A 230,686-nucleotide genomic window follows, 5' to 3' on the forward strand; every position below is an offset into this window, starting at 1 on the left:
GCGCGGCGCCGCGGTCTCGCAGCGTCGCCCGGATACGGTCGGCCCATGGATGACGTGCTGCCCACGCCCGAGGACGTCGTGACCCGCACGTTCACGACCACCCGCTTCCGCCAGGGCTACGACATGGACGAGGTCGACACCCACCTCGACGCCCTCGTGCAGGTCATGCGCGCCCACGAGCAGGGCGCACGCACCGACGACCTGCCCCACTCGAGCCAGGCGTCGGGCATCGCCTTCACCCTCACGCGCTGGCGCGACGGCTACGACCCCGAGGAGGTCGACGCCTTCCTCATCCTCGTGCAGCTCGCGATCGCCAGGCTCGAGGCGGGCGATCGTCGCTCAGACGCTGCGGCGCCATCCGCGGCCGCCTCGCCCGAGGCCGCCTCCGTCGGCCAAGCACCCGTCGCGCCCGGCACGAGCGACCCGACTCGGCTCACGTCGTTCGACGTCTCCGCCGCGGCCTTCTCGGTGGTGACGCTCGGCGCCGCGTACGACGACGACCAGGTCGACGACTACCTCGACCGCTGCCTCGCCGCGATGCGCGCGCTCGAGGACGGCGCGCAGCCCGATGCCGACGCCCCGACGTCCGTCGAAGTGCGGTCGACGCGCTTCGCGATGGCGTCGTTCGAGGGCGGCTACGCCACGGCGGAGGTCGACGCGTTCCTGCAGCGCATCGCCGACGCCCTCGCGGCGCGCGGGCGCTGACGGCGCGAGCGGACTCGCAGGGGCGTGCGGCTACGGTCGAGCCATGACCGAGTCCGCGCCGCTCACCCCCGACCAGATCGTCGAGTGGACGTTCTCGACCACCCGGTTCCAGGGCGGCTATGACCAGGACGAGGTCGACAACCTGCTCGACCGCTGCGTCGCGCAGCTGCGCGCCGGCGCCCCCGAGGTCGACGAGCGCTCGCCCGAGCAGATCCTCGCCGACATCCGCACCGCCGCCGAGGATCGCTCGCAGGGCTGGTTCGCACGCCGAGCGGCGAAGCAGTGGCTGCGGAAGGTCGAGGCGGATCCGTCGCTGCTCGCGCAGCCGTCGCACGAGTCGATCACGGCCGCGCAGCTCGCCGACCACCACTTCACCGTGACGCGCTTCCGCGACGGCTACGACCCCGCCGAGGTCGACGCGCTGCTCGACCGCCTCATCGCGATGCTGCACGAGCGCGAGCAGCACGCCTGACGCCGTCCCCTGCGCTCGGGCGACCGGCGTAGGGTGTGCCCCATGGCAAGGGTGCCTGCGTGACGACGCTGAGCCCCTGGCTCGCGCAGCCAGGCAGCAGCGAGGAGCGCGCCGTCGTGCGCGCATCCTGGGATCGCGCACGCCGCGAGCGCCTCGCGCCCGACGCCTCTGCATCCCTCGCCCTCGACGGCGCCGCGCTCGAGGCGACCCGCGCCGCGCATCCCCTCACGCCCGCCCTGCCGGTCATCTCCCGGCTGCTGCACCGGGATGCCGACGACGGCTCGGGCGTGCTCGTCGCCGTCGGCGACGCCATGGGGCGACTGCTGTGGGTCGACGGCGACCGCAGCCTCAAGGCGCGCGCCGAGTCGATGCTGTTCGTCGCCGGCGCCGACTGGTCGGAGCGCCAGGTCGGCACGAGCGCGCCAGGCACGGCCCTCGCGATCGACCACGCCATCCAGATCCACCGCACCGAGCACTTCGCCGAGGTCGTGCAGCCGTGGAGCTGCTCGGCCGTGCCCGTGCACGACCCCGAGCACGGCGGCCTGCTGGGCGTCATCGACATCACGGGCGGCAGCGAGGTCGTCGACCCGCACGTGCTGCCGCTGCTCGAGGCGACCGCGGCGGCCGTCGAGCGCGAGCTGCTCGTGCAGCGCCTCACCCAGGCCCGCAGCGCGCAGCCGATCGACGTGCCCGTGCTCGCGTGCCTCGGCGTCGACACCGGCACCGTCACCGACGGCCGCGAGCGCCGCCTCACGATGCGCCACACCGAGATCCTCGCGCTGCTCGCCCTGCACCCCGAGGGACTGTCGGGCGGCGAGCTCGCCGCGATGCTCTCGGAGCACGACACCTCCCCCGTCACGCTGCGCGCAGAGATGACGCGCCTCAAGCGGGCGCTGTCGGGCATCGTGCGCGTGGAGTCGCGGCCCTACCGGCTCGCGACGGCGCTCGAGACCGACGTCGACCGGCTGCTGTCGCTGCTCGATCGCGGCGCGCACCGCGTCGCCCTCTCCTGCTACCGCGGCCCGCTCGTGCCCGGCTCGGCCGCGCCCGGCATCGTCGCCGCCCGCGACGAGATCGCCGGGCGGCTGCGCACCGCCATCCTCACGTCGGCATCGGCCGAGGTGCTCTACGACTTCGCCTCGACGCACGGCCGCACCGACCGGGATGCGTGGATGCAGCTGCTGCACGGGCTGCCGCCGCGCTCGCCGCGCCGCGCCGCGGTCGTCGAGCATCTGGAGCGGTTGGACCGAGAGCTGGCGTAGGGCGCTCCCCCAGCAGCTGGTCGAGGAGCGCGCGAGCCGCCGGGCGAGCCCGCGTCACGAGACCACGCGACCGCCGCTCCCGACCAACCACGCGCATGGTCGCGTCGGGCGGGCACGTCGCGTGGTCTCGTGACGGCTGCAGCCTGCGGCTGCGGCCTCCTCGACCAGCTGGTGGGCGGCTGCGGCCTCCTCGACCGGCCGGTGGGGCGCGTCACCCCCTGCAACCTCCTGCAACGTCGCCGCGCGTAGCGTGCCGCGCAACGGCAACCCGCCGGACAACGACGTCAGAGAGGGTGACCATGACCGTCTACGCGAGGCCCGGAGCAGAGGGCTCCGTCGTCAGCTACCAGAGCCGCTACGACCACTACATCGGAGGCCGGTACGTGCCGCCCGCCAAGGGCCAGTACTTCGAGAACCCCACCCCCATCACGGGCCAGACCTTCTGCGAGGTCGCGCGCGGCACGAAGGACGACGTCGACGCCGCCGTCGACGCCGCCTGGAAGGCGTTCGCGACGTGGGGCAAGACGTCGCCGACCGAGCGCGCGAACATCCTCAACAAGATCGCGGACCGCATGGAGGCGAACCTCGAGGCCATCGCCGTCGCAGAGTGCTACGAGAACGGCAAGGCCGTGCGCGAGTGCCTCGCCGCCGACATCCCGCTCGCGATCGACCACTTCCGCTACTTCGCCGGCGCCCTGCGCGCGCAGGAGGGCGGCATCTCGGAGCTCGACGGCGACACCGTCGCGTACCACTACCACGAGCCGCTCGGCGTGGTCGGGCAGATCATCCCGTGGAACTTCCCCATCCTCATGGCCGTGTGGAAGCTCGCCCCCGCGCTCGCCGCAGGCAACTGCGTCGTGCTGAAGCCGGCCGAGCAGACGCCCGCATCCATCCACCTGCTGCTGTCGTTCATCGAGGACCTCATCCCCGCAGGCGTGCTGAACATCGTCAACGGCTTCGGCATCGAGGCCGGCGCTCCGCTCGCGTCGCACCCGCGCATCCGCAAGATCGCGTTCACGGGCGAGACGACCACGGGCCGCCTGATCATGCAGTACGCGTCGGAGAACCTCATCCCCGTCACGCTCGAGCTCGGCGGCAAGAGCCCGAACGTGTTCTTCGAGGACGTCGCCCGCGAGAAGGACTCCTTCTACGACAAGGCGCTCGAGGGCTTCGCGTTCTTCGCCCTCAACCAGGGCGAGGTGTGCACGTGCCCGTCGCGCGCGCTCATCGCGTCGTCGATCTACGACGGCTTCATCGCCGACGGCCTCGACCGCGTCGCGAAGGTGAAGCAGGGCAACCCGCTCGACACCGACACGATGATCGGCGCGCAGGCGTCGAACGACCAGCTCGAGAAGATCCTCAGCTACATCGACATCGGCAAGCAGGAGGGCGCGGAGCTGCTCACGGGCGGCGAGCGCGTCGACCTCGGCGGCGACCTGTCGGGCGGCTACTACGTGCAGCCGACGGTCTTCAAGGGCCAGAACCGCATGCGCGTGTTCCAGGAGGAGATCTTCGGCCCCGTCGTGTCGGTGACGACGTTCGACGGCTTCGACGAGGCCATCGCGATCGCCAACGACACCCTCTACGGCCTCGGCGCCGGCGTGTGGAGCCGCGACGGCGCCCAGCTGTACCGGGCCGGCCGGGCGATCGAGGCCGGCCGCGTGTGGTCGAACACGTACCACCAGTACCCGGCGCACGCGGCGTTCGGTGGCTACAAGCAGTCGGGCATCGGCCGCGAGAACCACAAGATGATGCTCGACCACTACCAGCAGACGAAGAACCTCCTCGTCTCGTACGCCGAAGGGCCCATGGGCTTCTTCTGATCGGCGTCGGGCTGCCGTGCGACCCCACGGCAAGCCCTCGCCACGCGCGGTCCGCGGTGCCATCCTGGTGCCGCGGGCCGCGCCCCGCATCCGCCACAGGAGGTCGACGATGACCGAGTCCACGAACCCCGCCACGATCGAGCGCGTCGCGCTCACCGAGGCCGCCGCCGACCTCATCCGGCAGCTCGTCGAGGCCCACGGCCCCGTGATGTTCCACCAGTCGGGCGGATGCTGCGACGGCTCCGCACCCATGTGCTACCCCAAGGGCATGTTCCGCACCGGCCAGTCGGACGTGCTGCTCGAGGAGCTCGTGATCGACGGCGTCGACGAGCCTGCGCCGTTCTACATGAGCGCGTCGCAGTACGAGCTGTGGAAGCACACGCACATCACGGTCGACGTCGTGCAGGGCCGCGGCTCGGGCTTCTCGCTCGAGGCGCCCGAGGGCAAGCGGTTCCTCATCCGCTCGCGCATCTTCTCGGACGACGAGTACCGCTCGCTCGTCGACGCGGGCGTGCTCGCGGGCTGACCCCGGTCGCTCCCAGCGAGCGGCGGGAGGATGCGGCATGCGCATCCGCTCGCTCGCCACCGCCTGCCTGGGGATCGTCGTGCTGGCCGGATGCGCGTCGACGGCAGCGGACGACGATGCGAGCGCCGTGCCCGCTGCGTCGAGCGCATCCCCCTCCTCGACACCCTCGCCGACCGCCGAGCCGGGCGCGACGATGCCGCCGCCGAGCCTCGCGCACTCGACGACCGTGACGACCGACGAGCAGCACGCGCTGCTCGCGACCCTCGAGGACCTGCCTGCAGGGTGGGTGCACGTCGAGAGCGGCTACTTCCTGCTGGTGCAGCCGCAGTTCGCGCCGTGCGGCGACACGGCGTTCGAGTACGTCGTCGGCAGCCCCGTCGAGGCCGACGACCTGTACGTCGCCCAGGAGATGCACGCCGCTCGCCAGCTCTCGGCGGCCGACGACCCGCCGTCGCTCTGGCAGGAGCTGCGTGCGACGCCCGACGCCGAGGCGGCGCTCGACCGCATCCGCACCGACCTCGCGGCGTGCCCGCAGGTGGTGCCGGACGGCATGACCTTCACGCCGCACACGCTCGACGGCGCTCCGGATGCGGCGTGCTTCGTGACGACGCTCGCGGGCGTCGACGACGGCGTGCCGAGCGCGCTCACGACCTGCTGGGCCGCCGCGGGCGACCTGCTCGCCACGGTGACCGTGCGCCAGGTGCCCGTCGACGGGCAGCCGCTCGAGCTCGACGAGCGGGCGGTGGATGCGCTGCTGCTGACGGCGCTCGACCACATGGGCCTCGCGGGCTGAGCCCCGCGTCGGCAGCTAGGTGCCGAGCACCGTCGGCGTGACGGCGGCGGCGAGCTCCTGCCACACGTCGGCCTGCAGGCCGGTCACGAGCACGAGCCGGCCATCCGCGAACGCGCACGCGCGACCGTCGCCCGTGTACGACGGCGCGGGCAGGGACTCGACGACGGACGGGTGCTCGAAGGGGCGAGCCGTGGGCACGTACATCGTGCCGCTCGCGATCGCCGCCGCCTCCGGCGAGTCGAGGTCGGCGCACGTCGTCATGCCTCCATCGTCGCCGTCGACCCCGAGCGCGGGCTGGCAGCCCGGCGCATCGCGGTCGGCGCCCTCGCCGCTCGTAGACTCGGCGGGTGCCGAATCACTGGATCCTCTCGTTCGCGTGCGACGACCGCGCGGGCATCGTGCATGCCATCACGGGAGCGATCGTCGCGTGCGGCGGCAACATCACCGAGTCGCAGCAGTTCTCGTCTGCCGACACCGACCGCTTCTTCATGCGGCTGCAGGTCGAGGCGGATGCGCCGCGCGAGGACTTCGAGCGCGAGCTCGCCCCCGTCGTCGAGCGGTACGACATGCAGTGGCAGCTCGACGACGTCGGTCGCCCGCTGCGCACGCTCGTGCTCGTGTCGAAGGCGGCGCACTGCCTCAACGACATGCTCTTCCGGCAGCGCGCGGGCCAGCTCGCCGTCGACATCCCGCTCGTGCTGTCGAACCACCCCGATCTCGGCGATCTCGCCGCCTTCTACGACGTGCCGTTCGAGCACGCCGCGGTGACGGATGCCGAGTCGAAGGCCGCGTTCGAGGCGCGCGTGCTCGAGGTCGTCGAGCAGCACGACATCGAGCTCGTCGTGCTCGCGCGCTACATGCAGATCCTCTCCCCCGAGCTCTGCGAGCGCCTCGCCGGCAAGGTCGTGAACATCCACCACTCGTTCCTGCCGGGCTTCAAGGGCGCGAACCCCTACCGCCAGGCGCACACGCGCGGCGTGAAGCTCATCGGTGCGACGGCCCACTTCGTGACGAGCGACCTCGACGAGGGCCCGATCATCGAGCAGAGCGTCGTGCGCGTCGACCACACGAAGACGCCCGCGCAGCTCGTCGCGATCGGCCAGGACGAGGAGTCGCGCACGCTGACGAAGGCGGTGCAGTGGTTCTCGGAGGATCGCGTGCTGCTCGACGGCGCGCGCACCATCATCTTCCAGTAGCGGGAGGCGGCGGCCGTGACCGCCGATTCCGCACCTGTTGGGGCGCAAGTCCTATGCATTCCGTCGTTCGGACCCCCATACTGGGTGGCATCCGGTAGCGAAGGAGCGCGATTTCCATGGAGTATCAGGTCGTCAACCCGTCCACGGGCGAGACCGGCGAGGTGCACCCCACCGTCACCGCCGACGAGCTCGAGACCGCGATCGCGGGCGCCTGGAGCGCGTGGCACGTGCTCGCCGCCGAGTCCGTCGCCGACCGCGCCGCCCGCATCGCCAAGGTCGCCGACCTGCACGAGGAGCGCGTCGACGAGCTCGCCGCGATCATCATGCGCGAGATGGGCAAGCCGAGGAGCCAGGCCACCGGCGAGGTCGAGTTCGCCGCCGCCATCTACCGCTGGTACGCCGACCACGCCGAGGAGCTGCTCGCCGACCTGCCGCTGCAGACCGACGACGGCCGAGCGGTCGTGCGCAAGTCGTCGATCGGGCCGCTGCTGGGCATCATGCCCTGGAACTTCCCCTACTACCAGGTCGCCCGCTTCGCCGGCCCGAACCTCGTCGTGGGCAACCCCATCCTGCTCAAGCACGCGCCGCAGTGCCCCGAGTCGGCCCTCGCGATCCACGCGATCTTCGCCGAGGCGGGCTTCGAGGTCGGCGCGTACACGAACGTGTTCCTCACGAACGACCAGGCCGCCGAGGTCATCGCCGACCCGCGCGTGCGCGGCGTCTCGCTGACCGGCTCCGAGCGCGCAGGCGCCGCCGTCGCCGAGGTCGCGGGCCGCAACCTCAAGAAGGCCGTGCTCGAGCTGGGCGGCTCCGACCCGTTCATCCTGCTGTCGACCGACGACCTCGACCAGGTCGTCGAGGATGCCGTCAACGCCCGCCTCGACAACACCGGCCAGTCGTGCAACGCCGCCAAGCGCTTCATCGTGCACGAGGACCTGTACGACGCGTTCGCCGAGAAGATGACGGCGAAGATGGCCGAGCAGGCACCCGGCCAGCCCGACGACGATCTTCTGCTCGGCCCGCTCTCGTCGAAGGCTGCGGCCGACCGTCTCGAGGCGCAGATCGAGGCCGCGATCTCGGCAGGCGCCACCGCGCTGCTGCGCGGCGCCGCACCGCACGGCGACGGCGGCGCGCACGTCGGCACGACGGTGCTCGCCGACATCGCCCCCGAGAACCCCGCGTACCAGCAGGAGTTCTTCGGGCCCGTCGCATCCCTCTACAAGGTCTCGAGCGAAGACGAGGCGATCGAGGTCGCCAACGCCACGCCGTTCGGCCTCGGCTCGTACCTCTACACGACAGACGAGGGCCAGGCGTCGCGTCTCGCCGACCGCATCGACGCCGGCATGGTGTTCGTCAACGCCGTGCTCGCCGACGAGGCCGGCCTGCCGTTCGGCGGCGTCAAGCGCTCGGGCACGGGCCGCGAGATGGGCGTGCTCGGCATCGAGGAGTTCCTCAACAAGAAGGTCGTGCGCCTGCCGTAGGCACGGATCGCACGCTCGGATGGGGCGCGTCGGCTGCGGCCGGCGCGCCCCATCCGCGTGTCCGGTGGACCTTCGGAGGCGAATCCGAGCAAGGTTCATCGAATCGTCACGAACCACGCGGACGTGTCGTCACAGGATCTGGCTAGGTTGAGCGGCAACCCCCTGACCACCGGACCTTGGACCACGCATGCCTCAGGCCCTCCGACGCTCGCTGAGCGTCGCCACCGCGACTGCGCTCGCGGCATCCGCCCTCGTGGCGCTGGGAGGTGCCGGCGTCGCGAACGCCGCCACCTACCCGACGATCAACGAGTTCTCGAACGACATCGACGGGACGAACGACCCCGAGTACGTCGAGATCCACGCCCCCGAGGGCACGAACCTCGCCGGCACCACGCTGCTCGTCGTGCGCAGCGGCACGACCAACAGCCCCGCGTTGCAGGGCAGCGTCTACCGCAGCACGCCGCTGACGGGCACGGTGGGTGCGAGCGAGCTGCAGCTCGTGACGCTGCCGGTGAACCACATCCTGAACTCGACCGTCACGCTCATGCTCGTGCAGGGCACGGCACCGAGCGCCGGCACCGACCTCGACACGAACGACGACGGCACGCTCGACGCGGGCCTGTCGTTCACGATCGTCGACTCCGTGGGCACCACCACGCCCGACGGCGCGGGCTTCGCCTACGGCGACACCATCCTCACCCCGACGTTCGACGGCGGCAGCGCCTACGTCGGCGGCGCGAGCCGCCGCGTCGCGGGCGTCGACACGGGCTCGCCCGCGGACTGGGTGCGCAACATCTACAGCGGCTTCGGCCTGCCCGAGCGTCCGTCCGCCGCGCCCGTCAACGGCCAGGCCGTGAACACCCCCGGCCAGCCCAACGTCATCTACGACGACGGCACCCCGCCCGTCGAGCCCGGCACGCTCGAGTGCGCCGCCGAGGGCGCGACCCTCGTGAGCGCCATCCAGGGCGCCGGCGCCTCGAGCCCGATCGTCGGCCAGACCGTGCAGGTCGAGGCCGTGGTCACCGCCGTGCACCCCGGCCTCGTGGGCGGCACCACCGGCACCGGCACCTTCGCCGTGCAGGAGGAGCTCGCCGACCAGGACTCGAACCCCGCGACGAGCGAGGGCATCTACGTCGAGGCGACGACCGCCGCGATGGCGAGCGTCGCCGTCGGCCAGCAGGTGCGCCTCGAGGGCGTCGTGTCGGAGCAGTACGGCCGCACGCACGTCGACATGAGCGCCATGATCCTGTGCGCCGAGGTCGGCGAGACGATCGAGCCCACGGCCATCGAGCTGCCGCTCGCGAACGCCGAGGCGTTCGAGGGCATGCTCGTGACGATGCCGCAGGACCTCGCGGTGCTCGAGACGTACCGCTTCGCGCAGTACGGCGAGATCTCGATCGGCACCGAGCGTCAGTTCCAGCCGACCGCCCTCGCGACCCCCGGCTCCGCCGAGGCGACCGCGATCGCCGCATCGAACGCCGCGAACCGCATCATCCTCGACGACGCCCGCACGGCGCAGAACGCCAACCCGGCGCTGCACCCGAACGGCCAGCCGTTCACGCTCGACAACCTGTTCCGCGGCGGCGACACCCTCACGAACGTCACCGGCATCCTCGACTACGGCTTCAGCGCCTGGCGCATCCAGCCCACCGAGGGCGCCGACGTGACGTCGTCGAACCCCCGTCCCGACGTGCCCGTCGTGGGCGGCGACCTGCAGGTCGCGTCGTTCAACGTGCTGAACTACTTCACGACGCTCGGCAGCCGCGGCGCGCGCAACGCCACGGAGTTCGACCGCCAGGAGTCGAAGATCGTCTCGGCGATCCTCGAGCTCGACGCCGACATCGTCGGCCTGCTCGAGATCGAGAACAACGACGGCTTCGCGCTCGACACGCTCGTCGCCGCGCTCAACGAGGAGGCCGGCGATCCCGGCCGCTACGCAGCGCTCGACACGGGCACGATCGGCACCGACGAGATCACGACGGCGCTCATCTACCAGCCCGACGCCGTGACCCCCGAGGGCTCGTACGCGCTGCTCGACTCGAACGTCGACCCGCGCTTCGACACGACGCGCAACCGCCCGTCGCTCATCCAGACGTTCGCGACGAACGACACGGGTGCGCTGCTCACCGTCTCGGTCAACCACCTGAAGTCGAAGGGCTCGGAGTGCTCCGGCGACCCCGACCTCGGCGACGGCGCAGGCAACTGCAACGTGACGCGCACGGACGCGGCGGCAGCGCTCGCCGACTACCTCGCCAACGACCCGACGGGTGCGGGCACCGACAACGTGCTCATCCTCGGCGACCTCAACTCGTACGACCACGAGCAGCCCATCACGACCCTCGAGACGGCCGGCTACACCGACCTGCTCGAGGCGTTCCAGGGCGAGGAGGCGTACACGTACGTGTTCGACGGCCAGCTCGGCTACCTCGACTACGCGCTCGCAGGCCCCGGCCTCGGCGACCAGGTCGTGGACGCGGCAGCGTGGACGGCGAACTCGGACGAGGTGCCGATCATCGACTACAGCACGCAGTACAAGCAGCCGGCGCAGCAGGCGATCTTCGCGCCCGACGCGTACCGCGCATCCGACCACGACGCCGTGCTCGTCGGGCTCACGCTCGACGTGCCCACGGAGCCCGAGGTCGAGGTGACGACGTTCGCCGGCGCCGACCGCTACGAGACGAACGTGCAGGTGTCGGAGGCGCTCTTCGACGCAGGCACCGACGTGTTCCTCGCCTCGGGCGAGGGCTTCGTCGACGCGCTCGCCGCCGGCCCGGCAGCCGCGCACGAGGGTGCGAGCCTGCTGCTCACGCCCACGGGTCGCCTGCTCGACACGACGGCAGCCGAGCTCGAGCGCCTCGCGCCCGAGACGATCACGATCGTCGGCGGCGAGCCGTCGGTGTCGGCAGCCGTCGAGGCCGCCGTCGCCGCGCTGCTGCCCGACGCGACGATCGAGCGCATCGCCGGCGCCGACCGCTTCGAGACCGCGGCAGAACTCGCGACCTCGACGTTCGGCACCGTCGACGGCGCGTTCCTCGCGAGCGGCCTGTCGTTCGCCGACGCCCTGTCGGCGAGCGGCGTCGCCGCCCAGCGCGACGACGTGCCGGTGCTGCTGACGATGCCCGACTCGCTGCCCGCAGCGACGGCATCGGCGCTCGACGAGCTCGACGCAGGCGCGGTCGTGGTGCTCGGCAGCCGCGTCACCGTGGCCGACGGCGTCATCCGCCAGGTGCGCGCCTACGGCGACGTGGTGCGCGTCGCCGGTGCCGACCGGTACGCGACGAACGCGCTCATGGTGGGCATCTACGGGATGCCCGGCAGCGAGGGCGCCATCGCGGTCGCGTCGGGGGCGAACTTCCCCGACGCGCTCTCGGCCACGGCCGTCGCCGGACGGCTCGGTGCGCCGCTGCTGCTCTCGCCCGGCCAGTGCGTGCTGCTCGAGACCGAGGACGCCATCGCGTCGCTCGACCCGCAGCGGGTCGTGAACGTGGGTGGCCGCCCGACGCTCGAGTCCGACGCATGGCAGACCGCCTGCTGATCGAGCACCCCTGACGACTGCGGCGTCCGACCCTCGGGTCGGGCGCCGCTGTCGCGTGCTGGGGGCTTCGTCGGCTGAGGTCAGCGGAAGTCGCGCGACGGCGGCGCCGCCGCGTCGAACGGCACGATCTGGTCGGCCATCATCGTCACGACGCCCTGCGAGTGCTGCAGGATGCCGCGCACCTTGAGCGCCGCCGAGTGCTTCGCGATGCTGCGGTACCGCTTCCACAGCCCGACCGAGCAGAGCACGTTGAGCATGCCCGTCTCGTCCTCGATGTTCATGAACGTGACGCCCTGCGCCGTCTGCGGCCGCTGCCGGTGCGTGACGATGCCCGCCGCCCACCGGCGCCGCCCGGGCTCGAGGTCGACGAGGCGCGCGATGGGCACGACGCCGTCGGCGTCGAGCGCCGCCCGCGCATGCCGCACGGGATGGTCGTCGGGGCTCACGCCCGTCGCCCAGATGTCGAGCGCCGTCTGCTCGGCCTCCGACAGGATCGGCAGCAGCGGCGGCTGCACCGTCACCGACGTGCCCTCGAGCTGATCCTCGCGCTCGGTGGATGCGGGGGCCGCGAGCCACAGCGCCTCGCGCCGCTCGAGGCCGAGGCGCTCGAACGCGCCCGCGGTCGCGAGCGACTCGAGCTGCCTGCGATCGAGCCTCGCGCGCCGCGCGACGTCGTCGATGCCCGTGAACGGCGACTCCTCGCGCGCCGCGACGATGCGCTCGGCGTCGGCCTCGCCCACGTGCGCGACGCTCGACAGCCCCAGCCGCACCGCGAACCCGCGATCGCGCCGATGCCGTGCGTGGTCGTTGGGGCCGGGCGTCCACGGCACCTCCGGCTGATGGGGCTCGAGGCACGCATCGTCGCCCGCGACGCGGTCGCCGTGGGCCTCGAGGTCGGCGGTCGCCGCCGAGCGCACGATGTCGGGCCCCAGCACCTCCACGCCGTGCCTGCGCGCATCCGCGCTGAGCGTCTGCCCCGACCAGAAGCCCATGGGCTGCGCGCGCAGCAGGCCCGCGAGGAACGCCGCCGGGTGGTGCAGCTTCAGCCACGACGACGCGTAGACGAGCTTGCCGAACGCGAGCGAGTGCGACTCCGCGAAGCCGAAGCCGGCGAACGCCTCGATCTTGCGCCAGATGCTCTCGGCGAGGTCGCCGACGATGTCGTTCGCCTGCATGCCTGCGAAGAGCCGATCGCGCAGCTGCGCGACGCGCTCCTTGCTGCGCTTCGACGCGATCGACCGCCGCAGCTCGTCGGCCGCCGCCGCGTCGAAGTCGCCCACGAGCACCGCGATCTGCATGAGCTGCTCCTGGAACAGCGGCACGCCGAGCGTGCGCGCGAGCGCATCCTCGAGCAGCGGATGCGGGTACGTGATCGGCTCCTGCCCGCTGCGCCTGCGCAGGTAGGGGTGCACGGCGTCGCCCTGGATGGGCCCGGGCCGGATGAGCGCGATCTCGATGACGAGGTCGTAGAACGAGCGCGGCCTGAGCCTCGGCAGCGTGGCGAGCTGCGCCCGCGACTCGACCTGGAAGACGCCCACGGCATCCGCGGCGCACAGCATGTCGTAGACGCCCGCCTCCTCTGCGGGGATCGTCGCGAGCGTCCACTCCTCGCCGAGGTGCTCCCTCGCGATGTCCATCGTGTGCTGCATCGCGCCGAGCATGCCGAGCCCCAGCAGGTCGAACTTCACGAGCCCCATCCACTCGCAGTCGTCCTTGTCCCACTGCAGCACCGTGCGATCCACCATGCGCGCGGGCTCGATGGGGCTCACGTGGCCGACGGGCTCCTTCGTGAGCACCATGCCGCCCGAGTGGATGCCGAGGTGGCGCGGCGCGTGCAGGAAGTCGTCGGCGAGCGACAGCACGGGATCGGGGATGCCCTCGGTGCCGTCGACCGACGGCGCGCTCCACCCCTCGACGCGCTTCGACCACGCGTTCTGCTGCCCGACGGCGTAGCCGAGCGCCTTCGCCGCGTCGCGCACCGCCGACTTCGGCCGGTACGTGATGACGTTGGCGACCTGCGCCGCGTTGCGCCTGCCGTACCGCTCGTAGACGTGCTGGATGACCTCCTCGCGGCGCGCGGCGTCGAAGTCGATGTCGATGTCGGGCTCCTCGGTGCGGATCATCGAGATGAACCGCTCGAACGGCAGCCGGTAGAGGATCGGGTCGACGGCCGTGATGCCGAGGATGAAGCACACGGCGCTCGCCACCGCCGAGCCGCGGCCCTGGCAGAGGATGCCGCGCGAGTGGGCGAAGTCGGCGATCTCGCTGACGATGAGGAAGTAGCCGGCGAAGCCCTTGTCGTCGATGAGGCGCAGCTCGTGGGCGAGGCGCTCGTCGACCTTGCGCTGATCGACGTGCGGGTCGCCTGGCGGGTAGACGCGGTCGCGCCGCTCGGCGACGAGCTGCCGCAGCCACGACATCTGCGTGTGACCCTCGGGCACCTCGGTGTCGGGCAGGCTCGGGCTCGCGGCCCTGAGCGAGAATGCGAGGTCGCGGCCGATGCCTGCGGCCCGCTCGACGACGCCGTCGAACTGGCGGAAGCGCCACGCCATCTCGGCGCCCGACCGCAGCCTCGGCACGCCGCCTGCAGGCAGCCATCCGTCGAGCTCGTCGATGCTGCGGCGCGCGCGCACGGCCGCCATCGCATCGCCCAGCAGCTGCTGCCTGGGGCTCGCGACGTGCGCGTTCGTCGTCGCCACCACCGGCAGGCCGCGCCGCTCGGCGAGGGTCGCGAGCGCCTGGTTGCGCTCCCCGTCGTCGGGCTGGCCGAGGTCGGTGAGCTCGACCATGACGCCGTCGCGGCCGAAGAGCGACACGAGCCGGTCGAGCTCGACGCCTGCCGCATCCGCCCCCTCCCGCTCGAGCGCACGGCGCACGGCGCCCTTGCGGCAGCCCGTGGACACCATCCACTCCCCCGCGCGCTCGGCGACCTGCTCGAGGTGCAGGATGGGGCGGCCCTTCTCGCCGCCCGCGAGGTACCCGTCGGTGAGCGTCGCGGCGAGCCTGCGATACCCCTCCGCGCTGCGGGCGAGCACGAGCAGGTGGTCGCCGACCGGGTCGGCGACGCCGTTCTGGGGCTCGGGCAGCTCGAGGCTCAGCTCGGCGCCGAAGATCGTCGCGAGGCCCACGTGGTCGGCGGCCTCGGCGAAGCGCACGGCGCCGTAGAGGCCGTCGTGGTCGACGAGCGCGAGCGCCTCGAGGCCCAGCGCCGTCGCCTCGGTGACGAGCTGCGCGGGGCTCGAGGCGCCGTCGAGGAACGAGTAGTGCGAGTGCGCGTGCAGCTCGGCGTACGGCACGATGCGCTCGGGGTCGGGTCTGCTGCGTCGTTCGCGCACCTCGGGGTTCGGCGTCAGCGAGGGCGCGTCGGTGGCGCGGCCGTCGAGGATCGCCTCGAGCTCGCGCCACGGCATCGGCGGATTGCGCCAGCCCATCGCTCGGCCCCCTCCTGCGGTGCGGATGCGCGCATCCGCTGCTCTCGTGCTGCGTGGGATGCGGGTGCATCCACGTCGTGCGCATCGGGCCGGCCTCCACGATGGTGCGCTGCGCACGATACGCCTGAGTCGAACGTATGTTCGACCTCCGACGCGAACTCGCCTCAAGGTGCGCTGGAGGGTTGGCGATTGGTCACTTGTGGTCGATGAGTGGCCACTTGATGCGCGGCGAGTGGTCAGCAGATGTCGTCGACACGCCGTAGCGACGACATCTGCTGACCACTGTTGGCGCAGGTGGGATGCGCCGACGGGCCACGCCGACGGCGCGCCTGGGCGGTCGTGTCGGAGGTCGGTGCGACCCTCATGCCATGACCGATCAGCACGACGAGCTCGAGCTCCAGCTCTGCGAGAGCGCGTGGTGCACGGCTGCCTTCGTGCCCGAGGAGGGCTTCGGCGGTCGGTGCCCCGCGTGCCTCGCGGTCGCCGACGAGCACCACGCCTACGGTCACGCGACGGCGGTCGACGACTGCCTCGTGTGCGACCGCATCCCGAGCCTCGGCGCGGCGCGGTCGCGCATCCGCTCGGCGAGCGCCGCGTAGCCGCTCCCCGGCGACGCCGCCTGAGCGACTAGGCCGACTGCGCCCGCTCGTCGCGGGTCGACGCCTGGCTGCGCCACCACCGCCGCTCGCCGCGCACGAGCAGCCAGAGCGCGCCGAGGCCGACGACCAGCGAGCCGAGCACGAGCGCGACGCCCTGCGCGACGAACGCGAGCACGGCATCCGCGGCGACGCCGTCGGCGAGGCGCGCGGGCACCCCAGCGACGAGTCCCACGACCCCGGCGACCGCGACCATGAGCGCGGCGACGGCCACGACGAGGCCGAGCACCTGCTGCCACGTGACGCGGCGCTGCGGTGCTGGCTCGGCTGCGCGCACGGGCATCTCGGCGGGTGCGGCGAGGTCGCGATCGCGCACGACGTCGTCGCTGCGCTCGCTCTGGACCATCCGTCGATGATCCCACGTCCGCGCGCCGGTCCACGACGCACGCGCGGCGTCTCAGCCGTCGGCGTCGAACGCGTCCATCGTCTCGACGGGCACGCTCGCACGCCGCAGCACGTCGCGCTCGTCGGCGCGCAGCGGGCCGCGCTCGCGGTGCGAGAGCACGCCATAGGTGCGCACCGGATCGCGAGTGCGAGCGAGCCGTAGGGCCAGCGCCTCCCTCTCGTCGGCCGTCGTCGCGCCGTCGACCGACGCACCCCAGCGGGCGACGTCGTCGGGTCGACCGAGCCGCCTGGAGGCGTCGACGAGCACGTGGCGCGCGGTGCGACGCGTGCGCGCAACCCGCGACTCCAGCGCGCCGATCGCGAGGGAGCGCCGTTCCGCCGGATCCTTGAGACCAGGCAGCCGCCACCGGAGCTCACGGGCGTACGGGTCGCGTCGCGGCGCTCGTGCCTCGAGGCGATCGCCGAGCACGAACGCCGCCCAGCCGACCAGCCCTGCGACGACCACCGTGCTGGCGCAACCGGCGATGGTGGGCCAGAGCCAGCCGGGCGGCTCGATCGAGAGCAGACCGAGCACGCCGCCGACGGGCAGGAGCAGCACGCCGACGACGAGCGCAAGCACGCCGACGATCGCGACGAGCGATCCCACTGTCACGAGCGGATGCTCGGGCCGTTCGCCCCGCCGCTCGAGATCCGCGACGGCCTTCGGCAGTCGCTCGCCATACGCGAGGCCCAGGTAGGTGCGCGTGGCATGCGTGGGCCGCTGTTCGAGCAGGTCGAGGCGCAGCGCACGCACCTCGTCGTCCGTCGCCCAGCCGTCGTGCGCGACGCCCCAGCGACCCGCCTGCTCGGGCTTGCCCAGCGCGCGGTAGTGCTCGGCGAGCAGTCGACGGACCTCGGGGTTCGGGGCCCGAGTCGCCGCGCGCACGATCGCCGCGCGCTCGTGTCGCAGCTGCTCGGTCGGCGTCGCGAGCAGCTCGTCGAGCACGCGCGCGACGCGCTCGTGCTCGATCTCCGTGAGCCGGTCGGCGTTCGTCATCCACCGCCGGTCGATGGTCTCCGCCGCGACGCCCGCCCGGATGAGCGCATCGCGCTCGTCGGCGCCGAGCCGGCTCGGCGCACGCTCGGTGCGCTGCTCGAGCTCGAGCATCCACTCGTCGTCCGCGCGCAGCGTCGCGGCGAACCGCGTGCGCTCGTCGGGCGTCGTCAGGCCGTCGACCGCGATGCCCCAGCGCCCGGCCTCCGCCGGTCGGCGTCGCTCGCGGGCGAGCTCGACGAGCATCCTGCGCACCGGCTCCTGCATGTCGGGCGTCCAGGTCTGATCCAGCCAGCCGCGCAGCAGCGCATGCCGCTCGCCGTGCAGCACGAGCGACGGCAGCACCGCCTCCACGCGTCGCTGCGCGTCCTGCTGGAGCCGACGACGCCAGTCGGTGCGCGACGGTCGCGGATGCCGTCGCAGCCACAGGAGACCCACGAGCCAGATGGCACCCGCGACGAGCGCCTCGACTCGCACGTCGCGCAGCGCATCGAGCACCTCCACGCCCTGCGTCATGGCCACGATGGCGCGGGCGATGGCGGTGCCCCACCAGAGCAGGCCGCCGAGCCACGCGATCCCGGCGAGGAGGCGCATGCGACTGCCGCGAGCCGCGGCCGGCCGCTCGGGCACCTCCATGAGATCGGCGATGCTCGCCGGCGCCTGCTCGCGCGAGCCGAGGTGGAGGTATCCCCGCGCCATGCCGCTCGCGACGCGGGCGGCGAGCACGCGGCGCAGTGCGCGCAGCTCGCTCGCACGCACCCATCCCGGGATCGAGATGCCCCATCGTGCTGCCTGGTCCAGCGCACCGATCGTCCGGTAGTGCTCGGCGAGCATGCGCCGAATGGCCGGATCTGCTGGGATGCCCTTCCACAGCATGGCTCGACGCTCGTGACGCAGCTCGGGCGTCGGCATCGCACGCGACCGTTCGAGCAGGGCCGCGAGACGAGTGGCGTCGCGGGGTCGCTGCTCGGATCCGGTCATCCGCCGAGCATCCCACGGTCGAGACTCCGCGTCGCGCCGCGACGCGTCAGTCGTACCGCCCCTCCGCGCGCCACCCGGCGGCGTCGCCCAGCAGCACCCACGCATCCCCTGCGCCGTCGACGACCTGGATGCGCGCGAGCGCCTCGACGTGCGCCCCCGCGCGCATGCGCAACGGCCACGGCCCCGCCCACGCCGCGACGCGTCGCCGGTCGCCCGACGGCGTGCGGAACCACGTCGGCGGACGGATGCGCTCGCCCGTCCCGACCTCCCCGCCGTCGGCATCCAGCAGCACCACCGGCTGCGGCGGACGGAACACCGTCGCCGGCCGCGGCTCGGGCAACGACCCCGGCCACGGGCCCTCGCGCGCCTCGGCGACCGCATCGCCCCACGGCGTCAGCACGCCACGCTCGGCGAGCAGCCGCCCGCCGCCGAGGCTCGCCACGACGACGCCCTCACGCCCCAGCACCCCCTGCAGGCGCTCGATGACGCCGCGCGTGCGCTCGTCGACGCCGCGCCCGCCCCACAGGCCGGGCATGTGCTCGGTGTCGCGCTCGAGCCGCTCGGGCGTGATGCGCACCTCGACGAGCGCGCTGTCGAGGCCGCTCTCGGCCAGCTGCCACCTGGCGCGGTCGACGACGTCGCGCGCGCGGAAGAAGCCCGGCTTGCGCCACGTGCGCTCGCTGATGCCGCCGAGGTCGGCGCGCAGCAGGATGCGCACCTCGGCCACGACGAGGCGGCGGGCGGCGAGCTCGGCGACGTACGCATCCGCCCGGCTCTGCAGCGCGAATCCCAGCTCCTCGCCGCCCTCGATGCCGGGCTCGAACTCGAGGGCGAGCGCGTCGGGCGGATGGTCGGATCCCGGCTCGACGCGGCGATCGTCGAGGCCGCGGGCGCGCTGCAGGTCGCGCAGCCCCTCGGCGCCGAAGCGGTCGCGCACGCTCGCGTCGGGCAGCGCCGCGAGGTCGCCGAGCGTGCGCAGGCCGAGACGCAGCAGCATGCCGGCGAGCTCGCCGCCGAGCACCGTCACCGGCACGGGCGCGAGGAACGCGCGGGAGGCGCCGGGGTCGACGATGCGGATGGGGGCGGGGTGCTGGCCGTCGGCTTCGGCGGGGCTCGCGCCGACTTCCGGCACGAGGTGACGCTGAGCGGGGGTTCGTGTGCGATATGCGGACGAAGGCTCGCTCCGCGTCACCTCGTGCCCGGCTGCAGCAGTCGCCGGCGCACGGTGCGGCTCCTCCACGGCCACCCGCTCGGCGAGCTCGGCCGTGAACCGGTCGTCGGCCACGCCCACGCGCACGCGCAGGCCGAGCGGCGCGAGGGCGGCGACGATCGCCGCGACCGCCTCGCGCTCGCCGCCGTAGAAGCGAGCGGCGCCGCGCATCGGCAGCGCGAGCGCGCCGTCGCCGAGCCCCTGCACCCCCGGCACCACGGACTCGACCGCCCGGATGACGTGCGCGAACGCGAGCACCTCGCCCACGGCATCCGCATCCGAGAGCACGAGCGACGGCGCACCGGCCTGCGCGTCGCGCACCCGCTGCCCCACGCGCACGCCCGCCGCGCGGGCGAGGTCGTCGCAGGCGACGATGCGGTGCAGGTGTGCCGTCGCCACGGGCACGCCGCCCGGCAGCTCGCCCGCGGCGCGCGCCACCTCGACCGACCAGTCGGGCACGCGCACGACGGCGATGCGACGGGTGGTCACGGGAGGCTCCTGCGTGGGCGCTGACGCGGGGTGGAGCCGTTGCGAGGTGCGGTTCGCGGTTGCGAGGTGCGCTTGCTGCGCTCAGGTGCGGCTCGTGATTGCGAGGTGCGGTTGCTGCGTTCGGGTGCGGTTGCAACCGCACCTGAACGCACGAAGCGCACCTCGGAACCGCAGCCGGGGTGGTCACCGCGCGCCGAGGTGCGGTTGGTGCGCTCGGATGCGGAAGGAGCCGCACCCGAGCGCACGAAGCGCACCTCGGAGCCGGGGCGCGAGCATCCCCGCATCCGCAGCGCACCGCATCCCGCCGCCGTCACCGCGCACCGCCCAGGTCGACGACCGCGCGCCTGGGCACGCGGTCGCCCGCCGACACCTCGACCTCGAGCCGGGCGGTGCGGATGCGGCCGAGGCCGTCGTCGGCGCCCGCCCAGGTGGCGCCGAGCGTGCGGATGCGGCTCGCCGGCTGCGGCCAGTCGCCGAGCACGAGCAGGCAGCCGTCGGCGCCGCGCACGCGGGCGGCGAGGCGCGCGGCCTCGGCGGGAGCGAGCCGCGACGGGGCGGCGGCGAGCACGACGGGCAGCACCTCGGCGAACCCCGCGACCGCCGACGCCCACGCCTCCCCCGGCTGCGGCACGAGCACGACGCGGTCGACGGGCACGCCCGCATCGGCCGCCGCCTCGACGCCGACGTCGGCGAGGCCGATCATCGCGCCCCATCCGCCCGGCGGCAGCGCCGCGGCGAGCATGCGCAGCGCGAGCGAGCGCGAGTCGACCGCGTGCACGCCGCCGATGCGCAGCGCGGGCAGCACGCGCTGCAGCGCGGCGGGCGTGGGTAGGCCGACGACCTCGACGGCGGTCGACTCCATGCCGCGCATGCGCGAGCGCAGCGCCTCGATCGTCGCGGCCTTGCCGCGGTCGAGGTCTGCGATCGTCACGCATCCATGATCGAACGTATGTTCGAATGCGGCAAGTCGGTGCGGCGTGTCCTCGAGCGACTCGTGCCCCGGATGCGCGCGTCGCGGAACGTGCGGATCGCGCGCTCGAGCGGCGGCTGCGGACGCTCGCTACGGGCCGTCTCGCTCGAGCATCCCCGGCACCCCCGACACGGCGCTCGCGCGCCGCTCATCCGCCGCCCGAATCCCTCCCGCGCATCCCGCACCGCGCCAACAGTGGTCAGTAGATGTCGCCGTAGCGGCGTGTCGGCGACATCTATTGACCACTCACCGCGCAACAAGTGACCAATCACCGGCAACACGTGACCCATCGACGGGGTGCCCGCAAGTCCGCGCACCGCACCTCGGGCGTCTGCCAGGCTCGAGGCGTGCTCCCCGATCGCGCGAGCGGCATCCAGCTGCACCTCACGTCCCTGCCCGACGGTCGCCTCGGCGCATCCGCCCACCGCTTCGTCGACTGGCTCGCCGACGCCGGCCAGACCGTGTGGCAGGTGCTGCCGCTCACGGTGCCCGACGCGTTCGGCTCGCCATACGCGTCGCCGTCGGCGTTCGCCGCGAGCCCGGCGCTGCTCGAGCATCCGGATGCGCCAGTCAGCCAGGAGGAGGTGCGCGCGTTCGCCGAGCGGCACGCCTACTGGGCGCCGTCGTGGGTCGCGCACGGCGGCGACCTCGCCGACCAGGTGCGCTTCGACCGCGAGTGGGGCGCGCTGCGCGCGTACGCGACCGAGCGCGGCGTGAAGATCCTCGGCGACGTGCCGATCTACGTCGCGCAGGGCGGCGCCGACGAGGCCGCCTGGCCGGAGTTCTTCCGGTCGGACGCCGTCGCCGGCGTGCCGCCCGACGCGTACGCCGCGACGGGCCAGCTGTGGGGCAACCCGCTGTACGACTGGGATGCCCTCGCCGCCGACGGCTACCGCTGGTGGATCGAGCGCCTGCGCCGCACGTTCGACCTCTACGACCTCGTGCGCATCGACCACTTCCGCGCGTTCAGCGACTTCTGGGCCGTGCCGGCCGGGGACGCGACGGCCGAGCGTGGCGTGTGGGAGCCCGGGCCTGGGCGCGCGATGTTCGACGCCGCGACCGCCGAGCTCGGCCCGCTGCCCGTGCTCGCCGAGGACCTCGGCGACATCGACCAGCCCGTGCTCGACCTGCGCGACGCCCTCGGCCTGCCAGGCATGGCCGTGCTGCAGTTCGCGTTCGAGGGCGACGCGACGAGCCCCCACGAGCCCGCGAACCTCACGCGCGAGCAGGTCGTCTACACGGGCACGCACGACAACGACACCGTCGTCGGCTGGTGGTCGGGCCTGTCGCGGTCGCGGCGTCGCGCGGCGCGGAAGGCGATGCGCTCGGCAGGCGCGCGGTGGTCGACGCGGCGCCGTGAGCCGTCATGGGGACTCATCGAGGTCGCGCAGCACGGCCCGAGCCGCCTCGCGATGGCGCAGGCGCAGGACGTGCTCGCCCTCGGCTCCGATGCCCGCATGAACACGCCCGGCACGGCATCCACGTGGGGCTGGCGGATGGATGCGGACGCCCTGACCCCGGCGCACGCGGCGAGGCTGCGCGCGATCACGGAGGCCGCGGGCCGCGTCTGACGCTGCGGCCGATCGCCGTCGGACTGCCACCGCCCGCCGAGATCCGCCGCGGCACGCAGCGAGGTACGCCTCTCGCGGCGAGGTACGCCAATTGGCGCACCTCGCGACGAGACGCGTCCCTCGCGACGACCGACGCGGCGCAGCCCCGAGCCGCGGTCGCCACGTTCAGGCGCGGTGCGGTCCTCACGTGAGGACAGGTTCGCGAGGGCCGCTGGGACCCGCACCTGAACGCGGTGATCGCGACTCGGAGCCGCGCCGATCGAAGATGCGGCCATCGTCGGCCGCCGACCGAGGTCGACGGCCGACGCGACCGGGAGGTGGCACGGGCGCGATGGGGCGCGCCCGCGCCACCGGATGGCTCACCGCTGGCGGCGCGTCCGCAGGCGCGCCCCCACCACCAGCATCAGGCCGAGCAGCATCGCGATGGCCGCGATGCCGCCGACGCCCGTCGTCTCCACGCCCGTCTGCGGCAGGGTCGCCGCGGCGGTCGTCGTGGCGGGTGCGTCGGCCTTCGGCGAGTCCGGCGTGACGGTGCCGGGCTGGCCCGGGCTCGTCTCGCCGGGCGTGCCCGGGTCGGTCGGCGTCGCCGGGGTTCCCGGGTCGGTCGGCGTCGTAGGCGTGCCAGGCTCGGTCGGCGTTCCGGGGTCGGTCGGCTCGCCAGCCGAGGTGGCGCAGTCGGCGCCGCTCGTGCTCGCATCCCCGAGGCCGCTGACGGCGGTGCCGCACAGCCCCACGGGCACACGGATCACGATGGGCAGGCCCATGCCCGAGCCGATGCCCTCGTCGCCGTCGGTCGACGTGCCGGGCGTGCCCGGCTCGACGCTCGACTCGACGACCGAGTCCTCGGTCGTGGCGTCGCCGCCCACCGAGATGGCCGAGCCGCCGATCACGACAGGCGCCGCGGCGTCGACGGGCAGCTGGGTGCCGCTCGCCACGCCCTCGTCGCCCGACGTCGACGATCCCTGGCCCTCGCCGGAGGTCGTCGCGCTCGAGTCGGTGGATGCGCCAGTCGAGGTCGCCTCGCCGAGGCCGCTGACGGCGTTGCCGCCCACGGTCACGGGTGCGGCGGCATCGACGGGCGCCTGGGTGCCGGATGCGACGCCCTCGTCGCCCGAGGTGGTGCCGGCGTCGGCCGAGCCGGATGCGGAGGCACCCGTCACGGTCGTCGCACCCGTCGACGCCGCGTCGTCGCCGACCGAGATGGCGTTGCCGCCCACGGTCACGGGCGCCACGGCGTCGATCGGAGCCTGCGTACCCGAGAGCAAGCCCTCGGAGCCCGTGGTCGAGCCCGACGAGCCGGAGCTCGCCGTCGCGGCCGAACCGGTCGAGGCACCGCTCGTCGTCGCCTCGCCGAGACCGCTGATGGCGTTGCCACCCACGGTCACCGGCGCCACGGCGTCGATCGGAGCCTGCGTGCCCGAGGCCACGCCCTCGTCACCCGAGGTCGAGCCGGTGCCGCTCGCGCCGGACGCCGAAGCGCCCGTCACGGTCGTCGCACCCGTCGAGGTCGCGTCATCCGCGACCGAGATGGCATTGCCACCCACGGTCACGGGCGCCACGGCGTCGATGGGCAGCTGCGAGCCCGAGAGCACGCTCTCGTCGCCCGAGGTCGAGCCGCCGGACCCGCCGGATGCCGAGGCACCCGTCGCGGTCGTCGAACCCGTCGAGGTCGCGTCATCCGCGACCGAGATGGCATTGCCACCCACGGTCACCGGTGCCACGGCGTCGATCGGCAGCTGGGTGCCAGAGGCCACGCCCTCGTCACCCGAGGTCGAGCCGCCAGCATCCGACGAGCCGGAGCTCGCAGCAGCAGCGGTCGTCGCATCCGACGACGTCGCGTCGCCGAGCACCGACACGGCGTTGCCGCCCGCGGTGATCGGTGCAGCGACGCCGACCGGCGCCTGCGTGCCAGAGGCCACGCCCTCCGAGCCGGAGGTCGTGCCCGCCGCATCCGACGAGCCGGAGCCCGCCGATGCCGCGGTCGTCGCACCCGACGACTCCGCGTCGCCCAGCACCGACACGGCGTTGCCGCCGACGGCCACCGGCGCGACGGCCGAGACCGGCGCCTGCGTGCCCGAGAGCACGCCCTCGTCACCCGAGGTCGTCCCCGACGCCGCGCCCGAGCCGGAGCCCGCCGCCGCAGCGGTCGCGGCGTCCGTCGACGACGCATCGCCCAGCACCGAGACGGCATTGCCGCCCACGGCCACCGGCGCGGCGACCGCGACGGGAGCCTGCGTGCCCGAGGCCACGCCCTCCTCGCCGGAGGTCGTGCCCGCCGACGGCGCGGCCGCGGGTGCGACTGCCTCCGTCGCAGCGCCCGACGAGTCAGCGTCGCCCAGCACCGAGACGGCGTTGCCCGTCACGGTCACCGGCACGTCGACCGAGACGAGGGCCTGCGTGCCCGAGAGCACGCCGTCGAGCCCGGACGTGGTGTCGACCGAGGCCGACGGTGCCGCGGTCTGCTGCGACGTCGCGGCACCCGAGGTGCTCGCGTCGCCGCCGCCGATCGCGGTGCCCGTCACGGTGACGGGCAGCTGCACGGCGACGACGGCCTGGGATCCCGATCCCGTGCCCTCGACCCCCGTGGTGTCTGCGGCACTGGCGACTGCCGTGCCTGCGGCCCAGAGGCCGCCTGCGGTCGCTGCCAGCAGCAGCCCCCGCATCACATGCTTGTGCATGATGAAACCCTTCTGATGGATGGTCCGCGCATCCGGATGGATGCTCGGCGCGTGCCGCGAGTGCTCGCGGCAGCGCATCCGTCAGTCGGGGCTCGAGTCGTGCTCGCCGACCACCGAGGTGGGCAGTCGGTCGTCGTGGTCGCGCGTGACCGCGGATGCGGTGCGCGCGGGCTGGGAGTCGTGGGTCGCGTCGGCGACGGCGGTGGCGCCGACGCCCGGCGCGGCGACGGTGCCGAGCGGGCCGGCGTCGCGGGCGCCCGCGGGCGCGGGGTCGCCGGGTGCGGCGCGCGACGCGTCGACGGCAGGGGTGGGCAGCGCCACGGACGCCGAGTCGTCGGATGCGTCGGCATCGACCGCGAGCGCGGTCGCGGCACGCGCGGGCGCGCTCGCTCCCTGCGCGGCGCCCACGGAGGCGACGGCGTCGGACGCGGCGGCGGGCGGGACGTCGGCGGGCGGCGACGTCGGCAGCAGCGGCACGACGGCCTGCGGCGCGAGCGCCTCCACGACGGGCTCCGTCACCTGGCCGACGACGTCGACCGTGGTGCCGAGCGTGCCGTCGACGAGGTCGGTGACGGGCGTGAGCACCGCGTGCACCGGCGCGGTCGCGAGGCGGTCGACGAGCGGCACGGCGGCGAGCGTCGCGTCGAGCGCGTCGACGAGCGGGGCCGTCGCATCGGCGAGCGAGATCGTCTCCGCAGACGGCGCGGGGACGGGCGTCGCGGGGGTCGGCTCGACCGGCGCCGCCGGGGCGGCGGGCGCGGGCGCGGGAGCCGGAGCGGCGGGAACCGGAGCGGGCGCGGGCGACGCAGGCGCAGGTGCCACCGCATCCACGACCGGCTGCACGACCTGTTGCGCCACGGGCGTCGTCACGGCCGCAGCCGCCTGCCCGACACCCGCGAGGGTCGCGTCGAGCGCCTGATCGGTGGCGGAGACGGTGCTGCCGACCGTGCCGAGCACGCCGTCGAGCAGCGCGGGCGACCCGGCATCCGTCGCTCCCGAGTCCGCAGCGATCGCGACGCCTGAGCCGTCATCCGCCGATGCCGACGGTCCCCCGAGCGCGAGCCCGACGACGACGGCAGCGCCACCGGCGACGAGCGACCCGAGCAGCAGCCGCAGGGCGCGGGAGCGGAGGGCTTCGGCCCTCGACGCATCCATCGCTGTCCCCCTTCGGCAGTGCAACCAGGGGACACCTGAGGACGGTTCATGCGAAATGGGGTTGCGAGAATCCCTCGACGGGTCTACGCACGCACGCGTACGTCACGGGCGCCCGATCGGATTGCCCCAGACGATGAACGCCGCCTCCCCGAGGGGAGACGGCGTTCGAACCCGAAGGAGGAGCGTCAGTCGGTGCCGGCGTCGAACGCGGCGCGCTCGCCCGCCTCGTCGAGCGAGTCGAGCTCGGCGTCGGCCGTCGCGGATCCGCCGCTCGCGATGAGCGCGGCGCCGCCCTGCTCGAGCTCGCCGATGAGCGACGCGGTCTCGCCCGTGACGAGGCCCGCGGCGGCGTACTGCTCGAGGCGCTGGCGCGAGTCGGCGATGTCGAGGTTGCGCATCGTGAGCTGGCCGATGCGCTCCGTCGGGCCGAACGCGGCGTCGCCGACGCGCTCCATCGACAGCTTCTCGGGGTGGTACGACAGCGAGGGGCCGGTCGTGTCGAGGATCGTGTAGTCGTCGCCGCGGCGCAGGCGCAGCGTGACGGTGCCGGTGACCGACGACGCGACCCAGCGCACGATCGACTCGCGCAGCATGAGCGACTGCGGGTCGAGCCAGCGACCCTCGTACATGTAGCGACCCAGGCGGCGACCCTCGTTGTGGTACGTCGCGACGGTGTCCTCGTTGTGGATGGCGTTGAGCAGGCGCTCGTAGGCGATGTGCAGCAGCGCCATGCCCGGAGCCTCGTAGATGCCGCGCGACTTCGCCTCGATGATGCGGTTCTCGATCTGGTCCGAGACGCCGATGCCGTGGCGGCCGCCGATGGTGTTGACCTCGTCGACGAGCGCGACGGCGCCCAGCTCGACGCCGTTCACCGACACGGGGCGGCCGGCCTCGAAGCCGATCGTCACGTCCTCGGTCGCGATCGCGACGTCCTCGCGCCACGACGCGACGCCCATGATGGGCTCGACGAGCAGCACCGAGGCGTCGAGCTGCTCGAGGTCCTTCGCCTCGTGCGTCGCACCCCAGATGTTCGCGTCGGTCGAGTACGCCTTCTCGGCGGAGTCGCGGTAGCCGAAGCCGTGCTCGACGAGCCAGGCCGACATCTCGGAGCGGCCGCCGAGCTGGTCGACGAACTGCGCGTCGAGCCACGGCTTGTAGATGCGCAGCGCGGGGTGGGCGAGCAGGCCGTAGCGGTAGAACCGCTCGATGTCGTTGCCCTTGTAGGTGGAGCCGTCGCCCCAGATGTCGACGCCGTCCTCCTTCATGGCGCGCACGAGCATCGTGCCCGTGACGGCACGGCCGAGCGGCGTCGTGTTGAAGTACGTCTTGCCGCCGGAGCGGATGTGGAAGGCGCCGCACTGCAGGGCGACGAAGCCCTCCTCGACGAGCATCTCGCGCGCATCCACGAGGCGTGCCTTCTCGGCGCCGTACTCGAGGGCGCGGCCGGGCACCGCGTCGATGTCGGGCTCGTCGTACTGGCCGATGTTGGCCGTGTACGTGAAGGGGATCGCACCGTTGTGGCGCATCCAGGCGACCGCCACGGAGGTGTCGAGCCCTCCCGAGAAGGCGATGCCGACGCGCTCGCCGACGGGCAGGGAGGAGAGGACCTTCGACATGCCCATAAGCCTAGAGCCGCGCGGATGCTGCCACGGACGCCCGTCGCTAGGGTCGGGAGGGTGGATGCGCACGCCGAGACCGCTGCCGGCACGACGCTGCTGCGAGGTCGGGTGGTGTCCGACGGCCTCGCCGCCGACTCGGCGTGGGTGCTCGTGGAGGGCGACCGCATCGCCGACGTCGGCACGGGTCGGCCGCCCGCCGCGGATCGCGCGATCGACGGCGCCGTCGTCGCCCCGGGGTTCGTCGACCTGCACTGCCACGGCGGCGCGGGCGTCGCGTTCGACGACGGCGAGGAGGCGATCGAGCGGGCGATGGCGTTCCACCGCGCGCACGGCACGACGCGGCAGCTCGCATCCCTCGTCACGGGAGCGCTCGACGACATGACGGCGCGCACCGCGGCCGTCGCGGCCGTCGCGGCGCGCGACGACCGCCTGCTGGGCGTGCACCTCGAGGGGCCGTGCATCGCCGAGGCGCGCAAGGGTGCGCACGACGTGACCCTGCTGCGCGACCCCGACGCCGCATCCCTCGACGCGCTCGCGGGCGGCGTCGGCGACCTGCTGGCGATGATCACGCTCGCGCCCGAGCTCGACGGCGGCATGGCGGCCGTCACCGCATTGTCGGCGCGCGGCTGGCGCGTGGCGGTCGGCCACACGGATGCCGTCGTCGAGCAGGGTGCGGCGGCGTTCGACGCGGGCGCGACGATCGTGACGCACGCGTTCAACGGCATGCGCGGCCTCGACCACCGCTCCCCCGGCGTGCTGCCGGCGGCATTCGACGACGAGCGCGTGACGATCGAGGTCATCGCCGACGGCGTGCACGTGCATCCGCGCATGGTGCGTCTGCTCTTCGACGCGGCGCCGGGTCGCGTGGCGCTCATCACCGACGCGATGGCGGCGGCAGGGCAGCCCGACGGCGAGTGGATGCTCGGCTCGCTGGCCGTGACGGTGACGGATGGCGTGCCGCGGCTGCGCGACGGCGGCGCGATCGCCGGCTCGACGCTCACGCTCGACCACGCCGTGCGCGTGGCGGTGGATGCTGGCGTGCCGCTGCCCGTGGCGATCGACGCCGCGACGCGCGTGCCCGCGCGGGCGCTCGGCGTCGACGACCGCTTCGGCTCGATCGCCTCGGGCCGGGTCGCGGACCTCGTGGTGCTCGACGAGCACCTGCAGGTCGCCGCGGTGCTCTCCCGCGGCGCCCTCGTCCCGCAGCGTTGAGGGTTTCGGCCCGATGTGACCTCACATCGGGCCGAAGACCTCAACGCTCCTAGGCGCCGGGCTGCACGACCCCGCGGTGCTCGACCGTGTAGCGGTAGTAGTCGGTGAGGGTGAGCTCGGATGCGGCCGCCTCGTCGATCACGATCGTCGCGTGACGGTGCAGCTGCAGCACCGATCCCGGCCACATCGACGACACGGGGCCCTCGACGATCTGCGCGATCGCGTGGGCCTTCGACGCCCCCTGCGCCACGAGCAGCGCGCGCTTCGCGTCGAGGATCGTGCCGAGGCCCTGCGTGAGGCAGTGCATCGGCACCTGGTCGAGGCTGTCGAAGAAGCGCGCGTTCGCCTCGCGCGTCGCGGGCGCGAGCGTCTTGACGCGCGTGCGGGATGCGAGCGACGACGTGGGCTCGTTGAAGCCGATGTGGCCGTTGCCGCCGATGCCGAGCAGCTGCACGTCGACGCCTCCCGCCGCGGCGATCTGCGCCTCGTAGTCGTCGGCGGCGGCGTCGAGGTCGGCGGCGAGGCCGTTCGGCACGCGCACGCGGGCCGCGTCGAGGCCGAGCGGCTGCACGACCTCGCGGTCGACGACCGCGTGGTACGACTCGGGGTGGTCGTGGGCGATGCCCACGTACTCGTCGAGCGCGAACGCCGAGACGCGCGAGAGGTCGAGGCCCGCGTCGCGGCGCGCGGCGAGCGCACGGTACGTCTCGAGCGGGCTCGAGCCGGTCGCGACGCCCAGCACCGCCTCGGGCTTCGCCGCGACGATCTCGGCGATCCGTCCGGCTGCGAACGCTCCGACCTCGACCGGTCCTGCGACGATCACGACTTCCACGCGCTGCTCCCCACGATCGCGGCCCCGACGGCGGCCGGCTGGCTGCCTGCTGGGACCATGTGCACCCTCGACGGTATCGCCAACGCGGCGAGGAAGGGCGACGCCGCCGACCATGCGCCGAGGCGCTCGCGGATGCCGTCGAGCAACGGTGCGCCGAGGCCGCGCATGCCGCCACCGATGGCGACCGCGTCGACGTCGACCGTCAGCACGAGCATGCGCACGGCGTGCGCGAGCGCGTCGACGACGACGTGCCATTCGGCGGATGCGGTGGCCGAGCCCGAGCGGGCAGCCTCGAGCATGCGAGCGGCGGGCCACGGCTCGCCCCAGCGCTCGGCGAGCGCCCATCCGGCGGCGACGGTCTCGAGGCATCCCGTCTGCCCGCAGCGGCACACGGCGGTCGCGCCGGGCACGGGCACGTGGCCGATCTCGCCCGCGACGCCCGTCGCGCCGCGCCAGATGACGCCGTCGAGCAGCACGCCCGCGGCGATGCCGGTGCCGAGGCCCAGGTAGGCGAACGCATCCGCGTCGCTGCCGAGCAGGTGCCGAGCGCCGAGCGCGGCGGCGTTGACGTCGTTCTCGACGAGCACGCGCGTACCGAGCCGGTCGCCGACCGCGGCGCCGACGTCGAACGCGCCGAGGCCCAGGTGCACGGCGTTGCGGATGCGCGAGCGGTCGGCATCCACCTGGCCGGGGATGCCGAGGCCGACGCCCTCGAGGTCGCTCACGCCGATGCCGACGTCGCGCAGCACGAAGCGCGCGGCGGCGATGACGGAGTCGACGACGCCCTCGCCGAGCTCGGTCGGCACCTGATGCTGACCGACGACGGCGCCGTCGGGCGCGAGCAGCACGGCGGCGGTCTTCGTGCCGCCCACGTCGATGCCGAGGCGCATCATGCGTGCTCGATCCAGCGGCGCACGGCGGCGCCGACGGCGGCGGACGCGCCGAACGTCGCGACGTCGGCGAGCTCGCCCGCCGACCAGCCGAGGTCGATCGCGAGCACGTCGTGGGTCGCACGCAGCCCGTCGATCGTCGCGCGCGACTCGGGCCCGCGCTCGAGGTCCTTGCCCACGACCACGACGGGTCCGGGCTCGAGCGTCGGCACGGCGCCGGGCTCGACGACGGATGCGGCGAACGGGTCCCACGGCACGGCGCCGGCCGCGATGTTCGCGGCGCGCTCGATGCGCACCGTCGTCGTGAGCCGGTCGGCGCCGCGGAAGCGCCGCAGCCACTCGCGCGCGTGGTCGGAGAGCGCGAACGTCGACGCGATGCGGTCGAGCTCGCCCTCGTCGACGTCCGACAGCTCCGCGAACGGCAGCGGCGCGGGCGCGGATGCCGCCAGCGCGCGCACCCGTGCCGCGGCGTCGCGCACGCGCGCCTCCGGCAGCCGCCCCTCGGCGACCGCGGCGAGCACGGCCTCCTCGATCGCGTCCATGCCGTCGGGCCCCGTCGCGGTGCCGAGGCACAGCAGGTCGCAGCCGGCCGCGAGCGCGCGCACCGCGGCCTCGGGGATGCCGGTCTCGCCCGACGCGCCCGCCATGTCGAGCGCATCCGACACGATCACGCCATCGAAGCCGAGCTCGCCGCGCAGCAGCCCCTGCAGGATGCGCGACGACAGCGTCGCCGGCACGTCGTCGAGCGCCGGCAGCACGATGTGCGACGTCATGATCGTCGCCGCGCCAGCGGCGATCGCCGCGCGGAACGGCGCGAGCTCGCGCGCGTGCAGCAGCTCGACCGACGCGTGCACGACCGGCAGGCCGAGATGCGAGTCGACGGCGGTGTCGCCGTGGCCCGGGAAGTGCTTCGCGCTCGTCGCGACGCCCGTCGCCTGCACGCCCTCGACCCACGCACCCACGTGCCGGGCGGCGAGGTCCGCATCCGCCCCGAACGAGCGGACGCCGATGACGGGGTTGCGCGGATCGACGTTGACGTCGGCCACGGGGCCGAACGTGAGAGTGCAGCCCGCGGCGCGCACGTCGCGCCCCACGCGCTCCCCCACCGACCGCGTCCACGTCGTGTCGTCGGCGCGGCCCAGCACCGCCGAGCCCGCGTACGGGGCGCCGGTGGCGTAGTGGATGCGCGTGACGTCGCCGCCCTCCTCGTCGATCGCGACGATCGCATCCGGGCGCGCGGCCCGCACCGCGTCTGCGAGCGTGCGCACGGTCGCGGCATCGGGGGCGTTCTCGCCGTACAGGCACACCGAGGCGAGGCCGTCTGCGAGCCGCTCGGCGACCCAGGTCGGCAGCGTCAGCCCTGCGAACCCCGGAATGAGCGTGGCCCGCACGTCGTGCAGCAGGGGGCTCATCCCTGCAGCGCTCATCCCTGCAGCGCTCATCCCTTCACCGCCCCGCTCACGAGGCCGCTCGTCATGCGTCCCTGCACGATGAGGAAGAAGATGACGACCGGGATGGCCATGAGCGTCGAGCCCGCCATGATCGCCGCCCAGTTCGTCGTGCCGTTGAGCGCGAGGAACGTGCGCAGCCATACGGGCAGCGTCATGAGCTGCGGGTCGGTGTTGACGATGAGGGCGATGAGGAACTCGTTCCAGGCCTGGATGAACGCGAAGACGCCGGTGGCGACGAGGCCGGGCGCGAGCAGCGGGAAGGTGACGCGGAAGAACGCGCCGACGCGCGAGCAGCCGTCGATCATCGCCGCCTCCTCGAGCTCGATCGGCACGCCGTCGACGAAGCCGCGCAGCGTCCAGATCGTGAACGGCAGCACCGTCGCCGTGTAGACGAGCACGAGCGCGAGGATGGTGTTGAGCAGCTGCCAGCCGTCGAGCACGCGGTAGAGCGACACCATCATCGCCTCGAGCGGCAGCATCTGGATGACGAGGATCGCCACGATGAACATGCGGCGGCTCTTGAAGCGGAAGCGCGAGATCGCGACGGCCGCGAGGAACGCGAGCACCGCGGCGATGAGCACGGTCGCGGTCGTCGCGATGAGCGACGTGCCGAGCGCCGGCAGGAAGGGCGTGCGGCCCGGATCGAACAGCACGGTCTCGTAGTTGCGCAGCGTCCACGTCTCGGGCCACAGCTGCAGCGACGTCGAGCGCACCTCGGAGTTCGGCTGGAACGACGTCTTCACCATCCAGTACACGGGGAACACCGAGCAGACGAAGATCAGCACCGCGACGGCGCACCACAGCACCGTCATGCCGCGGTAGGCGGGCGAGCGCCTCACGAGTCCGCTCGCAGCATCCGGCGCACGAGCGCGATCGACGCGACCGAGATCGCCGCCATCGTGATGATCGCGAGCGCGCCGCCCTCGCCGAACTCGCCGCCTGCGATGGCGGTCTGGTAGATGTACACGCCGAGCGTCGACGTCTCGCCGCGGATGCCGCCGATGTCCTGCAGCGCGAAGATCTGCGTGAAGACGCGCAGGTCCCAGATGATCTGCAGGATCGTCGCGATCACGAGGATGGGCGCGACCTGCGGCAGCACGATGGCCGTGAAGCGCTGCACGGGGCCCGCGCCGTCGAGCGCCGCGGCCTCGAGCTGCTCGCCGGGCACCTGCGTGAGGCCGGCGAAGACCGTGAAGGCCACGAAGGGGATGGCGCCCCACACGATGATGACGACCGCGACGCCCATGAACGACATCGGCTCGATGAGCCACGAGTGGCGGTCGAACTGCGCGAGGCCCAGGCCGTCGCGCAGCAGCTGGTTGAGCACGCCGTACTCGGTGTCGACGATCCAGCCCCACACGATCGTGGCGGTGAGGGCCGGCATCGACCACGCGAGCAGCAGACCCACGCTCACGAGGATGCGGAACGGCGTCGGGAGACGCTGCATGAGCAGGGCGATGAGGGTGCCGAGCACCATCGTCACGGCCACGCAGACGGCGGCGAAGCCGACGGTGCGGCCGAGCACCTCCCAGAAGACGGGATCGGTGAGCACGCCGACGTAGTTGTCGAGGCCCACCCACTCGGCGGGCTGCCCGAACGCCTGCGCGCGGCCGAACTCCTGGAAGGAGAGGATGACGAGCTGCAGCAGCGGCCAGCCGATGATCGCGAGCACGACGATGGTCGCGGGCGCGAGCAGCGCGTACGGCAGGGCGCCCGCGCGGCGGCGGTCGCGGCTCGCAGGCCGGCGGCCGGGTGGCGGGGCGATGGCGGTGACCGCGGGGCTCGCTGCGGTCGGCACCTGGGTCTGCACCATGGAAGTGGTCCTCCTAGGATCGTGTCGGCCTTCCTAGGGCCGGATGCGGTCGGCGCGGCGGGCGATGCCGCGCCGACCGCATCGTCTGGTCGGACTCGAAGGGCCTAGCCGTTGAGGATGGCCTCGATGTCCTCGTCGGCCTGCTCGGCGAGGGCCCGCACGTCGCCGCCCTGGGCGATGCTCACGAACAGGTCCTGCATGATGCCGGCAGCCTCGACGTCGGCCCACTTCGGCGATGCCGGCGTGAGTCGAGCGTTGCCCGCAGCCTCGGTCGTCGCCTCGGCCGACGCGTCGGTGCCCAGGGTGCTCGCGAGCGAGAGGCGGGCCGGCACGAGGCCGTTCTCGCCGTACACCGTCTGGAAGTCGTCGCCGAGGATGATCTCGAGGGCGTCGAGCGCGAGCTCGGGGTGCTCGGTGCGGGCCGAGATGGCGATGTTCGAGCCGCCGGCCATGACGGAGGCTGCGCCGCCGTCCATGCCGGGCAGCGCGTACACGCCGAGCGTCGCCTCCGCGTCGGGGCAGCCGGGCGTCTCGGCGTCGGCGGGCGCGAGGATCGAGCCGCGCAGCCACGTCGGCGCGGAGACCTGCAGCGTCGTGCCGTCGCAGTAGCCGACCTGCGCGTTCGTCTCGTTGGCGTCGACCGGGGCGAGGGACGCGCCCTGCATCACGGCCTGCACCTGCTCGAGACCCGCGATCGACTCGTCGCTCGAGAGCTGCGCATCCCATTGGTCGCCGTCGGGCACGGCGATCTCGCCGCCGTGCTCCCAGACGAACGGGAGGCCGTTGTACCAGTCCTGGCCGGGCCACCACAGGCCCGAGTCGCCGGCGTTGGCGGCGGCGAGCGCCTCGGCGTTCGACACGTACTCGTCGAGCGTCGTGGGCACCGTGAGGCCCGCGGCGTCGTAGGCGGCGGTGTCGTAGAACACGACGCGCGCGCCCGAGTAGAGCGGTGCGGCGTAGAACGAGCCCTCGTACGAGCCGATCTCGACGAAGCCGGGCAGCAGGTCGTCGCCGCCGAGGTCCTCGTAGTGGTCGGTGAGGTCGAGGAACGCGCCTGCGCTCGTGAACGCGGGCGTCTGCGTGTTGCCGATCTCGACGATGTCGGGGCTGTCGGAGCCCGAGAGCGCCGTGGTGAGGCGGTCGACGAGACCGTCCCACGACTGCTCCTCGATCACGACGGTGCTGCCGGGGTGGGCATCCTCGAACTGCTCGACGAGCAGGTCTCGGGCGGCGTCGGGGGTGTCGGTGCCGACGAGCCACACGCGGATCTCGGCGTTCTCGTCGCCGCCTCCGCCGTCGCCGCCTGCGCTGCAGCCGGCCGCGGCGAGCACGCCGACCACGGCGACGCTCGCGAGTGCGATCTTCCTCATGCGTGTTCCTTTCCTAGGGCGGCCGGCGGAAGGGCACCGTCGGCTCTCGGGGGTCACGCGACCCCGAGCTCTCCGGAGCGCACGAGCATCGCGGCTCCGCGCACGACGACGTCGTCGCCGTGCTTGGTCATGGCGACGACGACCTCCTGGCCGTCGTCGAGGGTGCGCTCGCGCAGCGTGCGCTCGGCGGCGCGCGCGAGGGTTCCGTCGAGCAGGTCGGCGGGACCCGAGACGACGACGCGCGGCAGGTCGAGCACGCCGACGATGGGCGCGAGCGCGATGCCGAGGCGGTGGCCGGCCTCGTCGAGGATGCGGTCGTGGTCGGATGCGTCGGCCACCGCGAGCGCGTGGCGCAGGCGCGGCTCGGCGAGCCAGGCCTCGAGGCAGCCGTCGCGGCCGCAGGCGCAGCGGGGGCCGCCGTCGGTGCCGATCGTGACGTGGCCGATCTCGCCGGCCGCCGAGCGGGTGCCGCGCACGGGCACGCCGCCGACGGCGAGGCCCGCGCCGACGCCGAGGCCGATGCGCACGACGAGCACGTCGGCGTTCGAGCGGCCGCGCTCGGCGAGCAGGGCGGCGTTGGCGTCGTTCGCGACGTGCACGGGCACGCCGAGCGCGTCGACGAGGCGGTCGCGCAGCGGCAGGTCGTGCCAGTCGAGGTTGGGGGCCTGCAGCACGACGCCGTCGACGTCGACGACGCCGGGGGTGCCGACGCCGACGCCGAGCACGGGCGTCGCGGCGCGGTCGCGCAGCGTGCGGGCGAGGTCGATCGCGAGCGCGAGCGCCTCCTCCCCCGTCGCGGCGTGCGTGGGCACCTCGGCGCGGTCGAGCACCGTGCCGTCGATCGCCAGCAGCGCGCCGCGGAAGGCTGCGGCGTCGGAGAGGTCGAGGCCGACGATGAGGAAGGCGTCGCGCGCGAGGTCGACGAGGGTCGCGGGCTTGCCGGGCCGCGGGTCCTCGCGGGTGCCGAGCTCGGCGAGCAGCCCCTCGGCGACGAGCTCGGCGACGAGGTCGGAGACCGTGACGCGCGTGAGCGACGTGGCGCGGGCGAGGTCGGCGCGCGACGACGGGCCCTCGTCGAGCAGCGTCTGCAGCACGAGCGTGCGATTGTGGGCGCGGGCGTGCTCGGGCAGCACCTTGGCGCGGCGCGGGGCGCCGCTCGCGAACGCGTCGCGAGGCAGGGCGACGGCGGCGTCGGAGCGGACCTGCGTGGGTGCCATGTTTGTTAGTACACCTTCCAAACAAACAACCCGCAAGCCCCGTTCGGTCACGATCCGGTCACGAGGACGTCACCCGGCCGACGTCGCACGGCCACGACCACGTCATCCCCGGGTCTGATGCAGCGCATGGCGGAGTCGGCTACCGTGATGGTCATGCACGACCTGCGCCTCGAGGAGCTCAACGCGAAGAACGCCGTGGCCGCGAACGGGCTCACGCTCAAGCGCGGTCAGGAGGCCTTCCTCGTGCCCGCCTCGAACGAGGCGTACGTCGACCAGTCGTCGACGTGGACCCGCGTGGTCTACGCGGGCGACGACCTCGTGGCGTACATCATGGCCAACTTCGACGCGGAGTCGTCGAAGGAGGAGTACCGCTCGAGCGTGCTGCGCATGCACGTCGCCGGCACGGCGCAGGGCCAGGGCGTCGGCACGTTCGCCGTCGGCCAGGTCGCCGACGAGGCGAAGCGCCGCGGCTTCGACGCCCTCTACGCCGTCTGGGAGCCGGGCGACCTCGGCCCGACGGCCTTCTTCACCGCCATCGGCTTCGACGTCGTCGGCGAGACCGAGTTCGGCGACCAGATCGGCCGTCGTACCCTCTAGCGCTCTGCGCTCTCCCGGCGTCGCCCGGGGTTCTCGCCCTGTTGCGTTTTGCAGGCGATTCGGGTGGGCCGAGGGAAGATACCCCTCTTCCACCCCAGATCGCCTGCAATACGCGACCGCCGCATCCCGAGTCGTTGCGTTGTGCAGGTGATTCCGCCTCTCAAGGGAAGATTCCCCTCGAGAGGCGGAATCACCTGCAATACGCAGACGCCGAGGGCGGATGCGCGTGCCGTCAGGCGGCGCGGAGCGCAGCGCGCACGTCGCCGCCCGCGGCATCCAGCAGCACCTGCGCTCGTGCGGCGTCGCAGTCGGCGAGGAGCATGACGACGGCCGTCTTGGCGTGCGTGCCCGCTGCGGCCAGGGCATCCGCCGCGGCCTCCCGATCGGCGCCCGTCGCCTCGGCGACGATGCGCTGCGCCCGGTCGACGAGCTTCGCGTTCGTCGGCTTCACGTCGACCATGAGGTTGCCGTAGGCCTTGCCGGTGCGCACCATGCTCGCGGTCGAGAGCATGTTGCAGACGAGCTTCTGCGCCGTGCCCGCCTTGAGGCGCGTCGACCCGGTGAGCACCTCGGGTCCGGTCGCGACCTCGATCGCGACGTCGGCCGCGGCACCGATGCGCGAGCACGGGTTGCACGCGACCGCGACCGTCGCGGCGCCACGCGCGCGAGCCTCGCCGAGCCCGCCGAGCACGTACGGCGTGCGGCCGCTCGCCGCGAGCCCCACGACGACGTCGTCGGGCCCCACGTCGAGTCCGGCGACGTCGGACGCGCCGAGCGTCGGGTCGTCCTCGGCGCCCTCGACGGCGACGACGAACGCGTCGCGGCCACCGGCCATGAGGCCGACGACCTCTGACGGGTCGGTGCCGAACGTCGGCGGGCACTCGACGGCGTCGAGCAGGCCGAGGCGCCCGCTCGTGCCGGCACCGAGGTAGATCAGACGCCCGCCGCGACGACGCGCGGCCGCGATCAGCTCGACGGCCTCGGCGACCCGCGGCAGCACGGCGCGCACCGCGGCGGCGACCGTCGCATCCTCGTCGTTCATCCGCTCGAGCAGCGTCGCGGTGTCGAGCGTGTCGAGGTCGAGGGTGCGCGGGTTGCGGCCCTCGGTGCCGAGCGCGGCGATGGTCTGGATGTCGTCGGCCACGGGGTCCTCCTGGTCGCGGATCGGTGCGGGGATGCTGGCGGTCATGCGTCGGCCGCCGCGGTGGCGGCGACGACGACGGGGGCGTCGCCGTCGCGCTCGACGATGGCCCACGCGGCGCCGTTCAGCACGACGACGGGCGAGACGAGCGACGGCACGCGGTCGCGCACGGCGTCGAGGTCGACGTCGACGACCGGGTCGCCGGCGGCGACGACGTCGCCCTCGGCGCGCAGCACCGTGAAGCCCTCGCCGTCGAGCGCGACGGTGCCGAGGCCCACGTGCACGAGCACCTCCAGGCCCTCGGGCGTCGTGACGCCGAACGCGTGGCCCGTCGGGAAGATCGCCGTGATCGTGCCGGCGACCGGGCTCGCGAAGCGGCCGCTCGTCGGGTCGACGGCGAAGCCGTCGCCGAGGGTGCGCTCGCGGAACGCGGCGTCGGGCACGTCGTCGAGCGACACGATGCGGCCCTCGGCCGGGGCGGCGATCGCCAGGCGCGTGCCGGGCGTCGCAGCGGCCGGCGCGACCGCGGCCGGCGCGACCGCGGCGGGCGCATCCGCATCCGCAGCTCCCCCGTGCTCGGCGAGCAGCGCCTTCGGGAATCCGAACGCCATCGTGATCGCGAAGCCCGCGACGTATCCGACGACGAGGCCCACGACGTAGGCGAGGATCGCGTAGCCCTGACCCTCGTCGCTCTGCAGCAGCGGCAGCAGCGCGAGGCCCGACGGGCCGATCGCCGTCGCGCCCCACGGTGCGACGAACTGGTTGAACGCGCCCGCGACGGCGCCGCCGAACGCACCGCCGAGGCACGCGGTGAGGAAGGGGCGGCCGAGCGGCAGCGTCACGGCGTAGATGAGCGGCTCGCCGACGCCGAGCACGCCGACGGGCAGCGCGCCCTTGATGGCGCGACGCAGCGAGGCGTTGCGGCGCAGGCGGATCCAGATCGCGATGGCCGCACCGACCTGGCCGGCGCCCGCCATCGCGAGGATCGTCAGCAGCGGCGTGAAGCCGAGCTGCTCGATGAGGGTCGCGTGGATCGGGATGAGCGCCTGGTGCAGGCCCAGCATGACGAGGGGCAGGAAGAGGCCGCCGAGCACGAAGCCCGCGAGCACGCCCGACACCTGCAGCAGCCACACGGCACCGTCGCCGATGCCCGTCGCGATGGCGCCGGCGAGCGGCATGAACGCGAAGATCGTCGCGAGGCCCGAGCCGAGCAGCGCGAGCGTCGGGGTGACGAGGATGTCGATGGCATCGGGCACGCGCCCGCGCAGGCCGCGCTCGATCCAGGAGGCGAGCACGGCGGCGAAGATCGCGCCGATGACGCCGCCCTGCCCGGGTGCGAGCGTGATGTCGCCGACGAACGGCAGCGCGTACGAGACGTCGGCGATGCCCGGGAAGACGATGATCGCGGCGACGGCGCCGCCGATCGCGGGCGTGCCGCCGAACTCCTTCGCGGCGTTGATGCCCGCGAAGATCGCGAGGTAGGCGAAGAACGCCGAGCCGATGGCCGTGAGCGCCGGGATGAGGCCCGCGACCCAGTCGGGTGCCGCGCCGACGGCATCCCAGTTCACGATGAGGCCGCGCACGGCGGCGACGATGCCGGCACCGATGAGCGCGGGGATGAGCGGCACGAAGATGTTCGCGACCTTGCGGATGAGGTTCTTGAACGGGGTGTCGTTGCGGCGCTTCTGGTCGGCCTTGATGTCGGCGCCGCGGGCGGCGAGCGCCTCAGCGTCGGTGCCCTGCTCGGCGAGCAGTGCGCGGAACGCGGTCGTGATGCGCGTGACGGCACCCGGCCCGAGCACGACCTGGTAGGTCTCGTCGTCGACGACGCCGAGCACGCCGTCGGTGGCCTTGACCGCGGCCTCGTCGATGCGGTCGCGGTCGCGCGGCGTGACGCGCATCCGCGTCATGCACTGCTCGACGCCGGCGACGTTGTCGGCGCCGCCGAGGTGCTGCAGCAGCTGAGCGGCGATCTGGTCGGGTGCGGCCATGGGTGGTTCCTCGCGTCGGTGAGAGTCTTGTACGGATAGTACACGCTTTGCGTGTTTCGGGTACATTGCGTACATGGCTGGTGGATCCGCGACGAGCGGCACCCTGCCGATACGGTGACGACGCACCGAGAGGACCACCATGGCGACCGAGCAGCGCACGCCGCGCACCGTGCTCACCGAGACGCGCGCCCGCTACGACGAGCTGCGCCCCTCGGAGCGGCGCATCGCCGACGCGCTGCTCGCCGACCCCGAGGCCTTCGCGACGCAGTCGATCGGAGAGATCGCCGCCGCCGCGAGCACGTCGACGACCACGGTCGTGCGCTTCACCCGCACCGTCGGGTTCGAGCGCTTCCGCGACCTGCGCCGCACCCTCGCCGAGCAGAACCTCCGCGAGCGCCTCGCGATCGCGGCGGTCGACGTCATGAGCTCCGACGTCTCGCCCGGCGACGGCATGGACGACGTCGTCGCCCGCGTCGCCGCCAACGAGTCGCTGTCGATCGCCGACACGGCCGCGGCCGTCGACGTCGCCGCGCTGACGACCGCCGTGGGTGCCATCGCCCGCGCCCGCCGCGTCGACCTCTTCGGCGTCGGCGCGAGCGCCATCGTGGCCGTCGACCTGCAGCGCAAGCTCTCGCGCATCGGCCGCGTCGCCCTCGAGTGGCCCGAGCCGCACGCAGCGTGGACCGCCGCCGCCGTGCTCGACGAGACGGCCGTCGCCATCGCCATCTCGCACTCGGGATCCACGGCCGAGACCGTGCGCTTCCTGCGGCTCGCACGCGCGTCGGGCGCGACGACCGTCGCCATCACGAACGACGACGCCTCGCCGCTCGCCGCCGAGGCCGACGTCGTGCTGCGCACCGCCGCCCGCGAGGCCGCGCCGCTGCGCTCGGGGGCGCTCGGCAGCCGCACGGCGCAGCTGCTGCTGGGCGACTGCCTCTACATCGGCGTCGCGCAGCTCGACGCCGACGCGACCACCGACGCCCTGCGCCGCACCTACGCAGCGGTCGGCCGCACCCTCCCCGGTGCCTGACGGCATCCCAGTCGCTTCCGTTTCGCAGGCGATTCCGCCTCTCAAGGGAACATTCCCCTCAAGACCCCGAATCACCTGCAAAACGCGACAGCGCTCTCCGGTCGCTTGCGTTTCGCAGGCGATCCGGGTGGGCGGAGGGAAGATACCCCTCTGCCACCCCTGATCGCCTGCACAACGCAAGGAGCAGCGGGTCGTATCGTGGCGACGTGACCGACGAGCCCGACCACGACGCGTTCGCCGAGGCCGTGCACGAGCTCGTCGCGAGCATCCCGCCCGGCCGCGTCATGGCGTACGGCGAGGTGGCGGCGGTGCTCGGCTCGCGCGCCGCACGCCGCGTCGGCCGCATCATGGCGACCGACTCCGAGGGCCTGCCGTGGTGGCGCGTCATCCGATCCAGCGGCCTGCCACCCGCCGGCCTCCACGACCGCGCCCTGCCCCACTACGAGGCCGAGGGCACGCCGCTCGCGCCCACGAGCGCCGGCGCCGACGCGCCCTTCCGCATCCAGCGCCGAGCCCGGTGGATGCCCGACTGAGCACCCAGCCCGCGCGCGGCGGCGGGTGCCAGGATGCGCGCATGACGCACCTCCCTCCCCCGCAGCCCGGCCAGCAGCAGCCGCAGCCGCAGGCGGCGCCCGCCTGGCAGCAGCGGCAGCACGCGCAGCCGCAGGCCGCACCCGCCTGGCAGCAGCCGCCGCAGGGTCAGCCGCAGCGGCTCGCGCAGCCGTCGTGGGCGACGGCGCAGCCCGCGATGCCGCAGTCGAGCACGCCGCCGCAGCGCCGCGGCAACCCGTTCGGCCTCGTCGCGATCCTGATCGCAGGCGTCGCGCTGCTCGTCGGCATCGTCGCGCTCGTCTCGCAGGCCCTCATCATCTCGACCGGCGACTTCGACCTCATCAGTGGCGCCGCGATCGCGTTCAGCGTCGTGCGGCTCGTCGTCGCCCTCGCGGGCGTCGCGGTCGGCGTCGTCGGCCTGCTGCGCCGCGATGCGCCGCGCACGATGGCCGCGATCGGCCTCGGCGCGTGCGCAGCGCTCGCGGTCGACGTGCTCATCGGCTTCCTCAACCTGCCGATCACGGCGATCGTCAACGGCTGAGCCCGCGCGGGGCGGGGTCGCTCAGACGAGCGACTCCCGCCACGCACGGTGCAGGTCGGCGAACCGTCCGCCTGCGGCGATGAGCGCGTCGGGCGCGTCGTCCTCGATGACGCGTCCGTGCTCCATCACGAGCACGCGATCGGCGATCGCGACCGTCGACAGGCGGTGGGCGATGATGATCGCCGTGCGGTCGGCGAGCAGCGTCTGCAGCGCCTCCTGCACGAGCCGCTCGCTCGGGATGTCGAGGCTCGCGGTGGCCTCGTCGAGGATGAGCACCGCAGGGTCGGCGAGGAACGCGCGCGCGAACGACAGCAGCTGCCGCTGGCCCGACGACACGCGGCCGCCGCGCTTGTTCACGTCGGTGTCGTACCCGTCGGGCAGCGCCGACACGAACTCGTGCGCACCCACGGCACGCGCCGCGGCCTCGATCTCGGCGCGCGTCGCATCCGGCTTGCCGAGCGCGATGTTCTCGGCGACCGTGCCCGAGAACAGGTAGGCCTCCTGCGTCACCATCACGACGGCGCGGCGCAGGTCGTCGTTCGCCAGGTCGCGCAGGTCGACGCCGTCGAGGCGCACGGCGCCGTCGCTCGGGTCGTAGAACCGGGCGAGCAGCTTCGCGAGCGTCGTCTTGCCCGCACCGGTCGTGCCAACGAGGGCGACGGTCTGGCCGGCGGGGATGTGCAGGTCGAGCGCGGGCAGCACGTCGCCGCCCGTCGCATAGGCGAAGCGCACCTCGTCGAAGTCGAGTCGACCCTTCGCGTGCACGAGCACGGCGGGCTCGCCGGGCTCGGGCACGGTCGGCTGCTCCTCGAGCACGCCCGAGATCTTCTCGAGCGCCGCCGAGGCCGACTGGTAGCCGTTGAAGAACATCGCGACGCCCTGGATGGGCTGGAAGAACTGCCGCGCGTACAGCGCGGTCGCGAGCAGCACGCCCACCTCGAGCGTGCCGTCGATGACGCGGATGCCGCCGAGCAGCACGATCGCCGCGATGCTCGTCGCCCCGAGCGCGACGATCCCGGGCTCGTAGACGCCGAAGATCGAGATGACGCGGTGGTTCGCGACGCGGTAGTCCTCGACGCGGTCCCCGAACTCGTCGTCGTTGCGACGCTCGGTGCGGAACGCCTTCACGGCGCGGATGCCCGTCATCGTCTCGACGAAGTACACGATCATGCGCGCGCTCGTCGTGCGCGTCTCGCGGAAGAGCACGGTCGAGCGCACCTGGAACCAGCGGGTGAGGATGATGGCGGGCACGAGCGCGATGCCGAGCACGAGGCCCGAGATCGGGTCGAGCAGCACCATCGCGACGCCCGTGAACGCCATGAAGAGGATGCCGCGCACGAGCTCGTTCAGTCCCTGGTCGAGCAGGTCGCGGATCGACTCGAGGTCGCTCGTCTGGCGCGCGATGATGCGGCCCGACGTGTACTGCTCGTGGAACTCGAGGCTCAGCCGCTGCGTGTGGTCGAACAGGCGACGGCGCAGCGAGAACAGCACCGCCTGGCTGATGCGCGCCGACGACACCGTGTAGACGTACATGAGCACGCCGGCAGCGACGGCCGACACGACGTAGGCGATCGTCGCACCCCACAGGGGCAGCCAGTCCTGGTCGTCGAGGATCGCGGGCAGCGCCGTGTCGACGCCGTAGGCGATGATCGCGGGCCCGACGACGCCGGCGCCCGCGGAGATGACGACGAGCACCATCGTCCACGTGATGCGCCGCACGTGCGGGCGCACGAGCTGCAGCAGCAGCCTGCGGGAGCGCAGGCGGATCTCTCGCGACTCCTCCTTCGTGTAGTCGTCGCGGTCCTCGCCCGACACGCCGTGGACGCTCACAGGTTCACCTCTCGGTTCCGCTCGGCCTCTTCGAGGCTCGAGAGCACGAATCGGTAGTGCTCGTTGCGCGCGAGCAGCTCGGAGTGGGTGCCGACGTCGTCGATGCGACCCTCGCGCATGAGGGCGACGCGGTCGGCCAGCTGCACCGTCGACGGACGGTGGGCGACGATGAGCGCCGTGGTCTCGGCGAGCACCTGGCGCAGCGCCGCCTCGACCTGCGCCTCGGTGTCGACGTCGAGCGCCGACAGCGGGTCGTCGAGCACGAGCACCGCCGGCTTGGCGGCGACGGCGCGCGCGAGCGCGAGCCGCTGCCGCTGACCGCCGGAGAGCGAGAGGCCCTCCTCGCCGATCACGGTCTCGATGCCGTCGGGCAGGTCGTGCACGAAGCTCGCCTGCGCGATGCGCAGCGCCTCGTCGAGCACGTCGTCGTCGGCGCCGGGCACGCCCAGCAGCACGTTGTCGCGCACCGAGCGCGAGAAGAGCGTCGCATCCTCGAACGCCATGGCGACGTGGGTGCGCAGCTCCTCGCGCGTGAGGTCGCGCACGTCGACGCCATCGAGCAGCACGCGGCCACCCGTGACGTCGTACAGGCGCGCGGGCAGCGCCGTGAGCGTCGTCTTGCCGCTGCCGGTCGAGCCGACGAGCGCCATGGTCTCGCCGGGCTCGAGCACGAGGTCGGCGCCGTCGACGAGGTCGCGCTCGCCGTCGGGGGCGTCCTGGTAGCGGAAGCGCACGCCCTCGAACGCCAGGCGACCGCGCGGCTCGGCGATCGTCGCGGGCCGCTCGGGGTCGTCGATCGTGTTCTCGGTGTCGACGACCTCGTGGAAGCGCACGGATGCGTTGGCCGCGTCGATCGCGAAGGCGTAGAGGAAGCCCATCGACTCGATCGGCCAGTTCAGCACGACGGCCGTCGCGAAGAACGCGAGCAGCTGGCCGACGGTGAGCTGGTCGACGGTCACGAGCCACACGCCCACGAACAGGCACACGGCGTACGAGACGAACGGGATGATCGTCAGCCACATCCACAGCGACGCATCCTGGCGCGCCTTCGCGATCTCGGTCGAGCGCAGCTCGCTCGCCTGCGACGTGAACCCGTCGAGCGCATGGCGTCCACGGCCGAACGCCTTGAGCACGCGGATGCCGTGCACCGACTGCTCGACGGTCGTCGCGAGGTCGCCCGCCTGGTCCTGCGCACGGCGCGAGACCTGGTGGTACGTCTGCTCGAAGCGGAACGCGACGACGACGATCGGCAGCGACAGCAGCACGAAGAGGCCGCCGAGCAGCGGGCTCCACCACAGCAGCACGCCCACGCCGACGACGAGCGTCAGCAGGTTGACGACGAACAGCACGGAGCCGAACGCGAGGAAGCGGCGCAGCTGGCCGAGGTCCTGCACGGCACGCGAGAGCAGCTGGCCCGACTGCCAGCGGTCGTGGAACGCGACGGGCAGCTGCTGCAGGCGCGCGTACAGGTCGCGGCGCATCGACGCCTCGACGTACGTCGACGGCTGCAGCACGAAGAAGCGGCGCAGGAAGATGCACAGCGCCTCGGCGAGGCCGAGCGCGAGCACCGCGATGGCGGCGGGCCACACGGCGTCGCGGTCGCCGTGCGTCAGCGGGCCGTCGACGAGGGCGCGCAGCACGAGCGGGATCGCGAGGGCGAGCAGCGAGCCGACGAGCGCGGCACCGACGCCCGCGAGCAGGCGCGGCAGGTAGGGCCGCACGTAGGGCATGAGCCTGGCGAGCGACGGGATGATGCGGGGCTTGGAGGGGGCAGCGGGCTGCGACGGCATGGAGGGATCCTCGGTGGCGCGCTCATGGCACGCGTGGAAGGCGTTGCTGGGGTGGTCGAGGCGGGAGTGGTGCCTCGGGAGGGATGCGCCGCGTGGGCGCGCGTGGTGCGGGGTGCCGGAGCCCTAGCGGGCGACGCCGACGAGAGGGGTGCGAGCGGGTGCCGTGAACATGGCGTCCTCCTTCGGTCGGCGAGAGCCCTCCAGGCTATGCGCAGTGGGTGCGACGCGCAAGCGAGAGGCCCCGCATCCGTGTCGGATGCGGGGCCTCCCGCGTGTGGTTCGCCTGCGTCGGTGGCTATGCCTCCGAGCGCACGCGGCGCACGACGAGCGTCGCGCCGGCGAGGGCGAGCAGCGCACCCATCGCGAGGATCGACGAGATGTCGAAGCCCGTGCGGGGCAGGGTCGGCGGAGCCGACTGCGGCGTCGTCGGCGGCGTGATCTCGGTCGGCGGCTGCACGGGCGGCGGGGCGATCGTGCAGAGCTCGCCGCCTGCGGCGGGCACGTCGAGCGTGAACGTGCGCGTCGTCAGGTCGTCGGAGACGCCGGGCAGGCCGGCCTGGAAGGCTGCGCCCTCCTCGGCGACGGCGACGAACGTCGCGGTGCCGCCGGCGGCGGGCACGTCGGAGACGGTCCACGAGGCGCGCTCCGTCTCACCGGGCGTGGCGGTGCCGGGAGCCCAGCACGTCGCGCCGGTCACGGTCACGTCGGCCGACGCGAGGCCCGCCACGGGCGTGTCGCAGGGCTCGTCGTAGAACGTGAACGTCCAGCTCGTCTCGTCGGTCTCCGGCGCGACGTAGCCCTCGTCGAACTCGACGACGACCTCGACGACGCGCTCGCCGTCGGTGTACGTGCCGGGGTCGGTGACGACGTAGCGGTAGTGCTCGCCGTCGGCGGGGATCGTGTACGGGGCGTCGCCGTCGGGGCCGCAGATCTCGGTCGCGGTCGGCACGGGGATGTCCTCGGTCACGCAGGGCTCGTCAGTCACGTCGAACGACCAGGTGCGGGGCTCGGTCGAGCCGTCCTGCCAGGTGAACCCGTCGGCGAGCGTCGCGGTGACGACCACGGTGCCCTGGCCGGCGGTCACGCCGGACTCATCGACCGAGAACGCGTAGCCGTCGGCGTCGGTCACGACGGGCAGCTGGACCTCGTAGCCGGGGCCGCACTGCTCGAGCACGGTGGGCGTGCCCTCGACGGCCGTGGGCACGTCGCAGGGCTCGTTCGTGACGTCGTACGTCCACGACTGCGGCTGGGTGCCGCCGCCGGTCCAGACGAAGCCGTCGTCGAGCGTCGCGGTGATGGTCACGGTGCCTGCGCCGTCCTCGAGGGCGCTGTCGTCGACCGACCACGTGTAGGCCTCGCTGGCGGGCAGCGTGGGCTCGCCGTAGTCGGGGCCGCACACGTCCTGCAGCGTCGGCTGGGCGGGCACGTCGACGGCGACGTCGCACGGCTCGTTCGTGGCGTGGAACGTCCACGTCCTCGGCTCGGTCGAGCCGCCGGTCCAGACGAAGCCGTCGTCGAGGGTCGCCGTCACGACGACGTCGCCCTGGCCGCCCTGCGTGGAGTCGGCGACCGTGAAGCGGTACGCCTCGGTGTCGGCGGGCACGGCGAGGTCGAACTCGGGGCCGCAGACGTCCTGGAACGTCGGCTCGGTGGTGACGCCGGTCTCGGTGGCCGGCGGCTCCTCGCAGGCGGTCCACGTGCCGGTGAAGCTCTTGTTGAACTGCGTGCCGTCGCCCTGGAAGATCTGCACCCGGTAGGTGTGATCCTCGGTGGTCGACCACGAGAAGTCGCGGTTGTACGACTGGCCGAAGGTCGAGCTCGCGACCTGCTCGCCGTCGATCGTCACGACGACGCGGTTCTGGGCGTTGCCGTTGTAGGCCCAGGCGTTCACGTTGAGACCCGTGCACGAGGGCGTGGGTCGGGCGTCATGCGCCTGGGCGGGCGCTGCGGAGAAGGTCACGAGCAGCGCGCTGAGGAGCGCCGTGAGCAGGAGCATGGCCGTGAGCACGAGGGCTCTCGACCGGCGAGGGATGGCTGGGTTCAGCACAGGAGGTCACCGATTCGTCGCTGGACAGTGGGTGGCCCCCGCGCGGAGCTCGGATCGCGAGGGCCGCAGACGAACGTAGGAACCGGTTCCACCAGAGGCGAACGCTGACGCGTGCCAGGGGGACCATGCAGATGGAAACGTCGCTATCAGTGGCTTGAACCTACGGATTCCGTAGGGGACGCCGTACCCCAGTACGACAACCGTGCAATTCGGCGATCGTACGACTCGCGCGTTCCCTCTCGGAAAGGCTGCGGATCGCGCATGAATGCACTCATGGGCATCTTGCCATGACGAAGCCTCATGTTGCAACGCCGCTCGCGACATCCCGTCACGCGCCGCGCATGACGACGCCCCGCATCCGACGAGTGGATGCGGGGCGTCTGGACGCGGGTCGCGTCAGTGGAAGAAGTGGCGCTCTCCCGTGAGGTACATCGTGAGGCCCGCCGCCTCGGCAGCCGCGATGACCTCGTCGTCGCGCTTCGAGCCACCGGGCTGCACGATGGCGCGCACGCCGGCGTCGATGAGGATCTGCGGGCCGTCGGCGAACGGGAAGAACGCATCCGACGCCGCGACGGAGCCGGCCGCCCGGTCCCCTGCGCGCGACACGGCGAGCACGCACGAGTCGACGCGGTTGACCTGACCCATGCCCACGCCGACGGAGGCACCGCCCGACGCGAGCAGGATGGCGTTCGACTTCACCGAGCGCACGGCACGCCACGCGAACTCGAGGTCGGCGAGCGTCGCGTCGTCGACGTGCGTGCCCGTGACTCGGCGCCACGTGTGGCTCGAGAAGCCGTCGAACGTGTCGGGCTCCTGCAGCAGCAGGCCGCCCGAGATCTGGCGCAGCTCGCTCGCCTCGCGCGCGTAGCCGTCGGGCAGGCGCAGCAGGCGGATGGCGGCCTTGCGCGAGAGGATCTCGATCGCCTCGGGCTCGAAGTCGGGGGCGACGACGACCTCGGTGAAGATGCCGGCGACGGTCTCGGCCATCGCGGCCGTGACCGTGCGGTTCGCGGCGATCACGCCGCCGAACGCCGACACGGGGTCGCACGCGTGCGCGCGCTCGTGCGCCGACGCGATGGGGTCGGCGGCGCCGGGGGCTGCGAGCGCGACGCCGCACGGCTGCGCGTGCTTGATGATCGCGACGGCGGGCTCGGCGTGGTCGAAGGCGGCGCGCAGGGCGGCGTCGGCGTCGACGTAGTTGTTGAACGACATCTCCTTGCCGTGCAGCAGCGTCGCCTGCGCGATGCCGCGGCCCGTGGGGAGCGTGTAGATGCCGGCGGCCTGGTGGCTGTTCTCGCCGTAGCGCAGCGGGCTCGAGAGCGTCGCGCCGCCGATGGCGGCGAGCAGGTCGGCGTTCGCGTCGCCGGTCGCAGCGGGCGCGGCAGCGGCCGCGGGGGCCGCCGCATCCTCGACCGAGCCCGTCGCGAACCAGCGCGCGACGGCCGTGTCGTAGCCGGCGGTGTGGGCGAACGCGTCGCTCGCGAGCGCACGACGCTGCGCGAGCGAGAGGCCCTTCGGCAGCGCCCGCGTGACGAGGTCGTAGGCGCGCGGGTCGGTGACGATCGCGACGTTCGCGAAGTTCTTCGCGCTCGCGCGCACCATCGCGGGGCCGCCGATGTCGATCTGCTCGACGACGGCGTTGGCCTCGGCGCCCGAGCGCACGGTGTCGACGAACGGGTACAGGTTCACGACGACGAGCTCGAACGGCGCGATGCCGAGGTCGGCGAGCTGCTGCTCGTGGTGCTCGAGGCGGAGGTCGGCGAGCAGACCGGCGTGGATGCCCGGGTGCAGCGTCTTCACGCGGCCGTCGAGCGCCTCCTGGAACCCCGTGACCGACGCGACCTCGGTGACGGGGATGCCCGCATCCGCGATGCCCTTCGCCGTCGAGCCCGTCGAGACGAGCTCGACGCCCGCGGCGTGCAGCGCGGCGGCGAGGTCGAGGATGCCGGTCTTGTCGCTCACCGACAGCAGCGCGCGGCGGATGGGCACCACGTCGCGCTCGCGGTACAGGCTCTCGTCGTGGGTCGGTCCGCTCACTCAGGACTCCTGGTTCCAGTTCGTGACGACGCCTGCGAGCAGGTCTCGCTCGACCGGCTTGATGCGGTCGTGGAGGCTCGCCTCGTCGTCGTCGGGGTGGATGGGCACGCGCACCTGCGCGAGGACGGGACCCGTGTCGACGCCTGCGTCGACGACGATGACCGAGGCACCGGTCTCGGTGGCGCCGGCCGCGAGCGCGTCGCGCACGGCGTGGGCGCCGGGGAACTCGGGCAGGTACGCGGGGTGCGTGTTCACGAGGTTCGGGGCGAGGCGCTCGACGGCGTCGCCCGCCAGGAGGCGCATGAAGCCCGAGAGGATCGTGAGGTCGGGCTCGTGCGCGAGCACCTGGTCGACGATGCGACCGCTCCACTCGGCGCGCGGCTGTGCGAACGGCTCGACGAACGTCGCGATGCCGGCAGCGCGAGCGAGCTCGAGGCCGCCGCACTCCTGGTCGGCGCCGACGGCCACGATCGTGGCGGGCACGCGACCGTCGCGGGTGCGCTCGAGCAGGTCGGCGAGGTTGCTGCCGCCGCCGGACACGAGGACGACCAGACGCAGCACGGGTGCCAGCCTACCGGCGGTCGGACGCCTCGTCGTCCGCGGCGTCGTCGGCGAGCGGGGCGATGGGTGCCGTCTCCTGCGCGTCGGGGTCGGCGGATGCGGACTCAGGCTCCGATGCGAGGGGCGCGACGGGCTCGGTCGGCTGCGCGTCGGGGTCGGCGGCGGATGCGGCGGGCACCCAGGCGGGCTCCGCGACAGCGTCGGAGGTCTCGGTCGTCGCGGACGCCTCCGCGTCGCGCGCACGCGCGGCGGCTGCGAGCACGGCGACGTCGAGGTCCGCGGTGTCGACGTCGGCCCCCTCCTCCGGCTCCTCCACGTCGGGCGCGTTGCCCGCGAGCAGGCCGACCGCGAGCCCGAGCGCAGCGATGCCCGCGCCGACCGCGCCGACGAGCCACCACGTCGGGCCCGCGACGTCGAGCCGGCCGGGCCCCATGCCGCCCGACGCCGCCGCGGCGAGGCCGCCGAGCACGAGCCCTGCCACGAGGCCGCCGCCGACGGCGACGATCGCCGACTGCCACCAGTGCGTCAGCGTCGACCGCTGCCGCACGAGCGCGCCGATGCCCATCGCGGCGACGAGCGGCACGACGGCGACGATGAGCGACCACGGCTGCACGCCGGGCACGATCGCGCCGAGCAGCGGCAGCGTCGGCACGGGGCCGAGGTCGGTGCCGAGCGGCGAGACGCTCGAGCCGGCGCCGAGCGCGAAGCCGGGCCCGAGCATCCACGACGTCGACCAGATGACGGCCGTCGGCAGCAGCGCGAGCTGCACGAGCCACAGCACGACGACGCCGAGGTGGTCGGGCTGCAGCGCCTCGAACAGCAGGATGACGTCGGCCTGCCGCACGATGAGCGCGACGCCCAGCAGCACGGCGCCGAGGCCCACGAACGCGGCGACGGTCGCGAGGCCTGCGCGCAGCGCCGCGCGCACGAGGGGCACGGTGGCCGCGTCGATCGCGAGCCAGCCGGCGGCGTCGCCGACGAGGTCGCGCGACTCCCACGCCGCACCGATCACGAGGCCGATGAGCATGCACACGGCCGGGCCGACCGCGGCGTGCACGAGGTTCGGCGCCGCCGACTCGTGCTGCGCCGAGAGCGCGAGCACGAAGCCCAGCGCGCCCGTCGCGACCGCGCCGCCCACGAGTCCCCACGCGGGCTCGGCCGTGCGCGCGAGCCGCATGCCGCTGCGCACCGCGAGCAGGATCGTCGCGAGCCCGATGCCCCACGCGCCCACGCCGATCACGAACGGCGCCGCCGCCGCATCCGTGCCCACCGCGGCGACGGCCGCGTCGCCGAACGCGATGCCCACGTCGACGCCGTGGCCCAGCATCCACGCGTCGACCGCGATGCGCCACGGCACCGCGATCGGCATGGCGAAGCCGCCGGCGGCGTACGCCACGAAGGCGGGCACGAGCGTGAGGAGCAGCGTCGCGAGGGCGATGGATGCCGACTCGACCGCCTGCAGGAGGACGGAGGAGAGGCGACGCACGCGGCGAGCCTAGTGGCGCGAGCGCACCGCATCCGACCGCCTCGCGGGCGACGCCGGACGACGCCCATCCACCCGCGATAGGTTGGGACGCGGGCCTGCGCCGCCTCTCGGCGCGCCCCCACCGACTAGCGACGAGGGACGACGCATCCATGGCGACGATCATCTACACCCACACCGACGAGGCGCCGATGCTCGCGACGCACTCGTTCCTGCCGATCGTGCAGGGCTTCGCGAAGGCCGCCGACGTGGCGGTCGAGACGCGTGACATCTCGCTCTCGGGCCGCATCGTGGCGGCCTTCTCCGACCGCCTGCCCGCCGAGCAGGGCCAGGCCGACGCGCTCGCCGAGCTCGGCGAGCTCGCCAAGACGGCCGAGGCGAACATCATCAAGCTGCCGAACATCTCGGCATCCGTGCCGCAGCTCAAGGCGGCGATCGCCGAGCTGCGCGCCCAGGGCGTCGACCTGCCCGAGTACCCCGACGAGCCGTCGACCGACGAGGAGCGCGACGCGCGCGCCCGCTACGACGCCATCAAGGGCTCGGCCGTGAACCCCGTGCTGCGCGAGGGCAACTCCGACCGCCGCGCACCCCAGTCGGTGAAGCAGTACGCCCGCAAGCACCCGCACTCGATGGGTCGCTGGTCGGCCGACTCGCGCACGCGCGTCGCCACGATGGGCGTCGACGACTTCCGCTCGAACGAGCAGTCGGTCATCGTCGCCGAGCCCACCGACCTGCAGATCCGCCACGTCGCCGCCGACGGCACCGAGACCGTGCTGAAGCAGCGCGTGCCCGTGCTCGCCGGCGAGATCGTCGACGCGACCGTCATGCGCGTCGCCGCGCTCGACCGCTTCCTCAGCGAGCAGGTCAAGGCCGCGAAGGACGAGGGCGTGCTGTTCTCGGTGCACCTCAAGGCCACGATGATGAAGGTCTCCGACCCGATCATCTTCGGCCGCGTCGTGCGCGCCTTCTTCCCCACGCTGTTCCAGCGCTACGGCGCCCAGCTCGAGGCCGCGGGCCTCACGCCCGACGACGGCCTCGGCTCGATCCTCGCCGGCCTCGACCAGCTCGAGCCGTCGGTCGCCGAGGGCGTGCGCGCCGCCGTCGAGGAGGGCCTGCGCGAGGGTCCGCGCCTCGCGATGGTGAACTCCGACAAGGGCATCACGAACCTCCACGTGCCGTCCGACGTCATCGTCGACGCGTCGATGCCCGCCATGATCCGCACCGCCGGGCACATGTGGGGCCCCGACGGCGAGGAGGCCGACACGCTCGCGGTCATCCCCGACTCGTCGTACGCCGGCGTCTACCAGGCCGTCATCGACGACTGCATCGCCAACGGCGCCTACGACCCCACGACGATGGGCTCCGTGCCCAACGTGGGCCTCATGGCGCAGAAGGCCGAGGAGTACGGCAGCCACGACAAGACGTTCACGGCGAAGGCCGACGGCCGCATCGAGGTCGTCGACGCCGCGGGCACCGTGCTGCTGTCGCACGAGGTCTCGGCCGGCGACATCTGGCGCGCCTGCCAGACGAAGGACGTGCCGATCCGCGACTGGGTGCGCCTCGCCGTGCAGCGCGCACGCCTCTCCGACACCCCCGCCGTGTTCTGGCTCGACGCCGATCGCGCGCACGACGCGAACCTCATCCGCGTCGTCGAGGACGAGCTGCCGAAGCACGACACGACGGGCCTCGACATCCAGATCCTCGCCCCCGCCGCCGCGACGACGCACGCGATCGGCCGCATCCGCGAGGGCCTCGACACCATCTCGGTGACGGGCAACGTGCTGCGCGACTACAACACCGACCTCTTCCCCATCCTCGAGCTCGGCACGAGCGCGAAGATGCTGTCGGTCGTGCCGCTGCTCGCCGGCGGTGGCCTGTTCGAGACCGGCGCGGGCGGCTCGGCGCCGAAGCACGTGCAGCAGGTCGAGCAGGAGAACCACCTGCGCTGGGACTCGCTGGGCGAGTTCATGGCGCTCGCGGAGTCGTTCCGCCACCTCGCGCTCGCCACGGGCAACGAGGGTGCCGGCGTGCTGGGCGAGACGCTCGACAAGGCCACGGCGACGTTCCTCGACGAGAACAAGTCGCCGTCGCGCCGCGTCGGCGAGATCGACAACCGCGGCAGCCACTTCTGGCTCGCGCGCTACTGGGCCGAGGAGCTCTCGGCGCAGACGACGGATGCGGCGCTCGCCGAGCGCTTCGCCCCCGTCGCCGCCGAGCTGGCGTCGAAGACCGACGCGATCGAGGCCGAGCTGCTCGCAGCGCAGGGCTCGCCCGTCGACCTCGGCGGCTACTTCCGCCCTGACGCTGCGAAGGCCGAGGCGGCGATGCGTCCGTCGGCGACGCTGAACGCGATCGTGGACGGTCTGCGCTAGTCCTTCGTAGGGCTGCTTCGGGCGGGGAGGTCGCTCCTCAGCTCAGACAGTGGAGACGACCGAGGGGTCGAGGCCTGGCGGCCTCGACCCCTCGGTCGTCTCGACGACTCGACACCCCGCGACCTCCCCGCCCTGCGCGGTCGCACCCCGGGGTGGGTGGGCACTGCGCGCGCGTCCCGAGGAGCAGCGCCCGACACGGCGATCTCGGCGCATGCAGGAGTCGGCGTGCTCCCGCGTGCCCTCGCTCGAGGGCCCACGCTCTTCGCGTCACCCCGTCAGCTGGTCGAGGAGCGCGCTCGCGCAGCGAGCGCGCGTCACGAGACCTCGCGACCCGCGCTCCCCCGCGACCATGCACGTGACCGTCGATTCGCAGCGACCGGCCGAGACCGCCGTGCAGGGCGGCGGCACTGGAGAGGTGCGCGCAGCGCCCCCTCCTCTCGACGCCGGAGCGGCGGGCGGGGATGTCGCGGGGTGTCGAGTTACGCAGCGGGACGGCGGGGTCGCGGCCCCCAGGGCCGCGACCCCGCCGTCCCGCTGCGTTGTCTGAGCTGAGGAGCGACATCCCCGCCCGCCGCGCCCTCTCCCGACCCTACGAAGACACCGACGAAGACAGATCGACCCGATGCCCAGCCGGGAACAACGGATCGTCGAACCCCGGCTGATCCTCGGGATGCTCCCGCACGTCCTGCATCGACCGCGGGATGTCGAACGGCAGCCGCCCGATGGGCGTCACGCGGCCCGTGAGCACGTCGAGGTAGGCGGCGTCGCTCGTGCCGTAGCCGACCGTGAGCGCGTCGACGACGTCGAGCCACGGCGTGAGGATCGCCGGGCGGTCGAGCGTCACGTCGAGCACCACGGGACAGTGCGCCGCGATGCGCTTGACGCGCTCGACGAGCCCGGGCGGGAAGTCGAGCGAGCCGGCGTGGAACCACGCCTCGAGGAACAGGTCGGAGCGCGGGTCGAACGGCGCCTCGAGGCGCAGCACGGCGACGTCGGCGTCCTCGGGGCGCTCGACGACCGTGAGGCCCGCGGCCTCGCATGCCGAGCGCTCCATGCCCTCGACGTACACGCGCGCGCCCTCGGCGAGGGGCACGCGCTCGGAGGCGCGCAGCACCGTCACCGACTCCGACTGCGCGAGCCGACCCGCCGCGACGAACGCGCTCGAGCCCACGACCTCGGCGGCGCCCGACTCGCTCACGAACGGGTCGTCGAACAGGCCGAGCTCGAACTTCACGCGCAGCAGACGCCGCGCCGACTCGTCGAGCCGAGACTCCGGCACGCGGCCCGAGTCGACGAGGCGCCGCAGCACCTCGACGCACTCCTCGCCGCCGAACTGATCGACGCCGGCGTCGAGCAGCATCGCCATGCGGCCGTCGACGTCGAGGTGCTCGACGCCCCACGCGCGCGCGGGCAGCACCTGGTCGCCGACGTGGTTGTCGGTGATGAGCTCCCAGTCGCTCAGCACGACCCCGTCGAAGCCGTAGGTGCCGCGCAGCAGGTCGGTGACGATCTGCCGGTTGAAGCCGAAGCCGACCTCGTCGATCGCGACGCCGTCGACCTCGAGGCCGATCGGCATGCCGTAGTACGGCATGACGCCGCTCGTGCCGGCGTCGATCACCGGCGCGAAGGGGGCGACGTGGTCGGCGTACCGACCCGCGGGGTACACCTGCTCGCGGCCGTACGGGAAGTGCGCATCCTCGCCGTCCATCTGCGGGCCGCCGCCCGGGAAGTGCTTGCTCGTGCACGCGACGCTGCCCGGCCCCACCCGGTCGCCCTGGAAGCCGAGCAGGTACTGCACCGCGAGCTCGGTCACCCGGGCCGGGTCCTGCCCGAACGTGCTCACCTGCCGCGCCCAGCGCGGCTCGGTCGCGAGGTCGAGCGTCGGATGCAGCGCGGCGCGGATGCCCACGGCCACGTACTCGGCGCGGGCGATCTCGGCGAACTCCCGCACGCGCGAGGGATCGTGCAGCGCGGCGAGGCCGAGCGGCTCGGGCCACTGCGAGAACATGCCGGCCGCGAACGAGGCGCCCGCGTTCGTCACGTACCCGTGGCGCGGATCGGTCGAGATCGTCACGGGGATGCCGTGCGGCGACCGCTCCGCGAGGCGCTGCAGCGCGTTCATCCACCGCGCCGCCATGGGCGCCGTGCCGAGCTCGTGCACGTTGAAGTGGCTCAGGTGCTTGCCGAGCACGACGTCGGTCGTCGCCGACTTGCTGATGGCGCCCTTGCCCTCGACGAGCGTGCCGTCGAGGCCCGACTCGATGACGGTGTGGAACATGAGCCCCACCTTCTCGTCGAGCGACAGGCGGGCGAGCAGGTCCTCGACCCGCTCGTCGATCGACAGGCGCGCATCCTCGTAGGGGTCGAGGACGCCGTTGCCGTTGAGGTCGCGGAACTCAGGCTGCACCGAACTCCTCCGCACGCATGAGGGGGTGGAGCGCGTCGCGCACCTGGCGCGTCGCGAACGCACGCTGCACGACGCCGCCGCCGAGCACCGAGCCGAGCGCACCCATGCACATGGCCTGGTCGAGCGACAGGTGCCGGTCGGCGACGACGCCGGAGGCCGAGACGGCGTCGAGGAAGCCGCCGGGGCCGTAGGCGCCGAGCTCGTCCTCGATGCGGGCGAGGTTCGCGAACGCCGCGTCGCGCTCGTACGACATCGCGAGCATCGCCGCGTGGGGCGTGACGACGCCGTCGCCGAAGTCGGGCGTCGGGTTCGTGCCCTCGCGCACGCCTGCGTAGCCGGCGTCGACGTTCGTGCTCTCGCGGTCGGAGAGGTAGCCGTCGGGGTTCATGCCGAGGCGGTCGACGCCGTACTCGCGGTAGCCGCCGAACGGGTCGCTCGATGGGCTGAAGCCCCACACGCCGTAGCCGGCCTCGTCGAGGCCGTGCTCGCGCTGCGCGCGCACGTGCAGCGGATGGTTGCGGCCCCAGCTGCGCCGGCCCCACGACGCCTCGGGCACGAAGAGGTCGGGCATGAGCTCCTCGAACATCGAGCCGCCCCAGCCGGGCACGATGCGCATGCCGCGGTACTCGTACGCACCCTCGAAGACCTCGATGCCCTGGTATGTGCGGCTGACGCCGACGGGCCGCGACTCCTGCCACGCCCAGTCGTCGCCGCCGGGGAACGTGCGCCAGGCCGCGTAGTAGTGCGCGGCGGGCACCTGACCGGCGACGATGCCGAGGTACGACGTCATGCGCGTCTCCGAGACGAACGTGTCGTAGTGGTGATTCGAGAGCCACACGGGATCGCCACCGATGTGGCTGCCCTGGTACACCTCACCCGGGCGGTCGTGCTCGTCGACGAAGAACCCGCCGTGCATGAGGCCGCCCGGCCGCACCGTCGGGTGCTCGGCACCCGTCCCGGGGTTGTAGAACGCATCCCAGCGCATCCGCTCCCAGACCTGGCGCGCCAGCTCTGCGGGGCGGCCGGGGATGGCCGACATGACGACGCGCATCGCGGCGCCGAGCCACGCGTTGTCGACGCTCGACGCGAAGCGGTAGACGGGATCGCCCGAGTCGGGCCACGTGCGCAGCGCCTCGCCGGTCGCCTCGGAGTACCAGTTGTAGAGCATGCCCGAGGGCTCGTGATGCTCGACCTGCAGCACGGTCTCGAGCGTGCGGGTCGCGAGCGCGTCGAGGTCGCGACGCGACACGATGCCGAGCTCGCGGGCGACGACGCCCGACCACAGCAGGCCGCCGATGTTCGTCGGCGACGTGTAGCCGCTGCGACCCGAGAGGTCGCCGAGCACGTTGTCGGCGGGCAGGCCCGTCGTCTCGTCGGTCATGGCGACGAGCGACGTCCAGGTGTCCTGCGCCCAGCGGCGCGCGCGACGGCCCGAGAAGCCGTGGCCGGAGCCGCCGTGCGCGACGAGCGGAGACGCGGATGCGGGGGTCGCCGCGCCGAACGCGACGGTGGCTGCAGCCGCGAGGCCGCCGACCATGAACCCGCGGCGCGAGACGCCGAACGAGTCGGAGGGTGATGTGGGCAGGGGCATGATGGGCTCCTTCACTTGATGCCGGTCGTGGCGATGCCTTCGATGAATCGCCTTTGGAAGATGAGGAACACCGCGAGCACGGGCACGATCACGACGGTCGCGCCGGCGAGCAGCAGTCCGTACTGCGTCTGGTTCTGGCCGGTCGACTCGAGCGCGAGCACGACCGGCAGCGTGTACTGGTCGGCGCGCTGGGCGACGACGAGCGGCCACAGGAAGCTGTTCCAGCTGCCGAGGAACGTGAGGATGCCGAGCGTCGCGAGCGCGGGGCCGAGCAGCGGCAGGATGACCTGGCCGAAGATGCGCAGCTCCCCCGCGCCGTCGACGCGCGCGGCGTGCACGAGGTCGATCGGCAGCCCGAGCGCGAACTGCCGCATGAGGAACACCCCGAACGGCGTCACGAGGAACGGCAGGATGAGGCCGAGCAGGCTGTCGGCCAGCCCCGCGTTCACGACGAGCACGAACAGCGGCACGAACGTCACGAGCCCGGGGATCATGAGCGTGCCGATGATGACGCCGAACAGGGCAGTGCGGCCCTTGAACTCGAGCATCGCGAGCGCGTAGCCGACCATCGAGCAGAACAGCAGGTTGCCCGCCGTCACGGCGAGCGCGATGAGCGTCGAGTTGAGGAACGCGCGACCGAAGCCCGCACCGGTGAGCACCTCGACGAAGTTGTCGAGCGTCGGCGCCTCCGGCAGGAACGTCGGCGGCACCATGCGCAGCTCGGCATCGGTCTTGAGGCTGCCGAGCACCATCCACACGAACGGTGCGACGACGGCGACGAGCGCGATCGTGAGCAGCAGGTACAGCCACCACCGGTTGCGGAAGGTGGGCTCTCCGCGGCCGGCCATCAGTCCTTCTCCCTCAGGAGGCGGAACTGGATGGCCGTGATCGCCGCGATCGCCGCGAACATCACGTACGACACCGCCGACGCGAAGCCGAACTCGCCGAACGAGAACTGCTCGTACGTGTACAGCGCGACCGACAGGGTGCTGTCGAGCGGGCCGCCGCCATCCGTCATCACGAACGGCTCCTCGAAGAACTGCAGGTAGCCGATCATCGTCGTCACCGAGACGAACAGGATCGTGGGGCGCAGCAGGGGCAGGGTGATCGAGCGGAACCGCTGCCAGCCGTTCGCCCCGTCGAGCTCCGCCGCCTCGCGCAGCGACGCCGGCACGGTCTGCAGGCCGGCGAGGAAGATGATCATCGCCGTGCCGAAGTTGCGCCACACCGCCATCGCGACGAGCGACGGCATCGCCCACGTCGTCGACCCGAGCCAGTTGGGGCCGTCGATGCCGACCCACGCGAGCACGGTGTTCGCGAGGCCGTGGTCGGGGTGCAGGATGAAGCGCCACACGACGGCGACGGCCACGATCGACGTGATGACGGGCGTGTAGAAGCCGAGGCGGAAGATCGCGCGCAGCCGGCCGATCCCCCGGTCGAGGGCGACGGCGGCGGCGAGCGCGACCATGAGCGTGAGCGGCACGCCCACGACGACGAAGCCGAGCGTGTTGACGATCGCGCGCAGGAAGCGCTCGTCGCCGAACGCCTCGACGAAGTTGTCGAGGCCGACGAAGTCGACTGCGAACGGGCTCGCGAGGTCGCGCCGCGTGGCGTCGGTGAACGACAGGAACACCGACTGCAGCAGCGGCCAGGCCGTGAAGGCGAGGAACAGCGCCAGGAACGGGATCGCGAGCGTCCACGCCGCGATGGCCTGCCTGCGTGCCCCGGGCGCGCCTCGCCGGCGCCCGGACCGCACGGGTCCGGGGCCGACGCCGCGCGCGGCGGCGGAGGTGGTCATGCGAGCGCCCTACTGTCCCGTGCCGATGTCCTCGGCCTCGGCCTGCACGCCCGCGAGCGCCTCGGCCGGATCCTCGCCGGCCTTCGCGACCCGCTCGAGCGCCTGGTCGAGCTCGGTCGCGACCTGCTCCCACGAGGGGAACGACGGCGGGGCGACGGCGGTCTCGAGCTCGGTGCCGAACGCCGACAGTCGGGCGTCGTCGGCGAGCACGGGCTCGTCCCAGGCCGACTGCACCGACGGCAGCGCCGACGTCAGCTCGTACCACTCGACCTGCACCTCGGGCTGCGTCAGGTAGTCGACGAACGCCCAGGCGAGGTCGCGGTTCTCGGTCTCCTGGAAGACGGCGAGGTTCGAGCCGCCGACGAACGACACCGACTCGGCGCCGTCGTTCGCGGGCACGGGCGCGACGTCGTACAGCTCGTCGAAGCCCTCGCCGCCGAGCTCCTCGACGATCGACATCATCCACGGACCCGACAGGAACATCGGGATGCGGCCCGACACGAAGTCGGCCTCCGTCTGGCCCTCCGGCGGGTTCGGGTCGGCGATGCCGTCGTCGAAGAAGCCCTGGAAGTACTCCGTCGCCTCCACCATCTCGGGGGTGTCGAGCGCATACGCGTCGTCGGTGGCGATCTCGGCGCCGTTGCTCCACGCGAGCGGCAGCACCGTCTGCCAGCCGCCCGTGCCGCCGGGCTGCAGGTTCATGCCCCACTCGACGCCGTCCTGCTGCTGCATCGCGGCGGCCATCTCCTGGAACCCGGCCCAGTCGGCCGGCACCTCGTCGTAGCCTGCGGCGGCAGCGATGTCGGTGCGGTAGTAGACCATGCGGGTCTCGACGTACCAGGGCAGGCCGTAGGTGATGCCGTCGACCTCGGTCGTCGCCTGCGCGCCCTCGAAGTACTGGCTGTCGTCGAAGCTCGGCGGCGTCGGCTCGAGCGCGCCCTGGCCGGCGAAGTCGCCCATCCAGGTCGTGCCCACCATGGCCGCGTCGGGCGTCGAGCCCGCGGTGATGGCGTTCGAGAAGCGGTCGTAGGCGGCATCCCACGGCACGGGCGTCACGGTGATGCTCGTGTCGGGGTGCTCCTCCATGAAGGCGTCGGCGAGCGCGGGCAGCGCCTCGCCCTCGGCGCCCATGGCCCAGACCTCGATGTCGCCGGAGAGGTCGTCGAACGAGACCTCCTCGGCGCTCGCGGCCGGGGCCTCGTCGGCGTCGGGTCGCCCGCATCCCGTGAGGATGAGGGCCGTGGCCGCGGTCGTCGCGATCGCGGCGGTGATGGTCGTTCGTCGCACCGGAGTCTCCTTCGTCTGTCGGTGTCGGGTCAGAGCAGTCAGGGGTGCGCGCCGCACGAGTCGCGCACGACGATCTCGGTCGCGAGCGTCGGTGCAGGCGCAAGAGGCTCGCCGGGGGCGTCGATCATGGCCCGCATGCGGCGGGCAGCACCGGCGCCGAGCTCGACGACGGGCTGACGCACGGTCGTGAGCGCGGGGCGCGTGAATCGGGCCGCCATGATGTCGTCCCAGCCGACGATCGAGATGTCGCGGCCCACGGCGACGCCGCCGTCGACGAGCGCGCTCACGATCGCGACGGCGAGCTCGTCGTTCGCGCACATGAGCGCGTCGGCGCGGATCGTGCCGTCGAGGATCGCCGCGGCCACCTCGTAGCCGTCGCGCTCGCGCAGCGGTGTGCGGATGGGCTCGGTCGCGTCGCCGAAGACGCTGCGGAAGCCCGCGTGGCGCTCGGCGATGTCGGTCGCGAGGTCGGGGTCGCCGACGAAGAGCGCCCGCGTGCGCCCGTGGTCGGCGAGGTGCTGCGCGAGCGAGCGGGCGCTCTCGTCGTTGGCGGTGCGCCACGACTCGAGGCCCACGTCGTCGCCGTCGGCGAGACCGAGCACGGGGATGCGCTGGCGGATGGCCGAGAGGGTGTGCGGCGCGAGGCGGTGGGCGCTCATGATGACCATGCCGTCGACGTTCGCCGCGAGGCGGCGCAGCGCGGCGTCGAGGTCGCGCTGCTCGCTCGCGATCGACACGATGAGGCTCTCGTCGCGCTCGGCGACGGCCGACTCGTAGCCCAGCAGCAGCTCCGCGTAGTACGGACCCGAGAGCTCGGGCAGCACGAGCCCGTGGGCAGCGTGGCGGTGCGCGGCGAGGGACTGCGCGGCGCCGTGCGGCACGTAGTCGAGCTCGGCGACGGCGGCCAGCACGCGCTCGCGGGTGCCCTCTGCGACGCGCTGCGGCGAGGCGAGCACGCGCGAGACGGTGGCGACGGAGACGCCGGCGCGGTCGGCGACGGTGTAGACCGTCGCTCGTCGAGCTGCCATGCGAACCTCCGTTGGTAAGCGCTTACATCAAGGGTAGGCAGAATCTGGACTGGATGACAAGGGACGGGGCGGAAGATGCGTGTGCGGCAGGTTTCCTGGCCGCTCCGGGCGGGGAGGTCGCTCCTCAGCTCAGACAGTGGGCATGGAGCAGGGGGTCGAGGCCTGGCGGCCTCGACCCCCTGCTCCATGCCCACAACTCGACACCCCGCGACATCCCCGCCCTGCGCTCGCGTCTGAGGAGGCCAACCCCGTGGGAGGGGCGCTGCGCGCGCGTCCCGCGGAGCCGCGCCCGACACGGCGATCCCGGCCCATTCGAGACCCGGCGTAGGCCCGCCCGCGATCGCGAGGAGCGCGACGCTCGTGCGCTCCAACGAGCCGCACCGCCGCCGAGCGCGTCGCGACCGCGCCTCCGTGGGGCGTTCGGTGAGCACTGCAGGGGCCGGGACCGCCGTGCGGGAGGGCAGCCCTCCAGGAGGCGCGCGCAGCGCCCTCCCCCACGACCTGCATCCGCGGCGGGCGGGGATGTCGCGGGGTGTCGAGTTGTGCGCGGGGACGGCGGTGGCTGCGGCCCCCAGGGCCGCGGCCACCGCCGTCCCCGCGCACTGTCTGAGCTGAGGAGCGACATCCCCGCCCGACGCACCCCAGCACAGCCACAGAACGCAACAGGGCCCCGACCGAAGCCGGGACCCTGTTCCAGTCAGACGAGCGTCAGAGCGCCGCGATGACCTCGCGCATGAGGCGCGCCGTCTCGGACGGCGTCTTGCCGACCTTGACGCCAGCAGCCTCGAGCGCGACCTTCTTCGCCTCGGCCGTGCCCGACGAGCCCGAGACGATGGCGCCTGCGTGGCCCATCGTCTTGCCCTCGGGAGCCGTGAAGCCGGCGACGTAGCCGACGACGGGCTTCGTGACGTTGGCCTTGATGAAGTCGGCTGCGCGCTCCTCGGCGTCGCCGCCGATCTCGCCGATCATCACGATGGCCTTCGTCTCGGGGTCGGCCTCGAACGCCTCGAGGGCGTCGATGTGCGTCGTGCCGATGATCGGGTCGCCGCCGATGCCGATGGCGGTCGAGAAGCCGATGTCGCGCAGCTCGAACATCATCTGGTAGGTCAGGGTGCCCGACTTCGACACGAGGCCGATGGGGCCCTTGCCCGTGATGTTCGCGGGCGTGATGCCGACGAGCGACTCGCCCGGCGTGATGATGCCGGGGCAGTTCGGGCCGATGATGCGCGTCGTGCCCGTGGACTTCGCGTGCGCCCAGAACTCGGCGGAGTCCTGCACGGGGATGCCCTCGGTGATGACGACGAGCAGGCCGATGCCTGCGTCGATGCCCTCGATGACGGCGTCCTTGGCGAAGGCCGGCGGCACGAAGACGATGGAGACGTCGGCGCCGGTGGCGGCCATGGCCTCCTTCACCGAGCCGAACACGGGCAGCTCGACGGGCGAGCCGTCCTGCGTGACGTGGTTGACCGTCGTGCCGGCCTTGCGGGCGTTGACGCCGCCCACGACCTGCGTGCCGGCCGCGAGCATGCGGGCGGTGTGCTTGGAGCCCTCGCCGCCGGTGATGCCCTGGACGATGACCTTCGAATCCTTGTTCAGGTAGATCGACATGCTGCTTCCCCCTACGCCGCTGCGAGCTCGGCGGCCTTGGCGGCGGCCTCGTCCATGGTGTCCACGACCGTGACGAGCGGGTGCGCTGCGTCGGCCAGGATCTGTCGGCCCTCGTCGACGTTGTTGCCGTCGAGGCGCACGACGAGCGGCTTCGTGGCTGCGTCGCCGAGGATGGCGAGCGCCTGCACGATGCCGTTCGCCACGGCGTCGCATGCGGTGATGCCGCCGAAGACGTTGACGAAGACGCTCTTCACGTCGTCGTCGCCGAGGATGACGTCGAGTCCGGCCGCCATGACCTCTGCCGAGGCGCCGCCACCGATGTCGAGGAAGTTGGCGGGCTTCACGCCGCCGAACTGCTCGCCTGCGTACGCGACGACGTCGAGCGTCGACATGACGAGGCCTGCGCCGTTGCCGATGATGCCGACCTGGCCGTCGAGCTTGACGTAGTTGAGGTCCGACTCCTTGGCCTTCGCCTCGAGCGGGTCGGCTGCTGCCTTGTCCTCGAGGGCAGCGTGGCCCTCGTGGCGGAACTCGGCGTTCTCGTCGAGCGTGACCTTGCCGTCGAGGGCGACGATCGCGCCGTCGGCCGTCTGCACGAGCGGGTTGACCTCGACGAGCGTCGCGTCCTCCTTCTCGAACACGCCGTAGAGCGTGACGAGCACGGGGGCGACGCGCTCGGCGACGTCGGCGGGGAAGTTCGCCTCGGCGACGATGCGGCGGGCGACGTCGAGCGTGATGCCGACGGCGGGGTCGACCTCGACCTTGGCGAGCGCCTCGGGGCGCTCCTCGGCGAGCTGCTCGATCTCCATGCCGCCCTCGTAGGAGCACATGGCGAGGTACGAGCGGTTCGCGCGGTCGAGCAGCACGGAGAAGTAGTACTCCTCCTCGATCTGCGCGCCCGCGGCGACCATGACGCGGTGGACCGTGTGGCCCTTGATGTCGAGACCGAGGATGGCCTCCGCTGCGGCGCGGGCCTCCTCGGGGCTCTTCGCGACCTTGACGCCGCCGGCCTTGCCGCGGCCTCCGGTCTTGACCTGGGCCTTCACGACGACCACCGGGGTGCCGATCGAGCGGGCTGCCGCCTCGGCCTCCTCTGCGGTGTCGGCGATGATGCCTTGGAGGACGGGAACGCCATGGGACTCGAACATGTCCCTGGCCTGGTACTCGTAGAGATCCACCGGATTCCTTCTGCTGGGAGTGGGGGCCGCCGACCAGCCTAGCCCGGTCGCGCTGCGCGCCGGCACCGTGTGGTAGCGGGCCTGCGCTCGCCTGCGGATGCCTGTGGATGCGCTGCGCGCTCGGCGACGCGTGCGACGGATGACGTCGCGCAGCCCGCCGAGCACGGTCGCGACGGCGAGCACGCCGCGCGGTCGCGCCGCACCCCTCGGCGACGCCGAGGATTCGGTGGACCGAAGTCGCATCCTTCGGCCCCGGCACCGGCGAGATGGCAGGTCGGCCCCCGTCGCGCGGGGGCGTGGATGCGCGGACCATGGAAGGCATGGACCCCGCCCTGCACCGCCACCCCGACATGCCCCGGCCGGTCGAGTCGACCGCCTCGCGGCTGTCGTGGCTGCGTGCTGCGGTGCTCGGCGCCAACGACGGCATCGTGTCGACGGCCGCCCTGATCGTCGGCGTCGCCGCGTCGGGCGCATCGGCCGGCGCGATCCTCACGGCGGGCACGGCGGCGCTCGTCGCCGGCGCGCTGTCGATGGGCGTCGGCGAGTACGTGTCGGTGTCGTCGCAGCGCGACAGCGAGCGCGCGGCGATCCGTCGCGAGCGCCGCTTCCTCGCCTCGAACCCCGTCGGCCAGGAGGCGCAGCTCGCGCACATGTACGAGCTGCGCGGCCTGACGCCGCGCACGGCGCACCTCGTGGCGAGCGAGCTGTCGGCCGCCGACCCGCTGAAGGCGCACCTCGACATCGAGTACCGCCTCGACGAGGACGAGTCGCCGAACAACCCGTGGGCCGCCGCTGCGGCATCCGCTGCCGCGTTCTCGGCCGGCGCGCTCGTGCCGTTGCTCGCCGCCATCCTCATGCCGACGTCGTGGGCGCCGTGGTCGATCGTGGCGGCCGTGGTCGTGGCGCTGCTCGCGACGGGCTTCACGGCGGCGCGCATCGGCGCGGCCGGCAAGCGCCGCGCGATGGTGCGCGTGCTCGTGGGTGGCGTGGGCGCCCTCGCGATCACGTACGTCATCGGCACGCTCTTCGGCACGCACGTCGTCTAGCCGCCCCTGTCGGGCGTCGGTGGTCGGGCGTAGCGTCTGGCCATGGACACCACCGCATCCGAGGGCGCCGTCGCCCTCGAGGTCAGGATCGAGCTCGTCTTCGTGCCCGTCGCCGACGTCGACCGCTCCGTCGCCTTCTACGGCGACACCCTCGGCTGGCACGTCGACCACGACTCCACCGTCTCCGAGTCGCTGCGCTTCGTGCAGGTGACGCCGCCGGGCTCGGCGTGCTCGATCGCGTTCGGCCTCGGCATCAGCGACGACGAGCCGGGCACGATGCGCAACGTGCAGGCGGTGATCCCGGATGCGGATGCGGCGCTCGCCGACCTGCGCGCCCGCGGCGTCGCCGCCGAGGGCGTCGACGACCTCTCGTGGGGCCGCTTCGTCTCGTTCGCCGACCCCGACGGCAACCGCTGGGTGCTGCAGCAGCTCCCGCCGCGCTGACCAGCGGCGCCACCTGCACCCTCGCGCACCTGCGCGCGATCGCACCGCTTCGAGCCGAGAGGTCGTCGAGCCCGCCGGGAAGGTCGCGGCGCACCAGGACGCGCGCGCAGCCCCACCCCACCCGCTGCTGCCCCGCACCCACCGACGGCGTGGGCGGATGTCGCGGGGTGTCGAGTTCTGCAGGCGAGCGTGGGGCTCGAGGCCGCCAGGCCTCGAGCCCCGCGCTCGCCTGCAGTGTCTGAGCTGAGGAGCGACATCCGCCCACGACGTCCCCCCGTCAATCGCACGAGCCCGACCAGACCCAGGACTACGCTCCGCACCATGCAGCTAGCCCCAGGCCTCCACCGCATCGGCGACGACCGCGTCGCCTTCCTGCTCGTCGTCGCCGACGACGGGCTCACCCTCGTCGACGCCGGCCTGCCGGGCCACCGCCGCGACCTGCGGCGTGCGCTGCGCGCGCTCGACCGCACCGAGGCCGACGTGCGCGGCGTCGTGCTGACGCACGGCGACCAGGACCACATCGGCTTCGCCGAGGCGCTGCGCGTCGAGCACGGCGTCCCGGTCTACGTGCACGAGGCCGATGCTGCCCGTACGCGCGGCGACGAGCCCGCTCCGTCGAACCCGATGCCGCCATGGCGGCTCGGGGCAGCGCTCGGCTTCGTGGCGACCATGCTCACGAAGGGCATCCGACCTCGACACCTCGGCGAGGTGCGCACCGTGGTCGACGGCGACGTGCTGCCGCTGCCGGGCTCGCCGGTGGTCGTCGGCATGCCGGGCCACTCGCCCGGGTCGATCGCGGTGCTGCTGCCCGAGCACCGGGTCGTCGCCGTGGGCGACGCGCTCACGACGCGGCACGTGCTCACGGGCGACACGACGCCGCAGCTCACGCCGTTCACCGACGATCTCGCCGAGGCCGACGCATCCCTCGCTCGGCTCGCGCAGGTCGACGCCGACGTCGTCGTGCCCGGCCACGGCACCGTGTGGCGCGGCACGCCGCGCGCGCTCGTCGACGCCATCCGCGCCGCCCGCTGACCGCGGCCGACGAGGGCCGCCGACTCAGTCGAGCGTGTCGAGGATGTCCCTGAGCACGTCGATCGTCGTGAGCGGGCTGATGATCGCGAAGCGCAGCACGGGCTCGCCGGCGTGCGACGACGGCACGCAGAACGCGCGCTGCTCGTCGAGCAGCCGATCCGACCACCGCTGGTAGTCGGCGAGCGTCCATCCCTCGCGGCGGAACACGACGACCGACAGCTGCGGCGGGCGCACGAGCGACAGGTGCGGGCGCTGCTCGATGTCGTCGGCGATCGCGGCGGCGGCGTCGATGCCGTGGCGGATGGTCGCGCGGTACTGCTCGGTGCCGTGCGTCGCGAGCGAGAACCACAGCGGCAGGCCGCGCGAGCGGCGCGTGAGCTGCACGGCGAGGTCGGAGGGGTTCCAGTCGGCCGACTCGGTGAGGGTGTCGAGGTACTCGGCGTGCTGCGTGTGCGCGAGGCGCGCGCCGGCGGGGTCGCGGTAGAGCAGCGCGCACGCGTCGAAGGGTGCGAAGAGCCACTTGTGCGGGTCGACGACGAGGGAGTCGGCGAGCTCGACGCCTGCGAACGCGGGCCGCAGCTCGTCGACGAGCATGGCGGCGAGGCCGTAGGCGCCGTCGACGTGCAGCCACACGCCGCGGTCCTTCGCGGCGCGTGCGATGCCGGCGATGTCGTCGACGATCCCGAAGTTCGTCGTGCCGGCGGTGGCGACGACGGCGAACACGCCGGGGTGCGCGTCGAGCGCCGCCGCGACGGCGTCGCCGTGCAGTCGGCCGTCGGCGCCGGTGGGCACGCCGACGACGTCGACGTCCATGACGGAGGCCGCGGAGGCGATCGACGAGTGCGCCTCTGCGCTGCACACCACCGCGAGGCGCACGGGTGCGGCGTCGTCCATCGCGCCGCGGTGGCGACGGTACGCGTCGCGCGCGGCGACGAGCGCCGAGAGGTTGCCGATCGTGCCGCCCTGCACGAACGCGCCACCGGCGCCCTCCGGCAGGCCGAACTCGCCGGCGAGCCAATGCAGCACCTCGTTCTCGGCGTGCACGGCGCCCGCGCCCTCCATCCACGATCCGCCGTAGATCGCGGATGCGGAGACGACGAGGTCGAACGCGATCGCCGCCTTGCTCGGCGCCGACGGGATGAACGACACGTAGCCGGGGTGGTCGGTCGAGAGGCACGCGGGGGCGAGCACGTCGGCGAACAGCGCGGTCGCGCGCTCGGCGCCGATGCCGTCGGCCGTGATCGCGGCCCCGGCCTGGGCGGCGAGCTCGTCGGGCGGCAGCGCCCGATCGAGCGGCACCCGCTCGTACAGGGCGCGGTCGCGCGCATAGCGCAGGACGCGGTCGACGACCTCGCGCGTGCCGTCGGAGATCTCGTGCATGGCGTCGGGTCGCAGCGTCGCGTCCCCTGAGGTGTCTGCGTGCATCCCCACCATGGTGGCGTACCCGTGTGGCGAGCGGCAGCCCCGCCTGGCACGCTGGGGGGATGCAGCAGCAGCGCGACCCGTGGGACGAGCACGAGCGCGACCGCATCCCGCCCGAGCTCGACCCGGCGTTCTCGGAGTTCGACGACGACCGCCCGTCGCGCACGATGGCGAACCGGCTGCGCCCCGTCATCTGGATCGCGGCGCTCGCGGCGCTCGTGGCGATGACGTTCACGTTCGTGCTCTGACGCATCCGGGCTCGCGGGCGCATCCACACGTGCGGCGCGAGCGGAACCCCCTGCCGCATCCGTGCCGCCGCCCGTAGCGTCGGGCCGCATGACCCTGACTCGCAGGACCATGCTCACGGGGATGCTCGGCGCCGGCCTCGGCCTCACGGCCTGCGCGCCGACCGATCCGACCGTCCACGCCTCCGGCGACGAGGAGGCCGACGCCGTCGCGACGACGCCCGCGGCCACGCCGCCCGCGTTCCCCACCGTCGACCGCACGATCGCGACGGGCCTCGCGGTGCCGTGGTCGCTCGCGTTCCTCGCCGACGGCGCCGCGCTCGTCTCCGAGCGCGCCACGGGCCGCGTGCTGCGCGTCGACGGCTCGGGCGGCGTCGACGAGGTGGGCGTCGTGCCGGGCGTCGCACCGCAGGGCGAGGGCGGCCTGCTGGGGCTCGCGCTGTCGCCCGACGAGTCGGCGCTCTACGCCTACCTGTCGAGCGAGGCCGACAATCGGCTCGTGCGCATGCCGTTCCACGGCGGCCTCGGCACGCCCGAGGTGCTCGTCGAGGGCATCGCGCTCGCTCGCAACCACCAGGGCGGCCGGCTGCGCTTCGGTCCGGACGGCATGCTCTACGTCACCGTCGGCGACGCCGCCGACGGCTCGCGCTCGCAGGATCCGAACGACCTTGCAGGCAAGATCCTGCGTCTGGATGCGGATGGGCAGGCCGCCGAGGGCAATCCGTTCGGCACGCGCGTGTGGTCGCTGGGGCACCGCAACCCGCAGGGGCTCGCATGGGACGGCGACCGCATGTGGGCCGCCGAGTTCGGGCAGGACACCGCCGACGAGCTCAACCGCATCGAACCGGGCGGCAACTACGGCTGGCCGGCCGTCGAGGGCGCGGGCGGCGACCCCGCCTACGTCGACCCGATCGTGACGTGGCCGACGTCGGAGTGCTCGCCCTCGGGGCTCGAGATCGACCGCGGCGTCGCCTACCTGTGCGCGCTGCGCGGCCAGGGCCTGTGGGTCATCCCCCTCGCGGGCGACGGCGCCGGCACGCCGCAGAAGGCGTTCGACCGCGAGCTCGGCCGCCTGCGCTGCGTCGCGCTCGCGCCCGACGGGTCGCTGTGGGTCACGACGAGCAATCGCGACGCGAACGGCACGCCCGGCACCGACGACGACCGCATCCTGCGCGTCGCGATCTGAGCGGTCGGGCCGCTCAGGAGCCGGTGGCCGTGTACCGGTGCTCGGGCCGGCCCGCCGAGCCGTAGCGCGGCTCGACGCGAGCGACGCCCAGCTCGACGAGGCGCTCGAGGTAGCGGCGCGCGCTCACGCGCGACATGCCGATGCGCTCGGCGACCTCGGCCGCCGACGCATCCGACCCCGCCTCGGCGAGCGCCGCCTCGACGGTCTGCAGGGTGCGGTCGTTGACGCCCTTGCGCACGAGGCGCGGCCCCGCCGACGAGCTGCCGAGCACGGCGTCGATGCCGGCCTGGTCGAGCGTGGATGCCGCGAGCGCGCGCTCCTGCACGACGGCGCGGTGCACGTCGTCGAGCCGTTGGTGCAGCGTCTGCATGTCGAACGGCTTCACGAGGTAGTGGCGCACGCCCTGCGTGCGCGCGAGGCGCACGGTCTCGAGGTCGCGCGCCGCCGTGACGGCGACGACCTCGACGCGGCTGCCGCGCGACCGCAGCCGGCGCAGCACCGTCAGGCCGGAGATGTCGGGCAGGTGCACGTCGAGCAGCACGACGTCGGGCGCGAGCGTCTCGACGGCGTCGAGCGCCTGCTCGCCCGTCGGCGCCACGGCGACGACCTGGAATCCCGGATGCCGTTCGACGAAGCCGCGTGTCACGATCGCGACCTGCGGCTCGTCCTCGACGACGAGCGCGCGCAGCACGATGCTCATGGCCGCACCCGCGCATCCGCTCGCGCATGCACCGGCAGCGTGACCGTCAGGCGTGCGCCGCCGAGGTCGGCGTCGTCGACCCGCACGTCGCCGCCGAGCCGGGCGACGACGCGCCGCACGAGCGTGAGGCCGTAGCCGCGCGCACGGCCCTCGCCCTTCGACGAGTGGCCGAGCTCGAAGATCGCGGCGCGCTCGGCGACCGGCACGCCCGGCCCGTCGTCCTCGACGACGATGCGGCCCATGGCGTCCGCGCCCGTGCAACTCGACAGCGTGACGCGCACGCGCCCCTGCATGCCGGCGGCGTCGAGCGCGTTGTCGACGAGGTTGCCGACGATCGTCACGAGGTCGGCGCCGTCGGCGGCGAACGGCGCGGCGAGCCCCGACGCGTCGACCGTGAGCCGCACGCCCAGCTCGCGCGCGCGGGCGCGCTTCGCGAGCACGAGCGCCGCGAGCTCGAGGTCGTGGATGCCCGACTCCTCGACGCCGCTGATCGCGCCGCCGTCGCCCTCGCGCCGCACCATCGCGAGCGCCGCATCCGACTCCCCCAGCTCGATGAGGCCGCCGATGGTGTGCAGCGTGTTCGCGAACTCGTGCCGCTGCGCCCGCAGCCCCTCGGCCGCCGACTGCGCACCCGCGAGCGCGCGCAGCGCCTCGTCGGTCTCGGTGCGGTCGACGAGGATGACGACGCTGCCGACCGTGCGGTCGTGCACGACGACGGGATCGGCGTGCGCGACGAGCACGCGCTCGCCCGCGAGCACGAGGCGCTGGCCGTCGTCGGCGAGCAGCCCGGCGAGGTCGGCGTCGAGCACGCCGTCGAGCGGCTCGCCCACGGCGTCGTCGACCTCGACGTCGAGCAGGCGGGCGGCGGCATCGTTGCACAGCACGATCCGGCCGTCGTCGCCGACGACGACGATGCCCTCGCGGATGCCGTGCAGCGTCGCGTCGCGCGTCTCGAGCATCGCCTTGATCTCGTCGGGCTCGACGCCGTGGATGCGGCGCCGCACGACGCTGGCGGCCCACGTCGCCAGCAGCACGCCCACGATCGCCGCGATGACGAGCCACACCGCGAGCGTGCGCATGGAGCCGAGCAGGTCGGCCTGCAGCTCGGACTCGAGCGTGCCGACCGACACCTGGCCGATGACCTCGCCGTCGGGGCCGAAGATCGGCACCTTCACGCGCCACGACTGGCCGAGGGTGCCCGTCTCGGTGCCGATCCACACGTCGCCGGTCTGCGCAGCCGTCGGCGGCGTCGACGCCGGCTCTCCGATGAGCTCGGGATTCGGATGCGAGTAGCGGATGCCGTCGACGTTCGTCACGACGACGTACGTGACGTCGGACGACGTGCGGATGAGCTCGGCGATCGGCTGGATGGTCGCCGACGGATCGGGATCGTCGAACGCGTCGAGCACCGTCGGCAGCTGCGCGACCGAGAAGGCGACGCCGATCATGCGGTCCTTGTAGGCCTCGCGGATCTGCGCTTCCTGGATGACCACGGCGCCGCCGGTCGCGCCGAGCATGACGACGAGCATGATGGCCGACTGCAGCAGCACGAGCTGGCGTCGCAGCGGCATGGCGCGCAGCAGCGCGAACGGCCGCGCGAGGCGGCCCCGCAGCGCCATCGCTCGAGCCATGAGCAGATGGTAGGCCCGAATCGGCCCCGCGACGCATTCGGCCGAGGACCGAAACGACCGAAACGACGCGTTTCGCACGCAACGCGCTGCCGCCGCATCCGCGTCCCTATGGTCTCCCCAGATCGCGACCCGGCACGGCGCCGGGCGCTCGACGATGAGAGGCGATCGACACATGACCAACGACGCTCACCCCCTGCGGCTGCGCCGCACCCTGCTGATCGGTGCCGCGGGTCTCACGGCCTTCGCGCTCGCCGCGTGCTCCTCGGGCGGCACCGGCGGCGGCGACGCCGACGCGGCACCCGGCGAGATCTCGACGCTCGGCGTCATCGCACCCGCCGACCCCGGCGGCGGCTGGGACCAGACGGCCCGCGCCGTCTCGGCAGCGCTCACGGGCGACGACCTCGTCGGCTCCGCCCCCGTCACGAACATCGGCGGCGCCGGCGGCACCGTCGGCCTCGCGAGCCTCGCGACCGAGACCGAGTACACGACCGTCATGGTCACGGGCTCCGTCATGGTCGGCGCCGTCGAGACCAACGCCTCGCAGAACCGCATCGAGGACATGACGCCCATCGCGCGCCTCACCGAGGAGCCCCTCGTCATCGTCGTGCCCGCGGACAGCGAGTTCGAGTCGGTGCAGGACGTCGTCGACGCCATCGTCGAGGACGGCCCCCAGGTCACCGTCACGGGCGGCTCGGCAGGCGGCATCGACCACATCCTCGCCGGCCAGCTGCTCATCGAGGGCGGCGTCGACCCCGCCGACGTGCCCACGTCGCTCAACTACATCGCCAACTCCGGCGGCGGCGAGGCGCTCACGATGCTGCTCGGCGGCACCGCCATGGTCGGCATCTCGGGCGTCGGCGAGTTCGCCCCGTCCGTCGAGTCCGGCGACCTGCGGGCCCTCGCCGTCTCGTCTGCCGAGCCGTCGATCCTCCTGCCCGACGCGCCCACGCTGCAGGACGAGGGCATCGACCTCGCCATCACCAACTGGCGCGGTCTCATCGCCCCCGGCGGCATCAGCGCCGAGGAGCAGCAGGCGCTCGTCGACCTCATCACCGAGATGCACGACGCCGGCTCGTGGGCCGAGTCCGTCGACACGAACGGCTGGACGGACGCGTTCATCACGGGCGACGAGTTCAGCACCTTCCTCGACGAGGACATCACGCTGACGCAGGAGACCCTGCGCACGATCGGCCTGACCTCGTGACCGTCGAGGCCGGCGCACCCGTCGAGGGTGCGCCGGCCTCGCCCCGCGTGCACCCTCGAGCGCACCGGGTCGAGGCCATGGTCGTCGTGGGCGTCGTCATCGCGCTCGCGATCGCGACGCTCGTGCTCACGACGCAGATCCCGCAGGGCGGGCAGGCGACGACGCTCAGCGCCCGCGTCATCCCCTACGTCGTCGGCGGGCTGCTGCTCGTCGCCGGCATCGGCGTGCTCGTCGGCCAGCTGCGCGGCCGCTTCGGCGAGGCCGAGGAAGGCGAGGACGTCGACCTCGAGCACGGCACGTCGTGGGTCACCACCGGCGTCGTCGCGCTCGCGTTCCTGTCGCTCGTGCTCACCATCCCGCACCTCGGGTGGCCGCTCGCCGTCACCGTGCTCTTCGGCGCCTCCGCCATCGCGCTCGGCGCCAAGAAGTGGTGGATCGCCGTGCTCGTCGGCCTCGGCCTCGGCGTCGTGACCCAGCTGCTGTTCGGCAGCCTCCTCGGACTCTCGCTGCCCGCCACGGGCACCCTCACCGGCTGGATCCCCCTTGGATAGCCTCACTCTCCTCCTCGAGGGCTTCGCGGCCGCCGCGCAGCCCATCAACCTGCTGTTCGCCCTGCTGGGCGTCTTCGTCGGCACCGCCGTCGGCGTGCTGCCCGGCATCGGCCCCGCCATGACCGTGGCGCTGCTGCTGCCCATCACGTACGCGCTCGAGCCGACGCAGGCGCTCATCGTCTTCGCCGGCATCTACTACGGCGGCATGTACGGCGGGTCGACGACGTCGATCCTGCTGAACACGCCGGGCGAGTCCGCGTCGATCGTCACCGCGCTCGAAGGCAACAAGATGGCTCGCGCCGGCCGCGGCGCCGCAGCCCTCGCGACGGCGGCGATCGGCTCGTTCATCGCCGGCACCATCGCCACGGCGCTGCTGACGCTCGTCGCCCCGACCGTCGCCCGCTGGGCGGTGTCGCTCGGCCCCGCCGACTACTTCGCGCTCATGATGCTCGCGTTCCTCACCGTCGGCGCCCTCTTCGGCTCCAGCGTGTGGCGCGGCCTCGTGTCGCTCGCGATCGGCCTGCTCATCGGCCTCGTCGGCGTCGACTCCATCTCCGGCCAGTCGCGCTTCACGCTCGGCATCCCGCAGCTCACCGACGGCATCGACGTCGTGCTCGTGGCCGTCGGCCTCTTCGCCCTCGGCGAGGCGCTCTACGTCGGCTCGCGCCTGCGCAACGGCGAGATCCCGCTCATCCCCATCACCCGCGGATGGCGCACCTGGATGCGCCGCTCCGACTGGGCGCGCTCGTGGAAGCCGTGGCTGCGCGGCACCGCCATCGGCTTCCCCATCGGCACCATCCCCGCCGGCGGCGCCGACGTGGCCACGTTCCTGTCGTACGCGACCGAGCGCGGCCTCGCGAAGGGCGAGTACAAGAAGCAGTTCGGCAAGGGCGCCATCGAAGGCGTCGCCGGCCCCGAGTCGGCGAACAACGCCGCTGCCGCCGGCGTGCTCGTGCCGCTGCTGACGCTCGGCATCCCCACCACCGCGACCGCGGCGATCATCCTGTCGGCGTTCCAGACGTACGGCATCCAGCCCGGCCCGCGCCTGTTCGAGACGCAAGGGCCGCTCGTGTGGGCGCTCATCGCGAGCCTCTACATCGGCAACATCATGCTGCTCGTGCTGAACCTGCCGCTCGTCGGGCTCTGGGTGAAGCTGCTGCAGATCCCCCGCCCCTACCTCTACGCAGGCATCCTCACCTTCGCGGGCCTCGGCGCGTACGCGGCGAACTTCACCACGTTCGACGTCGTCGTGCTGCTCGTGCTCGGCATCATGGGATTCTTCATGCGCCGCCAAGGCTTCCCCGTGTCGCCGCTCGTCGTCGGCGCCATCCTCGGCCCCATGGCCGAGGAGCGCCTGCGGCAGTCGATGCAGCTCGGCGTCGGCGACCCCGCCTACCTCGTGCACTCGCCGTTCGCGATCGTCGCCTACGTGCTCGCGGTGGTCATCATCGGCCTGTCGCTGTGGCTGCGACGCCGCAGCGCGAAGTTCGAGGCGACGCTGGCAGCCGAGACGGAGTCGGCGTCGACCGAGTCGATCGCGACGCTCGACGAGACGATCGAGTCGCATGAGCCGCACCCGCAGGTCGAGCGGGGTGCGCTGTCGACGACGTCGATCCCGACGGAGCGGCGTCGGCGGTTCGGTCGGAAGGATGATCCGCCGTCGTGATGCATTGAGCGGGGCGGCGGCGTGCTCGGATGTCGCTCCTCAGCTCAGACAACGGAGACGACCGGAGGGGGTCGAGGCCTGGCGGCCTCGACCCCCTCCGGTCGTCTCCGTAACTCGACACCCCGCGACATCCGAGCACGCCGCCTTCGGTCCCCAGAGAGGGGGCGCTGCGCGCGCGTCCCGGCGAAGCCATCCGACACGGCGGCCTCGGCGGAGCCGGTGGTCGGCGAGGGGCCTCTGCGCTCGGCGTGCTGGTGGTGCGCGGGTCTCGAGACGGCTGCTCGCCCAGGGGGCTCGCGGCCTCCTCGACCAGCTGCGAGGACGCGCGCCGCCCCTCTCAGGCGGCCTCCTCGCAGCTGGTCGAGGAGCGCGCGAGCGCAGCGAGCACGCGTCACGAGACCCGCGCACCCGCGATCACGCCGGGCCGCAGGACGCCCGCCAACCCCCGAACCCGCCGAGACCGCCGAGCAGGTCAGTCGCACCGGCACGCGCGCGCAGCCCCACCCCCACGGATGGATCCGCCCGCACGCGTCGGGCGGGGATGTCGCGGGGTGTCGAGTTACGCCGGAGAGCGGAGGGGGTCGTGGCCCCCAGGCCACGACCCCCTCCGCTCTCCGGCGTTGTCTGAGCTGAGGAGCGACATCCCCGCCCGACGCGGCCCAGCCACCCTCGACCCGACCAAGGACTCACAGCTTCTCGATCGGCGCGATCTTGATCAACAGACGCTTCTTGCCGACCGCATCGAACTGCACCTCCGCCACCCGCTTCGCCCCAGCCCCGGTCACGCCGGACACGCGTCCTTCGCCGAAGTCCTTGTGCCGGATGCGGTCGCCGGGCACGAGCTCGAGGTCGGAGTTGTCCCGCACCTCGGCGATCGTGTTGGGGAACGCCTTCTTCTCGCCGGGCGGCTGCGCGTCGGGGTAGCGGGAGCCGGAGCGGCCGCTGAAGCCGCCCGTGCCGAGCGCACCCTGCCGGGCGCCACCCTGGCGGGCGTTGAGCGCGCGCGACTGCGAGCCGCCGCGGCCGTTGACGAAGCCGGGCGACTGACGCCAGTCGATGAGCTCGGCGGGGATCTCCTGCAGGAACCGCGACGGCATGGCGACGGTGACCTCGCCGAACTGCGCGCGCGTCATGGCGAGCGACAGGTAGAGGCGCTTGCGGGCGCGGGTGACGCCGACGTAGAAGAGGCGGCGCTCCTCGGCGGGACCGCCGGGCTCGTTGGCCGAGATGCGGTGCGGCAGCAGGTCCTCCTCGACGCCCGTGATGAACACGGCGTCGAACTCGAGGCCCTTGGCGGTGTGCAGGGTCATGAGCGACACCTGCCCCTCGGAGTCGTCGAGCTCGTCGGCGGCGGCGACGAGGGCGACCTCGGTGAGGAAGTCGATGAGCGACCCCTCGGGGTTCGCCTTGCGGAACTCCTTCGTGACGGCGATGAGCTCCTCGACGTTCTCGGCGCGCGCCGCATCCTGCGCATCCGGCGAGGCGCGCAGCTGGTCGAGGTAGCCCGTGCGGCCCATGAGGTCGGCGAGCACGGTGCCGGGGTCGGGGTTCTGCGCGTCGGAGTGCCCGTCGAGCAGCGTCGACAGCGTGCGGATGGCCCCGGTCACCTTGGGGCCGAAGCCGAGCTCGTCGACGCGGCGCATCGCGTCGCGCAGCGTGATGTCGTGCTCGTCGGCGAACGACTGCAGCGACGCCTCGGTCGCGGGGCCGATGCCGCGCTTGGGCACGTTGAGGATGCGGCGCAGGCTCATGGCGTCGTCGGGGTTGGCGACGGCGACGAGGTACGCCATCGCATCCTTGATCTCGGCCCGCTCGTAGAACTTCGTGCCGCCGATCACCTTGTAGGGGATGGCGGAGCGGATGAGGATCTCCTCGAGCGCTCGCGTCTGCGCGTTCGTGCGGTAGAACACGGCGATCTGCGACCACGGCATGCCCTGCGTCTGCAGCGTGACGATCTCGTCGGCGACGAACTGCGCCTCGTCGTGGCCGGAGTAGCCGGTGTAGCCGACGATGAGGTCGCCGTCGCCCTCGTCGGTGAAGAGGTTCTTGTCGCGGCGGTCGAAGTTGTGCTTGATGACCGAGTTCGCGGCGGTGAGGATGTGCTGCGTCGAGCGGTAGTTCTGCTCGAGCAGCACGACCTTCGCGTCGGAGAAGTCGCGCTCGAACTCGACGATGTTGCGGATGTCGGCGCCGCGGAACGCGTAGATCGACTGGTCGGAGTCGCCGACGACCGTGAGGGAGGCGCCGGGGATCTCGCCGCGCTGGTCGGGCAGCGTGCCGGCCGGCACGGGCTGCGTGAGCTCGCGGATGAGCGCGTACTGCGCGCGGTTCGTGTCCTGGTACTCGTCGACGAGGATGTGGCGGAACCGCTTGCGGTAGAGCGCGGCGACGACGGGGAAGGCGCGGAAGAGGTAGACGACCTGGCCGATGAGGTCGTCGAAGTCGAACGCGTTCGCACGGCGCAGCTCGTGGTCGTAGCGGCGCCAGATCTCGAGGAACGCCTGCTCGCGCGGGTCGGACAGGTTGGCGGTCTCGCGGTACGAGTCGACGTCGTGGAGGTCGTTCTTCGCCTTGGAGATCTTGGATGCGGTGCCGCCGGGCGTGAGCCCGAGGGTGTCGGCGCCGGAGTCCTTGATGAGGCGCTTCACGAGCGCGCGGGTGTCGCCGGAGTCGTAGATCGTGAACGACTGCTTGAAGCCGAACTGCTCGGCCTCGCGGCGCAGGATGCGCACGCAGGCGGAGTGGAACGTGGAGATCCACATGCCGCGGGCCTCGTCGCCGATGAGCGACGAGACGCGCTCGCGCATCTCGCCTGCGGCCTTGTTCGTGAACGTGATGGCGAGGATCTGGCTCGGCCACGCCTCGCGCGTCGACAGCAGGCCGGCGATGCGGTGGGTGAGCACGCGCGTCTTGCCGGAGCCGGCGCCGGCGACGATGAGCAGCGCGGGTCCGCGGTGCAGCACCGCCTCGCGCTGAGGCGGGTTGAGGCCGTCGAGCAGTGCGTCGTCGACGCCGGGCGCGCCCGAGCCGCCGCGCCCGATGGGCGTCGGCACGAGCGGAGCGTCGTCGAGCCCCCAGAGATCCGTCATGTCGCCCACCAGCCTACGGCGCACCACCGACGCGCCGGGCCGGATCCGCCATCACGCGGGCACCTCTCGAGGCTCGCTCCGCTCGCACCTCGAGGAGCGGTCCTGCGGCGCCCTCGCGACCGGGGACCTTCGGTGACCACCGCACACGCTGAGTCCGCCGAGTAGGACCTCGGCGTTGGGACGCGCGCGCAGCATCCCCTCCTCCGGATGCGCCGGCGGGCTCGGATGTCGCGGGGTGTCGAGTTACGGAGACGACCGGAGGGGTCGAGGCCGCCAGGCCTCGACCCCTCCGGTCGTCTCCGTTGTCTGAGCTGAGGAGCGACATCCGAGCCCGCCGCCCCTCAGCAAGGACCTCAGTCCCGAGCAACCGCCCGACGACCGACCAGCACGGCACCAGCAGCCATCAGCAGCAGCGCGAGCGCGACGAAGCCGAAGGCACCCTCCGAGCCGGTCTGCGGCAGCGTGCCGCCCTGGTCGTCCGCCTCGTCGCCCGCGACGGGCGGCGTCGTCGGCGTGGGAGCCGTCGGCGTCGGGTCGGTGGGCGCGGGCTGCGACGGCTCGGGCTCGGCGGCGACGCAGTCGTCGCCGGCCGCCATGCGCAGCGAGATGCCGTCGTGCGCGGAGTCCGACGCCCACAGCACGGTCGGCACGGCGGCGGGGTTCGCCTCGCACCACTGGATCGCGAGGCCCTCGTTCGTGAACGACGGGTTCATCGCGGCGGGCGGTGCGTAGATCGCCTGCACGCCGAGCACGCCGTCGACGAACGCGTACTGCGACGAGCGGTTGCCGCAGACCTCGTCGCAGAGGGCCCAGAGCTCGTTGCCGCCGTCGCGCCAGTCGAGGCTCATGACGGAGCGCACGTCGGCGTCGGGCTGCGCGGTCTGCAGCAGCGTGATGCCGCCGTCCTCCTCGAGCACGACGAGGTGGATGAGGCCCGTCGACTCGACGGCGACCGCGGCGATGCCACCGAGGTGCGGGCCGAAGGCCGCCGGGTCGTACGGCTGGCCGTCGGCGCCGACGACGCCCAGGCGCACGGCGTCGGCATCGGAGATCCACTCGACGGCCTCGGGGCCGCCGTTGGCGCCGATCGGGCCGGTGATGCCCGACAGGTTCCACTCGTGCGTCGCGGGCGAGACGCCCTCGGCACCGGCGACGATGCGCAGGATCGACGGGCGCGAGACGTCGGATGCGTCGTCGTTGCGCTCGGTGGCGACGAGCAGCGAGCCGTCGTCGACGACCGAGACGCCCTCGGAGTCGGGCAGGCCCGAGCCGTCGGGGTAGGTCATCGTCCAGGTGGCGTCGACGGCGTACACGCCGTCGGTGGCCGTCATCGCGTACAGCTCGCCGAGGCCGTTGTTGACGACCCAGAGGGTGCCGTCGGGGCCGAGGTCGAGGCCGGACGTGTCGTCGCCGAACGTGTTCGGCGCGATGGCGTCGGCGACCGTCTGACCGAAGGGCCACGGCTGCGCATCGACCTCGGGCAGGTCGCCGCAGCGGTTGGCGGTGCCGGGCGTCGACTGGGCGGTGTCGCCCCACGGACCGGTCATGTCGGGGCAGCGACCGAACGAGGTCGGCGAGTGGCCGCCGGTCCAGCCGTACGCGGCGATGACGGCGCCCTCGGCGTCGCGCACGACGACGCGGTCGTTGCCCGAGAGGCCGAAGGACGGCTCGGTCGCGGTGAACCACAGGCCGCCCGACTCGATCTCGGTGCCCTCGGGGATCGTGAGCGTCGCGGGTCCGCTGTCGGTGATGGTCCACCCCGAGATGTCGACGGGATTCGTCGTGTCGAGGTTCGCGAGCTCGACGTAGTCGCCCTCGGGGCCGTTCGTGTCGACCTCGTTGATCACGACGGGCGAGTCGATGGCGCGCTCGACGTTCGGGTAGGCGGGCGTGGGCTCGGCGGGTGCGAACGCGCCGATGCCGTCGGGCAGGCGGCCGATGCTCTCGGCGTGGCCTGTCCAGTCGACGCGGTCGACCTCGGCGCCGTCGGCGTCGACGAGGCGGGCGGCGTCGGTGCCGCCGAGGCCGAAGCCGTCGGCTCCGGCGTCGGGCTCGATCACGAGGAGGGCGCCGGGCGCGAGCGTCGTGCCCGCGGGGATCGCGACGACGTTCGTGAGGTCGGAGTCGCCGAGCGTCCAGCCGGTGAGGTCGGCGGGCGTCGTGCCGACGTTCATGAGCTCGATGAAGTCGGCGTAGCCGTCGACCTCGCTGCGCGAGAGGACCTCGTTGATGACGACCTCGGGCGCCTCCTCGGGCGCGGGCGGCTCGGTGGCGTTCGCGGCACCGGGCGTGGGGAAGGTGGCGACGAATGCGCCGGTGCCGTCGGGCATGCGTCCGTTCGAGCGCACGTGCGCGGTCCAGGAGTAGCCGTCGACGAACGTCCCGTCCGACGTGAAGATGCGCGCGGCGTCGGTGCCGCCGAGGCCGAAGCCGCCGGGCACGTCGGGCCGGAGCACGAGGTACTCGCCCGGTGCGATGACCGTGGCGTCGGGGATGACGAGCGCGTTGGTGTCCACGCTGTCGCGCAGGATCCACCCCGAGACGTCGACGGGCTCGGCTCCGGCGTTCGTGAGCTCGACGAAGTCCTCGAACGCGTAGCCGGCGGGCGGGTTCGAGAGCACCTCGTTGATGCGGATGTCGGAGTCGGCCGCGAAGGCCGGCGTCGCGACCGTGACCGAGCCGAGGGCGACGGCGGTCAGGGCTGCGACGGAGAGGACGCGCTTGTGCACTGCAGGATCTCCTGTGCTGTGGGGGACCTCTGCATCCTCGGGATGCGCGGCGAACGGTCGGTGAACGACCGGTGGCGCGCAGGGGGATCGCAGGCGGCGCGCAGGCGCGCCGCGGCGCGTTCGGGTGACGCCGCGGCGTCAGCGAGCCCGACCGGTGCCCGAGGCCCGGTCGGCGGCGAAGATCGCGAGGTCGGGGTGGTCGGCGAAGATGCCGTCGAGCCCGGCGCCGATCAGCATGTCCCACTCCTGCATCCACGCGCCCCACTGCGAGGCGAGCGGGCCGCGGCGGTGGCCCTTGGCGAGGAAGCGGTTCTCGGGCCGCAGCGTCCACGTGAACACCTGCAGGCCGGCGGCGTGGGCGCGGTCGACGAGGTCGGTGACGCGCACGGCGCCCCCGCTCTCCTGCAGCAGCACCTTCTTGTCGACGCTGATGCCGTCGAAGCCCTGCGCCGCGATCTCGGCGAGGCCCGCGTCGGTGCGCTGCGACGCGTAGGTGGGCGCCTTCGACCCCAGGGCGGCGACGGCGTCGGCGGGGGCGCCGCCGTGCTCGACGAGGTACACGTAGCGGCCGGCGACGTCGCGAGCGCGCAGGCGCCGCAGCACGTCCTGCTCGAACGACTCCACGACGAGGCGCTCGGGCGTCGACGCCCAGCCGCGGTCGCGCAGCTCGGTGGCGATGAGGTCGTCGAGCGGCAGCCCGATCGACTGGAAGTACGTGGCGTGCTTGACCTCGAGCACCATGCCGAGGCCGGTCTCGTCGAGGATGTCGAGCAGGTCGCTCAGGCGCAGGATGCCGAGCTGCCCGTCGAAGGTCGCCGACGACTGGCGGATGCGGGGCAGGCGCTCGCGCACGGCGAGCTGCGACAGCTCGTCCCAGGTGAAGTCCTCGGTGAACCAGCCGGTGAGCTGGTGGCCGTCGATCTCCTTCGTCGTGCGACGGGATGCGAACTCGGGCCGTGCGGCGACGTCGGTCGTGCCAGAGATCTCGTTCTCGTGGCGCAGCACGAGCACGCCGTCCTTCGTCGCGACGACGTCGGGCTCGATGGCGTCGGCACCGAGGCGGGCGGCGAGGCGGTACGCCTCCTCGGAGTGCTCGGGGCGGTAGCCGCTGGCTCCTCGGTGGGCGACGACGAGTGGCCTGGTCACGCGACCAGGCTAGCCCCGCGTGCGACCCCGCCACGCGCACCCTCCGCCCGCGGCGAACGGCCATGCGGACACAGGCAATCCATGGCCTCCGCGGCTACTCTGGGCGAGGACTTCCATTCCCGAACAGGAGTGCACACCATGGCCGGCTTCGGCTTCTCGAACTCCCCCGCCTTCTCGCGCGATCCCCAGCGAGCAGCGCAGCTGCAGCAGGACGGCGCCTACGTGCCGGGCCAGACCTACGCGCCGCAGCAGGGTCAGGGTCAGCAGGGCTTCCAGCAGCAGGGCGCTCCGACGCCCGAGCAGCTCGGCCAGATGTACGACCGCCCGTCGGCGACGTCGTCCGACACGGGCCGCCTCACCTACGACGGCGTCATCATGAAGACGCTCGCGACGCTCGCAGCGGTCGCCACGGGCTTCGTGCTGCAGATCGCGCTGGTCGTCACGGGCAACTCCGGCATCATGACGATGCTCATGGTCGCCGGCCTCGTCGTGGGCCTCGTGCTCGGCTTCGTCAACGCGTTCAAGCGCGAGCCGAGCCGCGGCCTCATCCTCGCCTACGGCGCGGCGCAGGGTCTCGCGATCGGTGGCATCAGCGCCTGGATGGAGTTCGGCCAGCTGGGCCTGTCGGGCATCATCCTGCAGGCGCTCATCGGCACGGCCTCGGTGTTCGCCGCGACGCTCGCGCTGTACGCGTTCCGCATCGTGCGCGTCACGCCCAAGCTCACGCGCTTCTTCTTCATCGCGATGATCGGCTACGGCCTGTTCTCGCTCGTGAACCTCGTGCTCATGTGGACGGGCGTCACGCCCGAGCCGTTCGGCGTGCGCTCGGCGCTCATCCCGGTCATCGGCATCCCGTGGGGCGTCGCGCTCGGCATCCTCGCGGTCGCCCTCGGCGCGTACTCGCTCATGCTCGACTTCAACAACGTCGAGATCGGCGTGCAGCGCGGCGTGCCGGCGAAGTACGGCTGGCAGGCGGCGTTCGGCATCACGGCCACGATCATCTGGCTGTACGTCGAGATCCTGCGCATCATCGCGATCGTGCGCGGCAGCAACTAGCAGCCGCGACGCGAGTACCCTCGACAGGTGCCCGACCCCGACGACCAGACGCCTGCGAGCCTCGATCCCGACGACCTCGCGACGGCGCTGCGCGTGCTGCAGGAGGCGGAGGGCCTCGCCGAGGACGACCCCGACCTCGTGACGATCAAGCGCGCCGCGTGGCTGCTGCAGAAGCGGCTCAAGAAGACGCGGCGCGAGGCGAAGACGTGGGCCGAGCGCAAGGCCGACCGCGCCGTCATCGAGGCGACCGCCACCGGCTCGCCCATGCGCATCGACGACGAGACGAAGGGCATCCCGCTCGTCTCGAATGCCACGGGCGCGTTCGCGGGCGAGCTGCGCAAGGCGCGCGGCTGCTACATCTGCAAGCGCGAGTACACGCTCGTCGACGCGTTCTACCACGGGCTCTGCCCCGAGTGCGCGGCCCGCAGCCACGCGAAGCGCGACCAGCGCACCGACCTCACGGGCAAGCGTGCGCTGCTCACGGGCGGCCGCGCGAAGATCGGCATGTACATCGCGCTGCGGCTGCTGCGCGACGGCGCGCACACCACGATCACGACGCGCTTCCCCAAGGATGCGATGCGGCGCTTCGCGCAGATGGAGGATGCGAGCGACTGGATCCATCGGCTGAAGATCGTCGGCATCGACCTGCGCGACCCCACGCAGGTCGTCGCGCTCGCCGACGACGTCGCCGCCGCCGGGCCGCTCGACATCCTCATCAACAACGCCGCTCAGACGGTGCGCCGCTCCCCCGGCGCCTACTCGGCGCTCGTCGACCAGGAGTCGGCGCCGCTGCCGACCGACCTCGCGCTGCCCGAGATGACGACGTTCGACGGCATCTCGTCGGTGCATCCCGCATCCATCGCCGGAGCGCTCGACGGCCACGCGACGCCGCACCACGAGGGTGAGTCGCTCGAGCACGCCATGGCGGTGCACACGGCGGCGTCGATGACGGCGCTCGCGCTGCGCGCCGGCCACGCGAGCCTCGACGCGCACCTCGCGGGCACGGCCGTCGACGCCGGCGGCCTGCTGCCCGATCTGCAGACGACGAACTCGTGGACGCAGACGGTCGAGCAGGTCGACGCGCTCGAGATGCTCGAGGTGCAGCTGTGCAACGCGACGGCGCCGTTCCTGCTCGTGTCGCGCCTGCGCGCCTCGATGCGCGCCGCGGTGCAGGCGGGCGCGCGCCGTGCGTACGTCGTGAACGTGTCGGCGATGGAGGGCCAGTTCGGCGGCCGCCGGTACAAGGGCGCCGGACACCCGCACACGAACATGGCGAAGGCGTCGCTCAACATGCTCACCCGCACGAGCGGGCCCGAGATGTTCGAGACCGACCGCATCCTCATGACCGCGGTCGACACCGGATGGATCACCGACGAGCGCCCGCATCAGGAGAAGCTGCGCATCGCCGCCGAGGGGTGGCACGCACCGCTCGACCTCGTCGACGGCGCCGCGCGCGTGTACGACCCGATCGTGCGCGGCGAGGCCGGCGAGGACCTCTACGGCGTCTTCCTCAAGGACTACGGCAAGGCGCCCTGGTAGGTCACCAGTCGCGCGACGCGAGCACGCAGAACTCGTTGCCGTCGGGGTCGGCGAGCACCGTCCACGGCACGTCGCCCTGACCGACGTCGATGCGCGTCGCGCCGAGCGCCTCGAGGCGCGCGAGCTCGGCGTCGCGGTCGTCGCTCGTGTGCGGCGCGAGGTCGATGTGGAGGCGGTTCTTGCCGGTCTTCTCGTGGTCGACCTTCACGAACACGAGGCCGGGCGGCGTCTGATGGAACGTGAGCTTCGGGCCGATCTCGTCGGCCCACCTGGGGATGATCACGAGCTCGTCGTCGGCCTCGTGCACGATCTGCCAGTCGAGCGCCTCGCCCCACCAACGGCCGAGGCGTGCGGGATCGGTCGTCTCGACGACCACGGTGTACCAGCGCAGCGGCATCGCGGCTCCTTCCGTCGTCCACGACGGTAGACCTCGGGGCAGGCGGCGTCGAGGGCGCGATCAGCGCGCCGTCGCCGCCTTCGCCAGCAGCACGGCCCGCTCGGTCGCGTTGCGCGTGCGCCGAGCAGCCTCCTCGAGCGCCGCGCGCGCCTCCTCCGTGCGCCCGAGTCGCGCGAGCAGCTCGCCGCGCACCGACGGCACGAGGTGGTGGCCCGCGAGGCGCCCGGATGCCTCGATGGCGTCGGCGATCGCGAGCCCGGCCTCCGGACCGTCGGCCATCGCGACGGCCACGGCGCGGTTGAGCTCGACGATCGGCGACGGCCCGGCGGTCAGCAGCCCGTCGTAGCACTCGACGATCGCGCGCCAGTCGGTGTCCTCGAAGCGGCGCGCGATGGCGTGCTGCTCGGCGATGGCCGCCTGCTGCGCGTAGATGCCGCGGCCGATGCGCACGGCGTCGGCGCGCTCGAGCGCCGCGCGGCCGCGGGCGATCGCGCCGCGATCCCAGCGCGCGCGGTCCTGGTCGGCGAGCAGCACGGGCTCGCCGTGCGCGTCGAGGCGCGCGGGCATGCGCGCCGCCGTGAGCTCCATGAGGGCGACGAGGCCGTGCACCTCGGGCTCGCGCGGCAGCATCGCCTGCAGCGCCCGGCCGAGCCGCAGCGCCTCGCGCACGAGCTCGCCGCGCATGAGGCCGTCGCCCGCCGTCGCCGCGTGCCCCTCGGTGAAGACGAGGTAGATGCACGCGAGCACGGCGGGCAGCCGCTCGGGCAGCGCGTCGGCCTCCGGCAGCTCGAACGCGGCACCGGCATCCGCCAGCGCGCGCTTCGCCCGCACGATGCGCTGCTGGATCGTGGCGGGCGCGACGAGGAAGGCGGCGGCGATCTCATCGGTCGAGAGACCTGCGACGGTGCGCAGCGTGAGCGCGACGCGCGCCTCGGGGCCGAGCACGGGGTGGCAGGCGATGAGCATGAGCCGCAGCTGGTCGTCGAGCGACGACTCGAGGTCCCACGGCACGGCGTCGGCGGCGTCGGCCTGCTCGAGCTCGAGGTCGTGGGCGATGGATGCGACGCGGGCGTCGAGGCGCTCGCGCCTGCGCCAGTGGTCGATGGCCTTGCGCTTCGCGACGGCCGTGAGCCACGCGCCGCCGTTGGCCGGCACGCCGTCGGCGGGCCACTGCCGCAGGGCGTCGGCGAGCGCCTCCTGCGCGAGGTCCTCGGCGAGGGCGAAGTCGCCGACGTGGCGCGTGAGCGTCGTGACGATGCGGCGCGCCTCGATGCGCCACACGGCGGCGACGGCGCGACGCGCGGCATCCCCGGCGGCGTCGTCGCCTGCCGGGGATGCCTCGCGGTCGGGGCCGGTCACGCCTGCTCGGCGGCCTTCCGCTCGCCCTCGGCGCGCCACTCCTTCTCCTTCTGGATCCACTCGTTGTCGGGGTCGAAGTCCGACTCGTCGGTGACCCGACGCACCTCGAGCTTCGATCCGGGACCGAGCGGGCAGCGCTTCGCCCACTCCGCGGCCTCCTCCTTCGACGACACCTGCAGGATCCAGAAGCCGTTGAACAGCTCCTTGATCTCGCCGTAGGGACCGTCGGTGACGAGCGCGGGCGTCTCGTCGAAGTCGACGACGAAGCCCTCGGATGCGTCGGCGAGGCCGTCGCCGCCCACGAGCACGCCCGCCTCGATGAGCGACTCGTTGTAGCGGCCCATCGCGGCGATGACCTCGTCGAAGTCGATGTCCTTCGACGCCTCGATGGCCTCGGCGGTGCTGCGCATGATGAGCATGTACTTCATGGGTCCGATCCTCTCGGGTGCGGGGCCGTCGGTCGACCCTCTCATCCAGGACGTCGTGCACCCTGGGCACGAGTCGACGGCGACTCCGGAACGCGCATCCCGGGCGTGTCGCGCGTGCGGATCCGTGGTTCGATCGATGCATGATCCCCTCCGCGTCGGACCTGCCCGCGCTCGTCGCCGAGCTCGCGGCGTGGCAGCGCGACGACGCGGCCCTGCAGCTGCACCCCGGCGACCTCGGCTGGCAGCAGCGCCTCGGCGCCGAGGCGCTCGCCGGCTCGCTGCGCACGTGGCACCGCGACGGCGCGCTCGTGGCGCTCGGCATGCTCGACGGGCCGGTGCTGCGCATCGCGATCGAGCCACACCTGCAGGTCGACGTCGCGACGGCCGAGGCAATCGCCGCAGACCTCGCAGACGGGCTCGCCGAGGCGAGCAGCATCGAGGCGTCGACCGACGCCGTGCTGCACGACGTGCTCGCCGCGCGCGGCTGGACACCCGACGAGGCCTGGCAGCCGCTGCGCCGTGACCTCGCCGCGCCGGTGCCGCCGCTCGCCGACGGCCTGCGCATCGAGCTCGTCGACGCCGCGACTGCCGACGAGCGCGTCGCCGTGCACCGCGCGTCGTTCGACGGCGGCTCGTTCGACACGGATGCATGGCACGCGATGGCCGCGGGCCCGGCCTACGCGGATGCGCGCTGCCTGCTCGTGCGCGACGCCGGCGGCACGGCTGTCGCTGCGGCGACGGTCTGGTCGGCCGGCGCGGGACGCCCGGGCGTGCTCGAGCCGCTCGGCGCGCACCGCGACCATCGCGGCCGCGGGCTCGGCACCGCGATCGCCGTCGCATCCGCGATCGTGCTGCGCGACCTCGGCGCGTCGAGCGCGCTCGTGTGCACGCCGTCGTCGAACGTGCGCGGCATCGCCACCTACCGGTCGGCGGGCTTCGCCGACCTGCCCGAGCGCACCGACCGGCGCCGGCCGGCCTGACGCGAGTCGGCGCGCTAGCTCGCCGCAGCGTCCGCGCGCTCGGCCGGCGCCGCGCCCTTCGGCGGGCGACGCGACCAGAACGACGCGAGCAGCGAGCCCGACACGTTGTGCCACACCGAGAAGATCGCGGCGGGCACGGCGGCCTCCGGCGTGAAGTGCGTGCGCGCGAGGCCCGCGGCGAGGCCGGAGTTCTGCATGCCGACCTCGACCGACACCGCGCGACGTGCGGGCTCCTCGAGGCCGACGGCGCGGGCGGCGACGTAGCCGAGCGCGAGGCCGACGCCGTTGAGCACGACGACGATGCCGAGGATCGCGAGCCCCGACGCGAGGATCGTCGCGGCCGAGCCCGACACGACCGCGAGCACCACGAGCGTGATGCCGATCACCGACACGAGCGGCATCCATTCGACGATCCGCTCGACGAAGCGCGGCAGGAAGCGGCGCAGCAGCAGGCCGACGACGATCGGCACGATGACGATCTGCACGATCGACACGAAGAGACCGACCGGGTCGACGGGCAGGTAGCTGCCGGCGAGCCACAGCACGAGCAGCGGCGTGATGACGGGCGCGACGAGCGTCGACACAGTCGTCATCGCGACCGAGAGGGCCGTGTCGCCCTTGGCGAGGAAGACCATGACGTTCGACGCCGTGCCGCCGGGTGCGGCGGCGACGAGGATGACGCCGACCGCGATCGCCGGGTCGAGGTCGAGCACCGTCACGAGCGCGAAGCCCGTGAGCGGCATGATGATGAACTGCGCCAGGATGCCGATCACGAGCGCGAACGGCTTGCGGGCGACGATGCCGAAGTCGCTGCCGCGCAGCGTCATGCCCATGCCGAGCATGATGACCATGAGCAGCGGGTTGACCCACGCGCCGAGCCACGTGAACGGCGCGGGCACGAGCACCGCGAGGGCGCCGGCGGCGAGCACGACGAGCGGGAACCACGTGCCCGCGATGCGTCCGACCCTCGCTCCCGTCGACTCGGGTGCTGCGGCTGCGGGGTCGTGCGCGGGCATGCGGATGCTCCTCGTCGGTCGGTGGGGGACGCCACGACGATACCGACGTGCGCATCCCGAGCCCGACAGACGTCCCTCCCGCTCCCTGAGGAGCGGTCTTCCCGGTCAGGCGGGCAGGTCGGCGTCGCCGTGGATGCGCCGCACCTCGAGGTGCATGCCGGCGGCGAGCGGCGCGTCGGCGGCGAGGGCGGTGGCGGCGGCGAGGTCGGCGGCCTCGACGATCCAGAACCCGTTGAAGAGCTCCTTGATCTCCCCGTACGGCCCGTCGGTCACCATCGGCGGCACCCCACCGAAGTGCACGACCGCTCCGCGGGAGGGCGCATCCAACCCCACGGCGGTGACGAGTGCCCCAGCGGCCTCGAGGCGATCGTTGTACGCCCCCATGGCCGCCATCATCGTCTGGACGTCCCCGTCTCGCCGCTCGATCGCGGCGGCGTCGTCATCTCGCATGATGAGCATGAACTGCATGTCGATCAGTCTCCTCGTCCGGGCTGCCCACTGCATCCCTCACCAAGACGTCGAACGAGCCCCCGAGAGATCGACACGACACGAAGTTCCCCTCCAGAGGACCTCGGCGGCCGCCGCTCGCGAAGCGAGCGCCAGCCGCCGCAGCCCCACCGCCCGCGCGAGGCCGAGCGCCGATCGCGCGGGGACGTCGCGGGGTGTCGAGTTACGCAGACGACCGGAGGGGGTCGCGGACGCTAGTCCGCGACCCCCTCCGGTCGTCTGCGTTGTCTGAGCTGAGGAGCGACGTCCCCGCGCGATCAGCGCGGAGCCACCACTACTCCCATTCGATCGTCCCCGGAGGCTTCGACGTGACGTCGAGCACGACGCGGTTCACTTCCTCGACCTCGTTCGTGATCCGGTTCGAGATCTTCGCGAGCACGTCGTAGGGCAGGCGCGTCCAGTCGGCGGTCATGGCGTCCTCGGACGACACGGGTCGCAGCACGATGGGGTGCCCGTAGGTGCGGCCGTCGCCCTGCACGCCGACGGAGCGCACGTCGGCGAGCAGCACGACGGGGCACTGCCAGATGTCGCCGTCGAGGCCGGCGGCGGTGAGCTCGGCGCGGGCGATGGCGTCGGCGCGGCGGAGGGTGTCGAGGCGGTCCTCGGTGACCTCGCCGATGATGCGGATGCCGAGGCCGGGGCCGGGGAACGGCTGGCGGCCGACGATGACCTCGGGCAGGCCGAGCTCGCGGCCGATGGCGCGCACCTCGTCCTTGAAGAGGGCGCGCAGCGGCTCGATGAGCTGGAACTGCAGGTCGTCGGGCAGGCCGCCCACGTTGTGGTGCGACTTGATGTTGGCGGTGCCGGTGCCGCCGCCGGACTCGACGACGTCGGGGTAGAGCGTGCCTTGCACGAGCCAGCGGATGGGCTCGCCGTCGGCGGCGGCCTCGGCGACGAGGTCGCGCTCGGCCTGCTCGAACGAGCGGATGAACTCGCGGCCGATGATCTTGCGCTTCGTCTCGGGGTCGGTGACGCCGGCGAGCGCGGTGAGGAACTGCTCGCGCGCGTCGACGGTGACGAGGCGCACGCCGGTGGAGGCGACGTAGTCCTGCTCGACCTGCTCGCGCTCGTCCTGCCGGAGCAGGCCGTGGTCGACGAAGATGCAGACGAGCTGGTCGCCGACGGCCTTGTGCACGAGGGCTGCGGCGACGGCGGAGTCGACGCCGCCGGAGAGGCCGCAGATGACGCGGTCGGTGCCGACCTGCTCGCGGATGCGCTGCACCTGCTCGTCGATGATGCTGCCGGAGTCCCAGTCGCCGGCGAGGCCTGCGATGTCGTGGAGGAACGACTCGAGCACGCGCTGGCCGTGCTCGGAGTGCTTGACCTCGGGGTGCCACTGCACGCCGGCCATCTTCCGCTCGCGGTGCTCGAAGGCGGCGACGGGGGTGTCGACGGTGGAGGCGAGCACCTCGAACCCCTCGGGGGCGGTGGCGACGGCGTCGCCGTGGCTCATCCACACGGTCTGCGCGTCGGGCTGGCCGGCGAGCAGGGTGCCGGCGTCGCCGACGGTGACGGCGGTGGAGCCGTACTCGCGGTTGCCGGTGCGGGCGACGGTGCCGCCGAGCTGGGCGGCCATGACCTGGAAGCCGTAGCAGATGCCGAACGTCGGGATGCCGAGCTCGAGGATGGCGGGGTCGAGGCGCGGGGCGCCCTCGGCGTAGACGGAGGAGGGGCCACCGGAGAGCACGATGGCGGCGGGCGACTTGGCGCGCACCTCGTCGGCGGTGATGGTCGACGGCACGATCTCGGAGTACACGTCGGCCTCGCGCACGCGGCGGGCGATGAGCTGCGCGTACTGGGCGCCGAAGTCGACGACGAGGACGGGACGCTGGGAGGTGTCGGCCATCGGGTCCTTCCGTTAGGAGGCGGCTGCCTGCTGCTCGAGCGTGACGAGCTCGGCTTCGGCGATGCGGTGGATGCGGCGCTCGACGATGAACGACAGCAGCGGCACGACGCCGCCTGCCGCCATCGCGAGGAGTCGGAGGAACGGCCAGCGCAGCAGCAGGAAGAGCCGGAAGTTCGAGATGAGGTACACGACGTAGACCCAGCCGTGCACGATGAGCACGACGCGCGAGAGGTTGATGCCGGTGGTGGCGCCGTCGGGCACGAGGCCGATGAAGCCTGTCGAGCCGAACGCCTCGATCTCCATGTGGAAGCCGTACTTGGCGACCATCTCGACGACGACGAGCAGCAGCAGCACGCCGGTGACGTACGCCATCACGCGGTAGAAGGCCAGTGCGCTGCGAATCTGCGGGATCTGCTGGACGGGCCTGGGCACGTGCTCCATCCTACCGGCGGTGGATGCCGCCGATCGCCGCCCGCTGGCGGCGTCAGGTGGCGGCGGGCTGCTCGGGCGCGGGCTCGGCCGCGGCATCCTCGGCGGCCTCCCGCTCGCGTTCGCGCGCATCCTGCACGAGGCGGAACCAGAGGTAGAACGCGAAGAGCGCGAACGCGACCCATTCGATGGCGTAGAAGACGTTGAGCCAGTTGAGCTGCGTCTGCTGCTGCGGTGGCAGCGACACGATGGTGGCGAGGGAGGCGGGGGCTGCGTCGAGCACGACGTAGCCGGAGTAGACGTCGCCGTCGAAGCCCGGCCAGCGGTTGATGAGGTCGCCGACGGCCATCGCCTCGGTCGTGTCCTGCTCGAAGTCGGTGACGGTGGGCGACTCGCTCGGCAGGTAGCGGCCGACGATCGTCGTCGGGTCGAGGTCGACGTCGTCGATCGCCGCCTCCGCCTCGGCGCGCGTGGGCGCCCAGCCGATCGCGACGGCGAGGGAGTCGCCGGCGTCGGTGATGGCCCGGGCAGTGAGCCAGGCGCCGCTCGTGCCGTCCTGGTCGCGGCCGACGATCGTGAGGAACGAGTCGGGATCGATCGTCGCCGTCGTCTCGATCATGCGTCCGCCGGCCTCCGCCGTCAGCGGCTGCTGCGGCTCGGCGACGGAGTCGAGCGCGACGGGCGTCTCGGTGTCGCGCTCGTCCGCCTGCCCCTGCTCGACGGCCCGGCCGATCTGCCACTGCCCGAGGGCGGCGAAGATCGCGGCGACGGCGAGCGCGAACAGCAGCGCCCCGATCCATCGGGGGCGCCTCGCGACGTCGAGGAAGCTGGGATGCACGCTGTCGATCAGGTGCCGCGGGTGCCGACGGGCTCGACGACCGGCAGCGCGCCGAGCGGCACGATGTCGGGCGCCTCGAGGCGGGCGCGGTCGGCGGACTCGTCGTCGGGCAGCTCCTGGCTGGCGAGCTCGGCGGCGACGCGCTTGTTGTACGTGTTGATCTCGTTCTCGACGCGCTCGTCGTCCCAGCCGAGCACCTCGGCCATGATGCGCGCGGCGACGGGCGCTGCGGCGACGCCGCGGTCCCACGCCTCGATCGAGATGCGCGTGCGACGCGCGAGCACGTCGTCGAGGTGCAGCGCGCCCTCGGCGAGGCACGCGTAGCGCACCTCGGCACCGAGGTAGTCGTCGGCGCCCGGCAGCGGCTCGGCGAGCTCGGGACGCTCGCGGATGATGTCGAGCAGGTCGTCGGTCAGCACGCCGTACCGGTTGAGCAGGTGCTCGACGCGGTGCTTGTGCAGGCCGAACGCCTTCGCGATCTTGCCGCGCTTGTTCCACGCGGCGCGGTAGCCGACGGCGCCGAGCAGCGGGATGTCCTCCGTGCACGACGCGGGCACCTTGCCGTCGATGGCCGAGACGGCCTCGTCGATCGCATCCTTCGCCATCACGCGGTACGTCGTCCACTTGCCGCCCGCGATCATCACGAGTCCCGGCACGGTGTGCGACACGTGGTGCTCGCGCGACAGGTTCGCGGTCGTCGATCCCTCGGCGGCGGCGAGCAGCGGACGCAGGCCCGCGTAGACGCCCTCGACGTCGGAGCGGGTGAGCTTCGTCGCGAGCACCGAGTTGACGTGCTCGAGGATGTAGTCGATGTCGGCGGCCGTCGCGGCCGGGTGCGCCTTGTCGAGCTCCCAGTCGGTGTCGGTCGTGCCGATGATCCAGTGGCGACCCCACGGGATCACGAACAGCACCGACTTCTCGGTGCGCAGCAGCAGGCCCATCGACGAGTGGAAGCGGTCGCGCGGCACCACGAGGTGCACGCCCTTCGACGCGCGCACGCGGAAGTCGCTGCGCGAGCCGACCATCGCCTGCGTGTCGCCCGTCCACACGCCGGTCGCGTTCACGACCTGCTTCGCGCGGATCTCGAAGCGCTCGCCCGTCTCGTAGTCGTGCGCCTGGATGCCGACGACGCGCTCGCCGACCTTGAGGAAGCCCTCGGCGCGCACGCGGCTCGCGACGTGGGCGCCGTAGAACGACGCCGTGCGCGCGAGCTCGGCGACGTAGCGGGCGTCGTCGACCTGCGCGTCGTAGTACGTGAGTCCGCCTGCGAGCGCGTTCGGGTCGAGCGACGGGATCTGCTTGAGCATCTGCTTCTTCGACAGGTGCTTGTGCATCGGCACGCCCGGACGCATGAGGCCCGTGTAGCTGAACGCGTCGTACAGCGCCATGCCGGCCCCGATGTAGGCGCGCTCGATCTGGTTCGTGAGCGGGTAGAGGAAGCGCACGGGCTTCACGAGGTGCGGCGCGATGCGCTGCAGCAGCAGGCCGCGCTCGATGAGCGCCTCGCGCACGAGGCCGAAGTTGCCCTGCTCGAGGTAGCGGATGCCGCCGTGGATGAGCTTCGACGAGCGGCTCGAGGTGCCCGATGCGAAGTCGCGCGCCTCGACGATGCCCACGCGCAGGCCGCGCGTGACGGCGTCGAGCGCGGAGCCGACGCCCACGATGCCGCCGCCGATCACGAGCACGTCGAGCTCGCGATCCTTCATGGTTGCGAGGGCGCTCGCGCGCTCCTCCGGACCGAGGTTGGCCGATCGACGCACGCTCTTCGCCTGCGTCGTCTGCTGCTTGCCTGCCATGTGCCTCCCCTTTCCCTTGCGGGATCCTTCGGGCCCAGTGGGTCCTTCGCCGTTCGTCGGCGTCAGCGTCGCGGTGCCACCACGACGTCGATGCGCTGGAACTCCTTGACGTCCTTGTAGCCCGTCGTCGCGAGCGCCTTGCGCACCGCACCGACGATGTTGGCCGTGCCGTCGGCGACGGGCGCCGGCCCGTTGAGCACGACCTCGAGGTCGCCGACCTGCTCGACCTGCACGCGGTTGCCGCGCGGCAGCTTCTGGTTGTGCGCCTCGGGGCCCCAGTGCCAGCCGCGGCCCGGCGCATCCGTCGCTCGTGCGAGCGCCGTGCCGAGCATCGCAGCATCCGCGCCGCATGCGAACGCCTTGACGAGGTCGCCGGAGGTGCCGAGCGAGCCGTCGGCGATGACCTGCACGTAGCGGCCACCCGACTCGTCGAGGTAGTCGCGGCGCGCGGCGGCGACGTCGCTCACGGCGGTCGCCATGGGCGCGTGGATGCCGAGCACCGAGCGGCTCGTCGACGCCGCGCCGCCGCCGAAGCCCACGAGCACGCCTGCCGCGCCGGTGCGCATGAGGTGCAGCGCCGCCGTGTACGTGACGACGCCGCCGACGATGACGGGCACGTCGAGCTCGTAGATGAACTGCTTGAGGTTGAGCGCCTCGCCCGTCTTCGTGACGTGCTCGGCGGAGACGGTGCTGCCGCGGATCACGAAGAGGTCGACGCCCGCCTCGATGACGGTCTGCTGGTGCTCCTGCACCGCCTGCGGGCTCAGCGAGCCTGCGACGGTCACGCCTGCCGTGCGGATCTCGGAGAGGCGCTGGCGGATGAGCTCGGGCTTCACCGGCTCGGCGTAGATCTCGCGCATGCGGCTCGTCGCGAGGTCGGCGGGCAGGCCCGCGATCTCGGCGAGCAGCGGCTCGGGGTCGTCGTAGCGCGTCCACACGCCCTCGAGGTTGAGCACGCCGAGGCCGCCGGCGCGTCCGAGCGCGATGGCGGTGCGCGGGCTCATGACCGAGTCGGTCGGAGCGCCCAGCACGGGCATCTCGAAGCGGAACGCGTCGATCTGCCATGCGAGCGAGACGACGTCGCTGTCGCGGGTGCGCCTCGTCGGCACCACCGCGACGTCGTCGAATCCGTACGCCGGTCGTGCGCTCTTCGCCAGTCCGAGCTCGATCTCCGCCACGTCCTCCAGCCTAGTGCCGTGCGGAGGCTGCCTCTGGCGGCTTCGCCCAGGGCGATGTGCTCGCCACCGCCGGGCGCCCAATTCCCCGTTGCCAGGTGGACTTCTCGTTGCGAGGTGGACTTCTCGTTGCGAGGTGGACGTCTCGCGTCGAGGTGCGCCTGCAGCCGCACCTCGACGCGAGCAGCGCACCTCGCAACGGCAGAGCGAGGCGACGCGAGCGTCAGCGACCGAGGATCGCGCGGATGCGGGCGGCCGCCGCATCCACCTCCGCCAGCACCTCGCGGGCGGATGCCGCAGTGACGGACGCGCCGCGCACGAGCGTGCGCACCTCGGCGCGCATGCGAGTGACGGCGAGGTCGACCTCGTGCACGGCGGCGCGCAGGTCGGCCCGGTCGTCAGCGCGCGGCTCGGATCGCCCGTGCGGCGTCGACGACGCGGGCTCGGGGTCCGGGGCGCTCGCTGGCCGCGACGACGAGCGCGTCGACCGCGCGTCGCGCTCGGCGGCGGCGAGGTCGGCGCGCAGCGTGCGCATCGCGTCGCGCACGCCGCCGCGCACCTCGTCCGCGAGGCGTCGCACGGAGTCGCCGATCTCGGTCTCGAGCGCGTCGAGCTCGCCCTGCCGCTCGGCGAGGTGCGCGCGTCCCGCATCCGTGATCACGTACTGCGTGCGGCGCCCGTCGGCGTGCTTCTCGACGAGCCCCTCCTCCTCGAGTCGAGACAGCCGGGGATAGATGGTGCCCGCCGACGGCTGGTACGTGCCGCCGAAGCGGCGCTCGAGCGCCTGCATGACCTCGTACCCGTGCTTCGGCGACTCGGCGAGCAGCGCGAGCAGGTAGAGGCGCAGCGCGCCGTGCGCGAAGACGGGGCTCACCGACGCACGACCGTCTGGTCGCCGGAGACCGAGTTGAGCGTCACGCGGGCGGGCGCGCCCGCGCCGGGCTCCGAGTGCCGGCCGCCGCGCCTCGGCATCGCGACGCCCGCGACGCTGCCGCGGCCGCTCACGGTGTTCGTGACGACCTCGAGGGCGACGTCGGGGTCGACGCGGATGGTCGCGTCGCTCGAGACGCCGTTGACCGAGATCGAGTCGACGGGGCCGTGCACGTCGAGCAGGACGTCGCCCGAGACGGTGTCGATGCCGACGCGGCGCGACGAGCCCGAGACCGTGACCTCGCCGCTGACGGCGTGCACCTGCACGTCGCCGTCGAGCCCCGTCGCCTCGACGTCGCCCGAGACGGTGTTGACCTGCACGGCGCCCGTGACGCCGTCGAGCTGCACGTCGCCGGAGACGGTGCTGACGTCGGCGCCCGCCGTGACGCCCGAGACGAGGCCCTGCGCCGTGACCTGCCCGTAGGTGAGCGACACGTGCCGCGGCACGAGGATGCTCACCTCGACGCGGCCTCGCTCGGTGCCGAGCGACTTGAGCGAGTCGATGAGGTTCGACCAGCGCAGCAGCGGATGCGCGACGGTGAGCGCGCCGTCGTCGAGCGAGATCTCGAGGTCGCGGCCGTCGACGCGGTGCACCTCGACGCGCGCCCAGGGCTCGTCGTGACCGACGACGTCGACGGTGCCGGCGATGACGCCGACCTTGAGCCGGCGCACGCCCTCGAGGGTGATGGTGCGGGTGTCGCCCGGTCGCACCGTCCAGCGCTCGGCGCTCGAGTCGGCGGGCGTCGTGCCGTCGAACGGCTCGTGCTCGGTGGTGTCCATGGCTGCTCCTCGTGTGCGCTCGTTCGCGATATATCGCGTCCTGTCCAACACGATATATCGCGTCCTCGCATCCCGCAACCCTCCCCCGTTGCGAGGTGCGGCTGGTGCGCCGTCCAAGCTTTCGAGGTGCGCTTGCTGCATTGAGGTGCTGTTGCAACCGCACCTCAATGCAGCAAGCGCACCTCGGAACGCGATCAGGAGAGGAGGCGCACGCCTGTCGGCAGCACTCGCTCCTGCTGCGGCAGGCCAGTCGCGCGAAGGATGCGCTCGAGGCGCTCGGGGCGGATCACGTCATCCCACGTCCATCGACAGACGTCCGACGCCACGCGCATCGCATCCTCACGGCGCTTCTCGCTCACGAGCGCATCGACGCCGGTGCGCCCCTCGGCAGCTGCGAGCGAGCCGTACTTCATGAGCCCGTCGAACTCGCCGAGCAGCCAACGCTCGCCGCGTCGCCAGCCGAAGTCGGCTCGGAACTCCCCGAGGTGCGTGCGCACGACCACCTGGAGCTGCGGCACAGGGAAGCCCAGCAGCGCGATGGCGACCCGGCTGCGGGACTCGCCGACCGATTCCGACCGAGCATCGGCGAAGGCGATCGACCAACGAGCCCGCACCCTGCCCTGCTTGCTCTGGTGCAGCAGTGCGCGCTCGATGTCGGGCTTCGTCACGACGCCCGTGGCGAGCGCGGCATCCATCGCAGGGATCCCGTCGCTGGGGATGCGCCGTCGCCCGAGATCGGCAAGCGTCCACGCCACGCTCGAGCATCGGAGCCCGTCGACCTCGACGACATGCTCGGGTCGGATCGGCAGATGCGAGTTCCGAACCCCGGCCCGCCCGCCCGACATCGACGGGTCGCCGGTGCTGAACACGTACCGCGGCTCCGTGCCGAACGGGAGGCCATGGAGCATTGCGGCCGACTCCAGCGCGAAGACGATGCGCGGACGTGCGATGCCGACCGCTCGCACACGTGCTCGGTACCGATCCTCGACACCTGCCGAGTCCTGAGCGGTCGCGTCGACATAGCTGCCGCGACGGATCTGGCGGAGCGCACGGGATCTCGAGGGGACGAGGCCGAGCGCCTTCGCCTGCGAGGTCTGGACGATGTCGAGCGGGTCGGGCATGCCGGTAGCATCCGTCACCGGATGGCGAGCAGACCTGCGCGGGAGACCGCCTGTGGACGGCCGTCGCCTGTGAGGGACGCACCACCCGTTGCGAGGTGGGGTTGCTGCATTCGGGTGCGGTTGCAACAGCACCTCAATGCAACAACCGCACCTCGGAACCGCCCACGGTGCACGAAGCGCACCTCATTGCACGAAGCGCACCTCGCAACGGGTCAGCGGCGGTAGTTCGGCGCCTCGACGACCATCTGGATGTCGTGCGGGTGCGACTCCTTGAGGCCCGCCGCCGTGATGCGCACGAAGCGGCCCTTCGTCTGCAGCTCGGGGATCGTGCGGCCGCCGACGTAGAACATCGACTGCCGCAGGCCGCCCGACAGCTGGTACGCGACCGTCGCGAGCGGGCCGCGGTACGGCACCTGGCCCTCGATGCCCTCGGCGATGAGCTGCTCGTCCGACGGCACGTCGGCCTGGAAGTAGCGGTCGCGCGAGTACGACGTCTTCGTGCCGCGCGTCTGCATCGCGCCGAGCGAGCCCATGCCGCGGTACGACTTGTACTGCTTGCCGTTGATGAGCACGAGGTCGCCGGGCGACTCGTCGGTGCCGGCGAGCAGCGACCCGAGCATGACCGAGGATGCGCCGGCCACGAGCGCCTTGGCGATGTCGCCCGAGTACTGCAGGCCGCCATCGGCGATCACCGGCACGCCCGCGGGGGTCGCGGCGAGCGACGCCTCGTACACGGCGGTCACCTGCGGCACGCCCACGCCCGACACGACGCGCGTCGTGCAGATCGATCCGGGGCCCACGCCCACCTTCACGGCATCCACGCCCGCGTCGACGAGCGCCTGGGCACCCTCGCGCGTCGCGACGTTGCCGCCGATGATGTCGACGGCGTCGAAGCGGCTGTCCCCCTTGAGGCGCGTGACGATGTCGATGACGCCCTGCGACTCGCCGTTGGCGGTGTCGACGACGATCACGTCGACGCCCGCCTCGAGCAGCGCCTCGGCGCGGTCGTACGCGTCGCCGAAGAAGCCGATCGCCGCACCGACGCGCAGACGGCCGTGCTCGTCCTTCGTCGCGAACGGGTACTGCTCGACCTTGTCGAAGTCCTTGATGGTGATGAGGCCCGCGAGGCGGCCGTCCTCGTGCACGAGCGGCAGCTTCTCGAGCTTCGACCGCTTGAAGATCTCGAGCACGTCCTCGCGCGACGTGCCCACGGGCGCCGTCGTCAGCGGCGCGGGCGTCATGACGTCGCGCACGAGCGCCGTCGCAGCCTCCTCGCGGCCGACGAAGCGCATGTCGCGGTTCGTGATGATGCCGAGCAGGTGCCCGCCCTCGTCGACGACCGGCAGGCCCGACACCTTGTACTGACCGCAGATCGCGTCGACCTCGGCGACCGTCGCATCCGGACCGATCGTCACGGGGTCGGTGATCATGCCCGACTCCGACCGCTTCACGCGGTCGACGATCGCCGCCTGGTCCGCGATCGCGAGGTTGCGGTGCACGATGCCGATGCCGCCCTGGCGCGCCATGGCGATCGCCATGCGCTCCTCGGTGACCGTGTCCATGGCGCTCGACACGAGCGGCACCGCGAGGCGGATGCGCCGGGAGAGCTGGGTCGAGGTGTCCGCCTCGCTCGGGATGACGTCGGTGCGGCCCGGGAGCAGCATGACGTCGTCGTAGGTGAGACCGGTGAAGCCGAACGGGTCGCGGAGTTCCATCGCCATCCATCGTACGAGTAACGATTCGGTCCCGAGTGCCGATCCGAGCAGAAGACGAAACATGCTCGACACGGCAACCGGGCTATGTTGACTCCACCGTGCAACAGGCACCCCGCCTATCGCATTCCCGTATGGGTGCGCCACGGACCACTGGAGGACATGTGGAGAAGACGCTCCGACCGGCCAGGTGGTGGCTCGCCATCCCTGCGCTGCTCGTCGCCCTCGGCATCGCCCTGAGCCTGGGATCGACCCAGGCCAGCGCCACGCCGGCACCGACCGACCCGACCCAGGCCTATCAGTTCCAGGGCATCGTCAGGTCCGACCCCCAGACGCCCCTCGCGGGCGTCGTGATCACCGCCACGGGAGCCGACGGCTTCGAGGGCACCGCGACGACGGGCGACGATGGCCGTTGGTCGATCGGCGTCCCCGGGCCCGGCGACTACACCGTGGCGATCGACGAGACGACCATCCCCGATGGCCTCGCCGTGAACCCCGAGCACGTCTCGCGGCCCTTCACGATCGGCACCACGAACTCGCAGGGCGTGCTCTTCCAGATCGGCGAGCCCGGCTCGTTCGACACGGGAGGATCGACCGGCGGCGGCTCGGACGAGGGCTCGAGCTCCGGCTCGTCCACCGACTCCGGCAGCCGCTTCTCGTGGTCGCAGCTCGGCCAGCGCCTCTTCACCGGCCTCAACTTCGGCCTGCTGCTCGCCCTCGGCGCCATCGGCATCACGCTGATCTTCGGCACCACCGGCGTCAACAACTTCGCCCACGGCGAGATGCTCACGTTCGGCGCCCTCGTGTTCTACATGCTCACGACCGCGCTGCACCTCCCCGTCTGGGTGTCGGTGATCGGCGTGCTCATCGCGAGCGCCGCGTTCGGATGGCTGCACGACGCCGCCATCTTCAAGCCGCTGCGCCGCAGGCGCGTCGGGCTCGTGCAGGTGCTCATCGTGACGATCGGCCTCTCGATCGCGCTGCGCTACTTCTTCCAGTTCATCTTCGGAGGCGGCAGCGAGACCCTCGCGGTCGACAACTCGGCGGTCATCTCGTTCGGCACGTTCAACGTGCGCGTGTCGAACATCGTGAGCATGGTCGTGTCGATCCTGATCCTGCTGGGCGTCGCGTACTTCCTCACGCGCACCCGCATCGGCAAGGCCACGCGCGCCGTGAGCGACAACGCGGGCCTCGCATCCGCGTCGGGCATCAACGTCGACCGCGTCATCCGCATCGTGTGGGTGCTCGCGGGCACGCTCACCGGCCTCTCCGGCATCCTCTACGCCTACTTCGTCGGCGCGAGCGTGCGCTGGGACATGGGCTTCATCATCCTGCTGCTGCTGTTCGCATCCGTGACCCTCGGCGGTCTCGGCAGCGCGTTCGGCGCACTCGTCGGCGCGCTCATCATCGGCCTCGCCACCGAGCTGTCGACGCTGTGGCTCCCCACGGACCTCCGCTTCGCGGTGGCCCTCGTCATCCTCATCCTCGTGCTGCTGTTCCGGCCGCAGGGTGTGCTCGGTCGCAAGGAGAGGATCGGCTGATGCTCGACGTCCTGCTCGGCTCGCTCAGCGAGCTCATCTCGGCCTCGTCGGCGGCGTACGCGCTCGCCGCCATCGGCCTCGGCATCCACTTCGGCTACGCGGGCCTGCTGAACTTCGGCCAGGCCGGGTTCATGGCCATCGGCGCCTACGCGTTCGCGATCTTCACGAGCCTCGTGAACCCGACCGACGCCTGGGGCTGGCCGCCCGCGCTGTCGCTGCTCGCAGCGACGCTCGTCGGCATCGCCGCCGCCACGGTGTTCGCGCTCATCCTCGGCATCCCCACGCTGCGCCTGCGCGGCGACTACCTCGCGATCGTCACGATCGCGAGCGCCGAGATCGTGCGCTTCACGGTGCGCACCCAGGACCTCACCGAGGTCACGGGCGGCTCGCAGGGCATCCGCGGCACCGACTTCAAGGGCGACATCCAGGCCGTCAACGACGGTCTCCTCGACCTGTCGAACAACACCTGGTACACGCTCGTGAGCTGGATCATCGTGATCATCGCGATCATCCTCGTGTGGGGCCTCATGCGCAGCCCGTGGGGCCGCGTCATCAAGGGCATCCGCGAGGACGAGGATGCGGTGCGCTCGCTCGGCAAGAACGTGTACGCCTACAAGATGCAGGCGCTCGTGCTCGGCGGCGTCATCGGCGCCATCGCCGGCATCCTGTTCATCTTCCCCCGTGCCGTGCAGCCCGACAGCTTCGCCACCACCCTCACGTTCAACGTGTGGACGGCGCTGCTGCTCGGCGGTGCGGCGACGGTCCTCGGGCCCGTGCTCGGCGGCGTGCTGTTCTGGTTCCTGCTGTCGTTCGTGCGTGGCCTCATCGGCGAGCTCCACGATCTCGGCCTCTTCGGCGCCATGTCGGCGACGCAGGCCGGCCAGCTCGCGTTCGTCGCCGTCGGCGTCGCCCTCGTCGTCCTCGTGGTCTTCCGACCGCAAGGGATCATGGGGAACAAGAAGGAGCTGTCGTTCAATGTCTAGCGCCACGAAGACCCACCACCTCGTCCAGGGCGAGGTGGGCCCCGGCTGCGCGAAGGTCGACCCGATCGTCGTCGCCGACGCCGTGAAGCGGCAGTTCGGCGGCCTCACCGCCGTCGACGTCGCCCACGTCGAGATCCCCCGCGGCGCCATCACGGCGCTCATCGGCCCCAACGGCGCAGGCAAGACGACGTTCTTCAACCTGCTCACCGGCTTCGACAAGCCCAACGAGGGCACGTGGTCGTTCGAGGGGCAGTCCCTCGCGGGCGTCCCCGCCTACAAGGTCGCCCGCCGCGGCATGGTGCGCACGTTCCAGCTCACCAAGTCGCTCGGACGCCTCACCGTGCTGCAGAACATGCTGCTCGGCGCCACGGGTCAGCGCGGCGAGCGCTTCTTCTCCGCCTTCTGGTCGTTCCTCTGGAAGGGCCAGGAGCAGGAGAACATCGCCCGCGCCGACGACCTCCTCGCCCGCTTCAAGCTCGACGCCAAGCGGGAGGACTTCGCGGCCTCCCTCTCCGGCGGCCAGCGCAAGCTGCTCGAGATGGCGCGCGCGCTGATGTCGAAGCCGACGCTCGTCATGCTCGACGAGCCGATGGCAGGCGTCAACCCGGCGCTCACGCAGTCGCTGCTCGACCACGTGCTCGGCCTCAAGGCCGACGGCATGAGCGTGCTCTTCGTCGAGCACGACATGCACATGGTGCGGCACATCTCCGACTGGGTCATCGTCATGGCAGAGGGCAAGGTCGTCGCCGAGGGTCCGCCCGAGTCGATCATGCAGGACCAGGCCGTCGTCGACGCGTACCTCGGTGCGCACCACGACACCGACCTCGGCACCCTCACCAACCAGGAGATCCAGCAGATCGAGGAGGAGGCCGCCGAGGAGCTCGAGGAGATCGTCGCGGCCCGCGAGGAGGACAAGGCATGAGCGTCGTGCTCGAGACGAAGGACCTCGTCGCCGGCTACCTGCCGGGCGTCAACATCCTCAACGGCTGCTCGATCGTCGCCAACCAGGGCGACCTCATCGGCATCATCGGCCCCAACGGCGCCGGCAAGTCGACCCTGCTGAAGGCGATCTTCGGCCAGGTCAACGTGCGCGGCGGCGGCGTCGAGCTGAACGGCGAGGACATCACCGGGCTCAAGGCCGACAGGCTCGTCGGCAAGGGCGTCGGCATGGTGCCGCAGAACAACAACGTGTTCCCCTCCCTCACCATCGAGGAGAACCTCGAGATGGGGCTGTTCCAGCAGCCCCGCATGTTCAAGGAGCGGTTCGAGTTCGTCGCAGGGCTCTTCCCCGAGCTCGGCAAGCGCCGCAAGCAGCGTGCAGGATCGCTCTCGGGCGGCGAGCGCCAGATGGTCGCCATGGGCCGCGCGCTCATGATGGACCCGTCGGTGCTGCTGCTCGACGAGCCCTCCGCCGGCCTCTCCCCCGTGCGCCAGGACGAGACGTTCCTGCGCGTCGCCGAGATCAACAAGCACGGCGTGACCATCGTGATGGTCGAGCAGAACGCACGCCGCTGCCTGCAGATCGCCCACCGCGCGTACGTGCTCGACCAGGGCCGCGACGCCTACACCGGCACGGGCCGCGAGATGCTCAACGACCCCAAGGTCATCGAGCTGTACCTCGGCACGCTGGCGACGGATGTGGAGGAGAAGGCGAAGACGTCGACGAATGCTGTCGTCGGGGACGAGTCTTCGGATGCGTCGGAGTCGGAGTCGAAGGACGAGTCGAAGTAGTCGTCTGACGGATCGTTCGGAGGCGTCGCACCCATCGGGTGCGGCGCCTTCGTCGTTGGTCCGGGATGCGCGGCCGGCGGGACGTCGCTCCTCAGCTCAGACACTGCGGCCGGGAGGCGGGGCGGAGGCCCTGCGGGCCTCTGCCCCGCCTCCCGGCCGCAGAACTCGACACCCCGCGACATCCCGTCGACCGCACATCCCTCGCGTCCCGGTGAGGGTGGTGCGACCGCTGCGCTCCGCCGGTCGCAGGGAGGGAGGTCGGCCGCGGTGGGGTGGGGCGCTGCGCGCGCGTCCTGCGCGCCGACGGCTTTGCCCGGCCGTCCCCGGCGTCGACGGTGGTCACCCCTGCCTCGTCGCGGATCAGCGCACTCGGGAGGTACACGGTCTCGTGACAGCTGCTCGCTGCGCTCGCGGCCTCCTCGAGCAGCTGGGGGGCGAAGAAGGAGGTGTCTCAACCTGCTGCAGACGCCTTCTCGCAGCTGGTCGAGGAGCGCGCGGCCGCAGGCCGCACGCGTCACGACACCCGCGCACCTGCGGGGCGCCCAGTCGCAGTGGCGCACGGCGACCACGGGAGGGATCTGAGCGCCGGGAAGGCACGGCAGCACGTCGGACGCGCGCGGCGCCCTCCCCCTCGGGGTGGAGCTCCTCCCCCACCACCAGCGCGACGGAGGGACCGGGGTCGCGGTGGGATGGTGCGGGGTGTCGAGTTCTGCGAAGCGATCGAGGGGTCGTGGCCCCTGGGCCACGACCCCTCGATCGCTTCGCAGTGTCTGAGCTGAGGAGCGCCATCCCGCCGCGACCCCGGCCCCGGAACCACCCCCAGACACGGCCAGAGGGCCCCTGGTCGAGACCAGGGACCCTCTGTCCTGTGCTGTGATTCGGAGATCCGAACCGATGACTACTCGGTCAGCGAGCCGAACTCGGTGTTGAGCAGCGTGTAGCGGTTGTCGGCACCGTACTGGTAGATGCCGATGTACGCCTCGGTCGGGTCACCGTTCTCGTCGAACTCGATGGGTCCGGAGACGCCGTCGTAGTCGATGTCCTCACCGTCGGCGATGAGCGCGAGGCACTCGGCGACGTCGGTGCACTTCGTGCCACCTTCCGAGACGGACTGGAGGTTGTCGCGAATGGTCTCGGCGTCGGGCGAGCCGCCCTGCGCTGCCGCGAGGGCAGCGAGGATGACGGCGTCGTACGACTCCGGGGCGTAGGAGAAGTCGGTGAGGCTGGAGTCGACCTCGAGCAGGCGCGACTGGAACGTGTCGTCGGCGGGGTTGCCGGGCAGCGTGCCCTGCGTGCCCTCGAGCGTGCCTGCCGGGAACTCGTACGAGTTCGACAGGTTGCCGTCGACGAAGTAGACCTGGTTCGCCGGGTAGCCCTGCGTGGAGATCAGCTCGGGGACGATGTTCGCGGTCTCCTCGAAGGCGAGGATGCCGACGGCGTCGGGGCCTGCTGCGAGGATCTCGGACACCTGCGACGAGAAGTTCGTGTCGCCCGGGTTGTACGGGACGGACGCGACCACTGCGCCACCGCCTGCCTCGACGGCCGCGCCGGCGTTCTCGGCGAGGCCGATGCCGTACGGGTCGTTGATGTACAGGAACGCCACGTTGGCGGCGCCGTTGTTCACCATGAGGTTGCCGAGCACGCGACCCTGGAGCACGTCCGAGGGGGCGGTGCGCCAGTAGAAGCCGTCGTCGTCGTAGTCCGAGAAGTCGGGCGACGTGTTGGCGGGCGAGATCTGCACCACGCCTGCGTCGACGAACTGGTCGATGAACGTGAACGAGACGCCCGAGGAGGCGGCGCCGATCGCGACGTCGGCACCGGCGTCGATGAGCTGGCTGGCCGACTGGAGCGCGATGTCCGTCGTCGTGTCGCCGGAGTCCGTGTCGACCTGCTCGATCGTGAACGGGTAGTCGGCGGCCTCGAGGTCGGCGACCGCGAGGTCGACGCCTGCGAACTCGGGCGGGCCGAGGAAGGCGAGGTTGCCGGTCTGGGGCAGGATCGTGCCGACGACGAGCGTGTCGTCGCTGGCGCCGTCACCGCTGCCGCTGCCGTTGTCGCCGCCGCCGGTCGAGCACGCCGCGAGCAGGACGATGCCTGCCGTGGAGGCTGCGAGCAGTGCGGCACGGCGCGAGCGCGAACGAAGGAAGGCCTTCATGGTGCTCCTCGTGTCAAGGGAGATGCCCCCGGCCGCGCCGGGGTTGGACCAACCATAGGCGCGGATGGAACCGAAGAAGGCTCGGTTTCGTGACGAACGTGTAACGGTCTGGTCGCGGTACGGTCACGGTCCGATCGCGAGGAGGTGGACCGGTCTCGCCGGCCTGCGAGCGACCCCTAGGGCGCAGGCTCGGGCACGACGGGCGAGCGCCGACGGCGGCGTCCGGCGACGACGAGGTCGACCATGAGCACGACGAGCGACAGCCATACGAGGCCGAAGCCGGCGAGGCGCTCGGCAGGCATGGGCTCGTGCATGACGAGCCAGCCGAACAGCAGCGAGATCGTGGGCGCGAGGTACTGCGTGAAGCCGAGGGTCGCGAGCGAGACGCGGCGCGCTGCGGCGGAGAAGAGCATGAGGGGCACGGCGGTGACGATGCCGAAGCCGACGACGGCGAGCTGCTGCCAGCCGGACACCTCGACGATCGTGGGGCCGAGGATGATCGACGAGCCGATGAGCATCGCGAGCGCGAACGGCACGGTCGCGGCGGTCTCGAGCGTGAAGCCCGTGATGGCGTCGACCTTCGCGCCGACCTGCTTCTTCAGCAGGCCGTAGACGCCGAACGCGGCGGCGAGCACGACCGCGATCCAGGGGAACTCCCCGTAGGCGACGACGAGCACGACGACGGCGAGGCCGCTGATGCCGACGGCGACCCACTGCGCGGGGCGCAGCCGCTCGTGCAGCACGACGACGGCGAGCACGACGGAGAGGATGGGGTTGAGGAAGTAGCCGAGGCTCGTCTCGATGATGTGGCCGGTGAGCACCGCATACGCGAAGACGGTCCAGTTGACGAGGATGGCGACGCCGGAGGCGGCGAGGAAGCCGAGCGAGCGGCGGTCGCGCAGCACGGTGCGCACGGCGCCCCAGCCGCGCACGATCGTCACGATGAGGGCGGCGACGGCGAGCGAGGCGAGCACGCGCCAGCCGATGAGCTCGATGGCGCCGATGCCCTGCATGAGCACGACGTACATGGGCACGACGCCCCACACGGCGTACGCGCCGATGGCGAGCGCGAGCCCGCGTCCCGCATCCTTCGACTCCGGCATCCTCGTCCTCTCAACGAGCCTGCAACGACGCGACGGCGGCACCCATTCCGGGTGCCGCCGTCGCGGTGGGGTGGGGGTGCGTCAGCGCACGACCACCGCGAGCACGTCGCGGGCCGAGAGCACGAGCAGCTCCTCGCCGCCGAACTTCACCTCGGTGCCGCCGTACTTCGAGTAGATGACGCGGTCGCCCTCGGCGACGTCGACGGGGATGCGGTTGCCGTTGTCGTCGACACGGCCGGGGCCCACGGCCACGACCTCGCCCTCCTGGGGCTTCTCCTTGGCGGTGTCCGGGATGACGAGACCGCTGGCAGTCGTCGTCTCCGCCTCGACCTGGCGGATGACGATGCGGTCCTCGAGCGGCTTGATGGAGACCGACACGGTGCCCTCTTTCCTCAGTCGGATGTCTGATTGGCAGTCGACGTCGTCGAGTGCCAGGTCGACTGTACGCGTTCGGCTGGCACGAGGGCAACACGAGTGCCAGCCGCGTCCGCCGTCGGCGGACGGGTTCGCTGCTTGGATGGTGGGATGGATGCCGACGCCCTGCGCCTGCTGCTCTCGCGCGACGGGCTCGCGCTGCTCGACGAGGTGTCGTCGTCGCTCGACGACCTCGGCGGCGCCGTGCAGGCCGTGCAGACGCTGCGGCGTCGCGGGCACGACGGCGCGCTGGTCGCTGCGGTGCTGACGCAGGCGCGGCTGCGGCGTCGCGGCGAGGCGAAGTTCGGCTCGTTCGCCCGGTCGATGCTGTTCACGGAGGCGGGCCTCGAGCAGGCGACGCGGCTGCGCGTCGCGGCCCTGCACGCGGGCAGGATGCGCGACGCCGGCATGGGCACCGTCGCGGATCTGGGCTGCGGCATCGGCGGCGACGCGCTGGCGATCGCCGGCGCCGGCTGCGCCGTGCGCGCCGTCGACGCCGACGAGGTGACGGCGGCGGTCGCAGGCTTCAACCTCGCACCGCTGCCCGAGGCGTCGGTGGCGCACGGGCGCGCCGAGGACGCGGATCTCGCGGGCGTCGACGCGATCTGGGCCGACCCCGCCAGGCGCGACGCATCCGGCCGCCGCCTGCCGGTCGAGGAGTGGTCGCCGCCGCTGCCGTGGGTGCTGTCGCTCGCGGCGCAGCGGCCCATGGGCGTGAAGCTGGGCCCTGCGATCGACCATGACCAGCTGCCCGCCGACGGCGAGACGCAGTGGGTCACGGTCGATGGCGAGACGGTGGAGGCCGTCGCGTGGACGGGCGCCCTCGCGAGGCAGGGCGTGCGCACGTCGGCGCTCGTGCTCGACGCCGACGGCGCGCACGAGCTCGCGGGCTCCCCCGACGCCGACGCCGTGCCGACGCGCGAGCTCGGCACGTGGCTGCACGAGCCCGCGGGCGCCGTCATCCGCGCGCGCCTCATCGGTGCCGTCGCCGACGCGCTCGACGCGGGCGTCGTGAGCGAGCGCATCGCCTACCTCACGACCGACGCCGACGTCGAGAGCCCGTTCACGCAGCGGTTCCGCGTGCTCGCGACGCTGCCGCTCGACGAGAAGGCCATCCAGCGCGAGGTGCGCGCCCGCGGCATCGGCACCCTCGAGGTGAAGAAGCGCGGCGCCGACGTCGACCCCGACCGCCTGCGCAGGCGGCTGCGGCTCGACGGCGACGCGTCGGCGACGCTCGTCGCGACGCGCATCGGCGGCCGGCACCGGGCGATCCTCGCCGAGCGCGCCTGACGCGCCCGCGCATCCGCCCCGGAACGCACGAACGCCCCGCCGAGGCGGGGCGATCGTGCGGTGCGCGTGCTGCCTAGAAGGAGCCGCCCGCTGCGAACCACGGCAGCCAGACGACTGCGTAGATGATGATCACGATGATCGTGATGAGCGTGCTGACCGCACCGACGAGCATCGCGATGAGACCCCACGGCTTGTTCTGCGGCGCCTTGCGCATGCTCATGAGGCCCGTGACGATCGCGCCGATGCCCGGCAGCAGGCCGAAGCCCGACCACGACAGGATGAAGCCGACGCCCGCGAGCACGATCGCCGTGATCGTGAGGCCCGTGAGCTTGCCGCGCGGCGCCTTCTCGGCCTGACCGTACTGCTGCTGGCCGTACTGCTGGCCGTAGCCGGGCTGCTGGCCGTACTGCTGCTGGCCGTACGCGGGCTGCTGGCCGTACTGCTGCTGGCCGTAGGCGGGGGCCGACGTCTGCTGGCCGTAGGCGGGTGCAGGCGACGACTGACCGTACGCGGGCGCGGGCTGGCCGTACGCAGGCGCCGCCTGCTCGGCGGGCTGGCCGTAGGCAGGCGCAGCCTCGGCGGGCTGGCCGTACGCCGGTGCGGCCTCTGCGGGCTGGCCGTACGCGGGCTGCGCGGGCTGCTCGGGGGCCGGCTGACCCCACGCGGGCGCTGCCTGCTGCTCGGCGGGCTGGCCCCACGCGGGTGCCGCCTGCTCGGGCTGCTGGCCGTACGTGGGCGTCGACTGGCCGTACGCAGGTGCGGCGGGCTGCTCGGGAGCGGGCTGGCCCCACGCGGGCGTCGCCGGCTGCTCGGGCTGGCCGTAGGCGGGCGCGGCGGGTGCCGCGGGCTGCTCGGGCTGCGCTGCGGGCTGGCCCCACGAGCCGGCCCCGGCATCGCTCGCGGCGGGCTGCTGCGGCTCCTGGCCGAAGCTGGGCGCCGATGCGGGCTGCTCGGGCTGCTGCTCCGACGGCGCGAACCGGCGGTCTTCGCTGCCGTTCGAGAACTGGTCGCTCATGGTCCCCCTCCAGGGATGCTCGCCTGCCTCGGCAGGCTCTGGTCACGGTCGTCACGAAGAGCGGTGCGACGCGACTGGATCACGCTACCGCACCGGTCGATCGGTTCCCTGGGCTTGCTTCACGGGCCCGACGGCAGGTTCTGGAACAGCGTCGCGAAGCTCGCGGCGAAGAGCACGATGGCGACGAGCATCGCGACGAAGCCCACGGCGCCGAGCACGATGGCGCCGATCGCGAGCGGCCTGCCGCCCGCACCTGCGCGGCGGATGCGCGGCAGGGCGATGGCGCCGAGCACGATGCCGGCGAGCGAGCCGAGCAGGGGCACGAACGTGACGCCGAGCGCGGATGCGCCGATCGCGAGCATCGCGAGCAGGTCGGTCGCCGGCGCGCGGTACGCGGCGGCGTCGGGCGCCTCGGGCGCGGCGGCGACGGGCGGCGGTGCGATGCTCACGCACCCAGCGTGCCACGCGACGCTGTGCGGCGCCTCTGGCCGGCGCGCGGCTAGGCGATCTGGATGACGCCGGCGTCGAGCGTCGACTCGACGCCGAAGCCCGGCGCGCTCGGGGCGATGCCGCGGGCGACGAGGCGCGCGCCGAGGCCCGCGATCATCGCGCCGTTGTCGGTGCACAGCGACAGCGGCGGCACGCGCAGCGCGACGCCGGCGGCCTCGCACCGCTCGGCGGCGAGCTCGCGCAGGCGACGGTTGGCGACGACGCCGCCGCCGAGCAGCAGCCGCGGCACGCCCGTGTGGGCGCACGCGTCGATCGCCTTCGTCACGAGCACGTCGACGACGGCCTCGCGGAACGACGCCGCGACGTCGGGCACCGACAGCTCACCCGCATCCGCCGACCGCTCGACGTGCCTGGCGACCGCGGTCTTGAGCCCCGAGAACGAGAAGTCGAAGCGGTGCCGCTCGCGATCCTTCGGCGCCGTGAGGCCCCGCGGGAAGCGGATGGCCGTCGGGTCGCCCTCGGCCGCGGCCGCGTCGATCGACGGGCCGCCGGGATAGACGAGGCCCAGCAGGCGCGCGACCTTGTCGAACGCCTCCCCCGCCGCGTCGTCGATCGTCTCGCCGAGCGTCACCACGTCGGCGTCGATGTCGCGCACGTGCAGCAGCGACGTGTGGCCGCCCGACACGAGCAGCGCGATGGTCTCCTGCTCGATCGGACCGCCGGCGAGCGCATCCGCCGCGACGTGGCCGACGAGGTGGTTGACGCCGTGCACGGGCTTGCCGGCGGCGATGCCGAGGGCCTTCGCAGCGCCGACGCCCACCATGAGCGCGCCCGCGAGGCCCGGCCCGGCCGTCACGGCGATCGCATCGAGCTCGTCGAGCGTGACGCCGGCCTCGGCGAGCGCGCGCTCGATCGTGGGCTCCATCGCCTCGAGGTGGGCGCGGGCGGCGATCTCGGGCACGACGCCGCCGAAGCGCGCGTGCAGGTCCATCGACGACGCGACGACGTTCGCGAGCAGCTCGTCGCCGCGCACGATGCCGACGCCCGTCTCGTCGCAGCTGGTCTCGATGCCCAGCACGAGCGGCCTCATGCGAGCTCCTTCTTCATGGCGATCGCGTCGACGCCCTCCGGCTGGTAGTAGCCGGGGCGCACGCCGATCTCGACGAAGCCCTCGGATGCGTAGAGGGCGCGGGCGGGCGCGTTGTCGTCGCGCACCTCGAGGAACAGCTCCTGCACGCCGCGGTCGCGCGCATCCTGCTGCGCCTCGGCGAGCAGCCTGCGGCCGAGGCCGGCGCCGCGCGCAGCCTCCGAGACGGCGATGGTCTGGATGTCGCCCTCGACGCCGACGGCGCGCAGGCCGACGTAGCCGACGACGGCGCCCGCGTCGTCGACGGCGACGACGTAGCGACCCCACGGGCTCGCCATCTCGGCGGCCATGGTCTCGCGCGCCCAGGCCGTCAGCCCGAACGACGCCGTCTCGAGCGCCATGACGGCGTCGAGGTCGTCGACGGTCGCGGTGCGCAGGGCGATCACGACGTCACCCGCTTGGGGCCGGCACTCGGCACGGCGTCGGCGTCGCGCAGGTAGATGGCGTCGCGGCTCGGCTCGGCTCCGGCGTGCAGCGCGGCGACGAGGCCCGCGGCGCCGATCCAGTCGGCGTCGACGCGGCGGGCGCCGTCGACGACGGGCACGTCGATCGCGGGGGCGAGCGCAGGACCCTGCACGCGCTGCCCGCCGTCGTACAGGCTCCATGCCCGCTCGCGGCGCCGCACGTCGGTCGTCACCTGCACGAGGCCGGCCTCGGCGACGCCCACGGCGTCGTGGCTGCAGACGCCGACCCACGGCACGCCCAGGCCGAGCGCGGCGGCGCGGGCGGCGACGATGCCGATGCGCAGGCCCGTGAACGCGCCGGGGCCGAGGCCCGCGACGACCTGCGTCACGGCAGTCCGGTGCTCGCCGAGCACGTCGGCGAGCAGCACGTCGAGCACCTCGGCGTGCCTGCGGGTGTCGTGCTCGTCGCGCGCCGCGACGACGCGGTCGCCGTCGACGAGCGCGATCGACGTGCCGAGCGATGTGTCGATGGCCAGGATCATGCGGTCCCCCTCGCGAACGCCAGCAGTCGGGATGCGGGCCACCGGTCGCCGTGGCCCGTGAGCCGCACGGTGCGCGGCTCGTCGACGTCGTCGCCGCCGATCGTGCGCACGATCTCGACGTGCAGCCACGCATCCACGGCGTGCACGAGCGGCAGGCCCCACTCGGCGATCGTGATCGACGCGTCGACGTCGAGGTCGAGATCGTCGAGCTCGGCCTCGTCGCCGAGGCGGTACGCGTCGACGTGCAGCAGCGGCACCGTCGCGGTGCGGTGCGTGCGGGCGATGACGAACGTGGGGCTCGCGACGGTGCCGACGGCGCCGAGGCCCTCGCCGATGCCGCGCGTGAGCGTCGTCTTGCCCGCGCCGAGCTCGCCGGTGAGCACGACGACGTCGCCCGCGCCGAGGATGCCGGCGAGACGGCGCCCGAGCGCCTCCATGGCGTCGGCGTCGACGACGACGTCCTCGACGATCGTCTCGACGCGCGGACCGACGAACGCCTCGAGCAGCGGAGCCGGCACGCGTGCGGCGTCGCCCCACGCCCCGACGGGCGTACCGTCCGCGCCCCACAGCACGGCCTCCGCGCCGGGCACGACCGCGGCGTCGCCGACGTCGAGCACGACCTGGTCCATGGCGACGCGGCCCGCGATGGGATGCGCGACCCCGTCGACCGTCACGGGCGCGCCGGATGCGGTGCGCGGCACGCCGTCGGCGTAGCCGAGCGCGACGAGCGCCAGCGTGGTCTCGCCGCTCGTGACGTGCTCGGAGCCGTACGAGACGCCGTGGCCGGCGGGCACGCGCTTCGTCGAGACGACCTCGCCAGCGAGGCGCACGACGCGACCGGCGAGGTCGACCGACGCGACGCGACGCGGTGCGCGGCGCAGGCCGGGCTCGATGGGCGCGCTCATGCCGCCGCCATCCTCGTCACGACCTCGTAGCCGATCGTGTCGGCCGCGAGCGCCCACGCGATCGCGCTCGGCTCGCCCTCGGCGGGGTCGCCCCACAGCACCGCAGGCCCCGAGACGGGCTCGGCGAGCGACGTCGACGTCGCGCCGACCTCGACGACGGGCACGACGCGGTCGCCCACGAGCACGGGCGCGCCGGGCGCGGGCAGCAGCCCGTGGCGCGCGCCGACGTCGAGCACGCCGTCGACGACCGTGCCGGTGACGCGCATCGCCGGGCGCAGCCCCGCGGCCGTCGCCGCCGAGCCCGCGGCGTCGTCGCCGTCGGGGTGGATGCCGTACGCGGCGATGCCGAGCCGCACCATGTCGTGCGCGGCGCCCGGCAGCGCGAGGGTCGCCGAGGAGTTCGACAGGTGCCGCAGCTCGGGCTCGAGCACCTCGGCGACGGCGCACGCGTCGACGAACGCCGCGAGCTGCGCCGCGTCCGAGGCGTCGCCCGCACCCGCGAGGTGCGAGAAGATGCCGCGCACCCGCAGGTCGCCCGCCGCCTGCAGCGCGGCGGCGCGCTCGACGACGGCAGCCCACTCCCCCATCGGCACGCCGTTGCGGCCGAGGCCCGTGTCGACCTTGAGGTGCACCGTCGCGCCGACGAGCGCTGCGCGGTCGAGCTGCGCGGCGCTCGAGACGCCCACGTCGACGCCCGCCGTCACCGCCGCCGCGAGATCGGGCTCCGCCGCGTGCAGCCACGCGAGCACGGGCGCGTCGATGCCCGCCGCACGCAGCGCGAGCGCCTCGACGACGTCGACGACGCCGAGCCACGACGCGCCGCCCTCGAGCATCGCCCGAGCGGCCAGGATCGCGCCGTGGCCGTAGCCGTCGGCCTTCACGACCCCGCACACGAGCGCGTCGGTGCGCGCCGAGACGACCGCGACGTTCGCGGCGATCGCCGCCGCATCCACGTGCCGCATCTCAGGCCTCCGCGACCACGACCGCCGCCGCGACCCCCGCGTCGTGCGTGAGCGACACGTGCACGCTCGTCACGCCGCGCGACGTCGCGAGCGCCGCCCACGCGCCGCCGAGCACGAGCGACGGGGCACCCGAGGCGTCCGACGACACCACGAGGTCGCGCCAGCGCTGGCCGTCGATCGTGCCGAGCGCCTTCGCCGCCGCCTCCTTCGCCGCCCACCGGGCGGCGAGCGACCGCACGGGTCGCGCGGCGCCGTCGACGACGAGCTCCTCGTCGGCGAAGAGCCGCTGCGCCAGGCCCGGCGTGCGCGAGACGGCGCGCTCGAAGCGCGCGACGTCCACGACGTCGATGCCCAGCCCCACGATCACTCGACCGTCACGGACTTCGCGAGGTTGCGCGGCTGGTCGACGTCGAGGCCCTTCGCCGTCGCGAGCTCGAGCGCGAAGACGTGCAGCGGCACGACCGACAGCACGGGCTCGAGCAGCGGCAGCGTCAGTGGGATGCGCAGCACCTGGTTCGCGTACGGCATGACCGCGGCGTCGCCCGCCTCGGCGACCGCGATGACGCGGGCGCCGCGCGCGCGGATCTCCTGGATGTTCGACACGACCTTCGCATGCAGGCCCTGCTGGTGGCGCGGGCTCGGCACGACCACGAACACGACCTGGCCGGGCTCGATGAGCGCGATGGGGCCGTGCTTCAGCTCGCCGGCGGCGAAGCCCTCTGCGTGGATGTAGCTGAGCTCCTTGAGCTTCAGCGCCCCCTCGAGCGCGACGGGGTAGCCGACGTGGCGACCGAGGAAGAGCACCGAGCGCGTGTCGCTCATCCACTGCGCGAGCTCGCGGATCTCGCCCTGCTCGGCGAGCAGCGTGCGCAGCTGGTCGGGCAGCGCCTCGAGCGCCTCCGTGACCTCGCGGATCGCCTCGTCGGTCATCGTGCCCCGCACGCGAGCGATGTGCAGGCCCGTGAGCAGCAGGCCCACGACCTGCGCGAGGAACGCCTTCGTCGACGCGACGGCGACCTCGGGGCCGGCGTGCGTGTAGAGCACCGCCTCGGAGGCGCGGGCGATCGTCGAGCCCTGCGTGTTGCAGATCGACAGCGTGCGCGCGCCCTGCTCGATCGCGTGCTGCACCGCCATCTTCGTGTCCATCGTCTCGCCCGACTGCGAGATCGAGATCACGAGCGTGCGCTCGTCGACGATGGGGTCGCGGTACCGGTACTCGTGGGCGAGGTCGACCTCGACGGGGATGCGCGCCCACGTCTCGATCGCGTACTCGCCGACCATCGCCGAGTACGCGGCCGTGCCGCACGCGACGATCTGCACGCGGTCGATGCCGCGCAGCGTCTCGTCGTCGAGGGCGCCGAGCTCGCCGAGCGACGGCAGGCCGTCGACGATGCGGCCACGCAGCGTGTTCGCGACGGCCTCGGGGTCCTCGGAGACCTCCTTGGCCATGAACGACGACCAGCCGCCCTTCTCGGCAGCCGCGGCATCCCACGTGACCTCGAACGTCTCGCCGGGGATGGGCTCGCCATCGAAGCCGATGACCTCGACGCCCGTCGGGGTGATGACGGCGATCTCGTCGTTGCCGAGCGCGCGCGCCGTCGGCGTGTAGCGCACGAAGGCGCTCACGTCGCTCGCGAGGAACTGCTCGCCCTCGCCGAAGCCCACGAGCAGCGGGGAGTTGTGGCACGCGCCGACGACGACGTCGGGCTCGTCGAGGTGCACGGCGAGCAGCGTGAACTGCCCCTCGAGCCTGCCGACGAGCGCGAGCATCGCCGAGCGCAGGTCGCCGTGCTCGCGGTGCAGCCTGCCGAGCAGCAGCGCCGCCGCCTCGGTGTCGGTGTCGGACGTGAAGGTCTCGCCCGCCTCGGCGAGCTCGGCCCGCAGCTCGGCGAAGTTCTCGATGATGCCGTTGTGGATGAGCGCGAGGCGCCCGTCGTCGCCGAGGTGCGGATGCGCGTTCTCGTCGGTCGGCCCGCCGTGCGTGGCCCAGCGGGTGTGGCCGATGCCGATGCCCGACTCGGGCAGCGGCGCGTCGTCGAGCGACGAGCGCAGCACGCCCAGCTTGCCGCCGCGCTTGCGCGACGAGACGCCCTCGGCGCCCACGACGGCCACGCCGGCCGAGTCGTAGCCGCGGTACTCGAGCCTTCCGAGGCCCTCGAGGAGCACCTCGACGGTGTCCCGCGGGCCTGCATATCCGACGATGCCGCACATGCCCCCAAGGCTACCGGCGCGCGCAGGTGCTCGCCGCTAGGCTCGGCCCTCGTGGTCCACCAGCAGACGCCGTTCGTCGAGATCGACCGCGTCGCATGGTCTCGCCTCGCGCCCACGACGCCGAACCCGCTCACCGAGCGCGAGGTCGCACGCCTGCGCGGCCTCGGCGATCGGCTCGAGCTGCGCGAGGTCGCCGAGGTCTACCTGCCGATCTCGCGCCTCGTGAGCCTCTACCAGGAGTCGTCGCGCCGCCTGCACGACGAGACCGCCGGCTTCCTCGGCGAGCGCGTGCAGCCCGTGCCGTTCGTCATGGGCGTCGCAGGCTCCGTCGCGGTCGGCAAGTCGACGACCGCCCGCCTGCTGCAGGAGCTGCTGGGCCGTTGGGAGGGCAGCCCGCGCGTCGACCTCGTGACGACCGACGGCTTCCTCTTCCCCAACGCCGAGCTCGAGCGCCGCGGCCTCATGCAGCGCAAGGGATTCCCCGAGGCGTACGACCGCCGGGCTCTGCTCACCGCGATCTCGCAGGTGAAGTCGGGCGCCGAGGAGGTCGAGGTGCCGGTCTACTCGCACCTCACCTACGACATCGTGCCCGACGAGCGCATCGTCATCCGCCGCCCCGACATCCTCATCGTCGAGGGCCTCAACGTGCTGCAGCCGCCCGCGTCGAAGGCGCACATGGCGGTCTCCGACCTCTTCGACTTCACGGTCTACGTCGACGCCCGCACCGCCGCGATCCGCGAGTGGTACGTCGAGCGCTTCCTCGCGCTGCAGCAGGGCGCGTTCCAGAAGCCCGAGTCGTACTTCCACCGCTTCGCCGACCTCGACGAGCAGGCGGCGCGCGCCCACGCCGTGGGCATCTGGGATGCGATCAACGGGCCGAACCTGGCCGAGAACATCGTGCCGACGCGCTCGCGCGCCGATCTCGTGCTGCGCAAGGACGCCGACCACACCGTGCGGTCGGTGCTGCTGCGCAAGATCTAGCGCCGCGTCGTCGGCGTCCCCCGAGGGCGTCCCCCGGTCGGTCCCCCGACCGACGCCTCACTCGCGCGCGGGCATCTCCGGCACGACGATCGGCAGCTCGAGCGGCGCCGTCACCGGGTCGCGCTCCGCGCGCGGCCTGCGCAGCTCGCCTGCCCGCACGAGCACGACGCCCGCGAGGATCGCCGCGGCGCCGACCCACTGCACGGGCGACGGCACGATCGCGAGCAGCACGCCCATCCAGAGCAGCCCGAACAGCGGCTCGGAGTAGCCGAGGAAGCTCGAGACCGTGGCGCCGAGCATGCGCACGCCCGTGACGCCGAGCACGTAGGCGGCGACGGTCGCGACGAGCACGAGCAGGCCGAGCGTCACGGCGACGGGCACCTCGACGCCCGCGAGCATCGTCGGCGCGGCGACGACCGTCATGGGCAGCAGCCCGACGCCGCCGGCGACGAGCAGCAGCACCGCGCCGACCGCGAGCCCGAGACCCGCGAGGGTCACGGGCGGCAGGCCGTGCGTCGTCGACGCCGCCGACGCCCAGTAGACCGCGTTGCCGACGGCCGAGACGAGCGCGAGCCCGATGCCGACGGGGTCGAGCCCCTCGGCCTGACCGACGCCCGACACGAGGCCGAGGCCCAGCACGGCGACGCCCGCGCCGACGAGCGTGAGCGCGGCAGGCGAGCGGCGCGTGCGCGCCCACGTCCACCCGACGAGCAGCACGGGGCCGAGGAACTCGATGAGCAGCGCGAGCGCCGGCGGGATGCGCTGCACGGCGCTGAAGTAGGCGAGCTGGCAGATCGCGACGGCGAAGGTGCCGAAGAGCAGCACCTGCCAGCGACCCGCCCACAGCGTCGACCAGCGGCCGCGCAGCGCGAGGAGCGAGGGCACGAGCATGACGAGGGCGGCGAGGCCGATGCGCGCCGTCGTGACGGCGCCGGGCGACCAGCCGGAGGCGATGAGCGAGCTCGCGAAGATGCCCGAGAACCCGAAGGCGCCTGCGGCGGCGAGGCAGAGCAGCAGGCCGAGGCCGCGGCGGTCGGTCATGGCCGGTCCGATCTCATGTCATGGGCGTTCGTTCGTACGGTCGTGACACTATCGTATGCGTGATGGAGATCGCAGCATGGTGACGCCGCTGCGGCTGCCGACCGAGACGATCGCGGCGCTCGACGCCGTCGTCGCGTTCGCGACGGCTGCCGACGCGCGGGAGCTCGACGACGCCGCCGGCCTCGACGCCGCCGTCGGCGGCATGCTCTACTCGGGCGCGCGCACGCACGACGACGCCGAGGCGCGCGAGGTGCGCGACGTCGTGCCGTCGCTGCTCGCGATGTGGGACGCAGAGCGCGACGACGTGCCCGCGCTCGCGAACGCCATCCTGCGCACCGCCGACGCCGCCCCGCAGCTCGTGCGGCACGACGGGCTCGACTGGCACCTGCACGCCATCGACGCCGAGCGCCCCTTCGCCGAGCGCATCGCCGTCGAGACCGCCATCGCGTTCGTCGACCTCATCCGCCTCGAGGAGACCGAGCGATGCAAGCGCTGCGCGGCCCCCGACTGCGGCCTGCCGATGCTCGACCTCTCGCGCAACCGGTCGCGCCGCTTCTGCTCGACGGCGTGCCAGTCGCGCGTCAACGTCGCGGCGTACCGCGCACGCGCCCGCTGACGCCGACCGGCCCTACGCCTCCGCGGGCGTGCCGAGCCGATCCCGCACGAGCTCCGCGAGCTCGTGCGCGATGGCGTCGGCCGTGTGCTGCTCGCGCGCCTCGACCATCACGCGGATGAGCTTCTCGGTGCCCGAGGGGCGCAGCAGCACGCGACCCGAGTCGCCGAGCTCCGCCTCGTGCCGCGCGACGGCAGCCTGGATGACGTCGTCGGCCGCGAGCCCGAGCCGGTCGACGCCGCGCACGTTGACGAGCACCTGCGGGAACACCTGCATGACGCCGGCGAGCTCGGCGAGGCTCTTGCCCGTGCGCGCCATCTCCTGCGCCACGTGCAGGCCCGTGAGCACGCCGTCGCCCGTCGTCGCATGCTTCGTGAGGATGACGTGGCCCGACTGCTCGCCGCCGAGCGTCAGCCCGTAGGCGCCCAGCGCCTCGAGCACGTAGCGGTCGCCCACGGCGGTCTGCACGAGCTCGATGCCGTGCTCGGCCATCGCGAGGCGCAGGCCGAGATTCGACATGACGGTCGCGACGAGGGTGTCGTCGACGAGCTCGCCGCGCGCCTTCGCCGAGACCGCGAGGATCGCGAGGATCTGGTCGCCGTCGACGACCGCGCCCTGCGCGTCGACCGCGAGGCAGCGGTCGGCGTCGCCGTCGTGCGCGATGCCGAGGTCGGCGCCGAGCGCGACGACGCGCTCCTGCAGCAGCTCGAGGTGCGTCGACCCGACGTCGCGGTTGATGTTCATGCCGTCGGGGTCGGCGCCGATGACCGTCACGGTCGCGCCGGCGTCGTGGAACGCGTCGGGGCTCACGCCCGACGCCGCGCCGTTCGCGCAGTCGAGCACGACGTGCAGGCCGTCGAGGCGCGTGTCCAGGGTGCCGAGCAGGTGCACGACGTAGCGGTCCTCGGCGTCGGCGAACCGACGGATGCGACCCACCTCGCCACCGACGACGCGCGTCGGCCGCTCGGCCATCGCGCGCTCGATGTCGTCCTCGGTCGCATCCTGCAGCTTCACGCCACCGCGGGCGAGGAACTTGATGCCGTTGTCGGGCGCCGGGTTGTGCGACGCCGAGATCATGACGCCGAAGTCGGCGTCGACGTCGCCGACGAGGAACGCCGCCGCGGGCGTCGGGATGACGCCGGCGTCGAGCACGTCGACGCCGCTCGAGGCGAGGCCCGCAGCGACGGCCGCGACGATGAACTCGCCCGAGACGCGCGGGTCGCGGGCGACGACGGCGACCGGGCGACGACCCTCCAGACGCGCGGAACGGCCGAGCACGGCCGCCCCCGCCTGAGCGAGGGACAGCGCGAGCTCGGCCGTGATGTCGGCACCAGCAAGGCCACGGACTCCGTCCGTGCCGAACAGGCGCGACAAGATCAGCGCTTCGAGTACTGGGGCGCCTTGCGAGCCTTCTTGAGACCGGCCTTCTTGCGCTCGATGACGCGGGCGTCACGCGAGAGGAAGCCGGCCTTCTTCAGCTCGGGGCGGTTGTTCTCGACGTCGATCTCGTTGAGCGCACGCGCGATGCCGAGGCGCAGCGCGCCGGCCTGACCCGAGGGGCCACCACCGGAGATGCGTGCGACGACGTCGTACGAGCCGCCCAGCTCGAGCACCGTGAACGGGTCGTTGATGAGCTGCTGGTGCAGCTTGTTCGGGAAGTAGTCCTCGAGCGTGCGGCCGTTCACGACGAACGAGCCGGCGCCGGGGACGAGGCGCACGCGGGCGATGGCCTGCTTGCGACGGCCGACGGCCTGGCCGCCGACGGTGAGGACGCGGGGCGCGCGGGGAGCGGCAGCCTCGGGCGTCTCGGTCGAGAAGCTCTCGGGCGTCTCGATGGACTCTGCGATCTTCGCCATGGTTGTCAGTTCCTCTTCGCGCCTACTGGGCGACCTGGTCGAACGTGTACGGGGTCGGCTGCTGGGCAGCGTGGGGGTGCTCGGCACCCGCGTACACCTTGAGCTTCTTGATCTGGGCGCGGCCGAGCGAGTTCTTCGGCAGCATGCCGCGGATGGCCTTCTCGACCGTGCGGACGGGGTGCTTCTCGAGCATCTCGACGTAGCTGGTGGCCTTGAGGCCGCCCGGGTAGCCCGAGTGGCGGTAGGCGAGCTTCTGCTCGCGCTTCTGGCCCGTGAGCGCCACCTTGTCGGCGTTCACGATGATGACGTGGTCGCCCATGTCGATGTGCGGCGCGAACGTCGCCTTGTGCTTGCCGCGCAGGATGGCTGCGGCGTGGCTGGCCAGACGGCCGAGGACCACGTCTGCGGCGTCGATGACGACCCAGTCGTGCTGGACGTCGCTCGCCTTGGGCGAGTAGGTGCGAGTCATGTGTGCCTCACGTGTCGAAGTTGAGTGGTTCGTGCATCCCGCTCCATGGGGTTCCCGTGAGGGACGCTCCCGGCTGGAGGGCTCAGCTCGGGGCGCGCAAGGCAGCGCGCACCAAGGGTCCACAGTACCCGCTGCGCGGGGACCGGGTCAATCCGACGCCGGTCGGCGCGTCGCGCCGCCCGACGGGGCCGTCAGCGGTCGGCGCCGTCGCCGTCGTCGTCGCGGTCCTCGTGCCACACGACCTCGACCTGCTCGCTCACGATGCCGTCCTCCGACGGCTCGTCGACGGGCTCGACCTCGCCCGTGACGATCGTGAGGTCGTCGAGGTCGTCGGCGACGTCGACGTGCTGCGCGTGCGGGTCCTGCTCGATCGCGGGCTCGAGGTCCGCGACGTCGTCGGCGCCGTCGGCCGGCTCGACCACGGGTGCCGCGGGCGCCGGGGCCGAGGCCTCGGGCGTCGGGATGCGCGCGACGTCGTCGCCGAACGTCGGCAGCGCGGCGCGCGTCGACTCGGCGATCGCCATGAGCTGGCCGAGCTCGGCGCGGAAGCCCTGGAGCTGCTGCTGCTGGAAGCGCAGCGTGCGAGCGCGGTCCTCCGCCTCGTGCAGCACCTCCTTCGAGTGCCCGAGCACCGACTCGACGATGGCCTGCGCACGCGTGCGCGCCTCGCCGAGGATCGCGCTCGCCTTCGCGACGGCCTGCCGCTCGACGTGCGCGGCCTGCGCCTTCGAGAGGTCCTCGAACGCCTGCGCCTGCTCGGCGATGTGGTTCGCATGCTGCAGCGCCGAGGCGACCTTGTCGTTCGCGTCGTTCGTGATGCGCTCGGCGTGCTGGATGGCGTGGTTGTGCAGGCGCAGGAACTCCTGCTGCGCCTCCTCCTGCCGACGCTTCGCCGCGGCGTCGAGCTCGAGCTGGCGCGCCTTCGACTCGCGCTGGATGCGCTCGGCCTCGGCCTTGAGCGCGTCGGCCTCGGCCGTCGACTGCTGGCGCAGGGCGGATGCGCCGCGCTCGGCCTCGGAGATGAGCACGCTCGCCTCGGACTCCGCCTGCGCGACGCGCTCCTGGTGCTTCGCCTCGCGCGACTCGAGCTCGGCCGTGTGGGCGCTGCGCTCGGTCTCGATGCGGATGCGCGCCTGCGCCTCCTCGTGCTTCGCAGCCTCGAGGATGCGGTCCGACTCCTCCTTGGTCGCCTTGCGGTCCTTCTCGATCTGGCCCGTGGCGTCGGCGACGATGCGCTCCGACTGCTTCACGGCGTTGTCGATGAGGGCCGACGCCTGCTCCTCGGCGACGCGCAGGATCTCCTCGAAGCGCGGCTCCTCGCCGTCCTCCGACACCTCGCGGCCCAGGATCTCGGCGCGCGACTCGGCGGCCTGGAGGCGGCTGCGCACCTCGATGAGCTCGCCCTCGAGGCGCGTGATGCGCTGCTCGGCGGCCGACATGTCCTCGCGGTGGTGCTCGGACTGCGCCTGCACGTCCTGCGCCGCGGCCTGCGCCGAGCGACGCGACTGCTCGACGGCGTCGCGCAGCCGCTGCACCTCCGCGTCGACCTGCTGCTGGTCGTAGCCGCGGAACGCCTGCTTGAACTCCTGCACGTCCGTCATGGGGGTCGCCTCATCCACTCGCCATCGGAACCGACGTCGTCCATCGTAGCCACGCGGCGAGGTGCGAGGATCGTCGGATGCGCCCCACCGCCGTGCTCCTCGACCTCGACGGCACCCTCAGCGACTCCGCCCCCGGGCTCGTGGCGTCGCTGCGGCACATGCACGCCGGGCTCGGGTGGCCCGTGCCCGCCGACGACGAGCTGCGCCGCTGGCTCGGACCGCCCACGGCCACGACGCTCGCGGAGCGCGGGCACGACGCCGCGACGGTCGAGCGGGGCGTCGCGCTGTTCCGCGAGCACCTCGTCGACGGCGGCGGGCTCTGGGACCAGGAGGTGTACCCGGGCATCCCAGACCTGATCGCGGACCTGCACGCCGCGGGGGTGCCGACGAGCATCCTCACGTTCAAGCTGCAGGAGGATGCGGAGGCCGTCGCCGAGCACCTCGGCCTGCGCGACGCGCTCGGCGCCGTGCACGGCCGCATCGCGAGCGACGACGGCCTGTCGAAGGCGCCGCTCATCGCCCGCGCGCTCGCGGAGCTCGGCGTCGACGCCTCCCCCGCCGTCGTCATGGTGGGCGACCGCAGGCACGACGTCGAGGGAGCGCTCGAGGCAGGCGTGACCGGCATCGGCGTGACGTGGGGATACGGCTCGCGCACCGAGCTCGAGGCCTCGGGCGCCGCGCACGTCGTCGACGCCGTCGACGACCTCAGGCGCCTGCTGCTGCCGTGACGTCGTCGGCCGTGCGGCGCGCCCTCGCGCGCTCGGCCTGCGCCGCGAGCTCGGCGTCGGCGGGGTAGCCGACCTCGACGAGCGTGAGGCCCGCGGCCGCCATCATGCGGAACGCGCTCGACCGGCCGTCGGCGTCGAGCAGCGCCGCCGCCTCCGCGAGCCCCAGCCGCCCCTCGCCCACCGCGACGCACGCGCCGACGAGCGAGCGCACCATCGAGTGGCAGAACGCGTCGGCCTGCACCGTCGCGACGAGCAGGTCGCCCTGTCGCTGCCACGTGAACGACTGCAGCGAGCGGATGGTCGTCGCGCCCTCGCGCGGCTTGCAGAACGCGGCGAAGTCGTGCAGCCCCACGAGCACGTCGGCGGCGCGCTGCATGGCGGCGTCGTCGAGCGCCCGCGGCACGAACGCGCTCGTGCGACGCGCGAGCGGATCGGCGACGCGGGTCTGGATGCGGTACTCGTAGCGCCGATGCACGGCCGAGAAGCGCGCGTCGAAGCCCTCGGGCGCGACGGCGACCGAGCGCACGACGAGGTCGCGCTCTGGCACGAGCGACGAGAGCCGATGCGCGAGGCGCGGATCGGGCGCCTCGTCGAGGTCGACGTGCGCGACCTGGCCCGACGCGTGCACGCCCGCATCCGTGCGGCCTGCGACGGTGACGCGCACGGGTCGTCGCACGACCGTCGCGAGCGCCTGCTCGAGCACGCCCTGGCACGTGCGCAGACCCGGCTGCGCCGCCCAGCCTGCGAAGTCGGTGCCGTCGTACGCGAGGTCGAGACGGACGCGGGGCATGAGGCCACGGTACCGGCGCGACGCCGGTAGCATGGCCGATCGATCATGCTCCGCCCGCCTTCCGATGCGCTGCTCGCCGACCGCCGACTCGGCGGGCTCGACGGCCTCCGCGCCATCGCCGTGGCCCTCGTCGTCGCGTACCACGTCGCCCCCGACGTGGTGCCGGGCGGCCTGCTGGGCGTCGACGTGTTCCTGGTGCTGTCGGGCTTCCTCATCACGACGCTGCTGCTGCGCGACCGCCGCGCGGGCACGTGGTCGCTCGGCACGTTCTGGATGCGGCGTGCGCGGCGCCTGCTGCCGGCGCTCGTCGTCGTGGTGCTCGCCTCGTGCGCGCTCGCGGCGATCGTGGGCGGCGACGTGCTCGTGGGCCTCGGCAGGCAGCTCGTCGGCGCCGCGACGTTCTCGAGCAACTGGGTCGCGATCGCAGCGGGCGACTCGTACGTCGCGTCCACGACGCCGCAGCTGCTGCGCACCCTGTGGTCGCTCGCGGTCGAGGAGCAGTTCTACCTCGTGTGGCCGCTCGCCCTGCTGGCGCACGTGCGCCTGCCGCGCGCCGTCGCCGTGGGCGTGCTCGTCGCGCTCGCCGCGGCGTCGGCGGTCGCGATGGCCGTCGTCGGCGGCACCGACGTCGACCGCGCCTACCTCGGCACCGACACCCACGCCTTCGGACTGCTGCTCGGCGCAGCGCTCGCGCTCGTCGCCGCGTCGTGGCCCGCCGAGCGCGAGGCGTGGCATCCGCTCGCCCTGCGCGTCCTGCCGATCGTGGGCCTCGCGGGCGTCGCCGCAGCGCTCGTGCTCGCGGTCGCGCTCGCGGACGGGTCGGGCGCCGCGACGGGCGGCGGGCTCGCCGCCGCGAGCGTCGCGACCGTCGCCGCGATCGTCGGCGGCGTCGCGCCCGGCTCGTGGCTCGGCCGGGCGCTCGACGCGCGTCCCCTCGCCTGGATCGGCGAGCGCTCGTACGCCATCTACCTCTGGCACTGGCCACTGCTGCTCCTGACGCTCGCGGCCTGGCCCATGGCGCCGCGGCCCGTCGTCGCCGCCGCGGTCGTCGCCGCGACGCTCGCGCTCGCCGCCGTGTCGTACCGCGTCGTCGAGCAGCCCATCCGCAGGCACGGGCTCGTGGCGGTCGTCGACGCGTGGCGCACCCGCGCGCGGCGCGGCGCGCGCGGCCTCGCCGTGACGGCCACCGCCGCCCTCGTCGCGGTCGCGAGCGTCGCAGGCACGACCGTCGCCGTCGCGCAGGCGCCCGCCGAGTCGTCGGCATCCGCCACGATCGGCTCGGGCCTCGCCTCGCTCGAGACCTCGGAGCCTGCCGTGCCCGACGGCCCCTCCCCCGCGCCCGCAGCAGCGTCCGAGGAGGCCGAGGCATCGGAGCCGGCGCCCGAGCCGCAGTCCGCGACGCCCACGGGCGACGAGATCGTCGCCGTCGGCGACTCCGTCATGCTCGCGTCGGCCGACGAGCTCCAGGCGGCGCTGCCCGGCATCCAGATCGACGCCGCGGTGTCGCGCAGGCTCCACGACGGCGTGGATGCGCTGCTCGCGCTCGAGGCCCAGGGCGCGCTGCGCGAGTGGATCGTCGTCGGCCTCGGCACCAACGGCGCCGTCGACCCCGCCGACGTGCAGGCGCTGCTCGACCTCGCGGGCCGCGGCCACCGCATCGTGCTCGTCGACGCCTACGCCGAGCGCGGCTGGACCGCCGACGTCAACGCCGCGCTGCGCGCCGCCGCCGACGCGAGCCACCGGGTCGACGTCGCCGAGTGGAACGCGGCCATCTCGCCGCGGCTCGACCTGCTCGCCGGCGACCGCATCCACCCCGGCCACGAGGGCTCGCAGCTCTACGTCGGCGCGGTGCAGGCGTCGATCGACCGGCTCGCCGCGCTCGTCAAGCTGTCGGTCCCGGCCTAGCGGCCCCGCACCCCAGCACGGGCGCCACGGGCACCGCTGCGATGCAGCGCCCTTGCCAGGACGCCACCGCGCAGCGGCCGTCCGGCACCGCCCGGACATGCGACGAGGGCGGGAGCGCATCGCGCTCCCGCCCTCGTGACGGTCGGTCCGTGACCTACTTGGTCTCGTCCTTGGCCTCGTCGGCCGGCTCCGCAGCCTCGGCGGCGTCCGCCTCGGGCGCAGCAGCCGTGTCTGCCTCGACGACCTCCTCGGTCGTCTCCGTGGGCTCCTCGATCGCAGCCTCGTCGGCCTCGGTCGCGGCGGCAGCGGCAGCGGCCTCCTGGTCGGCGGCGGCCGTCGCAGCAGCGGCGGCGTTCTTCGACTTCGAGCCCTTCTTCTGCACGGGCTCGAGCACGAGCTCGATGCGCGCCATGGGGGCGTTGTCGCCCTTGCGGAAGCCGAGCTTCGTGATGCGCGTGTAGCCACCCTCGCGCTCCGCGACGAGCGGGGCGATCTCGGCGAACAGCTCGTGCACGACGCCCTTGTCGCCGATCACGGCGAGGACGCGGCGACGCGCGTGCAGGTCGCCGCGCTTCGCGAACGTGACGAGGCGCTCGGCGACGGGACGCAGGCGCTTGGCCTTCGTCTCGGTCGTCGTGATCGCCTTGTGCGTGAACAGCGCAGCCGCGAGGTTCGCGAGCAGCAGGCGCTCGTGCGCCGGTCCGCCTCCGAGGCGGGGTCCCTTCGTGGGCCTGGGCATGGTGATGCTCCTTGGTCTTCCCGGGAGCCCTTAGAGGGCTTCCTCGTCGTCGTAGCCGTAGAAGTGGGCGCCGTCGAAGCCGGGCACCGCGTCCTTGAGCGAGAGGCCGAGCTCGGTGAGCTTGTCCTTGACCTCGTCCACCGACTTCTGGCCGAAGTTGCGGATGTTCATGAGCTGCGTCTCGCTCAGCGCCACGAGCTCGGACACCGTGTTGATGCCCTCGCGCTTGAGGCAGTTGTACGAGCGGACCGAGAGGTCGAGCTCCTCGATCGGCGTGCCGAGCTCGCCCGAGAGCTGCTCCGCTGCCGGAGCGGGGCCGATCTCGATGCCCTCTGCCGCGGCGTTGAGGTCGCGGGTCAGGCCGAACAGCTCGACGAGCGTGCGACCGGCCGACGCGACGGCGTCGCGCGGCGAGATCGCCGGCTTCGACTCCACGTCGACCACGAGCGAGTCGAAGTCGGTGCGCTCACCGGCACGCGTCGCCTCGACGCGGTAGGTGACCTTGAGCACGGGCGAGTAGATCGAGTCGATCGGGATCGAGCCGGCCTCCGCGAACTCGTCGCGGTTCTGCGCGGCCGACACGTAGCCGCGGCCACGCTCGATCGTGAGCTCGAGCTGGAACTTCGCCTTGTCGTTGAGCGTGGCGATGACGAGCTCGGGGTTGTGGATCTCGACGCCGGCCGGAGCCGTGATGTCGGCGGCGGTGACGCTGCCTGCACCCTGCTTCGAGAGGTAGGCGACGATCGGCTCGTCGTGCTCCGACGAGACGACGAGGCCCTTGAGGTTGAGGATGATCTCGGTCACGTCCTCCTTCACGCCCTGGATGGTCGTGAACTCGTGGAGCACGCCGTCGATGCGGATGCCGGTGACGGCAGCGCCGGGGATCGACGAGAGGAGCGTGCGGCGGAGGGAGTTGCCGAGGGTGTACCCGAATCCGGGCTCGAGCGGCTCGATGGTGAACCGCGAGCGGTGCTCCGAGAGGACCTCTTCGGAGACGGTCGGGCGCTGGGCGATCAGCACGGTATGGCTTCCTGTTCTGCGAGTCCGCTATATGACTCGCGATGGGATGAGATGGCGACAGGGTGCGACGCGCGGAGGGCTCGGAAGCCCTCCGCGCGTCGATGGGTCAGTTGCGGCGGGGCTTCGGCGGACGAACGCCGTTGTGCGCCTGCGGCGTGACGTCGTGGATCGCGCCGATCTCGAGGCCGGTGGCCTGGAGCGAGCGGATCGCGGTCTCGCGACCCGAGCCTGCGCCCTTCACGAACACGTCGACCTTCTTCATGCCGTGGTCCTGCGCCTGACGCGCAGCCGACTCGGCAGCGAGCTGCGCGGCGTAGGGCGTCGACTTGCGCGAGCCCTTCATGCCGATCGCGCCGCCCGAGGCCTGCGAGATGACGGCACCGGTCGTGTCGGTGATCGACACGATGGTGTTGTTGAAGGTCGACTTGATGTGCGCCTGACCGACGGGGACGTTCTTCTTGTCCTTGCGGCGCGGCTTGCGCACTGCGGACTTGGGAGCTGCCATGTTCCTCTACCTCCCGGGGCCCTTAGCGGGCCTTCTTCTTGCCGGCGACGGTGCGCTTGGGGCCCTTGCGGGTGCGCGCGTTGGTCTTGGTGCGCTGACCGCGCACGGGCAGGCCGCGGCGGTGGCGGATGCCCTCGTACGAGCCGATCTCGACCTTGCGGCGGATGTCGGCTGCGACCTCGCGGCGGAGGTCACCCTCCACCTTGTAGTTCTCGATGTGGTCGCGGAGCGCACCAAGCTGCTCGTCGGTGAGGTCCTTGACGCGGATGCTCTGGTCGATGCCGGTGGCCTCGAGCGTCTCGACGGAACGCGTACGTCCGACGCCGTAGATGTAGGTGAGCGCGATCACCACGCGCTTGTCGCGCGGGATGTCGACGCCTGCAAGACGTGCCATCTGTGCTCCTTCTCGGAGTCATGGGAGGTGTGGTGCAATCCGCGGTGCCAGGGCCTCTCCGCCCCTGGGTGTCGCCTCGCCCTCTCGGGTCCGGTTCTTGCGGTGCTTGTGTGTGGAGTTGTCACGGCCTCCTGGCCGGTGGTGCTTCGACCTTCGCGGGACGTTCGTCCCGCTGGGTCAGGTCTCGTGACGCGTGCTCGCTTCGCTCGCGCGCTCCTCGACCTTGAGCGCTGCGCGCGCACCGCGACTTCGTCGCATTGCGCGCTTCGCGCTCAACCCTGCCGCTGCTTGTGGCGGGGGTTCGAGCAGATCACCATCACGCGACCGTGCCGGCGGATGACCTTGCACTTGTCGCAGATGGGCTTGACGCTGGGGTTGACCTTCATGTTCTTCTCTTCTCGCTGGCCTCGTGCTCCGGGCGGAGCCGTTCCTTCTCAGCCGATCAGCGGTACCGGTAGACGATGCGGCCGCGCGTGAGGTCGTAGGGGCTGAGCTCCACGATCACTCGGTCCTCGGGCAGGATGCGGATGTAGTTCTGCCGCATCTTCCCCGAGATGTGCGCGAGGACGACGTGCCCGTTGGTGAGCTCCACGCGGAACATCGCATTGGGGAGGTTCTCGATCACCGAGCCCTCGATCTCGATGACGCCGTCCTTCTTAGCCATAGCCTCGTCTGCAGGTCTCGTTGGTGTGCTGGTCATGCGAGTGGCATGGCACAGTCGTGCCACGACACCAAGGGTCTACTGTACGCGCGCATCGCGCGTCGCTGCAAGTCGGGCGTGTCGCGTCAGTGCTGCACGTGGATGCCGCCCCACACGAGGCTGCGATCGTCGTCGGCGAGGGCGCTCGCCCGGGCATCGGCGGTGGGAGCGAACGAGCGCACGATGATGGGGCCACCGGGCACGACCGCGCGTCGCGCCGCTCGTCCGAGGCGCTCGACCACGTCGGCGCGCGTGCCGTCGGCGACGTTCGACAGCGTCACGGCGTCGTACGACGCGGGGGCGACGGACTCGAGGTGGCTCAGCGCATCCGACGCGACGAAGTCGATGGCGCCATCGGGCGCGACGGGCGGGGCGTAGCCGGGCGGGTCCTCCCCCGCCAGCAGGCGCCACGCGAAGCGATTGCCCGGCGAGGGATGCATGCCGAGGCGCGCGTCGAGCCGCGCGCGCACGGTGTCGGTGAAGTGCGCGGGCAGCACGGTCGAGAAGTCGCGCTGGATCGCGGCGGCGAGCATGCCGGCTGGCGCCATCGTCGCGTGCAGCACGCTGCGGAACGTGCGGTTGTCGAACCGCTGCCGCCACTGCTGCTGCACGCGCTGCGGCGACGCGTCGGTGAGCAGGCTCCGCACGCGGCGACGGTGCCACGCGGGGCTCGCGGCTCGGATGAGCTTCCTGCCGGCGTCGAGCACGCGCTCGGCCGAGCCCACCTCGAACGGTCCGCCCGACGAGCGGCGGCGTGCGTACTCGAGCTGCTCGCGGTTGGCCGTCACCGCGACGACCTCGTGGCCGGCGGCCGCGAGGTGCGCGACGAGCTCGCCGGCTCCCGCGGCGGCGAGCACGCGGCTCGACGGCGGCAGGAGGGCGAGCTCGATCTGCTCGTCCTCGATGTCCCAGCCGTACAGCAGCCTGGGCCTCGGCGTCGCGCTCGCGCGACCCGAGACGCCGCGTGCGATGGGCATCAGACGAGCGCGCGCACGGTCACGAGCGGAGGCTGCTCGGAGCGCGACGGCATGCTGCCATCGTAGGCGCGCAGCCTGGGAGCGCGACGCCGCGCGGACGACTCAGCGCGCTGCGACGACCGCGACGAGCGCGGGCTGCAGCGGGTGGCCGTCGGCGATGCCGCACACCTCGGCGACGAACGCCGCGGGCTCGAGCTCGCCCAGCAGGCGCTGCAGCTCGACGGCCTGCTCGTCGTCGGCGACGTCGAACGCGAGCGCCGCACCGACGGCGCGCAGGAGCGCCGCAGGGTCGGAGCCCTGCTCGGCGAGGCCGGCTGCCGGGCGGATGAAGCGCTCGTCGCGCGAGAGCTTGCGCAGCGGCTGGCGGCCGATGCGTGCGCACGTGTCGGGCAGCGCCCGGTTCTCGAAGCGCTGGATGGCCCGCGCGACGTACGCGGCGTGCTCGTCGGCGTCGAGCCCGAAGCGGTCGACGAGCAGGGCGCTCGTCTCGGCGAGCGCCGCCTCGACCTCTGCCCGCACGGCGGGCAGGTCGAGTGCGTCGGCGATGGTCTCGGCACCCGCGAGGTAGCCGTGGTACGCCGTCGTCGCGTGCCCGGTGTTCACCGTGAACAGCTTGCGCTCGATCCACGGCGTGAGGTCGTCGACGAAGTGCGCGCCCGGGATCGCGGGCTCGGCGCCCGCGAAGGGCGTGCGGTCGATCGACCACTCGAAGAAGTCCTCGACGACCACGTCGACGCCCGACGCATCCTGCGCCGGGATGATGCGGTCGACGGCCGTGTTCGCGAACACGGCCCGCTCGGCGAGGCCCTCGGCGCCCTCGAGCACGAAGCCCGCGAGCGTGTCGGTCGCGCCGATGGCGTTCTCGCACGCCATGACCGTGAGCGGCGCCGCGTCATCCGGGCGGGCGGCGAGGCCCGCCCGGATGACGGGCGCGATGAAGCGCAGCACCGTGGGACCCACGGCGCACGTGACGACGTCCGCCGCGGCGATCGCCGCGATGGCGCCCGCCTCGTCGGCACGGGAGTCGATGGCGTCGAAGCCCGTGACGACGTGCGTCGTCGCCTGGGGGCCCACCTCGGTGACGGTGTACGCGTCCGCCGACTGCAGCATCCCGATGAGCTCGGCGTTCACGTCGACGAACGTCACGTGATAGCCGGCCTCGTGGAGCAGCAGCCCGACGAACCCGCGGCCGATGTTGCCGGCACCGAAGTGGACTGCCCGCATCAGCCGTTCACCGCTCCCAGGATGTCGAGGATCGCCTGCTCGTCGGGCGCGTCGAGGAGACGCTGCACCTCGGCCTCGTCGCTGAAGACCGTGGCGATCTTCGCGAGGATCTCGAGGTGCCCGCCGTCCTTGCCTGCGATGCCGACGACGAAGCGCACGTCGTTGCCATCCCACGAGATCGGCGCGGGGTAGCGAGCGACCGAGATCGCGGATGCGAGCACCTCGCCCTTCGCCTCGTTCGTGCCGTGCGGGATCGCGAGCAGGTTGCCCATGTACGTCGACACGGTCGCCTCGCGCTCACGCATCGCGTCCGCGTAGGCGGGCGTGACGGCGCCTGCGGCGACGAGCGCGTCGGCGGCCTCCTGGATGGCGGCATCCTTCGTGAGCGCGGTCGGCGTCACCGTGATGCGCTCGAGCGTCAGCACGTCGTCGGCCGCTGCAGCGGTCGCCGGCGCGGCAGCGGATGCCGCGGGAGCCTCGGCGGCGGGTGCCGCCTCACGGCTCTGCGCCACGAGCTGCACGACCTCGTCGTACCTCGGGCTGTTCATGAAGTTGTCGACCGACACGTGCACGGCACCGGGGGTGCGCTGCTTGGCGCGGTCGGTCAGCTCCTTCTGCGTCACGATCACGTCGGGCGACTGGTCGAGGTTCGCGATGGCGAGGTTCGTCACCGTCACGTCGCCGAAGCCGGCCTGCTTGATCTTGTTGCGCAGCACCGAGGCGCCCATGGCGCTCGAGCCCATGCCCGCGTCGCACGCGAACACGATCTTCGTGATCGGACCCGCGAGGGTCGCGGTCGCGACGCCGCCTGCGGCTGCACCGCCGACGAGGCCGGAGAGCACCGACGAGTCCTTGCCCTTGTTCGCCTGCGTCTGCGCGACCGCGGCACCGAAGTCATCGGCACCGGCTGCCTCGCGCTCGAGGTCGCGCTTGCGCGACGCACGCAGGATCACCGACGCGACGAGGAAGGTGACCGTCGCGGAGACGACCACCGACGCGAGCACGCCGACGAGGTTCATCACCGAGACCGAGACGGCCGCCGTGGCGACGGCGATGATCGAGCCCGGCGCGGCGGGGAAGCCGAGGCCGGTACCGAGGATCGCGTTCGTCGCGACGCCCGAGGCGCCACCGAGGATCATGGCGAGCAGCAGCTGGGGCTTCGCGAGGACGTACGGGAAGTAGACCTCGTGGATGCCGCCGAAGAAGTGGATGATCGCCGCACCCGGTGCCGTGGCGCGCGAGACGCCGACGCCGAAGAACGTGAACGCCAGCAGCACGCCGAGGCCGGGGCCCGGGTTCGCCTCGAGCAGGAAGAAGATCGACTGGCCGGTCTCCGACGCCTGCTGCACGCCGAGCGGCGTGAGCACGCCGTGGTTCAGGGCGTTGTTGAGGAAGAAGACCTTCGCAGGCTCGATGATGATGCTCGCGAGCGGCAGCAGTCCCGAGTCCACGAGGAATCCGACCGCGCCGCCCAGCACGCGCATGATGAACGTGACGACCTGCGCGATGACGAAGAAGCCGAACAGCGCCATGAGGAACGCGACGATGCCCGCCGAGAACATGTTCACGAGCATCTCGAAGCCGGCCCGGATCTTGCCGTCCCACAGTCGGTCGAGCGACTTCATGACCCACGCGGAGAGCGGGCCGAGGATCATCGCGCCGATGAACATGTGCGGCGACGACGGACCGTCGGGCACGAGCGACGCGATGTAGTCCGCGCCACCGATGGCACCACCGGTCGCGACCGTCGCGACGATGCCACCGCGCTGGTCGTAGACCATGCGACCACCGGTGTTCGCGATGATCAGCGGCAGCAGGTAGTGGATGACGGGGCCGACGACGAAGTCGGTGATGCCGCCGTTCGGGAATGGGCCGTCCGGGATGAAGAGTGCCGTGAGGATGCCCCACGCGATGAGCGCGGGGATGTTGGGCATGATCATGCCCGACAGGAACGTGCCGAACTTCTGGACGGCGACTCGCGCGCCGCCCCTCTGCTCGACCTGGGTTGCGGTGGCGGTCATCGTCGACCTCTCTGGTGCAGGGGTGGGATCAGGCGTCGTGGTCGGTGTTGAGCAGCTCCTCGAGCGCGTCGAGGGTCGCCTCGTCGTCGCTCGCGATCACCACGGTGTCGCCCTTGGCGACGCCCAGCGAGATCACCGAGAGGATGGAGGCAGCGTTGACCTGCTTGTCGCCCTTCGCGATGGTGACGGGCGACGACGCCTTCGCGGCTGCCTGGGTGAACAGCGATGCGGGGCGGGCGTGCAGGCCCTGCGAGGATGCGACGGTGACGGTGCGCTCGGCCATTGGGTGCTCCTGATCTGCGGGAATCTCGGTGATGAACCTAGCACTCCGGACCCCGTCGCGACGCCGACTTGCGACGCCGCGCAGCACGCGATGGAACCGGTCTCGCTCGTCAGGGCGCGCGGGCTGCGCTGCGCCACGCGAGGCCCATGAGGAGCACGGACCAGCCGACGACGACGCACGGCAGGATCCAGGCGTCGCCGGCCGCCGTCGACGCGAGCACGACGCGGTCGTCGGTGGCCGCGAGCTCGCCGAGCATCCGCAGGGCCGTCGACGGCAGCAGGCGCTCGAACCCTCGTGCTCCCGCGGCGGCGAGCGCGCCCGCGACAGCGGGCTCGACGACGACCGGTCCGACGATCCCGACAGCGATCGTCACGAGCTGCGATCGCGTGATGACGACGGAGCACGTCAGCCACGTCGACCACAGCATCATGAGGGCGACGTGGGCGACGAGCACGAGCGGCACGGCTTCCAGCGCCGCTCCGGCGAGCGCGCCGACGATGGCGAGCGCGACGCCACCGGACGCGAGCGCGAGGATCGCGGCGAGCGCCGTCTGCACGCCCGCGACGACGACGAGCCTCCGCCTGCCACCCAGCTGCATCCAGGCGAGGCTCGCCGTGCCGAGCCGGTGGTCGGCTCCCACGAGGAGACCGACGGCGAGGGCGACGGCGAGCGCGGCCGCCGAGCCACGATGCACCGCGACGACGCTCGCCTCGAGCGGGTCAGGGGCGAGGGCGCCGACGAGCAGCGCGGTGCTGAGGGCCGACGCGACCGTCGCGGCGATCGCGACCGCGACGATCACGGCGATGCGCCGGCCGCCGCGCAGCCGCAGCACCTCGGCACGCATCGCGGCGCGCCAGGTCGGCCGTCGGATGCCCCGTCTCACGCGCGTCCGATCGCCGCGACGAACGCATCGCTCAACGTCTGCTCGGCCGTCGTGAGCTCGACGACGAGCAGGCGCCGATCGAGGGCGACCCGTGCGACGGCCTCCGTGGTCGAGCCCCTGACGTGCAGCACGCCGGTGCCGACCACCTCGACGCTCGCCCCGCCCGCCTCGAGCGCCGCACGCAGGGCGGCGGCGTCGGGCGAACGCACGACGACGAACGACGCCGTCGGCGCGAGCAGCGCGCGCGTGGTCCCCGCGAACCGCACACGCCCCGCGTCGAGCACCACGACGTCGTCGAGCACGCTCGCGATCTCGTCGAGTCCGTGCGCCGACAGCAGCACGGCACCGCCGCGATCCGCGTGCTCGCGCACGAGCTCGCGCAGCCAGCGCCGACCCGTGGGGTCGAGCCCGTCGAACGGCTCGTCGAGCACGAGCACGCGAGGCCCTGCCACGAGAGCGCCCGCGATCGCGAGCCGCTTGCGCATGCCCAGCGACAGCGCCGCGATGCGTGGCGGACGTCGCCCTCGCCCTGCCTCGTGGCTCGCCAGTCCCACCGCCTCGAGCGCCGCGTTCGCGCGCGTGCCGTCGACGCCAGCGCGGACGGCCAGCTGCTGCAGATGCCCCAGCGTCGTGTGCTGCGGATCGGCCATGAGCTCGTCGAAGGCGACGCCGAGGACGCGGGCCTGGTTCGGCATCCGCAGCGGGTCGGCGCCCGCGACCCGCACGACCCCGTGCCGCGCGACGAGCCCGACCATGGCCCGGATCGTGGTGCTCTTGCCGGCGCCGTTCACGCCGAGGAAGCCGGTGACGCTCCCCCACGGCACGGCGAACGCGACGTCGTCGAGCACGCAGCGCGCACCCAACGTCGCACCGAGGCCCTCGACCTCGATGGCGCTCACGCGACCTCGCCCATCCGGATGCGATCGACTCGATCCGACCATGGACGCTCGGCATCGTGGTCGACGAGCAGCACCGCCGACGACTGCGCCCATCCGTCGAGCTCGCGGACGAGGATGTCCTGGGCCACTGCGTCGAGCCCGAGGAACGGCTCGTCGAGCAGCACGAGGTCGCGCTGCGGCGTGGTGGTGAGCACGACCCATGCGAGGCGGGCGAGTCCCGTCGACAGGCGAGCCGCGGGCACGTCGAGCCAGGCGAGCTCGCCGTGGAGCGCGAAGCGCTCGAGGTACGTCGCCTCGGGCTCGCCCGCCGCTCCCGCGAACAGCCGGAGGTGCTGCCGCACGCTCGCGTCCGGAGCGAGCGCGACGCGCGTCCTGCAGACGCTGCGGCTGCGCACGATCCTCGGATCGGCGGGGTCGAGGCCGAGCACCCTCGCGCTCCCCCGCGCAGGTCGGACCGTGCCTGCGCACAGCTCGACGAACGCGGACTTGCCGCTGCCGTTGCGTCCTTCGAGCAGGGTGACCCCGCGATCGTGCACGCTGACGTCCGGCACCTCGACCGCGTCGTACGGCACTGCGAGCCGCACGCCTGCCGTCACGATGGCGGGCAACGGAGCCTCCTGGCGGTGGTCGCGACGGCCGCTCCGATCGCGAGGGCGGCGAGCGCGAGCGTCGACCACCCCGGCGCGATCGCGACGATGGCGACGACGATCGCCGACGCGACCACGCGGCTCGCCGGAGCGTCGGCGCCCATGGCGAGCGCCGCGGCAGCCGCCCCGACGGCGAGGATCGCGCCGCCGACCCCGACGGCGTCCGACGTCGACGCACCCCAGACGGCCGATGCCACGCACCCCGACGCGGCGAGGAGCGCCCAGGCGACGATCGCGGGACGCACGAGCCGCGCGACGACGGATGCCCGGGAGGCACCGGCGTCGAGGAGGGCACGAGCGCGGCGAAGCCGCGAACGCGCGTCTGCCTCGAGGAGCCGGTCGGAGGCGACGATCGTCGCGACGCCGGCCACGACCGCGCTCGCCGCGACGCCCGCGCCTGCGCCTGCGAGCGCAGCCGCCGCCTCCGCCGCCGCGTCGCGGAGCGCAGCGGCGGTCGGCAGCATGCCCATGGCGCCGAACGTCGCCGCGCCGATCAGGGCCGAGACCTCGGCACGATGCACCGATCCGAGCACAGCGCCGCCGTGCGGTCGCAGCGCGCGACGATCGGACGACGCGCACGCGAGCAGGAGGCACCCCGCGAGCGCGGCGACGCCCACCGCCGAGACGCAGAGCCCGACCCCCGGCGCGGCATCCCAGGTCGACCACGTCACCGCGAGGGGCAGCGTCGCGGCGCCGAGCATCCACACGTGCACCGCGGCGCCGAGCGCGATGCCCGCCCGAGGCCGCACGCCGAGCGCCGCACGCAGGGCGTCGGGCGCGGCGAGGCGCGACGCGAGCCCAGTCCCGCACGCCAACCGCACGAGGCTCACGGCCACGGTCGCGACCATCGCGGCGACGACGATCGCGCGAGCGGGCTCCACCGGCATCCCCGCCACGACGCCGAGCCGGATGCCCAGTGCCATCACGACGCCACCCGCTGCGACGGCGATCGTGGCCCACGTCGCGACGACGATCGTCGCGAGTCGCGCACCGTCGCGCCCCAGACGGCGTGCAGCGGTCCGCAGCAGTGCGACGTCGAGCGTCAGCGCCGCCTCGTGCACGACCGTGCGCGTCACGGCTCGTCGTCGGCGAGCGCCGGCGCGGCCAGCAGGTGCACGACGAGCGCCACGGCGACCACGACCGTGAGCGCCGTGGGTGCGAGCGGCCCGCCTGCCAGGTCGACGCCGTAGCCCACTGCTCCCGCGACGCCCGCGAGGGCGAACGCGATCGCCGTCGTCGCTCTCGCGCGCCACGGCCCGACGACCGCCAGCACCAGTCCACCGACGGCGCCGAGGGCGCTCGTCACGAGCACCGAGCCGGCGACGAGGATGCGCGTGGTCGGGCTCGACGCATCTCCGATCGCGCCGCTCGATGCCATGAGCAGCGCGACGAGGCACGACGCCGCCGCCACGGCGACCGCGAGTCCGCGGAGCAGCGTGCGCGACTGCGGCACGCGGATGCCGAACGGTCCGCGCGCGCTCACTGCAGCCACAGCAGCATCCCTGCGGCGACGGTGACGGCGAGCGATCGCAGGTAGCCCGTGCGTGTCCTGCCGTCGCGGAACGCGAGCGGCATGAGCGCCGCGATCGCAAGGATGCCGACGAGCACGAGCGCTGACTTCTCGACGGAGGGCACGGCGAGCGCGACGGCCGCGACCTGGAGCCCGATGCCGACGAGGCCGACCATCGCACCGCCTGCCCCGAGACGCGCCCACGGCCGCGGCGCGAGGGCCCTCGGTCCGAGCCAGCGCTCGAGGAGTCCGACGACGAGCGCGATCACGATGCCGACCGCGATGAAGAGCACGATGGCGGTGACGGCGCCCACTCGCACGGACGCGGCGCCCAGCTCCGGGTCGGCGAGCTCGACGAGCAGGTCGCTCGTGCGCTCGGTGACGAGCCGCTCGAGCTGCGGCAGTCGCACGGCGATCAGCACGGCGACGACCGCGATCATGCACGCCCAGATGGCGATGGACGTGCCGCGGCTCGGGTCGAGGCGCGGGGTGGCTCTTGCATGAGGAGCATCGATGGTCATGGGTGTTCCCTTCAGGATGAGGAGCTGGCGACGAGCACGGCCTCGACCGCTCCCGCGACGACGATGGCGACGACCGAGACCCCGCCGAGGCGCGCAGCGACGACGAGGCCGGAGACGATCGCGGAGCGCAGGCACCGACCGCCGTCGCGGCGTGCGCGATCGAGCACGACCGCGACGAGCGGAGCGAACCCGGCCGCGGCGGCGCCGAGGATGCCCAGCAGCTCGAGCGGCGCGTAGGCCAGCACGCGCGCGGCGAGCTCCGTGGGCCCGAGGGCCTCGAGCACCGCTCGCATCCCCGCACCCACGCCGAAGCCGATGACGATGCCACCGCCCACGGTCGGGACGCCGGCGAGCGGCGCGCCCGCGACGAGGAGGGCAGCGGCGGAGAGGTTGCGTGCGAGGATCTCGGCGAACGACGTCGCGCCCGCGAGGTGGATGACGTCGAGGTCGCCGGCGGCGACGTCGACCGCATTGCGCGCCGCGAGCCCGGAGGAGCCCGCCGCGGCGACCGACGCGGCGGGCACGAGCGCGAGCGCACCGAGGAGCAGCGCCAGCACGACGACCGTGCTGACCTTGGCCCGCGCCCCCGCGTGCGCTCGCGCCCGGCGCATCAGGCGATCGCCAGCGCGCGCAGCTTGCGCTTCAGGTACCAGAGCACCGTCGAGACGACGATGCCGACGACGCCGGCGCCGAGGATCGCCGTGATGATCGCGACGGCGGCGCCGCCGATCTCGATCGCGGTGACGATCTGCGATGCGGCTGCCGTCGAGATGCCGAAGCTGCCGACGAGCCATGCGAGCGAGACGCCCGCGACGGCGAGGAGCGCGGCGCTCGCAGCGAGCGCCGTGCCGAGCGCGATGCTCGCGCGGCGAGGGTCGGGGGTGTCGCGACGCGTCGCGATCCGGGACTTCGTGATCGTGTCCATGGTGCAGTTCCTTGCTCATGTCGTGGCCCGTGGGCCGTGGTGACGACTGGAGACGCGGCGCGGTGCCCCGCGTGCGCGCGCGCCGTCGACGCGCGCACGTCTCACGAGTCGTCGAGCGGGTGCTCGAGCAACCTGGCGGCGAGTGCGGATGCCGCGGAGGCGAGGAAGGCCGCGGATGGCACGACGCGACCTTCCTCGATCGCGTGGAGGTGGCCGGTGCCGACGCCGATCGCGGTCGCGAGCTCGTCCTGGCTCATGCCCGCCGACTCCCGCAGGGTGCGCAGGGATGCGCCCACTCGCTCGACCTCGCTCATGTCGAAGAGCATTGCATGTCTTCGACGCTGCTTGCTGAGTGCCCGCCGTGCCTGTGGACAACGCGCCTATGCTCGTGCTCGACCGCAGATCCTGCCGGAGGCCACCGACGTGAGCATCAACCTCAAGGGTGCGAGCGCCGAGGAGCGCGCGCGCTACGCCGAGCTCGTGCGCCCCTCGCGGCAGCGAGCGGGCATGTCGCAGCTCGAGCTCGCGACGATCGCCGACGTCGACCGCACCACGGTCAGCAACGTCGAGCGCGGCGCCTTCGCGCCGCAGGCGGACGTGCTGCGGAGGCTGCTGCGTGCGCTCGGGATCGCGACCGACGAGAGCGACGCCGACGTCGAGGTGCAGCTCTGGGCGGCGATGATCGAGTCCCTGCTGCTCGCATTGCCCCACGACCGACGAGCCGCGGCCGCCGACGAGGCCCTCGCAGTGCTCGCACGGCACGCCCGCGACTCGGACGTGTCGGCGGCCCCCGCTAGCGTGCGCCGCATCGTCGAGTCGATGCCGAGGGACCATGCCGAGCAGCCGATCGCCGCGAAGCGCGGCACCCAGCGTCGCGAGCAGCGCCACGCTGATTGACCTCGAGCGCCTTGCCGACGCCCTCGGCGTCCATGTCGCCACGGCATCGCTCGAGCCCGGCTACCTCGGGCTCTACGACGCCGACCACCATGCGATCTCGCTCACGCTCGGCCTCACCCCGGTCGAGCGTCGGTGCGTGCTCGCCCACGAGCTCGGCCACGCCGTGCACCGGCACCGCACGGGATCGCCGAGCAACGAACGGGTCGCGAACGCATTCGCAGCGCGCCTGCTCGTCGACCCGGAGGCGCTGCGACACGCGACGATGTGGACGCACGAGCCATGGGAGCTCGCCGAGGAGCTCGACCTGACCGAGGACGTCGTCCGCGACTACCTGACGCTCGTCGCGCCGGCGGTCCGCATGTGACTCAGCGGTCGCGGATGGGGCGCGGCTCGATGCCGAACGGCGCGAGGCCCGCTGCCCCGCCGTCGAGCGCCGTGAGCACCCAGATGCCGTCGGCGTGCACCGCGACCGAGTGCTCCCACTGGCACGCCTGGCTGCCGTCGACCGTGACGACCGACCAGCCGTCGTCGAGGATGCGCGTCGCCTGGTCGCCTGCGATGACGATCGGCTCGATCGCGACGCACAGGCCGGGCTTCACCGCGGGGCCGAGCACGCGCGTGCGGTAGTTGAAGACCGGGGGCTCCTCGTGCATGGCCTTGCCGATGCCGTGGCCGATCCAGTCATCGCTGATCTGGTAGTCGCCCGCGGCCTCGACCGCGTCCTCGACCGCCGCGCCGACCTCGCCGAGCATCCGCGCCGACGCGAGCGCGGCGATGCCGGCCCACAGCCCGTCGTGCGTCGCCTGCGACAGGCGCTCGCGCACGCCCACGAGCTCGCCGGAGCCACCGGGCACGACGACCGAGAACGCCGCGTCGCCGTTCCAGCCGTCGACCATGGCGCCGCAGTCGATCGTGACGAGGTCGCCGGCCTCGATGGGCCGCTCGTCGGGGATGCCGTGCACCACGACGTCGTTGACGTTCGCGCAGATCGTGTGGTGGTAGCCGGGCTCGAGCTGGAAGTTCGGGATGCCGCCGCCCGAGCGCACGACGTCCTCGGCGATCGCGTCGAGCTCGAGCGTCGTGACGCCGGGACGGATCGCCGCGCGCACGGCCTCGAGGGCCTGCCCCGTCAGCAGCCCGGGCGCGCGCATGGCGGCCAGCTGCGACCGGGACTTGTAGATCCGGCGCATCACGGGACTCAGCCCGCGGCGACGCCGCGGACGCTCAGCGCCGAGAGGATGCGCTCGGTGACCTCGTCGATGTCGCCGAGGCCGTCGATCTCGACGACGACGCCGCGCGCCGCGTAGGCGGCGAGGATCGGCTCGGTCTCGCGCTCGTAGACCTCGAGCCGGTGCCGCATGGCCTCGTCGGTGTCGTCGCTGCGGCCCTGCTCCGCCGCACGCAGCTGCAGGCGGCGGATGACCTCGTCGTGGTCGGCGACGAGCCGCACGACGGCGTCGAGGCCGCGGCCCCGACGCTCGTTGACGGCGTCGAGGAACTCGACCTGGCCCTCGGTGCGCGGGTACCCGTCGAGCAGGTAGCCCTCCTGCGCGTCCGCCTGCGCCAGACGATCCTCGACGAGGTCGTTGGTCAGCGAGTCGGGCACGTAGTCGCCGGCGTCGAGGATCGCGGTGACCTGCTTGCCGAGCTCCGTCTGCTCCTTGATGTTGGAGCGGAAGATGTCGCCCGTCGAGATCGTCGGGATGCCGAACGTCTGCGCGATGCGGGACGCCTGCGTCCCCTTGCCGGCTCCGGGAGGGCCGACGATGAGCAGCTGGGTCACGTGCGGATCAGTCCCTCGTAGTGGCGCTGCTGCAGCTGCGCGTCGATCTGACGGACGGTCTCGAGACCGACGCCCACGATGATGAGGATCGATGCGCCACCGAACGGGAAGTTCTGGTTCGCGCCGACCGTCGCGAGTGCGATGAGCGGGATGAGGGCGACGACGCCCAGGTAGATCGAGCCCGGGAACGTCACGCGCGTCAGCACGTAGTCCAGGTACTCGGCCGTCGGACGACCCGCGCGGATGCCGGGGATGAAGCCGCCGTACTTCTTCATGTTCTCGGCGACGTCGTCGGGGTTGAACGTGATCGCGACGTAGAAGTACGTGAAGCCGATGATGAGCAGGAAGTACAGCACCATGTACAGCGGGTGGTCGCCCGTCGTCAGGTTGTCGTTGATCCACTGCACCCACTCGGCCGGCTGCTCGCCGGACGCCGGGGAGTTGAACGACGCGATGAGCGCCGGGAAGTACAGCAGCGACGACGCGAAGATGACGGGCACGACGCCGGCCATGTTCACCTTGATCGGGATGTACGTCGACTTGCCGCCGTACATGCGGCGACCCACCATGCGCTTGGCGTACTGCACGGGGATGCGGCGCTGCGACTGCTCGACGAAGACGACGGCGCCCATGATGACGATGCCGATCGCGAGCACGGCCACGAGCATCTCGATGCCGTTCGTGTCGCCGATGAGCAGCAGCGCGCTCGGGAAGGTCGCCGAGATCGACGTGAAGATGAGCAGCGACATGCCGTTGCCGATGCCGCGCTCGGTGATGAGCTCGCCCATCCACATGATGACGCCGGTGCCGGCCGTCATCGCGACGATCATCAGCACGATCGCCCACCATGCCTCGTTCGTGAGGAGGTCGGCGCAGGGGCCGGTCGGCACGACGCCGCCGGCGGAGAACAGCTGGCCGGAGCGCACGACGGCGATGAGGGTCGTCGACTGCAGCACGCCGAGACCGATGGTCAGGTAGCGCGTGTACTGCGTGAGCTTCGACTGACCCGACTGGCCCTCCTTGTAGAGAGCCTCGAAGCGAGGGATGACCACGCGCAGCAGCTGCACGATGATCGATGCCGTGATGTACGGCATGATGCCGAGCGCGAAGACGCTCAGCTGGAGCAGCGCGCCACCCGAGAACAGGTTGACGAGCTGGTAGAGGCCCGACGTGTCGGTCGCAGCCGTGTCGAGGCACGCCTGCACGTTGCCGTAGTCCACGAACGGGGCCGGGATGAACGAGCCCAGTCGGAACGCCGCCACGATGGCGAGGGTGAAGAGGATCTTCCGTCGCAGGTCGCGAGTCTTGAAGATCCTGCCGATTGCCTTGAACACGTGAGCCTTCCGGTGGACGCAGAAGAAGGATGGGGTGGCCGCACGGGCCACCCCATCCGAGCTTGCTTACTGGATGGAGCCGCCGGCGGCGACGATCTTCTGCTCCGCAGCAGCCGACACCTTGTCGACCGTCACGTTCAGCGTAGCCGTCAGCTCGCCGTCGCCGAGCACCTTCACGAGCTCGTTCTTGCGCACGGCACCCTTCGCCACGAGCGCTGCGACGGTCACGTCGCCACCCTCGGGGAAGAGGTCCTGGAGCTGGCCGACGTTGACGACCTGGTACTCCGTGCGGAACGGGTTCTTGAAGCCGCGCAGCTTGGGGGCGCGCATCACCGAGTTGAGCTGGCCACCCTCGAAGCCGAGGCGCACGGTGTTGCGCGCCTTCGTGCCCTTGGTGCCGCGGCCAGCCGTCTTGCCCTTCGAGCCCTCACCACGGCCCACGCGCTGGCGGTCCTTCTTGGCACCGGGCGCGGGACGAAGGTGGTGGACCTTCAGTGCGGGCAGCTGCTCGCCGTCCTTGTTCTTGTCGCTCATTCGTCGACCTCCTCGACGTGCACGAGGTGACGGACCACGTTCACGTAGCCGCGGTTCTGGGCGTCGTTCTCACGCACGACCGTGTGGCCGATGCGCTTGAGACCGAGCGACCGGAGCGTCTCGCGCTGGTTCGGCTTCTCGCTGATCTTGGACTTGACCTGGGTGACCTTCAGCTTGCTCATGCCTTGGCCTCCGCGATCTCTGCAGCGTGCTGCTTCGCCTCGGACTCGGCGCGACGCAGACGTGCGGGCACGACGTGGTCGAGGTCCAGGCCACGACGAGCCGCGACTGCTGCCGGCTCCTCGAGCTGCTGGAGGGCCGCGACGGTCGCGTGCACGATGTTGATCGTGTTCGACGAGCCGAGCGACTTCGACAGGACGTCGTGGATGCCGGCGCACTCGAGGACGGCACGCACGGGGCCGCCCGCGATGACACCGGTACCTGCCGAGGCGGGACGGAGCAGGACGACGCCTGCTGCTGCCTCGCCCTGCACGGGGTGCGGGATCGATGCGCCGACGCGCGGGACGCGGAAGAAGTTCTTCTTCGCCTCCTCGACGCCCTTCGAGATCGCCGTGGGGACCTCGCGCGCCTTGCCGTAGCCGACGCCGACCATGCCGTTGCCGTCGCCGACGACCACGAGGGCGGTGAAGCTGAAGCGACGACCACCCTTCACGACCTTCGACACGCGGTTGATCGTGACGACGCGCTCGAGGAACTGGCTGTCGTTGCCGCGATCGCGCTGGCCGCGCTCGCCGCGGGTGCCGCGGTCGCGGCTGCCGCGACGCTGCTCACGGGGCTCGCTGCGGGTGTCGGTGCCCTGCACCGTCTCCGCTGCGGTGGCGTTCGTGTCGCTCACCTGCGTCTCCTTCGTCTCTTCGCTCACAGCTCCAGACCTGCCTCTCGTGCACCGTCCGCCACTGCGGCGACGCGTCCGGCGTAGCGGTTGCCGCCACGGTCGAACACGACCTTCTCGACGCCCGCTGCCTTGGCACGCGAGCCGACGAGCTCGCCGACCTTCTTGGCCTTCTCCGACTTGTCGCCGGTCACGGCGCGGAGGTCGGCCTCCATCGTGGATGCGTAGGCCAGCGTGTGGCCCTGCGCGTCGTCGACGATCTGCACGAACAGGTGTCGTGCCGAACGGGTGACGACCAGGCGCGGCGTGGCAGCCGTGCCGACGATCTTCTTGCGCAGCCGCGCGTGACGGCGGCCGCGGGCAGCGGACTTGCTGGTGCCTCGGGTTCCGATACCCATCACTTACCTGACTTTCCGGCCTTGCGGCGGATCTGCTCGCCCGCGTAGCGGACGCCCTTGCCCTTGTACGGCTCGGGCTTGCGGAGCTTGCGGAGGTTGGCGGCGGTCTCGCCGACGGCCTGCTTCGAGATGCCGCTGACGGTGACCTTGTTGTTGCCCTCGACCGTGAACGTGATGCCCGCGGGGGGCTCGACGGCGATCGGGTGCGAGTAGCCGAGCGCGAACTCGATGCCCGAGCCCTTCGACGCGACGCGGTAGCCCGTGCCGACGACCTCGAGGGACTTCGAGTAGCCGGCGGTGACGCCGATGATGTCGTTCGCGATGAGGGTGCGCGTCAGGCCGTGGAGCGAACGCGACTCGCGCTCGTCGTCGGGGCGCGTGACCTGCACCTGGCCGTCGGCGATCTCGACCTCGATCGGCTTCGCGACGGTGAGGTTCAGCTCGCCCTTGGGGCCCTTGACGGTGACGGCAGCGCCGTCGACCGTGATCTCGACACCCGCGGGGATCTCGATGGGAAGACGTCCGATTCGTGACATGTCAGATCACCACACGTAGGCGAGGACTTCCCCACCCACGCCCTTCTGCTGAGCCTCACGGTCGGTGAGCAGGCCCGAGCTCGTCGAGAGGATGGCCACGCCGAGGCCGCCGAGGACCTGGGGGATCTCGGTCGACTTCGCGTACACGCGCAGGCCGGGCTTCGACACGCGCTTGATGCCGGCGATCGAGCGCTGACGCTCGGGGCCGTACTTCAGGCCGATGGTGAGGGTCTTGCCCACGCGGGCGTCCTCGACCTTCCAGTCCTGGATGAAGCCCTCACGCTGGAGGATCTCCGCGATGTGGGTCTTGATGTTCGATGACGGCAGCGAGACCTCGTCGTGGAACGCCGTGTTGGCGTTCCGGAGCCTCGTCAGCATGTCGGCGACCGGGTCGGTCATCGTCATGGGTATCTCCTACTGTTCTGGTTTCCCCGCCCGTTCCACGGACGGCGACCTGGATACGACCTCGGCGCCGGCGGCGCCGAGGGGTGCTACTCCGACTTGAAGGGGAAGCCGAGCGCCTTGAGCAGCGCGCGACCCTCGTCGTCGTTCTTGGCCGTGGTCACGACGGTGATGTCGAAGCCACGGACGCGGTCGATGCGGTCCTGGTCGATCTCGTGGAACACGGACTGCTCCTGGAGACCGAAGGTGTAGTTGCCGTTGCCGTCGAACTGCTTCGGGCTCAGGCCGCGGAAGTCGCGGATGCGGGGCAGCGCGAGCGTCAGCAGACGGTCGAGGAACTCCCACATGCGGTCGCCGCGCAGCGTCACGTGGGCGCCGATCGGCATGCCCTCGCGCAGCTTGAACTGAGCGATCGACTTGCGTGCCTTCGTCACCATCGGCTTCTGGCCGGTGATGGCCGTCAGGTCCTTGATGGCGCCGTCGATGACCTTCGAGTCACGGGCGGCGTCGCCGACGCCCGTGTTCACGACGATCTTCACCAGGCCGGGGACCTGCATGACGTTCGCGAACTCGAACTGCGAGCGCAGCTGGTCCACGATCTCCGCGCGGTACTGCGCCTTGAGGCGCGGCAGGCGCACTGCCGTGTCAGTCATTGCTCTTGATCTCCTTGCCCGAGCGCGTGCTCACACGCACCTTCGTCGTCACCTGGACGCCGTCCTTCTCGACCTTGGTGATCGAGGAGCGGACTCGCGTCGGCTTCTTCGTCTCCGGGTCGATGAGCGCGACGTTCGAGACGTGGATCGGAGACTCGTGGGTCTCGATGCCACCCGTCTTCGTGCCGCGCTGCGTCTGGCCGACCTTGATGTGCTTCTTCACGAGCTTGACGCCCTCGACGATCACACGACCGTCGTTGAGGACCTCGAGCACGCGACCGGTCTTGCCACGGTCTCCGCCGCGGCTCTCCCGAGCACCGGCGATCACCTGGACGGTGTCGCCCTTCTTGATGTTCGCCATCACAGCACCTCCGGCGCGAGCGAGACGATCTTCATGAATCGCTTGTCGCGCAGCTCACGGCCGACCGGACCGAAGATGCGGGTGCCACGGGGGTCACCATCGTTCTTCAGGATCACGGCGGCGTTCTCGTCGAACTTGATGTAGGAGCCGTCGGGACGACGCGTCTCCTTCACCGTGCGGACGATGACGGCCTTGACCACATCGCCCTTCTTCACGTTGCCACCCGGGATGGCGTCCTTGACCGTGGCGACGATCGTGTCGCCCAGTCCTGCGTAGCGGCGGCCGGAGCCACCGAGCACGCGGATGGTCAGGAGCTCCTTGGCGCCGGTGTTGTCGGCGACCTTGACGCGGGATTCCTGCTGCAGCATCTCTGTCTCCCCTGGCCTACTTGGCCTTCTCGAGGATCTCGACCAGACGCCAGCGCTTGGTTGCGCTCGTCGGGCGAGTCTCCGCGATCAGGACGCGGTCGCCGATGCCGGCGGTGTTCTGCTCGTCGTGGGCCTTGACCTTCGACGACGTGCGGATGACCTTGCCGTAGAGCGGGTGCTTCACGCGGTCCTCGACCTCGACGACGATGGTCTTCTCCATCTTGTCGCTCACGACGAAACCCTGACGCGTCTTGCGGTACCCGCGCTGGATCGCCGGAGCGGCCTCTGCCTGCTTGGCCATCAGCTCTCCTCAGCCTTCTCGGCCTCGGTGGCCTTCTTGGACTTCTTCTTGTCCGCGGCCGTCTCCACCGGCGCCGGCGAGGCGCTGATCCCGAGCTCGCGCTCGCGGATCACGGTGTAGAGGCGCGCGATGTCGCGCTTCACGGCACGCACGCGGCCGTGGCTCTCGAGCTGGCCGGTCGCTGCCTGGAAGCGCAGGTTGAACAGCTCCTCCTTGGCACGCTTGAGCTCGACGACGAGACGCTCGTCGTCGAACGTCGCGAGCTCGACGGGCATGAGCTCCTTCGTTCCGATCGCCATTATGCGTCAGCCTCCTCGCGGGTGATGATGCGTGCCTTGAGCGGCAGCTTGTGGATCGCGCGGGTCATTGCCTCGCGAGCCAGCTCCTCGTTGACGCCGGCGACCTCGAAGAGGACGCGACCCGGCTTCACGTTGGCGACCCACCACTCCGGCGAACCCTTGCCGGAGCCCATTCGGGTCTCAGCAGGCTTCTTCGTGAGCGGACGGTCGGGGTAGATGTTGATCCACACCTTGCCACCACGCTTGATGTGACGCGTCATGGCGATACGAGCGGACTCGATCTGACGGTTGGTCACGTAGGCGGGCGTGAGGGCCTGGATGCCGAACTCGCCGAAGTTGACCTTCGTGCCGCCGGTGGCCTGGCCCGAGCGCTTCGGGTGGTGCTGCTTGCGGTGCTTGACGCGACGGGGGATCAGCATGATCAGCCCTCCGATCCGGCGTTGCCCGAGTCGCGGCGGGGGCCACGACGCTCGGGACGCGACGACTTCTGGTTCGCCTGCTCGCGTGCGAGCTCGCGGTTGGTGATGTCGCCCTTGTAGATCCACACCTTCACGCCGATGCGACCGAACGTCGTACGAGCCTCGTAGAAGCCGTAGTCGATGTTGGCGCGGAGCGTGTGCAGGGGCACGCGGCCCTCGCGGTAGAACTCGGAGCGGCTCATCTCGGCGCCGCCGAGGCGGCCCGACACCTGGATGCGGACGCCCTTGGCACCAGCGCGCTGCGCGCCCTGGAGACCCTTGCGCATCGCACGACGGAACGCGACGCGAGCGCTGAGCTGCTCCGCGATGCCCTGTGCGACGAGCTGCGCCTCTGCCTCGGGGTTCTTGACCTCGAGGATGTTCAGCTGGATCTGCTTGCCGGTGAGCTTCTCGAGCTCGGCACGGATGCGCTCGGCCTCCGCGCCGCGGCGGCCGATCACGATGCCGGGGCGAGCCGTGTGGATGTCCACGCGGACGCGGTCGCGGGTGCGCTCGATCTCGATGCGCGCGACGCCGGCCCGGTCGAGGCTCTTCTTGAGCATCTCGCGGATCTTGACGTCCTCCGCCACGTAGTCGGCGTAGCGCTGACCGGGCTTCGACGAGTCGGCGAACCAGCGCGACACGTGGTCGGTGGTGATGCCGAGGCGGAACCCGTACGGGTTGACCTTCTGTCCCATTGCTTCCTAGACCTCCGTCTCGGGCGTGGCCAGCACGACGGTGATGTGGCTCGTTCGCTTGTTGATGCGGAAGGCACGGCCCTGCGCACGCGGTCGGAACCGCTTGAGCGTGGTGCCCTCGTCGACGAAGATGCGGGACACGTACAGGTCCTGCTCGTCGAGGTACTCGTTCTGCGCGTCAGCCTTCACGCGCGCGTTCGCGACGGCGGACGCCACGAGCTTGCGCACGGGCTCCGCGGCGCTCTGCGGCGCGAACTTGAGGATGGCCATGGCCTCCTCGGCCTGCTTCCCGCGAACGAGGGCCACGACGCGACGGGCCTTCTGCGGGGTGATGCGGATGTGCCGCACCCGAGCGATCGACTCGATCATCTCTTCCTCCTGTCAGCGTCGCCGCGTCAGCGGCGACGGCCCTTCTTGTCGTCCTTCACGTGGCCGCGGAAGGTACGCGTCGGCGCGAACTCGCCGAGCTTGTGACCGACCATCGACTCCGTGACGAACACGGGGATGTGCTTGCGACCGTCGTGGACGGCGATCGTGTGACCGAGCATCGCGGGCACGATCATCGAGCGGCGCGACCAGGTACGGATGACGTTCTTGCTGCCGGCCTCGTTCTGACGGACCACCTTCTGGAACAGGTGGTCGTCGACGAACGGGCCCTTCTTGAGGCTGCGAGGCATCTTGGGTTACTTCCGCTTCTTGTTCGTGGACCGGCGACGGACGATGAGCTTGTCGCTCTCCTTGTTGGGGCGACGCGTGCGGCCCTCCGGCTTGCCCCAGGGGCTCACCGGGTGACGGCCACCGCTCGTCTTGCCCTCGCCACCACCGTGCGGGTGGTCGACCGGGTTCATCGCGACGCCGCGGACGGTCGGGCGGACGCCCTTCCAGCGGCTGCGGCCGGCCTTGCCCCAGTTGATGTTCGACTGCTCGGCGTTGCCGACCTCGCCGATCGTCGCGCGGCAGCGCGCGTCGACGTTGCGGATCTCGCCCGAGGGGAGACGCAGCTGCGCGTAGGGGCCGTCCTTCGCGACGAGACGCACCGAGGCGCCTGCCGAGCGAGCCAGCTTCGCGCCGCCGCCGGGACGGAGCTCGATGGCGTGCACGACGGTACCCGTGGGGATGTTGCGCAGCGGCAGGTTGTTACCGGGCTTGATGTCGGCGCCAGCACCGGACTCCACGATGTCGCCCTGCGACAGCTTGTTGGGAGCGATGATGTAGCGCTTCGTGCCGTCCACGAAGTGCAGCAGCGCGATGCGCGCCGTGCGGTTCGGGTCGTACTCGATGTGCGCGACCCGGGCGTCGACGCCGTCCTTGTCGTGACGGCGGAAGTCGATCACGCGGTACTGGCGCTTGTGGCCACCACCGATGTGGCGGGTCGTGATGCGACCCGTGTTGTTGCGACCGCCGGTCTTGGGCAGCGGGCGGAGCAGCGACTTCTCGGGGGTCGAGCGCGTGATCTCCGCGAAGTCGGCGACCGACGAGCCACGACGACCCGGGGTCGTCGGCTTGTACTTGCGAATAGCCATGTGTCTAGTCCTCTAGTCCTCAGCCGACAGCCGTGAAGATGTCGATCGAGCCGGAGCGGAGCGTGACGATGGCACGCTTCGTGTCCTTGCGCTTGCCAAGACCGAACTTGGTGCGGCGCGTCTTGCCCTGACGGTTGAGCGTGTTCACGCGGTCGACCTTGACCGAGAAGATCTTCTCGATCGCGAGACGGATCTCGGTCTTCGAGGCGCGCGGGTCGACCTCGAACGTGTAGCTGCCGCGGTCGATGAGCGAGTAGCTCTTCTCCGAGACGATGGGGCGCAGGATGATGTCGCGCGGGTCCTTGTGGATGCTCATGCGTCCTGCTCCTTGTCTGCCTCGGCAGCGTCGTCGGCCTTGGCCGCCTTCGCCTTCGGCGCCTTCTTCGCCGGCTCGGCCTCGACGGTCTCGTCGGCGTCGGCCTTCGCAGCCTTGGCCTTCGGGGCCTTCTTCGCGGCCTCGACCTCGACGGTCTCGCCGGTGCGTGCCTCGACGAAGCCCTGGTAGGCGGCCTTCGAGAACACGATGTCGTCGCTCACGAGCACGTCGTACGCGTTGAGCTGGTCGAACGTGAGCACGTGCACGTTGTGCAGGTTGCGCACCGACAGCCACGACGACTCCTCGTCGCGGTGCAGCACCACGAGCACGTTCTTCGACGTCGCCACCGACGCGAGCAGCGCGACGGCCGTCTTCGTCGAGGGGGCGCCATCGGCGAGGAACGACTCCACGACGTGGAGACGGCCACCGCGGGCGCGGTCGGAGAGCGCACCGCGGAGCGCGGCGGCGATCATCTTCTTGGGGGTGCGCTGCGAGTAGTCGCGGGGCGTCGGGCCGTGCACGACGCCACCACCACGGTGCTCGGGCTGGCGGATCGAGCCCTGGCGCGAACGGCCGGTGCCCTTCTGCTTGAACGGCTTGCGACCGGCGCCGGAGACCTCGCCGCGGTTCTTCGTCTTGTGCGTGCCCTGACGTGCGGCAGCGAGCTGCGCGACCACGACCTGGTGGATCAGGGGCACGTTCGTCTGGACGTCGAAGAGCGACTCGGGCAGCTCGAGCGAGCCGGCCTTCGCACCCTTGGCGTCGAGGACGTCGACCTTGTTCGCCATGGTCAGGCTCCCTTCACGGCGTTGCGGACGAACACGATGCGGCCACGAGCACCGGGGACGGCGCCCTTGACGAGCAGCAGACCCTTCTCGGCGTCGACGGCGTGGATCGTGAGGTTCTGGACGGTGACGCGGTCGCCGCCCATGCGGCCGGCCATGCGCATGCCGCGGAAGACGCGCGAGGGCGTCGACGAGGCACCGATGGAGCCGGGCTTGCGGTGGTTGCGGTGCGCACCGTGCGACGCGGAGACGCCCGCGAAGTTGTGGCGCTTCATGACACCGGCGAAGCCCTTGCCCTTGGACGTGCCGACGACGTCGACCTTCTGGCCGGCGGCGAAGACGTCGACCGCGATCTCCTGGCCGAGCGCGTACTCGGAGGCGTTGGCGGTGCGGACCTCGGTGAGGTGGCGACGCGGCGTCGTGCCGGCAGCCTTGAAGTGACCGGCCTTGGGCTGGTTCACCTTGCGGGGGTCGATGGAGCCGAACGCGATCTGGATCGCGTCGTAGCCGTCGATCTCGGGCGTGCGGATCTGCGTGACCACGTTGGGCGTGATCTCGACGACGGTGACGGGGATGAGCTTGTTCTGCTCGTCCCACACCTGCGTCATGCCGAGCTTCCGGCCCAGCAGACCCTGAGTCGTTGCGAGGGTGGACATGCGGTTCCTTAGAGCTTGATCTCGATGTTGACGTCGGCAGGCAGGTCGAGGCGCATGAGCGAGTCGACGGCCTTCGGCGTCGGGTCGACGATGTCGATGAGGCGCTTGTGCGTGCGCTTCTCGAAGTGCTCGCGGCTGTCCTTGTACTTGTGGGGCGAACGGATGACCGCGACCACGTTCTTCTCGGTCGGCAGCGGCACGGGGCCCACCACCGTCGCGCCCGCACGGGTCACGGTGTCGACGATCTTCCGCGCCGACGAGTCGATGACCTCGTGGTCGTACGACTTCAGTCGGATGCGGATCTTCTGTCCCGCCATGCTGTCCTTCTCTCATCGACGCGCAGCCGGTACCGACTGCGCATTTGAGCACTGCTGTGCGCCATGTTCTTCTGTCAATGCCCGCCAGGGGCATGCCGATCCTCCGCAGGACATGCCTGCTGAGCTTCGGCGAAGTGATGTCGATCTGCCCGCGGCCCAGGCTCGATGTCCTGTGCACTGCCGAGCAGTGAGCCGCGATCCGCGGCGTCTGCAACCTGACGATTCTCGCACGGAGTGAGGAGTGCGTGCAACCCGGGCGTGTCGCATCGTCCGCCACGGTGGATCCTCGGTCGACAGGGGTGCGTCGACGGGGGTCAGCGGGCGGACGATATGCGTGTCCGGCTGACGCCGCCACTGGCTCCGATGGTAGCCCCGGCGTCGTCTGCAGCACCGTCGCTGCTGCCCGGTGGGGACCGCCCCGTCGCCCCTGCGCCGAGTGCGCCCTCGGTGATCTGCGGGCGGGCACTTGACGCCTCTTCATGCACGACGACCGCTCCCCAAGACCGGTCCTTGAGGTGCGAACGAAGTGAGCCTCGAAAGGTCCCCTCCGAGGACTCGATCCCTGGGACCTCGCTCCGAGGACCGCGCCTCGACCAGCTGGCGAGAGCGCGTACCGTTGCCGCATGGGCGACGACGCACGCGAGACCGCACGAGCCAGCCGCGACGCCATGCACGTCGACCCGCTGTGGTCGCGCGCCGGCGGCTGGCCCGACCTCGGCGTCGAGGCCGTCGACGCCGTGCTCGTGGGCATCGGCACGCACGCGACGAGCATCTCCCCCACGGGCGCGCACGCGACGCCCCTCGCGATCCGCGAGGCCCTCGCGAGGTTCTCCGCCCACGCCGCGGGCGCGGGCATCGACGCGCTGCGCATCGCCGACGCCGGCGACGCGGTCGACCCCGACGGCGACGAGGCCGCCGCCGCCGACCTCGTCGCGACCGCCGTCGCCCGCTCGCGCCTCGCGATCGTGCTCGGCGGCGACAACGCCGCCACCGTGCCCGCAGCCCTCGGCGCGTGGAGCGGCGCGGGCTCGCGCCCCTCCGACGCCGGCCTCATCACCCTGGACGCGCACCATGACCTGCGCGACGGCCGCTCGAACGGCTCCCCCGTGCGGCGTCTCGTCGAGGCGGGGCTCGAGGGCTCGCGCATCGTGCAGGTGGGCATCCAGGACTTCGCGAACTCGCACGCCTACGCGCAGCGCGCCGCCGACCTCGGCATCGCCGTCGAGACGCGTGCTGCCGTCGAGGAGGAGCCCGTCGGCGCGGTCGTGCAGCGCGCCCTGACGATCGCGGGCGGCGCGAGCGGGCCCATCCACGTCGACGTCGACGTCGACGTCGTCGATCGCGCGGCCGCGCCCGGCTGCCCCGCATCGGTGCCCGGCGGCATCTCGGCATGGCGTCTGCGCTCGCTCGTGCGGTTCCTGGCGCGCGACCCGCGCGTGCGATCGATCGACCTCACGGAGGTGGATGCGACGGCCGACGCCGCCGACGGCCGCACCGTGCGCCTCGCGGCGCTGTGCGTGCTCGAGGCCCTCGCCGGGCTCGCGGAGCGGGAAGGGTAGGGCTCGCCCTCCCACCGCTCCTAGGGCGCTCGCTCCCCCACCAGCTGGTCGAGGAGCGCGCGAGCGCAGCGAGCACGCGTCACGAGACCACGCGACCGCACCTCCTGCCCAGCCACGCGCGTGGTCGCGTCGAGCGAGCACCGCACGTGGTCTCGTGACGGCTGCAGCCTTCGGCTGCGGCCTCCTCGACCAGCTGGTGGGAGCGGCACTGGCGAGCGACCGTCAGACCACCCGCTCGCCCGCCCTCCAGACGGCGTGCGTCAGCGGGACGCCCGGGCGGTAGGCGAGGTGCGCTGCCGAAGGGGCATCGAGCACGTGCAGGTCGGCGCGGGCGCCGACGCGGATGCGGCCGAGGTCCGGCAGGCCCGGCGCCGGCTCGTCGCGACCGAGCGCGATGGCGCCGCCGAGCGTGGCGGCCCGCACCGCCTCCGCGACCGTCAGCCGCTGCTGCAGCACCGCCGTCGCGACGCAGAACGCCATCGACGTCGTGTACGACGTGCCGGGGTTCGCGTTCGACGCGATCGCGATGACCGCGCCCGCGTCGACGAGCGCCCGAGCGGGCGCGAACGGCATGCGCGTCGACAGGTCGCACGCGGGCAGCAGCGTCGCGACCGTGCCGCGCGCCCCACCCGTCCACGAGCCCGCGAGCATCCCGATCTCGTCGTCGGACACGAAGCCCACGTGGTCGACGCTGGCCGCGCCGAGCTCGACCGCGAGCGCCACCCCCGGCCCGGGCCCGAGCTGGTTGCCGTGCACGCGCAGCGCGAGCCCCGCATCCCGCCCCGCGAGCAGCACGCGGCGCGACTGCACCTCGTCGAACGCGCCGCGCTCGCAGAACACGTCGATCGCGTCGACGTGCGGGCGCACGGCGTCGAGCATGGGCCCGACGACCTCGTCGAGATAGCCGTCGGCATCGCGACCGTCGGGCACGAGGTGCGCGCCGAGGAACGTCACGGCATCCGCGCGCGACCGCGCGATGCGCGCCGAGCGCGCCTCGTCGGCGACCGTGAGCCCGTAGCCCGTCTTCGTCTCGAACGCCGTCGTGCCGCCGCGCAGCATCTCGCCGACGAGCCTGTCGTAGCGGCCCTGCAGCTCGGCATCCGACGCCGCCCGCGTCGCCGCGACCGTCGTCGCGATGCCGCCGGCGGCGTACGCCTCCCCCGCCATGCGCGCCTCGAACTCCGCGCCGCGGTCGCCTGCGAACACGAGGTGCGTGTGGCTGTCGACCCAGCCGGGCAGCGCCGCCCGACCCTCGACGTCGACGCGTGCATCCGCCGCCGGCGCATCCGCCGCGGCCCCGACCCACGCGACGACGTCGCCGTCGAGCACGACCGCCGCGTCGACGACGCGACCGGGAGCGTCGTTCGTCGTCAGCTCGGCGATGCCCGTCACGAGGGTCGACGACATCAGCGCTCCCGCATGGGGATGCGGATGCCGTGCGCGTCGGCGAACGCGTCGGCCTCCTCGTAGCCCGCGTCCGCGTGCCGCAGCACGCCCATGGCGGGGTCGTTGCGCAGCACGGCCTCGAGGCGCTCGGCCGCGAGCGGCGTGCCGTCGGCGACCGTCACCTGGCCCGCGTGGATCGAACGGCCCATGCCGACGCCGCCGCCGTGATGGATCGACACCCAGCTCGCACCCGACGCCGTCGCGGTGAGCGCGTTCAGCAGCGGCCAGTCGGCGATGGCGTCGGAGCCGTCCTTCATCGCCTCCGTCTCGCGGTACGGGCTCGCGACCGATCCCGCGTCGAGGTGGTCGCGGCCGATGACGATGGGCGCGGACACCTCGCCCGACGCGACCATCTCGTTGAAGCGCAGACCCGCGAGGTGCCGCTGCTCGGCGCCGAGCCAGCAGATGCGGGCGGGCAGCCCCTGGTACGCGACGCGCTCGCCCGCGAGCTCGATCCAGCGGCGCAGGTGCGGGTCGTCGCCGAAGAGCTCGAGGATCGCCGCGTCGGTCTTCGCGATGTCCTCAGGGTCGCCCGACAGCGCCACCCAGCGGAACGGACCCTTGCCCACGGCGAAGAGCGGACGGATGTAGGCAGGCACGAACCCGGGGAAGTCGAACGCCCGCGCGTACCCGCCCTCACGCGCCTCGGCCCGCAGGGAGTTGCCGTAGTCGAAGACCTCGGCGCCCCCGTCCTGGAAGCCGACCATCGCCTCGACGTGCCGCGCCATCGAGGCGCGCGCCGCCGCGACGAAGCCCTCCGGGTCGCGCGTCCGCGCAGCATCCCAGTCCTCGAACGCCACCTCGCTCGGCAGGTACGCCAGCGGGTCGTGGGCGCTCGTCTGGTCGGTGACGACGTCGATCGGCGCACCCATCGCGAGCAGCTGCGGCACGAGGTCGGCGGCGTTGCCGAGCACGCCGATCGACAGCGCCCGACCCTCGTCGCGCGCGGCGACGGCGCGGGCGAGCGCATCCTCGACCGAGTCGGCCTGCTCGTCGAGGTAGCGGTGCTCGATGCGGCGGGCGATGCGCGACGCATCCACCTCGATGCAGATCGCGACGCCGCCCTGCATCGTCACGGCGAGCGGCTGCGCGCCGCCCATGCCGCCGAGGCCGGCCGTGAGCGTGATGGTGCCGGCGAGCGACTCGCGGCCGAGCGCGCGCGCGACGGCGCCGAACGTCTCGTACGTGCCCTGCAGGATGCCCTGCGTGCCGATGTAGATCCACGAGCCGGCCGTCATCTGGCCGTACATCATGAGGCCCGCGGCCTCGAGGCGGCGCAGCTCGGGCCACGTCGCCCAGTCGCCGACGAGGTTCGAGTTGGCGATGAGCACGCGCGGTGCCCGCTCGTGCGTGCGCAGCACGCCCACGGGCTTGCCGGACTGCACGAGCAGCGTCTCGTCGTCGGCGAGGGTCTCGAGCGTGCGCACGATCGCGTCGAACGCCTCCCACGACCTGGCGGCCTTGCCGGTGCCGCCGTAGACCACGAGCGCGTCGGGGTGCTCGGCGACCTCGGGGTCGAGGTTGTTCTGCAGCATGCGCAGCACGGCCTCCTGCTGCCACCCCTTCGTGTGCAGCTGCGTGCCGCGGTGCGCGCGCACGGGGCGCGGGCCGCTCGTGGTGGGACCGGTCATCGGTCGCTCCTTCCGTGGGCGTCGGCGGTCGCCGGCGCGAGTCGTGGGTCGAGCTCGTGGATGCGGGACGCGGCGAGCAGCGCGCCCGACGCGACGAGGGCGCGCACGCCCGCGATGTCGGGCGCGAGGAACCGGTCGGGCCCGGCCCCGGGGACGCGCTCGCGGATCGCCGCGATCGCCGCGCCGGTGCGCTCGCCGGGGGCGGCGGCCCGCAGCTCGATGCCGCGCGCGGCGGTCATGGCCTCGATGGCGAGCACCTGCTCGAGCCCGTCGATCGCGCGGCGCAGCTTGCGCGCGGCGCCCCATCCCATCGACACGTGGTCCTCCTGCATCGCGCTCGACGGGATCGAGTCGACGGAGGCGGGCACGGCGAGGCGCTTGAGCTCCGAGACGATGCCGGCCTGCGTGTACTGGGCGATCATGAGGCCCGAGTCGACGCCGGGCTCGGCGGCGAGGAACGGCGGCAGGCCGTGGCTGCGCGCGGGGTCGAGGAAGCGGTCGGTGCGGCGCTCGCTCATCGAGGCGACGTCGGCGACGACGATCGCGAGGAAGTCGAGCACGGCCGCGACGGGCGCGCCGTGGAAGTTGCCGTTCGACACGATGCGGCCGTCGAGCGTCACGACGGGGTTGTCGATCGCCGAGACGAGCTCGACGGCGGCGACGCGTGCTGCGTGCTCGGCGGTGTCGCGGGCCGTGCCGTGCACCTGCGGCGCGCAGCGCAGCGAGTACGCGTCCTGCACGCGCGTGTCCTCGGGGCCGGCGTGGCTCGCGACGATGGGGCTGCCGGCGAGGAGGCCGTGGATGCGCGCGGCGCTCGCCGCCTGCCCCGCGTGCGGGCGCAGGGCCTGGAGGTCGGCGGCGAAGGGCGAGTCGGTGCCGAGCAACCCCTCGACGCTCATGGCGGCGGCGAGGTCGGCGGTGTCGAGCAGGCGGTCGAGGTCGGCGAGCGCGAGGCACAGCATGCCGAGCATGCCGTCGGTGCCGTTCACGAGGGCGAGACCCTCCTTCTCGGCGAGCACGACGGGCACGATGCCGGCGGCGGCGAGCGCCTCGGCGGCGGGCTGCACGACGCCGTCGACGCGCACCTCGCCCTCGCCCATGAGTGCGAGCGCCACGTGCGACAGCGGCGCGAGGTCGCCGGAGCAGCCGAGCGAGCCGTATTCGCCGATCACGGGATGGATGGCCGCGTTCAGCAGTGCCGCGTACGTCTCGACGACGATCGGGCGCACGCCCGTGCGGCCGGTCGCGAGCGTGCGCAGACGCAGCAGCATGAGGGCGCGCACGACCTCGTCCTCGACGGGCGTGCCCGACGAGGCGGCGTGGCTGCGGATGAGCGACTGCTGCAGGCGCGTGCGGTCGGCGGGCGCGATCGCCGTCGTCGCGAGGGCGCCGAACCCGGTCGAGATGCCGTAGTGCGGGCGGTCGTCGTCGGCGAGCGCGTCGACGAGCGCGCGCGTCTCGGCGACGGCCGCGAGCGCGTCGGGGTGGATGCGCACGCGTGCGCCGTGCCTGGCGACCGCGACGACGTCGGCGGCGGCGAGGGGCCGAGCCCCGATGACGATGTCCTGCATGCCTCCATCTCAGCGGCGCGCCCCTCGGCGCGCAGCAGCCCGTGGGATGCTGGTGTCCGAGATCTCGGACTCCGCGGGATCGACGAGCCGGAGGTGCCGATGCCGACGCCGCGCATGCCCGCCGCGCGCCACGCGCTGCGCGTGCTCGCGCTGCTCGCCGAGCACCTCGGCCCCGTGCGCGCGCAGACGATCGCGCGCGACCTCGGCATCCCGCGCTCGACGACGTACGACCTCCTCGCGGTCATGCGCGACGAGGGCTTCCTCGTGCACTACCCCGAGCTCGGCGCGTGGGGACCGAGCGCGCGCGTCGCCCGCATCGGCTCGCGCGTCGACGCCGCGACGCGCATCGAGCGGCTCGGCCAGCCGCTGCTCGACCGGCTCGTGCGCGCCTCGCCCGTGCCCGCGACGGCGCACCTCGCGGTGCTGTCGGGCGTCGACGTGCGATACGCCGGTCGCGGCTCGGGGCGCCGCTCCCCCATGACGGTGTCGAGCGTCGGCGTGCGGCTGCCCGCCGTGCGCACCGCGACGGGTCGCGCGCTGCTCGCCGCGCTCGACGACGCGCAGGTGCGCGCGCTCGTGCCGCACGACGCCGACCTCGCAGGCGGCGAGCCCGCGACCCGTGCGGCGCTGGGGCGGATGCTCGCCGACGTGCGCGCCCGCGGCTGGGCGCTCGAGCGCGGCGACGTCGACCCGGCCTACGGCTCGGTCGCCGCCGCGGCGATCGACGCCGTCGGCGACCCCGTCGCGGGCGTCGGCGTCACGGTGCGCCTCGACGACGCCGACGGCGCCGACGCCTGGCCCGTGCTGCAGGCGCTCGTCGTCGACGTCGCCCACGACCTCAGCGCCCGCCTCGCGGCGCGACGCTCCCAGCCGACGACCGGCGGGCGGGCGTAGCGTCCGGCGCGTGCACCGTCTCCGCCGCATCGCCCTCGCCGTCGCGGGCATCGCCGCCCTCGCGGGCTGCGTCGTCGTACCGCCCGCCGCGTCGCCCGTCACCGAGCCGCCGGTCGCACCCGCCCCGTCCGCCACCGCGGCGCCGAGCCCGACCCCGACCCTCGCGCCGACGACGCCCTCGCCCACGCCGACCGCGCCCGCCGCCGGCCCCGCCGTCGTCGACGGCGGCTGCTCGACGGCGTTCCTCGAGGAGGCGATGTTCGGCTACGACGCCACCACGATCCAGCCCGGGTTCACGCCGGCGAGCGTGCTCGACGGCCTCGCGGTCGCGTGCGCGGCCACCCAGCCGAGCGACATCCTCGACTCCGTCGGCACCTACGCGCTCGCGCTCATCCCCGCGGGCGACGGCGTGCTCGCCGACCTCGACGCGCGCATCCTCGCCACCGGGCTCGTGCCCAACCAGTTCGTCGCCGGCATCTACGAGGATGCGGTCGGCGACCCGATCGCGTTCCTCGAGCCGTTGCCCGACATGATCCGCATCAGCGAGCTCTCGCCCGTGTCCGACGCCGACCTGTGGGTGGCCGTGCAGTGGTACGCGAAGCCGTGAGCGGGTGCGTCAGAGCGCGCGCGTCATGAAGACGCTGTTCGGGTCGGGCACGTACGAGCCGAACGGCGCGCACGCCGCGAATCCATTGCGGAGGTAGAGCGCTCGCGCCGGCGCGAAGTACGGCTCGGCGCCCGTCTCGAGGCTCACGCGCGTCGCCCCGCCGGCGACGGCCTCGGCGAGCACGTGGTCGAGCAGCATTCGCCCGAGCCCCGCACCGCGGCTCGCGCCCGACACGCGCATCGACTTCAGCTCGACGTGGCCGGGCTCGAGCGGCGCGAGCGCGACCGTGCCCTGCACGCCGCCGTCGTCGCCGCGCAGCACCCACAGCCGCATGCCCGGCGCGCGCAGCGCCGCGACGTCGAGCGCATGCACCGACTCGGGCGGCGACACGCTGCGCATGTCGGCGAGGTGCTCGTCGAGGAACGCGACGACGTCGTCGGCGATGGAGGCGTCGAGCGCGATGGCGGGCACGGATGCGACGCTACCGCGACGCGGACGCGCCCGATCCCGCGTCAGGCGGAGCCGGGCACCCGGGCGGCGTCGATCGCCTCGCGCACGAGGCGCTGCAGCACGAGCGACTGCGCCCACGTCATGTGGCCGTCGTCGGCGTACACCGGCACGCCGCTCACGACGATGGGGCACTCGAGCAGCTCGAGGTCGCAGAACCAGCCGAGCGTCGGCACGACCGTCGCGCCCGCACGGGCCAGGCGCTCCGCGAGCACGTCGCGGCGTTCGAGCTGCGCGTCCTGCAGGTCGAACGCGCACGGCGACGCATCCTCGGCGCGCATGCCGTCGATGCACTGCGCGAAGCCGGCCGCGGGCGGCGGCGAGTCGAGCCACAGCACGGGCACACCCACGTCGACGAGGTCCTCGACGTAGCGCGCCGTCGACGCGGCGAGCAGCCTCGCGACGTCGTCGTCGCGCTGCTCGTAGCCCGAGCCGACCCACCACGCGCCGTACGAGACGACGACGAGCGACGGCGAGCGCTCCTGCGCGAGCTCGACGACCCAGTCGTTGTGATCGGCGCAGCGGCGCTCGAACCACTCGCCCGTCTGCCGCTCGACGACGGCACCGGCGGCGAACGGGCACATCTCGCTGCCGAGCAGCTGCACCGTCACGTCGTCGTCGACCGCCGCGCGGACCGCGGGCGCCCACGTCGTCGCCTGCGAGTCGCCGACGACCCACACCTCGCCGCCGCCGGGCTCGCCCACGACGTAGGTGCAGTCGTCGATGTCGTCGCGGCCCACCTCCGAGCAGCCGTCGAAGCGCCACTCGGGGCCGAGCCCCGCCTCGCCCACGTCGAGGCCGTCGAGCAGGAAGCCCGGCTCGGCCAGCGCATCCCGGATGCGCGCGTCGAGCTCCGCCTCCGACTGCACGGGCGTCACGGCCACGTCGACCGCGATCTCCTCGATGCGCGGCGCCGCGATGCTCGCGCCGAGCGCGACGGCCACGACGGTCGGCACGGCGACGGCGCTCCACGGCACGCGGATGCGCGGCACCGGGCGAGCGACGGCGCGCAGCAGCAGCGTCGAGAGCCACGCGAGGGCGACCGACACCACGAGGATGCCGGCGCCGTCGATGATGCCGATGGACTGCGCACGGGCGCCGCCGCGCTCGAGGTACAGCCACAGCACGGGCCAGTGCCACAGGTAGAGGCCGAACGAGATGCCGCCGAGCCACACGAGCTGCTTCGTCGCGAGCAGGCGGCCGACGCCGACGGGGGCGACGACGCCCGAGCCGGCGAGCAGCACGGCGACGGCCGCGAGCGTCGGCACGAGCGTCGGGAGGCCCGGGTGGCTCCACTCGACGGGCATGAGGCCCGCGAGCAGCATCGTCGCGAGTCCGGCAGCGCCGACGAGCGTGCGCGTGAGGGTCGACCAGGCGATCCGCGAGCCGAGCAGCGCGGCGAGGCCGCCGAGCGCAAGCTCCCAGACGCGCGCGCCCGTGTCGAAGTACGCGAGCACGTGGTCGGTCGACACGGCGACGAGCGCGTAGGCGAACGACGCGGTCGCGACGACGGCGAGCAGCGCCGCCGCCGCGGGCCGGATGCGCGCACGCACGCCGCGACGCCGGCGCAGCACGAGCGCGAGCACCGCGATGGCGACGATGATGCCGAGCGTCCACTGCCCCTGCACGGCCATGGCCCAGAAGTGCTGCACGATCGACCGGTCGTGGCCGGCCTGCACGTAGTCGGTCGCCGCGGCGCGCAGCCGCCAGTTCTCCCAGAACGTGGCGGCGGCGATGAGGTCGAGGCTCGTCGAGCGCACGACCGTCGCCGGGCGCACGAGGTAGGCCACGACTGCGACGGCCGCGAGCACGAGCCCCATCATCGGCAGCAGGCGCGATGCCTGCCTGCGCAGCGCGCCGCCGACGTCGAGTCGGCCCGAGCGCTCGACCTCGCCGACGAGGCTCGTCACGAGCAGGTAGCCGCCGAGCACGAAGAACACGTCGACGCCGCCCGAGACGGTGCCGAACCAGATGTGGTAGCTCGCGACGAGCAGGGATGCGACGGCGCGCAGGCCCTGCACGTCGAGACGCCGCGCCCTCGCGGGCGCGGCGTCGATCGGCGATGCGGGAGCGGTCATGCGCTCGCGAGCACCTCCGCGAGCGTGGGGGCGTCGAGGTCCTTCTGGCTGATGATCGACCGGTCGTCGCGGTCGGGCTCGATGGGCCAGAGGATGCCGAGCTCGGGGTCGAGGGGCGTGATGGCGACGCCGGCCATGCCGGGCACCCACTCGCTCGTGAAGCAGTAGACGTACTGCGTCGGGGTGTCGCCCGTCGACTGGAAGCCGTTGCAGACGCCCTCGGGCACGAGGATCTGCGTGCCGGGCTGCAGGTCGGTCTGGAAGACGGCGCCGCGCGTCGGCGAGTCGGGACGCGTGTCGACCCAGGCGCCGTAGGCGGTGCCGTGGGCGATCGCGATGAGCTTCACCATCGACTCGCCGTGCATGCCGCGCATGCCGCCGGGCTTCGTCTCGGTCACGTTCACCTGCTGGAACGCAGGCAGCGCGTAGCCGGCCGCCTCGAACGCGGAGGCGCGGAAGAACTCGCGCACCGTGCCGCGGTCGTCGGTGATCTGCTTCATCCGCACGAGCGCGAGCCCATCGATCGTCGTCGTCTGCAGGTCGAAGTCGATGATGTCCACCACGATCGACCACCCTACCCGGGCGCGAGAGCCGCCCCGGCCGGGCCGCTACGGCTGCGAGGTCTCGCCGGCGGCGACGAGGGCGGCGTCGTGGCGCACCATCGCGGCGACGATGTCGTCGAACGCGACGGTCGGCGCCCAGCCGAGCTCGGTGCGCAGCCGGGATGCGTCGCCGACGGTGCGCGCGACGTCGGCGGGTCGCACGAAGCGCGGGTCGACGACGACGAGGCGCTGCCAGTCGTCGATGCCCGCCGCCGCGAAGGCGGCGCCGACGAAGTCGCGCACCGTGCGCGTCTCCCCCGTCGCGACGACCCAGTCGCCGGGGGCGTCGGCACGGGCGATGCGCAGCATGGCGTCGACGAAGTCGGGCGCCCATCCCCAGTCACGGTGCGCGTCGAGGTTGCCGAGCGACAGGTGATCGTCGAGCCCGGCGGCGATGCGCGCGACGCCGTGCGTGATCTTGCGCGTCACGAACGACAGCGGCCTCGCGGGCGACTCGTGGTTGTAGAGGATGGCGTTCGACGCGTGCATGCCGCGCGCGCGAGCCAGCTGCACCATGCGGTGCGCGTACGCCTTCGCGGCGCCATAGGGCGACACGGGCGCGATGGGCGTCGTCTCGCGCTGCGGGGACTCGGATGCATCGCCGAAGATCTCCGACGACGACGCCTGCACGAGCCGCGGGGCGGTGCCCGTGCGCTCCTCGACGCGCCACGCGCCCTCGACGAGCGCCGCGACCGCGGCGCCCGAGACGAGGCCCGTGCGCGCGGGCGAGCGCCACGACTCCGCGACCGACGAGATGCCGCCGAGGCTCACGACGAGCGACGGCGACGCGGCCTCGACCGCGTCGGCCAGGCCGTCGAGGTCGGCGAGGTCGCCGACGACGACCTCGACGCCCGCGTCGGCGAGGCGTGCCGCGCCCGCATCCTCCTCGCGCACGAGCGCGACGATCGACGCGCCGTCGGCGAGCAACCGATCGACGAGCAGGCCGCCGTCCTGCCCCGATGCCCCCGTGACGAAGACGCGGTCAGCCGACATGCTGCGACTGCTCGCGCAGGTCGTGCTCGACCATCATCCGCACGAGCTCCTCGAAGCCCACCTTCGGCGCCCAGCCGAGCCGCTCGCGCGCCTTCGCCGGGTCGCCGATGAGCAGGTCGACCTCGGCCGGGCGGATGAACTCGGGGCTCTGCTCGACGTACGGCGTCCAGTCGTCGATGCCGACCGCCGCGAACGCGACGTCGAGGAGCTCGCGGATCGAGTGCGTCTCGCCCGTCGCGACGACGTAGTCGTCGGCCTCGCCCTGCTGCAGCATGCGCCACATCGCCTCGACGTAGTCGCCGGCGAAGCCCCAGTCGCGCTTGGCATCGAGGTTGCCCATCACGATCGTGTCCTGCAGGCCGAGCGCGATGCGCGCGACGGCGATCGACACCTTGCGCGTCACGAACTCCGGGCCGCGCCGCGGCGACTCGTGGTTGAAGAGGATGCCGCTCGACGCGTGCATGCCGTACGACTCGCGGTAGTTGATGGTCATGTAGTGGCCGAAGACCTTCGCGACGCCGTACGGCGAGCGCGGCCACAGCAGCGTCGACTCGCGCTGCGGCACCTCCTGCACGCGGCCGAACATCTCCGACGACGACGCCTGGTAGAACCGCACCGCCGACGGGTCGGAGCCTGCGTACATGCGCGTCGCCTCGAGCATGTTCAGCACGCCCTTGCCCGTCACGTCGCTCGTGAGCGCCGCGTTCTGCCACGAGTACGCCACGAACGAGATCGCCCCCAGGTTGTAGACCTCGGTCGGCTCCGCGCGGTCGAGCACGCGCGCGAGGGCGAGCGGATCGGTGAGGTCGCCCGTGAGCAGCTCGACGTCGGGCACCGTCGCCCGCACCATCGGCTCCTTCGGGTTGAACTGCCCGCGGATGAGGCCCGTGACGTCGTAGCCCTTCTCGAGCAGCAGCTCGGCCAGGTACAGGCCGTCCTGCCCGCTGATGCCGGTGATGAGGGCCTTGGGCATGACGCGCGGCTCCGTCCGTCGTTCACGTGGGGGTCGCCGACCATCCTGCCACCGGCCACCTGGGCGCCCCCGACGAGCATCCGCCCGGACACGCAGAAGGGCCCCGCGCGAACGCGGGGCCCTCCTGATGCAGTCGGATGACTACTTGATGATCTTCGTCACCGTGCCGGCGCCGACCGTGCGGCCACCCTCGCGGATGGCGAAGCCGAGGCCCTCCTCCATGGCGATCGGCTGGATCAGCTCGACCGACATGTCGGTGGTGTCGCCGGGCATGACCATCTCGGTGCCCTCGGGCAGCGAGATGACGCCCGTGACGTCGGTGGTGCGGAAGTAGAACTGCGGGCGGTAGTTCGTGAAGAACGGGTTGTGGCGGCCACCCTCGTCCTTGGACAGGATGTACGCCGTGCCCTCGAAGTTGGTGTGCGGCGTGACCGAACCCGGCTTGACGACGACCTGACCGCGCTCCACGTCCTCGCGCTTGGTGCCGCGGAGGAGGAGGCCGCAGTTCTCGCCGGCCCATGCCTCGTCGAGCTGCTTGTGGAACATCTCGATGCCCGTGACCGTGGTCTTCTGCGTCGGGCGGATGCCGACGATCTCGACCTCGGAGTTGATGCCGAGCGTGCCACGCTCCGCACGACCCGTGACGACCGTGCCACGACCGGTGATCGTGAAGACGTCCTCGACGGGCATGAGGAAGGGCTTGTCCTTGTCGCGGACCGGGTCCGGGATGGACTCGTCGACGGCCTCCATGAGGTCGAGGACGGCCTGCGACCACTTCTCGTCGCCCTCGAGAGCCTTGAGGCCCGAGACGCGCACGACGGGAGCGTTGTCGCCGTCGAAGTCCTGCGACGACAGCAGCTCGCGAACCTCGAGCTCGACGAGCTCCAGGATCTCCTCGTCGTCGACCATGTCCGACTTGTTCAGCGCGACCAGCAGGTACGGCACGCCGACCTGCTTGGCGAGCAGCACGTGCTCGCGCGTCTGCGCCATGGGGCCGTCGGTGGCGGCGACCACGAGGATCGCGCCGTCCATCTGGGCGGCGCCCGTGATCATGTTCTTGATGTAGTCGGCGTGACCCGGGGCGTCGACGTGCGCGTAGTGGCGCTTCGGCGTCTCGTACTCGACGTGCGAGATGTTGATCGTGATGCCGCGCTGGCGCTCCTCGGGAGCGGAGTCGATCGAGGCGAAGTCGCGCTGCACGTTGGTCGCCGAGGGGTACTTGTCAGCAAGCACCTTCGAGATCGCTGCCGTGAGCGTGGTCTTGCCGTGGTCGACGTGACCGATCGTTCCGATGTTGACGTGCGGCTTGGTCCGCTCGAACTTGGCCTTGGCCACTGTGTCCTCCTAGGACGTCTTTCAGGTTGCTCCGCGCGCGCGGCGTCGAAGCGGTTCTTGGGGTATGCAGTTATGGTAGCCGGGCTCGGCCGTCAAGCCGAACCCGGCCGGGCTCACTCGCCCTTGGCCTTCTGGACGATCTCGTCCGAGACGGCCTTGGGGACCTCGGCGTAGCTCGAGAACTCCATCGAGAAGACGGCGCGACCCGAGGTCTTCGAGCGGAGGTCGCCGACGTAGCCGAACATCTCCGACAGCGGGACCTGAGCCTTGACGACCTTGACGCCTGCGGCGTCCTCCATCGACTGGATCTGACCACGACGCGAGTTCAGGTCGCCGATGACGTCGCCCATGTACTCCTCGGGCGTGCGGACCTCGACGGCCATGAGCGGCTCGAGCAGCACGGGCTGCGCCTTGCGGGCCGCCTCCTTGTACGCGATCGAGCCGGCGATCTTGAACGCCATCTCCGACGAGTCGACGTCGTGCGCCGCACCGTCGAGCAGCGAGGCCTTCACGCCCACCGTCGGGAAGCCCGCGAGGACGCCGACCTGCATGGCGTCCTGGATGCCGGCGTCGACCGAGGGGATGTACTCGCGCGGCACGCGGCCACCCGAGACGGCGTTGACGAACTCGTACGTCGTCTCCGCCGTGACCTCCATGGGCTCGAGCTTGATCTGCACCTTGGCGAACTGACCGGATCCACCGGTCTGCTTCTTGTGGGTGTAGTCGTACTTCTCGATCGTGCCCTTGATGGTCTCGCGGTACGCGACCTGGGGCTTGCCGATGTTGGCCTCGACCTTGAACTCGCGCTTCATGCGGTCCACGAGGATGTCGAGGTGCAGCTCGCCCATGCCCTTGATGACGGTCTGACCCGTCTCGGGGTTGAGCTCGGTCTGGAAGGTCGGGTCCTCCTCGGCGAGCTTCTGGATGGCCGTGCCGAGCTTCTCCTGGTCGGCCTTCGTCTTGGGCTCGATCGCGACCTCGATGACCGGGGCCGGGAACGTCATCGACTCGAGGACGACCTGGTGCTGCTGGTCCGACAGGGTGTCGCCCGTCGTCGTGTCCTTCAGGCCGATGACCGCGTAGATGTGGCCGGCCGTGACGGAGTCGACGGGGATCTCCTTGTTGGCGTGCATCTGGAAGATCTTGCCGATGCGCTCCTTCTTGCCCTTGGTCGAGTTGATGACCTGCGCGCCCTGGTCGAGGTGACCCGAGTAGACGCGGATGTAGGTCAGTCGACCGAAGAAGGGGTGCACGGCGATCTTCGACACGAGGGCCGCGAAGGGCTCCGTCGCGTCGGCGTGGCGCTCGATGACGACCTCGGGGTCCTTGACGTCGTGGCCCTGCACCGGCGGCACGTCGAGCGGCGACGGGAGGTACGAGACGACGGCGTCGAGCATGGGCTGCACGCCGCGGTTCTTGAACGCCGAGCCGCAGAGCACCGGGTACGCCTCGCCGGCGATCGTGAGCTTGCGGATGCCCGACTGGAGCTCCTCGATCGAGAGCTCCTCGCCCTCGAAGAACTTCTCCATGAGCGAGTCGTCGGCCTCTGCGACGGCCTCGACGAGGTTCGCGCGGTACTCCTCGGCCTTCGCCTGGAGGTCGGCCGGGATGTCCTGGACCTCGTACTTGGCACCCATGGTCACGTCGCCCTTGGCGTCGCCGGGCCACACGAAGGCCTTCATGGAGAGCAGGTCGACGACGCCGACGAAGTCGGACTCGGAGCCGATGGGCAGCTGGAGCACGAGCGGACGCGCGCCGAGGCGCGAGACGATCGTGTCGACCGTGAAGTAGAAGTCGGCGCCGAGCTTGTCCATCTTGTTGACGAAGCAGATGCGCGGGACGTTGTACTTGTCGGCCTGACGCCACACGGTCTCGGACTGGGGCTCGACGCCCTCCTTGCCGTCGAACACGGCGACGGCGCCGTCGAGGATGCGCAGCGAGCGCTCGACCTCGACGGTGAAGTCCACGTGACCGGGGGTGTCGATGATGTTGATCTGGGTGCCGTTCCAGAAGCAGGTCACGGCGGCAGACGTGATCGTGATGCCGCGCTCCTTCTCCTGCTCCATCCAGTCGGTCGTCGAGGCGCCGTCGTGCGTCTCGCCGATCTTGTGGTTGACGCCCGTGTAGAAGAGCACGCGCTCGGTGGTCGTCGTCTTGCCGGCATCGATGTGCGCCATGATGCCGATGTTGCGGACCTTCGTGAGGTCCGTCAGCACGTCTTGTGCCACAGGGGTTCCTTACTGGAGTGGATTGGCGGGTGGGGCCGCGAGGCACCCGGTCGGATGCCTCGCGGCCGGTGGTTCACCAGCGGTAGTGAGCGAAGGCCTTGTTCGACTCGGCCATCTTGTGCGTGTCCTCGCGACGCTTCACGGCAGCGCCGAGGCTGTTCGAGGCGTCGAGGATCTCGTTCATGAGGCGCTCGGTCATCGTCTTCTCGCGACGAGCCTTGGCGTACGAGACGAGCCAGCGCAGCGCGAGCGTGTTCGCGCGGTGCGGCTTGACCTCGACGGGCACCTGGTAGGTCGAGCCACCGACGCGGCGCGACTTGACCTCGAGGGTCGGACGGATGTTGTCGAGCGCCTTCTTGAGCACCGTGACGGGGTCCTGGTCCGACTTCGAGGCGACGCCGGAGAGCGCACCGTAGACGATGCGCTCGGCGAGGCCCTTCTTGCCGTCGAGGAGGATCTTGTTGACGAGCTGCGAGACGATCGGTGCGCCGTAGACCGGGTCTGCGACGACGGGGCGCTTCGGGGCGGGTCCCTTACGAGGCATGGTTCTCAGCCCTTCTTCGCGCCGTAGCGGCTGCGAGCCTGCTTGCGGTTCTTGACGGCCTGCGTGTCGAGCGCGCCGCGCACGATCTTGTAGCGCACGCCGGGGAGGTCCTTCACACGACCGCCGCGGACGAGCACCATCGAGTGCTCCTGCAGGTTGTGGCCCTCGCCGGGGATGTAGGCGGTGACCTCGGTGCCGTTGGAGAGCTTGACGCGGGCCACCTTGCGGAGGGCCGAGTTCGGCTTCTTGGGCGTGGTCGTGTAGACGCGAGTGCAGACGCCTCGCTGCTGCGGGTTGGCCTTGAGCGCGGGCGCCTTGGTCTTCGAGACCTTCGGCGTCCGGCCCTTGCGGACCAGCTGCTGGATGGTGGGCACGAATGCTTCCTTCTGCTGCACGGTGACAGCATCGATGTGATCTGCCGGCGGGGCCGGCGCCATCGGTGATCCTGCGCACGCGAGCGAGCTCGTGAGCGACGGGATATGCCGTGGGGGCTCGGACGGCTGTCCGACTTCCCATCTGTGTGCTCGCCGCATCCCGCGCATGACGCAGGGCACGCCTGGGCGCACACCCGAGCAAGCATACGGCCGCCCTCATGCACGGGTCAAGGTCGCGCCGCTCGCCCTGGGCGATCGTGCGCGCTGCGGCGCGGGCCTCGGGGTCGTCGAGCGCGTGCCGCGACATGGAGCCTGCGATCGCCCGCCGCACGCGTGCTGCGCCTGCCAGCCGTTCGACGCCGGGCGTGCACCGCCCGTCCAGGCTCCGGCCACGCGACACCCCCTAGGCTCGGCGCGTCCCCCTGAGAGGAGCATGATGCCCACCATCACGAACCGCGCCCTGCGCGGCTCCACCATCGTCGCCTTCGCCGCCATCGGCGTGCTCGGCCTGGCCGGCTGCAGCGGCGGCGGCGGCGCCGACGAGGAGCCCACGTCGAGCGGCGCGAGCGAGGAGTCGGCCGCGCCCGAGGGCGACGCGTCGGGCGAGGTCTGCTCGTCGGAGCAGATCAACACGCTCATGTCGGCGTCGGGCGGCCTGCCCGAGGCGGCGACCGCGGCGGCGACCGCCGACTTCCAGCCCGCCGACCTGCTCGGCGACCTGCCCACCACGTGCCTCTTCGCGGTCGAGCAGGGCGGCGTCTCGGCGTCGTTCGCCGTGCTGCCCGGCGGCACGGCCACGCTCACGACGATCGCCGAGCAGGGCAACGCCGCGGGCGGCTCGCTCACCGACGCGGGCGGCGCCATCACGGGCACCGTCGGCGACCTGACCGTCGCGGGCGTGCCGTTCACGAGCTTCACGCAGGAGACGGCCGGCTTCGAGGGCGTCGACGACCTCGTGGTCGTCGCGTCGACGAGCCTCGGCGGCTGATCCAGCGCAGCCACGCGGCCCCCGGACCCTCGCGGTCCGGGGGCCGTTCGCGTGTCGGGCCGCGTGCCGGGTCGAGTCAGGCGCGCAGCTCGGCGGCGAGCGGCGAGTCGGAGGCGAAGCGCGCGCCGACGACGATCTCGTCGAAGAGGTCGCGCAGCAGCGCCGCGAACGGCGTCTCGGGGGCGACGGCGTGCACGAGCATCGCGTGCCGCTCGCCGGGCACCGTCACCCAGTAGTCGACGCGCAGCGTGGGCAGCACGCCGAGGTCGGCGTCGTCGACGCGCTCGATCGTCGGGCGGCGCAGCACGAGCGAGCGCGGGGTCTCGAGCACACGGTCGTCGGGACCGGCGACGGCCGAGCCGCCGTGCGGCTCGTGCGCGGCGCGCAGCACGAGCGGCACGAGCGCATCCATGACCGCCCTCGGCGACGCATCGGCCGCGATGCTCACGGCGATGCCGGGGTAGACGGCGATCGACGCGGGCAGCGGCGCGCCACCGTCGAGCGCGCGCCCGAGGTGCAGCTGCTGCGCCCTCCCCCGCTCGGCGTGCGCGAGCGCGAGGTGCAGGCGACGGCGCAATCGGATGCGGTCGACGGCGCGTGCGTCGGCCGTGCCGTGCACCTCCTCGGCGAAGCGGCGGATGCGCGTGCGTGCGTCGGGTTCGCCGACGGGCAGCGCGTACCAGTCGCCCGGCAGCGGCAGCTCGAGCCTCATCGCAGGCCCCGCACCGCGGGCGCGTCGACGACGATCGACCGCCGAGACACGATGCCGAGGCCGACGAGCCCGGCGTCGGCGGCGATGCGCCGCGCGTCGAGCCGCACCTCGTGCGGGCGGTGCGTCGTGAACGCGACGGTCGCGCGCGGCATGCCGGCGCCGGCGCTCGCGAGCGCCGCGAGGGCGCCGCGCGCGGCGTCGCCCGGCGCCTCGGCGACCGCGGGGTCGAGGTCGACGTGCACGACGAGCGCCGTGCGCCACGGCGCACCGTCGGCGACCTCGGCGACGGATGCGCTCACGACGCCATCGACGGCGGCGATCGCCGCCTCGAGCGCTGCTCGATCGGTCATCCGGCCTTCCCCTGCCCGCGCTGGTAGACCGACGAGTGCTGCGTCTCGGTCTCGCTGAAGTACCGATCGAGGCCGACGCGCTCGACCCACTCCTGCGCGACCGATCCCGACAGGTCGCCCTGCTGCTGCAGCGTCGTCTCGTACGCGGCGCCCTCGTGCGGCACGAACGGCGCGTCCGGCGGCGGGTCGATCTCGATGCGCGTGCGGTTCGGGTCGTCGCGGTGGTAGCCGCCCGACGGGTCCTCGAGCAGCGGCACGGGGTCGCCGACGTGCTCGACCGACAGCACGGGGATGTGCGAGGGCACGGCCACGTCGTCGACCGGCGAGCCCGCGACGACGACGGCGTCGACGTCGTACTGCGCCGTGAACGACGGATCGGCGGCGAGGTTCGCGGCCGTGATGCCGCCGAGGCTCCACCCCGACAGCACGACGCCGGCGCCGTCGGGCACGCCCGCGTCGGCCATCGCCTGCCGCACGGCGCGCTCGAGCTGCGTCGGGTCCTCGCCGAACTTCGCGGCGGCGTCGCTCGAGATGTCGTTGAAGCCGTCGGTGCCGGGCGTCCACTGCTGCGTGCTCGGGATGTTGACGCGGTATCGCGTGACGCCGTCGGCGCCGACGACCTCGGTGACGGTGATCATCGTCGAGTTCGACGAGTCGTAGCCGTCGGGCGCACCCGTGACCGCGTCGACGTCGCGGTTGCCTGCCTGCAGCTCGGCGAGCAGGTCGCCGGCCGTCGCGTCGTCGAGGTCGCGCTCGACGACCTTCTCGCGGTTCCACTTCAGCTCGGGGTCGCCCGCATCCTGCTCGATGAGCCAGTCGAGCACGCCGGGCGCCGTCGTGCGCAGCGTCTCGATGGCGCCTGCCATGAGCGCCGCGTCGATCTCGCCCGTGCGCAGCAGCGTGCGCACGAACGCCTCGGCGCCGCCGTTCGTCACGAACAGCACGACGGCGGCGAGCAGCAGCCCGCCCAGCAGCGCGACGATGCCGCCGACCGCGATCAGGGCGACGGCGATGGCGGCGAGCACGATGACGGCGACCGCCACGAGCACGACGGCCGCGATCCACTCGAGCACCGCGACGATCGCGTCGGCGATGGCCTCGAAGAGGTCGGTGATGCCGCCCCACAGGTCGTCCCAGAACGAGTCGTTGATCTCTGCGTCCTCGACCTCGGCGCGGATGCGCGCCTCGGCCTCCTCGGCGGCGGAGCGCTTGCGCTCGACGGCGACGAGCCAGTCGTCGTACGCCTCCTGGCGCGCGGCCTCGTGCGCGGCGACGACCGCCGCCTGGTCGCCGACGGGGTCGCCAGCGGCGTCGTCGGGCGTCGCCGCCTCGAGGTCCTTGCGCCGATCCTCGGCGTCGCCCGCTGCGGCATCGGCCGCATCCCAGCGATCGATCGCGTCGTCGGCCGACGTCTGCGCGAGCCGCAGCTCGGCGGCGTAGTCGACGAGCGCCTGGCCCGTGACGTCGTAGCGCGAGCGCGCCTTGGCGATCTGCTCGGAGACGTCGCCCGCGGCGTCGCGCACGCGGTCGAAGGCCTTCGCGATCGTCGAGTCCTCGTCGCGGATCGACCGCAGCCGCTCGATCGCGGCCTCGATGGCGTCGGCCGTGCCGACGTACGCGGTGCCGTGGCCCTCGACGACGCTCGCGTCGCCCGTGAGCGGCTCCGGCCTCATCGCTCGTCCTTCGCGAGCTCGACGTCGAGCTCGACGAACGCGCGCATGATGTCGTCGATCGACCGCGCGAGCCCCTCGGCCGCCTCGCGGAAGTCCTTGCGGTTGTCGTCCCACGTGTCGGCCGACTCGCGCACCTGGTGCGCGAGTCCGTCGTGCCCGACCGCCGCCGCGGCGGCGTCGGCGGTGTCGTCGTGCGCCGCGAACTGCGTCGCGACGTGGTCGAGGTTCGTCACGGCGCCGCGCAGGTCGCCGTACGAGATGCGGATGTCGTCGCCCACCGTGCTGCCTCCTCGCCGTCCCGCCCAGGCTATGCGTCGGCCCTGCGCGACCCCATGGGCAGGACTCCCCATCGACGCGTCGGGCGGCGATGCCTTGCCGCCCCGGACACGACGAAGGGGCCGACCACCGTGGTCGACCCCTTCGTGCGCGGATGGCTGCGGATCAGCCGCCGGCGAGCTGCTCGTCGAGCTGCTGGATCGCCTGCATCATGCCCGTGAGCGCCTCGGACATGTCGCCGATGCCGTCGACCGCCGTCGTCAGGCCCGAGGTCAGCTCCTCGTAGCCCTCGCCGAACTTGCCCGACGCGTGCTGCGTCTTGAAGTCCTCGCCCAGCAGCGTGTCGACCTTGCCCTTGAGCTGCTCGAGCGTCTGCACGATGTCGTCGCGCCCGTCGACGAGCGCCGCCGCGACCTGCTCCATCTCGCCATAGCTGGCACCGAAGTCCGTCATGGTCATCCCCTTCGTTCGGATCTCGCGGCCCGAACGGACCGTGTGCCACCACGCTACGAGCGCTGCCTGGGAACCACCATGGGCAGGACTCCCCATGCACTCGGCATGGGCAGTCCTGCCCATGCGTCAGTCGACGAGGCGGAGGGTGCCGAACGTCGCGATCGTCGCGTCGTGCAGCTGGCCGAGCGCACGCGGCGAGACCGGCGACGACTCGAGGCGCACGTGCCACGGTCCTCGGCGAGCGCCAAGCACGAGCACGCCCACGAGGTCGCCGTCGTCGCCGGCGAGGAGGTGCTTCGCGACGCGCGCCTCGTCGAGGTGCTCGGCGACGACGACGTCGACCGCGGGTGCGAGCACGCCGTCGTCGCCGAGGCCGACGAGCCGCGCCACCTCGACGTCGCCCGACGCGTCGGCGTGCGCGACGAGCAGATGCGCCGACGCGGGCTCGTCGGCGACGAGCGACAGGAACGTCGTCTCGTCGGTCTCGCGCCGTGCGCCGAGCGCCTCGTCGACGACCCTCGACGCCGAGGGCCCGTCGAGGCCCCAGCGTGCGGCGACTCGGCGTGCGAGGTCGTCGCGCCAGTCGTCCGCGACCGGCTCGCCGATGCCGGGCAGCGGCACCCAGGACGCGTCGTGCTCGAGCTCGATCCTCATGCTGCGACGTCCCACTCGAACGTCGCGAGCATCGCATCCGCGACCTGCTCGCTGCCGACGAGCAGCGGATGGTCGTCGGGCGCGTCGTCGGCGACGAGGATCGTCGCGACCGCGAGCAGGGCTCGCGTGCGTTCCGTGCCGGGCACGGGCGTGAGGTACGAGATCGTGCGGGTGCGGACACGGCCCTCGCCGACGGCCGTCGACGCATCCGTCGTCCAGCGCAGCATGCCGACGTCGCCGCGCAGCGGCTCGGCACCGTGCTTCGCGACGATCGCCGAGACCTGCTCGTCGAGCGACCCCGACGCCGCGGCGTGCTCGGTGAACGAGATCGTCATGGGCGCGAAGAAGCCGTCGAAGTCCTGCACCTGGTGCAGCACGAGGAAGGTGCTCGTGCGGCGCAGCCTCGCGCGGGCCTGCGCGAGCATCGCGCCGACGCTCGCGTCGAGGTCGGGCCGGTGCGCCGCCGCGAGGCGCGCGGACGCGGCGTCGCGCAGGGCGCCGACGCCGTCGTCGTCGGGGCGCAGCCCGTCCCAGCACGGGGCGAGCAGGATGCGGAACGGCGGGATGCGCGAGCCGGGCTTGCCCAGCAGCAGCTCGCGGACGCTCATGGTGTCGGACATCAGTCGCCCATCAGCCCGGCGGCCGAGTACGACGGCACGACGACGTTGCGCACGAGCACGTCGCCCGTGTGCCCGAGCAGCATCTCGGCGACGCCCGCGTTCGGGCCGAAGCCCAGCAGGTTCGTCGGGCTGAACGGGCGCGTGCGCTTCGCGACCTCCGCGACGCCCTTGATCGAGCCCGTGAGCAGCTCGATGGGGCTGCCCGCCTTGCCCGTGCCGTTGAGGATGCCGTTCTTGAAGCCCTGCTTGAACGCCGAGATCGTGTCGGGGTCGATCGCCGCCTTCAACGACTTGGCGTCGATGACCTTGCCGATCTTGCCGAACGGCACGACGCCCACGGCCGCCCACGCCACGTCGCCCCAGTCGGCGCGGCCCTGCGTCTTGAGGTAGAGCGTGCCGACGAGGGCCAGCACCGCGACCACGGCGGCGATCGCGCCGAGCACGGGTCCCGCGAGCACGAGCGCCGCGATCGCCAGCGCGATGCCCACGTACGTGAGCACCGTCACGAGCACCTCGACGATGTCGGCGAGCTTGTCGCGCCAGCCGTCCTCGAGGTCGTCGTCGATCGCATCCTCGAGCCCGTCGCGCGCGGCCTTGTACGCCGTCCACCAGGTGTCGTAGGCCTCGTCGAACGCCTTCGAGCGCTGGTCGTACGCCTCGCGCGCCTCGCTCGCCGCCGTCTGCGCCGCGCCGAGCGCCGCGAGCAGGTCGCCCTTGCCCTGACCGGGAGGCGCGGGCGCCTCGGGGTCGTCGTCGGGCGCCGACGAGTGCGCGTCGTCGGCCGTCGCGACGGCGTCGTTCGCCGTGAGGCACGCCGCCCACAGCTCCTCGAGGTCGGCGACGACGGGCGTCATCTCGGAGCGCGCCTCGATGACGGCGAGCCCGTAGGCCTCGATGAGCGCGCCGCTCGTCGAGTACCGCTCGCCCGCGGTGTCGAGATCCTCGTGCGAGCCCTTGACCGAGTCCTTGATGGCCGTGATCGACAGGCCCTTCTCGCCCGTCGCGCCATCCTCGTACTGCTTGAGCAGCGTCGCCGCCGTCTGCATGGCCTCGCCGAGCTCGCCCATCGTGCGTCCGCGCGACTGGATGGAGTAGCCGCGTCCCTCGATGACCTCGGGCTTGTGCTCGCCGACCGTGTACGGCAGCGCGCTCACGAGCCGGCTCCCTCGAACTGCGCGGCGGACTCCTCGTCGAGCCGCGTCCACTCGCCATGCGTGTTCTTCACCTGGTCGTAGACGGCCTGCAGCTTCTCGGCGAGCTCGCGGCGGTGGATCTTCCAGTTGTCGTGGAAGTCGCCGACGCGCTGCCGCAGCTCGCTCTCGCCGTCGGGCGAGCCGATCTCGTCGGCGAGGGTCGCGGACTCGGAGCCCGACGAGTCGAACTCGGCGAGGATGCCGGCGAGCTGGTCGCGCAGGTCGGCCAGGTCGTCGAGCCTGATGAGGATGTCGTCACCCAAGGGAGCGCCTTCCGTGTCGTCGCGTCATCGTGACGCAGGGCGGCCGTTCGGGCTCACGCTAGGTGGCCGGCCTGGATGTGTCGTGGACATGCGTCGGGGCCGGCCCCTCGGGAGGGACCGGCCCCGTGCGGCGAAGGTCGCTGGATCAGCCGCCGGCGAGCTGCTCGTCGAGCTGCTGGATCGCCTGCATCATGCCCGTGAGCGCCTCGGACATGTCGCCGATGCCGTCGACCGCCGTCGTCAGGCCCGAGGTCAGCTCCTCGTAGCCCTCGCCGAACTTGCCCGACGCGTGCTGCGTCTTGAAGTCCTCGCCCAGCAGCGTGTCGACCTTGCCCTTGAGCTGCTCGAGCGTCTGCACGATGTCGTCACGGCCGTCGACGAGCGCCGCCGCGACCTGCTCCATCTCGCCATAGCTTGCACCGAAGTCGGTCATGGCACTTCCTTCCCTGAAGTCCGTGATGGCCCATCCGGACCATCTGCGGACAACGCTACGAAGCGCGACGCGACCTGTCGATGGGCACAACTGCCCATGCGGTCAGCGCGCGTCGGCCATCCAGCGTCCGAGCCGACCGAGCGGTGCCTGGGCGGCGGCCGCGGCGGCCCCCGGCGACACGACGCCCTGCATGCGCAGCCACGCGACGGCGTCGGCGCGATCGGCGAGCAGGCGGTCGCGTTCGGCGTCCGGCAGGGCCGCGACGAGCCGCTCGACGGTCACGTCGTCGGGCGCGCCGGTCGCGACGGTCGACGGGGCCGAGCGTCTCCGCGCGAGCCGCAGCACCACGAGGTGCGCGACGCACGCGAGCGGACCGAGCAGGGCGACCGCGAGCCATGCCTGCCAGGCGTCGACGCCCTGCCGCTCGCCCACGAGCCCGATGCCCACGACGACGAGCAGCGCGACGAGCCCGATGCCGATCGTCGCGCTCGTGCCGTCGCCCGACGTGCCCCGGCGAGCGGCACGCACGGCGAGCACCGCCTGCACGAGCGCCGTGACGACCATCGACGCCGCCGCGACCGGCACCGCCGTCGCGCCGTCGACCGGGTCGATGCCGAGCGGGTCGCCGATGATCGCCGCCGCGCCCCACAGCGGCGCCCACACGACCGCGAGCCCCACGATCACGACGGCCACGACGGCGATGCCGAAGCCCACGCGCCAGCCCCTGCCGCCCATCGCGACGGCGCGACCGGCCGCGCCGAGCGCGCGCAGGATGCTCGGATGCTCGTGCAGCACGTGCGCCTCGAGCTCGTCCCAGTCGGGGCGCGCGCCGCGCGGCAGCGAGCGCACCCACTCGGCGGCGCTCGTCACGCGCGCACCGTCCACTCCTCGCCGCCGTGCGAGAGCCCGGGATCGCCGAGGTCGGCGCCCTGCCACGGCTCGCCGCCGATCGCGAGCGCCAGGTCGCGCGCGAGCACGCGCACGTCGTCGAGCAGCGCCGGCAGCAGCATCGCGAGCGTCGGCTCGAGGGTCACGACCACGAGCACGCGCTCGTCGGCGAACGCCGCCTGCCAGCCCATGATCGCGACGTCGTCGACCTCCTGCGAGTGGAACCACTCCCAGCCCACGCCCATGCGCGCCTCGCCGAGCGCCGTCACGACGTCACCGTCGTGTCCGAGCAGCTCCGCACGCACGGCGTCGACGCCCGGCGACTCGTGCACCGACACCCGCACGACGCCCGCGACGGGCACCGCCTCGGGCCACAGCTGCAGCACGAGCACGTCCTCTGGCTGCACGAGCTCCGTCGCCCGCTCGACCACGGCGGGCACGAGCACCTCGCCCGCCTCGCCCCAGTGCGCCGTCGCGGGACGGATGCGATCCGTCGCCTCCGCGATCCACGCAGCGCGTGCGGCGTCGTCCACGCCGAGCGGCACCTGCAGCACGCGGTCGCTCGACGCGTGCGCCTCGACGACGACGTCGAGCGTCGTCATGCGCTCGCCCCCGCGGGGCGGCGCCATCGCAGGGTCGCGACCATCGCATCCATGAGGAACCGCGTGGCGACGAGCAGCGGCTCGTCGTCGGGCACGTCGACGGGATGCGGCATGACGGCCGTGAGCACGAGCATGCGCGAGCGGTTCGTGCGCGGCACGGGCGTCAGGTAGTGCACGGTCGTGATGCCGAGGCGCTGGCCGTCCTGCACCGTCTCATCGCGCGCCTCGCGGCGCACGAAGCGCCGGTCGTCGCCGAGCGGCGTGCCGCCGTCGGCGATGAGGCCCGCGACGGCGGCGTCGAGGCCCTCGCCGCCGCTCCCCGACCGGAACGCTGCGCTGAGGCTCGCGGGCACGTAGCCCTCGACGTCGCCGATCGGCAGGATCACCGCCGCGCCGCCCGCGCGCTGCAGCTGCTCGAACGCCTCGAGCAGCGACTGGCGCATGCGGGCGTACAGCTCGGGCCGATGCGCGCGCATGAGCCGCTCGCGAGCCTGCTGCAGCAGGGCGTCGCGCGAGTCGTCGGAGGCATCCATCCGCACCCACCCGTCGGGCAGCTGCAGCACGAACTCGGGATCGGAGGCGCCGAGCTCGGCGCGGAGCGACGACATCACGCCTCGACCCTACCGATCGAGTGCCGAGCCATCAGTTGAAGAGCCGTGCGTAGAGGCCCTCGCCGGTGCCGAGCCCGAGGCCGGTGTTGAGTCGGCCGAGCATCGTCATCTGCGTCGACATGAAGATGTCGAGGCCCTGCATGCTTCCGAGCTTGCCCATGTCCTTGCCCGTGTGCAGGCGCGCCATGATGTCGACGAACCGGCCCTCGGTGCCGTGGTTGCGGGCGAAGTGCGAGAACGAGTTGCGCAGGCCCTGCGACATCGACCCCGTGTGGCGGAACGCCGCCTTGCCCGAGCCGAGCACGACCGACATCTCGGTGCGGATCGCCGACCGCCCGGGACCCGTGAGCAGGCCGCCGGCCACGTCGTCCATGAACTTCATCGAGCCGAGCTTCGACAGGCTGCCGAAGGGTATGACGCCGATCGCGGCGCCGATCACGTCGCCCCAGCCCGCATCGCCGCGGCTCTTCTGGTAGAGCGTGAGCACGAGCGTCGCGATCGCCACGACCGCCGCGAGGGCGCCGATGATCGGGCCGCCGATGACGAGCGCCGCGACCATGAGCACGACGCCCGCCCACTTCAGCACCGTCAGGGCACCCGCGACGAAGCCGTCGAGGTCGTCCCAGCGGGAGTCCTTGATCTTGCCGGCGAGCGCGGTGCCGATGTCGTCGGCCGCCTGCTCGAACGCCGTCTCCCACGTGTCGTAGTCGTCGTCGAACAGGTCGGCCTCGGCGAGCCAGGCGTCGTACGCCTCCTGCTTCGCGTCGTCCTCGGCCTGCTGGCTCTTCGCCTCGTCGCTGCCCTCGTCGGGCTGCAGGAAGCCGCCCACGCCGCGACCGTCCTTGTCGCCGGGCAGGTCCTCGTACGTCTGCCAGAGGGTCTCGCAGTTCGTGACGTGGTCGTTGAGGCCCTCCTGCACCTGCGAGAGCGCGAAGCCGTAGCGCCACACGACGGGACCCGTGGGCGTGTACAGCTCTCCGGCCTCCTTCAGCGTGCCGTGCGAGCTGCCGACGCCCTCGATGAGCTTCTCGACCGCCTTGCCCTTGAGGCCGTGGGTGCCGTCGGCGAGCGACTGCAGCACCGCGGCGCTGTCGGTCATCGTCTCGCCGAGCTGCCGGATCTCGGTGCCGCGCTGCATGATGCGCCCCGGCCGACCCTCGAGCCGCTCGATCTCGCGGTCGTCGCGCGACCGCTCCATGCCGCCGAACCAGCCCATCAGCCCTCCATGCCCTTCGCCGTCTCGACGTCCCAGTCGGTGAAGCCGTCGAGCACGCCCTGCACGTGCTCCTGCACCTTCTTGAGGTCGTCGCGCAGCTCGTCGCGCTTGTCGTCCCAGCGATCCTCGAAGTCCTCGACGGCCTCGCGCAGCCGGTCGCGGCCGAACGGGTCGCCGATCGCCTCCTCGAGGCGGTCGGCGCGACCCTCGGCGGCGTCGAACTCGCCGACGATCGTCACGAGGTACTCGTTCAGCGTGCGCAGGTCCTCGAACTTCACGAGCACGTCCATGCGAGCCTCCTAGCAGCCTGATGGGGAACGACCTCCACGCTAGGAGGCGCCGCTGGACGACGCCATGGGGAGGACTCCCCATGGCGTCGTCACGCGGGAGGCAGGACCGTCGCCTCGCTCACGAGCTCGTCGGCGGCGCCGGCGGGCACCGCGACGCGACCGAGCGGCACGGGCGCCGTCGCCGTCTGCACCAGCGGCATCTGCATCGTGACCGCACGGCCCGACTGCACGAAGATCCCTCGGCCCACGGGGAAGTCGACGCGCTTGACCTTCGGGAAGGGCACCTTGAACACCGAGTCGCCGTCGAACGAGTCGGGCTTGAGGATGATGCCCTTGCGGCCCGCCTTGAAGTCGCCGATGAACCCGAAGCCGCTCGTGACCTGCGCCACGTCGACGTCGCCGACGAGGAAGTGGTCGGAGCGGTTCACGGCCTGCATGAGCTCCTTGAGCTTGCGCTCGGCGTCGGAGTCGGCGAACTGCGGCACGTTCTCCATCACGATCATGATGCGACCGGGGATCGTCTCGTCCTTCACGATGTCGACGAGCTCGGTCGCGAGCGCCTTCGCGTCGTCGACCGTCACGGCGCTGCGCACCCACGGCGCGTAGTCCTTCAGCACCGTGCGGCGGCCGGCGAAGTGGAACAGGCGCACGTCGGGGTCGTAGCGCAGCATGCTGTTGACGATCGCCTTCATGGCGTTCGTCTTGCCCGACTCCGGCGGTCCGGCGACGATGAACGTGCCGATCGGGTCGAACTCGCGCGGCGCGAGCGTGTCCTCGGCGACGCCCAGCACGGGGAAGTCCTTGATGCGGGCAGGCAGCTTGTCCTCCGACAGCCGCGTCGGCAGCGCGCCGATCTCCTCGACCTCGCGCGCCCCCTGCCTGCGCAGCTCCTCGGCCAGCTGCCCCATGAGCTTCGACTGCTCGGCGACGTTCGGCGTGCCGCCGAGCACGGCGATCTGCGTCTCGAAGCCGTCGACGATCGCGCGGCCGGGCGCCGACTGCTCGTCGAGCACGTCGCGCGCGACGCCCACCATGACGTACGCGTTCTCGTCGGCGAGGCGCAGCACGACGCGGCGCGACACGTTCGACGAGACGCCCGTCGGCACGGCGCCCGAGCGGTCGGCCGTGAAGATGGCGTGCACGCCCAGCGGGCGACCCTCGCCGAGGATCCGCATGAAGACGGCGTAGAACGGCGCCCGCGCGCTCGTCATGTCCCACTCCGACTTGAACTGCGGGAAGTTGTCGATGAGCACGAGGATGCGCGGCATCCGCTCGCCCGTGATCTCGCGGAACTCGGAGATGTCGGAGGCGTTGGCATCCGAGAAGCGGCGACCGCGCTCGTCGAGCAGCATGCCGAGCGAGCGCAGCAGGCGCTGCACGCGCTCCGCGTCGTCGCCCGAGATGACCGATCCGACGTGCGGCAGCACCTCGAGCGAGCGCAGGGCGCCCGAGGCGAAGTCGAGGCCGTAGACCTCGACGTCGTTCTCGGGACGCATGCCCGCGCCGATGCCGACGGTGCGCAGCACGCTCGACTTGCCGGCGCCCGACGTGCCGTAGACGAGCAGCGAGCCGTCGCGGTCGGGCAGGAAGTACATCGACTCCTGCATCTGCCGCTCGGGGATGTCGGCCTTGCCGAGCAGGATGCGCCGGTCGTCGTGGATCGGCAGGTCGCGCATGTCGACCGTGCGCTCGAGGTCGTCGAGCCACGGGCGACGCGGCGCGGGGATGCCCGCCTCCCCCACGGCGTCGATGAGCGTGCGCACGATGCGCTTCTGGTCGTTGGGACCGGGGTCCACGTCCTCGTCGACCTCGACCTGCTGCTCGCGCTCCCACCGCACGAGCGAGCCGAAGCGCAGCTCGGCGACCTGCACGTCGGCGGTCTGCACGACGTCCTCCTCGGTCCAGCCGCCCGCGTACGCCGACTGGAACGGCACGAGGCGACCGGGACCGGTCTTCGCGATGCCGCGGCCGGGGATCGACGGGTCGAACGTGCCGGCGACCGGGTCGTCGACGACGTCCTTCGAGTCGGACTCGTCGGCCATGCGCAGCGCGACGCGCAGGTTGGTGTTGGCGCGCAGGTTGTCCTTGATGACGCCCGCGGGGCGCTGCGTGGCCATGATGAGGTGGATGCCGAGCGAACGACCGCGCTGGGCGATGTCGACGACGCCGTCCACGAACTCGGGCACCTCGCCCGCGAGCGCCGCGAACTCGTCGATCACGAGCACGAGCGCGGGCGGGCAGTCGGGGTCGCGTCGCTTCTCGAGCTCGAGCAGGTCCTTGACCTTCTTGCGGTTGAAGAGGTGCTCACGGTGGTGCAGCTCGGCGCGGAGGCTCGTGAGCGCGCGGCGCACGAGGTGCGGCGACAGGTCGGTGACGAGGCCGACGCAGTGCGGCAGCTCGACGCAGTCGGCGAACGCGGATCCGCCCTTGTAGTCGACGAAGAGGAACGTGACGCGGTCGGGGCTGTGGGCGGCGGCCATGCCGAGCACCCACGCCTGCAGGAACTCCGACTTGCCGGCACCCGTCGTGCCACCCACGAGGGCGTGCGGGCCCTGCGTGCGCAGGTCGAGCGTCATGGCGTCGGTCGCGCCCTGGCCCATGACGGCGCGCAGGTTGCCCGCCTTCTTCATGCGCGGCTGCTGCGCGCCCGAGCGGTCGATGATCGTGTTGTTCTGGCGCCAGCGCTCGACGACCGCCGAGGGCTCCTTGGCGATCTCGTGGCCCGTGAGCGTCAGCAGGTTCACCGAGTTGGGGATGTCGGAGGAGTCTTCGATCACGGTCGACGAGTCGACGACGGGCGCGAGGCGCTTCGCGAGCATGTGCATGTACTCGTTCGACACGCCCTCGACGACGACGTCGCGGTACGTGACGCCCGACCGCACCGTGCCGACCTGCGCGGATGCGAGTCCGTCGGTGACGTCGATGAACGTGCGGCACGCGGCGGGCAGCGACTCGACCGTGGGCGCGACGAACAGCGTGTAGACGCCGACGTCGGGGCCGCGCTCGAGGATCTGCGTGAGGCGCGGGCGGTCGACGGGGGCGTCGTTCGTGACGATGAGCACGATGGCGGTGCCGCCCGCGTACTTCGACTCCTTCGACGCGCGCTCGACGTCGGTGCCGAAGTCCATCGGATCCCAGTCGTCCTTGTACGGCGCGCGCAGGTCGGCGTCGGTCTTCTTCGACCGCCGCATGATGTGCTCCTCGATCGCCGAGAGCAGCGCCTGCCCCGTCGGCGCCGAGTCGGCGAGCGGCATGTCCTTGAACGGGTTCTTCTCGCTCGTCGTGTGCGGCAGCCACTTGAGCCACTCGAGCTCCTCGACCCAGTCGGGGTCGGCGAGCGCCACCGAGACGACGTCGTTCGGGGCGTGGAGGCCGAAGAGCTGCACGCCGAGCCCGCGCATCGCGTCGCTCGCCGCCGCCTTCGGGCCGGCGACGCCGAGCGAGCCCGTCGACAGCAGCGTCTCGAAGACGGGCACGTCGCTGATGGTCGCGTACCGCTCCTCGAGCGCGTCGACGCGCTCGACGTACTCGGGCAGGCCCTCCTGCACCTCGGCGCGCTTGATCTCGTTGCGGCTCTCGGTCGTGCACGTGCCCAGGCGCACGCCCAGGAAGCTCCAGTGCTCGGGGCGACGCGTCCACAGCATGGGCCCGAGGCGCATGGCGTGGTCGAAGACCTCGGCGACGGGCGGCGCCTCGAGGTTGCGCACGCGGCGCTCCTCGGGGATCGCGCGGTACAGCAGCTCCTCGAGGCGCTCGAACTGCTTCTCGAACGTCGCGGCCTCCGCCTTGATCTTCTGGCCGAGCTGCGTGCGCTGCGAGATGAAGTTGCCCGCGAGCATGAGCGGGGTCATGAACGCGACGATGAGCGAGCGCGCGCGGCCCGTCATGGCGAAGAGCGTGGAGGCGAGGATGATCGGCGCGATGAGCATGGGCCACGGGAACATCCGCGACGACGGCTCCTTGGGCATGCGCGGCTCGTCCCACGCCTCGCCCGAGTAGCGCTCCTCGACGCGCGGGCTGCGGTTGAACATGAGCGAGCCGCCGCGCTCGAGCACGGGGTCGGCGCCGCCGGCGTCGAAGCTGCCCGCGAGCTGCACCTCGAGCACCGACTCGCCGAGCGTGAACGGCTGGCCGGGGATGACGCGCAGTCGCGTGACGAGCTGGCCGTCGACGAGCACGCCGTTGGCCGAGTTGAGGTCGACGACCTCGATGTGCGCGCCGACCTCGATGCGCGCGTGCCGCTTCGACACCTGGCGGTCGCCCACGACGACGTCGCACGACGGGTCGCGGCCGATGGTGTGCTGGCCGGCGGCGAGCTGCACCTCGAGGCCCGCGGCGGGGCCGCCGACGACGCGCAGCACCGCGAGCGCGGGGCCGCCCGCGTTGGCGGCGCGCTGGCCGCGGCGCTGGCCCAGCGGCATGACGGCGGCGTTGAAGCCCGAGCCGATCGCCGCCTCGCCGATGAGCGCGTCGGGGTCGAGCGGCTCGAGGCGCGGGCTCGTGGGCGGCGCGACCGCGAGCGTCACGACCTGCTCCTCGCCGATCGCGATGCCGCCCGCGGGGTCGGCGTCGGCGATCTGCCTCGCGACGTCCTCGACCGTCGCGGTCGAGTCGGCGGTCACGACGATGTCGCGCGGCGCGGCGCCGTCCTTGTGGAGCGTGAGCTTGACCTTCATGCGTCGCCTCCGTCGTCGTCCGCGCCGCGCAGCGCCTCGTCGTCGAGCAGCCCGAGGTCGGCGCGCGTGACGAGCTGCGACGACACCGCGTACTCCACGAGCCGCGCTCGACGGTTGCTCGCGAGCTTGCCCGCGCCGCCGCGCAGGCCCTGCACGCCCATGCGGTCGAGCTTGTCGCACACGTTGTCGAGCTTGCGGTTGAACCGCGACATCGACCATCCGAGCCGCTCGGCGGCCTTCGTGCTCGTGGGCAGCTCGCTCACGCCGACGCCCTCGCGGCGCAGCATCGGCTCGGCGAGCGCCACGATGAGCGCCTTCTGCAGCGCCGTGAGCTGCGACGGCATGACCGTGGCGTCGCCGACGCCCGCCGAGGCGCCGCTCGCGGCCATCGCGAACGGGGCCGTCGTCGTGTGCACGCCGATCTCGTACGTCGTCGGACCCGCCGTGAACACCACGACGCACTCGGCGAAGACGAGCGGCAGGCTCGCGCCCGGCGACAGCCACGACTGCACGGCGCCGCCGGCGCTCGAGAGCGTCGCCGACAGTCGCGTGCCCACGTTCGTGAGCCACCACAGGCCGTCGCGGTGCGCGATCTCGAGGAACGCGCGGTGCAGGTACGGGTTGTCGTCGACGGCGAGGTCGCCCTCACGGCCGATCGTGAACGGGCGGTCGACCTCGGGGTCGAACCACTCGCCGGCGAACTCGACGCGGATCACGGTGGGTTCAGGCATCGATGCAGAACTCCTCGTAGGCGGATTGCTGACCCGTCGTGCGCTGGATCGCGACGGAGAGGCACGTCTGGCCGTCGGGGTCGATGGGGATCGACAGCTCGGGCAGCACGGGGGTCTCGCGGATGGGGTCGCCCTCCGAGGGGTCGGAGCGCACGATGAAGACGTCGCCGTCGACGGGCGAGGGGTTCGCCCACGTGAAGCGCACCTCGTCGCCCTCGACGGTCGCGGTCATCGCGATGGGCTTCGAGGGTGCGTTGGGCTGGGGCGCCGCGATGGTCGTCTCGGGCCCCGGCTGCGACGAGCCGTTGCCAGAGGTCACGACGAGCCAGATGCCGACGCCGACGACGATCGCGAGGACGCCGGCGGCGATCGTGGCGACGATCGGCGTGCGCGAGCGCTTGCGCCGCACGGCCTGCGCCTGCTCCGACGCGACGCCCCACGGCGATCCGGCCTCGGCGGCGACGGGCAGCTCGCCAGGCCGCGGGATCGCGGGCCCGGCGGGCGCGCGCACGACGGTCGCATCGGAGACGATCTGCGTCGCGGCGGCGTAGCTCGGCATGGCCGGCGCCGGGCTCGACGTCGCGAGCCGCGGGCCGTCGCCGACGTGCGGGTCGATCTCGACGACGCCGCGGATGCGCGTCGCGCCGCCGTCCTGGTCGTCGACGGCGTCGACCGGCAGGGAGTCGTCGAGCACGTCCATCTGCGTGACCGACAGGCTCATCTCGGCCTCGACCTGCTGCAGCGCGCGACCGAGCGCCTGCGCGCTCGAGTAGCGGCGGCGCGGGTCGACCTCCATCGACGAGCGCAGCACCGCCTCGAGCGACGCGGGCACGTCGGAGCGCGCGAGCGGCGCGACGTCGCCGCGCTCGATGCGGGCGATGACGTCGAGGCTCGAGTTCGAGCCGCCGGGCAGCTCGAACGGCGAGCGGCCGGCGAGCAGCGTGTAGAGCGTCGCGCCGAGGGCGAAGACGTCGGACTCGCGGCCGCTCCACGGCTGCGCCGCGAACGCCTCGGGCGGCGACCACGGGATCGACATGCCCGTCGACGCATCCGCCTCGCCCGTCGTCGTCGCGATGCCGAAGTCGGTGAGCGCGGGCCGGTTGTAGGCCGTGACGAGGATGTTCGCGGGCTTGATGTCGCGGTGCAGCACGCCTGCGCGGTGGGCGGTCTCGACGGCACCGGCGATCTGCACGCCGAGCGCGAGCACCTCGGCGACCGAGAAGCGGTCGCTGCGGTAGCGCACGCCGAGGTTGGGGCGCGGGCAGTACTCCATCACGAGGTACGGCCGGCCGTCGTCGGAGACCGCGGCGCCGTAGATCGTGACGATCGACGGATGCGACGACAGCTGGGCCATGACGTTGGCCTCGCGCCGGAAGTGCTCGACGACGTCGGTGTCGACGGCCTCCGACAGCAGCACCTTCACGGCGACGGGCCGCGACGGCAGCACCTGCTCGTAGAGGAACACGTCGGCGAAGCCGCCGGAGCCGAGCAGCCGGCGATGCTCGTAGCCGGGCAGCAGCGGCGGCGGCGCGGGCGCGCGCTTGGGGCTCACGACGCACCCGCCGTCCTGGCGCGCTCGACGCGCACGATCACGCCGTCGCCGAGGTCGAGGCGGTCGCCGAACGCGACGAGCTGCGGCGCGTCGGCGCGCAGCCGCATCGGTGCCGCGCCCTCGCGCAGCAGCACGGTGCCGTTCGTCGACTCGAGGTCGATCGCGAGCACGTTCCAGTCCTCGCAGCGCACCTCGAGGTGGCTGCGCGAGATGTCCTCGCTCGGCGAGTGCACCGTCACGAGTCGCGGCACGCGGCCGTCCTCGATGCGGCGGCTGCGCGGTCGCCTGCCGAGCACGACGCCGCGGCCGAGCGGCACGCGCTCGCCGTTGGGCAGCACGAGCTCGGCGAACTCGGGGCGCGAGCGCTGGTCGGCAGAGCCCGTCGCGATCGGGGCGCCGCACGCGCAGCTCGTCGCGCCCGGCGGGTTCACGTGGCCCTCGGCGCACAGCGTCGAGAGCACGACGGGGCCCGTGGCGGGGCCGAGCACCGGAGCGGCGGCCTGCGGCTGCTGCTCGCGAGCCGCGGCGGCGAGCGCGCGCGCAGCGTCGCCCGTGATCGTCATGCCGTCGTGGTCGCCCATCGGCAGCTCGTCGGGCACCTCGACGACGGTCGCGGGACGGATGAAGCCGGGCACGGAGTCGATGAGGCCGACGATGGGCTCGGGAGCGGGTGCCGGGGTGGATGCGGGGGCGGGCTCGGGTGCGAGCTCGGGCTCCGGGGTCGGCTCGGGCTCCGGCTCGGGAGCGACCTCCGCCACCGGCTCGGGCTCCACCGCAGGCGCCTCCTCGGCGACCGGCGCCTGCGCGCTCGGCGCCTCGGGCGCATCCTCGACCGGCGCGACCGCGTGCAGCGGCACGATGGCGCCCACGACCTCGGCGTCGTCGGCCGACGCATCCACGAGCTCCACGCGCACGGCGCTCGCGCGCACGACGCCGCCCTCGAGCGGCATGGCCTCGTCGAGCGCGCCGACGGCGCCGAACGCGACCGTCGCGCCCACGGGCAGCAGGTCGCTGCCCCACGCCTCGCCGCCGCGCTCGGGCAGCGGCACGTCGGCGACGGCGGGGACGCCGCGCCTGCGCCACAGCAACCAGCCGTCGACGACGGGCTCGAGCACCGCGAGCGCCAGCGGCTCGTCGCGCAGGCCCGCCGGCGTCATCACGGCGTGGATCGCGGTCGCCGTGGGGGCGTCGAGGCCGCGATCGAGCACGACGAGCAGGCCGCCGTGCACGATGCACCACGCGTCGCCGGAGACGTAGGCCGTGCGCATCAGCGTCGCCCTCCCGTCGGGCGCGTGTCCTCGTCGAGGCCGCCGCGGTGGGTGTCCTCGAGCTCCCAGTCGCCCGTGACCTCGTCGACGTCGACGACGACGACCGTCACATTGTCGCGCCCGCCGGCGTGCAGCGCACGCGCCACGAGCGACGCCGCGGCGTCGGCGGGCGAGGGCGTCGCGCGCAGGAGGCCGGCGATCTCGTGGTCGTCGAGCTCGCTCGAGAGGCCATCGGAGCACACGAGCAGCCGCTGGCCGCGCTCGGCGGGCAGCAGCCACGAGTCGGGCGCGTGCTCCTCGCCGGCGCCGATCGCGCGCGTGATGACGTGGCGCTGCGGATGCGTGCGCGCAGCGTCGCGCTCGACGGCTCCCGCATCCACGAGCTCCTGCACGACCGAGTGGTCGACGCTCACCTGCTGCAGCTCGCCGCGGTCGAGCAGGTACGTGCGCGAGTCGCCGACGTTGAGCACGTACCAGTGGGCGGCGCCGCCGACGTCGACCGCGACGGCGCCCGAGAGCGTCGTGCCGCCCGCGGCGCCGTGCCATGCCGCCTCGTGCCGCACGGCGCGGAAGGCGCGCTCGACGCTCTGCTCGACGCCCTCGACCGTCGCGAGCGCGCGGCCCTTGAGCGTGCGGAACGACTCGACCGCGAGCGCGCTCGCCACGTCGCCCGACGCCTGGCCGCCCATGCCGTCGGCGACGAGGAAGACGGGGAACGACGCGAAGACCGAGTCCTCGTTCATGGCCCGTGCGCCCTCGTGCGTCGCCGCCGCCCAGCGCAGCTGGATGGCTGCGTGCTCGAAGCGGTACTCGCCGACGTGCAGCTCAGCCACGTGAGATCACCGCCCGCCGGTCGCCGAGCAGCACGGTGTCGCCGACCTCGGCGCGCGTGGGCACGCCGCCCACGAGGCGCGTCTCCTTGCCGCCGTGCACGATCGCGGTGCCGTTCGTCGAGTGCCGGTCGATCACCTGGATCGTGCCGCCCTCGACGTCGATGGCGACGTGCGTCTTCGACACCGATCGCGTGTCGTCGGGGATGGGCACGAGCGTGCCGGCCTCGCCGGGCTGCAGCGTGGGGTTGCGGCCGATGAGCACGCGGCCGCCGAGCTGGATGCGGGCGCCGTCGTCGAGCTCGAGCACGAGCGCGCGGGGGCGCACGATGCGCGTGGCGCCGAGGTCCTCGTCGTCGTCGTCCGCATGGAGCTGGCTGGGCACGATCGTCGCGTCGGGTACCGAGGGGGCCGCGGGTGCCGGGGCTGCCGGGGGCTGCGCGACCGGAGCCTGCGCGACCGGAGCCTGCGCTGCCGGCGGCTGCGCGACGGGCGGCTGCGCGGGAGCGGGCTGCGGCACGGGCTGGGCGAGCGGCGGCGTGGGCGGCACGACCGGCGCCTGCGGCGCCTGCCACTGCTGCGGCGCGACGGGCGCCTGCTGCGGCACCTGCTGCGGCGCGACGGGCGACGCCGTGGGCACGCCGACCGACGGCTGCCCCGCCTGCGCGAGCTGCGGCGCGCTCGGCACGCCCGACGGCGTCGCGAACGGCGACGACGGCACGGGCGGCACGTCGGGCATGCCGCTGAGCTCGCCAGGGCGGTACGGCGCCGACGGCGTCGGCTGCTGCGGCGCCGGGGCCGACGGCTGCGCCGCCTGCGACGACGCGATGCCCACGGTCTGCTGCTCGCCCGGCGCGTGCGGCCGCGCGACGCCCAGCACGCCCGCGCTCACGCGCGCGCCCGGCTGGTACGCGACGGGCGCGCCGTGCTGCACGGGCGTCGCGAGCGACGGCAGCACCTGCTGCTCGGCGATGGGATCTGCGGAGACGGTCTTGCGCGCGATGCGCATGCGCTTGACGTCGTACGGGTCGAGGCCGTTCGTCGCGTCGACGAGCCACGTGCGTCCGACGAGGTCGAGCCATCCGCGGCGGCGGCCCGTGCGATCCATGAGCGGCGACGCGAGGAAGAGCGCGGGCCCCACGACGGGCACGATCGACGAGGCGTACAGCACGACGCCGCGCAGCAGCACGCGCCCGAAGCCGGGGCTCGCGAGCGTCGCGACGTTGACGGTGCGCAGTCCCGTGAGCGCCTTGCCCAGCGTGACGCCCTTGCGACCGTGCAGCACGAGCTGCACGATCGTGAACGCGAGCGTCAGCACGACCGACGCCGCCGTGAAGACGAGCGTCAGCACGAAGTCGGGGTGGTTGACGAACCCGTACCAGCTGACGGCGCCCGTGAGCAGGCTCACGATGCGCGGCGACGCCCCGATGACGAGCGGCAGCGCCAGCAGCGCGTACACGGCCGCGTCGACGAGCGTCGCGGCGATGCGGCGACCGATGGGCGCCGGCACGAGGCCGAGGCTCGCGGCGTACGCGGGGTCGGGGATGCCGTCCTCGTCGACGCCCTCGGGACGCGTGTCGCGCCCCTCGTCGATCGACCAGATCATCGGCCCCTCCGCTCCGCTCGGCGACGCAGGAACGACCGCACCGACACCATCCCGAGGATCCTCGTGCGTCGGCTCGCCTCCTGCCGCATGGCTGCCACGCTGCGGTCGACATCCTTCCAGAACGCGTCGATCTCGCCCTTGTGCGGCTCTCCGGGCCCGAAGACCCCGGCGTCGACGTACTCGCCGATCGCCGTCGCCCGCGACTTCGGGTACCGATCCTCGACGTCGGCGGCGACCTCGCGCCGCGTGACGCCGGCAGGCACCGGCAGACCGAGGTCGACGGCCTCGTCGACCACCTGATGCCAGCCGCCCGCGAGGCGTTCGCTCTCGGTCGCGGCCTCGAAGCGCCTGCGCCTGCGTCTCGCCTTCAGCAGGCCGATGACGATGAACGGGGATGCGAGCACGAGCAGCGCGAGCAGGATGCTGCCCGCGACGGCGAGCACGACGAGCCACACGCTCGACGACTGCTCGTCCTCGTCGTCCTGCGCCTGGTCGGGCTGCGTGTTCGGCAGCAGCTCGGCGGGCTCCTCGGGCGGCTGCGGCGGCTGCAGCACCTGCGGCCGCGGATCGGGCTGCGGCTGCGGCTCGGGCTCGACCTGCGTGTTGTCCTCGGGCGGCGTGGGGTCGATCGGCACCCATCCGACGCCCTGGAACGACACCTCGACCCATGCGTGCATGTCGCCGCCCGTGAGCTCGACGGCCTCGCCGCCCTCATCGAAGCCTTCCTCGCCCGGGTACATGCCCATGACGACGCGCGCGGGCACGCCCGAGAAGTCGAGGGCGAGCGCGAAGGCGGCAGCGTACTGCTCGTCGTCGCCCAGCAGCGTCTCGGCGTCGAACATGTCGGTCAGCCGCCGGTAGCCGTGGCCCGAGAGGGAGGGTGCCTCGTCGTCGCCCACGCCGTGGCTGAAGGCGCCGTACGTCTGCATCTGGGTCGCCATCGCGACGATGTTGTCGAGCGCCGTGCGCTCCGTCGCGTGGGTCGACGCCCACGCGGTGATGAGCTCCGGCATCTCCGCCGGGTCGGGCATGTCGATCTCGGACGTGGGGATGCCGGCGAGGTCGGAGAGCTCGGGCACCTCGGGCACGATCGCGTCGACCGTGTACGTGTCGCCCGGTCCGAGGCCCGCCTCGGCGATGACATTGCCGGTCGAGCCGTTGTAGGCGAGCGACGACTGCAGCGCGACGGCGTCGTCGCCGCCGAAGTCGATGCGCTCGGCGTAGCCGACGCTCGGCACCCACACGCCCGTGTACTCGCCGACCTCGACCTGGATCGTCGTGGGCGTGCCGGGCTGCGACGTGCCGATCGCGTCGCCGACGCGCGAGAACGACCCCGATGCCGACGACTCCTGGCTGCCCGCGACGGCGTAGACGGTGCCGTCGTACCAGTCGAGCGTCGCGAGCCGCAGCCGCGACCCCTCCGGCATGCCCGAGACGGTGAGGAGCGTCGCCTCCTCGAAGTTCTTGTGCCAGCCGCGGAAGCCCACGAGGGGGCTCGGGTAGTCGGCGAGCTCGATGGGCGGCTCGACGTCGTCGCGCAGCACCTGGCGGTTCGTGAACGCGATCGGCAGGGCGGCGACGCTCGCGACGACCGCGGCCGCCGTCACCATGCCGACGCCGCCGATGAGGCGACGGCGCGCGAACGCCTTGCGGTTCGCGTCGTCGCGCGTGACCTCGACCTCCTCGGCGAGGTTGCGCCTCGCGGTCGCGCCGCGCCATGCGATCCACGCGATGGATGCGCAGGCCGTGACGACGCCGAGCACGATCGGCTGCGCGGCGATGCGCGTGCCGAACGCGATGCCGACGACGAGGGCGACGACGCCGGGCAGCATCGCCCACGCGGCGCCGCGCCGCAGGCGCAGCGCCAGCACCGTCGCGATCGCGCCGCACACGAGCATCGTGAGCATCGGCACGACGAGCAGGCTCGGGAATCCCTGCACGGGCGGCTGCGCCGTGAGCAGCGACCGCCACGAGATGAACGAGCCGAGCATGAGCTCGCGCAGCCCGTCGAGCGTGGGCAGGACGCCGCCGATCGTCGCGTGCCGCACCGCGAGGGCCGGGCCGACGACGACGTAGGCGACGACGATGCCCGCGACGGTCACGAGCCAGCCGCGCAGCGGTCGCAGCGACGTGACGACGCCCACGAGGATGCCGGCGAGCGCGCCGCCGACGCCGGCGATGAGGTAGTCGACGCCGCCGAAGACGGGCCCGAACGCGAGCGTCGCCATCGTGAGCACGACGAGCACGACGGCGCAGTCGATCGCCGCCTGCCACGGCGCGCGCGGCAGCAGCGGCTGGCGCGTGCGGGCGGCGGAGGGTGCGGGTGCGGGTGCGCTCACTGCTCGCTCACCGCCCTCACGATGCGCGGCAGGTCGGCGATCGACGGCAGCTGCGCGAGCGTGGCGCCGCCGAGCGGCTGCACGCGCGCCTTCGCGCCGTCGACGGCCTGGATGACGAGGATGCGCGCCTGCGATGGCAGCAGCGACGTCGCACGGCGCACGGTCGCGAGGTCGACGCCGCGGCCCGCGTGCAGCATGACGACGGAGGCACCGGGGTGCTCGCGGCCGATCTCGGCGGCGAGCCCGACGAGCCGGTCGTGCCGGGGGCTCCACGCGACGCCCGAGAGGCCGTCGAGCAGGCGCTTGCCGTTCGTGGCCGGCAGCGCGCGCCGCGACGTGCGCACGACGACGTCCATCTCGTCGCGGATCGCCTGCAGGCCGAGCGAGCCGAGCACCGAGATCGCCGTCTCGAACTCGTCGGGGTGTCCGTAGTCGTCGGGGTTGGTCGCGAGGCCGAGCGCGAGCACCGAGCGGCGCGTCTGCTCGAACTGGCGCACCATGAGCTGACCGGTGCGCGCCGACGACTTCCAGTGGATGTAGCGGCGGTCGTCGCCTGCGACGTAGTCGCGCAGCGCGTGGAACGCGATGTCGGAGTTCGTGAGGTCGCGGGTCGTGATGCCCTCGAGGTCGCGGATGAGGCCGGGCGTCGTCTCGTCGAGCTGCACGGTGCGCGGGTGCACGAAGAGCTCGACGGGGTCGGTCCAGCGCACCTGGCGACGCAGCAGGCCCAGCGGGTCGCCCTTGACCGATCGCACGGGGCCGACGCGCAGCACGGCGCGACGCGAGGTGGGGATGGCGAACACGTCCTCGTGCACGTCGCGCGGCTGCATGCGCGGCAGGTGGAAGGCGGCGACGGCCGAGCCGACCGGCACCTCGATCGTCGCGGGCATGAGCGGGCGCGAGGAGGCGGAGTGGATCTCGATGCGGCCGAGCGCGCGCTCTCCGACGACGACGCGCGTGTAGGCGAGGTCGAGCTCGATGCGGTACATCGTGCGACCGATGACGTAGGCGATGGCGATGGCGAGCAGCACGCCGCCCGCGATGGCGATGACGACGAGCTCGGTCCACTGCAGCGCGAGCCCCGCGATCAGGGCCACGATCGTGATGGCGAGCGCCACCCATCCGAACCTCGTGACGGGCGCGAGCACGGGCACGACGGCGCGCACCCCTCGGGCGACGCCCTTGCGGACCGCGCGCAGCGCCTCCGAGCCGAGGGCCGAGCGGATGCCCGCGCGGGCCGCGCCGAGCATCTGCCGCGGCGAGCGCGGCAGCGAGCGCCGTGCGCGCGGCGGCTCCTGCTGCTCCTCGGCCTCCGGCGCGGGTGCGCTCGGCGGCGGCACGACCTGGGACATCAGACGAGCGCCCGCTCCTGCGGCGCCGGCACGTCGGCGATGGCGCGCTCGACGACTCGCTCGCCCGTCACGCCCGAGAACTCGGACTCGGGGTCGAGCACGATGCGGTGGGCGAGCACGGGCTGCGCGAGCGACTTCACGTCGTCGGGCAGCACGTAGTTGCGACCGCGGCTCGCCGCCCACGCCTTCGCGGCGCGCGTGAGCGCCATGGCGCCGCGCACCGAGACGCCCAGGCGCGTGTCGGTGGAGTCGCGCGTGTGCTCGGTGAGCGCCGCCACGTAGTCGAGCACCGCGGCGTCGACGTGCGCGGTGGCGGCGAGGTCGATCATGTCGGCGACGACTGTCGTCGTGACGATGGGCTGCACGAGCGACGACGCGTTGCGCTGCGAGGCGCCCGCGAGGATCTGCACCGTCTGCGCACGGCCGGGGTAGCCGATCGACGTCTTCATGATGAAGCGGTCGAGCTGCGCCTCGGGCAGACGATAGGTGCCTGCCTGCTCGACGGGGTTCTGCGTCGCGATGACCATGAACGGTCGGCCGACCGGGTGCGGCTCGCCGTCGACGGTGACGCGGCCCTCCTCCATGACCTCCAGCAGCGCCGACTGCGTCTTCGGGCTCGCGCGGTTGATCTCGTCGGCGAGCACGATCTGGGCGAAGATCGGGCCCTTGTGGAACTCGAAGGCCTGCGTCTTCTGGTCGTAGACCGTGACGCCCGTGACGTCGGAGGGCAGCAGGTCGGGGGTGAACTGGATGCGGGCGTTCGAGCCCGCGACCGTCGCGGCCATCGACTTCGCGAGCTGCGTCTTGCCCGTGCCGGGCGCATCCTCGAGCAGCAGGTGGCCCTCGGAGAGCATCGCCGTGAACGCGAGGGCGATGACGTCCTCCTTGCCGAGCACGACGGCGCCCACGTTGTCGACGAGACGCTGGAACGTCTCCTGGAACCATGCCGCCTGCTCGCGGGTCATCGTCATCGCCATCGTGGTGTCTCCTCCATGATCATGGCCAGCCTCGACGAGGCGTCGCAATGCGGTCGATATTGTCCGGTCCGCCCCAGATCTCCATCCACGCATCGCCGCTGAACTCCGAGTAGCAGAGGTTGCCCTCGGCGTTCGAGCCCGCGTGCGTGCTCCCCGAGGCGGATCCGATGCGGACCGTACCGGGGTTCGGCACGTTGAACGGGTTGCCGGACCCGTTGCCGGAACCAGTGTTGAAGCACTGGTAGCTGTAGTTGCCCGGAGTCAGGTTCTGCCAATTCAGCTCGTACTCGTAGCACGTGCCGTTGCAGCCGGGGAAGACCGGACCACGGGTGAGCGAGATCGTCGGCACCCGTGCGGATGCGTCCGCCCGCGTCGTCTGAGCTCCATGGCCGTTGCCGTCTGGCAACCCTGTCGTGGCTTCGACGACGACGGTGACCTGCTGCCCGCCGTTTGCCGGCACGGTCTGGGAGCCTTGGTTGCCGACGTTCTGCCAGCCCCCGCCGTTGATCTGGATGCGCACGGAGACAGGACGGCCGTTGGCGTTCGGCGCGGACCAGCTCACCGTGACGCCGTTCGCGGCGGGACGTGCGGCCGCACTCGGGTTGCCGATCGGGCCGTAGGGCGCCGCCTGGACCGTGTTCGACGGCTCGCTCGTGTAGGTGATGCCCTGCACGGTCGAGACCGCGCGGACCGAGATGTTGTACGGGTTCTGCCGATTCTGCAGCGGGATGCGACCGCCCGTCGAGGAGACCGTGCCCTGCGGCGTGCCGCCGATGAGCACCTGGTACTGCACCTCCTCGGAGCGCGCGCCGTTCGTCGAGCCAGCCGTCATGACGATGTCCGCGAAGCCGTCGCCCTCGGTCACGCCGTCGATGCGGGGCGCGCCCGGCGTCGTCGCGTCGCGCACGCCGTTCGACGGTGCCGACGCCTGCGACGGTCCGACCTCGTTGACGGCCTGCACCGTGAACGTGACCGTCGCGCCCGTGCCGGCGGGCAGCGTCCCCGCACCGAACGTCGCGCGCGTGGCGTCCGCGCCGTTCACCTGCACCGTCTGCCCGCTCGACGCGGTCACGACGTAGTGGGTGATCGCCGCTCCGTTGGCCTGGTTCGCGTGGGGGGACCAGTCGACCTGCACCTGCACGTTGCCGGGGATCGACTGGTCGCGGGTCGCTGAGACGCCGGTCACCTGGAACGGAGGCCCGGCGGGCGTGACGGGCGCCGACTGCGGACTCCACTCGCTCGGCTCGGGCGCATCGTTGTACGCCTGCACGCTGAACGTGTAGGCGGTGCCGTTGGCCAGCCCCTGCCACACGTAGCTCGTCGTGCCACCGGGCACGACGACGGTCGGCTGGCCGCCCGCGGGCACGGGGCTGATCTGCAGCAGGTACTGCGTGATCGCCGAGCCGCGGTTGGCGGGCGTCTGCCAGGCCACCGAGAGCTGCGTGTCGCCGCGGGTCGCCTGCGGCGCCCCGGGCGGGTCCGGGCGCACGTCGGGCCGCGCATCCGCCGAGGCCGGCGAGGGGTCGGACTCGCCGACCTCGTTCCTCGCCACGACCTGGAACTGGTAGGTCTGGTTGTTCACGAGCCCCTGCAGCGAGCAGGTCGTCGAGCCGCACTCCTGCGTGAACGAGCCGTCGGCGCTGCGCACCGCGTAGCCCTGGATCGGCGCGCCGTTCGCCGCGGGCGCCGCCCACTGCAGCGTCACCGTCTGGTCTCCCACCGACAGCACATTCGGGCGGATGGGCGCCTCGGGCCGGCCCTTGACGTTGAGCACGACCTGGGCGGTGCGCTCCCGCTGCTGCGTGTCGGTCGCGTCGCGCACCGTGTAGCGCAGAGTCAGCACCCCCGAGAAGTCGGCACCGGGCGTCACCGTGACCGTCGACCCGTCGGTCGACGGCTCGCCGACCCCGCTCACCACCTGGACATCCACGACCTGCAGCGGCGCCTGACCCTCGAAGGGGTTGAAGTCGTTGGCGAGCACGTTGATGCTCTGGGCGACGCCCTGCGTCCCCTCGCCCGCGTCATCTCGAGGGATCGCGAATGGTGCGTTCGAGATCACGACCGTGGCGATGAATGTGCCCTGCGCGGAGTTTCCATGGCGATCGGTCGCCTCGACGGTGAACGAGACCGACGATCCCACGTTCGCGTCCACCGGCGCCGACAGCGTGAACGTCTGATCGACCACATCGGCATCCACCTGGTCCGAGGCTCCGCCGACCAGGTCGTACCGCATGTTCGGGATGTCGTCGGGATCCGGGTCGACGGTCGCCGTCGTGAGGTCGAACTCGACCGTCTCCCCCTGCGGCACGGCGATCTCGGCACCGTTGACCTGCGGGGGCACGGCCGACGAGGGACGGACGTACAGCGCGATCGACAGCGTCGCCGTGTTCGCATCCGGATCGGACTCGTCGGTGCCGTCCGTGACCTCGAACGAGAGCGTCGCAGGCCCGGTGTACCCGAGCTCGGACGTGTACTGCAGGGTCCGCACGTCGACGACGAGCGAGTCCTCGTTCTCGTTGGTCGCCTGCACGCGGTCGGCGGTGGTGATGCGCGGGCTGTTGCGAGCGACCGCCACGTACTCGTCGAGCGGGAACTCGCGCGAGATCCCCGACTGCACCTCGACGACGGCGTCGGAGACGAGGTAGGGCGCGGGATCGCGCGCGAGCGGCACGAACACGAACGCCTGGGCCGTCTCGCCGTCGGGGTCCGTGACCCGGTACGTGATGACCTGGAAGTCCTCGTCGCTCGGCGTGACGCGGATCGCGCCGTCGACCTCGGTGCCGTCGCCCTGGAGCACCGTCACCTCGAGCGCGTCGGGGCTGCCGTCGGGGTCGAGGTCGTTGTCGAGCACGGGCACCTCGATCGGCACCCCGGCCTCGACGTCGGCGGCGGGCACGACGTCGTCGACCGCGATCGGTGGCTCGAGCGGCGCGTCCTCGGCGACCGTGACGAGCACGACGCCCGTCGTCGCGCCGCCGCGCCCGTCGCTCACCCGGTACTGCAGCGAGTACTCCCCCGGCTCGTCGGGCGAGGTGAAGTCGACCGTGCTGCGGTCCTCGTCGATGCGCACGGGCTCGAGGGCGTCGGAGATGTCGGAGAGGCCATCCTCCTCGAGGGTCAGGGGATCGCCGTCGGGGTCGAAGTCGTTCGCGAGGACAGGCACGGCGATCGCGCGCCCGGGTTGCACGAGCACCTGGTCGGTCTCGGCGAACGGAGCCTGGTTCACGTCGGGCGGCGGCGCGATGCCCACGCGCACGGCGCCCGTCGCCTCGACGCCGAAGCGGTCGCGCACCCGATAGGTGAACGAGACGGTGCCGGAGGTGCCTTCGTACGCCTCGTAGACGAAGAAGCCGTCGCCGGTCTCGACGATGCGGCCCGCATCGGGGGCGTCGTCGTACTCGACGAGCTCGACGCCGTCGCCGTCGGGGTCGATGCCGTCGAGCGGGATCGGGATCGAGACCCTGTTGCCCGCGACGACGCGCGACTCGACCGTCTGCGCGACGGGCGGATCGTTGCCCGCGTCGCGGCGCACGACCGTCACGTCGATCGCAGCCGTCGCGAATCCGCCGTTCTCGACGCCGACCTCGTAGACGAGGCGCACGGATGAGGGTCCACCGACCGGCACGAAGAGTCGCACGGTGTCGCCGTCGACGAAGGCGCAGCCCTCCGCCTCCTCGCCGACGACGTCGCAGCCATCGTCGTTCGACGCGAACGTCGTCTCCACGAGCTCGTCGGAGAGCGTGAGCTCGAGGTTGTCGGGGCTGAAGTCGTTGGCCAGCACCGGGATGGTCACGAAGTCGCCCTCGCGCACCGTCGCCGTGTCCGCCACGGCGGTCGGCGGCCGCGGCTGCTCGGGCGGCGCGACCGGGATCACGATGACCTGCCCCGTCTCGGTGTATCTGCCGTTCGAGACCGTGTAGGTGATCGTGGCCTCGTCGACGATGCCCTGCGTGTCGACGAGGCGCAGGACACGACGTTCGAGGAGCTGCGCCGACACCGGGACGCCGTTCGCCGTCACCGACTGCACCACCAGCACGCCACCCGACGGGTCGACGTCGTTCGCGAGCAGGTCGACGAGCGTCTGTCCGCCCTGCGGCAGCAGCGCGATGTCACGCACCGCCACGGGCCGCGCCTCGTCGTCCGCCTCGCGGATGTCGACGCGGATGCGTCCGTTCGCCGACGCCGCGCCCGCGGAGATGAGGTAGTTCAGGTAGTAGGTGCCAGGCGTCTCGCCCGTGACCGTCACGATGCCGGTCTCGCGATCCCACGAGCCCGTGATCCGCGGCTCGGCCTCGAACGCCACCTGCGCGAGGCGAGCATCCTGCGGGCCCGGCACGTAGTCGTTCGCGAGCGGCTCGAACGACGCCTCCTGCCCGACGGTCGTCGAGACGAAGTCGGCGTTCGCGACGACGGGCGCCGTGTTGCGCTCCATGACCGTGACGGAGATCGTGCCCGAGGCCGACGCACCGCGCGCATCGACGATCGTGATGTCGATGCTCGTCACGCCCGGAGAGCCGGTCGCCGTATACAGGATGCGGCCGGCCGGGCTCGCCTCGATCTGGTCGCCGCTCGGACTCGTGGCCGACTCCAGGTAGAAGTCGTCGCCGTCGGGATCGAACCATCCCTGCAGGCCCGAGTATTCGAAGCGCGCGGTCTGCTCGATCGTGAAGGACTGGTCGAACAGCGGCTCGGGCGGGCTGTTCTCGTCCGGGGCGCGCACGGTCACGACGACCGTCGCCGTGTCGGTGCCGCCGCGGCCGTCGTCGACCTCGTACTGGAAGGTGATGAGACGCTCCGAGAACGACGCGGGGATCTCGATCTGCAGCTGCGAGTCGTTCGCGATCGGCGACACCGTGACGCCCGAGGGCAGGTCGGAGACCACGCGCGCCGTGAGCACGTCGCCGTCCTGGTCGGAGTCGTTCGCGAGCACCGGCAGGATCGTCGCGCGCCCCGGGCGAGCACCCAGCTCGTCGTCGGTCGCGACCGGCGCGTGGTTCTCCTCCGACGGCGGCGGCGTCGTCTGCTGCAGGATGTCCTCGAGCGACTCGTCCTGCTCCTCCGACTCCTCCTCCGACGGCGGCGGCACGAGATCGTCCCAATTGTCGACGAGCACGACCTGATCGGTCACGAGCCACGACTGCCCCGACTCGAACTGGTTCAGCACGACCATGCCGCGATTCACGCGGAACACGGCCGGCCCCTCGAGCCCGTCGATCGCCTCCTCCGCATTGCGCGACGAGTCCTGGCACGACCGCACGAACTGACCGTTCGACGGGAAGGCCGCGTACAGGCAGCCGCCGAGCTGCACGGGCGCCACCACCTCGCCACCCTCCGCGCCGATCGACTGCTGCGCGAGCTCTCCCACGCCCAATGGCTGCCGCAGCAGCAGCTCGCTCGTCGCGAGCACCACCGACGACGCACCATCGCCCACCTGCTGCAGCCTGGCATCCTCGGGCACGTCGACCGTGCGACCAGGCAGGAACAACCGTTCGCCACCGAGCGCCACGGCCTGGTCCCCGACCAGCGTCAGCGCGACGTCGTCGACGTCGCCGAGACCGTCGCGAGCCTGCGTCGTCGGGTCCTCGAAGCCGCCACCGTCGGCCACCTGCCATTGCAGCACCGCGCCCTGCGCGGGCGATGCGATGGCGACGCTGCCGTCGTAGCCGACGGCGACCGCGGCGTCGTCGCCGACCTCGGCGAGCGGCTCGACCTCCTCCGCATCGAACGCGCCGACCTGCGTCACCGGCATCGCCCAGAGCCGACCGTCGGGATCGAGGATCGCGACGGTGCCGCCTCGCTGCTGCACCTGCACGTCGGAGGCGAGCGGCACGCTGGCGCCGAGCGTCATCGTCGCGGGATCGATCTGGATGAGCGTGCCGTCCCCGTCGCGCAGGAACACGTTCGCGCCGTCCTGCAGCACGTCGAACGACGTCGAGCCCGACGGCGCGTAGACGTGCCCGTCGAGCTCCTGCGCCTGCACGTTGAGATGGCCAACCTCCGACGTCGAGGTGCGCGTGACCCACACGCCGCCGTCGTGCAGGTCGACGTCGGTCTGCGTGAAGCCCTCGTACGTGAATGCGAGCACGCCCAGCGCGATCGTGGCTGCCGACACGATGGCGATGGATGCGGTCGCCTTGCGACGTCCCTTCATCCAGCGCAGCACGCCCACTCGACCACCCCTCGCACGCTCGACTCGACGATCATGCCGTACCCGTCGGCGCGGGGCCTGGACGATGGCTGAGCCGTCAGCGACGCGCTAGGGCCAGGAGACCCGCGGAGATGTGAGGTTCACGTTGTCCGGCCCGCCCGTCAAGGTGAACCAGGCGTCACCCGGGTAGCCGTTGTAGCAGAGGCGGCTGCCGCTCTTCCGGTACTGCGTGCTGCCGTTCCCTGAACCGACGCTGATCGTGCCGGGGGTCGCGAACTCGCTCCCGCTTGCGGACTCGGTGTGGTGGCACTGGAACGTGTAGTCGCCAGGAGAGAGGTTCTCCCAATTGATCTGGAAGTAGTAGCAGGGGGCGTTGCACCCCTCGGGTCCAGCCGCGCTGTCGCCTCGCGTCAGTCGCACCGACGGATTCGCCCGCGCGGTGGCCGCGGCGCTCGTCTGCGTCGTCTGCGTGCCGTGCACGCCCTCGGCCTGCCCGGTCGACGCCCGCACCTGGATGCGCGTCTCGGTGCCCGCATTCGTCGGCACCGAGCGCGAGCCGGTGTTGGCGACGTTCTCCCACCCGCCGCCGTTGATGTTGATCTGCACCGACACGGGGCGGCCGTTGGCCGCCGGCGCACCCCACGAGACGTTCACGGTGTTCGTGCCTGCGGTCGCGTTCGCGCTCGGCGCCTGGATAGGCCCGTACGGGGCGGCCTGCACCGCATTCGATGGCGGCCCCGCGTAGGTGATGCCCTGCACCGTCGACACGGCGCGCACGGTGACGTTCGCGCCCGGCGCGTTCTGGTTCGCCACCGTCACGCGGCCGCCGGTCGCCGAGACGGTACCGCGCTGGGTGCCGTTGACGAAGACCTGGTATGCGACCTCCTCGGCGCGCGCACCGTTCGTCGGCCCCGGCTGCATCGTGATGTCGGCCCAGCCGTCGCCGTCGGAGACGCCCGTGATGGTCGGCGCGCCCGGCGTCGTCGCGTCGCGCACGCCGTTCGACTGCGCCGACGCCTGCGACGGCCCGACGTCGTTGACGGCTTGCACGGTGAACGTCAGCGTCGCTCCGGCGCCCGCAGGCAGCGAGCCTGCACCGAACGTCGCTCGCGTAGTCGTCGCGCCCGTGACGCTCAGCGGATCGCCGTACGCGGCGCCGTTCGAGTACGGCTGCACGAGATAGTTCGTGATCGCGGCGCCGTTCGACTGCGTCTCGTGCTGGGACCACGTGACGTGCACCTGCACGTTGCCGGGAATGGACTGGTCGCGCTCGGCGGCGACGCCCGTGACCTGGAACGGCGGGCCGGCCGGCGTCACGGCGGCGCCCGCAGGGCTCCACTCGCTCGGCTCGGGGGCGTCGTTGTACGCCTGCACGCGGAACGAGTAGGCCGTGCCGTTCGTGAGCCCCTGCCACACGTAGCTCGTCGCGCCGCCGGGCACGATGACCGTCGGCTGGCCGCTCGCGGGCGGCGGGCTGATCTCGAGCAGGTACTGCGTGATCGCGGAGCCGCGGTTGCCGGGCGTCTGCCACGTCACCGACAGCTGCGTGTCGCCGCGCTCGGCACGCGGGGCAGCGGGCGGGTCGGGGCGCACGTCCGGGCGTGCGTCGGAGGACGTCGGCGACGGGTCCGACGAGCCGACCTCGTTCCTCGCGACGACCTGGAACTGGTACGTCTGGTCGTTCACGAGCCCCTGCAGCGTGCACGTCGTCGAGGTGCAGAGCTGGGTGAACGAGCCGTCGGCGCTCTGCACCGTGTAGTCCTGGATGGCCGCGCCGTTCGCCGCCGGGGCCGCCCACGCGAGCGTCACCGTCTGGTCGCCGACCGACAGCACGTTGGGGCGGATGGGGGCCTCGGGGCGTCCCTTCACGTTGAGCACGATCTGGCCGGTGCGCTCGCGCTGCGCGGTGTCCGTCGCGTCTCGCACGGTGTACTGCACCGTGAGCACGCCCGAGAAGTCGCCGCCGGGCGTCACGGTGACGGTCGAGCCGTCGGTCGACGCCTGACCCTGGCCGCCGACGACGACCGCGTTCGTGACGACGAGCGGCGCCTGGCCCTCGAAGGGGTTCCAGTCGTTCGCGAGCACGTTGACGTTCGACGCGATGCCCTGCACGGCCTCGCCCGCGTCGTCGCGCACGATCGCGAGCGGCTCGTTCGAGATCACGACGGTCGCGACGACCGTGCCGGGCTCGCGGTTGCCGTGCCGGTCGATCACCTCGATCGAGTACGACACCGACGTGCCCACGTTCGCATCCACCGGCGCCGACAGCGAGATCACCTGGCCCGAGAGCTCGGCGTCGATCTGGTCGGACTGCCCGCCCACGAGCTCGTACTCCATCGACTCGAGGTCGCCGACGTCGGGGTCGCGCGTCGCGGTCGTGAGGTCGAAGTCGACCTGGCCGTTCTGCGGCACCGAGATCGCCGCGCCGCTGAACGTCGGCGCGACCGCCGACGACGGGCGCACGAGCAGCGCGATCGACAGCACGGCCGTCGTGCCGTTCGGGTCGGTCTCGCTCGTGCCGTCGGTGACCTCGAACGACAGCGTCGCGGGGCCCGTGTAGCCGAGCTCCGAGGTGTACTGCAGCGTGTCGACGTCGAGCACGAGCGGATCCTCGTTCTCGTTCGTCGCCTGCACGCGGTCGGCCGTCGTGATGCGCGGGCTGTTCTGCGACACCGTCACGTACTCGCTGAGCTCGAACTCGTACGAGATGCCCGACTGCACCTCGACGACGGCGTCGGAGGTCAGGCGAGGAGCGGGGTCGCGCGCGATCGGCACGAAGACGAACGCCTCGGCGGTCTCGCCGTCGGGGTCGGTCACGCGGTACGTGACGACCTGGAACTCCTCGTCCGACGGCGTGACACGGATGCCGTCGGTCACGACGTCGCCGGGACCCTGCAGCACCGTGACCTCGAGGGCGTCGGGGCTGCCGTCGGGGTCGAGGTCGTTGTCGAGCACCGGCACCGAGATGGGCTCGCCCGCCACGACGTCGGCAGCGGGCACGACGTCGTCGACGGCGACCGGTGCCTCGAGCGGCGCATCCTCGGCCACCGTGATCAGCACGACGCCCTGCGCCTCGCCGCCACGGCCGTCGTCGATCGTGTAGCGCAGCTCGTACTCCCCCGGCGCCTCGGGCGCCGTGAAGTCGACCGTGTTGCGGTCCTCGTCGATCGTGACGTCGCCGAGCTCCTCCGAGGCGCCCTCGATGCCGTCGACCTGCAACGTGAGCGTGTCGCCGTCGGGGTCGGAGTCGTTCGCGAGCACCGGCACGGCCACGGCACGGCCCGGCTGCACCGACACGGCGTCGGTCTCGGCGAACGGCACCTGGTTGATGTCGGGCGGCGGCGCGATGCCGATGACGACGGCGGCCGTGGCCTCGATGCCCCACCGATCGCGCACGCGGTACGTGAACGACGTCGTTCCCGCCGTGCCCTCGTACGCCTCGTAGACGAAGAAGCCGTCGCCCACCTCGGTGACGCGGCCCGCGTCAGGCGCCTCGTCGTAGCCGACGAGCTCGACGCCGTCGCCATCGGGGTCGATGCCGTCGAGCGGGATCGGGATCGACACGCGATTGCCCTCGACGACGCGCGCCTCGACGGTCTGCGCGATGGGCGGGTCGTTGCCGGCGTCGCGCGCGATGACCGTGACGTCGATCGGCGCCGACGCCCGGTTGCCGAACTCGTCGGTGATCTCGTACACGACGCGCACCGACGACGGGCCGCCGACCGGCACGAACACGCGCACCTCGTCGCCATCGACGAACGCGCAGCCCTCGACGTCCTCGCCCGTCGCGTCGCAGCCATCCGTGCCGCCGGCGAACGTCGTCTCGACGAGCTCGCTCGTCACCGTGAGCTCGAGCTCGTCGGGGCTGAAGTCGTTGTCGAGCACCGGGATCGACACGAAGTCGCCCTCGCGCACCGTCGCGGTGTCGGCCACCGCCGTCGGCGGCGTCGGCTGCGACGGCGGGGCCACGGGGATGATCACGACCTGGCCGGTCTCGGTGAACCGGCCGTTCGAGACCGTGTACGAGATCGTCGCCTCCGACGTGAGGCCCTGCGCGTCGATGAGGCGCAGCACGCGCCGCTCGAGCAGCTGCGCCGTCACCGGCACGCCGTTCACCGTCACCGACTGCACCACGAGCACGCCGCCCGAGGGATCGACGTCGTTGGCCAGCAGGTCGACGAGCGTCTCGCCGCTCTGCGGCAGCAGCGCGATGTCGCGCACCGCGACGGGCCGTGCCTCGTCGTCGGCCTCGCGCACGTCGACGCGGATGCGCGAGCTCGCCGAGGCGGCACCGGCGGACACGAGGTACGGCAGGTAGTAGGTGCCCGGCGTGTCGCTCGAGAGCGTCGCGATGCCGGTCTCGTCGTCATGATCGCCCGTGATCTGCGGCGCCTGCTCCCACGAGACCTGCGCGAGGCGGGCATCCTGCGTGCCGGGCACGTAGTCGTTCGCGAGGGGCTCGATCGAGACCTCCTGCCCGACCGTCACCGATACGAAGTCGGCGTTCGCCGTGATCGGCGCCGTGTTGCGCTCCATCACGATCACGCCGATGCTGCCCGTCGCCGTGTCGCCGCGCGAGTCGGCCACGACGATGTCGACCGACGTCGGCCCCGGCGATCCCGTCGCCGTGTACAGGATGCGGCCCGAGGGATTCGACTCGATCTGGTCGCCGGACGGGCTCGTGGCCGACTGCAGGTAGAAGTCGTCGCCGTCGGGGTCGTACCAGCCCTGCAGGCCCGGGTACTCGAACCGCGCGGTCTGCTCGATCTGGAACGACTGGTCGAACAGCGGCTCGGGCGGACTGTTCTCCTCCGGCGTGCGCACCGTCACGGTCACCGTCGCCGAGTCGGTGCCATCGCGGCCGTCGTCGACCTCGTACTGGAACGTGATCGTGCGCTCCGAGAACGAGGCGGGGATCTGGATCTGCAGCTGCGAGTCGTTCGCGATGGGCGAGACCGTGACGCCCGAGGGCAGGTCGGAGGTGACGCGTGCCGTCAGCACGTCGCCGTCCTGGTCGGAGTCGTTCGCGAGCACCGGCAGGATCGTCGCGCGACCCGGTCGTGCACCGAGCTGGTCGTCGGTCGCGACCGGCGCGTGGTTCTCCTCGGTCGGCGGCGGCGTCGTCTGCTGCAGGATGTCCTCGAGCGACTCGTCCTGCTCCTCCGACTCCTCGTCCGACGGCGGCGGCACGAGGTCGTCCCAGTTGTCGACGAGCACGACCTGATCGGTCACGAGCCACGACTGGCCCGACTCGAACTGGTTCAGCACGACCATGCCGCGGTTCACGCGGAACACCGCAGCGCCCTCGAGGCCCTCGATCGCCTCCTCGGCGTTGCGCGACGCATCCTGGCAGGCACGCACGAACTGGCCGCTCGACGGGTACGCCGCGTAGAGGCAGCCGCCGAGCTGCACGGGCGCGACGACCTCACCACCCTCGGCGCCGATCGACTGCTGCACGAGCTCGCCGACGCCGAGCGGCTGGCGCAGCAGCAGGTCGCTCGTCGCGAGCACGACCGTGGCTGCGGCGTCGCCGACCTGCTGCAGCACGGCGCCCTCGGGCACGTCGACCGTGCGGCCGGGCAGGAACAGGCGCTCGCCCGCGAGCGCCACGGCCTCGTCGCCCACGAACGTCAGCGACACGTCGTCGGCGCCCTCGAGGCCCTCGCGGCCCTGCGTCGACGGCTCGTCGAAGCCGCCCTCGTCGGAGGGCTCCCAGACGAGCACGGCGCCCTGCTCGGGCGACGCGATGGCGACGCTGCCGTCGAGCGAGACCGAGAGGGCCGCGTCGGCGCCGACCTCGGCGATCGGGTCGAGGTCCTCGGGGTCGAACGCGTCCATCTCGGCGACGGGCATCGCCCACAGCTCGCCGTCGGGCGACAGGATCGCGGCCGTGCCGCCCCGCTGCTGCACGTCGACGTCGGCGGCGAGCGGCACCGTGGCGCCGAGCGTCATCGTCGCCGGGTCGATCTGCAGCAGCGTGCCGTCGCCGTCGCGCAGGAACACGTTCGCGCCGTCCTGCAGCACGTCGAACGACGTCGAGCCCGACGGCGCGTAGACGTGGCCGTCGAGCTCCTGCGCCTGGACGTTGAGGTGGCCAACCTCGGAGGTCGAGGTGCGCGTGACCCACACACCGCCGTCGTGCAGGTCGACGTCGGTCTGCGTGAAGCCCTCGTACGTGAACGCGAGCACGCCCAGCGCGATCGTGGCTGCCGACACGATGGCGATGGATGCGGTCGTCTTGCGACGTCCCTTCATCCAGCGCAGCACGCCCACGACACCTCCGTCGACTCGGACCGACCCGACGATCATGCCCTAGCGGCGGTCCACCGTGCTGGACGGGCGCTGTGCCGTGCGCACGACCGAGGCCCGGCGAGCATCGCTCGCCGGGCCTCGTCTGCGTCCGCGCGTCAGGCGCGAGTCGCCTCGTACTCCTCGAGGCGACGCGCCTGCTCGGCCTCGTACTCGTCGAGCGCCTCCTTGTTGCGGCGCTTCGCGCTGCGCCCGCGCCGCGCGACGATGCCGCCGAACCACACCGGCACCTCGCGGGCGACGAGGAACGTGACGATCGAGGTCGGTGCGACGAGCAGCAGCCCGAGCTCGGCGCCCGTGATGTCGACGAGGCCCATGACGTCCCACACGTTCGACTGCGTCTCGAGGAACGAGCCTGCGACGTGCGCCGCGTACGCGAGCAGCGCCACGATGAAGCCGCCGAGCACGTGCGCCCACCAGCCCGCGCGGTTCACGATGAGCGTCACGAGCCAGTAGGCGACGAAGAACACCGCGACGGGCAGGATCCACGCCGGGCGCATCCAGAGCGCCTGCAGCTCGTCGGCCAGCACGAAGTCGCGCTCGAACAGGTACGTGGCGAGCAGCATGAACGCACCCAGCAGGGCTGCGAACACGATCGTCGACAGCAGCGCGACGAGGAAGCCGACGCCACGGGCGCCGCGCTTGCGGGGCGGCGTCGGCGTCTCGACGAGCACGATGGGCGTGCCCGTGGCCGCCTGCCGTGCCGTCTCGTCGTCGACCGAGATCGATCCGAGACGCTCGGTGCGCTGCTCGGGCGCGACCGCCGGCGCCACCGCGGTCGGCTCGCCGACCTCGAACTGCGGCTCGCCCTGCTGCTCGGGCAGCAGCGCCGTCTGCGCCTGCGTCGGCGCCGGCTCCTCGGCAGCCGGCGTCGTCGGCATCGCCTGCGTCGCCTCGGGATCGGTGAGGCCCGCGAACGGTGCCGTGTCGGCGAGGTCGGGGCGCTGCTCGCCGCGCAGGCTCAGGCTCGGGCGACGCGGCTCGACGAGCTCGGGCGGCGCCTCGGGCGTCTGCTCGAGCGACGACTGCTCGACCTCGGCATCGTGCGACGGGCCGCGCAGCGACGACGGGGCGATGACGGTGGGCTCGATCTCGCCGCCGCCCGCCTCGTCCCACGAGCGCTGCCAGTCGTCGGACTCGTTCGCCGGCGCCTCGGGCTCCGTGGCGTGCGCAGGCGCGTCGCCCTGCGTCGGCAGCTGCTGCGTCGGCGCGTCGCCGTCGTCGACGAGCGGCTGGTGCGCGTCGTGGTCGGTCACCGACGTCGATGCGTCCTCGGCCGAGACGGTCGGCTGCACGCCGTCGTCGTCGCCGACCTGGCCGTCGCGGTTCGTCGTGTCGCTCATGCGTCGCTCCTTGGCTTCCTCAGCGCAGCGCGCTGCGCTGGTGGATGAGCCTAGCCAGGGGACACGCCGGGGCCGGGGAGGCACGCGGGCTCGCCCGGGAACGCCGAAGGGCCGCGCCTCGCGGCACGGCCCTTCGGGATGGATCGGTCAGATCAGCGGTAGACGCCCGGCTCGTCGCCGAACGAGTCGCCCGAGGTGAACGAGTCGAAGTCGACGAAGTCGAGGTCGCCGTCGCCGAACGACGACGCGTCGCCGAACAGACGGTTCGGGTAGCGCTCCGCCTTCGCCTCCTCGGTGGCTTCCACCTCCACATCGCGGTACCGGTGCAGACCGGTACCCGCGGGGATGAGCTTGCCGATGATGACGTTCTCCTTGAGGCCGACGAGGGAGTCCTTGCGGCCGTTGAGCGCGGCCTCCGTGAGCACCTTCGTCGTCTCCTGGAACGAGGCGGCCGACAGCCACGACTCCGTCGCGAGCGACGCCTTCGTGATGCCCATGACCTCCTGGCGGGCCGACGCGGTCTTCTTGCCCGACGTCAGCGCAGCACGGTTGAGGTCGTTGTACCGCGAACGGTCGACGAGCTCACCCGGCAGCAGGTCGGTCTCGCCGTGGTCGACGACGGTGACCTTGCGGAGCATCTGACGGACGATGACCTCGATGTGCTTGTCGTGGATCGGCACACCCTGCGAGCGGTACACGTCCTGCACGCCGGACACCAGGTGCTTCTGCACCTCGCGCACGCCTCGCACGCGCAGCACCTCCTTGGGGTCGATCGCGCCGACCTGGAGCTGCTCGCCCTGCTCGACGTGGTCGCCGTCCTGCACCATGAGCGTCGCACGACGCAGCACCGGGTAGGCGATCTCGTCGCTGCCGTCGTCGGGGACGATGACGATGCGCTTCGCCTTCTCGTCCTCCTCGATGCGCACGCGGCCTGCGGCCTCGGCGATCGGGGAGGCACCCTTGGGCGTGCGGGCCTCGAAGAGCTCCGTCACGCGGGGCAGACCCTGCGTGATGTCGCTCGCGCCCACGGAGCCACCGGTGTGGAACGTACGCATCGTGAGCTGCGTGCCGGGCTCGCCGATCGACTGGGCCGCGATGATGCCGACGGCCTCGCCGATGTCGACGAGCTTGCCCGTCGCCAGCGAACGGCCGTAGCAGGCAGCGCAGACACCCGTGGTCGACTCGCAGGTCAGGACCGAGCGGACCTTGACCTCCTCGACGCCTGCAGCGATGACCGCGTTGATCTGCACGTCGCCGAAGTCGGCGCCGGCAGCCGCGAGCACCGTGCCGTCGGGGGCGACGACGTCGGCAGCGAGCGTACGGGCGTACACCGACGACTCGACGTTCTCGCCGCGCACCAGCACGCCGTCGATCGTCTCGCCGATGGGCATGTCGAGGCCGCGCTCGGTGCCGCAGTCCTCCTCGCGGATGATGACGTCCTGCGACACGTCGACGAGACGACGCGTGAGGTAGCCCGAGTCGGCGGTACGGAGGGCCGTGTCCGCCGAGCCCTTGCGAGCACCGTGCGTGGCGATGAAGTACTCCGCCACCGACAGACCCTCGCGGTACGACGAGATGATCGGACGGGGGATGACCTCGCCCTTCGGGTTCGTCACGAGACCGCGCATGCCGGTGATGTTGCGGACCTGGATCCAGTTGCCGTTGGCGCCAGCCGTGACCATGCGGTAGATGGAGTTGTTCTCGTCGAACGCCTCCTGCGTGGCCTTCTGCACCTCGTTCGTGGCGTTGGTCCACAGCTCGGTGAGGTCCTGACGACGCTCGGCATCGGAGATGAAGCCGTTGTCGTACTGGTCCTGCACCTTCTGCGCCGCGACCTCGGCCTTGGCGACGATCGCCTTCTTCTCCGCCGGCGTGATGACGTCGGAGAGGGCGACCGAGATGCCCGAGCGCGTGGCCCAGTGGAAGCCGGCGTCCTTGATCTTGTCGAGCGTCTCCGCCACGACGACCTTCGGGTACCGCTCCGCGAGCGCGTTCACGATCTGCGAGATGACCGGCTTGGTCGTCGCCTCCTGCACGAACGGGAAGTCCGCGGGGAGGGTCTCGGCGAACAGCGCGCGACCCAGCGACGTCTCGAGCAGGAACGGCTCGCCGTCGACGAAGCCCTCGGGACGGTCCTGCTCGCGGAAGTGCAGACCCTCGATGCGGATCTTCACCTGCGCGCCCAGGTCGAGCGAGCCCTGGTCCATCGCCATGATCGCCTCGGCGACCGACGAGAACGCACGGCCCTCACCCGTCGCGCCCGGCTTCACCGTCGTGAGGTGGTGCAGACCCGACACGATCTCGTGCGTGGGCAGCGTCACCGGACGGCCGTCGGACGGCTTCAGGATGTTGTTCGACGCCAGCATGAGGATGCGGGCCTCGGCCTGCGCCTCCACCGACAGGGGAAGGTGCACGGCCATCTGGTCGCCGTCGAAGTCGGCGTTGAACGCCGAGCAGACGAGCGGGTGCAGCTGGATGGCCTTGCCCTCGACGAGCAGCGGCTCGAACGCCTGGATGCCGAGACGGTGCAGCGTGGGTGCACGGTTCAGCAGCACGGGGCGCTCGGAGATGATCTCCTCGAGCACGTCCCACACCTGCGGCTTCGAACGCTCCACCATGCGCTTGGCGTGCTTGATGTTCTGCGAGTGCTGCAGGTCGATGAGGCGCTTGATGACGAACGGCTTGAACAGCTCGAGCGCCATCTGCTTCGGCAGGCCGCACTGGTGCAGCTTGAGCTGCGGGCCGACGACGATGACCGAACGGCCCGAGTAGTCGACGCGCTTGCCGAGCAGGTTCTGACGGAACCGGCCCTGCTTGCCCTTCAGCATGTCCGAGAGCGACTTCAGCGCGCGGTTGCCGGTGCCCGTGACGGGACGGCCACGACGGCCGTTGTCGAACAGGGCGTCGACAGCCTCCTGCAGCATGCGCTTCTCGTTGTTCACGATGATCTCGGGAGCACCGAGGTCGAGCAGGCGACGCAGGCGGTTGTTGCGGTTGATGACGCGACGGTAGAGGTCGTTCAGGTCGGAGGTCGCGAAGCGGCCACCGTCGAGCTGCACCATGGGGCGCAGCTCCGGCGGGATCACCGGCACGACGTCGAGCACCATCGCAGCCGGGCTGTTGCCCGTCTGCAGGAACGAGTTCACGACCTTGAGGCGCTTGATCGCACGGATCTTGCGCTGGCCCTTGCCCTCGGCGATCTCGGTGTGCAGGTTCTCGGCCTCGGTCTTGAGGTCGAACGCGAGCAGGCGACGCTTGATCGCCTCCGCACCCATGTAGCCCTCGAAGTAGTCGCCGAAGCGGTCCACGAGGTCGTGGAAGACGGCGTCCTCGGGCTTCAGGTCGCCGACCTTCAGCGAGCGGAAGTCGTCGAACACGCGCTCGAGGTGCGCGATCTGCTCGTCGGTGCCCTTGCGGATCTGCGCCATCTCGCGCTCGCCCGCGTCGCGGACCTTGCGCTTCTGGTCGGCCTTCGCGCCCTCCTCCTCGAGCTGGGCGACGTCGGTCTCCAGCTGCTGCAGGCGGTCGGCGATGGCCGAGTCGCGGCGCTTCTCGAGCTCCGCCATCTCGAGGCGGATCTCCTGCTCGATGCCGGGCAGGTCCTCGTGACGGCCGTCCTCGTCGATCTCGATGATCATGTACGCGGCGAAGTAGATGACCTTCTCGAGGTCCTTCGGCGCCATGTCGAGGAGGTAGCCGAGACGGCTCGGCACGCCCTTGAAGTACCAGATGTGCGTGACGGGGGCGGCGAGCTCGATGTGGCCCATGCGCTCACGGCGCACCGACGACTTCGTGACCTCGACACCGCAGCGCTCGCAGACGATGCCCTTGAAGCGCACGCGCTTGTACTTGCCGCACGAGCACTCCCAGTCCCGCGAGGGACCGAAGATCTGCTCGCCGAACAGCCCGTCCTTCTCGGGCTTCAGCGTGCGGTAGTTGATGGTCTCCGGCTTCTTCACCTCGCCGTACGACCACTTGCGGATGTCCTCCGCAGTGGCCAGGCCGATCCGGAGCTCATCGAACGTGGTTGCGTCGATCAATGTTGTTCCCTTGGCTGAATCTTCGTAGCGGACCGGATCAGATCTCGTCGATCGACGAGAGCTCCGGACGCGAGATGTTGATGCCGAGCTCCTCGGCGGTGCGGAGGGCCTCGTCCTCGTCGTCACGCAGGGTGACGACCTCGCCGGCGGCGTTGAGCACCTCGACGTTCAGGCAGAGCGACTGCATCTCCTTCATGAGCACCTTGAAGGACTCGGGGATGCCGGGGTCGTGGATGTTCTCGCCCTTGACGATCGCCTCGTACACCTTCACGCGGCCGACGATGTCGTCGGACTTCACCGTCAGGAGCTCCTGGAGCGTGTACGCAGCGCCGTATGCCTCGAGCGCCCACACCTCCATCTCGCCGAAGCGCTGGCCACCGAACTGCGCCTTTCCACCGAGCGGCTGCTGGGTGATCATCGAGTACGGACCCGTCGAGCGCGCGTGGATCTTGTCGTCGACGAGGTGGTGCAGCTTCAGGATGTACATGTAGCCGACCGAGATCGGGTACGGGTACGGCTCGCCCGAGCGGCCATCGAACAGACGGGCCTTGCCCGAGCCGTCGATGAGACGGTCGCCGTCGCGCGTCGGGAGCGTCGAGTCGAGGAGACCGATGATCTCCTCCTCCGTCGCACCGTCGAACACGGGGGTGGCGACCTTCGTGCCGGGACCGGCCTTGAGGATCTCCTTGGGCAGGTTCTTCGCCCACTCCGCCTTCGCGTCGGCATCCCAGCCCGTCGCCGCGATCCACCCGAGGTGGGTCTCGAGCACCTGGCCGAAGTTCATGCGCTTCGGGATGCCCAGCGGGTTCAGGACGATGTCGACCGGCGTGCCGTCGGGGAGGAACGGCATGTCCTCCTCGGGCAGGATCTTCGCGATGACGCCCTTGTTGCCGTGACGGCCGGCGAGCTTGTCGCCCTCGGTGATCTTGCGCTTCTGCGCGATGTAGACCACGACCTTCTCGTGCACGCCCGAGCCCAGCTCGTCGTCGCCATCCTCGGCGTTGAAGTGCTTCACCGCGATGACGGTGCCCTGCTCGCCGTGGGGCACCTTGAGCGACGTGTCGCGCACCTCGCGGCTCTTCTCGTTGAAGATCGCGCGGAGCAGACGCTCCTCGGCCGACAGCTCGGTCTCGCCCTTCGGCGTGACCTTGCCGACGAGGATGTCGCCGGGACGCACCTCGGCGCCGATGCGGATGATGCCGCGCTCGTCGAGGTCGGCCATGAGGTCGAGGCTCACGTTGGGGAGGTCACGCGTGATCTCCTCCTTGCCGAGCTTCGTGTCACGGGCGTCGACCTCGTACTCCTCGATGTGGATCGAGGAGAGGACGTCGTCCTTCACGAGGTTCTGGCTGAGGATCATGGCGTCCTCGTAGTTGTGGCCCTCCCACGGCATGAACGCCACGAGGAGGTTCTTGCCGAGCGCCAGCTCGCCGTTCTCGGTCGCGGGGCCATCGGCGATGACCTGGCCGACCTCGACGCGGTCGCCCGCCGAGACGATGACGCGCGTGTTGTACGACGTGCCCTGGTTCGAGCGGTCGAACTTGCGCAGGTAGTACGTCTGCGTGCCGCCCTCGTCGAGCTGCACCGTGACGACGTCCGCCGAGACCTCGGCGATGACGCCGGCCTTGTCGGCCGTCACCACGTCGCCGGCGTCGATGGCTGCGAAGCCCTCCATGCCGGTGCCGACGAGCGGCGAGTCGCTGCGGAGCAGCGGCACGGCCTGACGCTGCATGTTCGCACCCATGAGGGCGCGGTTCGCGTCGTCGTGCTCGAGGAACGGGATGAGGCTCGTCGCGACCGACGCCATCTGGCGCGGCGAGACGTCCATGTAGTCGACGCGCTCGGGCGTGATGAGCTCGACCTCGCCGCCCTTCTTGCGGGCGATGACCTTCTCCGACGTCAGGCGACCCTTGGCGTCGAACGGCGAGTTCGCCTGCGCGATCGTGTGCTCGTCCTCCTCGGAGGCCGTCAGGTAGTCGATCTGCTCGGTGACGACGCCGTCGACGACGCGACGGTACGGCGTCTCGATGAACCCGAACGCGTTGATGCGGCCGAACGTCGCGAGACGACCGATGAGGCCGATGTTCGGACCCTCAGGGGTCTCGATCGGGCACATGCGGCCGTAGTGCGACGGGTGCACGTCACGGACCTCGACGCCTGCACGCTCACGCGAGAGGCCACCGGGGCCGAGCGCCGACAGCGTGCGCTTGTGGGTCAGGCCCGCGAGCGGGTTGTTCTGATCCATGAACTGCGACAGCTGCGACGTGCCGAAGAACTCCTTGATCGCCGCCGACACGGGGCGGACGTTGATCAGGGTCTGCGGCGTGATCGCCTCGATGTCCTGCGTCGACATGCGCTCGCGCACGACGCGCTCCATGCGAGCCAGACCCGTGCGGACCTGGTTCTGGATGAGCTCGCCGACCGCGCGGATGCGGCGGTTGCCGAAGTGGTCGATGTCATCGGTGTCCAGGCGGATGTCGACGGCCTCGCCCTTGCGGACGCCGGGCAGCGTGGTCTCCTGCGCGTGCAGCGCGACGAGGTACTTGATGGTCGCGACGATGTCGTCGACCGAGAGCACCGAGTCGCTCATGGGCACGTCGATGCCGAGCTTGCGGTTGACCTTGTAGCGGCCGACCTTCGCGAGGTCGTAGCGCTTCGGGTTGAAGTAGAAGTTGTCGAGCAGCGCGCGCGCAGCCTCGGCAGCGACCTGCTCGCCCGGACGGAGCTTGCGGTAGATGTCGCGGAGGGCGTCCTCCTTCGACATCACCGGGTCCTTCTCGAGGGTGGCGAGGATCGACTCGTAGCCTGCGAACTCGCGGGCGATGTCCTCGGTCTCGAGGCCCAGGGCCTTGAGGAAGATCGTGACCGACTGCTTGCGCTTGCGGTCGATGCGCACGCCGACGGCGTCGCGCTTGTCGATCTCGAACTCGAGCCATGCACCACGGCTCGGGATGACGCGAGCCGAGTAGACGTCCTTGTCGGAGGTCTTGTCGGCGGTGCGCTCGAAGTAGACGCCCGGCGAACGCACGAGCTGGGACACGACGACACGCTCGGTGCCGTTGATGATGAACGTGCCCTTCTCGGTCATGAGCGGGAAGTCGCCCATGAAGACCGTCTGCGACTTGATCTCGCCGGTCTCGTGGTTCATGAACTCGGCGGCCACGTAGAGGGGCGCCGCGTACGTCTTCGAGCGCTCCTTGCACTCGTCGATCGTGTACTTCGGCTCCTCGAGGGACGGCTCCGAGAAGGAGAGCTGCATCTTCTCGCCCAGATCCTCGATGGGCGAGATCTCCTCGAAGATCTCCTCCAGGCCGGACTGACGGGAGACGTCGTCGCGCCCCTCCGCCTCGGCCGCGGCCAGCCGGTCCTGCCAGGCCTTCGAGCCGATGAGCCACTCGAAGCTCTCGGTCTGGAGCGCCAGCAGGTCGGGGACCGTCAGGGTCTCGGGGATCTTCGCGAAGCTCAGTCGGGCGGCGCTGCGCCCGGTGATGGCATCTGCCAAGGTGACTACCTCCGTGCCGCATGCGGGTTGCAGCCGCTGCGGGTCGACGTCGTAAGGTGAGTTGCCATCCGGCCCCGATGAAGCGCTCGAGAGCGCACGCCGACCGCAATATGAGGGCATGGGGAAGCCAGAGGCAAACTCCTACGATACGCGCGGCGGATTCTCGTGTCCACTCCCGGCGTGTCTCGCGATCCCCCGATCCGTGCGCTCGCGGCGAACGCGTCCGTCTCGCGGCGACCTCGCCAGTCGATTGGCCGCCTTCTGCGATCGGTTGGCCGCCTTTCGCGTGATTGGCCACCTTCTGCGATCGATTGGCCACCTCTTGCGACCGATCCCGGTCGATCGGCGCCAATTGGCGCCAATCGATCTGCAGCCCCGGCGGGAAAGGGACAGCGCCGTCGCCAGGACCCGGGCGGCACGCGGCAGGATGGGGGCGTGTCCGCACTCCCCTCGACGACGCTCTCGAACGGCATGCACGCCGAGATGCGCTTCTCGGGCGACGGCGGCTACCAGCTCGTCGTCGACGGCACGCCCCAGTCGCACGTCGACCCCGAGCGCCCCGAGCTGCTCGTCTACGAGTACGTGCAGCGCATCGGCCACGTGCTCGACGCCATGCGCCCCGGCCCGCTCACGGCCGTGCACCTCGGCGCCGGCGCTCTCACGCTCCCCCGCTACGTCGCCCGCACGCGGCCCGGCTCGCGCCAGCAGGTCATCGAGCTCGAGCCCGGCATCGTCGAGATCGTGCGCGAGGTCGCGCCGCTGCCGCGCGAGGCGAGCATCCGCATCCGCTACGGGGATGCGCGCGCCGTGCTCGAGCGCCTGCCCGGCGGGCTCGTGGGCGCGTGCGATCTCGTGATCGTCGACGTGTTCGCCGGCTCGCAGACCCCGGCGCACGTGACGTCGGTCGAGTTCCACGAGCGGGTGCGCGCGCTGCTGGCGCCCGGCGGCGTGCTGTGCGTCAACCTCGCCGACGGCCGCGAGCTGCGCTTCGTGCGCTCGCAGCTCGCGACGCTCACGCACGTGCACCCGCACGTCGCGGCGATCGCCGACACCGGGTTCCTCAAGGGCCGGCGCTACGGCAACCTCGTCGCCGTCGCCTCCGACGAGCCGCTGCGCCTCGACGGCGTGCCCGCGGCGCTGCAGCGCGACCCGTGGCCCGCGAAGGTCGTCGAGGGCGACGAGCTGCGGCGCTTCGCGTCGAGCGGCGCCATCGTGACCGACGCGACGGCGCTGCCCTCGCCGCCGCCCAACCGCTCGGTCTTCGGGTAGCGGCACGGCGCCGCCTCGGGGCTCGCCATGAGTCTCGGATGCGTCGGGCGATGCGCGCGGATCGCGTCGGTGGTCGGGTGCAGGATGTGCGCATGCATGCGGTGCTCGGCTTCGACGTGACGACGTTGCGTCCGACGGTCGACGTCGCCGCCGCGACGGCGCGCATCGACGCCATCGGGCTGTCGCGGGCGATGGCCGACCTCGCCGAGCGCGCCTGGCTGCTGCTCGCGATCGGCCGCGTCGACGAGGCGGCAGGCAGCGCCGCGCGAGCGCTCATGGTCGCGCGCGCCACGGGCGATCGGCGCGAGAGCGCGCGGATGCGGCTGCTGCGCGCCGCGATCGCCGTCGGCGGCGGCCAGCTGGTCGCCGCATTGCGCGACTGCGACTCCGTCGTCGACGAGGCACGCGCATCGGGCTGGGATGCCGTGCTCGCCGAGGCGCTGCACGAGCGGGGCGTCGCGCGCTTCGCGGCGCAGCGCTGGCGCGAGGCGGCCGACGACCTCGCCGAGTCGCTCGCGCTGCTGCGCGCCGCGCAGTCGACGGCCGGCGACCTCGCCGCGGCGGGCGAGGTCGACGAGGCGGGCGACGCCGCCCGGGCCGAGGCGATCGATGCCGCCGAGGTGTCGCTGCTCGTCGCGCTCGACCGCGCGGATCGCGCCGAGGGTGCCACAGGGCGGGCGCGGCCGACGCATCCGCTGTTCGGCGGGCGCTGAGCGCACCGCCCTCAGCCCTCCAGCTGGTCGAGGAGGCCCCGAGCGCAGCGAGGAGCCGTCACGAGACCTCGCGAGGTGCTCGCTCGACGCGACCATGCGCGTGGCTGCGCGGGAGCGGCGGTCGCGTGGTCTCGTGACGCGGGCTCGCCCAGGGGCTGGCGCGCTCCTCGACCAGCTGGTGAGGGCCCGCGTACCCCGATCCGTCGCCGTTCGCGGGGTTCGGCTTCGGAATGCGTCGCGTGTGTTGCACAGGGGTCACGGATCGGTGACGATCCGATCTCGCGACCACCGGATCCATTGCCCCGGCCGCATCCGCCCACCTACGCTCCTGGAAACCGAGCGCCCGACGCGCGGCGCCCAGCCCCAAGGAGCACCGATGGCACGACGACCCATCCGCATCCTCGCGAGCCGCGCAGGCTCGCAGGCGATCACGAGCGAACTCACGCGTCGCGGCTTCCTCGCCGTCGCCGCAGGCTCGGGCGCGACGGCCTTCCTCGCGGCATGCTCCGGCCCGTCGACGAGCGAGGCTCCCGAGGCGACGGGCGGCGCGCTCGAGGATGCGCTCGCCATCTACACGTGGGGCGACTACGACGCCCCCGAGACCCTCACGGGGTTCACCGACGCCGAGGGCCCGCAGATCACCCTCGACTCCTACTCGTCGAACGAGGAGATGATCGCGCGCCTCGTCGCCGCCAACGGCACCTCGGGCTTCGACATCATCGTGCCGACGGGCGTGTTCATCCCGCAGCTCATCGAGCAGGGCCTCATCCAGGAGCTCAACCTCGACCTCATCCCCAACCTCGCGAACCTCGACCCGGCGTTCGCGGCGCAGGACTGGGATCCCGAGAACGCGTACTCGATCTGCAAGGACTGGGGCACGACGGGCTTCGTGTTCGACTCGACCGCCATCAGCCGCGACCTCGTGACGTGGGAGGACTTCCTCGACGCGGCGCAGAACGAGGCGAGCGGCCGCACGAGCCTGCTCGACGCCCCCGAGAACATCACAGGCCTCTACTTCTGGGCCAACGGCATCCCGTGGACGACGACCGACGAGGCCGACCTCGCCGCCGCCGAGGACTTCCTCGTGAACACGCTCGCGCAGCACATCTCGGCGTTCGACTCGTACCCGGGCTCCGGCGCCATGCAGCAGGGCACGCAGGTGCTCATGCAGTGCTGGAACGGCGATGCGCGACTCGGCATCCTCGAGTCCGAGGACCCCGACCGCTGGCAGTGGCGCCTCGGTGCTCCCGACACCGAGCTGTGGATGGACAACTGGTGCATCCCCGTGGGCGCACCTCACCCCGAGGCCGCGCACGCGTTCATCGACTACGTGCTCGACCCCGTGGTGTCGCTGCAGGAGCTCGACTACATCGGCTACCACACGGGCGTCGCCGGCATCGAGGACGCCGCGAACGCCGAGGGTCTCGAGCGCACCGACATCGTGTTCTTCACCGAGGAGCAGCTCGCCACGATGCACAACGGCGAGGTCAACGATGCGCAGCCGCGCGGCGTGGAGATCTGGAACGCCATGAAGGCTGCGGCGGGCCAGTAGGCATGACCGACACGGCAGCGCAGGCAGCGCTCCACGCGGCCGCCGAGGCGCAGGCGGGCGACGTCACCCTCACCGGCGTCACCAAGCGGTACGGCGACGCCGTGGCCGTCGACGGCCTCGACCTGCACATCGCGCAGGGCGAGTTCCTGTCGCTGCTCGGCCCGTCGGGCTGCGGCAAGACGACGACGCTGCGCATGATCGCCGGCTTCGAGGAGCCCGACGCGGGTGACATCCGCATCTCGGGCGCCTCGGTCGTGGGCGTGCCGCCGCACCGGCGGCACGTCAACACCGTCTTCCAGCAGTACGCGCTCTTCCCGCACCTCACGGTCGCCGAGAACGTCGCGTTCGGGCTGCGCCGCACGCGCGTGCCACGATCCGAGATCGGCGACCGCGTCGTCGAGGCGCTCGACATGGTGCGGATGCGGTCGTTCGCCGACCGCAGGCCCACCGCGCTCTCGGGCGGCCAGCAGCAGCGCATCGCCCTCGCCCGCGCGCTCGTGAACCGGCCGTCGGTGCTGCTGCTCGACGAGCCCCTGTCGGCGCTCGACCGGCAGCTGCGCGAGGAGATGCAGGTCGAGCTCAAGCTGCTGCAGGCGCGCCTCGGCACGACGTTCGTGTTCGTGACGCACGACCAGGGCGAGGCGCTGTCGATGAGCGACCGCATCGCCGTGATGCGCGCGGGCCGCATCGAGCAGCTCGCCGACGCCGACACCGTCTACGGCTCCCCCGCATCCGCGTACGTCGCCGGCTTCATCGGCAGGCAGAACTTCTTCGCGGGCACCGCCTCGGGTGCGCTCGTGGAGGCCGACGGCGTCACGCTGCGCGGCACCGCCGACCTCGTGGCCGGCACGCAGGTGCGCGCCGCCATCCGCCCCGAGGCCGTGACGCTCGCAGCGGGCGAGGATGCGGGCGAGAACCGCATCATCGGCCGGCTCGTGGGCATCAGCCACCTCGGCGAGTCGATGCAGTTCATCGTCGAGTCGGGCCGCCACTCCATCGTGGTGCTCACGCCGCGCCCGACGGCGCCGCGCGTCGAGCCCGGCGAGGCCGTGACGTTGTCGTGGTCGCCCGCCGACGTCGCCGTCTTCCCCGACGAGACCGTCGCAGCACCCGCCGAGGAGCCCTCGGCGTGACGGCGCTCGGCTCCGCCCCGCGCCGCGCGGCGACGCCCCCGCCGCGCCGCCGCCTGCGTGCCCCCGCGTTCCTGCTGGCGCTGCCCGCGTGGTGCTGGTTGCTCGTCTTCTTCGTCGCGCCCGTCGGCCTCGTGCTCTACTACTCGTTCGGCTACAAGCCGAGCCTGTTCGAGACCGTCGCGACCGACCAGCTGTCGTTCGACCGCTACCTCGAGGCGCTCTCGCCGACCTTCGCCTCCGTGTTCCTCAACACGCTCTGGGTCGGCGTGATCGGCACGATCCTGTGCCTCCTCATCGCCATGCCGGCCGCGTACTGGATCGCCACGAAGGTGCCCGCGCATCGCCGCGGCCTCATGCTCGGGCTCGTGCTCGTGCCCTTCTGGACGAACTTCCTCGTGCGCACCATCGGCTGGCGCGTCATGCTCGCGCCCGAGGGCTTCCTGTCGGAGTGGATGATGGCGCTCGGGCTCGGCCCGATCGAGCTGCTGAACACGCGCGCCGCCGTGCTCATCGGCGTCGTCTACAACTACCTGCCGCTCATGATCCTGCCGCTGTACGTCGCGTTCGACCGCGTCGAGGGGCCGCTGCGCGAGGCGAGCAAGGACCTCGGTGCCGACCGCGTGCGCACCTTCCTCACCGTGACGCTGCCGCTCGCGCGCCCCGGCATCGTCGCGGGCGTGCTCTTCGTCTACATCCCGCTCATGGGCGACTACATCACGGCGACCGTGCTCGGCGGCGCGCAGGGCACCATGGCCGGGCAGCTGGTGGCGAGCCAGTTCCAGACGGCGCAGAACTGGGCGCTCGGCTCGGCGATGGCCGTCGTGCTCATCCTCACCACCGTGCTGTCGGCCGTCGCCGCTGCGGCGATGCTGTGGCTCGTGACCTGGCCGGTGCGCTTCGCGACGCGCCTGCGGATCGGAGACGGATCGTGACCGCTCCCGCCGTGCGCCGCAGGCGCCGCCCCGTGACCGACGTGCTGCTGTCGGTGTGGGGCTGGCTCGTCATGGCCTTCCTCTTCGCGCCGATCCTCGTGATCGTCGTCTACTCGTTCAACGACGGACGTCTGCTGTCGGCGTGGGGCGGCTTCGGCTTCTCGGCGTACGAGGCGGCGTTCGCCAACCGGCAGATCGTCGCGACGGTGCTCGTGACCATCCGCGTCGCCATCTGGTCGGCGCTGCTCGCGACCGTGCTCGGCACGATGGCGGGCATCGCGCTCGCGCGGCGACCAGGCAGGTGGACCGTGTGGTTCACGGCGCTGCTGCTGCTCGTGACCGTGACGCCCGAGATCGTGGATGCCGTCGCCCTGCTGCCGTGGTTCGTGCAGCTGGGCACCGAGCTCGGCATCACGCTGCTCAACGACGGCATCGTGCGCCTCGCGATCGGCTCGTCGCTGTTCTCGACCGCCGTCGTCGCCTACCTCGTGCGCTCGCGCCTCGTGGGCATGGACGAGCACCTCGAGCACGCGGCGACCGACCTGTACGCGACGCCGTTCCAGGCGCTCACGCGCGTGACGCTGCCGCTCACGGCGCCCGCGGTGCTGTCGGGATTCCTGCTGTCGTTCACGCTGAGCCTCGACAACACGATCATCGCCGCGTTCGTCTCGGTGCAGGGCTCGACGCCGTGGCCGGTCTACATCCTCGGCTCCGTGCGGTCGGGGCTGCGGCCCGAGATCGCCGCGATGTCGACGGTGATGCTCGTGCTCACGCTGCTCGTGCTCGTGCTCGTCGCCGTCGTGCTGCGTCGCTCGGGCGACTCGACGGCGCAGATCGCCCGCACGATGACGGGCGGCTGACCCCACCCTCCCGACCGCTCGCGCGGTCGCACGCACCACACGACCCTCGACGGAAGGCGGACCACGTGGTCGACGCGATCTTCACGAACGGCCCGATCTTCACCGCCGACGCCGCCCGCTCGTGGGCGACGTCGCTCGCGGTGTCGGGCGACCGGATCGTGGCCGTGGGCCACGACGACGTGCTCGAGCTGCGCACCGCATCCACCGAGATCGTCGACCTCGGCGGCCGCCTGCTGACGCCCGGCTTCGTCGACAGCCACGTGCATCCCGCGTGGGGCGGCCTGGACATGCTGCGCTGCGACCTCGCCGGCAGCGACGTGTCGCGCGACGCGTACCTCGACGCGATCGCCGACTACGTCGCCGAGCACCCCGACGAGCCGTGGCTGCTCGGCGGCGGGTGGGCGATGGCGGCGTTCCCCGGCGGCACGCCGCTGGCCTCCGACCTCGATCGGATCGTGCCCGATCGCCCCGCCTTCATCACGAACCGCGACGGGCACGGCGCGTGGGCGAACTCGGTGGCGCTGCGCCTCGCCGGCATCACCGCATCCACCCCCGACCCCGCGGATGGGCGCATCGAGCGCCTCGCCGACGGCTCGCCGAGCGGCACGCTGCACGAGGGTGCCATGACGCTCGTGAACCGGCACATCCCCGTCGAGTCGCCCGAGCGGATGGCCGAGGCGCTGCGCGTGGCGCAGCGGTACCTGCACTCGCTCGGCATCGTCGGCTGGCAGGACGCGATCCTCGGCGACTACGGCGACGCCCCGAACCCCGGGCCGACGTACCTCGCGCTCGCCTCGTCGGGCGAGCTCACCGCGCGGGTGCGCGGAGCGCTGTGGTGGGAGCGCGGGCGCGGCGTCGACCAGATCCCCGAGCTCGTCGAGCGGCGCGACGCGTGGACGGCAGGCACGTTCACGTCGACGAGCGTGAAGATCATGCAGGACGGCGTCGCCGAGAACTTCACCGCCGGCATGCTCGAGCCGTACTGCGACGGCCACGGGCACGCGACGGCGAACGACGGGCTGTCGTTCCACGACCCCGCCGTGCTCGCCGAGGCGCTGCCCGAGCTCGAGCGGCTCGGCTTCCAGGCGCACTTCCACGCGATCGGCGACCGCGCGGTGCGCGAGTGCCTGGACGCGGTCGAGGCCGCGCGCGCCGCGAACGGGTGGACGGACTCGCGGCCGCACATCTCGCACATCCAGGTCGTGCACCCTCTGGACCGGCCGCGGTTCCGGTCGCTGGGCGTCGCGGCGAACATGCAGATGCTGTGGGCCGTGTTCGAGGACCAGATGCTCGACCTCACGATCCCGTTCCTCGGTGGCGAGGGCGCAGACCGCGTCTCGTGGCAGTACCCGTTCGCGTCGCTCGCCGCCGCCGGCGCCGTGCTCGCCGCCGGGTCGGATTGGTCGGTGTCGACGCCCGACCCGTGGGCGGCGATCCACGTGGGCGTGAACCGCACCGAGCCGGGCACGCGCGGCGCGCGACCGTTCCTGCCGTCGGAGGCGCTGCCGCTACCGACCGCGCTCTCGGCCTACACGGCGGGCTCGGCGTGGCTGAACCGCTGGGAGTCGGGCGTGCTGGCCCCCGGCCGCCTCGCCGACCTCGCGATCGCCTCCCGCGACCCGTTCGCCGGCGCCCCCGACGAGATCGGCGACACCGCGAACGACGAGACCTGGGTCGGCGGCCGCAGGGTCTTCGTGCGGGAGTGAGCGATCACTTCTTGCGGTGATTGGTCACTTCTTGCGGTGATTGGTCACGTGATGTCGATGAGTGGTCAGTAGATGTCGCCGACACGCCGTCGGGACGACATCTACTGACCACTGTTGGACCGCTCGGGTGCGCACCGCATCCATCACCACCGCATGCGCGGCCGCGATCACCACCGCGACGCGCACACGAGCAGACGGCTAGTGCGCCGAGTACCCGCCATCCACCATGTGAGAGCTGCCCGTGATGAACGACGCCTCGTCGCTGAGCAGGAACAGCGTGAGCGCCGCGACCTCGGCGTCGGTGCCGAGTCGCTTCGTCGCGTGCTCGGCCTCGAGCGCCGTGATCGCCTCCGGCGAGAGCCCGGCACGCACCGCGGGGGTGTCGATGAACCCGGGAGCCACCGCGTTGGTGCGCACGCCGTCGGCGGAGTACTCGAGCGCCGCGACCTTCGTGAGCCCCGCGAGGGCGTGCTTCGCCGTCACGTACGCCGCGTTCTCGGCGAGGCCGACATGGCCGAGGACCGACGCCATGTTCACGATGGCACCGCCACCCGAGGCCACGATCGCGGGCAGCTCGTAGCGGAGACCGTAGAAGACGCCGTCGAGGTCGATCGCGCGCACGCGGTCCCACGTCTCGATGTCGTAGTCGCCGATCCGCTGCTGCGGCGCACCGATGCCGGCGTTGTTCACCGCGAGGTGCAGGCCGCCGTAGGTCGTCTGCGCGAAGGCCACCGCCGCCTCGGACTCCGCAGCCTTCGCGGTGTCGTGCGCGAACGCGACGGCCACGCCGCCTGCGGCAGCGATCGCATCGACCGTCGCCTGCGCCGCATCCAGGCGGATGTCGGTCACGACGACCTTCGCGCCCTCGGCGGCGAGCCTGCGCGAGATCTCCGCGCCGATGCCGCTGCCGCCGCCGGTGACGATCGCGACCTTGCCTTCGAACCTGGCCATGTGCCGGCCCCTCTTCCTTCGCTCTGCGAGCGGGTGCCGATCGGCGCCCGGGAGGTCGACAGGCGCGGGGTCCGGCGAGCGGCGCGAGGTGCGTCGTGCGAACGGGCGTCGCGTCGACGGGACCTCCATCTCGATCCAACCACCATCGGCGGGCTGCGCTTCCCACGGCTCGGCCGCGCCCGTCGGTGGGTGGTCGGTGCGACGATGGATGCGTGGGGATGCGGTCGGCTGCGCGGGTACGCGCGTGCGGTGCCCTCGCCGCGCTCGAGGTGCGGCGTGGCTGACCTCGCGCGCGTGCGGGTGTGGGCCGAGTCGCTCATCCGCATCCACCTCGACGACTCGTGGACGTTCGCGTTCGACCACGCGAAGCGGCGCGCGGGGCTGACGGATCATGCGACGCACCGCATCTCGGTGTCGCGGCACCTGGCGTCGCGGTACGAGGACGACGAGGTGCATCAGGTGCTGCTGCACGAGGTCGCGCATGCGCTCGCCGGCTTCGATGCCGGGCACGGCCCGCGGTGGCGGCGCGTGGCGAAGGAGCTCGGCTACGTGGGCGGGCGCCTGCACGACGGCGAGATCGCGTCGGAGCTCGCGCCGTGGATCGGCCGCTGCCCCGCCGGGCACGTGCACCATCGGTTCAGACGGCCGACGCGGGCGGCGAGCTGCGGGCAGTGCTCGAAGCGGTTCGACGCCGCGTACCGGATCGCGTGGGAGCACGTGCGGTGACGTCGGCGCCCGAGTCGGTGCGGCTGTCGAGCGGGCAGTCGGCGTCTATCGTCGTGCTCGACGACGGCTGGGCGCTCGAGATCGACGGGTTCCGCCAGTCGCACGTGGGCGACGACGCCGAGCCGTCGCCGCATGCGACGGTGCGGTGGATGCTCGCGGGGCTGTCGTCGCTGCTGGGTCCTGCTCCGCGCATCGCGCACCTCGGCGGGGCGGCGATGAGCCTGCCTCGGCAGGTCGCGCACGCGTGCCCGTCGGCCGCGCAGACCGTCGTCGAGCTGGAGCAGGCGATCGTCGACCTCGTCGTCGCCCACGCGCCGCCGCCTCGCGGGGTGTCGGTCGTGGTCGGCGATGCTCGGGCGTGGCTCGACGCGGCGCCCGCCGCCTCGTTCGAGGCCATCGCGATCGACGTCTACGCCGGCGGCCGCATCCCGCCGGCGCTCACGTCGCTCGAGTGCGCGCTCGCGG

General features: G+C 72.4%; 206 protein-coding genes (1 of these 206 cut by a window edge). 52 read left to right on the top strand and 154 right to left on the bottom strand.

All coding sequences use genetic code 11. From position 1 onward, the window contains the following. Positions 1-45 precede the first annotated feature (45 nt). The 6 genes from BLQ67_RS04285 to BLQ67_RS04310 all read left to right on the top strand — a co-directional run bounded on the left by BLQ67_RS04285 (position 46) and on the right by BLQ67_RS04310 (position 5,581). Positions 46-705 (top strand): DivIVA domain-containing protein, encoded by a 660-nt coding sequence (locus BLQ67_RS04285; RefSeq protein ID WP_092502752.1) that lies wholly within the window; start codon positions 46-48, stop codon positions 703-705. A 43-nt stretch (positions 706-748) separates the two neighbouring features. Then, positions 749-1,177 (top strand): DivIVA domain-containing protein, encoded by a 429-nt coding sequence (locus BLQ67_RS04290; RefSeq protein ID WP_092502754.1) that lies wholly within the window; start codon positions 749-751, stop codon positions 1,175-1,177. Positions 1,178-1,236: 59 nt separating this feature from the next. Beyond that, complete coding sequence (locus BLQ67_RS04295) at positions 1,237-2,439, top strand: GAF domain-containing protein (RefSeq protein ID WP_092502756.1); 1,203 nt, start codon at positions 1,237-1,239, stop codon at positions 2,437-2,439. 299 nt (positions 2,440-2,738) lie between these two features. Next, positions 2,739-4,262: an acetaldehyde dehydrogenase ExaC gene (gene exaC / locus BLQ67_RS04300; protein WP_092502760.1), complete on the top strand. Its 1,524-nt coding sequence runs from the start codon at positions 2,739-2,741 to the stop codon at positions 4,260-4,262. A gap of 109 nt (positions 4,263-4,371) precedes the next feature. After that, positions 4,372-4,788, top strand: a complete 417-nt coding sequence (locus tag BLQ67_RS04305; RefSeq protein WP_092502762.1) for a DUF779 domain-containing protein — start codon at positions 4,372-4,374, stop codon at positions 4,786-4,788. Positions 4,789-4,825: 37 nt separating this feature from the next. Further along, entirely contained in the window at positions 4,826-5,581 is a 756-nt protein-coding gene (locus BLQ67_RS04310) for a hypothetical protein (protein ID WP_092502764.1), read from the top strand. Between the two features lie 15 nt (positions 5,582-5,596). Here BLQ67_RS04310 and BLQ67_RS04315 read toward each other — a convergent pair whose 3' ends face one another. Continuing rightward, positions 5,597-5,842 (bottom strand): hypothetical protein, encoded by a 246-nt coding sequence (locus BLQ67_RS04315; RefSeq protein WP_092502766.1) that lies wholly within the window; start codon positions 5,840-5,842, stop codon positions 5,597-5,599. An 86-nt stretch (positions 5,843-5,928) separates the two neighbouring features. Between BLQ67_RS04315 and purU the strand changes: the two genes are divergently transcribed. The 3 genes from purU (at position 5,929) to BLQ67_RS04330 (ending at position 11,793) form a co-directional block, all read left to right on the top strand. Next, entirely contained in the window at positions 5,929-6,777 is an 849-nt protein-coding gene (gene purU, locus BLQ67_RS04320) for a formyltetrahydrofolate deformylase (protein WP_092502768.1), read from the top strand. Positions 6,778-6,893: 116 nt separating this feature from the next. Next, a complete protein-coding gene (locus tag BLQ67_RS04325; RefSeq protein ID WP_092502770.1) occupies positions 6,894-8,258 on the top strand; it encodes an NAD-dependent succinate-semialdehyde dehydrogenase in 1,365 nt (454 codons plus the stop codon). 187 nt (positions 8,259-8,445) lie between these two features. Beyond that, positions 8,446-11,793: an ExeM/NucH family extracellular endonuclease gene (locus BLQ67_RS04330; protein WP_092502772.1), complete on the top strand. Its 3,348-nt coding sequence runs from the start codon at positions 8,446-8,448 to the stop codon at positions 11,791-11,793. A gap of 80 nt (positions 11,794-11,873) precedes the next feature. Here BLQ67_RS04330 and BLQ67_RS04335 read toward each other — a convergent pair whose 3' ends face one another. Further along, entirely contained in the window at positions 11,874-15,224 is a 3,351-nt protein-coding gene (locus BLQ67_RS04335) for an error-prone DNA polymerase (protein ID WP_092502774.1), read from the bottom strand. A gap of 368 nt (positions 15,225-15,592) precedes the next feature. Between BLQ67_RS04335 and BLQ67_RS04340 the strand changes: the two genes are divergently transcribed. Further along, on the top strand, positions 15,593-15,823 hold the full coding sequence (locus tag BLQ67_RS04340) for a hypothetical protein (RefSeq protein WP_092502776.1): 231 nt from the start codon (positions 15,593-15,595) through the stop codon (positions 15,821-15,823). 28 nt (positions 15,824-15,851) lie between these two features. On the opposite strand, the gene BLQ67_RS04345 is transcribed toward BLQ67_RS04340, so the two are convergent. The 4 genes from BLQ67_RS04345 to BLQ67_RS04360 form a co-directional block, all read right to left on the bottom strand. Beyond that, positions 15,852-16,226, bottom strand: coding sequence for a hypothetical protein (locus BLQ67_RS04345; RefSeq protein WP_092502778.1), 375 nt, complete (start codon positions 16,224-16,226; stop codon positions 15,852-15,854). Between the two features lie 51 nt (positions 16,227-16,277). Then, the gene (locus BLQ67_RS04350) at positions 16,278-18,239 is read right to left on the bottom strand and encodes a hypothetical protein (protein ID WP_092502780.1); all 1,962 of its coding nucleotides are present in this window, start codon (positions 18,237-18,239) and stop codon (positions 16,278-16,280) included. Between the two features lie 46 nt (positions 18,240-18,285). Next, a complete protein-coding gene (locus tag BLQ67_RS04355) occupies positions 18,286-19,938 on the bottom strand; it encodes a Y-family DNA polymerase (RefSeq protein ID WP_092502782.1) in 1,653 nt (550 codons plus the stop codon). A 310-nt stretch (positions 19,939-20,248) separates the two neighbouring features. Next, on the bottom strand, positions 20,249-20,869 hold the full coding sequence (locus BLQ67_RS04360) for a hypothetical protein (RefSeq protein WP_092502784.1): 621 nt from the start codon (positions 20,867-20,869) through the stop codon (positions 20,249-20,251). A gap of 386 nt (positions 20,870-21,255) precedes the next feature. Between BLQ67_RS04360 and BLQ67_RS04365 the strand changes: the two genes are divergently transcribed. Next, complete coding sequence (locus BLQ67_RS04365) at positions 21,256-22,479, top strand: 4-alpha-glucanotransferase (protein WP_092502786.1); 1,224 nt, start codon at positions 21,256-21,258, stop codon at positions 22,477-22,479. 359 nt (positions 22,480-22,838) lie between these two features. On the opposite strand, the gene BLQ67_RS04370 is transcribed toward BLQ67_RS04365, so the two are convergent. The 3 genes from BLQ67_RS04370 to argG form a co-directional block, all read right to left on the bottom strand. After that, a complete protein-coding gene (locus tag BLQ67_RS04370; RefSeq protein WP_092502788.1) occupies positions 22,839-25,157 on the bottom strand; it encodes a beta strand repeat-containing protein in 2,319 nt (772 codons plus the stop codon). 81 nt (positions 25,158-25,238) lie between these two features. After that, complete coding sequence (locus tag BLQ67_RS04375; protein ID WP_092502790.1) at positions 25,239-26,312, bottom strand: hypothetical protein; 1,074 nt, start codon at positions 26,310-26,312, stop codon at positions 25,239-25,241. A gap of 185 nt (positions 26,313-26,497) precedes the next feature. Then, positions 26,498-27,928, bottom strand: coding sequence for an argininosuccinate synthase (gene argG / locus BLQ67_RS04380; RefSeq protein WP_092502792.1), 1,431 nt, complete (start codon positions 27,926-27,928; stop codon positions 26,498-26,500). Positions 27,929-27,988: 60 nt separating this feature from the next. Here argG and nagA point away from each other — a divergent pair, with 60 nt between their 5' ends. Next, the gene (gene nagA, locus BLQ67_RS04385; protein WP_231945162.1) at positions 27,989-29,143 is read left to right on the top strand and encodes an N-acetylglucosamine-6-phosphate deacetylase; all 1,155 of its coding nucleotides are present in this window, start codon (positions 27,989-27,991) and stop codon (positions 29,141-29,143) included. A gap of 49 nt (positions 29,144-29,192) precedes the next feature. Here nagA and nagB read toward each other — a convergent pair whose 3' ends face one another. The 7 genes from nagB to BLQ67_RS04420 form a co-directional block, all read right to left on the bottom strand. Continuing rightward, positions 29,193-29,975, bottom strand: a complete 783-nt coding sequence (nagB, locus tag BLQ67_RS04390) for a glucosamine-6-phosphate deaminase (protein WP_231945163.1) — start codon at positions 29,973-29,975, stop codon at positions 29,193-29,195. Beyond that, positions 29,963-30,868: an ROK family protein gene (locus BLQ67_RS16820; RefSeq protein WP_092502798.1), complete on the bottom strand. Its 906-nt coding sequence runs from the start codon at positions 30,866-30,868 to the stop codon at positions 29,963-29,965. Before BLQ67_RS16820 ends, nagB begins: the two co-directional genes overlap by 13 nt. Continuing rightward, on the bottom strand, positions 30,865-32,292 hold the full coding sequence (locus BLQ67_RS04400) for a glycoside hydrolase family 3 protein (protein WP_231945164.1): 1,428 nt from the start codon (positions 32,290-32,292) through the stop codon (positions 30,865-30,867). Before BLQ67_RS04400 ends, BLQ67_RS16820 begins: the two co-directional genes overlap by 4 nt. Positions 32,293-32,303: 11 nt before the next feature. Beyond that, entirely contained in the window at positions 32,304-33,128 is an 825-nt protein-coding gene (locus BLQ67_RS04405) for a carbohydrate ABC transporter permease (protein ID WP_092506772.1), read from the bottom strand. Positions 33,129-33,151: 23 nt separating this feature from the next. After that, positions 33,152-34,129, bottom strand: coding sequence for a carbohydrate ABC transporter permease (locus BLQ67_RS04410; RefSeq protein WP_092502802.1), 978 nt, complete (start codon positions 34,127-34,129; stop codon positions 33,152-33,154). 104 nt (positions 34,130-34,233) lie between these two features. Next, positions 34,234-35,499, bottom strand: a complete 1,266-nt coding sequence (locus BLQ67_RS04415) for an extracellular solute-binding protein (RefSeq protein ID WP_092502804.1) — start codon at positions 35,497-35,499, stop codon at positions 34,234-34,236. Between the two features lie 53 nt (positions 35,500-35,552). Then, complete coding sequence (locus BLQ67_RS04420) at positions 35,553-36,716, bottom strand: ROK family transcriptional regulator (protein WP_092502806.1); 1,164 nt, start codon at positions 36,714-36,716, stop codon at positions 35,553-35,555. Between the two features lie 153 nt (positions 36,717-36,869). Between BLQ67_RS04420 and BLQ67_RS04425 the strand changes: the two genes are divergently transcribed. After that, positions 36,870-37,313: a GNAT family N-acetyltransferase gene (locus tag BLQ67_RS04425; RefSeq protein WP_092506773.1), complete on the top strand. Its 444-nt coding sequence runs from the start codon at positions 36,870-36,872 to the stop codon at positions 37,311-37,313. Positions 37,314-37,545: 232 nt separating this feature from the next. On the opposite strand, the gene murQ is transcribed toward BLQ67_RS04425, so the two are convergent. Together murQ and BLQ67_RS04435 are read right to left on the bottom strand one after the other, a co-directional pair. Beyond that, complete coding sequence (gene murQ, locus BLQ67_RS04430) at positions 37,546-38,502, bottom strand: N-acetylmuramic acid 6-phosphate etherase (RefSeq protein WP_092502808.1); 957 nt, start codon at positions 38,500-38,502, stop codon at positions 37,546-37,548. Continuing rightward, the gene (locus BLQ67_RS04435) at positions 38,499-40,445 is read right to left on the bottom strand and encodes a glucose PTS transporter subunit IIA (protein ID WP_092502810.1); all 1,947 of its coding nucleotides are present in this window, start codon (positions 40,443-40,445) and stop codon (positions 38,499-38,501) included. The genes murQ and BLQ67_RS04435 overlap by 4 nt, the downstream gene beginning before the upstream one ends. 139 nt (positions 40,446-40,584) lie before the next feature. Between BLQ67_RS04435 and BLQ67_RS04440 the strand changes: the two genes are divergently transcribed. From BLQ67_RS04440 to BLQ67_RS04450, 3 genes are all read left to right on the top strand, one after another. Beyond that, positions 40,585-41,475 carry a MurR/RpiR family transcriptional regulator gene (locus tag BLQ67_RS04440; protein WP_092502812.1) on the top strand — a complete coding sequence of 297 codons (891 nt, stop codon included), beginning with the start codon at positions 40,585-40,587 and terminating at the stop codon, positions 41,473-41,475. Positions 41,476-41,681: 206 nt separating this feature from the next. Beyond that, positions 41,682-42,008 (top strand): MGMT family protein, encoded by a 327-nt coding sequence (locus BLQ67_RS04445; RefSeq protein ID WP_092502814.1) that lies wholly within the window; start codon positions 41,682-41,684, stop codon positions 42,006-42,008. A gap of 41 nt (positions 42,009-42,049) precedes the next feature. Next, on the top strand, positions 42,050-42,568 hold the full coding sequence (locus BLQ67_RS04450; protein WP_092502816.1) for a hypothetical protein: 519 nt from the start codon (positions 42,050-42,052) through the stop codon (positions 42,566-42,568). Positions 42,569-42,589: 21 nt separating this feature from the next. On the opposite strand, the gene BLQ67_RS04455 is transcribed toward BLQ67_RS04450, so the two are convergent. The 6 genes from BLQ67_RS04455 to BLQ67_RS04480 all read right to left on the bottom strand — a co-directional run bounded on the left by BLQ67_RS04455 (position 42,590) and on the right by BLQ67_RS04480 (position 52,319). Continuing rightward, entirely contained in the window at positions 42,590-44,398 is a 1,809-nt protein-coding gene (locus BLQ67_RS04455) for an ABC transporter ATP-binding protein (protein WP_092502819.1), read from the bottom strand. After that, positions 44,395-46,188: an ABC transporter ATP-binding protein gene (locus BLQ67_RS04460; RefSeq protein WP_092502821.1), complete on the bottom strand. Its 1,794-nt coding sequence runs from the start codon at positions 46,186-46,188 to the stop codon at positions 44,395-44,397. Before BLQ67_RS04460 ends, BLQ67_RS04455 begins: the two co-directional genes overlap by 4 nt. Before the next feature lie 295 nt (positions 46,189-46,483). Continuing rightward, positions 46,484-48,184 carry an LPXTG cell wall anchor domain-containing protein gene (locus tag BLQ67_RS04465; protein WP_157674668.1) on the bottom strand — a complete coding sequence of 567 codons (1,701 nt, stop codon included), beginning with the start codon at positions 48,182-48,184 and terminating at the stop codon, positions 46,484-46,486. 447 nt (positions 48,185-48,631) lie between these two features. Next, complete coding sequence (purH, locus tag BLQ67_RS04470; RefSeq protein WP_092502825.1) at positions 48,632-50,272, bottom strand: bifunctional phosphoribosylaminoimidazolecarboxamide formyltransferase/IMP cyclohydrolase; 1,641 nt, start codon at positions 50,270-50,272, stop codon at positions 48,632-48,634. Continuing rightward, positions 50,273-50,833 (bottom strand): phosphoribosylglycinamide formyltransferase, encoded by a 561-nt coding sequence (purN, locus tag BLQ67_RS04475; RefSeq protein ID WP_092502827.1) that lies wholly within the window; start codon positions 50,831-50,833, stop codon positions 50,273-50,275. A gap of 10 nt (positions 50,834-50,843) precedes the next feature. After that, positions 50,844-52,319: a cell division protein PerM gene (locus tag BLQ67_RS04480; RefSeq protein ID WP_092502829.1), complete on the bottom strand. Its 1,476-nt coding sequence runs from the start codon at positions 52,317-52,319 to the stop codon at positions 50,844-50,846. A gap of 149 nt (positions 52,320-52,468) precedes the next feature. On the opposite strand from BLQ67_RS04480, the gene BLQ67_RS04485 reads away from it, so the two are divergent. Further along, the gene (locus tag BLQ67_RS04485) at positions 52,469-54,688 is read left to right on the top strand and encodes an NADP-dependent isocitrate dehydrogenase (RefSeq protein WP_092502831.1); all 2,220 of its coding nucleotides are present in this window, start codon (positions 52,469-52,471) and stop codon (positions 54,686-54,688) included. 589 nt (positions 54,689-55,277) lie between these two features. Here the strand turns inward: BLQ67_RS04485 and BLQ67_RS04490 are convergent. From BLQ67_RS04490 to sucC, 8 genes are all read right to left on the bottom strand, one after another. Further along, positions 55,278-57,095 (bottom strand): glycoside hydrolase family 3 protein, encoded by a 1,818-nt coding sequence (locus tag BLQ67_RS04490; protein WP_231945165.1) that lies wholly within the window; start codon positions 57,093-57,095, stop codon positions 55,278-55,280. Next, positions 57,085-58,686, bottom strand: a complete 1,602-nt coding sequence (locus BLQ67_RS04495; protein ID WP_092506774.1) for a glucoamylase family protein — start codon at positions 58,684-58,686, stop codon at positions 57,085-57,087. The genes BLQ67_RS04490 and BLQ67_RS04495 overlap by 11 nt, the downstream gene beginning before the upstream one ends. Positions 58,687-58,697: 11 nt before the next feature. Further along, the gene (locus BLQ67_RS04500; RefSeq protein ID WP_092502835.1) at positions 58,698-59,534 is read right to left on the bottom strand and encodes a carbohydrate ABC transporter permease; all 837 of its coding nucleotides are present in this window, start codon (positions 59,532-59,534) and stop codon (positions 58,698-58,700) included. Then, positions 59,534-60,484 (bottom strand): carbohydrate ABC transporter permease, encoded by a 951-nt coding sequence (locus BLQ67_RS04505; protein ID WP_092502837.1) that lies wholly within the window; start codon positions 60,482-60,484, stop codon positions 59,534-59,536. The genes BLQ67_RS04500 and BLQ67_RS04505 overlap by 1 nt, the downstream gene beginning before the upstream one ends. Before the next feature lie 9 nt (positions 60,485-60,493). After that, complete coding sequence (locus BLQ67_RS04510; protein ID WP_092502839.1) at positions 60,494-61,771, bottom strand: sugar ABC transporter substrate-binding protein; 1,278 nt, start codon at positions 61,769-61,771, stop codon at positions 60,494-60,496. A 38-nt stretch (positions 61,772-61,809) separates the two neighbouring features. Beyond that, the gene (locus BLQ67_RS04515) at positions 61,810-62,799 is read right to left on the bottom strand and encodes a LacI family DNA-binding transcriptional regulator (protein WP_092502841.1); all 990 of its coding nucleotides are present in this window, start codon (positions 62,797-62,799) and stop codon (positions 61,810-61,812) included. A 708-nt stretch (positions 62,800-63,507) separates the two neighbouring features. Then, a complete protein-coding gene (sucD, locus tag BLQ67_RS04520) occupies positions 63,508-64,407 on the bottom strand; it encodes a succinate--CoA ligase subunit alpha (RefSeq protein ID WP_092502843.1) in 900 nt (299 codons plus the stop codon). Between the two features lie 11 nt (positions 64,408-64,418). Beyond that, positions 64,419-65,585: an ADP-forming succinate--CoA ligase subunit beta gene (sucC, locus tag BLQ67_RS04525; RefSeq protein WP_092502845.1), complete on the bottom strand. Its 1,167-nt coding sequence runs from the start codon at positions 65,583-65,585 to the stop codon at positions 64,419-64,421. Between the two features lie 320 nt (positions 65,586-65,905). Here sucC and BLQ67_RS04530 point away from each other — a divergent pair, with 320 nt between their 5' ends. The 3 genes from BLQ67_RS04530 to BLQ67_RS04540 all read left to right on the top strand — a co-directional run bounded on the left by BLQ67_RS04530 (position 65,906) and on the right by BLQ67_RS04540 (position 68,107). After that, a complete protein-coding gene (locus BLQ67_RS04530; protein ID WP_092502847.1) occupies positions 65,906-66,631 on the top strand; it encodes a VIT1/CCC1 transporter family protein in 726 nt (241 codons plus the stop codon). A gap of 42 nt (positions 66,632-66,673) precedes the next feature. Beyond that, on the top strand, positions 66,674-67,075 hold the full coding sequence (locus BLQ67_RS04535; RefSeq protein ID WP_092502849.1) for a VOC family protein: 402 nt from the start codon (positions 66,674-66,676) through the stop codon (positions 67,073-67,075). Positions 67,076-67,396: 321 nt separating this feature from the next. Further along, on the top strand, positions 67,397-68,107 hold the full coding sequence (locus tag BLQ67_RS04540; protein WP_092502851.1) for an MBL fold metallo-hydrolase: 711 nt from the start codon (positions 67,397-67,399) through the stop codon (positions 68,105-68,107). A gap of 24 nt (positions 68,108-68,131) precedes the next feature. Here the strand turns inward: BLQ67_RS04540 and BLQ67_RS04545 are convergent, their stop codons facing one another. Continuing rightward, complete coding sequence (locus BLQ67_RS04545) at positions 68,132-69,532, bottom strand: pyridoxal phosphate-dependent decarboxylase family protein (protein WP_092502853.1); 1,401 nt, start codon at positions 69,530-69,532, stop codon at positions 68,132-68,134. Positions 69,533-69,591: 59 nt separating this feature from the next. On the opposite strand from BLQ67_RS04545, the gene BLQ67_RS04550 reads away from it, so the two are divergent. Together BLQ67_RS04550 and BLQ67_RS04555 are read left to right on the top strand one after the other, a co-directional pair. Next, positions 69,592-69,777: a hypothetical protein gene (locus BLQ67_RS04550; protein ID WP_092502855.1), complete on the top strand. Its 186-nt coding sequence runs from the start codon at positions 69,592-69,594 to the stop codon at positions 69,775-69,777. A gap of 88 nt (positions 69,778-69,865) precedes the next feature. Continuing rightward, positions 69,866-70,960, top strand: a complete 1,095-nt coding sequence (locus BLQ67_RS04555) for a PQQ-dependent sugar dehydrogenase (protein WP_092502857.1) — start codon at positions 69,866-69,868, stop codon at positions 70,958-70,960. 13 nt (positions 70,961-70,973) lie between these two features. Here BLQ67_RS04555 and BLQ67_RS04560 read toward each other — a convergent pair whose 3' ends face one another. Together BLQ67_RS04560 and BLQ67_RS04565 are read right to left on the bottom strand one after the other, a co-directional pair. Continuing rightward, positions 70,974-71,660 (bottom strand): response regulator, encoded by a 687-nt coding sequence (locus BLQ67_RS04560; RefSeq protein WP_092502859.1) that lies wholly within the window; start codon positions 71,658-71,660, stop codon positions 70,974-70,976. Then, the gene (locus BLQ67_RS04565; protein ID WP_231945166.1) at positions 71,657-73,291 is read right to left on the bottom strand and encodes an ATP-binding protein; all 1,635 of its coding nucleotides are present in this window, start codon (positions 73,289-73,291) and stop codon (positions 71,657-71,659) included. Before BLQ67_RS04565 ends, BLQ67_RS04560 begins: the two co-directional genes overlap by 4 nt. A gap of 172 nt (positions 73,292-73,463) precedes the next feature. On the opposite strand from BLQ67_RS04565, the gene BLQ67_RS04570 reads away from it, so the two are divergent. Genes BLQ67_RS04570 through BLQ67_RS04580 form a run of 3 tightly spaced genes read left to right on the top strand, consistent with a single transcriptional unit; the run spans position 73,464 to position 76,712 of the window. After that, positions 73,464-74,495, top strand: a complete 1,032-nt coding sequence (locus BLQ67_RS04570) for a Bug family tripartite tricarboxylate transporter substrate binding protein (protein ID WP_092502861.1) — start codon at positions 73,464-73,466, stop codon at positions 74,493-74,495. Beyond that, positions 74,492-75,046 carry a tripartite tricarboxylate transporter TctB family protein gene (locus BLQ67_RS04575; protein ID WP_092502863.1) on the top strand — a complete coding sequence of 185 codons (555 nt, stop codon included), beginning with the start codon at positions 74,492-74,494 and terminating at the stop codon, positions 75,044-75,046. The genes BLQ67_RS04570 and BLQ67_RS04575 overlap by 4 nt, the downstream gene beginning before the upstream one ends. Continuing rightward, positions 75,039-76,712 carry a tripartite tricarboxylate transporter permease gene (locus BLQ67_RS04580; protein ID WP_092502865.1) on the top strand — a complete coding sequence of 558 codons (1,674 nt, stop codon included), beginning with the start codon at positions 75,039-75,041 and terminating at the stop codon, positions 76,710-76,712. The genes BLQ67_RS04575 and BLQ67_RS04580 overlap by 8 nt, the downstream gene beginning before the upstream one ends. A gap of 686 nt (positions 76,713-77,398) precedes the next feature. Here the strand turns inward: BLQ67_RS04580 and BLQ67_RS04585 are convergent. From BLQ67_RS04585 to BLQ67_RS04595, 3 genes are all read right to left on the bottom strand, one after another. Then, entirely contained in the window at positions 77,399-79,801 is a 2,403-nt protein-coding gene (locus BLQ67_RS04585) for an ATP-dependent helicase (RefSeq protein WP_092502867.1), read from the bottom strand. Between the two features lie 353 nt (positions 79,802-80,154). Then, positions 80,155-82,530, bottom strand: coding sequence for a lamin tail domain-containing protein (locus BLQ67_RS04590; RefSeq protein WP_092502869.1), 2,376 nt, complete (start codon positions 82,528-82,530; stop codon positions 80,155-80,157). A 138-nt stretch (positions 82,531-82,668) separates the two neighbouring features. Beyond that, positions 82,669-83,676, bottom strand: coding sequence for a glycerophosphodiester phosphodiesterase family protein (locus tag BLQ67_RS04595; protein ID WP_092502871.1), 1,008 nt, complete (start codon positions 83,674-83,676; stop codon positions 82,669-82,671). 138 nt (positions 83,677-83,814) lie between these two features. Here BLQ67_RS04595 and BLQ67_RS04600 point away from each other — a divergent pair, with 138 nt between their 5' ends. Both BLQ67_RS04600 and BLQ67_RS04605 read left to right on the top strand, forming a co-directional pair. Beyond that, positions 83,815-84,732 carry a Bax inhibitor-1/YccA family protein gene (locus BLQ67_RS04600; RefSeq protein WP_092502873.1) on the top strand — a complete coding sequence of 306 codons (918 nt, stop codon included), beginning with the start codon at positions 83,815-83,817 and terminating at the stop codon, positions 84,730-84,732. Between the two features lie 27 nt (positions 84,733-84,759). Continuing rightward, a complete protein-coding gene (locus BLQ67_RS04605) occupies positions 84,760-86,271 on the top strand; it encodes an SDR family NAD(P)-dependent oxidoreductase (protein WP_092502875.1) in 1,512 nt (503 codons plus the stop codon). Position 86,272: 1 nt separating this feature from the next. Here the strand turns inward: BLQ67_RS04605 and BLQ67_RS04610 are convergent, their stop codons facing one another. Genes BLQ67_RS04610 through BLQ67_RS16825 form a run of 3 tightly spaced genes read right to left on the bottom strand, consistent with a single transcriptional unit; the run spans position 86,273 to position 88,455 of the window. Further along, entirely contained in the window at positions 86,273-86,668 is a 396-nt protein-coding gene (locus tag BLQ67_RS04610) for a VOC family protein (RefSeq protein ID WP_092502877.1), read from the bottom strand. Positions 86,669-86,728: 60 nt separating this feature from the next. Beyond that, positions 86,729-88,027: an RNA polymerase sigma factor gene (locus BLQ67_RS04615; RefSeq protein WP_231945167.1), complete on the bottom strand. Its 1,299-nt coding sequence runs from the start codon at positions 88,025-88,027 to the stop codon at positions 86,729-86,731. Continuing rightward, the gene (locus tag BLQ67_RS16825; protein WP_092502881.1) at positions 88,024-88,455 is read right to left on the bottom strand and encodes a YciI family protein; all 432 of its coding nucleotides are present in this window, start codon (positions 88,453-88,455) and stop codon (positions 88,024-88,026) included. Before BLQ67_RS16825 ends, BLQ67_RS04615 begins: the two co-directional genes overlap by 4 nt. 140 nt (positions 88,456-88,595) lie before the next feature. On the opposite strand from BLQ67_RS16825, the gene BLQ67_RS04625 reads away from it, so the two are divergent. After that, positions 88,596-89,435, top strand: coding sequence for a GNAT family N-acetyltransferase (locus BLQ67_RS04625; RefSeq protein ID WP_092502883.1), 840 nt, complete (start codon positions 88,596-88,598; stop codon positions 89,433-89,435). 14 nt (positions 89,436-89,449) lie between these two features. Here the strand turns inward: BLQ67_RS04625 and BLQ67_RS04630 are convergent, their stop codons facing one another. From BLQ67_RS04630 to guaB, 11 genes are all read right to left on the bottom strand, one after another. Further along, positions 89,450-90,451 (bottom strand): bile acid:sodium symporter family protein, encoded by a 1,002-nt coding sequence (locus BLQ67_RS04630; RefSeq protein ID WP_092502885.1) that lies wholly within the window; start codon positions 90,449-90,451, stop codon positions 89,450-89,452. Positions 90,452-90,556: 105 nt separating this feature from the next. Then, a complete protein-coding gene (locus tag BLQ67_RS04635) occupies positions 90,557-90,919 on the bottom strand; it encodes a YciI family protein (RefSeq protein ID WP_157674670.1) in 363 nt (120 codons plus the stop codon). A gap of 313 nt (positions 90,920-91,232) precedes the next feature. After that, positions 91,233-92,804, bottom strand: a complete 1,572-nt coding sequence (guaA, locus tag BLQ67_RS04640) for a glutamine-hydrolyzing GMP synthase (protein ID WP_092502890.1) — start codon at positions 92,802-92,804, stop codon at positions 91,233-91,235. Between the two features lie 12 nt (positions 92,805-92,816). Then, positions 92,817-93,245: a DUF3817 domain-containing protein gene (locus BLQ67_RS04645; RefSeq protein WP_092502892.1), complete on the bottom strand. Its 429-nt coding sequence runs from the start codon at positions 93,243-93,245 to the stop codon at positions 92,817-92,819. 43 nt (positions 93,246-93,288) lie between these two features. After that, positions 93,289-94,071: an SURF1 family cytochrome oxidase biogenesis protein gene (locus BLQ67_RS04650; protein ID WP_157674671.1), complete on the bottom strand. Its 783-nt coding sequence runs from the start codon at positions 94,069-94,071 to the stop codon at positions 93,289-93,291. An 8-nt stretch (positions 94,072-94,079) separates the two neighbouring features. Next, complete coding sequence (locus BLQ67_RS04655) at positions 94,080-95,867, bottom strand: glycerol-3-phosphate dehydrogenase/oxidase (protein WP_172802249.1); 1,788 nt, start codon at positions 95,865-95,867, stop codon at positions 94,080-94,082. Between the two features lie 62 nt (positions 95,868-95,929). Continuing rightward, the gene (locus tag BLQ67_RS04660; RefSeq protein ID WP_231945168.1) at positions 95,930-97,045 is read right to left on the bottom strand and encodes a GuaB3 family IMP dehydrogenase-related protein; all 1,116 of its coding nucleotides are present in this window, start codon (positions 97,043-97,045) and stop codon (positions 95,930-95,932) included. 220 nt (positions 97,046-97,265) lie between these two features. Continuing rightward, positions 97,266-97,916 carry a PadR family transcriptional regulator gene (locus BLQ67_RS04665; RefSeq protein ID WP_092502898.1) on the bottom strand — a complete coding sequence of 217 codons (651 nt, stop codon included), beginning with the start codon at positions 97,914-97,916 and terminating at the stop codon, positions 97,266-97,268. Then, complete coding sequence (locus BLQ67_RS04670; RefSeq protein ID WP_092502900.1) at positions 97,913-98,752, bottom strand: DUF4097 family beta strand repeat-containing protein; 840 nt, start codon at positions 98,750-98,752, stop codon at positions 97,913-97,915. The genes BLQ67_RS04665 and BLQ67_RS04670 overlap by 4 nt, the downstream gene beginning before the upstream one ends. A 194-nt stretch (positions 98,753-98,946) precedes the next feature. After that, entirely contained in the window at positions 98,947-99,873 is a 927-nt protein-coding gene (locus BLQ67_RS04675) for a hypothetical protein (RefSeq protein WP_092502902.1), read from the bottom strand. A gap of 212 nt (positions 99,874-100,085) precedes the next feature. Beyond that, entirely contained in the window at positions 100,086-101,588 is a 1,503-nt protein-coding gene (gene guaB / locus BLQ67_RS04680) for an IMP dehydrogenase (protein ID WP_092502904.1), read from the bottom strand. A 161-nt stretch (positions 101,589-101,749) separates the two neighbouring features. Between guaB and BLQ67_RS04685 the strand changes: the two genes are divergently transcribed. Genes BLQ67_RS04685 through BLQ67_RS04700 form a run of 4 tightly spaced genes read left to right on the top strand, consistent with a single transcriptional unit; the run spans position 101,750 to position 105,840 of the window. Next, positions 101,750-103,126 (top strand): ABC transporter permease subunit, encoded by a 1,377-nt coding sequence (locus tag BLQ67_RS04685; protein WP_231945169.1) that lies wholly within the window; start codon positions 101,750-101,752, stop codon positions 103,124-103,126. Next, complete coding sequence (locus BLQ67_RS04690) at positions 103,126-104,109, top strand: branched-chain amino acid ABC transporter permease (protein WP_092502907.1); 984 nt, start codon at positions 103,126-103,128, stop codon at positions 104,107-104,109. The genes BLQ67_RS04685 and BLQ67_RS04690 overlap by 1 nt, the downstream gene beginning before the upstream one ends. Continuing rightward, positions 104,102-105,031 (top strand): ABC transporter ATP-binding protein, encoded by a 930-nt coding sequence (locus BLQ67_RS04695; protein ID WP_092502909.1) that lies wholly within the window; start codon positions 104,102-104,104, stop codon positions 105,029-105,031. Before BLQ67_RS04690 ends, BLQ67_RS04695 begins: the two co-directional genes overlap by 8 nt. Continuing rightward, complete coding sequence (locus BLQ67_RS04700; protein WP_092502911.1) at positions 105,028-105,840, top strand: ABC transporter ATP-binding protein; 813 nt, start codon at positions 105,028-105,030, stop codon at positions 105,838-105,840. Before BLQ67_RS04695 ends, BLQ67_RS04700 begins: the two co-directional genes overlap by 4 nt. 898 nt (positions 105,841-106,738) lie before the next feature. Here the strand turns inward: BLQ67_RS04700 and BLQ67_RS04705 are convergent. From BLQ67_RS04705 to groES, 3 genes are all read right to left on the bottom strand, one after another. Continuing rightward, positions 106,739-107,995, bottom strand: coding sequence for an ABC transporter substrate-binding protein (locus BLQ67_RS04705; RefSeq protein WP_092502913.1), 1,257 nt, complete (start codon positions 107,993-107,995; stop codon positions 106,739-106,741). Positions 107,996-108,171: 176 nt separating this feature from the next. After that, a complete protein-coding gene (gene rarD, locus BLQ67_RS04710; RefSeq protein WP_092502916.1) occupies positions 108,172-109,098 on the bottom strand; it encodes an EamA family transporter RarD in 927 nt (308 codons plus the stop codon). 81 nt (positions 109,099-109,179) lie between these two features. After that, positions 109,180-109,476 carry a co-chaperone GroES gene (gene groES / locus BLQ67_RS04715; RefSeq protein ID WP_092502918.1) on the bottom strand — a complete coding sequence of 99 codons (297 nt, stop codon included), beginning with the start codon at positions 109,474-109,476 and terminating at the stop codon, positions 109,180-109,182. A 147-nt stretch (positions 109,477-109,623) separates the two neighbouring features. On the opposite strand from groES, the gene BLQ67_RS04720 reads away from it, so the two are divergent. Next, the gene (locus BLQ67_RS04720; protein ID WP_092502919.1) at positions 109,624-110,802 is read left to right on the top strand and encodes a class I SAM-dependent methyltransferase; all 1,179 of its coding nucleotides are present in this window, start codon (positions 109,624-109,626) and stop codon (positions 110,800-110,802) included. Positions 110,803-110,875: 73 nt separating this feature from the next. On the opposite strand, the gene BLQ67_RS04725 is transcribed toward BLQ67_RS04720, so the two are convergent. From BLQ67_RS04725 to glmS, 9 genes are all read right to left on the bottom strand, one after another. After that, positions 110,876-111,817: a hypothetical protein gene (locus tag BLQ67_RS04725; protein ID WP_092502921.1), complete on the bottom strand. Its 942-nt coding sequence runs from the start codon at positions 111,815-111,817 to the stop codon at positions 110,876-110,878. Positions 111,818-111,936: 119 nt separating this feature from the next. After that, complete coding sequence (locus BLQ67_RS04730) at positions 111,937-112,266, bottom strand: DUF4190 domain-containing protein (protein WP_092502923.1); 330 nt, start codon at positions 112,264-112,266, stop codon at positions 111,937-111,939. Between the two features lie 50 nt (positions 112,267-112,316). Further along, entirely contained in the window at positions 112,317-113,357 is a 1,041-nt protein-coding gene (gene tsaD, locus BLQ67_RS04735; RefSeq protein WP_092502925.1) for a tRNA (adenosine(37)-N6)-threonylcarbamoyltransferase complex transferase subunit TsaD, read from the bottom strand. Next, positions 113,354-113,800: a ribosomal protein S18-alanine N-acetyltransferase gene (rimI, locus tag BLQ67_RS04740; RefSeq protein WP_331711989.1), complete on the bottom strand. Its 447-nt coding sequence runs from the start codon at positions 113,798-113,800 to the stop codon at positions 113,354-113,356. The genes tsaD and rimI overlap by 4 nt, the downstream gene beginning before the upstream one ends. Further along, positions 113,797-114,360 carry a tRNA (adenosine(37)-N6)-threonylcarbamoyltransferase complex dimerization subunit type 1 TsaB gene (tsaB, locus tag BLQ67_RS04745; protein ID WP_092502927.1) on the bottom strand — a complete coding sequence of 188 codons (564 nt, stop codon included), beginning with the start codon at positions 114,358-114,360 and terminating at the stop codon, positions 113,797-113,799. Before tsaB ends, rimI begins: the two co-directional genes overlap by 4 nt. Next, the gene (tsaE, locus tag BLQ67_RS17000) at positions 114,357-115,265 is read right to left on the bottom strand and encodes a tRNA (adenosine(37)-N6)-threonylcarbamoyltransferase complex ATPase subunit type 1 TsaE (protein ID WP_092502929.1); all 909 of its coding nucleotides are present in this window, start codon (positions 115,263-115,265) and stop codon (positions 114,357-114,359) included. The genes tsaB and tsaE overlap by 4 nt, the downstream gene beginning before the upstream one ends. Then, positions 115,262-116,227, bottom strand: coding sequence for an alanine racemase (locus tag BLQ67_RS04755; RefSeq protein WP_092502931.1), 966 nt, complete (start codon positions 116,225-116,227; stop codon positions 115,262-115,264). The genes tsaE and BLQ67_RS04755 overlap by 4 nt, the downstream gene beginning before the upstream one ends. Position 116,228: 1 nt before the next feature. Beyond that, on the bottom strand, positions 116,229-116,588 hold the full coding sequence (locus BLQ67_RS04760; RefSeq protein WP_331711990.1) for a holo-ACP synthase: 360 nt from the start codon (positions 116,586-116,588) through the stop codon (positions 116,229-116,231). 2 nt (positions 116,589-116,590) lie between these two features. Then, the gene (glmS, locus tag BLQ67_RS04765) at positions 116,591-118,438 is read right to left on the bottom strand and encodes a glutamine--fructose-6-phosphate transaminase (isomerizing) (protein WP_092502935.1); all 1,848 of its coding nucleotides are present in this window, start codon (positions 118,436-118,438) and stop codon (positions 116,591-116,593) included. A gap of 51 nt (positions 118,439-118,489) precedes the next feature. Between glmS and coaA the strand changes: the two genes are divergently transcribed. Beyond that, positions 118,490-119,419: a type I pantothenate kinase gene (gene coaA, locus BLQ67_RS04770; RefSeq protein WP_092502937.1), complete on the top strand. Its 930-nt coding sequence runs from the start codon at positions 118,490-118,492 to the stop codon at positions 119,417-119,419. 57 nt (positions 119,420-119,476) lie between these two features. On the opposite strand, the gene BLQ67_RS04775 is transcribed toward coaA, so the two are convergent. Beyond that, entirely contained in the window at positions 119,477-120,460 is a 984-nt protein-coding gene (locus BLQ67_RS04775; protein ID WP_092502939.1) for an EamA family transporter, read from the bottom strand. A 76-nt stretch (positions 120,461-120,536) separates the two neighbouring features. Between BLQ67_RS04775 and BLQ67_RS04780 the strand changes: the two genes are divergently transcribed. Further along, positions 120,537-121,076, top strand: coding sequence for a CGNR zinc finger domain-containing protein (locus BLQ67_RS04780; RefSeq protein ID WP_092502941.1), 540 nt, complete (start codon positions 120,537-120,539; stop codon positions 121,074-121,076). A gap of 12 nt (positions 121,077-121,088) precedes the next feature. Here the strand turns inward: BLQ67_RS04780 and glmM are convergent, their stop codons facing one another. The 4 genes from glmM to BLQ67_RS04800 form a co-directional block, all read right to left on the bottom strand. Next, entirely contained in the window at positions 121,089-122,447 is a 1,359-nt protein-coding gene (gene glmM, locus BLQ67_RS04785) for a phosphoglucosamine mutase (RefSeq protein ID WP_092502943.1), read from the bottom strand. A 2-nt stretch (positions 122,448-122,449) separates the two neighbouring features. Next, the gene (gene rpsI, locus BLQ67_RS04790) at positions 122,450-122,929 is read right to left on the bottom strand and encodes a 30S ribosomal protein S9 (RefSeq protein WP_092502945.1); all 480 of its coding nucleotides are present in this window, start codon (positions 122,927-122,929) and stop codon (positions 122,450-122,452) included. A gap of 22 nt (positions 122,930-122,951) precedes the next feature. Further along, positions 122,952-123,398, bottom strand: a complete 447-nt coding sequence (gene rplM, locus BLQ67_RS04795) for a 50S ribosomal protein L13 (protein ID WP_092502947.1) — start codon at positions 123,396-123,398, stop codon at positions 122,952-122,954. A 191-nt stretch (positions 123,399-123,589) separates the two neighbouring features. Beyond that, complete coding sequence (locus BLQ67_RS04800) at positions 123,590-124,999, bottom strand: coiled-coil domain-containing protein (RefSeq protein ID WP_092502949.1); 1,410 nt, start codon at positions 124,997-124,999, stop codon at positions 123,590-123,592. Positions 125,000-125,076: 77 nt separating this feature from the next. Here BLQ67_RS04800 and BLQ67_RS04805 point away from each other — a divergent pair, with 77 nt between their 5' ends. After that, the gene (locus tag BLQ67_RS04805; RefSeq protein ID WP_092502951.1) at positions 125,077-125,727 is read left to right on the top strand and encodes an HAD hydrolase-like protein; all 651 of its coding nucleotides are present in this window, start codon (positions 125,077-125,079) and stop codon (positions 125,725-125,727) included. Here BLQ67_RS04805 and truA read toward each other — a convergent pair. Then, entirely contained in the window at positions 125,705-126,517 is an 813-nt protein-coding gene (gene truA, locus BLQ67_RS04810; RefSeq protein ID WP_092502953.1) for a tRNA pseudouridine(38-40) synthase TruA, read from the bottom strand. The genes BLQ67_RS04805 and truA overlap by 23 nt on opposite strands. Before the next feature lie 45 nt (positions 126,518-126,562). Here truA and BLQ67_RS04815 point away from each other — a divergent pair, with 45 nt between their 5' ends. Further along, positions 126,563-128,422 (top strand): acyltransferase family protein, encoded by a 1,860-nt coding sequence (locus BLQ67_RS04815; protein ID WP_092502955.1) that lies wholly within the window; start codon positions 126,563-126,565, stop codon positions 128,420-128,422. A gap of 154 nt (positions 128,423-128,576) precedes the next feature. On the opposite strand, the gene rplQ is transcribed toward BLQ67_RS04815, so the two are convergent. The 19 genes from rplQ to BLQ67_RS04910 all read right to left on the bottom strand — a co-directional run bounded on the left by rplQ (position 128,577) and on the right by BLQ67_RS04910 (position 141,984). Then, entirely contained in the window at positions 128,577-129,161 is a 585-nt protein-coding gene (rplQ, locus tag BLQ67_RS04820; protein ID WP_092502957.1) for a 50S ribosomal protein L17, read from the bottom strand. 30 nt (positions 129,162-129,191) lie between these two features. Then, entirely contained in the window at positions 129,192-130,181 is a 990-nt protein-coding gene (locus BLQ67_RS04825; protein ID WP_092502959.1) for a DNA-directed RNA polymerase subunit alpha, read from the bottom strand. 106 nt (positions 130,182-130,287) lie between these two features. After that, on the bottom strand, positions 130,288-130,686 hold the full coding sequence (gene rpsK / locus BLQ67_RS04830) for a 30S ribosomal protein S11 (RefSeq protein ID WP_092502961.1): 399 nt from the start codon (positions 130,684-130,686) through the stop codon (positions 130,288-130,290). A 22-nt stretch (positions 130,687-130,708) separates the two neighbouring features. Then, entirely contained in the window at positions 130,709-131,080 is a 372-nt protein-coding gene (gene rpsM, locus BLQ67_RS04835; protein WP_092502963.1) for a 30S ribosomal protein S13, read from the bottom strand. A 272-nt stretch (positions 131,081-131,352) separates the two neighbouring features. Further along, on the bottom strand, positions 131,353-131,466 hold the full coding sequence (gene rpmJ, locus BLQ67_RS04840; protein ID WP_056536355.1) for a 50S ribosomal protein L36: 114 nt from the start codon (positions 131,464-131,466) through the stop codon (positions 131,353-131,355). 56 nt (positions 131,467-131,522) lie between these two features. Further along, complete coding sequence (gene infA / locus BLQ67_RS04845; RefSeq protein ID WP_092502965.1) at positions 131,523-131,744, bottom strand: translation initiation factor IF-1; 222 nt, start codon at positions 131,742-131,744, stop codon at positions 131,523-131,525. A 122-nt stretch (positions 131,745-131,866) separates the two neighbouring features. After that, a complete protein-coding gene (locus tag BLQ67_RS04850; RefSeq protein ID WP_092502967.1) occupies positions 131,867-132,757 on the bottom strand; it encodes a methyltransferase domain-containing protein in 891 nt (296 codons plus the stop codon). Between the two features lie 102 nt (positions 132,758-132,859). Further along, a complete protein-coding gene (locus BLQ67_RS04855; protein ID WP_092502969.1) occupies positions 132,860-133,981 on the bottom strand; it encodes a mannitol-1-phosphate 5-dehydrogenase in 1,122 nt (373 codons plus the stop codon). Next, on the bottom strand, positions 133,981-136,002 hold the full coding sequence (locus tag BLQ67_RS04860; protein ID WP_092502971.1) for a PTS mannitol transporter subunit IICBA: 2,022 nt from the start codon (positions 136,000-136,002) through the stop codon (positions 133,981-133,983). The genes BLQ67_RS04855 and BLQ67_RS04860 overlap by 1 nt, the downstream gene beginning before the upstream one ends. A gap of 28 nt (positions 136,003-136,030) precedes the next feature. Next, on the bottom strand, positions 136,031-136,285 hold the full coding sequence (locus BLQ67_RS04865) for an HPr family phosphocarrier protein (protein ID WP_092502972.1): 255 nt from the start codon (positions 136,283-136,285) through the stop codon (positions 136,031-136,033). A 109-nt stretch (positions 136,286-136,394) separates the two neighbouring features. Further along, positions 136,395-137,129, bottom strand: a complete 735-nt coding sequence (locus BLQ67_RS04870) for a hypothetical protein (protein ID WP_092502974.1) — start codon at positions 137,127-137,129, stop codon at positions 136,395-136,397. Positions 137,130-137,164: 35 nt separating this feature from the next. Further along, positions 137,165-138,067: an ABC transporter ATP-binding protein gene (locus tag BLQ67_RS04875; protein ID WP_157674672.1), complete on the bottom strand. Its 903-nt coding sequence runs from the start codon at positions 138,065-138,067 to the stop codon at positions 137,165-137,167. Next, complete coding sequence (locus BLQ67_RS04880) at positions 138,064-138,675, bottom strand: ABC transporter ATP-binding protein (protein ID WP_157674673.1); 612 nt, start codon at positions 138,673-138,675, stop codon at positions 138,064-138,066. The genes BLQ67_RS04875 and BLQ67_RS04880 overlap by 4 nt, the downstream gene beginning before the upstream one ends. Beyond that, positions 138,660-139,790, bottom strand: a complete 1,131-nt coding sequence (locus BLQ67_RS04885) for a hypothetical protein (protein ID WP_092502978.1) — start codon at positions 139,788-139,790, stop codon at positions 138,660-138,662. The genes BLQ67_RS04880 and BLQ67_RS04885 overlap by 16 nt, the downstream gene beginning before the upstream one ends. Next, a complete protein-coding gene (locus tag BLQ67_RS04890; RefSeq protein ID WP_157674674.1) occupies positions 139,787-140,206 on the bottom strand; it encodes a hypothetical protein in 420 nt (139 codons plus the stop codon). Before BLQ67_RS04890 ends, BLQ67_RS04885 begins: the two co-directional genes overlap by 4 nt. Beyond that, positions 140,194-140,664, bottom strand: coding sequence for a hypothetical protein (locus BLQ67_RS04895; RefSeq protein WP_092502982.1), 471 nt, complete (start codon positions 140,662-140,664; stop codon positions 140,194-140,196). The genes BLQ67_RS04890 and BLQ67_RS04895 overlap by 13 nt, the downstream gene beginning before the upstream one ends. Positions 140,665-140,756: 92 nt before the next feature. Further along, positions 140,757-141,356, bottom strand: a complete 600-nt coding sequence (locus BLQ67_RS04900; protein ID WP_092502984.1) for a hypothetical protein — start codon at positions 141,354-141,356, stop codon at positions 140,757-140,759. Next, positions 141,356-141,670, bottom strand: coding sequence for an uberolysin/carnocyclin family circular bacteriocin (locus tag BLQ67_RS04905; protein ID WP_092502986.1), 315 nt, complete (start codon positions 141,668-141,670; stop codon positions 141,356-141,358). The genes BLQ67_RS04900 and BLQ67_RS04905 overlap by 1 nt, the downstream gene beginning before the upstream one ends. Positions 141,671-141,771: 101 nt before the next feature. Continuing rightward, complete coding sequence (locus BLQ67_RS04910) at positions 141,772-141,984, bottom strand: helix-turn-helix domain-containing protein (protein WP_157674675.1); 213 nt, start codon at positions 141,982-141,984, stop codon at positions 141,772-141,774. Positions 141,985-142,093: 109 nt separating this feature from the next. Between BLQ67_RS04910 and BLQ67_RS04915 the strand changes: the two genes are divergently transcribed. Both BLQ67_RS04915 and BLQ67_RS04920 read left to right on the top strand, forming a co-directional pair. Beyond that, positions 142,094-142,567, top strand: coding sequence for a helix-turn-helix domain-containing protein (locus BLQ67_RS04915; protein WP_197674632.1), 474 nt, complete (start codon positions 142,094-142,096; stop codon positions 142,565-142,567). Continuing rightward, on the top strand, positions 142,503-142,931 hold the full coding sequence (locus BLQ67_RS04920; protein ID WP_092502990.1) for an ImmA/IrrE family metallo-endopeptidase: 429 nt from the start codon (positions 142,503-142,505) through the stop codon (positions 142,929-142,931). Before BLQ67_RS04915 ends, BLQ67_RS04920 begins: the two co-directional genes overlap by 65 nt. A 1-nt stretch (position 142,932) precedes the next feature. Here BLQ67_RS04920 and map read toward each other — a convergent pair whose 3' ends face one another. The 23 genes from map to rpsJ all read right to left on the bottom strand — a co-directional run bounded on the left by map (position 142,933) and on the right by rpsJ (position 155,142). Beyond that, complete coding sequence (gene map / locus BLQ67_RS04925; RefSeq protein ID WP_092502992.1) at positions 142,933-143,757, bottom strand: type I methionyl aminopeptidase; 825 nt, start codon at positions 143,755-143,757, stop codon at positions 142,933-142,935. An 8-nt stretch (positions 143,758-143,765) separates the two neighbouring features. Further along, positions 143,766-144,350: an adenylate kinase gene (locus BLQ67_RS04930; protein ID WP_172802251.1), complete on the bottom strand. Its 585-nt coding sequence runs from the start codon at positions 144,348-144,350 to the stop codon at positions 143,766-143,768. Continuing rightward, complete coding sequence (gene secY, locus BLQ67_RS04935) at positions 144,347-145,684, bottom strand: preprotein translocase subunit SecY (protein WP_092502994.1); 1,338 nt, start codon at positions 145,682-145,684, stop codon at positions 144,347-144,349. The genes BLQ67_RS04930 and secY overlap by 4 nt, the downstream gene beginning before the upstream one ends. Positions 145,685-145,750: 66 nt before the next feature. Then, positions 145,751-146,218, bottom strand: a complete 468-nt coding sequence (gene rplO / locus BLQ67_RS04940; RefSeq protein ID WP_092502996.1) for a 50S ribosomal protein L15 — start codon at positions 146,216-146,218, stop codon at positions 145,751-145,753. After that, on the bottom strand, positions 146,215-146,400 hold the full coding sequence (rpmD, locus tag BLQ67_RS04945) for a 50S ribosomal protein L30 (RefSeq protein WP_092502998.1): 186 nt from the start codon (positions 146,398-146,400) through the stop codon (positions 146,215-146,217). Before rpmD ends, rplO begins: the two co-directional genes overlap by 4 nt. Continuing rightward, positions 146,397-147,074 (bottom strand): 30S ribosomal protein S5, encoded by a 678-nt coding sequence (gene rpsE, locus BLQ67_RS04950; protein ID WP_172802252.1) that lies wholly within the window; start codon positions 147,072-147,074, stop codon positions 146,397-146,399. Before rpsE ends, rpmD begins: the two co-directional genes overlap by 4 nt. A gap of 23 nt (positions 147,075-147,097) precedes the next feature. Then, a complete protein-coding gene (gene rplR, locus BLQ67_RS04955; RefSeq protein ID WP_092503002.1) occupies positions 147,098-147,469 on the bottom strand; it encodes a 50S ribosomal protein L18 in 372 nt (123 codons plus the stop codon). Beyond that, entirely contained in the window at positions 147,469-148,005 is a 537-nt protein-coding gene (rplF, locus tag BLQ67_RS04960) for a 50S ribosomal protein L6 (RefSeq protein WP_092503004.1), read from the bottom strand. The genes rplR and rplF overlap by 1 nt, the downstream gene beginning before the upstream one ends. Before the next feature lie 6 nt (positions 148,006-148,011). Then, positions 148,012-148,410, bottom strand: coding sequence for a 30S ribosomal protein S8 (gene rpsH / locus BLQ67_RS04965; RefSeq protein WP_092503005.1), 399 nt, complete (start codon positions 148,408-148,410; stop codon positions 148,012-148,014). Between the two features lie 86 nt (positions 148,411-148,496). Then, positions 148,497-149,060 (bottom strand): 50S ribosomal protein L5, encoded by a 564-nt coding sequence (gene rplE / locus BLQ67_RS04970; protein WP_092503007.1) that lies wholly within the window; start codon positions 149,058-149,060, stop codon positions 148,497-148,499. Continuing rightward, complete coding sequence (rplX, locus tag BLQ67_RS04975) at positions 149,053-149,421, bottom strand: 50S ribosomal protein L24 (RefSeq protein ID WP_092503009.1); 369 nt, start codon at positions 149,419-149,421, stop codon at positions 149,053-149,055. The genes rplE and rplX overlap by 8 nt, the downstream gene beginning before the upstream one ends. Beyond that, positions 149,421-149,789 (bottom strand): 50S ribosomal protein L14, encoded by a 369-nt coding sequence (gene rplN / locus BLQ67_RS04980; protein ID WP_092503011.1) that lies wholly within the window; start codon positions 149,787-149,789, stop codon positions 149,421-149,423. Before rplN ends, rplX begins: the two co-directional genes overlap by 1 nt. Before the next feature lie 16 nt (positions 149,790-149,805). Beyond that, positions 149,806-150,090, bottom strand: a complete 285-nt coding sequence (gene rpsQ, locus BLQ67_RS04985) for a 30S ribosomal protein S17 (protein ID WP_092503013.1) — start codon at positions 150,088-150,090, stop codon at positions 149,806-149,808. Continuing rightward, on the bottom strand, positions 150,090-150,389 hold the full coding sequence (rpmC, locus tag BLQ67_RS04990) for a 50S ribosomal protein L29 (protein WP_092503015.1): 300 nt from the start codon (positions 150,387-150,389) through the stop codon (positions 150,090-150,092). Before rpmC ends, rpsQ begins: the two co-directional genes overlap by 1 nt. Then, entirely contained in the window at positions 150,389-150,808 is a 420-nt protein-coding gene (rplP, locus tag BLQ67_RS04995) for a 50S ribosomal protein L16 (RefSeq protein ID WP_092503017.1), read from the bottom strand. The genes rpmC and rplP overlap by 1 nt, the downstream gene beginning before the upstream one ends. Positions 150,809-150,810: 2 nt before the next feature. After that, positions 150,811-151,545, bottom strand: a complete 735-nt coding sequence (gene rpsC, locus BLQ67_RS05000; RefSeq protein ID WP_092503019.1) for a 30S ribosomal protein S3 — start codon at positions 151,543-151,545, stop codon at positions 150,811-150,813. Positions 151,546-151,551: 6 nt separating this feature from the next. Then, entirely contained in the window at positions 151,552-151,914 is a 363-nt protein-coding gene (rplV, locus tag BLQ67_RS05005) for a 50S ribosomal protein L22 (RefSeq protein ID WP_092503021.1), read from the bottom strand. Between the two features lie 26 nt (positions 151,915-151,940). After that, complete coding sequence (gene rpsS, locus BLQ67_RS05010) at positions 151,941-152,222, bottom strand: 30S ribosomal protein S19 (RefSeq protein ID WP_092503023.1); 282 nt, start codon at positions 152,220-152,222, stop codon at positions 151,941-151,943. A gap of 6 nt (positions 152,223-152,228) precedes the next feature. Continuing rightward, entirely contained in the window at positions 152,229-153,068 is an 840-nt protein-coding gene (rplB, locus tag BLQ67_RS05015) for a 50S ribosomal protein L2 (protein WP_092503025.1), read from the bottom strand. A 19-nt stretch (positions 153,069-153,087) separates the two neighbouring features. Next, positions 153,088-153,384 (bottom strand): 50S ribosomal protein L23, encoded by a 297-nt coding sequence (gene rplW, locus BLQ67_RS05020; protein ID WP_092503027.1) that lies wholly within the window; start codon positions 153,382-153,384, stop codon positions 153,088-153,090. Beyond that, positions 153,381-154,172, bottom strand: coding sequence for a 50S ribosomal protein L4 (gene rplD, locus BLQ67_RS05025; protein WP_092503029.1), 792 nt, complete (start codon positions 154,170-154,172; stop codon positions 153,381-153,383). The genes rplW and rplD overlap by 4 nt, the downstream gene beginning before the upstream one ends. Before the next feature lie 2 nt (positions 154,173-154,174). After that, positions 154,175-154,825: a 50S ribosomal protein L3 gene (gene rplC / locus BLQ67_RS05030; protein WP_092503031.1), complete on the bottom strand. Its 651-nt coding sequence runs from the start codon at positions 154,823-154,825 to the stop codon at positions 154,175-154,177. Positions 154,826-154,833: 8 nt separating this feature from the next. Next, on the bottom strand, positions 154,834-155,142 hold the full coding sequence (rpsJ, locus tag BLQ67_RS05035; protein ID WP_092503033.1) for a 30S ribosomal protein S10: 309 nt from the start codon (positions 155,140-155,142) through the stop codon (positions 154,834-154,836). A 623-nt stretch (positions 155,143-155,765) separates the two neighbouring features. On the opposite strand from rpsJ, the gene BLQ67_RS05040 reads away from it, so the two are divergent. Beyond that, on the top strand, positions 155,766-156,701 hold the full coding sequence (locus BLQ67_RS05040) for an arginase family protein (protein WP_231945170.1): 936 nt from the start codon (positions 155,766-155,768) through the stop codon (positions 156,699-156,701). Positions 156,702-156,923: 222 nt separating this feature from the next. On the opposite strand, the gene hutI is transcribed toward BLQ67_RS05040, so the two are convergent. From hutI to hutH, 3 genes are read right to left on the bottom strand one after another with little or no spacing between them, the layout of a single operon-like run. After that, on the bottom strand, positions 156,924-158,108 hold the full coding sequence (hutI, locus tag BLQ67_RS05045; protein ID WP_092503035.1) for an imidazolonepropionase: 1,185 nt from the start codon (positions 158,106-158,108) through the stop codon (positions 156,924-156,926). After that, positions 158,108-159,778, bottom strand: coding sequence for a urocanate hydratase (hutU, locus tag BLQ67_RS05050; RefSeq protein ID WP_092503037.1), 1,671 nt, complete (start codon positions 159,776-159,778; stop codon positions 158,108-158,110). The genes hutI and hutU overlap by 1 nt, the downstream gene beginning before the upstream one ends. After that, positions 159,775-161,349, bottom strand: coding sequence for a histidine ammonia-lyase (gene hutH / locus BLQ67_RS05055; RefSeq protein WP_092503039.1), 1,575 nt, complete (start codon positions 161,347-161,349; stop codon positions 159,775-159,777). Before hutH ends, hutU begins: the two co-directional genes overlap by 4 nt. A 99-nt stretch (positions 161,350-161,448) precedes the next feature. Between hutH and BLQ67_RS05060 the strand changes: the two genes are divergently transcribed. Together BLQ67_RS05060 and BLQ67_RS05065 are read left to right on the top strand one after the other, a co-directional pair. Continuing rightward, positions 161,449-162,243 carry an IclR family transcriptional regulator gene (locus tag BLQ67_RS05060; protein WP_231945220.1) on the top strand — a complete coding sequence of 265 codons (795 nt, stop codon included), beginning with the start codon at positions 161,449-161,451 and terminating at the stop codon, positions 162,241-162,243. Between the two features lie 10 nt (positions 162,244-162,253). After that, positions 162,254-162,850, top strand: coding sequence for a hypothetical protein (locus BLQ67_RS05065; protein ID WP_092503043.1), 597 nt, complete (start codon positions 162,254-162,256; stop codon positions 162,848-162,850). Positions 162,851-162,859: 9 nt separating this feature from the next. Here the strand turns inward: BLQ67_RS05065 and BLQ67_RS05070 are convergent, their stop codons facing one another. The 9 genes from BLQ67_RS05070 to rpsL all read right to left on the bottom strand — a co-directional run bounded on the left by BLQ67_RS05070 (position 162,860) and on the right by rpsL (position 172,484). Then, entirely contained in the window at positions 162,860-163,321 is a 462-nt protein-coding gene (locus BLQ67_RS05070) for a GNAT family N-acetyltransferase (RefSeq protein WP_231945171.1), read from the bottom strand. Positions 163,322-163,362: 41 nt separating this feature from the next. Then, complete coding sequence (locus tag BLQ67_RS05075) at positions 163,363-165,435, bottom strand: acyltransferase family protein (RefSeq protein ID WP_092503045.1); 2,073 nt, start codon at positions 165,433-165,435, stop codon at positions 163,363-163,365. Further along, positions 165,432-165,998, bottom strand: a complete 567-nt coding sequence (locus BLQ67_RS05080) for a dTDP-4-dehydrorhamnose 3,5-epimerase family protein (protein WP_231945172.1) — start codon at positions 165,996-165,998, stop codon at positions 165,432-165,434. Before BLQ67_RS05080 ends, BLQ67_RS05075 begins: the two co-directional genes overlap by 4 nt. A 45-nt stretch (positions 165,999-166,043) precedes the next feature. Continuing rightward, positions 166,044-167,030 carry a GDP-mannose 4,6-dehydratase gene (locus BLQ67_RS05085; RefSeq protein ID WP_092503049.1) on the bottom strand — a complete coding sequence of 329 codons (987 nt, stop codon included), beginning with the start codon at positions 167,028-167,030 and terminating at the stop codon, positions 166,044-166,046. Then, complete coding sequence (locus tag BLQ67_RS05090) at positions 167,020-168,003, bottom strand: GDP-mannose 4,6-dehydratase (protein ID WP_092503051.1); 984 nt, start codon at positions 168,001-168,003, stop codon at positions 167,020-167,022. Before BLQ67_RS05090 ends, BLQ67_RS05085 begins: the two co-directional genes overlap by 11 nt. A 141-nt stretch (positions 168,004-168,144) precedes the next feature. After that, positions 168,145-169,338: an elongation factor Tu gene (gene tuf, locus BLQ67_RS05095; protein WP_092503052.1), complete on the bottom strand. Its 1,194-nt coding sequence runs from the start codon at positions 169,336-169,338 to the stop codon at positions 168,145-168,147. A 113-nt stretch (positions 169,339-169,451) separates the two neighbouring features. Continuing rightward, the gene (gene fusA, locus BLQ67_RS05100) at positions 169,452-171,566 is read right to left on the bottom strand and encodes an elongation factor G (protein WP_092503054.1); all 2,115 of its coding nucleotides are present in this window, start codon (positions 171,564-171,566) and stop codon (positions 169,452-169,454) included. A 73-nt stretch (positions 171,567-171,639) separates the two neighbouring features. Next, entirely contained in the window at positions 171,640-172,110 is a 471-nt protein-coding gene (rpsG, locus tag BLQ67_RS05105; protein WP_092503056.1) for a 30S ribosomal protein S7, read from the bottom strand. Positions 172,111-172,115: 5 nt separating this feature from the next. After that, positions 172,116-172,484: a 30S ribosomal protein S12 gene (gene rpsL / locus BLQ67_RS05110; RefSeq protein WP_092506783.1), complete on the bottom strand. Its 369-nt coding sequence runs from the start codon at positions 172,482-172,484 to the stop codon at positions 172,116-172,118. Between the two features lie 436 nt (positions 172,485-172,920). Here rpsL and BLQ67_RS05115 point away from each other — a divergent pair, with 436 nt between their 5' ends. Further along, positions 172,921-173,472: a hypothetical protein gene (locus BLQ67_RS05115; RefSeq protein ID WP_157674678.1), complete on the top strand. Its 552-nt coding sequence runs from the start codon at positions 172,921-172,923 to the stop codon at positions 173,470-173,472. 76 nt (positions 173,473-173,548) lie between these two features. Here BLQ67_RS05115 and BLQ67_RS05120 read toward each other — a convergent pair whose 3' ends face one another. The 29 genes from BLQ67_RS05120 to rpoB all read right to left on the bottom strand — a co-directional run bounded on the left by BLQ67_RS05120 (position 173,549) and on the right by rpoB (position 220,499). Then, on the bottom strand, positions 173,549-174,184 hold the full coding sequence (locus BLQ67_RS05120) for a hypothetical protein (protein WP_092503060.1): 636 nt from the start codon (positions 174,182-174,184) through the stop codon (positions 173,549-173,551). Continuing rightward, positions 174,181-174,534: a hypothetical protein gene (locus tag BLQ67_RS05125; RefSeq protein WP_092503062.1), complete on the bottom strand. Its 354-nt coding sequence runs from the start codon at positions 174,532-174,534 to the stop codon at positions 174,181-174,183. The genes BLQ67_RS05120 and BLQ67_RS05125 overlap by 4 nt, the downstream gene beginning before the upstream one ends. Further along, positions 174,531-176,207, bottom strand: a complete 1,677-nt coding sequence (locus BLQ67_RS05130; protein ID WP_092503064.1) for a hypothetical protein — start codon at positions 176,205-176,207, stop codon at positions 174,531-174,533. The genes BLQ67_RS05125 and BLQ67_RS05130 overlap by 4 nt, the downstream gene beginning before the upstream one ends. Continuing rightward, entirely contained in the window at positions 176,204-176,485 is a 282-nt protein-coding gene (locus BLQ67_RS05135; RefSeq protein WP_092503066.1) for a hypothetical protein, read from the bottom strand. Before BLQ67_RS05135 ends, BLQ67_RS05130 begins: the two co-directional genes overlap by 4 nt. A 163-nt stretch (positions 176,486-176,648) precedes the next feature. Beyond that, positions 176,649-176,936, bottom strand: a complete 288-nt coding sequence (locus BLQ67_RS05140) for a WXG100 family type VII secretion target (protein WP_092503067.1) — start codon at positions 176,934-176,936, stop codon at positions 176,649-176,651. Between the two features lie 126 nt (positions 176,937-177,062). Further along, positions 177,063-177,590 (bottom strand): hypothetical protein, encoded by a 528-nt coding sequence (locus BLQ67_RS05145; protein WP_092503069.1) that lies wholly within the window; start codon positions 177,588-177,590, stop codon positions 177,063-177,065. Beyond that, positions 177,587-178,210, bottom strand: coding sequence for a hypothetical protein (locus tag BLQ67_RS05150; protein ID WP_092503070.1), 624 nt, complete (start codon positions 178,208-178,210; stop codon positions 177,587-177,589). Before BLQ67_RS05150 ends, BLQ67_RS05145 begins: the two co-directional genes overlap by 4 nt. Next, on the bottom strand, positions 178,210-179,364 hold the full coding sequence (locus tag BLQ67_RS05155) for a hypothetical protein (RefSeq protein ID WP_092503072.1): 1,155 nt from the start codon (positions 179,362-179,364) through the stop codon (positions 178,210-178,212). The genes BLQ67_RS05150 and BLQ67_RS05155 overlap by 1 nt, the downstream gene beginning before the upstream one ends. Beyond that, the gene (locus BLQ67_RS05160) at positions 179,361-179,666 is read right to left on the bottom strand and encodes a hypothetical protein (RefSeq protein ID WP_092503074.1); all 306 of its coding nucleotides are present in this window, start codon (positions 179,664-179,666) and stop codon (positions 179,361-179,363) included. The genes BLQ67_RS05155 and BLQ67_RS05160 overlap by 4 nt, the downstream gene beginning before the upstream one ends. A 145-nt stretch (positions 179,667-179,811) precedes the next feature. After that, a complete protein-coding gene (locus tag BLQ67_RS05165) occupies positions 179,812-180,099 on the bottom strand; it encodes a WXG100 family type VII secretion target (protein WP_092503067.1) in 288 nt (95 codons plus the stop codon). A gap of 102 nt (positions 180,100-180,201) precedes the next feature. Beyond that, the gene (locus BLQ67_RS05170; protein WP_092503076.1) at positions 180,202-180,969 is read right to left on the bottom strand and encodes a hypothetical protein; all 768 of its coding nucleotides are present in this window, start codon (positions 180,967-180,969) and stop codon (positions 180,202-180,204) included. Further along, positions 180,966-181,589, bottom strand: coding sequence for a hypothetical protein (locus BLQ67_RS05175; RefSeq protein ID WP_157674679.1), 624 nt, complete (start codon positions 181,587-181,589; stop codon positions 180,966-180,968). The genes BLQ67_RS05170 and BLQ67_RS05175 overlap by 4 nt, the downstream gene beginning before the upstream one ends. Next, the gene (locus BLQ67_RS05180; RefSeq protein ID WP_092503080.1) at positions 181,586-182,200 is read right to left on the bottom strand and encodes a hypothetical protein; all 615 of its coding nucleotides are present in this window, start codon (positions 182,198-182,200) and stop codon (positions 181,586-181,588) included. The genes BLQ67_RS05175 and BLQ67_RS05180 overlap by 4 nt, the downstream gene beginning before the upstream one ends. Before the next feature lie 31 nt (positions 182,201-182,231). Next, positions 182,232-183,416 carry a hypothetical protein gene (locus BLQ67_RS05185; RefSeq protein ID WP_092503082.1) on the bottom strand — a complete coding sequence of 395 codons (1,185 nt, stop codon included), beginning with the start codon at positions 183,414-183,416 and terminating at the stop codon, positions 182,232-182,234. Further along, positions 183,416-183,706, bottom strand: coding sequence for a hypothetical protein (locus BLQ67_RS05190; RefSeq protein WP_092503084.1), 291 nt, complete (start codon positions 183,704-183,706; stop codon positions 183,416-183,418). The genes BLQ67_RS05185 and BLQ67_RS05190 overlap by 1 nt, the downstream gene beginning before the upstream one ends. A gap of 89 nt (positions 183,707-183,795) precedes the next feature. Next, positions 183,796-188,382 (bottom strand): FtsK/SpoIIIE domain-containing protein, encoded by a 4,587-nt coding sequence (locus BLQ67_RS05195; RefSeq protein ID WP_092503086.1) that lies wholly within the window; start codon positions 188,380-188,382, stop codon positions 183,796-183,798. Then, positions 188,379-189,113, bottom strand: coding sequence for a hypothetical protein (locus tag BLQ67_RS05200; protein WP_092503088.1), 735 nt, complete (start codon positions 189,111-189,113; stop codon positions 188,379-188,381). Before BLQ67_RS05200 ends, BLQ67_RS05195 begins: the two co-directional genes overlap by 4 nt. Next, complete coding sequence (locus BLQ67_RS05205; protein WP_092503090.1) at positions 189,106-190,665, bottom strand: serine/threonine-protein kinase; 1,560 nt, start codon at positions 190,663-190,665, stop codon at positions 189,106-189,108. The genes BLQ67_RS05200 and BLQ67_RS05205 overlap by 8 nt, the downstream gene beginning before the upstream one ends. Continuing rightward, on the bottom strand, positions 190,662-191,933 hold the full coding sequence (locus BLQ67_RS05210; protein ID WP_092503092.1) for an FHA domain-containing protein: 1,272 nt from the start codon (positions 191,931-191,933) through the stop codon (positions 190,662-190,664). The genes BLQ67_RS05205 and BLQ67_RS05210 overlap by 4 nt, the downstream gene beginning before the upstream one ends. Further along, positions 191,933-192,766: a PP2C family protein-serine/threonine phosphatase gene (locus BLQ67_RS05215; RefSeq protein WP_092503093.1), complete on the bottom strand. Its 834-nt coding sequence runs from the start codon at positions 192,764-192,766 to the stop codon at positions 191,933-191,935. Before BLQ67_RS05215 ends, BLQ67_RS05210 begins: the two co-directional genes overlap by 1 nt. Beyond that, positions 192,759-194,369, bottom strand: coding sequence for an RDD family protein (locus tag BLQ67_RS05220; protein ID WP_092503095.1), 1,611 nt, complete (start codon positions 194,367-194,369; stop codon positions 192,759-192,761). The genes BLQ67_RS05215 and BLQ67_RS05220 overlap by 8 nt, the downstream gene beginning before the upstream one ends. Next, a complete protein-coding gene (locus tag BLQ67_RS05225) occupies positions 194,366-196,708 on the bottom strand; it encodes a transglutaminase domain-containing protein (protein ID WP_092503097.1) in 2,343 nt (780 codons plus the stop codon). Before BLQ67_RS05225 ends, BLQ67_RS05220 begins: the two co-directional genes overlap by 4 nt. Then, positions 196,705-198,060 (bottom strand): DUF58 domain-containing protein, encoded by a 1,356-nt coding sequence (locus tag BLQ67_RS05230; RefSeq protein WP_092503099.1) that lies wholly within the window; start codon positions 198,058-198,060, stop codon positions 196,705-196,707. The genes BLQ67_RS05225 and BLQ67_RS05230 overlap by 4 nt, the downstream gene beginning before the upstream one ends. Further along, positions 198,060-199,031: an AAA family ATPase gene (locus BLQ67_RS05235; protein WP_092506784.1), complete on the bottom strand. Its 972-nt coding sequence runs from the start codon at positions 199,029-199,031 to the stop codon at positions 198,060-198,062. Before BLQ67_RS05235 ends, BLQ67_RS05230 begins: the two co-directional genes overlap by 1 nt. Before the next feature lie 25 nt (positions 199,032-199,056). Further along, on the bottom strand, positions 199,057-205,206 hold the full coding sequence (locus tag BLQ67_RS05240) for an Ig-like domain-containing protein (RefSeq protein WP_092503101.1): 6,150 nt from the start codon (positions 205,204-205,206) through the stop codon (positions 199,057-199,059). Between the two features lie 87 nt (positions 205,207-205,293). Further along, positions 205,294-211,458 (bottom strand): fibronectin type III domain-containing protein, encoded by a 6,165-nt coding sequence (locus tag BLQ67_RS05245; protein WP_092503103.1) that lies wholly within the window; start codon positions 211,456-211,458, stop codon positions 205,294-205,296. Between the two features lie 134 nt (positions 211,459-211,592). After that, entirely contained in the window at positions 211,593-212,837 is a 1,245-nt protein-coding gene (locus BLQ67_RS05250; RefSeq protein WP_092503105.1) for a hypothetical protein, read from the bottom strand. Positions 212,838-212,989: 152 nt separating this feature from the next. Then, positions 212,990-216,877, bottom strand: a complete 3,888-nt coding sequence (gene rpoC, locus BLQ67_RS05255) for a DNA-directed RNA polymerase subunit beta' (RefSeq protein WP_092503107.1) — start codon at positions 216,875-216,877, stop codon at positions 212,990-212,992. A 37-nt stretch (positions 216,878-216,914) separates the two neighbouring features. Then, positions 216,915-220,499, bottom strand: coding sequence for a DNA-directed RNA polymerase subunit beta (rpoB, locus tag BLQ67_RS05260; RefSeq protein ID WP_092503109.1), 3,585 nt, complete (start codon positions 220,497-220,499; stop codon positions 216,915-216,917). Positions 220,500-220,814: 315 nt separating this feature from the next. Here rpoB and BLQ67_RS05265 point away from each other — a divergent pair, with 315 nt between their 5' ends. The 7 genes from BLQ67_RS05265 to BLQ67_RS05295 all read left to right on the top strand — a co-directional run bounded on the left by BLQ67_RS05265 (position 220,815) and on the right by BLQ67_RS05295 (position 228,544). Then, positions 220,815-221,648, top strand: a complete 834-nt coding sequence (locus tag BLQ67_RS05265) for a spermidine synthase (protein ID WP_407922485.1) — start codon at positions 220,815-220,817, stop codon at positions 221,646-221,648. A 92-nt stretch (positions 221,649-221,740) separates the two neighbouring features. Further along, positions 221,741-222,361 carry a hypothetical protein gene (locus BLQ67_RS05270; protein WP_092503111.1) on the top strand — a complete coding sequence of 207 codons (621 nt, stop codon included), beginning with the start codon at positions 221,741-221,743 and terminating at the stop codon, positions 222,359-222,361. 376 nt (positions 222,362-222,737) lie between these two features. Further along, positions 222,738-223,913 (top strand): polyamine ABC transporter substrate-binding protein, encoded by a 1,176-nt coding sequence (locus BLQ67_RS05275; RefSeq protein WP_092503113.1) that lies wholly within the window; start codon positions 222,738-222,740, stop codon positions 223,911-223,913. A gap of 2 nt (positions 223,914-223,915) precedes the next feature. After that, a complete protein-coding gene (locus BLQ67_RS05280; RefSeq protein WP_092503115.1) occupies positions 223,916-225,046 on the top strand; it encodes an ABC transporter ATP-binding protein in 1,131 nt (376 codons plus the stop codon). Further along, positions 225,043-225,978, top strand: coding sequence for an ABC transporter permease (locus tag BLQ67_RS05285; RefSeq protein ID WP_092503117.1), 936 nt, complete (start codon positions 225,043-225,045; stop codon positions 225,976-225,978). Before BLQ67_RS05280 ends, BLQ67_RS05285 begins: the two co-directional genes overlap by 4 nt. Continuing rightward, positions 225,975-226,838, top strand: a complete 864-nt coding sequence (locus BLQ67_RS05290; RefSeq protein ID WP_231945174.1) for an ABC transporter permease — start codon at positions 225,975-225,977, stop codon at positions 226,836-226,838. The genes BLQ67_RS05285 and BLQ67_RS05290 overlap by 4 nt, the downstream gene beginning before the upstream one ends. Before the next feature lie 65 nt (positions 226,839-226,903). Beyond that, positions 226,904-228,544 carry an amidohydrolase gene (locus tag BLQ67_RS05295; protein ID WP_231945175.1) on the top strand — a complete coding sequence of 547 codons (1,641 nt, stop codon included), beginning with the start codon at positions 226,904-226,906 and terminating at the stop codon, positions 228,542-228,544. A gap of 198 nt (positions 228,545-228,742) precedes the next feature. Here the strand turns inward: BLQ67_RS05295 and BLQ67_RS05300 are convergent, their stop codons facing one another. Further along, entirely contained in the window at positions 228,743-229,495 is a 753-nt protein-coding gene (locus tag BLQ67_RS05300; RefSeq protein ID WP_092503119.1) for an SDR family NAD(P)-dependent oxidoreductase, read from the bottom strand. Between the two features lie 276 nt (positions 229,496-229,771). On the opposite strand from BLQ67_RS05300, the gene BLQ67_RS05305 reads away from it, so the two are divergent. Together BLQ67_RS05305 and BLQ67_RS05310 are read left to right on the top strand one after the other, a co-directional pair. Next, positions 229,772-230,221 (top strand): SprT-like domain-containing protein, encoded by a 450-nt coding sequence (locus BLQ67_RS05305; RefSeq protein WP_092506788.1) that lies wholly within the window; start codon positions 229,772-229,774, stop codon positions 230,219-230,221. Then, on the top strand, positions 230,218-230,686 hold the 5' portion of the coding sequence (locus tag BLQ67_RS05310) for a spermidine synthase (protein WP_092503121.1). Its footprint extends 353 nt past the window's final position; only the first 469 of its 822 coding nucleotides appear in the window; its start codon is at positions 230,218-230,220; the stop codon falls past the right edge of the window. Before BLQ67_RS05305 ends, BLQ67_RS05310 begins: the two co-directional genes overlap by 4 nt.

The sequence above is a fragment of the Agrococcus jejuensis genome, from assembly GCF_900099705.1.
Classification (GTDB): domain Bacteria; phylum Actinomycetota; class Actinomycetes; order Actinomycetales; family Microbacteriaceae; genus Agrococcus; species Agrococcus jejuensis.

Bases quoted from the DNA above. Each gene is read 5' to 3' on its own strand.
- BLQ67_RS04285 (WP_092502752.1), top strand. From the start codon at position 46: ATGGATGACGTGCTGCCCACGCCCGAGGACGTCGTGACCCGCACGTTC.
- BLQ67_RS04290 (WP_092502754.1), top strand. From the start codon at position 749: ATGACCGAGTCCGCGCCGCTCACCCCCGACCAGATCGTCGAGTGGACG.
- exaC (WP_092502760.1), top strand. From the start codon at position 2,739: ATGACCGTCTACGCGAGGCCCGGAGCAGAGGGCTCCGTCGTCAGCTAC.
- BLQ67_RS04305 (WP_092502762.1), top strand. From the start codon at position 4,372: ATGACCGAGTCCACGAACCCCGCCACGATCGAGCGCGTCGCGCTCACC.
- BLQ67_RS04310 (WP_092502764.1), top strand. From the start codon at position 4,826: ATGCGCATCCGCTCGCTCGCCACCGCCTGCCTGGGGATCGTCGTGCTG.
- BLQ67_RS04315 (WP_092502766.1), bottom strand. From the start codon at position 5,842: ATGACGACGTGCGCCGACCTCGACTCGCCGGAGGCGGCGGCGATCGCG.
- BLQ67_RS04325 (WP_092502770.1), top strand. From the start codon at position 6,894: ATGGAGTATCAGGTCGTCAACCCGTCCACGGGCGAGACCGGCGAGGTG.
- BLQ67_RS04330 (WP_092502772.1), top strand. From the start codon at position 8,446: ATGCCTCAGGCCCTCCGACGCTCGCTGAGCGTCGCCACCGCGACTGCG.
- BLQ67_RS04335 (WP_092502774.1), bottom strand. From the start codon at position 15,224: ATGGGCTGGCGCAATCCGCCGATGCCGTGGCGCGAGCTCGAGGCGATC.
- BLQ67_RS04340 (WP_092502776.1), top strand. From the start codon at position 15,593: ATGACCGATCAGCACGACGAGCTCGAGCTCCAGCTCTGCGAGAGCGCG.
- BLQ67_RS04345 (WP_092502778.1), bottom strand. From the start codon at position 16,226: ATGGTCCAGAGCGAGCGCAGCGACGACGTCGTGCGCGATCGCGACCTC.
- BLQ67_RS04350 (WP_092502780.1), bottom strand. From the start codon at position 18,239: ATGACCGGATCCGAGCAGCGACCCCGCGACGCCACTCGTCTCGCGGCC.
- BLQ67_RS04370 (WP_092502788.1), bottom strand. From the start codon at position 25,157: ATGCACAAGCATGTGATGCGGGGGCTGCTGCTGGCAGCGACCGCAGGC.
- BLQ67_RS04375 (WP_092502790.1), bottom strand. From the start codon at position 26,312: ATGGATGCGTCGAGGGCCGAAGCCCTCCGCTCCCGCGCCCTGCGGCTG.
- argG (WP_092502792.1), bottom strand. From the start codon at position 27,928: ATGTCGAAGGTCCTCTCCTCCCTGCCCGTCGGCGAGCGCGTCGGCATC.
- BLQ67_RS16820 (WP_092502798.1), bottom strand. From the start codon at position 30,868: ATGATGCGCCTCGGCATCGACGTGGGCGGCACGAAGACCGCCGCCGTG.
- BLQ67_RS04400 (WP_231945164.1), bottom strand. From the start codon at position 32,292: ATGAGCGCTGCAGGGATGAGCCCCCTGCTGCACGACGTGCGGGCCACG.
- BLQ67_RS04405 (WP_092506772.1), bottom strand. From the start codon at position 33,128: ATGACGGTGCTGTGGTGCGCCGTCGCGGTGCTGATCTTCGTCTGCTCG.
- BLQ67_RS04410 (WP_092502802.1), bottom strand. From the start codon at position 34,129: ATGGTGCAGACCCAGGTGCCGACCGCAGCGAGCCCCGCGGTCACCGCC.
- BLQ67_RS04415 (WP_092502804.1), bottom strand. From the start codon at position 35,499: ATGAGGAAGATCGCACTCGCGAGCGTCGCCGTGGTCGGCGTGCTCGCC.
- BLQ67_RS04420 (WP_092502806.1), bottom strand. From the start codon at position 36,716: ATGGCACCCACGCAGGTCCGCTCCGACGCCGCCGTCGCCCTGCCTCGC.
- BLQ67_RS04425 (WP_092506773.1), top strand. From the start codon at position 36,870: ATGCACGACCTGCGCCTCGAGGAGCTCAACGCGAAGAACGCCGTGGCC.
- murQ (WP_092502808.1), bottom strand. From the start codon at position 38,502: ATGACCGCCAGCATCCCCGCACCGATCCGCGACCAGGAGGACCCCGTG.
- BLQ67_RS04435 (WP_092502810.1), bottom strand. From the start codon at position 40,445: ATGGCCGCACCCGACCAGATCGCCGCTCAGCTGCTGCAGCACCTCGGC.
- BLQ67_RS04440 (WP_092502812.1), top strand. From the start codon at position 40,585: ATGGCGACCGAGCAGCGCACGCCGCGCACCGTGCTCACCGAGACGCGC.
- BLQ67_RS04450 (WP_092502816.1), top strand. From the start codon at position 42,050: ATGACGCACCTCCCTCCCCCGCAGCCCGGCCAGCAGCAGCCGCAGCCG.
- BLQ67_RS04460 (WP_092502821.1), bottom strand. From the start codon at position 46,188: ATGCCGTCGCAGCCCGCTGCCCCCTCCAAGCCCCGCATCATCCCGTCG.
- BLQ67_RS04465 (WP_157674668.1), bottom strand. From the start codon at position 48,184: ATGCTCCTGCTCACGGCGCTCCTCAGCGCGCTGCTCGTGACCTTCTCC.
- BLQ67_RS04485 (WP_092502831.1), top strand. From the start codon at position 52,469: ATGGCGACGATCATCTACACCCACACCGACGAGGCGCCGATGCTCGCG.
- BLQ67_RS04495 (WP_092506774.1), bottom strand. From the start codon at position 58,686: ATGCCCCTGCCCACATCACCCTCCGACTCGTTCGGCGTCTCGCGCCGC.
- BLQ67_RS04500 (WP_092502835.1), bottom strand. From the start codon at position 59,534: ATGGCCGGCCGCGGAGAGCCCACCTTCCGCAACCGGTGGTGGCTGTAC.
- BLQ67_RS04505 (WP_092502837.1), bottom strand. From the start codon at position 60,484: ATGACCACCTCCGCCGCCGCGCGCGGCGTCGGCCCCGGACCCGTGCGG.
- BLQ67_RS04515 (WP_092502841.1), bottom strand. From the start codon at position 62,799: ATGGCAGCTCGACGAGCGACGGTCTACACCGTCGCCGACCGCGCCGGC.
- sucD (WP_092502843.1), bottom strand. From the start codon at position 64,407: ATGTCGATCTACCTGAACAAGGATTCGAAGGTCATCGTCCAGGGCATC.
- BLQ67_RS04530 (WP_092502847.1), top strand. From the start codon at position 65,906: ATGGACCCCGCCCTGCACCGCCACCCCGACATGCCCCGGCCGGTCGAG.
- BLQ67_RS04535 (WP_092502849.1), top strand. From the start codon at position 66,674: ATGGACACCACCGCATCCGAGGGCGCCGTCGCCCTCGAGGTCAGGATC.
- BLQ67_RS04540 (WP_092502851.1), top strand. From the start codon at position 67,397: ATGCAGCTAGCCCCAGGCCTCCACCGCATCGGCGACGACCGCGTCGCC.
- BLQ67_RS04545 (WP_092502853.1), bottom strand. From the start codon at position 69,532: ATGCACGCAGACACCTCAGGGGACGCGACGCTGCGACCCGACGCCATG.
- BLQ67_RS04550 (WP_092502855.1), top strand. From the start codon at position 69,592: ATGCAGCAGCAGCGCGACCCGTGGGACGAGCACGAGCGCGACCGCATC.
- BLQ67_RS04555 (WP_092502857.1), top strand. From the start codon at position 69,866: ATGACCCTGACTCGCAGGACCATGCTCACGGGGATGCTCGGCGCCGGC.
- BLQ67_RS04560 (WP_092502859.1), bottom strand. From the start codon at position 71,660: ATGAGCATCGTGCTGCGCGCGCTCGTCGTCGAGGACGAGCCGCAGGTC.
- BLQ67_RS04565 (WP_231945166.1), bottom strand. From the start codon at position 73,291: ATGGCTCGAGCGATGGCGCTGCGGGGCCGCCTCGCGCGGCCGTTCGCG.
- BLQ67_RS04570 (WP_092502861.1), top strand. From the start codon at position 73,464: ATGACCAACGACGCTCACCCCCTGCGGCTGCGCCGCACCCTGCTGATC.
- BLQ67_RS04585 (WP_092502867.1), bottom strand. From the start codon at position 79,801: ATGACGGATCTCTGGGGGCTCGACGACGCTCCGCTCGTGCCGACGCCC.
- BLQ67_RS04600 (WP_092502873.1), top strand. From the start codon at position 83,815: ATGGCCGGCTTCGGCTTCTCGAACTCCCCCGCCTTCTCGCGCGATCCC.
- BLQ67_RS04610 (WP_092502877.1), bottom strand. From the start codon at position 86,668: ATGCCGCTGCGCTGGTACACCGTGGTCGTCGAGACGACCGATCCCGCA.
- BLQ67_RS16825 (WP_092502881.1), bottom strand. From the start codon at position 88,455: ATGAAGTACATGCTCATCATGCGCAGCACCGCCGAGGCCATCGAGGCG.
- BLQ67_RS04625 (WP_092502883.1), top strand. From the start codon at position 88,596: ATGATCCCCTCCGCGTCGGACCTGCCCGCGCTCGTCGCCGAGCTCGCG.
- BLQ67_RS04630 (WP_092502885.1), bottom strand. From the start codon at position 90,451: ATGCCCGCGCACGACCCCGCAGCCGCAGCACCCGAGTCGACGGGAGCG.
- BLQ67_RS04635 (WP_157674670.1), bottom strand. From the start codon at position 90,919: ATGCAGTTCATGCTCATCATGCGAGATGACGACGCCGCCGCGATCGAG.
- guaA (WP_092502890.1), bottom strand. From the start codon at position 92,804: ATGGCCGACACCTCCCAGCGTCCCGTCCTCGTCGTCGACTTCGGCGCC.
- BLQ67_RS04645 (WP_092502892.1), bottom strand. From the start codon at position 93,245: ATGGAGCACGTGCCCAGGCCCGTCCAGCAGATCCCGCAGATTCGCAGC.
- BLQ67_RS04655 (WP_172802249.1), bottom strand. From the start codon at position 95,867: ATGGCAGGCAAGCAGCAGACGACGCAGGCGAAGAGCGTGCGTCGATCG.
- BLQ67_RS04670 (WP_092502900.1), bottom strand. From the start codon at position 98,752: ATGGACACCACCGAGCACGAGCCGTTCGACGGCACGACGCCCGCCGAC.
- BLQ67_RS04675 (WP_092502902.1), bottom strand. From the start codon at position 99,873: ATGCCCGACCCGCTCGACATCGTCCAGACCTCGCAGGCGAAGGCGCTC.
- guaB (WP_092502904.1), bottom strand. From the start codon at position 101,588: ATGGAACTCCGCGACCCGTTCGGCTTCACCGGTCTCACCTACGACGAC.
- BLQ67_RS04690 (WP_092502907.1), top strand. From the start codon at position 103,126: ATGCTCGACGTCCTGCTCGGCTCGCTCAGCGAGCTCATCTCGGCCTCG.
- BLQ67_RS04695 (WP_092502909.1), top strand. From the start codon at position 104,102: ATGTCTAGCGCCACGAAGACCCACCACCTCGTCCAGGGCGAGGTGGGC.
- BLQ67_RS04700 (WP_092502911.1), top strand. From the start codon at position 105,028: ATGAGCGTCGTGCTCGAGACGAAGGACCTCGTCGCCGGCTACCTGCCG.
- BLQ67_RS04705 (WP_092502913.1), bottom strand. From the start codon at position 107,995: ATGAAGGCCTTCCTTCGTTCGCGCTCGCGCCGTGCCGCACTGCTCGCA.
- rarD (WP_092502916.1), bottom strand. From the start codon at position 109,098: ATGCCGGAGTCGAAGGATGCGGGACGCGGGCTCGCGCTCGCCATCGGC.
- BLQ67_RS04720 (WP_092502919.1), top strand. From the start codon at position 109,624: ATGGATGCCGACGCCCTGCGCCTGCTGCTCTCGCGCGACGGGCTCGCG.
- BLQ67_RS04725 (WP_092502921.1), bottom strand. From the start codon at position 111,817: ATGAGCGACCAGTTCTCGAACGGCAGCGAAGACCGCCGGTTCGCGCCG.
- tsaD (WP_092502925.1), bottom strand. From the start codon at position 113,357: ATGAGGCCGCTCGTGCTGGGCATCGAGACCAGCTGCGACGAGACGGGC.
- tsaB (WP_092502927.1), bottom strand. From the start codon at position 114,360: ATGATCCTGGCCATCGACACATCGCTCGGCACGTCGATCGCGCTCGTC.
- tsaE (WP_092502929.1), bottom strand. From the start codon at position 115,265: ATGAGCGCGCCCATCGAGCCCGGCCTGCGCCGCGCACCGCGTCGCGTC.
- BLQ67_RS04755 (WP_092502931.1), bottom strand. From the start codon at position 116,227: ATGCGGCACGTGGATGCGGCGGCGATCGCCGCGAACGTCGCGGTCGTC.
- glmS (WP_092502935.1), bottom strand. From the start codon at position 118,438: ATGTGCGGCATCGTCGGATATGCAGGCCCGCGGGACACCGTCGAGGTG.
- BLQ67_RS04775 (WP_092502939.1), bottom strand. From the start codon at position 120,460: ATGACCGACCGCCGCGGCCTCGGCCTGCTGCTCTGCCTCGCCGCCGCA.
- BLQ67_RS04780 (WP_092502941.1), top strand. From the start codon at position 120,537: ATGGTGACGCCGCTGCGGCTGCCGACCGAGACGATCGCGGCGCTCGAC.
- rpsI (WP_092502945.1), bottom strand. From the start codon at position 122,929: ATGGCGAAGATCGCAGAGTCCATCGAGACGCCCGAGAGCTTCTCGACC.
- rplM (WP_092502947.1), bottom strand. From the start codon at position 123,398: ATGACTCGCACCTACTCGCCCAAGGCGAGCGACGTCCAGCACGACTGG.
- BLQ67_RS04800 (WP_092502949.1), bottom strand. From the start codon at position 124,999: ATGACGGACGTGCAGGAGTTCAAGCAGGCGTTCCGCGGCTACGACCAG.
- BLQ67_RS04805 (WP_092502951.1), top strand. From the start codon at position 125,077: ATGCGCCCCACCGCCGTGCTCCTCGACCTCGACGGCACCCTCAGCGAC.
- truA (WP_092502953.1), bottom strand. From the start codon at position 126,517: ATGCCCCGCGTCCGTCTCGACCTCGCGTACGACGGCACCGACTTCGCA.
- BLQ67_RS04815 (WP_092502955.1), top strand. From the start codon at position 126,563: ATGCTCCGCCCGCCTTCCGATGCGCTGCTCGCCGACCGCCGACTCGGC.
- rplQ (WP_092502957.1), bottom strand. From the start codon at position 129,161: ATGCCCAGGCCCACGAAGGGACCCCGCCTCGGAGGCGGACCGGCGCAC.
- rpsK (WP_092502961.1), bottom strand. From the start codon at position 130,686: ATGGCAGCTCCCAAGTCCGCAGTGCGCAAGCCGCGCCGCAAGGACAAG.
- rpsM (WP_092502963.1), bottom strand. From the start codon at position 131,080: ATGGCACGTCTTGCAGGCGTCGACATCCCGCGCGACAAGCGCGTGGTG.
- rpmJ (WP_056536355.1), bottom strand. From the start codon at position 131,466: ATGAAGGTCAACCCCAGCGTCAAGCCCATCTGCGACAAGTGCAAGGTC.
- infA (WP_092502965.1), bottom strand. From the start codon at position 131,744: ATGGCTAAGAAGGACGGCGTCATCGAGATCGAGGGCTCGGTGATCGAG.
- BLQ67_RS04850 (WP_092502967.1), bottom strand. From the start codon at position 132,757: ATGCCCATCGCACGCGGCGTCTCGGGTCGCGCGAGCGCGACGCCGAGG.
- BLQ67_RS04855 (WP_092502969.1), bottom strand. From the start codon at position 133,981: ATGCGGGCAGTCCACTTCGGTGCCGGCAACATCGGCCGCGGGTTCGTC.
- BLQ67_RS04860 (WP_092502971.1), bottom strand. From the start codon at position 136,002: ATGACCGCCACCGCAACCCAGGTCGAGCAGAGGGGCGGCGCGCGAGTC.
- BLQ67_RS04865 (WP_092502972.1), bottom strand. From the start codon at position 136,285: ATGGCCGAGCGCACCGTCACCGTCGCATCCTCGCAGGGCCTGCACGCC.
- BLQ67_RS04870 (WP_092502974.1), bottom strand. From the start codon at position 137,129: ATGCGTGCCGAGGTGCTGCGGCTGCGCGGCGGCCGGCGCATCGCCGTG.
- BLQ67_RS04895 (WP_092502982.1), bottom strand. From the start codon at position 140,664: ATGATCGCGGTCGTCGCCGTGCTGATCGCCGTGCGACTGCCGCAGCTC.
- BLQ67_RS04900 (WP_092502984.1), bottom strand. From the start codon at position 141,356: ATGCGCCGGGCGCGAGCGCACGCGGGGGCGCGGGCCAAGGTCAGCACG.
- BLQ67_RS04905 (WP_092502986.1), bottom strand. From the start codon at position 141,670: ATGGACACGATCACGAAGTCCCGGATCGCGACGCGTCGCGACACCCCC.
- BLQ67_RS04910 (WP_157674675.1), bottom strand. From the start codon at position 141,984: ATGAGCGAGGTCGAGCGAGTGGGCGCATCCCTGCGCACCCTGCGGGAG.
- BLQ67_RS04920 (WP_092502990.1), top strand. From the start codon at position 142,503: ATGCCGAGCAGCCGATCGCCGCGAAGCGCGGCACCCAGCGTCGCGAGC.
- map (WP_092502992.1), bottom strand. From the start codon at position 143,757: ATGCGCCGGATCTACAAGTCCCGGTCGCAGCTGGCCGCCATGCGCGCG.
- rplO (WP_092502996.1), bottom strand. From the start codon at position 146,218: ATGAGCGACAAGAACAAGGACGGCGAGCAGCTGCCCGCACTGAAGGTC.
- rpmD (WP_092502998.1), bottom strand. From the start codon at position 146,400: ATGAGCAAGCTGAAGGTCACCCAGGTCAAGTCCAAGATCAGCGAGAAG.
- rplR (WP_092503002.1), bottom strand. From the start codon at position 147,469: ATGGGTATCGGAACCCGAGGCACCAGCAAGTCCGCTGCCCGCGGCCGC.
- rplF (WP_092503004.1), bottom strand. From the start codon at position 148,005: ATGTCACGAATCGGACGTCTTCCCATCGAGATCCCCGCGGGTGTCGAG.
- rpsH (WP_092503005.1), bottom strand. From the start codon at position 148,410: ATGACGATGACCGACCCGGTCGCCGACATGCTGACGAGGCTCCGGAAC.
- rplE (WP_092503007.1), bottom strand. From the start codon at position 149,060: ATGACTGACACGGCAGTGCGCCTGCCGCGCCTCAAGGCGCAGTACCGC.
- rplX (WP_092503009.1), bottom strand. From the start codon at position 149,421: ATGGCGAACATCAAGAAGGGCGACACCGTCCAGGTGATCGCCGGTGCT.
- rplN (WP_092503011.1), bottom strand. From the start codon at position 149,789: ATGCTGCAGCAGGAATCCCGCGTCAAGGTCGCCGACAACACCGGCGCC.
- rpsQ (WP_092503013.1), bottom strand. From the start codon at position 150,090: ATGGCCAAGCAGGCAGAGGCCGCTCCGGCGATCCAGCGCGGGTACCGC.
- rpmC (WP_092503015.1), bottom strand. From the start codon at position 150,389: ATGGCGATCGGAACGAAGGAGCTCATGCCCGTCGAGCTCGCGACGTTC.
- rplP (WP_092503017.1), bottom strand. From the start codon at position 150,808: ATGCTGATCCCCCGTCGCGTCAAGCACCGCAAGCAGCACCACCCGAAG.
- rpsC (WP_092503019.1), bottom strand. From the start codon at position 151,545: ATGGGACAGAAGGTCAACCCGTACGGGTTCCGCCTCGGCATCACCACC.
- rplV (WP_092503021.1), bottom strand. From the start codon at position 151,914: ATGATCGAGTCGATCGCTCGGGTGCGGCACATCCGCATCACCCCGCAG.
- rpsS (WP_092503023.1), bottom strand. From the start codon at position 152,222: ATGCCTCGCAGCCTCAAGAAGGGCCCGTTCGTCGACGACCACCTGTTC.
- rplB (WP_092503025.1), bottom strand. From the start codon at position 153,068: ATGGCTATTCGCAAGTACAAGCCGACGACCCCGGGTCGTCGTGGCTCG.
- rplW (WP_092503027.1), bottom strand. From the start codon at position 153,384: ATGAGCATCCACAAGGACCCGCGCGACATCATCCTGCGCCCCATCGTC.
- rplD (WP_092503029.1), bottom strand. From the start codon at position 154,172: ATGGCGAACAAGGTCGACGTCCTCGACGCCAAGGGTGCGAAGGCCGGC.
- rplC (WP_092503031.1), bottom strand. From the start codon at position 154,825: ATGTCCACCCTCGCAACGACTCAGGGTCTGCTGGGCCGGAAGCTCGGC.
- rpsJ (WP_092503033.1), bottom strand. From the start codon at position 155,142: ATGGCGGGACAGAAGATCCGCATCCGACTGAAGTCGTACGACCACGAG.
- BLQ67_RS05040 (WP_231945170.1), top strand. From the start codon at position 155,766: ATGGGCGACGACGCACGCGAGACCGCACGAGCCAGCCGCGACGCCATG.
- hutI (WP_092503035.1), bottom strand. From the start codon at position 158,108: ATGTCGTCGACCCTCGTGACGGGCATCGCCGAGCTGACGACGAACGAC.
- hutU (WP_092503037.1), bottom strand. From the start codon at position 159,778: ATGACCGGTCCCACCACGAGCGGCCCGCGCCCCGTGCGCGCGCACCGC.
- hutH (WP_092503039.1), bottom strand. From the start codon at position 161,349: ATGCAGGACATCGTCATCGGGGCTCGGCCCCTCGCCGCCGCCGACGTC.
- BLQ67_RS05060 (WP_231945220.1), top strand. From the start codon at position 161,449: ATGCCGACGCCGCGCATGCCCGCCGCGCGCCACGCGCTGCGCGTGCTC.
- BLQ67_RS05075 (WP_092503045.1), bottom strand. From the start codon at position 165,435: ATGACCGCTCCCGCATCGCCGATCGACGCCGCGCCCGCGAGGGCGCGG.
- BLQ67_RS05085 (WP_092503049.1), bottom strand. From the start codon at position 167,030: ATGTCGGCTGACCGCGTCTTCGTCACGGGGGCATCGGGGCAGGACGGC.
- BLQ67_RS05090 (WP_092503051.1), bottom strand. From the start codon at position 168,003: ATGCCCAAGGCCCTCATCACCGGCATCAGCGGGCAGGACGGCCTGTAC.
- rpsG (WP_092503056.1), bottom strand. From the start codon at position 172,110: ATGCCTCGTAAGGGACCCGCCCCGAAGCGCCCCGTCGTCGCAGACCCG.
- BLQ67_RS05115 (WP_157674678.1), top strand. From the start codon at position 172,921: ATGCCCACCATCACGAACCGCGCCCTGCGCGGCTCCACCATCGTCGCC.
- BLQ67_RS05120 (WP_092503060.1), bottom strand. From the start codon at position 174,184: ATGAGGCTCGAGCTGCCGCTGCCGGGCGACTGGTACGCGCTGCCCGTC.
- BLQ67_RS05125 (WP_092503062.1), bottom strand. From the start codon at position 174,534: ATGACCGATCGAGCAGCGCTCGAGGCGGCGATCGCCGCCGTCGATGGC.
- BLQ67_RS05130 (WP_092503064.1), bottom strand. From the start codon at position 176,207: ATGAGGCCGGAGCCGCTCACGGGCGACGCGAGCGTCGTCGAGGGCCAC.
- BLQ67_RS05140 (WP_092503067.1), bottom strand. From the start codon at position 176,936: ATGACGGACTTCGGTGCCAGCTATGGCGAGATGGAGCAGGTCGCGGCG.
- BLQ67_RS05145 (WP_092503069.1), bottom strand. From the start codon at position 177,590: ATGAGGATCGAGCTCGAGCACGACGCGTCCTGGGTGCCGCTGCCCGGC.
- BLQ67_RS05150 (WP_092503070.1), bottom strand. From the start codon at position 178,210: ATGTCCGACACCATGAGCGTCCGCGAGCTGCTGCTGGGCAAGCCCGGC.
- BLQ67_RS05165 (WP_092503067.1), bottom strand. From the start codon at position 180,099: ATGACCGACTTCGGTGCAAGCTATGGCGAGATGGAGCAGGTCGCGGCG.
- BLQ67_RS05175 (WP_157674679.1), bottom strand. From the start codon at position 181,589: ATGACGACGCTCGACGTCGTCGTCGAGGCGCACGCGTCGAGCGACCGC.
- BLQ67_RS05185 (WP_092503082.1), bottom strand. From the start codon at position 183,416: ATGGGCTGGTTCGGCGGCATGGAGCGGTCGCGCGACGACCGCGAGATC.
- BLQ67_RS05190 (WP_092503084.1), bottom strand. From the start codon at position 183,706: ATGGACGTGCTCGTGAAGTTCGAGGACCTGCGCACGCTGAACGAGTAC.
- BLQ67_RS05195 (WP_092503086.1), bottom strand. From the start codon at position 188,382: ATGAAGGTCAAGCTCACGCTCCACAAGGACGGCGCCGCGCCGCGCGAC.
- BLQ67_RS05200 (WP_092503088.1), bottom strand. From the start codon at position 189,113: ATGCCTGAACCCACCGTGATCCGCGTCGAGTTCGCCGGCGAGTGGTTC.
- BLQ67_RS05210 (WP_092503092.1), bottom strand. From the start codon at position 191,933: ATGCGCACGGCCTACGTCTCCGGCGACGCGTGGTGCATCGTGCACGGC.
- BLQ67_RS05220 (WP_092503095.1), bottom strand. From the start codon at position 194,369: ATGATCTGGTCGATCGACGAGGGGCGCGACACGCGTCCCGAGGGCGTC.
- BLQ67_RS05230 (WP_092503099.1), bottom strand. From the start codon at position 198,060: ATGTCCCAGGTCGTGCCGCCGCCGAGCGCACCCGCGCCGGAGGCCGAG.
- BLQ67_RS05235 (WP_092506784.1), bottom strand. From the start codon at position 199,031: ATGACGATGACCCGCGAGCAGGCGGCATGGTTCCAGGAGACGTTCCAG.
- BLQ67_RS05250 (WP_092503105.1), bottom strand. From the start codon at position 212,837: ATGAGCGACACGACGAACCGCGACGGCCAGGTCGGCGACGACGACGGC.
- rpoB (WP_092503109.1), bottom strand. From the start codon at position 220,499: ATGCCCTCATATTGCGGTCGGCGTGCGCTCTCGAGCGCTTCATCGGGG.
- BLQ67_RS05270 (WP_092503111.1), top strand. From the start codon at position 221,741: ATGCATGCGGTGCTCGGCTTCGACGTGACGACGTTGCGTCCGACGGTC.
- BLQ67_RS05275 (WP_092503113.1), top strand. From the start codon at position 222,738: ATGGCACGACGACCCATCCGCATCCTCGCGAGCCGCGCAGGCTCGCAG.
- BLQ67_RS05280 (WP_092503115.1), top strand. From the start codon at position 223,916: ATGACCGACACGGCAGCGCAGGCAGCGCTCCACGCGGCCGCCGAGGCG.
- BLQ67_RS05300 (WP_092503119.1), bottom strand. From the start codon at position 229,495: ATGGCCAGGTTCGAAGGCAAGGTCGCGATCGTCACCGGCGGCGGCAGC.